Origin of the sequence: Listeria grayi DSM 20601 (assembly GCF_000148995.1) — a bacterium.
In the GTDB taxonomy this organism is placed as follows: Bacteria; Bacillota; Bacilli; order Lactobacillales; family Listeriaceae; genus Listeria; species Listeria grayi.
The window spans coordinates 288215-518900 of the sequence record NZ_GL538352.1 but is presented as its reverse complement, the minus strand read 5'-3'; the positions used below and the strand labels follow the sequence as shown (position 1 = coordinate 518900).

At 41.3% G+C, this 230686-nt stretch carries 236 protein-coding genes, 4 tRNA genes, 3 pseudogenes and 2 riboswitches (2 of these 245 cut by a window edge); of the genes and pseudogenes, 46 read left to right on the top strand and 197 right to left on the bottom strand.

What is annotated here, in order from left to right:
• The 9 genes from HMPREF0556_RS02740 to HMPREF0556_RS02700 all read right to left on the bottom strand — a co-directional run.
• Positions 1-637: the 5' portion of a CatB-related O-acetyltransferase gene (locus HMPREF0556_RS02740; protein WP_003755263.1), read on the bottom strand. Its footprint begins 2 nt before the window's first position; 637 of the gene's 639 nt are visible here — the first part of the coding sequence; its start codon is at positions 635-637; the stop codon is cut by the window's left edge — 1 of its three bases falls inside, at position 1.
• Complete coding sequence (wecB, locus tag HMPREF0556_RS02735; protein ID WP_003755261.1) at positions 634-1758, bottom strand: non-hydrolyzing UDP-N-acetylglucosamine 2-epimerase; 1125 nt, start codon at positions 1756-1758, stop codon at positions 634-636. The genes HMPREF0556_RS02740 and wecB overlap by 4 nt, the downstream gene beginning before the upstream one ends.
• A gap of 1 nt (position 1759) precedes the next feature.
• The gene (locus HMPREF0556_RS02730; protein ID WP_003755258.1) at positions 1760-2869 is read right to left on the bottom strand and encodes a polysaccharide biosynthesis C-terminal domain-containing protein; all 1110 of its coding nucleotides are present in this window, start codon (positions 2867-2869) and stop codon (positions 1760-1762) included.
• Between the two features lie 14 nt (positions 2870-2883).
• Entirely contained in the window at positions 2884-3912 is a 1029-nt protein-coding gene (locus HMPREF0556_RS02725; RefSeq protein WP_040486409.1) for a nucleoside-diphosphate sugar epimerase/dehydratase, read from the bottom strand.
• 14 nt (positions 3913-3926) lie between these two features.
• Entirely contained in the window at positions 3927-5726 is a 1800-nt protein-coding gene (locus HMPREF0556_RS02720; RefSeq protein ID WP_040486408.1) for a polysaccharide biosynthesis protein, read from the bottom strand.
• A 30-nt stretch (positions 5727-5756) separates the two neighbouring features.
• Complete coding sequence (locus HMPREF0556_RS02715) at positions 5757-6524, bottom strand: tyrosine-protein phosphatase (RefSeq protein ID WP_003755253.1); 768 nt, start codon at positions 6522-6524, stop codon at positions 5757-5759.
• A complete protein-coding gene (locus tag HMPREF0556_RS02710) occupies positions 6521-7222 on the bottom strand; it encodes a polysaccharide biosynthesis tyrosine autokinase (RefSeq protein WP_003755252.1) in 702 nt (233 codons plus the stop codon). Before HMPREF0556_RS02710 ends, HMPREF0556_RS02715 begins: the two co-directional genes overlap by 4 nt.
• A gap of 15 nt (positions 7223-7237) precedes the next feature.
• Positions 7238-7906 carry a Wzz/FepE/Etk N-terminal domain-containing protein gene (locus HMPREF0556_RS02705; RefSeq protein WP_003755249.1) on the bottom strand — a complete coding sequence of 223 codons (669 nt, stop codon included), beginning with the start codon at positions 7904-7906 and terminating at the stop codon, positions 7238-7240.
• 403 nt (positions 7907-8309) lie between these two features.
• Positions 8310-8924 (bottom strand): flavin reductase family protein, encoded by a 615-nt coding sequence (locus tag HMPREF0556_RS02700; protein WP_003755247.1) that lies wholly within the window; start codon positions 8922-8924, stop codon positions 8310-8312.
• Between the two features lie 322 nt (positions 8925-9246).
• Here HMPREF0556_RS02700 and HMPREF0556_RS02695 point away from each other — a divergent pair, with 322 nt between their 5' ends.
• Complete coding sequence (locus HMPREF0556_RS02695) at positions 9247-9612, top strand: TM2 domain-containing protein (RefSeq protein ID WP_040486407.1); 366 nt, start codon at positions 9247-9249, stop codon at positions 9610-9612.
• Between the two features lie 324 nt (positions 9613-9936).
• On the opposite strand, the gene HMPREF0556_RS02690 is transcribed toward HMPREF0556_RS02695, so the two are convergent.
• Positions 9937-10302, bottom strand: a complete 366-nt coding sequence (locus tag HMPREF0556_RS02690; RefSeq protein WP_003755244.1) for a winged helix-turn-helix transcriptional regulator — start codon at positions 10300-10302, stop codon at positions 9937-9939.
• Between the two features lie 111 nt (positions 10303-10413).
• On the opposite strand from HMPREF0556_RS02690, the gene HMPREF0556_RS02685 reads away from it, so the two are divergent.
• The gene (locus HMPREF0556_RS02685) at positions 10414-11040 is read left to right on the top strand and encodes a nitroreductase family protein (protein WP_036106433.1); all 627 of its coding nucleotides are present in this window, start codon (positions 10414-10416) and stop codon (positions 11038-11040) included.
• Positions 11041-11127: 87 nt separating this feature from the next.
• On the opposite strand, the gene HMPREF0556_RS02680 is transcribed toward HMPREF0556_RS02685, so the two are convergent.
• From HMPREF0556_RS02680 to racE, 6 genes are all read right to left on the bottom strand, one after another.
• Complete coding sequence (locus HMPREF0556_RS02680) at positions 11128-11667, bottom strand: hypothetical protein (RefSeq protein ID WP_003755242.1); 540 nt, start codon at positions 11665-11667, stop codon at positions 11128-11130.
• Between the two features lie 561 nt (positions 11668-12228).
• Positions 12229-12302, bottom strand: a tRNA-Arg gene (locus tag HMPREF0556_RS02675).
• A 105-nt stretch (positions 12303-12407) separates the two neighbouring features.
• Positions 12408-12929 (bottom strand): metallophosphoesterase, encoded by a 522-nt coding sequence (locus tag HMPREF0556_RS02670; protein WP_003755240.1) that lies wholly within the window; start codon positions 12927-12929, stop codon positions 12408-12410.
• A gap of 15 nt (positions 12930-12944) precedes the next feature.
• On the bottom strand, positions 12945-13550 hold the full coding sequence (locus HMPREF0556_RS02665; protein ID WP_003755238.1) for an XTP/dITP diphosphatase: 606 nt from the start codon (positions 13548-13550) through the stop codon (positions 12945-12947).
• A gap of 3 nt (positions 13551-13553) precedes the next feature.
• Positions 13554-14300: a ribonuclease PH gene (gene rph, locus HMPREF0556_RS02660; RefSeq protein WP_003755237.1), complete on the bottom strand. Its 747-nt coding sequence runs from the start codon at positions 14298-14300 to the stop codon at positions 13554-13556.
• Positions 14297-15109 (bottom strand): glutamate racemase, encoded by an 813-nt coding sequence (gene racE, locus HMPREF0556_RS02655; RefSeq protein ID WP_003755234.1) that lies wholly within the window; start codon positions 15107-15109, stop codon positions 14297-14299. Before racE ends, rph begins: the two co-directional genes overlap by 4 nt.
• A gap of 213 nt (positions 15110-15322) precedes the next feature.
• Here racE and HMPREF0556_RS02650 point away from each other — a divergent pair, with 213 nt between their 5' ends.
• Positions 15323-15784 (top strand): YslB family protein, encoded by a 462-nt coding sequence (locus HMPREF0556_RS02650; RefSeq protein WP_003755231.1) that lies wholly within the window; start codon positions 15323-15325, stop codon positions 15782-15784.
• Between the two features lie 45 nt (positions 15785-15829).
• Here HMPREF0556_RS02650 and HMPREF0556_RS02645 read toward each other — a convergent pair whose 3' ends face one another.
• From HMPREF0556_RS02645 to zapA, 7 genes are all read right to left on the bottom strand, one after another.
• Complete coding sequence (locus tag HMPREF0556_RS02645) at positions 15830-17044, bottom strand: aspartate kinase (RefSeq protein ID WP_003755229.1); 1215 nt, start codon at positions 17042-17044, stop codon at positions 15830-15832.
• A gap of 112 nt (positions 17045-17156) precedes the next feature.
• Positions 17157-18953 carry an excinuclease ABC subunit UvrC gene (gene uvrC, locus HMPREF0556_RS02640; RefSeq protein ID WP_036106426.1) on the bottom strand — a complete coding sequence of 599 codons (1797 nt, stop codon included), beginning with the start codon at positions 18951-18953 and terminating at the stop codon, positions 17157-17159.
• Positions 18954-19135: 182 nt separating this feature from the next.
• Positions 19136-19447: a thioredoxin gene (gene trxA / locus HMPREF0556_RS02635; protein ID WP_003755226.1), complete on the bottom strand. Its 312-nt coding sequence runs from the start codon at positions 19445-19447 to the stop codon at positions 19136-19138.
• A 76-nt stretch (positions 19448-19523) separates the two neighbouring features.
• Positions 19524-21881: an endonuclease MutS2 gene (locus HMPREF0556_RS02630; protein ID WP_003755224.1), complete on the bottom strand. Its 2358-nt coding sequence runs from the start codon at positions 21879-21881 to the stop codon at positions 19524-19526.
• Between the two features lie 14 nt (positions 21882-21895).
• Positions 21896-23608 carry a DNA polymerase/3'-5' exonuclease PolX gene (gene polX / locus HMPREF0556_RS02625; RefSeq protein ID WP_003755222.1) on the bottom strand — a complete coding sequence of 571 codons (1713 nt, stop codon included), beginning with the start codon at positions 23606-23608 and terminating at the stop codon, positions 21896-21898.
• A gap of 85 nt (positions 23609-23693) precedes the next feature.
• Complete coding sequence (locus tag HMPREF0556_RS02620) at positions 23694-24236, bottom strand: CvpA family protein (protein ID WP_003755218.1); 543 nt, start codon at positions 24234-24236, stop codon at positions 23694-23696.
• A 3-nt stretch (positions 24237-24239) separates the two neighbouring features.
• Complete coding sequence (zapA, locus tag HMPREF0556_RS02615) at positions 24240-24503, bottom strand: cell division protein ZapA (protein ID WP_003755217.1); 264 nt, start codon at positions 24501-24503, stop codon at positions 24240-24242.
• 156 nt (positions 24504-24659) lie between these two features.
• Between zapA and rnhC the strand changes: the two genes are divergently transcribed.
• Complete coding sequence (gene rnhC, locus HMPREF0556_RS02610) at positions 24660-25574, top strand: ribonuclease HIII (RefSeq protein WP_040486406.1); 915 nt, start codon at positions 24660-24662, stop codon at positions 25572-25574.
• Between the two features lie 365 nt (positions 25575-25939).
• Here the strand turns inward: rnhC and HMPREF0556_RS02605 are convergent, their stop codons facing one another.
• From HMPREF0556_RS02605 to HMPREF0556_RS02560, 10 genes are all read right to left on the bottom strand, one after another.
• Positions 25940-26335 (bottom strand): hypothetical protein, encoded by a 396-nt coding sequence (locus HMPREF0556_RS02605; protein ID WP_003755212.1) that lies wholly within the window; start codon positions 26333-26335, stop codon positions 25940-25942.
• Positions 26336-26346: 11 nt separating this feature from the next.
• Positions 26347-27759, bottom strand: coding sequence for a T7SS effector LXG polymorphic toxin (locus HMPREF0556_RS02600; RefSeq protein ID WP_003755211.1), 1413 nt, complete (start codon positions 27757-27759; stop codon positions 26347-26349).
• On the bottom strand, positions 27746-28030 hold the full coding sequence (locus tag HMPREF0556_RS02595) for a hypothetical protein (protein ID WP_003755209.1): 285 nt from the start codon (positions 28028-28030) through the stop codon (positions 27746-27748). The genes HMPREF0556_RS02600 and HMPREF0556_RS02595 overlap by 14 nt, the downstream gene beginning before the upstream one ends.
• 97 nt (positions 28031-28127) lie before the next feature.
• The gene (locus HMPREF0556_RS02590; RefSeq protein ID WP_003755207.1) at positions 28128-28412 is read right to left on the bottom strand and encodes a DUF3130 family protein; all 285 of its coding nucleotides are present in this window, start codon (positions 28410-28412) and stop codon (positions 28128-28130) included.
• Positions 28413-28729: 317 nt separating this feature from the next.
• Positions 28730-29407 carry a uracil-DNA glycosylase gene (locus HMPREF0556_RS02585; protein ID WP_040486405.1) on the bottom strand — a complete coding sequence of 226 codons (678 nt, stop codon included), beginning with the start codon at positions 29405-29407 and terminating at the stop codon, positions 28730-28732.
• A gap of 130 nt (positions 29408-29537) precedes the next feature.
• Complete coding sequence (locus HMPREF0556_RS02580) at positions 29538-32753, bottom strand: MMPL family transporter (RefSeq protein ID WP_003755203.1); 3216 nt, start codon at positions 32751-32753, stop codon at positions 29538-29540.
• On the bottom strand, positions 32750-33229 hold the full coding sequence (locus HMPREF0556_RS02575; protein WP_050776979.1) for a MarR family winged helix-turn-helix transcriptional regulator: 480 nt from the start codon (positions 33227-33229) through the stop codon (positions 32750-32752). Before HMPREF0556_RS02575 ends, HMPREF0556_RS02580 begins: the two co-directional genes overlap by 4 nt.
• Before the next feature lie 121 nt (positions 33230-33350).
• The gene (pheT, locus tag HMPREF0556_RS02570) at positions 33351-35756 is read right to left on the bottom strand and encodes a phenylalanine--tRNA ligase subunit beta (protein ID WP_003755200.1); all 2406 of its coding nucleotides are present in this window, start codon (positions 35754-35756) and stop codon (positions 33351-33353) included.
• Positions 35750-36808: a phenylalanine--tRNA ligase subunit alpha gene (pheS, locus tag HMPREF0556_RS02565; RefSeq protein ID WP_003755199.1), complete on the bottom strand. Its 1059-nt coding sequence runs from the start codon at positions 36806-36808 to the stop codon at positions 35750-35752. Before pheS ends, pheT begins: the two co-directional genes overlap by 7 nt.
• A gap of 345 nt (positions 36809-37153) precedes the next feature.
• The gene (locus tag HMPREF0556_RS02560; RefSeq protein WP_036106392.1) at positions 37154-37486 is read right to left on the bottom strand and encodes a winged helix-turn-helix transcriptional regulator; all 333 of its coding nucleotides are present in this window, start codon (positions 37484-37486) and stop codon (positions 37154-37156) included.
• 129 nt (positions 37487-37615) lie between these two features.
• On the opposite strand from HMPREF0556_RS02560, the gene HMPREF0556_RS02555 reads away from it, so the two are divergent.
• Positions 37616-37969, top strand: a complete 354-nt coding sequence (locus HMPREF0556_RS02555) for a DUF6054 family protein (protein ID WP_003755196.1) — start codon at positions 37616-37618, stop codon at positions 37967-37969.
• A 42-nt stretch (positions 37970-38011) separates the two neighbouring features.
• Here HMPREF0556_RS02555 and HMPREF0556_RS02550 read toward each other — a convergent pair whose 3' ends face one another.
• The 6 genes from HMPREF0556_RS02550 to HMPREF0556_RS02525 all read right to left on the bottom strand — a co-directional run bounded on the left by HMPREF0556_RS02550 (position 38012) and on the right by HMPREF0556_RS02525 (position 43789).
• Entirely contained in the window at positions 38012-38770 is a 759-nt protein-coding gene (locus HMPREF0556_RS02550) for a TrmH family RNA methyltransferase (protein ID WP_003755194.1), read from the bottom strand.
• A gap of 15 nt (positions 38771-38785) precedes the next feature.
• On the bottom strand, positions 38786-39868 hold the full coding sequence (locus HMPREF0556_RS02545) for a M42 family metallopeptidase (RefSeq protein WP_003755192.1): 1083 nt from the start codon (positions 39866-39868) through the stop codon (positions 38786-38788).
• A gap of 79 nt (positions 39869-39947) precedes the next feature.
• Positions 39948-40778, bottom strand: a complete 831-nt coding sequence (locus HMPREF0556_RS02540) for a glycoside hydrolase family 73 protein (protein ID WP_003755190.1) — start codon at positions 40776-40778, stop codon at positions 39948-39950.
• Between the two features lie 230 nt (positions 40779-41008).
• Positions 41009-41830 (bottom strand): glucosaminidase domain-containing protein, encoded by an 822-nt coding sequence (locus tag HMPREF0556_RS02535; protein WP_003755187.1) that lies wholly within the window; start codon positions 41828-41830, stop codon positions 41009-41011.
• A gap of 76 nt (positions 41831-41906) precedes the next feature.
• Entirely contained in the window at positions 41907-42617 is a 711-nt protein-coding gene (locus HMPREF0556_RS02530) for a DUF975 family protein (protein WP_050776978.1), read from the bottom strand.
• An 80-nt stretch (positions 42618-42697) separates the two neighbouring features.
• Positions 42698-43789, bottom strand: coding sequence for a nitric oxide synthase oxygenase (locus tag HMPREF0556_RS02525; RefSeq protein ID WP_003755183.1), 1092 nt, complete (start codon positions 43787-43789; stop codon positions 42698-42700).
• Between the two features lie 168 nt (positions 43790-43957).
• On the opposite strand from HMPREF0556_RS02525, the gene HMPREF0556_RS02520 reads away from it, so the two are divergent.
• On the top strand, positions 43958-45301 hold the full coding sequence (locus tag HMPREF0556_RS02520) for an Nramp family divalent metal transporter (RefSeq protein ID WP_003755180.1): 1344 nt from the start codon (positions 43958-43960) through the stop codon (positions 45299-45301).
• 40 nt (positions 45302-45341) lie between these two features.
• Here the strand turns inward: HMPREF0556_RS02520 and HMPREF0556_RS02515 are convergent, their stop codons facing one another.
• Positions 45342-47180 (bottom strand): ABC transporter ATP-binding protein, encoded by a 1839-nt coding sequence (locus tag HMPREF0556_RS02515; protein ID WP_003755179.1) that lies wholly within the window; start codon positions 47178-47180, stop codon positions 45342-45344.
• The gene (locus tag HMPREF0556_RS02510) at positions 47177-48898 is read right to left on the bottom strand and encodes an ABC transporter ATP-binding protein (RefSeq protein ID WP_040486404.1); all 1722 of its coding nucleotides are present in this window, start codon (positions 48896-48898) and stop codon (positions 47177-47179) included. Before HMPREF0556_RS02510 ends, HMPREF0556_RS02515 begins: the two co-directional genes overlap by 4 nt.
• A gap of 104 nt (positions 48899-49002) precedes the next feature.
• Between HMPREF0556_RS02510 and HMPREF0556_RS02505 the strand changes: the two genes are divergently transcribed.
• Positions 49003-49764: a class I SAM-dependent methyltransferase gene (locus HMPREF0556_RS02505; protein WP_003755173.1), complete on the top strand. Its 762-nt coding sequence runs from the start codon at positions 49003-49005 to the stop codon at positions 49762-49764.
• Between the two features lie 31 nt (positions 49765-49795).
• Here HMPREF0556_RS02505 and HMPREF0556_RS02500 read toward each other — a convergent pair whose 3' ends face one another.
• The 5 genes and pseudogenes from HMPREF0556_RS02500 to HMPREF0556_RS02480 form a co-directional block, all read right to left on the bottom strand.
• Positions 49796-50404, bottom strand: a complete 609-nt coding sequence (locus HMPREF0556_RS02500; RefSeq protein ID WP_003755172.1) for an SMI1/KNR4 family protein — start codon at positions 50402-50404, stop codon at positions 49796-49798.
• Complete coding sequence (locus HMPREF0556_RS02495; RefSeq protein WP_050776977.1) at positions 50340-51164, bottom strand: DUF817 domain-containing protein; 825 nt, start codon at positions 51162-51164, stop codon at positions 50340-50342. The genes HMPREF0556_RS02500 and HMPREF0556_RS02495 overlap by 65 nt, the downstream gene beginning before the upstream one ends.
• A gap of 87 nt (positions 51165-51251) precedes the next feature.
• Positions 51252-51817, bottom strand: a pseudogene (locus HMPREF0556_RS02490) (LOG family protein).
• A 6-nt stretch (positions 51818-51823) separates the two neighbouring features.
• Positions 51824-52186, bottom strand: a complete 363-nt coding sequence (locus tag HMPREF0556_RS02485) for an iron chaperone (protein ID WP_003755166.1) — start codon at positions 52184-52186, stop codon at positions 51824-51826.
• 137 nt (positions 52187-52323) lie between these two features.
• Positions 52324-53271: a LacI family DNA-binding transcriptional regulator gene (locus tag HMPREF0556_RS02480; protein WP_040486403.1), complete on the bottom strand. Its 948-nt coding sequence runs from the start codon at positions 53269-53271 to the stop codon at positions 52324-52326.
• Between the two features lie 79 nt (positions 53272-53350).
• Between HMPREF0556_RS02480 and HMPREF0556_RS02475 the strand changes: the two genes are divergently transcribed.
• Positions 53351-54160, top strand: a complete 810-nt coding sequence (locus HMPREF0556_RS02475; RefSeq protein ID WP_003755161.1) for a Cof-type HAD-IIB family hydrolase — start codon at positions 53351-53353, stop codon at positions 54158-54160.
• Between the two features lie 61 nt (positions 54161-54221).
• Here HMPREF0556_RS02475 and msrA read toward each other — a convergent pair whose 3' ends face one another.
• Together msrA and HMPREF0556_RS13545 are read right to left on the bottom strand one after the other, a co-directional pair.
• Positions 54222-54836 (bottom strand): peptide-methionine (S)-S-oxide reductase MsrA, encoded by a 615-nt coding sequence (gene msrA, locus HMPREF0556_RS13550; protein ID WP_370446884.1) that lies wholly within the window; start codon positions 54834-54836, stop codon positions 54222-54224.
• Positions 54834-55061: pseudogene (locus HMPREF0556_RS13545) on the bottom strand (bacteriocin immunity family protein); the annotation flags it as partial. The pseudogene HMPREF0556_RS13545 and the gene msrA, both read right to left, overlap by 3 nt.
• A 193-nt stretch (positions 55062-55254) precedes the next feature.
• Between HMPREF0556_RS13545 and HMPREF0556_RS02465 the strand changes: the two are divergent.
• Together HMPREF0556_RS02465 and HMPREF0556_RS02460 are read left to right on the top strand one after the other, a co-directional pair.
• Complete coding sequence (locus HMPREF0556_RS02465; protein WP_003755156.1) at positions 55255-55890, top strand: DNA alkylation repair protein; 636 nt, start codon at positions 55255-55257, stop codon at positions 55888-55890.
• A gap of 575 nt (positions 55891-56465) precedes the next feature.
• Positions 56466-56942 (top strand): hypothetical protein, encoded by a 477-nt coding sequence (locus HMPREF0556_RS02460; protein ID WP_003755153.1) that lies wholly within the window; start codon positions 56466-56468, stop codon positions 56940-56942.
• Between the two features lie 234 nt (positions 56943-57176).
• On the opposite strand, the gene HMPREF0556_RS12985 is transcribed toward HMPREF0556_RS02460, so the two are convergent.
• From HMPREF0556_RS12985 to HMPREF0556_RS02400, 13 genes are all read right to left on the bottom strand, one after another.
• On the bottom strand, positions 57177-57497 hold the full coding sequence (locus HMPREF0556_RS12985; RefSeq protein WP_003755151.1) for a tyrosine-type recombinase/integrase: 321 nt from the start codon (positions 57495-57497) through the stop codon (positions 57177-57179).
• Positions 57498-57580: 83 nt separating this feature from the next.
• Positions 57581-57793: a hypothetical protein gene (locus HMPREF0556_RS12980; RefSeq protein WP_003755149.1), complete on the bottom strand. Its 213-nt coding sequence runs from the start codon at positions 57791-57793 to the stop codon at positions 57581-57583.
• 150 nt (positions 57794-57943) lie between these two features.
• Positions 57944-59500 carry a glutamine-hydrolyzing GMP synthase gene (gene guaA / locus HMPREF0556_RS02450; protein WP_139028069.1) on the bottom strand — a complete coding sequence of 519 codons (1557 nt, stop codon included), beginning with the start codon at positions 59498-59500 and terminating at the stop codon, positions 57944-57946.
• A gap of 143 nt (positions 59501-59643) precedes the next feature.
• The gene (locus HMPREF0556_RS02445) at positions 59644-59952 is read right to left on the bottom strand and encodes a putative quinol monooxygenase (protein ID WP_003755144.1); all 309 of its coding nucleotides are present in this window, start codon (positions 59950-59952) and stop codon (positions 59644-59646) included.
• A gap of 9 nt (positions 59953-59961) precedes the next feature.
• Positions 59962-60786, bottom strand: a complete 825-nt coding sequence (nadE, locus tag HMPREF0556_RS02440) for an ammonia-dependent NAD(+) synthetase (RefSeq protein ID WP_003755143.1) — start codon at positions 60784-60786, stop codon at positions 59962-59964.
• A 19-nt stretch (positions 60787-60805) separates the two neighbouring features.
• Positions 60806-62296, bottom strand: coding sequence for a nicotinate phosphoribosyltransferase (locus HMPREF0556_RS02435; protein ID WP_003755142.1), 1491 nt, complete (start codon positions 62294-62296; stop codon positions 60806-60808).
• Positions 62297-62398: 102 nt separating this feature from the next.
• A complete protein-coding gene (locus HMPREF0556_RS02430; protein WP_003755140.1) occupies positions 62399-63409 on the bottom strand; it encodes a glycosyltransferase family 2 protein in 1011 nt (336 codons plus the stop codon).
• Between the two features lie 11 nt (positions 63410-63420).
• Positions 63421-64404, bottom strand: a complete 984-nt coding sequence (locus tag HMPREF0556_RS02425; RefSeq protein WP_003755138.1) for a glycosyltransferase family 2 protein — start codon at positions 64402-64404, stop codon at positions 63421-63423.
• An 18-nt stretch (positions 64405-64422) separates the two neighbouring features.
• Positions 64423-64806 (bottom strand): glycerol-3-phosphate cytidylyltransferase, encoded by a 384-nt coding sequence (gene tagD / locus HMPREF0556_RS02420; RefSeq protein ID WP_003755136.1) that lies wholly within the window; start codon positions 64804-64806, stop codon positions 64423-64425.
• 1 nt (position 64807) lies between these two features.
• A complete protein-coding gene (locus tag HMPREF0556_RS02415) occupies positions 64808-65953 on the bottom strand; it encodes a CDP-glycerol glycerophosphotransferase family protein (protein ID WP_003755133.1) in 1146 nt (381 codons plus the stop codon).
• An 86-nt stretch (positions 65954-66039) separates the two neighbouring features.
• Positions 66040-67065 (bottom strand): ribitol-5-phosphate dehydrogenase, encoded by a 1026-nt coding sequence (locus HMPREF0556_RS02410; RefSeq protein ID WP_003755130.1) that lies wholly within the window; start codon positions 67063-67065, stop codon positions 66040-66042.
• Positions 67065-67772 (bottom strand): IspD/TarI family cytidylyltransferase, encoded by a 708-nt coding sequence (locus HMPREF0556_RS02405; protein ID WP_003755127.1) that lies wholly within the window; start codon positions 67770-67772, stop codon positions 67065-67067. The genes HMPREF0556_RS02410 and HMPREF0556_RS02405 overlap by 1 nt, the downstream gene beginning before the upstream one ends.
• A gap of 73 nt (positions 67773-67845) precedes the next feature.
• On the bottom strand, positions 67846-69759 hold the full coding sequence (locus HMPREF0556_RS02400; RefSeq protein WP_050776976.1) for a CDP-glycerol glycerophosphotransferase family protein: 1914 nt from the start codon (positions 69757-69759) through the stop codon (positions 67846-67848).
• Between the two features lie 155 nt (positions 69760-69914).
• On the opposite strand from HMPREF0556_RS02400, the gene galU reads away from it, so the two are divergent.
• Complete coding sequence (galU, locus tag HMPREF0556_RS02395) at positions 69915-70805, top strand: UTP--glucose-1-phosphate uridylyltransferase GalU (protein WP_040486401.1); 891 nt, start codon at positions 69915-69917, stop codon at positions 70803-70805.
• A 35-nt stretch (positions 70806-70840) separates the two neighbouring features.
• On the opposite strand, the gene HMPREF0556_RS02390 is transcribed toward galU, so the two are convergent.
• The 8 genes from HMPREF0556_RS02390 to HMPREF0556_RS02355 form a co-directional block, all read right to left on the bottom strand.
• Positions 70841-72541, bottom strand: a complete 1701-nt coding sequence (locus HMPREF0556_RS02390) for a CDP-glycerol glycerophosphotransferase family protein (protein ID WP_003755121.1) — start codon at positions 72539-72541, stop codon at positions 70841-70843.
• A 216-nt stretch (positions 72542-72757) separates the two neighbouring features.
• On the bottom strand, positions 72758-73570 hold the full coding sequence (locus HMPREF0556_RS02385; RefSeq protein ID WP_003755119.1) for an ABC transporter permease: 813 nt from the start codon (positions 73568-73570) through the stop codon (positions 72758-72760).
• A 209-nt stretch (positions 73571-73779) separates the two neighbouring features.
• Positions 73780-75960, bottom strand: coding sequence for a GW domain-containing glycosaminoglycan-binding protein (locus HMPREF0556_RS02380; protein WP_003755117.1), 2181 nt, complete (start codon positions 75958-75960; stop codon positions 73780-73782).
• Between the two features lie 172 nt (positions 75961-76132).
• On the bottom strand, positions 76133-76795 hold the full coding sequence (locus HMPREF0556_RS02375; protein ID WP_003755115.1) for a WxL domain-containing protein: 663 nt from the start codon (positions 76793-76795) through the stop codon (positions 76133-76135).
• Positions 76796-76818: 23 nt separating this feature from the next.
• Positions 76819-78366 carry a hypothetical protein gene (locus HMPREF0556_RS02370; RefSeq protein ID WP_003755113.1) on the bottom strand — a complete coding sequence of 516 codons (1548 nt, stop codon included), beginning with the start codon at positions 78364-78366 and terminating at the stop codon, positions 76819-76821.
• Between the two features lie 59 nt (positions 78367-78425).
• Entirely contained in the window at positions 78426-78932 is a 507-nt protein-coding gene (locus HMPREF0556_RS02365; protein ID WP_040486400.1) for an L-type lectin family protein, read from the bottom strand.
• Positions 78913-79104: a hypothetical protein gene (locus HMPREF0556_RS02360; protein ID WP_003755108.1), complete on the bottom strand. Its 192-nt coding sequence runs from the start codon at positions 79102-79104 to the stop codon at positions 78913-78915. The genes HMPREF0556_RS02365 and HMPREF0556_RS02360 overlap by 20 nt, the downstream gene beginning before the upstream one ends.
• Complete coding sequence (locus tag HMPREF0556_RS02355) at positions 79101-80117, bottom strand: WxLIP family cell surface protein (RefSeq protein WP_003755106.1); 1017 nt, start codon at positions 80115-80117, stop codon at positions 79101-79103. Before HMPREF0556_RS02355 ends, HMPREF0556_RS02360 begins: the two co-directional genes overlap by 4 nt.
• Before the next feature lie 170 nt (positions 80118-80287).
• Between HMPREF0556_RS02355 and HMPREF0556_RS02350 the strand changes: the two genes are divergently transcribed.
• From HMPREF0556_RS02350 to HMPREF0556_RS02340, 3 genes are read left to right on the top strand one after another with little or no spacing between them, the layout of a single operon-like run.
• Positions 80288-80638, top strand: a complete 351-nt coding sequence (locus HMPREF0556_RS02350; RefSeq protein WP_003755104.1) for a response regulator — start codon at positions 80288-80290, stop codon at positions 80636-80638.
• A 30-nt stretch (positions 80639-80668) separates the two neighbouring features.
• A complete protein-coding gene (locus HMPREF0556_RS02345; protein WP_040486399.1) occupies positions 80669-81052 on the top strand; it encodes a LytTR family transcriptional regulator DNA-binding domain-containing protein in 384 nt (127 codons plus the stop codon).
• Positions 81049-82326 (top strand): sensor histidine kinase, encoded by a 1278-nt coding sequence (locus tag HMPREF0556_RS02340; RefSeq protein ID WP_003755099.1) that lies wholly within the window; start codon positions 81049-81051, stop codon positions 82324-82326. The genes HMPREF0556_RS02345 and HMPREF0556_RS02340 overlap by 4 nt, the downstream gene beginning before the upstream one ends.
• A gap of 25 nt (positions 82327-82351) precedes the next feature.
• Here HMPREF0556_RS02340 and HMPREF0556_RS02335 read toward each other — a convergent pair whose 3' ends face one another.
• The 4 genes from HMPREF0556_RS02335 to HMPREF0556_RS02320 form a co-directional block, all read right to left on the bottom strand.
• On the bottom strand, positions 82352-83248 hold the full coding sequence (locus tag HMPREF0556_RS02335; RefSeq protein WP_003755097.1) for an ABC transporter substrate-binding protein: 897 nt from the start codon (positions 83246-83248) through the stop codon (positions 82352-82354).
• A gap of 61 nt (positions 83249-83309) precedes the next feature.
• Positions 83310-86750 carry a pyruvate carboxylase gene (locus HMPREF0556_RS02330; protein WP_077904774.1) on the bottom strand — a complete coding sequence of 1147 codons (3441 nt, stop codon included), beginning with the start codon at positions 86748-86750 and terminating at the stop codon, positions 83310-83312.
• Between the two features lie 318 nt (positions 86751-87068).
• Entirely contained in the window at positions 87069-88238 is a 1170-nt protein-coding gene (locus tag HMPREF0556_RS02325) for an FtsW/RodA/SpoVE family cell cycle protein (RefSeq protein WP_003755093.1), read from the bottom strand.
• A gap of 149 nt (positions 88239-88387) precedes the next feature.
• Entirely contained in the window at positions 88388-88672 is a 285-nt protein-coding gene (locus HMPREF0556_RS02320; RefSeq protein ID WP_003755091.1) for an Fpa/YlaN family protein, read from the bottom strand.
• Positions 88673-88869: 197 nt separating this feature from the next.
• On the opposite strand from HMPREF0556_RS02320, the gene HMPREF0556_RS02315 reads away from it, so the two are divergent.
• The gene (locus HMPREF0556_RS02315) at positions 88870-89085 is read left to right on the top strand and encodes a YlaI family protein (RefSeq protein WP_003755088.1); all 216 of its coding nucleotides are present in this window, start codon (positions 88870-88872) and stop codon (positions 89083-89085) included.
• An 82-nt stretch (positions 89086-89167) separates the two neighbouring features.
• Here the strand turns inward: HMPREF0556_RS02315 and HMPREF0556_RS02310 are convergent, their stop codons facing one another.
• The 3 genes from HMPREF0556_RS02310 to HMPREF0556_RS02300 all read right to left on the bottom strand — a co-directional run bounded on the left by HMPREF0556_RS02310 (position 89168) and on the right by HMPREF0556_RS02300 (position 92984).
• Positions 89168-90058 (bottom strand): DUF5068 domain-containing protein, encoded by an 891-nt coding sequence (locus HMPREF0556_RS02310; RefSeq protein WP_003755087.1) that lies wholly within the window; start codon positions 90056-90058, stop codon positions 89168-89170.
• Positions 90059-90211: 153 nt separating this feature from the next.
• The gene (gene typA, locus HMPREF0556_RS02305) at positions 90212-92050 is read right to left on the bottom strand and encodes a translational GTPase TypA (RefSeq protein WP_003755085.1); all 1839 of its coding nucleotides are present in this window, start codon (positions 92048-92050) and stop codon (positions 90212-90214) included.
• A gap of 160 nt (positions 92051-92210) precedes the next feature.
• Entirely contained in the window at positions 92211-92984 is a 774-nt protein-coding gene (locus HMPREF0556_RS02300) for an inositol monophosphatase family protein (RefSeq protein ID WP_003755083.1), read from the bottom strand.
• Between the two features lie 150 nt (positions 92985-93134).
• Here HMPREF0556_RS02300 and HMPREF0556_RS02295 point away from each other — a divergent pair, with 150 nt between their 5' ends.
• Positions 93135-93749, top strand: coding sequence for a YktB family protein (locus tag HMPREF0556_RS02295; RefSeq protein ID WP_003755082.1), 615 nt, complete (start codon positions 93135-93137; stop codon positions 93747-93749).
• Between the two features lie 202 nt (positions 93750-93951).
• On the top strand, positions 93952-94896 hold the full coding sequence (locus tag HMPREF0556_RS02290; RefSeq protein ID WP_003755080.1) for a magnesium transporter CorA family protein: 945 nt from the start codon (positions 93952-93954) through the stop codon (positions 94894-94896).
• Between the two features lie 47 nt (positions 94897-94943).
• On the opposite strand, the gene HMPREF0556_RS02285 is transcribed toward HMPREF0556_RS02290, so the two are convergent.
• The 8 genes from HMPREF0556_RS02285 to pdhA form a co-directional block, all read right to left on the bottom strand.
• On the bottom strand, positions 94944-95483 hold the full coding sequence (locus HMPREF0556_RS02285; protein WP_003755078.1) for a DsbA family protein: 540 nt from the start codon (positions 95481-95483) through the stop codon (positions 94944-94946).
• Between the two features lie 18 nt (positions 95484-95501).
• Positions 95502-95774, bottom strand: coding sequence for a UPF0223 family protein (locus tag HMPREF0556_RS02280; protein ID WP_003755077.1), 273 nt, complete (start codon positions 95772-95774; stop codon positions 95502-95504).
• Positions 95764-96705: a Rossmann-fold NAD(P)-binding domain-containing protein gene (locus tag HMPREF0556_RS02275; protein ID WP_003755075.1), complete on the bottom strand. Its 942-nt coding sequence runs from the start codon at positions 96703-96705 to the stop codon at positions 95764-95766. The genes HMPREF0556_RS02280 and HMPREF0556_RS02275 overlap by 11 nt, the downstream gene beginning before the upstream one ends.
• 152 nt (positions 96706-96857) lie before the next feature.
• Entirely contained in the window at positions 96858-97169 is a 312-nt protein-coding gene (locus HMPREF0556_RS02270; RefSeq protein ID WP_003755073.1) for a hypothetical protein, read from the bottom strand.
• A gap of 122 nt (positions 97170-97291) precedes the next feature.
• On the bottom strand, positions 97292-98695 hold the full coding sequence (gene lpdA, locus HMPREF0556_RS02265) for a dihydrolipoyl dehydrogenase (RefSeq protein WP_003755071.1): 1404 nt from the start codon (positions 98693-98695) through the stop codon (positions 97292-97294).
• A gap of 4 nt (positions 98696-98699) precedes the next feature.
• Positions 98700-100340, bottom strand: coding sequence for a dihydrolipoyllysine-residue acetyltransferase (locus tag HMPREF0556_RS02260; RefSeq protein ID WP_003755069.1), 1641 nt, complete (start codon positions 100338-100340; stop codon positions 98700-98702).
• A gap of 116 nt (positions 100341-100456) precedes the next feature.
• On the bottom strand, positions 100457-101434 hold the full coding sequence (locus tag HMPREF0556_RS02255; RefSeq protein WP_003755067.1) for an alpha-ketoacid dehydrogenase subunit beta: 978 nt from the start codon (positions 101432-101434) through the stop codon (positions 100457-100459).
• A gap of 2 nt (positions 101435-101436) precedes the next feature.
• Entirely contained in the window at positions 101437-102552 is a 1116-nt protein-coding gene (gene pdhA, locus HMPREF0556_RS02250; RefSeq protein ID WP_003755066.1) for a pyruvate dehydrogenase (acetyl-transferring) E1 component subunit alpha, read from the bottom strand.
• Between the two features lie 706 nt (positions 102553-103258).
• On the opposite strand from pdhA, the gene def reads away from it, so the two are divergent.
• A complete protein-coding gene (gene def, locus HMPREF0556_RS02245) occupies positions 103259-103807 on the top strand; it encodes a peptide deformylase (protein WP_003755063.1) in 549 nt (182 codons plus the stop codon).
• A gap of 45 nt (positions 103808-103852) precedes the next feature.
• On the opposite strand, the gene HMPREF0556_RS02240 is transcribed toward def, so the two are convergent.
• From HMPREF0556_RS02240 to HMPREF0556_RS02230, 3 genes are all read right to left on the bottom strand, one after another.
• A complete protein-coding gene (locus HMPREF0556_RS02240) occupies positions 103853-104623 on the bottom strand; it encodes a Cof-type HAD-IIB family hydrolase (protein WP_003755061.1) in 771 nt (256 codons plus the stop codon).
• 157 nt (positions 104624-104780) lie between these two features.
• Positions 104781-105455, bottom strand: coding sequence for a hypothetical protein (locus HMPREF0556_RS02235; protein WP_003755060.1), 675 nt, complete (start codon positions 105453-105455; stop codon positions 104781-104783).
• Positions 105452-105649, bottom strand: a complete 198-nt coding sequence (locus tag HMPREF0556_RS02230; protein ID WP_003755058.1) for a hypothetical protein — start codon at positions 105647-105649, stop codon at positions 105452-105454. The genes HMPREF0556_RS02235 and HMPREF0556_RS02230 overlap by 4 nt, the downstream gene beginning before the upstream one ends.
• Before the next feature lie 743 nt (positions 105650-106392).
• On the opposite strand from HMPREF0556_RS02230, the gene HMPREF0556_RS02225 reads away from it, so the two are divergent.
• Together HMPREF0556_RS02225 and rnjA are read left to right on the top strand one after the other, a co-directional pair.
• Positions 106393-106602 (top strand): DNA-dependent RNA polymerase subunit epsilon, encoded by a 210-nt coding sequence (locus tag HMPREF0556_RS02225; protein WP_003755056.1) that lies wholly within the window; start codon positions 106393-106395, stop codon positions 106600-106602.
• Between the two features lie 6 nt (positions 106603-106608).
• Positions 106609-108276, top strand: a complete 1668-nt coding sequence (rnjA, locus tag HMPREF0556_RS02220; RefSeq protein WP_003755053.1) for a ribonuclease J1 — start codon at positions 106609-106611, stop codon at positions 108274-108276.
• Positions 108277-108353: 77 nt separating this feature from the next.
• On the opposite strand, the gene HMPREF0556_RS02215 is transcribed toward rnjA, so the two are convergent.
• From HMPREF0556_RS02215 to HMPREF0556_RS02165, 11 genes are all read right to left on the bottom strand, one after another.
• The gene (locus HMPREF0556_RS02215; RefSeq protein ID WP_003755051.1) at positions 108354-109496 is read right to left on the bottom strand and encodes a hypothetical protein; all 1143 of its coding nucleotides are present in this window, start codon (positions 109494-109496) and stop codon (positions 108354-108356) included.
• A 134-nt stretch (positions 109497-109630) separates the two neighbouring features.
• Complete coding sequence (locus tag HMPREF0556_RS02210; RefSeq protein ID WP_003755050.1) at positions 109631-110290, bottom strand: potassium channel family protein; 660 nt, start codon at positions 110288-110290, stop codon at positions 109631-109633.
• 13 nt (positions 110291-110303) lie between these two features.
• Positions 110304-110942: a response regulator gene (locus HMPREF0556_RS02205; protein ID WP_003755048.1), complete on the bottom strand. Its 639-nt coding sequence runs from the start codon at positions 110940-110942 to the stop codon at positions 110304-110306.
• Positions 110920-111996, bottom strand: coding sequence for a sensor histidine kinase (locus HMPREF0556_RS02200; protein ID WP_003755046.1), 1077 nt, complete (start codon positions 111994-111996; stop codon positions 110920-110922). The genes HMPREF0556_RS02205 and HMPREF0556_RS02200 overlap by 23 nt, the downstream gene beginning before the upstream one ends.
• Positions 111993-112706: a cell wall-active antibiotics response protein LiaF gene (gene liaF / locus HMPREF0556_RS02195; RefSeq protein ID WP_003755044.1), complete on the bottom strand. Its 714-nt coding sequence runs from the start codon at positions 112704-112706 to the stop codon at positions 111993-111995. The genes HMPREF0556_RS02200 and liaF overlap by 4 nt, the downstream gene beginning before the upstream one ends.
• A gap of 101 nt (positions 112707-112807) precedes the next feature.
• Positions 112808-113686 (bottom strand): CvfB family protein, encoded by an 879-nt coding sequence (locus HMPREF0556_RS02190; RefSeq protein WP_003755042.1) that lies wholly within the window; start codon positions 113684-113686, stop codon positions 112808-112810.
• A 126-nt stretch (positions 113687-113812) separates the two neighbouring features.
• Positions 113813-114505, bottom strand: coding sequence for a copper homeostasis protein CutC (locus HMPREF0556_RS02185; RefSeq protein ID WP_040486396.1), 693 nt, complete (start codon positions 114503-114505; stop codon positions 113813-113815).
• Positions 114506-114602: 97 nt separating this feature from the next.
• On the bottom strand, positions 114603-115097 hold the full coding sequence (locus tag HMPREF0556_RS02180) for a PTS sugar transporter subunit IIA (protein WP_003755040.1): 495 nt from the start codon (positions 115095-115097) through the stop codon (positions 114603-114605).
• Between the two features lie 193 nt (positions 115098-115290).
• On the bottom strand, positions 115291-116199 hold the full coding sequence (locus HMPREF0556_RS02175; protein ID WP_003755038.1) for a glycine betaine ABC transporter substrate-binding protein: 909 nt from the start codon (positions 116197-116199) through the stop codon (positions 115291-115293).
• A gap of 13 nt (positions 116200-116212) precedes the next feature.
• Positions 116213-117058, bottom strand: coding sequence for an ABC transporter permease (locus tag HMPREF0556_RS02170; protein WP_003755036.1), 846 nt, complete (start codon positions 117056-117058; stop codon positions 116213-116215).
• Complete coding sequence (locus HMPREF0556_RS02165) at positions 117051-118244, bottom strand: quaternary amine ABC transporter ATP-binding protein (RefSeq protein ID WP_036106287.1); 1194 nt, start codon at positions 118242-118244, stop codon at positions 117051-117053. The genes HMPREF0556_RS02170 and HMPREF0556_RS02165 overlap by 8 nt, the downstream gene beginning before the upstream one ends.
• Positions 118245-118524: 280 nt before the next feature.
• On the opposite strand from HMPREF0556_RS02165, the gene HMPREF0556_RS02160 reads away from it, so the two are divergent.
• On the top strand, positions 118525-119409 hold the full coding sequence (locus HMPREF0556_RS02160; RefSeq protein WP_003755031.1) for a mechanosensitive ion channel family protein: 885 nt from the start codon (positions 118525-118527) through the stop codon (positions 119407-119409).
• A 46-nt stretch (positions 119410-119455) separates the two neighbouring features.
• Here the strand turns inward: HMPREF0556_RS02160 and HMPREF0556_RS02155 are convergent, their stop codons facing one another.
• From HMPREF0556_RS02155 to HMPREF0556_RS02105, 11 genes are all read right to left on the bottom strand, one after another.
• Complete coding sequence (locus HMPREF0556_RS02155; protein ID WP_003755029.1) at positions 119456-119833, bottom strand: VOC family protein; 378 nt, start codon at positions 119831-119833, stop codon at positions 119456-119458.
• 19 nt (positions 119834-119852) lie between these two features.
• On the bottom strand, positions 119853-120764 hold the full coding sequence (rbsK, locus tag HMPREF0556_RS02150; protein ID WP_003755027.1) for a ribokinase: 912 nt from the start codon (positions 120762-120764) through the stop codon (positions 119853-119855).
• Between the two features lie 28 nt (positions 120765-120792).
• Positions 120793-122181 carry a C4-dicarboxylate transporter DcuC gene (gene dcuC / locus HMPREF0556_RS02145; protein ID WP_003755025.1) on the bottom strand — a complete coding sequence of 463 codons (1389 nt, stop codon included), beginning with the start codon at positions 122179-122181 and terminating at the stop codon, positions 120793-120795.
• A gap of 12 nt (positions 122182-122193) precedes the next feature.
• Positions 122194-123123 carry a ribonucleoside hydrolase RihC gene (rihC, locus tag HMPREF0556_RS02140; protein ID WP_040486395.1) on the bottom strand — a complete coding sequence of 310 codons (930 nt, stop codon included), beginning with the start codon at positions 123121-123123 and terminating at the stop codon, positions 122194-122196.
• Positions 123124-123262: 139 nt separating this feature from the next.
• Entirely contained in the window at positions 123263-124288 is a 1026-nt protein-coding gene (locus HMPREF0556_RS02135; RefSeq protein ID WP_040486394.1) for a LacI family DNA-binding transcriptional regulator, read from the bottom strand.
• Positions 124289-124349: 61 nt separating this feature from the next.
• Positions 124350-125468, bottom strand: coding sequence for an N-acetyldiaminopimelate deacetylase (locus tag HMPREF0556_RS02130; RefSeq protein WP_040486393.1), 1119 nt, complete (start codon positions 125466-125468; stop codon positions 124350-124352).
• Between the two features lie 73 nt (positions 125469-125541).
• Positions 125542-126252: a 2,3,4,5-tetrahydropyridine-2,6-dicarboxylate N-acetyltransferase gene (gene dapD, locus HMPREF0556_RS02125; protein ID WP_003755016.1), complete on the bottom strand. Its 711-nt coding sequence runs from the start codon at positions 126250-126252 to the stop codon at positions 125542-125544.
• 51 nt (positions 126253-126303) lie between these two features.
• The gene (locus HMPREF0556_RS02120) at positions 126304-127176 is read right to left on the bottom strand and encodes a LysR family transcriptional regulator (protein WP_003755014.1); all 873 of its coding nucleotides are present in this window, start codon (positions 127174-127176) and stop codon (positions 126304-126306) included.
• Positions 127173-127625: a cyclic-di-AMP-binding protein CbpB gene (cbpB, locus tag HMPREF0556_RS02115; RefSeq protein ID WP_036106281.1), complete on the bottom strand. Its 453-nt coding sequence runs from the start codon at positions 127623-127625 to the stop codon at positions 127173-127175. Before cbpB ends, HMPREF0556_RS02120 begins: the two co-directional genes overlap by 4 nt.
• A 150-nt stretch (positions 127626-127775) precedes the next feature.
• On the bottom strand, positions 127776-128009 hold the full coding sequence (locus HMPREF0556_RS02110; RefSeq protein ID WP_003755010.1) for a YkuJ family protein: 234 nt from the start codon (positions 128007-128009) through the stop codon (positions 127776-127778).
• Between the two features lie 255 nt (positions 128010-128264).
• A complete protein-coding gene (locus HMPREF0556_RS02105; RefSeq protein WP_003755008.1) occupies positions 128265-128480 on the bottom strand; it encodes a hypothetical protein in 216 nt (71 codons plus the stop codon).
• A gap of 176 nt (positions 128481-128656) precedes the next feature.
• Here HMPREF0556_RS02105 and HMPREF0556_RS02100 point away from each other — a divergent pair, with 176 nt between their 5' ends.
• Both HMPREF0556_RS02100 and HMPREF0556_RS02095 read left to right on the top strand, forming a co-directional pair.
• A complete protein-coding gene (locus tag HMPREF0556_RS02100; protein WP_036106279.1) occupies positions 128657-129070 on the top strand; it encodes a YkyB family protein in 414 nt (137 codons plus the stop codon).
• A 45-nt stretch (positions 129071-129115) separates the two neighbouring features.
• A complete protein-coding gene (locus tag HMPREF0556_RS02095) occupies positions 129116-130273 on the top strand; it encodes an aminotransferase class I/II-fold pyridoxal phosphate-dependent enzyme (RefSeq protein ID WP_040486392.1) in 1158 nt (385 codons plus the stop codon).
• Between the two features lie 42 nt (positions 130274-130315).
• On the opposite strand, the gene speG is transcribed toward HMPREF0556_RS02095, so the two are convergent.
• From speG to HMPREF0556_RS02060, 7 genes are all read right to left on the bottom strand, one after another.
• Complete coding sequence (speG, locus tag HMPREF0556_RS02090; RefSeq protein WP_003755002.1) at positions 130316-130837, bottom strand: spermidine N1-acetyltransferase; 522 nt, start codon at positions 130835-130837, stop codon at positions 130316-130318.
• 18 nt (positions 130838-130855) lie between these two features.
• Positions 130856-131716 (bottom strand): NAD(P)-dependent oxidoreductase, encoded by an 861-nt coding sequence (locus tag HMPREF0556_RS02085; RefSeq protein WP_003755000.1) that lies wholly within the window; start codon positions 131714-131716, stop codon positions 130856-130858.
• Between the two features lie 15 nt (positions 131717-131731).
• Entirely contained in the window at positions 131732-132751 is a 1020-nt protein-coding gene (locus tag HMPREF0556_RS02080; RefSeq protein WP_003754998.1) for a YdcF family protein, read from the bottom strand.
• A 74-nt stretch (positions 132752-132825) separates the two neighbouring features.
• On the bottom strand, positions 132826-135126 hold the full coding sequence (locus HMPREF0556_RS02075) for a heavy metal translocating P-type ATPase (RefSeq protein WP_003754997.1): 2301 nt from the start codon (positions 135124-135126) through the stop codon (positions 132826-132828).
• A gap of 14 nt (positions 135127-135140) precedes the next feature.
• Positions 135141-135455, bottom strand: a complete 315-nt coding sequence (locus HMPREF0556_RS02070; RefSeq protein ID WP_003754995.1) for an ArsR/SmtB family transcription factor — start codon at positions 135453-135455, stop codon at positions 135141-135143.
• A 112-nt stretch (positions 135456-135567) separates the two neighbouring features.
• Positions 135568-137286, bottom strand: a complete 1719-nt coding sequence (gene ptsP / locus HMPREF0556_RS02065) for a phosphoenolpyruvate--protein phosphotransferase (protein ID WP_003754994.1) — start codon at positions 137284-137286, stop codon at positions 135568-135570.
• Positions 137286-137552 carry a phosphocarrier protein HPr gene (locus HMPREF0556_RS02060; protein WP_036106265.1) on the bottom strand — a complete coding sequence of 89 codons (267 nt, stop codon included), beginning with the start codon at positions 137550-137552 and terminating at the stop codon, positions 137286-137288. Before HMPREF0556_RS02060 ends, ptsP begins: the two co-directional genes overlap by 1 nt.
• A 343-nt stretch (positions 137553-137895) precedes the next feature.
• Between HMPREF0556_RS02060 and HMPREF0556_RS02055 the strand changes: the two genes are divergently transcribed.
• Positions 137896-138099 carry a YkvS family protein gene (locus HMPREF0556_RS02055; protein ID WP_232020819.1) on the top strand — a complete coding sequence of 68 codons (204 nt, stop codon included), beginning with the start codon at positions 137896-137898 and terminating at the stop codon, positions 138097-138099.
• Positions 138100-138165: 66 nt separating this feature from the next.
• Here HMPREF0556_RS02055 and HMPREF0556_RS02050 read toward each other — a convergent pair whose 3' ends face one another.
• Entirely contained in the window at positions 138166-138945 is a 780-nt protein-coding gene (locus tag HMPREF0556_RS02050; protein ID WP_036106260.1) for a membrane protein, read from the bottom strand.
• Positions 138946-139283: 338 nt separating this feature from the next.
• Positions 139284-140228, bottom strand: a pseudogene (gene tagH, locus HMPREF0556_RS02045) (teichoic acids export ABC transporter ATP-binding subunit TagH); the annotation flags it as partial.
• A 219-nt stretch (positions 140229-140447) separates the two neighbouring features.
• On the opposite strand from tagH, the gene HMPREF0556_RS02040 reads away from it, so the two are divergent.
• The 3 genes from HMPREF0556_RS02040 to HMPREF0556_RS02030 all read left to right on the top strand — a co-directional run bounded on the left by HMPREF0556_RS02040 (position 140448) and on the right by HMPREF0556_RS02030 (position 143974).
• Positions 140448-141059, top strand: coding sequence for a CPBP family glutamic-type intramembrane protease (locus HMPREF0556_RS02040; RefSeq protein WP_003754989.1), 612 nt, complete (start codon positions 140448-140450; stop codon positions 141057-141059).
• 275 nt (positions 141060-141334) lie between these two features.
• Entirely contained in the window at positions 141335-141646 is a 312-nt protein-coding gene (locus HMPREF0556_RS02035) for a hypothetical protein (RefSeq protein ID WP_003754988.1), read from the top strand.
• A 162-nt stretch (positions 141647-141808) separates the two neighbouring features.
• The gene (locus HMPREF0556_RS02030) at positions 141809-143974 is read left to right on the top strand and encodes an ATP-dependent Clp protease ATP-binding subunit (protein WP_003754987.1); all 2166 of its coding nucleotides are present in this window, start codon (positions 141809-141811) and stop codon (positions 143972-143974) included.
• 48 nt (positions 143975-144022) lie between these two features.
• Here the strand turns inward: HMPREF0556_RS02030 and ribH are convergent, their stop codons facing one another.
• The 4 genes from ribH to ribD are packed head-to-tail and all read right to left on the bottom strand — an operon-like array spanning position 144023 to position 147418.
• On the bottom strand, positions 144023-144487 hold the full coding sequence (ribH, locus tag HMPREF0556_RS02025; protein WP_003754986.1) for a 6,7-dimethyl-8-ribityllumazine synthase: 465 nt from the start codon (positions 144485-144487) through the stop codon (positions 144023-144025).
• A complete protein-coding gene (locus HMPREF0556_RS02020) occupies positions 144484-145698 on the bottom strand; it encodes a bifunctional 3,4-dihydroxy-2-butanone-4-phosphate synthase/GTP cyclohydrolase II (protein ID WP_040486391.1) in 1215 nt (404 codons plus the stop codon). The genes ribH and HMPREF0556_RS02020 overlap by 4 nt, the downstream gene beginning before the upstream one ends.
• A 14-nt stretch (positions 145699-145712) precedes the next feature.
• Positions 145713-146345 carry a riboflavin synthase gene (locus HMPREF0556_RS02015; RefSeq protein ID WP_003754984.1) on the bottom strand — a complete coding sequence of 211 codons (633 nt, stop codon included), beginning with the start codon at positions 146343-146345 and terminating at the stop codon, positions 145713-145715.
• Complete coding sequence (gene ribD / locus HMPREF0556_RS02010; protein WP_169308987.1) at positions 146300-147418, bottom strand: bifunctional diaminohydroxyphosphoribosylaminopyrimidine deaminase/5-amino-6-(5-phosphoribosylamino)uracil reductase RibD; 1119 nt, start codon at positions 147416-147418, stop codon at positions 146300-146302. Before ribD ends, HMPREF0556_RS02015 begins: the two co-directional genes overlap by 46 nt.
• 155 nt (positions 147419-147573) lie before the next feature.
• Positions 147574-147717: riboswitch (FMN riboswitch) on the bottom strand.
• 184 nt (positions 147718-147901) lie between these two features.
• Here ribD and HMPREF0556_RS02005 point away from each other — a divergent pair.
• A complete protein-coding gene (locus HMPREF0556_RS02005) occupies positions 147902-148948 on the top strand; it encodes an acyltransferase family protein (protein WP_003754980.1) in 1047 nt (348 codons plus the stop codon).
• 93 nt (positions 148949-149041) lie between these two features.
• Here HMPREF0556_RS02005 and HMPREF0556_RS02000 read toward each other — a convergent pair whose 3' ends face one another.
• From HMPREF0556_RS02000 to HMPREF0556_RS01925, 14 genes are all read right to left on the bottom strand, one after another.
• Positions 149042-150379, bottom strand: coding sequence for a TrkH family potassium uptake protein (locus HMPREF0556_RS02000; protein ID WP_115346423.1), 1338 nt, complete (start codon positions 150377-150379; stop codon positions 149042-149044).
• 43 nt (positions 150380-150422) lie between these two features.
• Positions 150423-151193 carry a TerC family protein gene (locus HMPREF0556_RS01995; RefSeq protein WP_040486580.1) on the bottom strand — a complete coding sequence of 257 codons (771 nt, stop codon included), beginning with the start codon at positions 151191-151193 and terminating at the stop codon, positions 150423-150425.
• A gap of 142 nt (positions 151194-151335) precedes the next feature.
• Positions 151336-152091 carry a TerC family protein gene (locus tag HMPREF0556_RS01990; RefSeq protein WP_003754977.1) on the bottom strand — a complete coding sequence of 252 codons (756 nt, stop codon included), beginning with the start codon at positions 152089-152091 and terminating at the stop codon, positions 151336-151338.
• 21 nt (positions 152092-152112) lie between these two features.
• Positions 152113-152282: riboswitch (yybP-ykoY riboswitch) on the bottom strand.
• A gap of 67 nt (positions 152283-152349) precedes the next feature.
• The gene (locus HMPREF0556_RS01985; RefSeq protein ID WP_003754975.1) at positions 152350-153918 is read right to left on the bottom strand and encodes a peptide chain release factor 3; all 1569 of its coding nucleotides are present in this window, start codon (positions 153916-153918) and stop codon (positions 152350-152352) included.
• A gap of 124 nt (positions 153919-154042) precedes the next feature.
• Entirely contained in the window at positions 154043-154612 is a 570-nt protein-coding gene (locus HMPREF0556_RS01980; RefSeq protein ID WP_036106238.1) for a Crp/Fnr family transcriptional regulator, read from the bottom strand.
• 736 nt (positions 154613-155348) lie between these two features.
• Positions 155349-155741: a DUF1149 family protein gene (locus HMPREF0556_RS01965; RefSeq protein ID WP_003754968.1), complete on the bottom strand. Its 393-nt coding sequence runs from the start codon at positions 155739-155741 to the stop codon at positions 155349-155351.
• Between the two features lie 77 nt (positions 155742-155818).
• Positions 155819-161257 (bottom strand): immunoglobulin-like domain-containing protein, encoded by a 5439-nt coding sequence (locus HMPREF0556_RS01960; protein ID WP_040486389.1) that lies wholly within the window; start codon positions 161255-161257, stop codon positions 155819-155821.
• Positions 161258-161420: 163 nt separating this feature from the next.
• Entirely contained in the window at positions 161421-161660 is a 240-nt protein-coding gene (locus HMPREF0556_RS13375; protein ID WP_003754966.1) for a hypothetical protein, read from the bottom strand.
• A gap of 19 nt (positions 161661-161679) precedes the next feature.
• A complete protein-coding gene (locus tag HMPREF0556_RS01950) occupies positions 161680-163632 on the bottom strand; it encodes an immunoglobulin-like domain-containing protein (RefSeq protein WP_003754965.1) in 1953 nt (650 codons plus the stop codon).
• Positions 163629-163991 carry a hypothetical protein gene (locus HMPREF0556_RS01945; protein ID WP_003754964.1) on the bottom strand — a complete coding sequence of 121 codons (363 nt, stop codon included), beginning with the start codon at positions 163989-163991 and terminating at the stop codon, positions 163629-163631. The genes HMPREF0556_RS01950 and HMPREF0556_RS01945 overlap by 4 nt, the downstream gene beginning before the upstream one ends.
• Complete coding sequence (locus tag HMPREF0556_RS01940; RefSeq protein WP_003754963.1) at positions 163984-164874, bottom strand: hypothetical protein; 891 nt, start codon at positions 164872-164874, stop codon at positions 163984-163986. Before HMPREF0556_RS01940 ends, HMPREF0556_RS01945 begins: the two co-directional genes overlap by 8 nt.
• Positions 164875-165007: 133 nt before the next feature.
• Positions 165008-165697, bottom strand: a complete 690-nt coding sequence (locus HMPREF0556_RS01935; RefSeq protein WP_003754962.1) for a Crp/Fnr family transcriptional regulator — start codon at positions 165695-165697, stop codon at positions 165008-165010.
• Between the two features lie 283 nt (positions 165698-165980).
• Positions 165981-166448 carry a glutathione peroxidase gene (locus tag HMPREF0556_RS01930; protein WP_036106214.1) on the bottom strand — a complete coding sequence of 156 codons (468 nt, stop codon included), beginning with the start codon at positions 166446-166448 and terminating at the stop codon, positions 165981-165983.
• Positions 166449-166460: 12 nt separating this feature from the next.
• Positions 166461-167519 carry a M42 family metallopeptidase gene (locus HMPREF0556_RS01925; protein WP_003754960.1) on the bottom strand — a complete coding sequence of 353 codons (1059 nt, stop codon included), beginning with the start codon at positions 167517-167519 and terminating at the stop codon, positions 166461-166463.
• A gap of 119 nt (positions 167520-167638) precedes the next feature.
• On the opposite strand from HMPREF0556_RS01925, the gene HMPREF0556_RS01920 reads away from it, so the two are divergent.
• On the top strand, positions 167639-169108 hold the full coding sequence (locus tag HMPREF0556_RS01920; protein WP_040486388.1) for an MDR family MFS transporter: 1470 nt from the start codon (positions 167639-167641) through the stop codon (positions 169106-169108).
• Positions 169109-169134: 26 nt separating this feature from the next.
• Here HMPREF0556_RS01920 and HMPREF0556_RS01915 read toward each other — a convergent pair whose 3' ends face one another.
• Positions 169135-170157, bottom strand: coding sequence for a branched-chain amino acid aminotransferase (locus tag HMPREF0556_RS01915; protein ID WP_003754956.1), 1023 nt, complete (start codon positions 170155-170157; stop codon positions 169135-169137).
• Between the two features lie 212 nt (positions 170158-170369).
• Here HMPREF0556_RS01915 and HMPREF0556_RS01910 point away from each other — a divergent pair, with 212 nt between their 5' ends.
• Together HMPREF0556_RS01910 and HMPREF0556_RS01905 are read left to right on the top strand one after the other, a co-directional pair.
• A complete protein-coding gene (locus tag HMPREF0556_RS01910; protein ID WP_040486387.1) occupies positions 170370-171119 on the top strand; it encodes an alpha/beta hydrolase in 750 nt (249 codons plus the stop codon).
• Between the two features lie 19 nt (positions 171120-171138).
• Positions 171139-171576, top strand: coding sequence for a GNAT family N-acetyltransferase (locus tag HMPREF0556_RS01905; RefSeq protein ID WP_003754953.1), 438 nt, complete (start codon positions 171139-171141; stop codon positions 171574-171576).
• Positions 171577-171774: 198 nt separating this feature from the next.
• Here the strand turns inward: HMPREF0556_RS01905 and rpiA are convergent, their stop codons facing one another.
• From rpiA to yjbM, 5 genes are all read right to left on the bottom strand, one after another.
• Positions 171775-172455: a ribose-5-phosphate isomerase RpiA gene (rpiA, locus tag HMPREF0556_RS01900; protein ID WP_040486386.1), complete on the bottom strand. Its 681-nt coding sequence runs from the start codon at positions 172453-172455 to the stop codon at positions 171775-171777.
• Between the two features lie 74 nt (positions 172456-172529).
• Positions 172530-173318: an enoyl-ACP reductase FabI gene (gene fabI / locus HMPREF0556_RS01895; protein ID WP_003754951.1), complete on the bottom strand. Its 789-nt coding sequence runs from the start codon at positions 173316-173318 to the stop codon at positions 172530-172532.
• A 66-nt stretch (positions 173319-173384) separates the two neighbouring features.
• On the bottom strand, positions 173385-174281 hold the full coding sequence (locus HMPREF0556_RS01890) for an RluA family pseudouridine synthase (RefSeq protein WP_003754950.1): 897 nt from the start codon (positions 174279-174281) through the stop codon (positions 173385-173387).
• A 15-nt stretch (positions 174282-174296) separates the two neighbouring features.
• Positions 174297-175091, bottom strand: coding sequence for an NAD kinase (locus HMPREF0556_RS01885; RefSeq protein ID WP_003754949.1), 795 nt, complete (start codon positions 175089-175091; stop codon positions 174297-174299).
• Between the two features lie 27 nt (positions 175092-175118).
• The gene (gene yjbM, locus HMPREF0556_RS01880) at positions 175119-175781 is read right to left on the bottom strand and encodes a GTP diphosphokinase (RefSeq protein WP_003754948.1); all 663 of its coding nucleotides are present in this window, start codon (positions 175779-175781) and stop codon (positions 175119-175121) included.
• Between the two features lie 164 nt (positions 175782-175945).
• Between yjbM and HMPREF0556_RS01875 the strand changes: the two genes are divergently transcribed.
• The 3 genes from HMPREF0556_RS01875 (at position 175946) to yjbH (ending at position 177999) form a co-directional block, all read left to right on the top strand.
• Positions 175946-176437: a tetratricopeptide repeat protein gene (locus HMPREF0556_RS01875; RefSeq protein ID WP_003754947.1), complete on the top strand. Its 492-nt coding sequence runs from the start codon at positions 175946-175948 to the stop codon at positions 176435-176437.
• The gene (locus HMPREF0556_RS01870) at positions 176430-177011 is read left to right on the top strand and encodes a CYTH domain-containing protein (RefSeq protein ID WP_003754945.1); all 582 of its coding nucleotides are present in this window, start codon (positions 176430-176432) and stop codon (positions 177009-177011) included. The genes HMPREF0556_RS01875 and HMPREF0556_RS01870 overlap by 8 nt, the downstream gene beginning before the upstream one ends.
• A gap of 178 nt (positions 177012-177189) precedes the next feature.
• Positions 177190-177999, top strand: coding sequence for a protease adaptor protein YjbH (gene yjbH, locus HMPREF0556_RS01865; RefSeq protein WP_003754943.1), 810 nt, complete (start codon positions 177190-177192; stop codon positions 177997-177999).
• Positions 178000-178355: 356 nt separating this feature from the next.
• Here yjbH and htpX read toward each other — a convergent pair whose 3' ends face one another.
• The 5 genes from htpX to HMPREF0556_RS01840 form a co-directional block, all read right to left on the bottom strand.
• Positions 178356-179273 (bottom strand): zinc metalloprotease HtpX, encoded by a 918-nt coding sequence (htpX, locus tag HMPREF0556_RS01860; RefSeq protein WP_003754939.1) that lies wholly within the window; start codon positions 179271-179273, stop codon positions 178356-178358.
• A gap of 20 nt (positions 179274-179293) precedes the next feature.
• Positions 179294-179851, bottom strand: a complete 558-nt coding sequence (locus HMPREF0556_RS01855) for a LemA family protein (RefSeq protein ID WP_003754937.1) — start codon at positions 179849-179851, stop codon at positions 179294-179296.
• A gap of 78 nt (positions 179852-179929) precedes the next feature.
• Complete coding sequence (locus HMPREF0556_RS01850; protein WP_040486385.1) at positions 179930-181156, bottom strand: peptidase U32 family protein; 1227 nt, start codon at positions 181154-181156, stop codon at positions 179930-179932.
• A gap of 14 nt (positions 181157-181170) precedes the next feature.
• Positions 181171-182079 (bottom strand): peptidase U32 family protein, encoded by a 909-nt coding sequence (locus HMPREF0556_RS01845; protein WP_003754934.1) that lies wholly within the window; start codon positions 182077-182079, stop codon positions 181171-181173.
• A gap of 115 nt (positions 182080-182194) precedes the next feature.
• Positions 182195-183244 (bottom strand): glycosyltransferase family 4 protein, encoded by a 1050-nt coding sequence (locus HMPREF0556_RS01840; protein WP_003754931.1) that lies wholly within the window; start codon positions 183242-183244, stop codon positions 182195-182197.
• 221 nt (positions 183245-183465) lie between these two features.
• On the opposite strand from HMPREF0556_RS01840, the gene HMPREF0556_RS01835 reads away from it, so the two are divergent.
• Positions 183466-184413: an LCP family glycopolymer transferase gene (locus HMPREF0556_RS01835; RefSeq protein ID WP_003754929.1), complete on the top strand. Its 948-nt coding sequence runs from the start codon at positions 183466-183468 to the stop codon at positions 184411-184413.
• 35 nt (positions 184414-184448) lie between these two features.
• Here the strand turns inward: HMPREF0556_RS01835 and HMPREF0556_RS01830 are convergent, their stop codons facing one another.
• From HMPREF0556_RS01830 to HMPREF0556_RS01785, 10 genes are all read right to left on the bottom strand, one after another.
• Positions 184449-184778 carry an arsenic metallochaperone ArsD family protein gene (locus HMPREF0556_RS01830; RefSeq protein ID WP_003754927.1) on the bottom strand — a complete coding sequence of 110 codons (330 nt, stop codon included), beginning with the start codon at positions 184776-184778 and terminating at the stop codon, positions 184449-184451.
• Positions 184779-185198: a VOC family protein gene (locus HMPREF0556_RS01825; RefSeq protein WP_040486384.1), complete on the bottom strand. Its 420-nt coding sequence runs from the start codon at positions 185196-185198 to the stop codon at positions 184779-184781.
• 50 nt (positions 185199-185248) lie between these two features.
• Positions 185249-186193 carry a DMT family transporter gene (locus tag HMPREF0556_RS01820; protein WP_003754924.1) on the bottom strand — a complete coding sequence of 315 codons (945 nt, stop codon included), beginning with the start codon at positions 186191-186193 and terminating at the stop codon, positions 185249-185251.
• A 100-nt stretch (positions 186194-186293) separates the two neighbouring features.
• Positions 186294-187013 (bottom strand): GntR family transcriptional regulator, encoded by a 720-nt coding sequence (locus HMPREF0556_RS01815; protein WP_003754923.1) that lies wholly within the window; start codon positions 187011-187013, stop codon positions 186294-186296.
• A gap of 15 nt (positions 187014-187028) precedes the next feature.
• Positions 187029-187733 carry a glucosamine-6-phosphate deaminase gene (locus HMPREF0556_RS01810; protein ID WP_003754922.1) on the bottom strand — a complete coding sequence of 235 codons (705 nt, stop codon included), beginning with the start codon at positions 187731-187733 and terminating at the stop codon, positions 187029-187031.
• A gap of 1 nt (position 187734) precedes the next feature.
• Entirely contained in the window at positions 187735-188880 is a 1146-nt protein-coding gene (gene nagA / locus HMPREF0556_RS01805; RefSeq protein ID WP_003754921.1) for an N-acetylglucosamine-6-phosphate deacetylase, read from the bottom strand.
• A gap of 114 nt (positions 188881-188994) precedes the next feature.
• Positions 188995-189810, bottom strand: coding sequence for a PspA/IM30 family protein (locus HMPREF0556_RS01800; protein ID WP_040486383.1), 816 nt, complete (start codon positions 189808-189810; stop codon positions 188995-188997).
• Between the two features lie 16 nt (positions 189811-189826).
• Positions 189827-190141, bottom strand: a complete 315-nt coding sequence (locus HMPREF0556_RS01795) for a lmo0954 family membrane protein (protein ID WP_040486382.1) — start codon at positions 190139-190141, stop codon at positions 189827-189829.
• A 179-nt stretch (positions 190142-190320) separates the two neighbouring features.
• Positions 190321-190551: a hypothetical protein gene (locus HMPREF0556_RS01790; protein ID WP_003754918.1), complete on the bottom strand. Its 231-nt coding sequence runs from the start codon at positions 190549-190551 to the stop codon at positions 190321-190323.
• A gap of 95 nt (positions 190552-190646) precedes the next feature.
• Positions 190647-191102, bottom strand: coding sequence for a DUF4064 domain-containing protein (locus HMPREF0556_RS01785; protein ID WP_003754917.1), 456 nt, complete (start codon positions 191100-191102; stop codon positions 190647-190649).
• Between the two features lie 138 nt (positions 191103-191240).
• Here HMPREF0556_RS01785 and HMPREF0556_RS01780 point away from each other — a divergent pair, with 138 nt between their 5' ends.
• Both HMPREF0556_RS01780 and HMPREF0556_RS01775 read left to right on the top strand, forming a co-directional pair.
• Positions 191241-192056, top strand: a complete 816-nt coding sequence (locus HMPREF0556_RS01780) for an alpha/beta fold hydrolase (RefSeq protein WP_003754915.1) — start codon at positions 191241-191243, stop codon at positions 192054-192056.
• Positions 192057-192070: 14 nt separating this feature from the next.
• The gene (locus HMPREF0556_RS01775) at positions 192071-192961 is read left to right on the top strand and encodes an alpha/beta hydrolase (RefSeq protein WP_003754913.1); all 891 of its coding nucleotides are present in this window, start codon (positions 192071-192073) and stop codon (positions 192959-192961) included.
• Positions 192962-193006: 45 nt separating this feature from the next.
• On the opposite strand, the gene HMPREF0556_RS01770 is transcribed toward HMPREF0556_RS01775, so the two are convergent.
• A complete protein-coding gene (locus HMPREF0556_RS01770) occupies positions 193007-194059 on the bottom strand; it encodes an AI-2E family transporter (RefSeq protein ID WP_003754912.1) in 1053 nt (350 codons plus the stop codon).
• 126 nt (positions 194060-194185) lie between these two features.
• On the opposite strand from HMPREF0556_RS01770, the gene HMPREF0556_RS01765 reads away from it, so the two are divergent.
• Both HMPREF0556_RS01765 and HMPREF0556_RS01760 read left to right on the top strand, forming a co-directional pair.
• The gene (locus HMPREF0556_RS01765; protein ID WP_040486381.1) at positions 194186-194848 is read left to right on the top strand and encodes a FadR/GntR family transcriptional regulator; all 663 of its coding nucleotides are present in this window, start codon (positions 194186-194188) and stop codon (positions 194846-194848) included.
• A gap of 17 nt (positions 194849-194865) precedes the next feature.
• Positions 194866-196086 (top strand): CynX/NimT family MFS transporter, encoded by a 1221-nt coding sequence (locus tag HMPREF0556_RS01760; RefSeq protein ID WP_003754908.1) that lies wholly within the window; start codon positions 194866-194868, stop codon positions 196084-196086.
• Between the two features lie 254 nt (positions 196087-196340).
• On the opposite strand, the gene HMPREF0556_RS01755 is transcribed toward HMPREF0556_RS01760, so the two are convergent.
• Together HMPREF0556_RS01755 and HMPREF0556_RS01750 are read right to left on the bottom strand one after the other, a co-directional pair.
• A complete protein-coding gene (locus HMPREF0556_RS01755; RefSeq protein WP_003754907.1) occupies positions 196341-196631 on the bottom strand; it encodes a HesB/YadR/YfhF family protein in 291 nt (96 codons plus the stop codon).
• 207 nt (positions 196632-196838) lie between these two features.
• Positions 196839-197309, bottom strand: coding sequence for a Dps family protein (locus tag HMPREF0556_RS01750; protein WP_003754905.1), 471 nt, complete (start codon positions 197307-197309; stop codon positions 196839-196841).
• Positions 197310-197599: 290 nt separating this feature from the next.
• Here HMPREF0556_RS01750 and HMPREF0556_RS01745 point away from each other — a divergent pair, with 290 nt between their 5' ends.
• On the top strand, positions 197600-198346 hold the full coding sequence (locus HMPREF0556_RS01745) for an SMI1/KNR4 family protein (protein WP_003754904.1): 747 nt from the start codon (positions 197600-197602) through the stop codon (positions 198344-198346).
• A 367-nt stretch (positions 198347-198713) separates the two neighbouring features.
• Here the strand turns inward: HMPREF0556_RS01745 and HMPREF0556_RS01740 are convergent, their stop codons facing one another.
• Positions 198714-199370, bottom strand: a complete 657-nt coding sequence (locus HMPREF0556_RS01740; protein ID WP_050776974.1) for a serine hydrolase domain-containing protein — start codon at positions 199368-199370, stop codon at positions 198714-198716.
• 242 nt (positions 199371-199612) lie between these two features.
• Here HMPREF0556_RS01740 and HMPREF0556_RS01735 point away from each other — a divergent pair, with 242 nt between their 5' ends.
• A complete protein-coding gene (locus tag HMPREF0556_RS01735; protein WP_003754896.1) occupies positions 199613-200077 on the top strand; it encodes a low molecular weight protein-tyrosine-phosphatase in 465 nt (154 codons plus the stop codon).
• Positions 200078-200156: 79 nt separating this feature from the next.
• Positions 200157-200318 (top strand): lmo0937 family membrane protein, encoded by a 162-nt coding sequence (locus HMPREF0556_RS13285; RefSeq protein ID WP_115345763.1) that lies wholly within the window; start codon positions 200157-200159, stop codon positions 200316-200318.
• A 91-nt stretch (positions 200319-200409) separates the two neighbouring features.
• Here HMPREF0556_RS13285 and trmL read toward each other — a convergent pair whose 3' ends face one another.
• The 3 genes from trmL to HMPREF0556_RS01720 all read right to left on the bottom strand — a co-directional run bounded on the left by trmL (position 200410) and on the right by HMPREF0556_RS01720 (position 202239).
• Complete coding sequence (gene trmL, locus HMPREF0556_RS01730) at positions 200410-200919, bottom strand: tRNA (uridine(34)/cytosine(34)/5-carboxymethylaminomethyluridine(34)-2'-O)-methyltransferase TrmL (RefSeq protein WP_036106150.1); 510 nt, start codon at positions 200917-200919, stop codon at positions 200410-200412.
• A gap of 5 nt (positions 200920-200924) precedes the next feature.
• Positions 200925-202079, bottom strand: coding sequence for a tRNA epoxyqueuosine(34) reductase QueG (gene queG / locus HMPREF0556_RS01725; RefSeq protein ID WP_003754891.1), 1155 nt, complete (start codon positions 202077-202079; stop codon positions 200925-200927).
• Positions 202080-202168: 89 nt separating this feature from the next.
• Positions 202169-202239 (bottom strand) — tRNA-Gly (locus HMPREF0556_RS01720).
• Positions 202240-202456: 217 nt separating this feature from the next.
• Between HMPREF0556_RS01720 and HMPREF0556_RS01715 the strand changes: the two genes are divergently transcribed.
• On the top strand, positions 202457-203062 hold the full coding sequence (locus HMPREF0556_RS01715; RefSeq protein ID WP_003754889.1) for a TVP38/TMEM64 family protein: 606 nt from the start codon (positions 202457-202459) through the stop codon (positions 203060-203062).
• Here HMPREF0556_RS01715 and HMPREF0556_RS01710 read toward each other — a convergent pair.
• The 5 genes from HMPREF0556_RS01710 to HMPREF0556_RS01690 form a co-directional block, all read right to left on the bottom strand.
• Positions 203054-203512 (bottom strand): GNAT family N-acetyltransferase, encoded by a 459-nt coding sequence (locus tag HMPREF0556_RS01710; RefSeq protein ID WP_003754887.1) that lies wholly within the window; start codon positions 203510-203512, stop codon positions 203054-203056. The genes HMPREF0556_RS01715 and HMPREF0556_RS01710 overlap by 9 nt on opposite strands.
• A 69-nt stretch (positions 203513-203581) precedes the next feature.
• The gene (locus HMPREF0556_RS01705) at positions 203582-204577 is read right to left on the bottom strand and encodes a lipoate--protein ligase (protein WP_003754886.1); all 996 of its coding nucleotides are present in this window, start codon (positions 204575-204577) and stop codon (positions 203582-203584) included.
• Between the two features lie 19 nt (positions 204578-204596).
• Entirely contained in the window at positions 204597-205325 is a 729-nt protein-coding gene (locus HMPREF0556_RS01700) for an MBL fold metallo-hydrolase (RefSeq protein ID WP_040486380.1), read from the bottom strand.
• A gap of 93 nt (positions 205326-205418) precedes the next feature.
• Complete coding sequence (locus HMPREF0556_RS01695) at positions 205419-206084, bottom strand: class A sortase (RefSeq protein WP_003754882.1); 666 nt, start codon at positions 206082-206084, stop codon at positions 205419-205421.
• Positions 206085-206143: 59 nt separating this feature from the next.
• Positions 206144-206773, bottom strand: a complete 630-nt coding sequence (locus HMPREF0556_RS01690; protein ID WP_003754881.1) for a DNA-3-methyladenine glycosylase — start codon at positions 206771-206773, stop codon at positions 206144-206146.
• Between the two features lie 218 nt (positions 206774-206991).
• Between HMPREF0556_RS01690 and ltaS the strand changes: the two genes are divergently transcribed.
• A complete protein-coding gene (ltaS, locus tag HMPREF0556_RS01685; RefSeq protein ID WP_003754880.1) occupies positions 206992-209001 on the top strand; it encodes a lipoteichoic acid synthase in 2010 nt (669 codons plus the stop codon).
• A gap of 52 nt (positions 209002-209053) precedes the next feature.
• On the opposite strand, the gene coaA is transcribed toward ltaS, so the two are convergent.
• The 13 genes from coaA to HMPREF0556_RS13115 all read right to left on the bottom strand — a co-directional run bounded on the left by coaA (position 209054) and on the right by HMPREF0556_RS13115 (position 219545).
• Positions 209054-209974, bottom strand: coding sequence for a type I pantothenate kinase (coaA, locus tag HMPREF0556_RS01680; protein WP_003754879.1), 921 nt, complete (start codon positions 209972-209974; stop codon positions 209054-209056).
• A gap of 184 nt (positions 209975-210158) precedes the next feature.
• A complete protein-coding gene (locus tag HMPREF0556_RS01675) occupies positions 210159-210995 on the bottom strand; it encodes a TIGR03943 family putative permease subunit (RefSeq protein ID WP_003754878.1) in 837 nt (278 codons plus the stop codon).
• Positions 210996-211010: 15 nt separating this feature from the next.
• On the bottom strand, positions 211011-211943 hold the full coding sequence (locus tag HMPREF0556_RS01670; protein ID WP_003754877.1) for a permease: 933 nt from the start codon (positions 211941-211943) through the stop codon (positions 211011-211013).
• A gap of 186 nt (positions 211944-212129) precedes the next feature.
• Complete coding sequence (locus HMPREF0556_RS01665) at positions 212130-213590, bottom strand: NAD-dependent succinate-semialdehyde dehydrogenase (protein ID WP_003754876.1); 1461 nt, start codon at positions 213588-213590, stop codon at positions 212130-212132.
• A gap of 102 nt (positions 213591-213692) precedes the next feature.
• Complete coding sequence (locus tag HMPREF0556_RS01660) at positions 213693-214193, bottom strand: effector binding domain-containing protein (RefSeq protein ID WP_036106118.1); 501 nt, start codon at positions 214191-214193, stop codon at positions 213693-213695.
• 36 nt (positions 214194-214229) lie between these two features.
• On the bottom strand, positions 214230-214910 hold the full coding sequence (locus tag HMPREF0556_RS01655) for a histidine phosphatase family protein (protein ID WP_003754874.1): 681 nt from the start codon (positions 214908-214910) through the stop codon (positions 214230-214232).
• Positions 214911-214941: 31 nt separating this feature from the next.
• Complete coding sequence (gorA, locus tag HMPREF0556_RS01650) at positions 214942-216297, bottom strand: glutathione-disulfide reductase (protein WP_003754872.1); 1356 nt, start codon at positions 216295-216297, stop codon at positions 214942-214944.
• A gap of 15 nt (positions 216298-216312) precedes the next feature.
• On the bottom strand, positions 216313-216816 hold the full coding sequence (locus HMPREF0556_RS01645; protein ID WP_003754870.1) for a dual specificity protein phosphatase family protein: 504 nt from the start codon (positions 216814-216816) through the stop codon (positions 216313-216315).
• Between the two features lie 98 nt (positions 216817-216914).
• On the bottom strand, positions 216915-217205 hold the full coding sequence (locus HMPREF0556_RS12975) for a DUF3116 family protein (RefSeq protein WP_003754868.1): 291 nt from the start codon (positions 217203-217205) through the stop codon (positions 216915-216917).
• Positions 217206-217336: 131 nt separating this feature from the next.
• On the bottom strand, positions 217337-217735 hold the full coding sequence (locus HMPREF0556_RS01635) for a hypothetical protein (RefSeq protein ID WP_003754866.1): 399 nt from the start codon (positions 217733-217735) through the stop codon (positions 217337-217339).
• Between the two features lie 33 nt (positions 217736-217768).
• Positions 217769-218710 (bottom strand): flotillin-like protein FloA, encoded by a 942-nt coding sequence (gene floA / locus HMPREF0556_RS01630; protein ID WP_003754864.1) that lies wholly within the window; start codon positions 218708-218710, stop codon positions 217769-217771.
• Between the two features lie 13 nt (positions 218711-218723).
• Positions 218724-219008 carry an NfeD family protein gene (locus tag HMPREF0556_RS01625; RefSeq protein WP_003754863.1) on the bottom strand — a complete coding sequence of 95 codons (285 nt, stop codon included), beginning with the start codon at positions 219006-219008 and terminating at the stop codon, positions 218724-218726.
• Between the two features lie 282 nt (positions 219009-219290).
• The gene (locus HMPREF0556_RS13115; RefSeq protein ID WP_003754861.1) at positions 219291-219545 is read right to left on the bottom strand and encodes a DUF2977 domain-containing protein; all 255 of its coding nucleotides are present in this window, start codon (positions 219543-219545) and stop codon (positions 219291-219293) included.
• A 293-nt stretch (positions 219546-219838) separates the two neighbouring features.
• Between HMPREF0556_RS13115 and HMPREF0556_RS01620 the strand changes: the two genes are divergently transcribed.
• Positions 219839-220450 carry a hypothetical protein gene (locus HMPREF0556_RS01620; RefSeq protein ID WP_003754857.1) on the top strand — a complete coding sequence of 204 codons (612 nt, stop codon included), beginning with the start codon at positions 219839-219841 and terminating at the stop codon, positions 220448-220450.
• Positions 220451-220598: 148 nt separating this feature from the next.
• On the opposite strand, the gene HMPREF0556_RS01615 is transcribed toward HMPREF0556_RS01620, so the two are convergent.
• From HMPREF0556_RS01615 to HMPREF0556_RS01600, 4 genes are all read right to left on the bottom strand, one after another.
• Positions 220599-220686: transfer RNA gene (locus tag HMPREF0556_RS01615), tRNA-Ser, on the bottom strand.
• A gap of 25 nt (positions 220687-220711) precedes the next feature.
• A tRNA-Asn gene (locus HMPREF0556_RS01610) sits at positions 220712-220784 on the bottom strand.
• Positions 220785-220854: 70 nt separating this feature from the next.
• Positions 220855-221316, bottom strand: a complete 462-nt coding sequence (locus HMPREF0556_RS01605; RefSeq protein WP_003754856.1) for a SprT family protein — start codon at positions 221314-221316, stop codon at positions 220855-220857.
• Complete coding sequence (locus HMPREF0556_RS01600) at positions 221316-223496, bottom strand: Tex family protein (RefSeq protein WP_003754854.1); 2181 nt, start codon at positions 223494-223496, stop codon at positions 221316-221318. Before HMPREF0556_RS01600 ends, HMPREF0556_RS01605 begins: the two co-directional genes overlap by 1 nt.
• 177 nt (positions 223497-223673) lie before the next feature.
• Here HMPREF0556_RS01600 and HMPREF0556_RS13370 point away from each other — a divergent pair, with 177 nt between their 5' ends.
• A complete protein-coding gene (locus HMPREF0556_RS13370; protein ID WP_003754852.1) occupies positions 223674-223832 on the top strand; it encodes a hypothetical protein in 159 nt (52 codons plus the stop codon).
• 66 nt (positions 223833-223898) lie between these two features.
• Here the strand turns inward: HMPREF0556_RS13370 and HMPREF0556_RS01595 are convergent, their stop codons facing one another.
• The 11 genes from HMPREF0556_RS01595 to alr form a co-directional block, all read right to left on the bottom strand.
• A complete protein-coding gene (locus HMPREF0556_RS01595; protein WP_003754851.1) occupies positions 223899-224513 on the bottom strand; it encodes a PP2C family serine/threonine-protein phosphatase in 615 nt (204 codons plus the stop codon).
• The gene (gene sigB / locus HMPREF0556_RS01590; protein WP_003754848.1) at positions 224513-225292 is read right to left on the bottom strand and encodes an RNA polymerase sigma factor SigB; all 780 of its coding nucleotides are present in this window, start codon (positions 225290-225292) and stop codon (positions 224513-224515) included. Before sigB ends, HMPREF0556_RS01595 begins: the two co-directional genes overlap by 1 nt.
• The gene (rsbW, locus tag HMPREF0556_RS01585) at positions 225270-225743 is read right to left on the bottom strand and encodes an anti-sigma B factor RsbW (protein WP_003754846.1); all 474 of its coding nucleotides are present in this window, start codon (positions 225741-225743) and stop codon (positions 225270-225272) included. Before rsbW ends, sigB begins: the two co-directional genes overlap by 23 nt.
• The gene (locus tag HMPREF0556_RS01580) at positions 225727-226071 is read right to left on the bottom strand and encodes an STAS domain-containing protein (protein ID WP_003754845.1); all 345 of its coding nucleotides are present in this window, start codon (positions 226069-226071) and stop codon (positions 225727-225729) included. Before HMPREF0556_RS01580 ends, rsbW begins: the two co-directional genes overlap by 17 nt.
• A 66-nt stretch (positions 226072-226137) precedes the next feature.
• On the bottom strand, positions 226138-227142 hold the full coding sequence (locus tag HMPREF0556_RS01575; protein WP_003754844.1) for a PP2C family protein-serine/threonine phosphatase: 1005 nt from the start codon (positions 227140-227142) through the stop codon (positions 226138-226140).
• An 11-nt stretch (positions 227143-227153) separates the two neighbouring features.
• Positions 227154-227564 (bottom strand): anti-sigma regulatory factor, encoded by a 411-nt coding sequence (locus HMPREF0556_RS01570; protein WP_003754843.1) that lies wholly within the window; start codon positions 227562-227564, stop codon positions 227154-227156.
• Positions 227565-227568: 4 nt separating this feature from the next.
• Positions 227569-227925, bottom strand: a complete 357-nt coding sequence (locus tag HMPREF0556_RS01565) for an STAS domain-containing protein (protein WP_036106099.1) — start codon at positions 227923-227925, stop codon at positions 227569-227571.
• Positions 227926-227930: 5 nt separating this feature from the next.
• A complete protein-coding gene (locus HMPREF0556_RS01560; RefSeq protein WP_036106096.1) occupies positions 227931-228767 on the bottom strand; it encodes an RsbT co-antagonist protein RsbRA in 837 nt (278 codons plus the stop codon).
• 197 nt (positions 228768-228964) lie between these two features.
• A complete protein-coding gene (locus HMPREF0556_RS01555; RefSeq protein WP_003754840.1) occupies positions 228965-229309 on the bottom strand; it encodes a type II toxin-antitoxin system PemK/MazF family toxin in 345 nt (114 codons plus the stop codon).
• A 5-nt stretch (positions 229310-229314) separates the two neighbouring features.
• A complete protein-coding gene (locus HMPREF0556_RS01550) occupies positions 229315-229593 on the bottom strand; it encodes a ribbon-helix-helix protein, CopG family (protein WP_003754839.1) in 279 nt (92 codons plus the stop codon).
• Positions 229594-229765: 172 nt separating this feature from the next.
• Positions 229766-230686, bottom strand: partial view of an alanine racemase gene (gene alr / locus HMPREF0556_RS01545; RefSeq protein ID WP_003754838.1) — the 3' portion only. 186 nt of this gene lie beyond the right edge of the window; 921 of the gene's 1107 nt are visible here — the last part of the coding sequence; the start codon falls outside the window, past its right edge; its stop codon occupies positions 229766-229768.

Sequence of the window (230686 nt, the reverse complement as noted above, 5' to 3'; positions counted from 1 at the left end):
ATCCCTTTGGAAAGTTTTTCGGATCATCCCACTTTATTTCTGATTGAATCAATGTTGCTGCTTCTTTCTCCCACCACTTACTTGCTGAAAGTCGCTGGATCGTTGCTTCATCGAACCGCATTCGGATGATTTTTGCGGGGACGCCGCCAACGATCGCATAGTCAGCGACGTCTTTTGTAACGACACTTCCAGAGGCGATCACCGCACCGTTGCCGATTTGGACGCCATCCATGATAATGACATTTGCTCCGATCCAAACATCATTTTCGATTATTGTTTTTCGCGGGGCAACATCATAAGTGATCTTGTTTACTTGCAGACCAAATGGATTCTGCGAGGAATAAAAAACTGGCGATGTGCTCACAAACTCAGTCGGATGATGGCCTAGACCTATTTTGACATCCGAAGCGATAGAGCAATAATTGCCGATTTGGACTTGGTTGAAATCAGAGTTGAATCCCACATAAGAATACTTTCCCATTTGGACATTTCGCATTTTGCAAAAACGATCGACATAATTGTTCCCAGCGAATTCACAATTATGGATATAAGCAAAACGGCTGATACGAATATTCTTCTTCTTTTTGTCCGGTACGCGATTGTTTTTTAAGAGTTGGAATAAGCTTTTTGGTTTCATTTTTTCCACGTATCCCGATTGATGATCTCTGTATAGCTTTGGATGATCTTCACGACTTTTCGAGAAACATTCGTATCTTTATAATCGACTGCATCAAGCATCGGTTCACCATTTTCATGCATTGCTCTGGCTAACTCCACAGACTGCACCAGATTATCAAACTCTATCCCTCCAATAATAACTGTTCCCTTATCCAAGACTTCCGGCCGCTCTGTCGATGTGCGGATAAGGACTCCTGGGAACTTGAGTATCGAGGATTCTTCGGATAATGTTCCGCTGTCCGATAATACTGCGAAAGCATTTTTTTGCAGCGCATTGTAGTCAAAAAAACCGAACGGCTGTAATTTTCGGACTAATGGATGAAAAACGAAGCTGCGTTCTTCGATTCGTTTAAAACTTCTTGGATGTGTCGAATAGATGATAGGAAGCTGATAGCGTTCGGCTATTGCATTGATCGCTTCCATCAATGAATAAAAGTTTTTTTCATGATCTATGTTTTCTTCACGATGGGCAGATACCAGGATATAGCCATTCGGTTTTAAATCAAGATCTGCCAGTGCCTTGCTTTGCTCGATTTTAGCGGCATACGTTTCCAGTACTTCGCGCATTGGGGAACCTGTCACGAAGATATGTGCTTTCGGGAACCCCTCATCTAGTAGATAGCGACGGCTGTGTTCCGTGTAGGGCATGTTGATGTCGCTGATATGATCCACGATCTTGCGATTGATCTCTTCTGGCACATTTTGATCGAAACAGCGATTGCCTGCTTCCATGTGAAAGACGGGTATCTTTAACCTTTTCGCAGCAATGGCGGCAAGACAGCTATTGGTGTCGCCTAAGATCAGTAAAGCATCCGGCTGTTCGAGCGCCAATACTTCATAAGCTTTGGCAATGATATTCCCCATCGTTTCTCCTAGGTCTTTGCCAACCGCTTCAAGGTAATGATCTGGTTCGCGTAATTCCAATTCTTCAAAAAACACTTGATTCAAGGTATAGTCATAATTTTGACCGGTATGGACTAAAATCTGCTCGAAATACTGGTCACATGCTTTGATCGTTGCAGATAAACGAATGATCTCCGGCCTAGTGCCTACAATCGTCATTAATTTAAGTTTGCTCATCTCACACCTCCAAATAAAACGTATCAGGATTTTCCGGATCGAATATTTCATTCACCCACATGATCGTTACCATATCTGTGTCGCCAATATTTTCGATATGGTGTATGTAGCCAACCGGAATGTCGACCACTTCCAGTTTTGCTCCGCTGACATGATACTCGGTGACTTCTTCCGTATCAGGGCGGCGAAAACGGATCACACCTTTTCCTGAAACAACGAGAAACTTTTCATTCTTCGTATTATGCCAATGATTGCCTTTGGTGATTCCCGGTTTGGAAACGTTGACCGATACCTGACCACGATCAGGCGTTTTGAGAAATTCGGTAAACGAGCCGCGCTCATCCGTATTCATTTGCAACGGATAGCGGAATCCATCTTGAGGCAGGTAACTCAAATAGGTGCTGTACAATGCTTTTTCAAATGGTTCGTCCAATTTGGGAAGGGCTTTAGTTTCTCGAAAGTTGTGGAAAGTTTCGAGCAGTTCGGTGATCTCTCCCAACGTAGCATGATACTCATTTGGAACTTTTGGCATCCCTGTTTCGATCGTCGGCTGACCTTTAATCGCTCTGATGATCTCGAAGACGACATCATCGATATAGTTTAAAATCAGCAGTGCATTTTTATCATTGATCTGAATAGCTTCCCCGCGGGCTATGTGATGGCAAAAAGTAGCAATCACTGAATTATAATCGGGACGGCACCATTTGCCGAATAGATTCGGAAAACGATAAATATAAATAAGGTTGCCGTTTGCTGCGGAAAAAGCTTTCAGAACGTCTTCTGCTTGTTTCTTGCTCTTTCCATAAGCATTTTCTGCCTCTGCTTGGATCGAGGAAGACAAAAGGATGGTCGGATTTTTAGTGTTTTCTCTGACCACATTCAGCATCTCTGTTAGCAGATCTACATTCGTCCGTTTAAAATCGCTTTCTTCTTTTGGGCGGTTTGCAGCTGCTAAATACACGATAAAGTCTGCATGCTTCAAATATGCATCTCGCTCCGCAATCGGTGTGCTTCTCGTGATTTCATAAATAGCATAAGAAAATTGCCGGAGATTTTGGACCAGGTTTTTACCAACAAAACCATTTGCCCCTGTTATAGCGATTGATTTCATGCTCATCCCCCCTTTTATTGATTGCTATTGTGATACATGTGAAGTTCTGCTTTGACATAATCCAACGCTATTAATTTTGATTTGATCTCCTCTAAAGACAACCTGTGTGTATTTTCGGAATTATACTCGTAAGCTTCGGTGATTGCTTCGCTGCCGTCCTCAAAGTAATTGCTGTAATTCAAATCTCTAGAATCGGCAGGAATCCGAAAATAGTTTCCCATATCTTCTGCTTGCGCATATTCTTCCCGTGTCAACAATGTTTCCGCTTTTTTCTCTCCGTGACGGGTTCCGATGATCTGAACCTCATTATCAACTTTAAATAGTTCCAGCAAGGCTTTTGCCAGATCGCCTATCGTAGAGGCCGGCGCCTTTTGAACCATGATATCGCCTGTTTCCGCATGTTTGAATGCATGGATCACCAGTTCGACCGCTTCTTCCAAACTCATTAGAAAACGCGTCATTTGTGGGTCGGTGATCGTAAGCGGTTCTTTATTTTTGATTTTTTCAATAAATAGCGGAATGACTGAGCCGCGTGAAGCCATGACATTTCCGTAGCGGGTGCCACAGATCAAGGTTTGATTCGTATCGACATTTCGTGATTTGGCGACAAACACTTTTTCCATCATTGCTTTGGAGATCCCCATGGCATTGATTGGATAGGCAGCTTTATCCGTAGATAGACAGATCACTTTTTTGACATTCGCCTTGATCGCTGTCTCCACAACGTTTTCTGTTCCTAAAACATTTGTTTTCACAGCTTCCATGGGGAAAAACTCACAAGAAGGAACTTGTTTCAAAGCAGCCGCATGAAAAACAAAATCCACACCGCGCATTGCTACTTCAATGCTAGCAGGGTCCCGCACATCCCCAATATAAAATTTCAGTTTTGGATTATGATATTTTTTACGCAAATCATCTTGCTTCTTTTCATCTCTTGAAAAAATCCGGATCTCTTTGATATTGGTATCTAAAAACCGTTTGGTTACTGCATTGCCGAATGAACCTGTCCCACCTGTTATTAAAATCGTTTTACCATTAAACATCTCATCACCCGTTATCAAATTGGATTTGTGTAGCCGATAATTTTTTCTTTTGAAAAATCATGAAGCAACTCGTTGATCATTCCATCAATTTGTGTTTTTGGTAATTGATTTACTTTCCCGCGGTAAATTTTTTTATATACTTGTTCTGGGTGGATCTCATTATCGCTGAGCAGCTCTTCATACAGCTTTTCACCTTGTCTGATCCCAGTAAACTTGATTCCGATATCATCGACCGAATAACCCGAAAGCTGGATCAAATTCTTTGCTAGATCCACAATCTTGACTGGTTCCCCCATATCAAGAAGAAATACTTCTCCTCCCTTTGCCAATGCTCCGGCTTGCAAAACTAGCCGCGATGCTTCTGGTATCGTCATAAAATAGCGCGTCATTTCCGGATGCGTTACCGTTACCGGGCCGCCCGCTTCGATCTGCTTCTTGAATAAAGGAATAACGGAACCTCTTGAGCCGAGGACATTTCCGAACCGAACGACAACAAAATCCGTTTTACTAGTCTCACTATTCATGCTTTGGATCACCATTTCAGCGAGTCGTTTGGAAGCCCCCATCACATTGAGTGGATTAACGGCTTTGTCTGTGGAGACCATCACGAATTTGCTGACTTCTGCTTCTTTCGCGGCCTCCGCGGTATTTCGAGTACCGAGAATATTATTTTTCACAGCCTCTTCCGGGTTGCATTCCATTAGTGGCAGATGTTTGTGAGCAGCGGCGTGATAAACAACATAAGGCTTATAAGTCTGCATCACGCTCTGCATTCGCGCTTTATCCTGCACATCGCCAATGATTGGTAGGATCTCAATCGTTTTATAAAGATTTTTCAACTCTTGATGGATCAAATAAATACTGTTTTCACCATGTCCGACAAGCACCAGTCTTGCTGGTTCGAATTTACAAACTTGTCTGCAAATTTCGGAACCGATCGATCCGCCCGCACCGGTGACTAAAATCGTTTTACGTGATAATTCTCTGGAGATCATCGCCATATCGAGCTCTACTTGATCTCTTCCTAGAAGGTCTTCTACATCTACCTTCTTCAATTGATTGACTTCCAGTTCGCCCGACATGACATTCTCGATATTCGGCATTTTGAAAACTTCTGCCCCTAAGCCTTCACATAATTCGTTTATCTCACGCAACCGTTTAGTACTGAGAGTCGGGATTGCGATGATGATTTTCTGAATCCTAAACTTTTTTACAAGGCTGGGTATATCTTTTATATAGCCCTGTACTTTGACCCCGCCGGCAATAGACAGATTTTGTTTATTTCGATCATCATCCACGACCAAAACTGGTTCCATCGCCATATAAGGCGTAGAAAGCATCTGTCTGATCAGCAAGGAGCCGCCACTTCCTGCACCAACGATCATCGTCGGTTTCTTTTTTATCTTGTCGTCTGTAAACGTTCGTCGATACATTCGCCAGGAAACACGGGAACCTCCGATCAGCAGGAGATGCATCATCCAAGTAATAAAATAGAGACGCAAAAAAGCCTGTTCCCGCGTAATCAGCGAAATAAGAACAACCGTTGTCAATACAGAACCGGTCACTGACTTAACGATCAGCATCAGCTCACTCACACTGGCATATTCCCAAGCCCGATGATAAAGATTGAATAGCTCAGCAAAAGCATGATGAGAAATAAGCAAGATCACCGAAGACAAAATCAGCAGCGACATTGAGTAATCTTTAAAAAAAGGTTCTAAAATGTAGTACCCTAAAAACACTGAAAAAGTAACAATAATCGAATCAATGACTAACAACGTTATAAGCCGCCATTTAACAGATAGATTTGGCACATCCGATTCCCCCGTATGACTTTTTAGTTTCTAAAATAAGCCGAAAAACTTTTTCTTCTCTTTTTTTTGAAGTGGTATTTCTTTATTGATTTCCTTATTTTCAATGAGCCTTTTGCCATTCTCTATCATTTCTTCCATCATCTGCTGTCTTCCCTGCAGCTTTTTCTCTTTAAAAAGCGATTGCATCAAAAATGGCCGCCGTTCTGCATGATGGGCATCTGAAGCTATAAAATGCGCCAAATTAAGATCCATGATCAGAATCGAGAGTTGCTGGATATTTTTCCCCGAGATCCCAGCTAACGAAGCAGATGTGAGCTGACTTAAAGCCCCCACGCTAATCAATTCAAATAGCAAGTCAACATCTTTTGCAATTGCCCGGTTCCGTTCTGGGTGAACAATGATAGGGATAAATCCCCGTGTTTGGATTTCATACAGCAATTGTTTCGTGAACGCTGGCACCTCATTTGTAGGCAATTCGATCAGCAGATATTTCGAATGGTTGATCCCCTTTATATCACCACTCTCAATATCGGTTAAGATCGTATCGGTAATTCGGACCTCCTGACCCGGATATAACGCCACGCCGAGTTTCTGGATCGAATCGTCTCTCTTCAATTCCGTAAGCATCGCCTCTATCTGTGGAAAAACATTGGAGTAACGTGGATGCAAGTGATGCGGTGTGACAACGATCCCCGTGATACCTTCCGATTTTGCCTGTTTGACAAGTGCGATCATCTCCGCTTTCGATCTTGGCCCGTCATCTATGCCGACAAGTAAATGATTGTGGATATCGATCATTTTTTATCATCGCCATAGTAATAATAATAACTAGACGCCTTTTCCGGTGTCGCTTTATTGAGAACCACCCCAAGAATCTTTGCTCCGGCTTTTTCTAACAATTCTTTTCCTTTTTTCACATCATCACGATGGCTTTTTTTCGCATCGACCACATACACCACATGCTTTGCCAGTTCAGCAAAAAGCTGCGCATCTGTCACCGTATTGACAGGAGGTGTGTCGACCACAATAAAATCATATTCTTTCTGCAATTCCTCAAAAATAAGCGAAAAATTAACAGAACCAATCAACTCCGATGGATATGGGGGGATTGGTCCTGATGTCAGCAAGTGCAAGTTGTCTATCCCTGTATCAAGAATCGATTTTTCAAAATCACTTTTTTTGATAATAAGTTTGGATAAGCCTTCTATATTACTTTTATTAAATTGATAATGCTGCGTCGGTTTCCGCATGTCCCCGTCGATCAGCAATGTTTTGAAGCCTGCTTGTGCGTAAGTGATCGCTAAATTAGCCGAAATAGTCGACTTTCCTGACGACGGCTTTTCCGATGTCACAACTACCGTCTTCACTTCACTATCCGCCGTTGAAAACATGATATTTGTTCGTATACCTCTGAACTTTTCGCTGACGATCGACTTTGGTTTATTGTGAGCGATGAGCGACAGTCCTCTTCTCATTCCGGTTTCTTTCTTTTTCATCTCAAATCGCGCCCCCTATTTTCTGAAATCTTGAATGATTCCCAATACTGGTAGATCAAGAATTTCAGCCACATCTTCTTCTGTTTTGAGACTTTTATCCAGTACCTGTTTCAAAAAGATAAACAAAAGTGCCACAATCAGGCCTAAAAAAATACCGATCCCAGCATTTACAAGCGGTTTAGGCGAAACTTGCACGGCCTTGACATCCGCTTTTGATAGAATAGATACGTTGTCGACATTCATTATTTTTTTAATATCTTTACTAAATACCTTCGCTACCTCATTTGCCACTTTTTTAGACGTAGCCCTGCTATTGCTCCTAACACTGATATTTAAAATCTGCGACTGTGATTGATTATTGACAGTCAACATACTTAATATTTCCGAACTAGAAAATTCACGATCAAGATTCTTGGAAACGCTTTCTAAAATGCGTGGGCTTTTAATGATTTCCGCATAGGTATTTACTAATTGCAAATTGGATTGCACTTCTTGGGCCATGAATTGGCTATTGGATTCCTTTTTGTTCACCAATATCTGTGTAGAAGAAGCATATTTTGGCGTCATGAAAAAATACGTGAGCGCCATGGCGATAATTAAAAATACTACAGGTATAATCACGATCCATTTAAGATTTTGCTTCAAAACTTTTAACACTTTGCTCAAATCTACTACATCTCCCATGTCCAACCTCCCGTTTTTTGGAAAACTCCTTTCCGACCAGAATTTTCCTTTTTAAATTAGGTAATACTTCTTGCTATCATCATGCGGCTGCACTTGATGAGAAAATAATACTTACAATTTTTTCGGGCGTAAAGTGAGGCTATGTATATGTATGGAATGAAATCACCCGTCTTTGAAATGATAAGGTAAGCAAATTTCTTGGAGTAAATGTGTTTTATAAAGTTTACTAGATCCGTGAATAACCACCTCTTTTATTTTTGGTTAGGCAATCCTTTGTTCTCTACCTCTTTTTGTGAATATGTAAACACCAGAAACACAAAATTCGTTAAAAAAGATATGTAAAATTTTTCATAGACGTACTTACTTCAAAAAACTCCCCTAGCAAATCGCTAAGGGAGCTTTATCAAAAGTTTCGTTTGAAATCTTTTATTTTATCAATAATGCTATAATCAGGTCCTCCAAGTCGTGCAACTGGATCCAATTTTTCACTGTCCACATAACCAGTTGTCACATCATAGATATCTGCAGCAAGGTGCGCCTTAACGATCCGCAGCAAGAATAATTCCGTTTCAATGGCATCTGAGTCTTTTACCGTCAATGGAATATGCGCTTCCAGCTTCGTTTCGATCCGGACTTTCGCTTCTTGGATCCCGGGCGGCTGAACCAAATCACTGGCAACGATATGCAGCCCTGCCAACTCGATCTCACTTTCATTTGACGGTAGCGGCGAAGAAGTCTGATCCATTTGGGCAAGCAATGCTTTATCAGGAATATGAACAACCGCTTCTTTTCTATCTATAAGATTGCGCGCAGTATCCTTGCGCTGGGTTGGGTCATATTGAATCGATACCGCTAGGATCGTCGGTGTAAATATATTGAAATAGCTGAATGGAGCAGCGTTGATGACATTATCTTTATTTTGAGTGGTGATCCAAGCGATCGGGCGTGGGATGATCGAACCCTTTATTAGCTTGCTCCAAGCTTTAGAAGTCATATCTTCTGGGGAAAATGCATGCATTCGATTGCCTTCTTTCTTTTGGTTTTTGTTTTATGATAGCAGATTGAGGGGGTGGAGTGAAGGAGTTAGCCTAGTAAGAATTGTTACTATTCTCATGGCAGAAGCCTTATAATCAAAAATTTTTATAGTATTTTATAACTTTAACTAGAAATGGTCATCATTCTTTTATTTTCCGTTATTTTTTGTGTCATTTTTTAAAAAAATATATTATAATCTAATTTAGTGCTTCTTTATTAATGCTAAAATCGCATTTTTATTTTGTTATAAAATATTTTAGCGTTAATCGTTAAACACTGATATTATGCAAAAGGGAGAGAAAGAAATGATTAACTACGATTTAACAAATGAAGAACAAATGCTAGTCAACTCAGAGATTCAAAAAAGGAAAAAAAGCGTAGGTCTGGCTTACGTACTTTTGATATTTTTAGGCAGTTTAGGGATTCATAGATTCTATTTAGGAAAAGTCGGTACAGCTGTAACTCAGCTAATCCTGACTATAATTGGTTGGGTGACCATTGCTTTATATGTCGGAGTTATTTTCCTTTTAGTCGTTGGGATTTGGTTACTTGTCGATTTATTTTTAATCCCCTCTATTGAAAAAAAGAACAATCAAAAATTGGAAATTGAAATTATTCAACAAATAAAAATGAAGCGTAATTTTCAAGCTGAGCCTGTTTCTGAATCGTAAGACTACAAAGCTTTTTACGCCAAGAAAAAAAGCAGAACGAGTTAGTTTCTTTGGAACTGGCTCGTTTATATTATAAAGAATGGTTATTAATGTTTTCGTATTTTAATAAACAAGCATACCATTCGCAGTAAATAAAGAAAATCAGTCCCATTAATGAAATTTTACTAACTAAAGGATGTTTCGAGATAAATTTAAGGTATACCATGTGAAATTAGTAGTTCTACTGTCATACCAACATCTTTCATTCAACTTCATTTGATCATCTTCTCGATTGTCATCTGCTGAAAATTCTATAACGTCCAGTAATTCCGAAAACCTAATAGCTTATGATTCTGATGTATATTCCTCACACACGCTATTATTATATGCGGTTACTCCTTGTTTTTGGAGATGCTGATCGCCAGTGTCACACATTTCTTTTAGCAAAGGTAAAAAAGATCGTCCATAATCTGTTAGTGCATATTCAACTTTGATCGGAACTTCTTCGGCATAAACCGTACGTTGAATCAAGCCATCTTGCTGCAGCTGTTTTAGCTGTTCGTTCAATACTTTGTGAGAAACACCTTCACAAATTCGAAGTAAATCTTTCGTGCGCTTTTTCCCCGCTCCCAATTGATAAAGAATAATACTTTTCCATTTCCCACTTATCATATTTTGAACCACATCAAACCCCGTATTTATTTTACCCATTATATCCTCCCTTACTTTCAGGTAACCTAGTGACAAGAAAGTGCAGTATTTTCAATTTTTCATGTTCAAGTTACTATGATTATAGCAGAAAAAGGAAATGGAGGTCTCAAAATGAGTTTACAATCTATTATTTTAAACAGGAAATCTGTAAGACATTATGATCCAAACTATATCATTGAGAAAAAGGAAATACTTGATTCTATCGAACTGGCGGCTAAATCTCCAAATGGGAATAATATTCAGAGTACGCGTTACTTAATAATTGAAAATAAAGCCCTCCGCTCAAAAATCAAAGTGGCTGCGAATAATCAGGAACAGGTGGAAACATCCAGTTACCTAATCTTGGTTTTAGGCGACTATCGTGCCTTTGAAACGGAAAATATTCGTATTATTCAAGAGGAAGCTTTTAAAAAGAACTATATCACACAAGAAATCAAAAATTATTTAACCAACGCAGCTGTTGCTTATTATCAAGATATGTCTCATGAAGATCAGATCAAAGAATTGGTTCGCGACGGTAGTCTAGCCGCTATGACGTTAGTTCTGCTTTTAAACGAGCGCGGATATCAGACCATTACCATGTCAGGTTATGATAAGACGGCGCTTTTTGAATTGTTGAATATTCCTGAGTATTATGAGGATATCATGCTGTTAAGTGTTGGAAAGGGTGTGAAAGAAGGGCACACGACAGTAAGACATCCTGTGGAAGAAATTGTCTTTGTTGATGAAGTGAAATGATAAGTTACAAAAAGCACACTTGGATTTATTAAGCATTGTGGTGATTCTAAATAAAAAAAAGCAGTAGGCTCTACTGCTTTTTTTTGCTTATTCTGCTGTTTTAGTTAGCTCTAGTGTTGGTTTATATACTTTTTTATCCGTAACCCCTGCCTTTTTCACATCCCATTTCAGCGTAATCTTGTTATATTTTTTAGGTGCTTCTTTTTTTGGGAGTTGGTAGACAAGTAATACATTCTTTTTATTTTTCTTAGGAAATTTCTCGCCCATATTCCGGCTGTTTTCTTTTGATAATTTATACACTTTGCCATCCACGATAAGTTTTGCTTTACCTAATCCGATGGTAAAATCTTTTTCCGTTTTGTTCACTAAGTCTAATTTCAGACCTACTACATCAATGTCTTTGCCCTTAACCTTACCATTTTTGACCACCGTGACATGTTTGATTTCAGAAGATAGACCTTTCCATGTATCTTTCCAATCCATGACATACATTTGCGTTTTTTCCGCTTTATCTGGAGATTTTTTATCCACTTGCTTAGGTGCTTCGCTACTATTCGAATTAGTACATGCTCCAAGCATACTGATAATTATCACACTACTTAATAGAGCAATTAAAAACTTTTTCATACTCTCAACTCCGTTATTAATATTAATAAAATAAAGATACGTTTTCCTCCGTCATTTTATCATGAAAGCACACGAACGTTTTATGTCGTTTTTTCGAACTTTTTGTGTCAAAAAAATGTCTGGGAGTGATAAGAGAAGGAGAGATACATGAATTAAGTTCATTTAAACTCGAATGAATAAGTAGCTGTTATAATAACATTCTACATTTAGGAATGGCGAATCCCGGACATTTTCTCGAGTAATAATCAATAAAAACGCTACAGTATAACAGAAGGGGGCCACAACGCTTACTGTGGAACTGTAGAATTGGCACATCGCCTCTCTTTGGAATACGAAAGGTTCATAAACAAAATAAATGCAAAAGTAATATAAGCTCGTCTCGGCCATGAAAAATATAATACAACTACGGACATTTACTCTCATGCTCTAAAAAAGTGGATAAACAAGTCGCAGAAAAGTTTTCAGACCCTTTTCTACCCTTAAGTCTCAAAAGAAGAAAACAATTAATCGTTTGGACTTAATAAAACAATAAAAACCCGCTTATACCAGCGGGTTTTTCAATGTCCTGAGCAGGATTCGAACCTGCGACCGACGGCTTAGAAGGCCGTTGCTCTATCCAGCTGAGCTATCAGGACAGATTGGCTTGCAATTATCGCAGCCAAATACCATTTTATGTTTATTTCGCTTGTTTGTCAATCTTTTTTTAGCTTTTTGTCGACACAATTTGTATATTTATACAATTACTTCTTAAAAGCGGGGAAAAGCTGTGTAAGGTCGCTTAGTTCTTGATCGTCTTCACTCATGAAGCGAACTAAGGTGCCTTCATCATTTGCGTCGATCAGGGCGTATGTTTTTTCTCTAATGCGGCCTCTTGGTAAGGAAATACTGCCGGGATTCAGAATGATGGTATCGTCCAAAATGTCTACACCTAATTCGTGGGAATGACCGAAGAATACAAAATCTGCATTTACTTCCCGTGCTCGATAGCGCAGGTTCATCAATGTCATTTTAATATTATACAGATGGCCGTGAGTGGTAAAAATACGGTATCCATCCACATCGCCTACCCATTCATTGGGGTATCCTGAGCCAAAGTCGCAGTTGCCGCGTACGGTAATGAAGCCTTGCATAGCAGGGTCATCTGCTTCTAATTCGGAGTCGCCGCAGTGGATCATGGCGTCGACGTTACCTTGGTATTTTTCTTTTAAATGGATCAAACAATCTCGTTCGCTATGGCTGTCGCTCACTACTAACAATTTCACTATTTTTCGCTCCCTTTAGTCGATTTTCTGGATCAGTATGTCGATATCTTTAGCTAATTTGGCTAAGGCATTTGCTCGATGGCTGATTTTATTTTTTTCGGAGGCAGCGATTTCTGCCATGGTCTTCTGATAGTTTGGCAGATAGAATAACGGGTCATAGCCAAAACCGCTTGCGCCTCGCTCTTCTTCTGTTATGTATCCTGACACTTCTCCACTGTAGAAAATCGTTTGTTGCTGTGGTACTGCAATGGCTAATGTGCAATGAAACCTTGCTGTTCGCTGCTCATAAGGTACGCCGGTTAAATTTTTCAGCAGTTTTTTGTTATTTTTTTTATCGTCATGTCCATCGCCGGCATATCGGGCGGAGTAGACACCTGGTGCTCCGTCTAAGTAATCAACGATCAGGCCGGAGTCATCGGCAAGTACTGGGATATTCAGTAAATTTGCGACGGTTTCTGCTTTTAAAGCTGCATTTTCTGCAAAGGTGGTCCCTGTTTCTTCGATTTCACCGATTTCCGGAAAATCCAGCAACGTTTTGATAGTCACGGGATAATCGGCAAAAAGTGCTTGGAATTCTTGGGCTTTTCCCTTGTTAGCTGTGGCGATCACGAGTGTTTTCATGTCTTATTCCCCCTTTATTTTCGCTGTCAGTGCTGCTCCTAATATTTCCTGCTGCATGATATTTAATGCTTGGATCCCTTTTTTCCCAAGCGTGATCAGCTCTTGTAAGTCTGTTTCAGAAAAAGTAGCTTCTTCTCCGGTTCCTTGTAACTCTACAAATTGACCTGCGCCGGTCATCACAATATTCATGTCGACTTCGGCAGCGCTGTCTTCGATGTAATTCAAGTCCAAGACTGCTCCTTCATTTTCAAGGATACCAACGCTAGTTGCGGCAAGGAAATCTTTGATCGGAAACTTGGCTAATGGTACTGTTTGGTACAGTTTTTCGATTGCCAAAGCAAGTGCTACGAATGCTCCAGTGATCGATGCAGTGCGGGTGCCACCATCTGCTTGGATGACATCGCAATCGATCCAGATCGTCCGTTCACCGAGGGCATCTAAGTCCACGACTGCGCGGAGTGCCCTGCCGATCAAGCGTTGGATCTCCATCGTCCTACCGCCCACTTTGCCTTTTGATGATTCGCGGATATTTCGAGTCGTTGTCGCTCGTGGCAGCATGGCGTATTCTGCGGATATCCAACCTTTGCCTTCGCCGCGCATGAATGGCGGTACTTTTTCTTCAATGCTGGCGGAACAGATCACTTTTGTATCCCCCGTTGATATCAATACAGAACCTTCGGGATGGATCAAATAATCTTTGATAAGTTCTATTTTACGCAGTTCCCCTTTATTACGGCCGTCATGTCTCATTGTTTCCCTCCTTCTCCTAATTTGATGTGCTCGATATGCATGTCTTGCATGCCGAGCCAATCTTCTGCTAAGTTTTTAAAAATCGATGTGGAACCGGTTGTGAAAAAACGATGTTTGATCGTATCGCCGCCACTGTCCAATAATCCATGATAATCGAGCAGTGCACTCACTTCGCTGGCAGTTTCTTCACCGGAATTGATGACTGCTACATCAGCACCCAAAAAATTCTCGATGATCGGTTTTAAAAGCGGATAATGGGTACATCCTAATATAACGGTATCGATCGTTGTATTTTTTAGTGGCAATAGAGATTCTGCTACCACTTTTTTCGCGATCGCACTTTTATATTCGCCGGATTCTACGACAGAAACGAATTTCGGACATGCCAGCGAATCGACTTCGACTTGATGATTCAGGCGTTTCAATGCTTTCGGATAGGCTTCGCTTTTTACCGTTCCGATCGTTCCCAGTACGGCGATCTTATTATTTCTTGATTCTTTTAAAGCTGCCCTGGATCCCGGTTGAATAACGCCAATAACAGGAATATCCAGTTCTGCTCTGATTTGTACTAGAGCTGCTGCTGTTGCCGTATTGCAGGCAATGACTAACATTTTGATACCTCGGTCAATCAAAAAGTGGGACATTTCTCTTGTGAATTTCAATACTTCTTCTGGTTTTCTGGGGCCATATGGACATCTCGCCGTGTCCCCTAAATAATAAATTTGTTCATGAGGTAATTGTTTTAAAACTTCCTTCACTACTGTCAAACCGCCTACACCAGAATCTATAAAACCAATTGCTTGTTTCACAGTATCGCCTCTATTTCTTGTTTTAGTAGCTTTGCTGACTATCTAGTTTGTTTATTCTTGCTAATTTTTTCTATACCTATCTATTTTCTTATTTTTTAGTGATTTTCGCAAGCCTTTTATCATAAAATTAAGGTTTTCTAAATTTTTGCGATTTGTATTTTTAATTCTGGTCATTTTTGGTTATAATAAAACAAAGAAAGCGAGGTATACGAAATGACAGAAGAAACGCCGAAGGAAACGACCGAACAACATGAACAGTCTTTACTCGTTCCTAGCTTTGGACTAGAACTGCTGCGCGATGAGCTGATCCCAGAACTTTTAGGTGATGAGGCAGGACATATTCTATACTGGGCAGGAAAAAGCATGGCCCGCAAATATCCATTAGAAGACTTTGATGCGATCGCAGCTTTTTTTCAAAAAGCATCATGGGGCGACTTATCGATCATCAAAGAGAAAAAAGAAGAGCTGCAGTTATTGCTGACGGGCGAATTCGTGAATCATCGCTATGAAGTCGAAAATGAACCTACTTTCAAGCTGGAAGCAGGGTTTATTGCGGAACAGCTACAATTACAGCGCAACCTCTATACAGAGAGTTACGATGAGCTGGATATCCGCAAGCGTCAGGCAAAGATCGTAGTCAAATGGGACCGCAAAGAAATCGTGGCTTCTGAATAAGCGAAAACAGCACCAAACATTATACATGTGTTTGGTGCTGTTTTTTTATTTATCTAATTCAAAGGTTTGATGCAGGATTTTAGCTGCATTTACCATTTGTTTTTCAGGCACAACTGTTGAGACTTTGATTTCTGAGGTGCTGATCATTTTGATCGGGATCTCTTTTTCTGTCAGAGCCTCGAACATGCGCGCTGCTACACCTGGATTGGAGACCATTCCGGAGCCCACGATCGATACTTTTGCCAGTTGCTGCTCGGATTCTAGTTTCCCAAATTGAAGCAGTTCTTTATTGTCATTCAAAACAGCTAATGTATCAAGCAATGCGTCGGTTTGGATCGTAAAGGACAAATTGCCGCTGCCAAGACCGGTAATACCTTGGATAATAATGTCGACATCGATGTTTTGTGCTGCGAGTGTCGTGAATACTTTAGAGACCCGCATCTCTTCTTTGGTCGGCCAATGGATCGTCACGCGTGTGATCTTATCTTCAAAGGCAACTCCTGTTACCGCTTTTGTATTTTCCAATTTGTTGACCTCCTCAATCATCGTTCCTGCTTTTTGTTCGTGGCTTGCCCGCACTTCTAGCGGGATACCGAAATTTTTCGCATATTCTACAGCACGCGGATGCAAGACTCCGGCGCCTAAATGTGCTAGTTCCAGCATTTCGTCATAAGTAAGGGCTGGTAGTTGTTTCGCATCAGGAACATAACGAGGATCAGCGGTGTAAACGCCAGTCACGTCGGTTCCGATCGCACATTTTTCTGCTTTTAAAGCCGCAGCGAGTGCCACTGCTGTCGTATCGGATCCACCTCTGCCTAATGTCGTGATCGCTCCATCTGCAGTTACGCCTTGAAAGCCGGCGACGATAACGATCTCGCCACGATCTAAAGCTGCTTGGATATTGGTCGTATCGATATCTGCAATGCGGGCATTGCTATGTACGGTCTCTGTTTCGATTCCTGCTTGCCAGCCTGTAAACGAGATAGCAGGCTGCTGACGCGCTTTTAATGTCATTGCCAGTAAAGATATGGTCACTTGTTCTCCAGTGGTCAAAAGCATATCCATTTCACGTTTATCGGGGTATTCTGCGATTTCATTTGCCATGGCGACTAATCGATCGGTCGATTTTCCCATTGCGGAAACGACAACGACGACTTGATTGCCTTTTTCTTTTTCAAAAATAGCCTGTTCTGCTGTTTTGGCTATTTTTTCTACGGTGCTGACGGAAGTACCGCCAAATTTTAATACTACGATTCCCAAGACTTTTTCCCCTCCGATTCCTCTAGTTATAGCTATTTTAGCGTATCCGTCTCTGCTTGAAAAGAAAAATCTTTCCTTTCAAAAAAGAAGTCCGCCGTTTCGGACTCCTTTTTCATTCACTTTTCTTATTCAGCGAATCGACTTTGGCTTTGACTGCTTCAGCCACTGCTTGTGGCACGCCCGCTGCTTTTAGTTCTTCCACGCTGGCTGCTTTGATTTTTTTCATTGAGCCAAAGTGCTGTAACAGGGTTTTCTTTCTACCGGGACCAACGCCGGGAATGCCATCTAGTACGGATTGGAAGCCACTTTTGCTTCGTAGCTGGCGATGGAATGTGATCGCAAAACGATGGACTTCATCTTGGATCCGTTGCAGCAGATAGAATGACTCGCTGTTACGTTCGAGCGGGATGATCTCGAGCGGTTCGCCAAACAGCAACTGACTCGTCCGGTGGCGGTCATCCTTGGCTAATCCAGCTACAGGAATATCGAGTCCGAGTTCATTGACTAGAATATCGCGAGCACTTTCGATTTGCCCTTTCCCACCATCGATCAGAATCAGATCAGGCAGTGGGAGTCCTTCTTTAAGCACGCGCCAATATCTCCGGCGTACGACTTCGCGCATGGTACCGTAATCATCGGGTCCAGCAACGGTCTTGATTTTGTATTTACGATAGTCGTTTTTGCTCGGTTTCCCGTCAATAAAGGTGACCATTGCCGAAACGGGATCAGTTCCTTGGATATTGGAATTATCAAAGGCTTCGATCCGGCTTGGAGTAGGGATTCCCATTGCTTCGCCTAATCGTTCTACGGCGCCGACCGTTCGCTCTTCATTTCGTTCCAACAGCGAGAATTTTTCATTCAAGGCGATTTTGGCATTTTTATATGCTAGTTTTACTAATTCTTTTTTATTGCCGCGTTTCGGTACCAAAACTTTTGTTTCGGGAACGACGGCTTGGATGGCCTCATCGTCTACGTCATCTGGAAGATAAATTTCTTTCGGCGGGATGTGGTTTGCCTTTTGATAAAATTGACCGATAAAGGTAAGAAAATCTTCATCTGCATCATTATAGAACGGAAATTGTGAGGCTTCGCGTTCGATCAATTTCCCTTGACGAATAAAGAATACTTGGACACACATCCAGCCTTTATCGATCGCATAACCGAAAACATCTCGGTCGACAAAATCGGTCACAGTCATTTTTTGTTTCTCCATCGTTGTTTCGATCGCATTTATTTGATCGCGATATTCGCCTGCTTTTTCAAATTCCATGTTCTCTGCGGCTTGTGCCATTTTGGTGTTCAATTCTTGTTTTACCTTTTTGTATCCACCGTTTAAGAAGGAAACGATCTCGTCTTCCATCTGACGATATTTCGCTTCATCGACCTCAAAAACGCAAGGCGCCAGACATTGGCCTAGGTGATAGTAAAGGCAGACTTTATTTGGCAGCGTATTGCATTTCCGCAGTGGATAAAGACGGTCAAGGATTTTTTTCACTTCGTTTGCCGCATAGACATTCGGATACGGGCCAAAGTATTTTCCTTTATCTTTTTTTACTTGCCTGGTAATGATCAGCCGCGGATGGCGTTCGTTTGTGATCTTGATAAACGGATACGTTTTGTCATCTTTCAACCGAATATTGAAGCGCGGATCGTGTTTCTTGATCAGATTGATCTCAAGTAACAAGGCTTCGACGTTGGAAGAGGTGACGATATATTCAAAATCGGCAATTTCTTGTACCAATCGTTGTGTTTTACCATCATGAGTCCCGGTGAAATATGAACGGACTCGGTTTTTCAGAACTTTTGCTTTCCCCACATAAATGATCGTTCCTTGATCATCCTTCATGAGATAACAGCCAGGTTGATCAGGAAGCAATGCGAGTTTGTCTTGGATTTTCTTGGAATACACCTGCTCCACTCCTTTTATATAAGAAGGATCTTCGCTCAAAAAAACAGCTTACCAGCTCGATTGATGAACCAAAGTCACTTACTTTCCTTTAAATTGTATCAATAAAATACAAAAGTGGAAAGCAAGAGGCAATTTTGGTTCTTCCCTCGGCCGGCAAGCTGCCTATGCATAAAATCGCTTTTTTATAGATATTGGTTGATTACTTCGTCCAATTCTTCTTTTGGACGGTAGCCAATAACAGTATCAACGACTTCATTGTCTTTTTTGATCAATAAAGTAGGGATACTCATTACTTTAAATGCTTCGGATGTTTTTGGATTTTCATCCACATCGATTTTCACGATTTTAAGTGCATCGCCGCGTTCTTCTGCTATTTCTTCTAAAACTGGAGCTACCATGCGACAAGGTCCGCACCATGTTGCCCAGAAATCAACTAATACTAAACCATCTTTTGTTTCATCTGCAAAATTTGCATCTGTAATTGCTTGTACCATTTTGCTCAACTCCTCTTTCAATCTGTAACGTCAGTATAACACCCTTTATTAGGGGCTGCTATTTTTTTGCTCATTGTCATTTGAGTTCAGCGATCGTCACTCCGTTGCCGCCTTCTGCTGCCGCTCCGAAACGAATCGATTTGACGAGTCGGTGGTGTTTCAGAAATTCGGTCACGCCATTACGAAGCGCCCCGGTTCCTTTACCGTGAATGATCGACACTTGATGATAACCTGCGAGTAAAGCTTCGTCAATGTATTTATCGACTTGCTGAAGTGCATCTTCATAACGAACGCCACGCAGATCGAGTTCTGTTTTGACAGCAGCTTCATTGCCGCGTACGTTGGTGATCATTCGTTTTGTGGTTTCTTTTTCAGGCTTGATGTATTCAAGGTCTTTCTCTTTGATCTTCATTTTGATGATCCCGATCTGTACGTTCCATTCCTTTTTGCCCGTCTGATCGAGCAGCACGCCTTTTTGACCGAGGGAAAGCACACGGACATTGTCACCTGGAGCGAATACATGGACTTGAACGACATGTTCCGGTACAGGCTGTTTCGAGATCGTTTTTGGTTTTGCCTGACTTAGACGCGTTCGAGCATCGATCAATTCGTGCTCTTTGATCGTTTGTGCCCCACTAAGCTGCATTTGCCGTAGATCATGCATCACGGCTTCTGCTTCTGTTTCAGCTTTTTCAATGATCGCAGCTGCTTCTTTATTTGCTTTTTCTACTAAATTCTCTTTCTGATTGTGGTACTGGATGATTTCTTTTTGCAAATCTTTCTGCAGTTTCTCTGCATCGCGAGCGATTTGATAAGCTGCTTCATATTCTTTTTCTGCTTGGTTACGTTTTTCTTCTAAGCTGGAGATCATGTCGTTCAAATCAGCACTTTCGGTATCGATCAGGTTGCGAGCGTTTTGAATGACTTCCTCTCGTAATCCCAGCCGGCTGGAAATATCAAAGGCGTTACTTCTACCTGGTACCCCAATCAATAATCGATAAGTCGGACTTAGTGTTTCAACATTAAATTCGACGGAAGCGTTTGTTGCGAAAGGGCGATTATAGCCATATGCTTTTAGTTCCGGATAATGGGTCGTAGCAACGACACTTGCGCCTGAATCATGGACGGCATCTAAAATCGCGATCGCCAGCGCAGCGCCTTCTTGTGGATCGGTACCAGCACCCAATTCATCGAACAGGACAAGAGAACGGTCATTGGTTTTTTCTAAGATACTGACGATATTTGTCATATGTGAAGAGAAGGTACTGAGATTCTGTTCGATTGATTGTTCGTCACCAATGTCGGCAAAGACGGCATCAAAAACACTAACCACTGATTCTTCTTCTGCCGGGATCTGCAGTCCGGCCTGTGCCATTAATGTCAGCAGACCTAATGTTTTAAGTGTGATCGTTTTACCACCTGTATTCGGACCGGTGATCACGATCGCGGAAAAATCTTCGCCTAGATAGATATCATTGGCCACTACGGTTTCTGCCGGTAAAAGCGGGTGCCTGGCTTTGATAAGTTTGATTTTCTTTTCCGTATTTAACTGTGGTGTGACTGCGCGGATCGATTTACCATATTTTGCTTTGGCAAATATAAAATCAAAACGGCCAAGCAAGTAGGTGTTGTGATGGATCGCAGGCGTCCATTCGGCCACTACAGCTGAAACTTCTGCTAGGATTCGATCGATTTCTTGTTTTTCACGTACTTTTAGACTACGGCGTTCATTATTCAGTTCAACGACACGGGCCGGTTCCATAAACAGCGTCTGACCGGAAGCCGATTGATCGTGGACAATACCGCCGAAATGATTTTTATATTCTTGTTTGACGGGGATAACGAAACGGTCATTCCGAATGGTAATGATCGCATCGCTCAGCATTTTGCTTGTATTGGAATTACGAAGTAGCTCTTCCAATTTTTCGCGGACGCGTGACTCAGCACGTCGCATGCCGCTTCTGATCCCGCGAAGTGTTTCGCTTGCTGAGTCGAGAATTGCTCCGCTTTCATCTACGGTCAAGGAAATCGTTTCTTCTAATTCAGGAAACAGCTCGAGTTCCTCGGCGCTTGTGTCAAATAGCGGGATATCGATTCCTTGTTCTGTCATGTCCTCGATAAAATGCTTCATCAGCCGGCTGACTCTGAGATTACTGCCGATTTGATAAAGTTCTACGCCGTTCAGATCGCCGCCGATCTCTAGACGCTTCAAAGAAGAACCGATATCATTGACGCCTTCGATCGGAGCTGTTCCTTTTAGGCGAAAGATTTTCGCACCTTCTTCTGTTTCTAGTAAAGCTTGACGGACTTTGTCATACTCGCTGCTTGGCGCCAATTCACGAATTACTTGCGCACCTAAGCTTGAAGTAGCATATTCCACCAGCTGTTCTTTTATTTTATGAAATTCTAATATTTTTTCTACTTTTTTTTCCATATTGATTCCTCTTTTTATTTATTCTGGATAAACTGGCGAAAGGCTTGCTTGGTCATGCTGTTTAGGATATCCCCTTGCTCCAGCCACCCTTTTTTAGCCGCGCGAACGCCGATCTTCATAAAGTCCAAATGTTTTTTGTCATGGGCATCTGTATTGATCGCGATCTTCACACCAGCTGCTTTAGCTGCTTCTAAATGTGCCGCAGCCAAGTCGAGCCGCTGTGGATTAGCATTCAATTCCAGTGCTGTCCCTGTTTCTGACGCTAGTTGGATCAGTTTTTCCATATTCACTTGGTAGCCGGGACGCTTGCCAATGATACGTCCTGTCGGATGAGCGATCAACCGAACATACGGATTTTTGCAGGCCGTTTCCAGCCGTTTCATGATTTGTGCTTCTGTTTGTGAGAAACTGGAATGAATCGACGCGATGACGAAATCTAATTCTTTCAAGACATCATCTTCAAAGTCGAGTGTGCCATCTGGTAAGATATCCATTTCCACTCCTGCATAAATATCGATCTCGGGATATTCCTTTTTCAGCGTGGTTATTTTTTGTACCTGATCCAGTAAACGTTCTTTTTCCAGACCGTTGGCGACTTTCAGAAAACCACCGTGATCGGTGATGACCATATACTCATATTTCTTTGCTATGCAAGCCTCGATCATTTCTGGCAAGGAATATGCGCCGTCAGACCAAGTCGTGTGCATGTGCAGGTCACCACGAATATCTTTTTCTTCAATAAAAGTCGACTGCCTTTTGATCCGCTCAATTTCTTGGCCGTCTTTACGCACTTCCGGTGGTAAATATGGCAGACTAAAGTGATCGTAAAAAGCAGATTCGTTTTTAAAATGCAGATTTTTCCCCGCTTTATTTTCGACGCCGTACTCGCTGATTTTTTCGTCTTGTTCTTTGGCTAGCTGACGCATTTTGATATTATGATCTTTCGAGCCAGTGAAATGATGCAGCGTAGTAGGGAAGTCTTCTGGGCTTACCAACCTGAAATCAACAGCGATCTCGATCTCGTCTTTCAGCTCCACAGACACTTTTGTATTGCCGTCATTCGTCACTTCTTGGATCAGCGGAAATTCGAGCAATGCTGTTTTTACTTTTTCCACATCTGTCGTTCCGATCACGAAATCAAGATCTTTGACGGTTTCTCTCAAACGGCGCAAACTGCCGGCTTCAGAATAGGTCTCAATGGCTGGGATCGTATCCAAATAAGCCTCGATTTGATCAGCGATTTTCAGTGCATCGTAAATCGGATAGCGTTCAGGCCTAGTTCCAATCTCGCGGACTGCTTCCACCATCTTATCCACAGATTTTTGGCCAAATCCTTTCAAGGCTGCGATTTTGCCGTTTTCTGCTTCTTTTAATAAAGAATCCTTATCCGTGATTCCCAATTCTTTATAGAGCCGAGAAAGTTTTTTCCCGCCTAAGCCCTGAACATCTAATAGTGGGATCAATCCTTTTGGAACCTCTTTTTGCAGTTGTTCTAATTCCGGGCTTTCGCCTGTTTCTACAAATGTGGTGATGATCTCGCCTGTTCGTTCACCGATGCCAGGTAGTTTGGTGAATTCATCGATTTCAGATAAGCTGCGGTCGTCCATTTCCAAAGACTGCGCCGCTTTGCGAAAAGCACTGATCTTGAACGGATTCTCTCCTTTTAATTCCATGTAGACGGCGATTTTTTCGAGTAACTGGATCACTTCTTTTTTCGTTGTTGCCACTTTAAAAACCTCACTTTATAAAAACACCAGATGTACCTTTGCACACCTCAAAGGGTACAAGATACATCTGGGTTCATTTTATCGTTTAATTGGTCAATACTTTTGTTACCCAATCTACAAACTGCTCAGATAGGATCGGTGTGTTCTGCATCATCCACTGCGCAACGCTTGAATCATTGATTGCTTCCATCAGCCAATGAATTGGGAACAATGCTGCGAAATAAAGCAGCACAAAGATATAAATATAAGATGTTACTGCTCCAAGAACAGCTCCCAACAATCCGTTGATCTGACGCAAGACAGGTAAATTCGTGATGCCTCGGGAAAGCGAAGCGATCATATGCACGATGATCGTTGCGGCAATAAAAATGATGATAAATGCCAATACGTTATAATAGACAGCCTCATTTTGAAGCGCATCGAGAAACGCTGTGGCATTGCTTGTCGTATCAAAGTTTGGATGTGGAATGAAGTTCAGATATGGCGCCAGTTTGTCATAATACATCGAGGCAACGACGATTGCCAAGATGTAACCAATTAATGTGATCAATTGTCTAATGAACCCAACATAGAATCCCTTGAAGAAATTACTGATGATGAGAATTAAAATTATTGCATTTAAAATCATGTACTATCTTCCTTTTAGCTGAGCCATTTCACGCTCTAGCTCACGATATTTTTCTTCTAATTTTAGTAGATCATGTGTTGCATTCACTGCGGTCAAAACTGCTAAGCGGCCGCTGTCGAGGGCTTGGTTATGTGCACTTATCTCGCGCATTTTTTCATCTACTGTTCTTGCTACTAGATGTAAGTGATCGGTCGTTTCTTCTCCAACGATGGTGTATTCTCTTCCGTAAATCTTCGTTACGATTTTTGACTTGTCATTCTCCGCCATTGTCTTCCCCCGCTCTCCTTCAATTGCCCTACTCTCGTAACATATCTTATCATGTTTACCCTCGAAAAGAAAGGACTTACAATTTATCCAGCAATTTTTACATCTTAAGACTTAGAAAATATGATAGAATAAAAAGAAAAAGAGAGGGAGATTGTTATCGCTACACAAGTTATCACTGTCAGCAAAGAAAAACTCGGGGAACTGCACACTTATTATCAAAGCTTTTTACTGCCAAAACTGCCGAATGGTGCTGTTTTCGCCGCAAAGAAAAACGGGATCACTATTACCGCTTATAAATCGGGAAAAGTCATGTTCCAAGGTAATCTAGCGGAAAAAGAAGCAGCAAAATGGGGAACTGCAAATACGACAGCCTCAAAAGCCAAACCAACGATCGCTGGTCTGCCGGTTAATTTTGCACAAAAGAACGTGGTTGGCTCCGATGAAGTTGGTACCGGCGATTATTTCGGTCCAATCACCGTTTGTGCTGCATATGTAAGTAGCGAGATGATGCCGCAGCTTACTGCTTTAGGCGTACGTGATTCTAAAGACATGCGCGACCCTGAGATCTTAACAGTCGCAGAAAAAATCATTCCATTTGTTCCACATAGTGTCTTGATCTGTCCAAACGGAAAATATAATGCACTACAGCAAAGCGGGATGAACCAAGGGAAAATGAAAGCGATCTTGCATAACCGCGCGATCGAAAATGTACTCAAAAAACTAGCTCCCCTCCATCCCGATGCGATATTGATCGATCAATTCGCTGAAAAAGGCGTCTATTATCGTTATCTAGCAAACGAGCCTTCGATCATGCGTGAAAATGTCTATTTCGCGACCAAAGCAGAAGGCCATCATCTTGCCGTTGCAGCTGCTTCGATCATCGCCCGCTATCGTTTTGTCAAAGCCTTTGAAGAGATCCAGCAACAAGTAGGCCTCCCCCTTACAAAAGGTGCCGGAGCAAAAGTCGATGCCGAAGCCGCAGAGATCATTCGCCGTTTCGGTTCCGAAAAACTTTCTCAGATCGCAAAACTTCATTTTGCAAATACGGAGAAAGCGAAACGCTTGGTTTGAAGCAATCAACTTAAATACTATGTAGTGCTGATCTCAAGCCATATAAAAGATACAAAAAGGCAGGATATATCCGTCTAAGAATGGATTTCCTGCCTTTTTTGTATCTGGTTTATTGACTTTGAGCAAGCTTGTTTTTGTTAGCTATTGGCAACTTGGTTAAGTAGTTCTTGTTGACTAATTCAAAGTTCAGCTTTATCAATTTCAGCTTAGAAGTGGAGTGCTTTATTTATTTATTTTGCTGTAAAAAAGCTTCTAAAATTCTTTTTACTGGTAAACTTGCATTTTTTGATAAGTCTTGATTAATTAGTGATTCTGACTAATGCAAGGCTCTATTTCCTAGTTGGCACCAAGTTACAGAGTGCCTTTTATTTATTTACTTTTTCTATAATGTCTATATTGAATCTATCAATATTTAATTCAACAAATTGATTTTCCAAATACCAAAAACCAGAAATATCTTCATCTGCTAAATCAATATCTATCCCAGAATCTATTTTTTTATTAGATGGGTTAAAAACACCTCTGATACAGTATGCAAAACTATCTGCTTGTTGAGTCATCTCTCTAGCCTGTACAGTACTTTTCTCAATATCTAAATCATCAAAAACGACTATCTCTAAATCAACAATATACTCTTGTCCGACCTCTACTGAACACCTGTATTCTTCAACAAAACATAAAAGCTCAATATCTTTTATTTTAATTTTTAATTCTTCTTCAATATCAGGATTTTCTGAAATTATTTTTGCTTCATATTTCATTTGCAATTCCCCTATTCTAACGGATTTATTACATTTATATGCTTGCTGCCATTCAATAATTTATAAATATCCTCTCCTCGTTTCACATGGTAAGTTGTAATATCTCCTGATAAGTTAGTTCCAACAAATTCAAATTTTGCTTTTCCTTTACTAGTATTCCCCATAAACTTCACATAGCCAGTTCTCAACTCTGTTGTTCCATCCTTCAATGGATAGTTATATTGCACTTTTTCACCATTTTTAATTACGTCATTTGCACCTTTAAGATATTCATCTACATTAGAATATGCTCCTTTAAATTCTCCTCCATGTTTTGTAAAATGGTTTTCTAATTTTTCTACATCGCTAAATTTAAGTCCACTAACTTTCTTAACAACCGGCCGATACAGAATCGCTGCCATGCTCAATCCCAATCCTAACACAGCTTGCCCGAATTCGCTCTTATTAAAACGTTCTACCCAGTCCTCCGCATAGGCCGATGCGGAAACAGTGCCTTTTATCAGCCCGGAATACTCCTTGCCACTCAAGTAATCAATTCCTTGTTTCCATGAATCATTGATTTTTTTCGTTAATACTTCATACGGGATCACGTAATAATCGCTTGGATCTAAGTATTTGCCGGCATGTTCCAGATAGTTTTGTAGTTCTGCTTCCCTGACGACTACGCCATCTTTTTCTATAAACCAGGTAACCGTCGCTTTGTCTTTTGCGCCAGGAACGACGACCGCATAAACGGTGTAGCCCTTGAGTTTCTTCTCCATTTTCGGGTCGATCCCACGCGCTTTGGCTAACGATTTTTTCAAATCCTTCAACGATCTTCCATATCCAGTCGGTAAATGGATCGCGCCAGTTTTTTCGTTAAACGTCGATTCCCGAAGCAGCTGGCGAACTGCTTTTCCGGCTCGATGGACCAGTTCTTCGATCGTAGAAAAGAAATTGCCGTGGGACTGTTCAAAGTGGATGTACTTTTCTAAGATCTTTTCTTGTTTGACAGCTGCGGCCATTTGCATGCGGAACAGCTGCATCTGCCCTTCATGCAGACCGGCCGTTGATCCGGATAGCGATTGTTGCAAGTGTTCTTTTTTCCGCTCGATCGTTCGTATTTTGGCCATAGCTTCCTGCAACATTTCGGCATCGATCTTGGCATTTGGCGATGGATCCACTTGGCTGTGAAAATCTTGGATGTAGCGTGCCAGTAAGTGGTCACTTTCGTTCATGACCCCGATCACGGTATCGCAGATCGTTCGGTAGCTTTCTGCAAAATAGTGTTTCGATGTCGTGACGGCTTGCCCTTTTAGGGAATTATCCTGGGCATAGTTCATGGCTGCTTGTTCCATCTTTTGGATAGCGCTTCGTGCCTCTCGGTTCATTTGCTGGAGATCCCGATGAAAAGCGGTTACTTCGGCAATGTCAATGCGACTCATAGGATGTCCACTCCCTCTGTAAGTCTTGTTGTTGGTTTTCTAAGTGAAAAAGCGACTTCGTTTGCTCAGAACATGCTTGTTCTAAATTCATCTGGCGCTGCGCAAAACCTTTTTTCCATGCCCGTGATTCTTCTAGCTGCACGTCTTCGATATAATGATGAAAACCATTTGCCTTGCTTCCCTGCCAGCTCTGGCGAAGTATTTCTAGGACTTCTTGTTCTGCTCGTTCCAGCTGCCGGAGATCTTGTTCCAGCCATTCTTCCGCTCGCATGGTTTCTTTGAGCTGTTCGATTTCGGCTTCTGCTTTCTGGATCTCCTTGCGTTTTTGGAAGACACGTTCCTCTAATTTTTGGCTTGTCGTATCCAGATCAGCGCACCTCCAGCTGACCGATTTTTTGCCCGGTCATTTGATCGTGCTTCGCATAAGCAATCCCGATTTTTTTGAGTCGCTGGGCGTCTTTTTGTCCTAACTGCTGGAGGTCATCAACGACGCTGATAAAGTCGAAGATGGCGGTGCGTAAATGATTCGTTGAGTTGGCTCTCGAATAGGCTAGATTATTTCCTTTCAGCCGATACCGCACGGCGTGACTTGCTTCACCGAGCCTCGCGGCATGTTGCTGGAATTTTTGTTCGGATACTTGGATCTCTCGCATCTCGTTGGCTCCTCTCTATGTATGCTTGCTGCAATCATTTTAAGTTTAGCATAAGAAAGTACGAACGAGGTTTGAACAAAATACGAACAGTTTATGGAGAAATCAAGCAAAATTCGTTACATATATCAACTTAATACAGGATTTAGGAGTATCTATATATAGATACTCCTAAATCCTGTATAGATTAAAAACTGAAGTGACTACTTTAAGTTATCCACAAAGCCTCTCTTATCACGCTGTTTTTTAAAGTTTCGATTTCTTTGTGGCTCTCATCTGCCTACATCTCCTTGGTGTTCCTGCAGTTCCTTTCAGTTTGCTTAATGAATATTCGGGATCTGCCAATCGATCGCTTGTTCGCCATGCTGCACGAGGAACGCATTTGCTCTTGAAAAATGCCTGCAGCCTAAAAATCCGCGATGTGCTGATAGTGGGCTTGGATGAACCGATGTGAGGATATACTGCTGCTCGTTTGTCAAAAAAGCTTGTTTTTCCTTCGCATTATTCCCCCACAGCAGATAAACAACTGGCCCTTCCTTTTCATTTAAAAGTTCGATGATCCGGTTGGTGAATGTTTCCCAGCCTTTGTGCCGATGTGAATTCGCTTGTCCTGCTCGCACGGTCAAAACGGTGTTCAGCATGAGTACACCTTGTTCTGCCCAAGGAACGAGATAGCCATTATCGGGAATGACGCAGGTCAGATCGTCACGAAGCTCTTTATAGATATTCTGTAGTGATGGTGGTGTTGGGATTCCTTTTTGCACAGAAAAAGACAGACCATGTGCTTGATTTGGGCCATGATAAGGATCTTGCCCCAAAATAACCACTTTCACATCTTTATAGGCGGTGTATTTCAGTGCATTGAAAATATCGTACATATCAGGATAGATCGTTTTAGTTCCGTATTCATATTTCAAAAATTGACGCAGTTCTTGATAATATTCTTTTTCAAACTCTTCTGCTAAAACGTCATCCCAGTCATTGCCTATATTTACCAATGGTGTCACTCCTTTTACGTAATGTTTCTTCTATTATATCGAAAATAGCAGTTAGAAAAAAGAGAAAACCTAATCGAATCATTTCTAGTCAAGCTAAAACCCGAGGAATAATTTCCTCGGGTTTGCTAGGTTATTTTGGATGATGACTATTTTCTTGATGATCGCCCTTCCTCGTAATAAACGGCCACCAGTTTGCTCTGCCGAAAAGTCGAACCATAACAGGTACGAATAGCGGTAGCAAGAGGATCGCGTATAGCACAAGTCCGATTAAGACGACGGTCGCGATTTGCAAGAGGGAAAGTACTCCTGCTGGCATCATTGCTGCGAAAGTACCACCTAAGATAATGACCGCGGAGAAGATGACGCCGCCCATATTTTTCATGGATAATAGCATCCGTTCTTTGATCGGCATGCCGTTGTATTCATTGAAGCGCATCATTAGGAAGATCGAGTAATCGATTCCTAGCGCGACTAGTACAACAAATCCGAAGAATGGCGTTGCCCAAGTCAGTCCGCTGTAATGAAGCAGACGAACAAAGATGATCTCGGTAAAGCCGATTGCTGCGAAGTAAGTTAATACCAAGGATGCGATCAAGTAGATCGGCATTACGAGTGAGCGGAGTACAATGACAAGGACAACAAATACCGCTGCAAGAACGATCAACAGAACTAGATTATAGTCATGTGTCGACATTGTTTTCGTATCATGATTGTTACTTGCCATACCGCCGATGCCAATGTGAGCATTTTCTAGTTTCGTTCCTTGCAGACTCGCATCTAGGCGATCTTTGATGGTGCTGGTCATTTCCATTGCTCCATTGGAATATGGATTTTTCGTCAGCACGACATTGATTGTTGCCAATTTGCCATCTTTCGAGATGTATTGATCAAGTGCCTGATTAAAATCATGATTGTCGAAAATCTCGTTTGGAACGTAGATTCCGGAATTCGCGTATGGTTCTTTCGACCAGTCATCGATCAAGCCATTTGCGGAATCGAGCCCGTTTTGGATTTTACCGAGACCGTTAGCTCCAGATTTCAATCCTCCAGATAATTGGCCGATCTGATCATTCATATTGCCAAAGCCCGTTTTCAGGTCTCCTTGTCCGGATGCAATTTGATCTAGTGCCTGTTGGATCTGCGGAATCTTGCTGATAACTTGGTCTTGACCGTTGCCGGCTTTATCAAGTCCAGATTCTAGCTGATCCAAGCCGTTTGAAACTTGATCAAGTCCGCTGCCGAATTGTCCGAGTCCGGCATTTACTTTTGCAGATTGCGCATTTAGTTCTTTCATCGCCCCTGACAAAGATTTCAAACCGCTATTCAACTGTTTCATTTGCCCTTGGATCTGCGCCATTTGTTTCCCGATCGCTGTTTTCAATTGTGTTTGGAAAGCTTGACCTGCTCCGTTTAGACCTTGTACATCTTTTGATAATTGAACAAAATTAGGGTCGTTTGCGAGTTCTGGATGAGCAGCAGCTACTTTTTGCAGGGAAGCCCCGATTTTCTTAAATTGATTTTCAAGCGCTGAGGTATCGATCTGCATATCTCCGCTTGGATTAGCAGATTGATCTAGCTGTTTGTTGATATTATCCAAATTCTTTGCGACTTCTTGATAGCCAGCAAGGATTTTTTGATTGCCGCTTTGCAGTTTGCCAAGTTCAGCCTTTGCCGTTTGGATACCGCTTTTTAGCTGACCGGCTCCGTCACTGCCACCTTTGATCCCTGTCGAGATTTGTTTCAGGGCATCCTGCAACTTACCGAGGCCGTCTTTGGTGGACAGCGTACCGTCTTGCAGTTTATCGATACCGGATACTGCTTGATCCATTTGCGGACCGGATTTTTCTAATTTTGAACCGGCTTCTTTCAAACCGTCTTTGACGTCGCCGATACCGTCATTTGCTTTTTTCACACCACTGTTTACTTTATCAGCTTGTTGATTGACATAGATATCTTTTAGACGTGTGCCGGCAGGACGGCTGGCACTCATGACCATATCCACGCCTTTTATACTTGCAAGGTCATCGGATATTTTTTCGATTTGAGCGATGTATTCAGGTGTTTTTAAGTTGTCATCATTTTCGATCAAGACTTGCGTTGGCGATACTTGTCCTGCACCAAAGCTGTCGGAAACGACTTCAAATCCTTTTTTAGCTGGAGAGCTGTCACTTAATTCATCGAGTGAATTGAATGATTCTGCTCCTTTATGCAAGAAGATCGGTGGCAATGTAATGACTGCTACGATCAATAGTGCGATAAATGGTCTTGCCAGTGCAAATGATCCTGCTGCGCCCCATGCCTTGCTTTCTTTATGCTGAATATTTTTGTTTAGTGGCCAGAATAATGCCCGACCGATCGTCCGCATGAAGAATGGCACGATCGTATAAAGTGCGAGTAAGAGCACCACGATCCCTACACCAACAGCAACTGCTGAACGGTAAAGATCGAATTTCACGAACCATAGCGACATGAAAGCCACAAGTACAGCGATCCCGCTGTATAAAACGGTTTTTCCGGCTGTGCGATACGTTTCAGTCACAGCATCTTCTACACTTTGCCCGCTGCTGATACTTTCTTTAAACCTACTCATCAGCAAGATACAGTAGTCTGTCCCAATACCAAAAAGGATGCAGACCATAAATATCTGGGTAAATGTCGAGATCGGGAAATCCAGATATTTTACTAAGAAAGAAACGACGCTTTGGGAAACGACAAATGTAAGCCCAACTGTAAGTAATGGAATAAATGGAGCAATGACAGAACGGAAAACAAGGAAAAGAACTACTAAAATAAAGATGACTGTGATTCCTTCTGTTTTATGAAGACCGTTTTCTGAGTTTTGGACTACATCTTCTTGGATCAGCGCATTCCCAGTCAGATAGGTTTTTAACCCTTTGACAGAAACTGCATCCTCTAATTTATCTCTGATCTCTTTGACAGGTGTATTCCCAGCATCCACTGTCAGCGTTGCCAATAATGTTTTCTTGTCATCCGACAAAAATTCATCTTTTAATTCTGGGTGTTTGAAGCTATTTACAACCGACTCGACATGATAGTCTGCTTTATTGTCTTCGATTTTCGATTGTGTCGCTTCGATTTTGTCTTTATCTGCTTTTGTTAATGCTTTATCGGCATGATAAACGACAATATAATCCTCCCCTTTAGAATCGGGGTTATGTTTTTTCTGCAAATCACTTGCAAGGGTGGAAGAATAACCATCTGGAAGTTTGACTTCCCCTTTGTCTCTTACTAAATCAGCCATGTTTGGAGCTGTGAACATCAATATGACAGCACCAGCGATCCAGAGTGCCAAAATGACCCACCGGAATTTCATAATCCACTTCATTTATCTTCCTCCTTGAATCTACTTCCTTGATCAACCTGAATGATACTTTCTTTCAGTTTTTTATATAAAGCAATAAATGCTTCACTATCTTCTTCGCCCAGAGCTTCTACCCACTTAGAAACAAATTCTTCCATCCGTTGCTCGTATTCGATGTAAATTTCGTGGCCTGAATCTGTGATCTTTAAAAGGATCTCACGCTTGTCTTCCGGATTTTTCTGTCTTTGTATGTAGTTTTTTTCTTCTAAGCGTTTGATCTTTGTTGCGATCGCACTTTTTGTTACCGCAAACTTTTTGGCGATGTCGCCTGCATTGATCGTATCGTTAGAAGCGATCTCCCGCAATGTGAAAAACTGTTCGAGTGACAGATCGGAACCTCCCATGGAAGTATCTGCAATCAGTTGATGAATACTATTTAAAGCAAAAATATAAGTATCCATGTAACTCTCGATCAGTCGACTGATTTTTTCCTTTCCCAAAAAGGACACCCCCTTAACTATTTTACATTTTAACGGTATCCTTCTGAAAAAGCAACCCTGGAAGCTTAGGTTTTCAAAAAAAAGAATCCTTTCTACGATAGAAAGGATTCTTTCAAATTCATTAACGGATCGTTGCCTGCAATTCTTCTTGCAAGGCATTCGTAACTTTTTCCACAGCTTTGGTTACTTCTTCTTCTACCAAAGTACGTTCTTTATCACTGAAGGTCAGCGAGTAAGCCATTGATTTTTTGCCTGCCCCTACGCTTTCGCCTGCGAAAATATCGAAAATTTCCACGTTAGCAAGTTGTTTGCCACCATTTTCATAAATCAGGGTTTCGATTTGCTGATTGGTCACTTCTTCCTCTACAAGAATCGCGATATCACGACTCATTTCTGGATAGCGGGAAATCGTTTGGTAAACAACTGCGTTTTTCGGAGCTGCCAGCAAGTCGGCAAGTCGAAGCTCAAAAACATACGTATCTTTTAAGTCATAGGTGCTGCTAGTATGTGGATGTACTTGGCCGATAAAGCCAATCTCCTTATCGCCTAATAAGATCCGAGCCGTTCTTCCCGGATGCATTTCAGCTTTTTGGATCGATTCGAATTGGATCGTTTCTTTAACATTTAGTTTTGCCAGTAAGCCCTCCACGATTCCTTTCAGTACAAAGAAATCAACAGATTTTACTTGTTTTTGCCAATCATTTACCTGCCATTCTCCTGTTATCAATCCTGCTACGTGTTCGATTTCGTCCGGAAGATTGTCACCCTCGTTTTTGTAGAAAACAGCTCCTGTTTCGTACAAAGCAACGTTTTTATTTTTGCGGGCTACATTATAGCTAGCAGCTTGCAGTAAGCCAGGGATGATACTAGTACGAAGCTCACTGTGTTCTTCGCTCATCGGCATGGCGATTTTGACTGCGGCCGCTTCTTTCAATGCAAAGCGGTTCACGTCTTTCTCGCTGATAAGTGAATAGGTAAGGGCTTGGTTCAGTCCGGCACTTTCTAAATAGCGTCGAACTAAACGGCGATTCTGTTGTTCGATGCTTAGTGATCCTGCTGTGGCCGTGCTTGGTAGCGTAGTAGGGATATTATCATAGCCATAGATGCGAGCTACTTCTTCTAAAATATCTGCTTCTAGTTCAATGTCCCATCTTCTTGACGGCACGTATACGGCTACTTCTTCTTCGCCTATACTTGCTTCAAATTGCAGACGCTCGAAAATCGTCGTCAATTCTGTTTTGGAAATTTGGATACCTAGTAGCGCATTGATCCGCGAGATCGATGTGGTAACGATATTTTCGTATGCCTTGCGATTATCTACTTCCGCATAGCCACTGATCATTTCCCCATCGCCAAGTTCAGCGATCAATGAAGCGCCATGTGCTAATGCTTCTTCCACTTTCCAAGCATCGGATCCTTTATCAAAACGGATACTTGCTTCCGTGCGCAAGCCAAGTTCCCGAGAAGCTTTTCCAATGAAACTGCTGGCAAAGATCGCGCCTTCTAATGCGATCGTAGTGGTGCCATCAGTAACTTCGGAGGAAGCGCCGCCCATGATTCCGGCGATCGCAAGTGCTTCGGAACCGTTTGTTATCACTGTATGCGATTCTGCAAGATTCCGTTCTTCGCCATCTAATGTTTGGATTTTTTCTCCTTTTGTAGCCAAGCGGACTACGATCTCTTTGCTGCCTAGACGGTCGTAGTCGAAAGCATGCAATGGCTGTCCATATAATAGATTGATGTAATTGGTAACATCTACTACATTATTAAGTGGTCTGATGCCTGCTTTCATCAATTTAGTTTGGAGCCACATTGGTGATTCTTTGATTTGGATATTCCGAACGATTTTCATTCCATAATAATCTGTTGTCTCGCGATCTTGAATCGAAACGGAAATATAATCTGCCACATCGCCTGTTTCTCTGATATCGGGTTGCTCTGCCAGTTGTGGTTTTTCGTTTACGATCGCAGCTACCTCGTTCGCAACGCCGTTCATGCTGAGCGCATCGGCGCGGTTGGGCGTGATCGCCATGTCTAGGATCGCATCATCCAGTCCCAATAATAGCACTGCGTTTTCTCCAACTGTTGCCATTTCTGGAAGCACGAAGATACCATCGGCATAGGCTTTCGGCACAACTTTGCTTTCAAAACCAAGTTCTGTCAGCGAGCAGATCATTCCTTCCGAAACTTCACCGCGCAATTTTGCCCGTTTGATCTTAACACCGCCCGGAAGACGTGCACCGACTCTGGCAACAACTACTTTTTGTCCAGCAGCTACATTTGGAGCACCGCAAATAATTTGGACTGTTTCTTCGCCAACATCGACTTGGCATTTATTCAATTTTTCCGCATCAGGGTGTTTCTCACAGCTGATAACTTCACCGACCACGATATTTTTGATCGCACTACCAAGTTCTTCCACGCCTTCGATCTCGATTCCCGTGCGTGTGATCGCTTCACCGAGTTCAGCGGCTGAAAGTTCTAAGTTTGGGAAATATTCTTTTACCCAGTTATAAGATACTAACATGTTGATTCCCCCGTTTCTTTCACTGCAAATTGTTTGATAAAACGAAGATCATTCGTATAAAGATGACGAATATCATCGACTGCATATTTCAGCATTGCTACACGTTCTGGTCCAAGTCCGAATGCGAAGCCGCTGTATTTGGTCGAGTCGATACCGGACATTTCCAGCACGCGAGGATGCACCATTCCAGCACCTAAGATCTCGATCCAGCCTGTGCCCTTACAAACACGACAGCCCGCGCCGCCGCATTTGAAACAAGAAATATCCATTTCCACGGATGGTTCTGTGAATGGGAAGAAAGATGGGCGTAAACGGATCTCGCGTTCAGAGCCAAACATTCGTTTTGCAAGTACCGTAAGCGTTCCTTTCAAATCTGCGAAGGTAATGTTCTCGCCTACTACCAATCCTTCGATTTGCGTGAATTGATGGGAATGGGTCGCGTCGTCATTGTCGCGGCGGTAAACTTTTCCCGGACAAATGATCTTGATCGGGCCATTGGCGAAGTCATGTTTTTCCATTGTTCTAGCTTGAACTGGCGATGTTTGAGTACGCAATAATGTATTTTCTGTAATGTAGAAACTATCTTGCATATCGCGTGCGGGATGTTCTTTCGGGAGGTTCAGCGCTTCAAAATTGTAATAATCAAGTTCCACTTCTGGACCTTCTTCGATCGAATATCCCATCCCAATAAACATATCTTCCATTTCTTCGATTACTTGTGTCAACAAATGCGGTGTGCCTTCTGCCACTTGTGTGCCTGGAAGGGTCACATCGATTGTTTCATTCGCTAGCTGGGCATTTAACTTTGCCTCTTCCAATTCTTTTTGTTTTACTTCTATTGCTTCTGTGATTTTATTGCGGACGATATTGGCCGCTGCCCCGATTTTCGGACGTTCTTCTGCGGAAAGTTTCCCCATTTGTTTCATGATGTCTGTGATGGGGCCTTTTTTACCCAAATACTCGACCCGAACTTCATTCAAACGTTTCAAGTCAGCAGCATGTTCGATCGCTTGGATCGCTTCTGTTTGAATCGCTTCTAATTGTTCTAGCATTCTCAACAACTCCTTTTTTCAAAATAAAAAAACCTCGTCCACAAAGGGACGAGGTTTAGCTCGCGGTACCACCCAATTAAAGGCAAAAAAATCGCCTTCTCTCATCGTTCATAACGGCATTGTATCAATACCGGCCTGCTTTTCATGCCGAATCGCATTCCCCAGCGGGCAACTCCGGAGTTGAAATTTTCTCATGCGCGGATAACCTTAGAAGCTTCCAGTCTATGGCTTCTATTCCCTCTTTGGTCCCTGACGCAGATACTTGTCTCCATCTACGTTTTTATTCGTATTCAAGTTTGATTATAGTATATTTCCCCTAAACTTTCAAGCGCTTCTCATCTCTAATTATGCTGTAACTTGATTTGGGTCGATCCATTTATCCGCCCAGCATTGTACTTCTTGCATTACTTTTTGCAAGTCTTTACCTTTTGCTGTCAGTTCATATTCGATCCGCACAGGCGTCTCCGGATATACTTGGCGTGTTACAAGTCCAAGTTCTTCTAGTTCTTTCAAACGTTCTGCTAAAACGCGATCACTCATTGGTTCGATCTCGGAAGCTACTTGCTTGAACCGCATCGGTCCAGACATCAATACACTGATAATCAAACCAGTCCATCTTTTGCCTAAGATCTGAAAGGCAGATTCAAACTTTGGACATAATTTATGTGCTTCAGCCATTTTTATCACCTCACTAATAGTATACCACAAAACCATAAAAAAGTAACTTAGTTATTTTTTGTAAGTGAAAACAAAGGCTTGAATTATCCTTTTCTCCGTCATAAAATAAAAGCAAGGAGGTTGAGGAAAATGCCCACAAGAAGATATGTCGTCAAGAGTTCTGTTGAAGAAACCTACCAAATGATCCGTCTCTCTCAAAGTATGGATTCCGTTGTCTTTAAGGAGTTACGCGACTTTGGAGATGACAAAAAAATGGCCACGATCGCCTGCGAACAATATTACATTCGAACGAGTAACCGGATCGCCTTATTCATCACGATCCACAATTTCAGCGGGGTAACGGAGGTTACTGCCATTTCGACAGGCAGTTCCCAAAGTATGCTCTTCAAGTTCGATTGGGGCGCGGCTCAAAATTATCTAAAAACGATTACAGATGCACTGAAGCCTGTACTGATCAGTAATAAGGAAAAGTCACCTGATTAATAGAAAAAACGAGCTCGCTTATTGACTAGGCGAGCTCGTTTTTTATTTACGGATACCGTACATCAATATTCCAGCTGCAACAGCTACATTCAGTGATTCGCTTTTCCCATAAATCGGAATGTAGACACGCTCGGATAGCCGTTCCACGATTGGAGCTGATATTCCAGCCCCTTCATTGCCGACTACCAGTGCCAGTGTCTCTTTTGGACCGATATCTTCTAATTTCGTTGCATGCTCATCCAGCAAGGCACCGATCACAGGGACACCCTCTTCTTCCAGACCACCGATCCATTCTAACAGATTCGCTTGGATAACAGGAATATGAAAGTGGCTACCTTGCGCACTTCTAATAACTTTCGGATTATAAAGATCTGCCGAACCGCGGCCTAAGACAACGGCGTCATACCCAGCTGCATCAGCAGTACGGATCAACGTTCCGACATTGCCCGGATCTTGAACCGCATCTACCAACAAAAAGCGTTTGCCGAATAACATCAGGATCGATGGTTCCAGCATTTCCACTACAGCGAAAACGCCTTGGTCGGTTTTAGTATCGCTGATCGCATGACTGACTTCACGCGTTACTTCATATACATCAAAAGCTGTTTCTGTCAGCGAAAATGGTAATATCGTGTCTTTGGTATAAATGACTTCTTTTACCAGCCCATCTTGCGCTAATGCTTCTTCCACCAGATGAAAGCCTTCGACCAGATATTGCCCCGATTTTTGCCGACCTTTTCGAGTTTGTAGCTTTTTCCATGTCTTCACGTGCACGTTTTGTAATGAAGTAATTACTTCCATTTTTTGTGTTCTCCTTTATTTACCGAAGCGAATGGCACTCACTGTTTCTTTATCTAAGCGTTTCACTACTTCCGTAATCAGTTTTACTGCATTTTCAAAATCATCGCGGTGAAGCATCGAGCTGTGCGAATGGATATAACGAGTTGCAATCGTGATCGATAATGATGGCACACCATCACCAGTCAAATGGATCGGACCTGAATCTGTTCCGCCCATTGGGATCGCTTCAAATTGATAGGGGATCCCCAATTCATCTGCAACATCGGTAACAAAATTTCTAAGTCCAGCATGCGCTACCATAGTGGCATCATACAAAATGATCTGCGGGCCTTTCCCCATTTTGCTTGTAGCTTCTGTTGGGGTAACGCCTGGAGTATCACCAGCGATCCCAACGTCTACACCAAAACCGATGTCTGGCTGGATGAAATGAGCCGATGTTCGCGCCCCGCGTGTCCCGACTTCTTCTTGCACAGTTCCCACTCCGTAGACTGTGTTAGGATGTTTTTCTTTTTGCAGGTTTTTCAACACTTCGATCGCGATCGCTAGACCAATACGGTTGTCCCATGCTTTCGCCAACAAGAATTTTTCATTTTTCATAACGGTGAAATCAAAGCTAGGCACGATCATGTCGCCCGGTCTGATCCCGAAACCTTCTACTTCTTCTTTATCCACGGCGCCGACATCAATAAACATGTCTTTGATCGGGAATGCCTTTTGCCGTTCTGCGGCAGAAATAACGTGTGGTGGCTTCGAACCGATCACCCCAACGATTTCTTCACCGGAGCGGGTAACGATCGTTACTTTTTGAGCCAGCATCACTTGTGACACCCAGCCGCCTACTGTTTGAAAACGAATAAAGCCTTTATCATCGATTCGTGTGACCATAAAACCGACTTCATCCAAATGACCCGCGATCATGACTTTCGGCCCTTCTGCATCGCCGACTTTTGCAGCGATCGCACTGCCTAGTCCATCTAGTTCAAATGTATCGCTTACTGGTTCTATGTAGCTGCGAAAAACTTCTCGAACTTCGCGCTCGTTGCCCGGGATACCTTTCGCATCTGTCAATGCTTTCAACATTTTTAATTGTTCATCCATTTACTTATTCCTCCCTAAAAACCTATTGTTTCGTTTATTATACCAGTTTTTAGAGCGAAGACGAACTTTCATGCTTTTATCAGCGTAAAATCATCCCATTTGTAATGGAAGCCTCGACTAATAAATTCGCGCTCGATTGGAATGGATGCGTGACTTTGTATGTCACTTGCGTGCGTCCGACAGAGTTCCGTTCAAAACGCAGTGGACTACTGATCGTCAATCCTAATTTTGCAGCTTGTGCAAATTGAGTATCTGACTGCACCGTGGTCAACATAGATTTTCTCGGAAAGATCCCAGCAAAGTCGACAAGATTTTTGCGGCTTTGTTTTTCTGCGACAAGATCATTATCGTATTGTTGCAACTTAAATTTCTCAATTAGCGAAATTAATTTTTCTGTGTAATCCGGATCAGATGAATAAGCGGATTTGCCGATGATAGCTGCGGCTTTTTTGTAATTTGTTTCGTTTACCAAGCCTTTATAGAGATTGCGGTTCCAGCTTGGACCTTTTCCAAGAAGTTCGCCATGACTGCTTAGTGATTCATACCAGCTCGGATAAACACAAAAAGAAGCATTAGTCGCGATCCAATTCCCTTTTCGAAATTCTTTGGTAGGCAGATAAATGGCATTCCCCTTGAAAGCACCTTTGATTCCAAAGAGATTTTTTCCTTGTTTTGCAAGTTTGCTTGTGCCCCAGTTAGATTCTAAGATTGCTTGTGAGATGATGATGCTTGATAAAATATGATGTTCATGCTGAACTTTTTTGGCGTAAGGCGCAATCTCATTTATGAAACTTTCCTGCTTATTGTTTTCTGCAGTTGTTCGTGCCTCTGAAACAACTGGACAGGCTACCATCGTAATGGATAAGCTGATCCCTAGAATAACAATATGCTTTTTTACAAGTTTTAGCATAATGATTGTTTGCACATTCCTTTCATGATTTGAAATAATTACTACTCTCGTTTGACAACCACTTCATTCTATCAAAATATTTCTGTCATATACTTTTCTTTATTGTTACAAATATTACGAAGAAGAACGAATCTTTCTGCTTAAACCCTTTGCTAACGGTTTCTTTTTGAAAATAAAAAAAGCAAAAAGCCTACATTAGGACTTTTTGCTCATGAATAAGTCAGTGTATTTTATTTCTTTTCTAGGTATTTGGATTGAATCCAGCCGATATTTTTGTCTTTTTGATGTAATTGTACCCAGACGCCGCTATCAGTTTTCACTTCGCGTGTGATCTGTAATTTGTCACGCTGGTAGTATTTGGTGGATTCTAACGGCTGTGCTCCTTTCAATCCATATGGCCTTGACCAGATCGTCTCATCAACTCCAGCTTTCACTTTCGCTTGCCGGTCCGCTTTTGCGTTATAGTAGATTTTATCCGAGATCCGGTCATACTTTTCAAGATGATACTTTTCCACTAGCTCGATCAGTTTCTCCGTATAGCCTGGATCAGTGGCATAGCCAGCTTCCCGCAGCGCGTGTGCGGCTTGTTTATAATTTTTCGCAGTAATGACAGAACGATATTTATCGCGGTGCCAGGAAGTCCCATTTAAGAACAATGCGGCATGATCATCCAGCGACTCTTCCCAATCCCGATATTTTCGGAAATTGGCGGTGATCTCTTTCCACTTTCCTTTCTCAAACTCCTTGGTCTTCATGCTGACATGCGGTTTGCTAGTCGTGCTCTTCACACCGAACAAATTGTTGGCGCTACTTGCTAGCTCACTCTCGCCCCAGTTAGATTCCAAGATGGCCTGCGCAAGTGTCACACTTGTTAAAATATTATGCTTAGCTTGGATCTCCTGCGCATGAACGGATAATTCGTTGATAAAATTTTGTTCTTTCGTATGATAGGCAGGATCAGGTTTTGGCGCTGTGATAATGAGATATTGCTGCCTAACAAAGGAAGCAATAACGCCAACCAATATCAAAAACAAGAGAATTCCAATTGTCATCCAGTTGCGCTTCTGTCTTTGCTTTTTAGAAATTCTTTTCCGTACCAGTTTGATTCACTTCCTTTGTTAATACTGCTTAACGCTGTTTAGCGCGGGTATAAAAAATTGCATTTGCTGTTTCAAAATAGGGTCTGATCAAAATTCCGGTCGCTACTGCAACAATGGTTGCGAGGATAGGTAACACAGTTGGTGCGATAGCTAACCCAAAAAACGAAAGTATGATAGCGGGGATATACCATAACAGAAAACTGATATACATGACAAATAATTTCCATTTATAGCCGTCCATCATTTCACGACTTTGGGTAATAGCTTGATTCGCAGTCAGTTCCGGATTGTCACGGGCAATACGATTTGCTTGGCTGTAACTAAATCCTTTGATGATTCCCGGAATAACAAAAAGCAATGACCATAGCAACGTATAAAGTATTGTTAGTAAGACAAGCCCTAACGAGCGAAAATATGTTTGGCGTGTGAAATTTTGAAACAATCGCGAAATTTTCGGCTTGTCCCCTTCTATTACTTCTAAAAAATAACCATCTTTTCCATAATTTAATGGTGCCGATATAAAGATCCAGAATAAGAATAGTAGACTACCCAATATCTGATTACTTACGAATAAATCTGTGATTTTATCGCTTATAAGACCGGAAAGAGAAATATCGTTGAACTGAATATAGATCTGATCTCCTGACAAAATAATATAGACAATCATCGTGACGAGCAATGTGAGATAATTTCCCTTTAAAAATGGTCTTGCATCCCTTTTTACTTGATTAATCTTCATCTCCAAACTCCTTTTTATCATTTTCCTTCTATTATACAAGAATCTTTTCTAAAAATCCTAAAAATACTTTAAAGAAATGATTAATGTGGGAACGGACATTTTAATTCGTTTTTTCCGTTTTTCCGATAAAAGAAGTTTGGCTTTTTGATCGTATTATCAAAACGACGGTGGAAGATCGCTGTCGTTGCTGGCGATACGGGCGGGATCAGCCAGGCCCAATTGCCCGTTAGTTCCCTTCCGGCAGCTAATTCTTTCTCTTCAAAAGTACCAAATTGTTTAGCAGCGGTATGATGATCAACGATTTGTACTTTTGCTTGGTGAAAGGAATGCAGCACGGCAACATTCAGTTCCACTAAGGCACGATCCTTCCATAATGTATCGGTTCTTTTTCTATCCAATGCCATAATATCTGCCATCTGAGGTAATAGATTATAGCGATCTTCATCAGCAAAATTACGCGCGCCGATCTCCGTTTCCATGTACCAGCCGTTAAAGGGCGCTGCTTGATAAATGATCCCACCGATCTCCAAGACCATATCGGATATGATCGGTACTGCATACCATTTTAATCCCAGCTCATCAAATGCCGGATAATCCGGATGCGTCATCGGCACTTCTTTTACAAGTTTTTGCGGGATATCGATCAGCTTAGGCGGTGTCTTGCTGTCGACTTGTACAAGTAGTGGCAAGATATCAAAATCTGTTTTCGGAGCTTGCCAGCCTAATTTCAGGCATAATTCGGTGAAAGAATTGGAATGCGGATCACCGATTTGCTCTTCTTCAGCACGATAACCAGCATAGCGGATCAATTGGTGATTCCAGATTTTGACTGTATCTGGTTTGAATATTGTAATATATGGTTTGATTCTTCCATTATTAGTCGCTTTTTCCAAATGAGAAAACAAATACGCTTTCACTCTGTCTAGCGTATCTGCTTCGCGCGCATCCACTACTTGGAGGGTATTCCAAAACAACCGACCAATGCAGTGATTATTATTGCGCCACGCCATTTTTGCACCACTCTCCAACTCTTCAGTGGTATGTGTGTATGTTCCTGTTGCTTCTATTTCTTGCATGACAGTCTGTAGCCTGTTTTTCAATGCTTCAGCTGAATATTGTTTTTCTTGATACATCCTGGTTAAAAATGTTTGGGCTTCTTGATATATAGTCATTGCCTATCCTCCTATTATTCCTTTAGTATACTATGAATATACTGGATTCTACACTAGATTGTTTGGACTGTTAAAATGTTTTACTTGCATTTTGAAAAAATTTATGTAAAATAGGTATTAGTTGCACGAGGGAAACTTTTTTAGTTCCCTGAAAAAGGAGTTTTGACCATGAAAGAAAATCGCTTATTTACTAAAACAGAAAATGGGCTTAGCTTAGCTGAAATCAATAATACTGTATCCATCCCGCATAATGCCGGCTTTTGGAAAAAATTATTTGCCTACTCTGGACCTGGAGCCTTGATAGCAGTCGGCTATATGGATCCCGGAAACTGGGTGACATCGATTGCTGGTGGCGCACAGTTTGGTTACTTGCTTTTAACAGTAATTTTAGTTTCCAGTCTGATTGCGATGTTGCTTCAAGCGATGTCCGCAAAACTAGGTATTGTAACGGGGATGGATCTTGCTCAAGTCACACGGATCAGAGCAGGAAAAAAATGGGGGATCGCCCTCTGGCTGATTACCGAACTTGCTATTATGGCCACTGATATCGCCGAAGTGATTGGTAGTGCTGTAGCATTGAACTTACTCTTTAATTTGCCGCTTTTGTTAGGTGTATTTATTACTGTTTTAGACGTATTCTTGCTCTTATTATTAACCAAATTCGGTTTCCGGAAAATCGAAGCGATCGTTGCGACGCTGATCGCCACTATTTTAGTTATCTTTTTATATGAAGTGATTATTTCCAGTCCGGCAGTATCAGAAATCTTCGGTGGCTTTATTCCAAAGCCTGAGATCGTCACGAATAAAGGAGCGCTCTTGATTGCTCTTGGTATCGTTGGTGCCACGATCATGCCGCATAACCTTTATCTGCATTCTTCGATTGTCCAAGCAAGAAAATATGATCGGACGGATCGAAAATCGTTAAAAGAAGCAATCAAATTTGCCACGATCGATTCCAACATTCAATTGACGATCGCTTTTATCATCAACTGTCTACTATTGATCCTTGGTGCTTCCTTATTCTTCGGTTATGATGGACCGCTTGATACACTCGGTCAGCTATATCGGGCTTTGAACGATAATTCGATTGTCGGCGCGATTGCGAGTCCTGCGTTAAGTGTTCTATTCGCCGTCGCCTTGCTTGCTTCCGGGCAAAACTCAACGATCACCGGGACATTGACCGGACAAATCATTATGGAAGGCTATATCCATATGCGGATGCCAATGTGGGCACGTCGAATGATCACACGTGTCGTTGCGATCATCCCCGTCATCATCTGTATCATCATCTTTGGAGATACAGAAGCAGTCGTCGAAAAACTATTGATTTATACACAAGTTTTCCTAAGTATCGCTCTACCGTTCTCGATCATTCCACTCACCATGTTTACTAGCGATAAGAAATTAATGGGGGAATTTAGCAACAGCAAAGTGACAAACTGGATTGCTTGGGGTATCTCGGTTATTTTGACACTACTTAATATTTGGCTGATTTTCACAACATTTTCATAACAAAAAAGCGTGATTTGTTTATCGCAAATCACGCTTTTTTTTATACTTCAATACTATTACTTTGCTGATAATTTTGATACAGTTCATAGTAATATCCTCGTTTTTCCATCAATACCTCGTGGTTGCCGTGCTCTTTGATCGAACCGTTTTCCAAGACATAGATCTGATCTGCTTGACGCACTGTGTTCAAACGGTGAGCAACGAGAAACGTAGTTCGCTCGGAAGCTAAGCGCTGCATAGCTTCTTGGATTTTCATCTCCGTCACCGTATCGATATTGCTAGTCGCTTCATCCATGATCAAAATCCGCGGATTAGCCAAAAATGCCCGGGCGATCGAAAGAAGCTGTCGTTGACCTTGACTGATCCCCGCCCCATCCTGTTCTAGATAGGTTTCATAGCTATCCGGCAGTTCCTCGATAAAGCTATCTGCGTTCGCCATTTCTGCAGCCGCTTCTAGCTCTTCTTGCGTCGCATCAGGCTTGCCGAGACGAATATTTTCTGCAATTGTACCGCGGATCAGGAATGTTTCTTGAAAAACAAATGCCAACTGCCGGCGATAACTTTCTTTCGTTATTTTCTGTAAGTCGATACCATCGATTTTAACAATCCCATGATCTGGTTTGTAAAAATGCGAAAGCAAACTGATGATCGTTGTTTTCCCTGAGCCGGTTGGGCCGACTAAAGCGAGCGTATCCCCGCTATTAGCATGCAAAGAAACCTCATGCAGAATCTCATTATCATCATATCCAAATGAAACAGCTTCAAAATCGACTTGTCCTTCGATTGATGTTACCTGGATCGCATCAGCAGCATCTTTTTCCGGTTCTTCATCTAAAATCTCAAAGACCCGTTCTGCTCCAGCCACTGCCGACAATAACGCATTGAATTGATTAGCCAAATCATTTAACGGTCGGATAAACTGACGCACATACTCAAGGAATACCACGATCATTCCGATTGTTACTCCAGTGTGTGGTTGAAGCGCTAGCGCACCACCAGCAAAGGCAACGATCGCATAACCAAATGCTGTCAGAGCATTCATCAATTTTGGAATAATCCCGGAAAAGATTTGCGACCAAAAGCCGGCATTTCGGTAGCGCATGCTTTGTTCGTCAAATTCCTTCAACGTCTGTTCCTCGCGGTGAAATGTTTTGACCGTCAATTGGCCGGAGACTGTTTCTTCCATAAAGCCATTCAATTTCCCTAATTCCCGCTGTTGCTCTTTGAAATAAACACTTGTACGCTTCGTGATCCAGCGCATCCCAAAGTACATGATCGGGATAACGACTAAACTGATCAACGTTAGGATCGGACTCAAATACAGCATAAAACATAAGATACCGACAAATGTGAGCAAACTGGATAAGATCTCAATAATCGAATCATTGAGTGAACGGCCGACATTATCGATATCATTGGTCATCCGACTCATTAGATCACCATTTTGCCGTTTTTCAAAGAATGCCATTGGCAGATTTTGAAATTTAACAAATAATTCTTCCCGTAAGTTAAAAACAGTCTGCTGACCGACATCGATCATAAAATAGTTTTCAAACCAAGTACTGGCTGATAGCAGAAAGTAAACGGATAGTGTGATAAACAGCATCATCAGCAATTGTTCGGCGTGGAATGGAACAAGATAATGGTCAATGATCTCCCCGATCAGGAATGGTCCTAAGATCGTAGCAGCTACATTGATGATGACCATGAAGATCACCAGTAGCAACTTCAATCGAAAATTTGTCAAATAATGCCATACTCTGAAAATCGTACTGCTGAAACCAGCCTTTAAATTATCTGTTTTCAAGCGCTTGCCGCTCTTCGCTAAGGGGACATTTAGTTTTTCATATTGAAAAGGTGTTTTTAGTGTTTCTTTCATGCGTTCTCAGCCCCCTTCTGCGCTTCCGACTGGATCAAATCACGATACATCGGCACGGCTGCCATCAATTCTTCATGCGTTCCAAATCCCAGAACTGCGCCTTTATCTAAAAAGAGGATTTTATCGGCCGCGCGCGCCGAACCGATTTTTTGTGTGATCAAAATCGTGGTCTGCGGATAAGTTCGGAGTACTCGAAGTAATTTTGCTTCTGTCGTGGCATCGAGTGCACTAGTCGCATCATCGAGCAATAGCAGATCCGGCTTTGTCAGCAGTGCCCGTGCAATCGCGATCCGCTGTCTTTGTCCACCAGACAAATTGGTACCGCGCTGTCCGACTCGCGTTTCATATTCATCAGGAAGCTGGACGATCCGATCATGAATCTGGGCATCTTTCGCCACCTGTTCGATTTCTGTAAATGGTGCCCCTGTGCTTCCCCAAGAAATATTATCAGCGATCGTCCCACTGAATAACAGCGTTTCCTGTGCCACATAAGCAATATGCTGCCGGTAACTTTGCAGTGATAAATCTTGGATCGGCTGTCCGCCAAGTTTGATCATCCCTTTACTCGGTTCATAGAGCCTTGGGATCAAGTTGAACAAACTTGTCTTCCCGGAACCAGTCGCTCCAAAAACAGCAACAGTAGCACCTTCTTCTACTTTGAATGAAATATTTTTAAGTGCCAGTCGATTCATTTCCGGATAATGGAACGAAACGTTGTCAAATGCCAAATCTCCTTTAAAAGCAGACAGTTCCGCACCGCTATCGGTTTCCTCTTCTTCGATATGATCTAACATATCCCAGATCCGTTTCGCCGAAGCCTGTCCGCGCGAATAAGCCATCACCATAAAGGACATCATGGAGAGCGAACTGCTGATCCGCATCGCATAGTTAATGATCGCGACTGTATTACCAAGCTCCATATTACCGAGGTCGATCTGCTTGCTTCCGATCCAGGCCACAATAATAACGGCGATATTCATCAAAAATAAGGTTACTGGTTGAATGACCTGCATCAAACGCATCGCATAGACCGTTACGTTCGTCAATCTACCCGTTTCTTCCACAAAGCGGCCCGTTTCTTGTTTTTTCCGTACAAAAGCTTTCATAAATCTTACACCAATCAAATTTTCACGCATGATATGGTTTACTTCGTCTTGATGTGCCTGCGCCGATTCAAATGTGACGATCCCGCGCTTCACTAAAAACAGCAACAGAATAATTGCTAGTGGGATCGCACATAAAAGCACCAGTGCTAATCGAAAGTTTACCACAAGCGAAACAATCACACTGCCAATAACCAACAAAGGCGAGCGTAGTAAAAAACGCATCCCCATAAAGAAGAATTGTTGGATTTGTGTGACGTCATCTGTTAATCTTATTAACAACGACGGCGATGAAAAGTGTTGTAAACTTGCATAATCCGCATACTGGATCTTTTTGTACATCGCTCTCCGCAAATCAAGTCCGAAATTTTGCCCGGCGTGTGCAGAGTAAAAGGAATTGATCACTCCTGCTGCCAATGACAGCACAGCCATTCCAACTAAAATACCGCCCCAAACATAGATCGTGCGCATATCCTTGCCGATAATGCCGTGGTCAATGATCCTGGATAAAATAAGCGGTTGTGTTAATTCTACGGATAGTTCTAATAAACTCATCAAGACAGCCATGATGACTGCTATCTTATATGGTTTGATAAATTGAAACATTCTGCCCATGACTTTGCCTCTTTCTATGTATTTAATTACATATATGTATAGTACTAATTTTAACACCAAAATAAAAGCAAATCGCTTGTGAAATCTAATAGAAAGCTGTGATAATGATGTCCAATGACTACAGTAAATTTACAAACAAAGCGCATAATTATGCGTTATACTGTCCTTCTTATGCGAAATCCTATCTTGATTTCCTTCAAAAAGAATATGCTCCCATGGCACAAATTGCTGACATCGGTGCTGGAACTGGCATTTTGACAGCCCAACTGCTGAATAATGATTTTCAAGTTACCGCCGTAGAACCAAATGAAGAAATGGCCGGCGTTCTCCAAACAGATCTGCGACGTTTCGCAAACTTTATATTCCAAAGCGGCACGGCAGAAAATACTCATATCCCAGCTGCTACGATCGACTTGATCACTACTGCCCAAGCCTTTCACTGGTTCGACGCACTTGCTTTTCAAGCAGAGTGCCGCCGTATTTTGAAACCTGCTGGTACCGTTCATTTGATTTGGAATAGGCGTGATCAGAAAGATCCGATCATTCAGGAATTGGAGCAACTCAATAAAGCGCATTGCCCTGGGTATCAAGGTTTAAGTAATGGAATTGGTGATGATAGTGCGAAGATTCATACTTTCTTCGGTCACGAAAATTATAAAGTCCTACAGTTTGATAATCCCCTCTTTTATTCATTGGAAACCTTTATCGGACGTAATCTCTCCGCTTCTTATGCCCCAACAGAAAATGATTCCAGTTACCCCGCGTTTGTAGATGCCTTGATCAAGCTCTTTCGGCGCCACGAAACAAGCGGGAAATTATGCTTAGCAAATCAAACCGTTGTTTATCTAGGAACACTAGATAAATAAAAAAAGCTTTCTCACGCTGAGAAAGCTTTTTTTACTCCCAATCCTCTTCAAAAATTTCCGTAAAAGCATACGACCCGCCTCGAATCATCTCCAAATAACTACCAAAATCAGGCGCGATCACTTTAAAGCTGTCTGGATCATGTAGATAGCGAATTACTTGCCCTTGTTTTCCTGCTTCGGTCGGTGAAAAATCCAGATATAAACTTGAAGTCCCGCCGTTATTGATACAGTCGGAAAAACATAGCCATTCGCCCATTGGGACATCCAAGCGGATCTTCTCGTCTACTTGAATGATCTCATCATCCCCGATCCATTCCGCATAGCGCTGAGCAATCGTTTCTTGATGATAAGATAGGCTTTTATCTGCGACGATCTGTTCGGCTGATTTTAAATAGTAGGGATAGGCGTCTAGATCCGACCCTAATATTGGGATCGCGATCGTTTCTGTTCCGTATTTTTGATGATAAGTGCCATTTATTTCGCTTAGCATTCGCACTAATAGTTCTGGAACAGCAGGATACGCCTCGCGAAGCCATGCTAACTCTTCAGGCGGTGCGCCGTTTGCTACCTGTAATTCAGTCCATACTGCGCTTGGCAAAAATTTTTTTAATCCCTGTAAATAAACTTGTGCCTCGTTCATACTGATTTCCTCCTCTAGCTTTTGCATTTCGTGCATAATAGACCAGTGAGATACTCAAAATAATCAATAACGACCAACTGGAGATCTTGCCTAAATGAACGAGATGCCAGCCTGCTTCTTGGTTCGGATAGATCCAAGCACCAAAAAAACTGGCAATATTTTCCGCGATCCACATGCATATCCCGATCAAGAGAAATGCTACACTTGCATTCATGTAAAACCGCTTTTCAAGTAATCCAAAATGGACATTTGTTCTCCGAAATAAAAATAGGATCCAAAAAATCAGTAAATAGCGAATATCCCACATGTAGTGATGCGTAAAAAAGTTCCCATAAATCGCTAGACAAAGTAATCCTGTTACCCATTTATTCGGCCAATTCTCAAATTCCAGCTGAAGTACCTTCCATGCCCGATAAATATAACTCCCGACACTCGAATACATAAAACCGCTATATAACGGCACATCCCAAGCCTTCCAAATCCCCGCTTCCGGATAGCTCCAAGCACCGATATGGATCTTGAATATCTCAAGCCCAAGCCCGACAATGTGAAATAAGAAAATAATCCGTACCTCTTCCCAAGATTCATACCCCGTCTTGATTAAAATAATTTGGATCAAGATCGCGATATAAAGCAGGAGATCATACCGATAGACGCCCGGCACATGAACAACTTTCGTCACCGCCAAAGAAGCAAACAGCAGTACAGGGAACAAGCAACAGCTGATTTGTTTATAGGTAAAAGCTACCAAATATTTCATGTTGTATCCACCTCGCATATCACCAAATATAGCATAAATAACACGCATTGCTGCCAAAATTAAACTTCTTGGAAAAATCTTAATGCTTTATTTGGTATAGGTTCGAATGACGGGCGGGAGATAATTCCGCTTGAATGCTTCAATTTCTTCGGTAGAATTTGTAAATAATATTTTCTCGAAATCTACTTGTGTTAAAAATCCTTCTGTGACCATTTGCTGATAGAAATGCTTGACGCCATCATAGTATCCTTTTTCATTAAAGAAAACACAGGGATTCTGATGTTGTCCTAACCGGCCCAAGAGATCACTTCCGTTATTTCTTCCAGCGTGCCGGGGCCACCTGGTAAAGCAACATAACACGCAGCCATATCCATCATCATTTTTTTACGTTCATCCATGGTATCCACGATATGAAGCTCTGTCAGCCCATCATATGCTAATTCACGTTCTTTCAAGAAGGCAGGCATGACGCCGATCGCCTTCCCGCCGCTTTCCAAAGTTGCTTGAGCCACCTCGCCCATCAGTCCTGTACGGCCACCACCATAAACAAGTGTATGTCCTTTTTCGCCTAACCACTTCCCGATCTTGACCGCGCATTCTTTATACACCGGATCATTTCCGGCACTTGCCCCGCAATAAATAGCAACGTGCATGGTGTTTTACCTTCTTTCTTCTATACTTTCTGCTTTCTTTCGTAAAATCTGTTTGACCGCTTCCTTTGGTACATGTTGATCAAATCGAATTTGCAGCGTTCCTTTTCCAAGCTTATAGCCTGCTTCTTCCAGCTTCATTCGTGCTTCATCGGAAAGTACATCCGCACCAAAACCAAAGCTGACATGCTTTTTATGGACGGAAAAACCAACGAATTCCCTATGATAATTGTAAAAGGGTACATTATATTTGATCTGTTCTTCGCTGTTTGGGATAGTCGTTTGGATAGTATCGCGCAGTTCTTGCATAATCAATCGGGCTGGTTCAGTAGCCGCGTCAAGATAAGCATCTACACTTTTTGCTTTTTCCAACTTTCATCGCTCCAATCCTTTTGCTATGTGTTGATTGAATTATACTTGAATTTTTCAAACGGGAGAAGTAATATCTATTTGATTTCGGCTAAAATAGATCGCCTTATTTGACTGACGTCGATTCAAGTTGGTAGCATTCACCTCCAAATAATAACCGGATTTTTAGAGATCGTAATCCTTTTTTCTTCTGACAAAATAAAATCGACCACGTCTTTTCCTATTTCTGCCGGTAAAAAATCAATTGTCGAGAAAGCCAGCAACTCACTATAAGCCGCATTTCCTTCTCCAATGATCTGATAATCTGTTTTATGGACAAATCCAAGTTTATTCAAACCTGAAATAATTCCCGCAGCAGTATCGTCTCCATTAGCATAGATCACTTCAGGGACCGTCTTATTTTCAAAGGTCGCAGTCGCCCACTTAGCGCCATCCTTATAGCCTTCGATCTCCGTATAATAATCGCGTCCTAAAACTGCAGCACCATAATATTTTTCAAAGCTATCGATTTTATCTTTTGCGCTAGTACTGAGCCGTGGGCCACGCTTCACTGTGAAAACCACGTTCGTATTGCCCGCTTGCCTAAGTCTTGAAAATAAATCTTCATAGACCCTTTTCCTATCTGGATAAATCATCGAGAGGCCACCGGCTGCTATTTTTTCGGCGGATACGATCCGGCCCTTCTTCTTCAAATCTTCCCAATCCAAATTATTGCCGGAACGCGAAGTCAAAATCAACCCATCGATCATTTTTTGTTCCAGTAATGCATAATATGCTTGTTCTGTATCTTCCTCGTAATAAGTCGGGAGCAGCAGTACCTGATAGCCCCGCTCCTTTGTGTGATAAAGAATACTGTTGATCAGATCATCATAACATGCATTATTGTAAGGCAATGTCACCCCTAAGGTGAAATTTTTCCCACTGCTCAGCTTGACCGCATTTCCATTCGCATGATACCCCGTCTGCTCAATAGCAGCCTGCACCTTGGCACGGATCTCAGCGGAAACATGCTTTTTATTATTGATCACCCTTGAAACAGTTGATTTCGACACACCACTCATCGCCGCAATATCGTGAATATTAACCAAATTACACCATCTCCAAACTATTTTATTGACATGAAACGCGTTCCAGACGTTACAATCGATTGGAAAGGTGGTCAAACCCATGAAAATCAAAATGATAGCAGTCGATATGGACGGAACGTTTTTAAATGACCAAAAAACGTATAATGTCAAAAGATTTTACAACTTATTTTCTAAGCTTCAAGAAAAAGAGATTCGTTTCGTAGTAGCGAGCGGGAACCAATATTTCCAACTTCGCTCGTTCTTTCCTGATATTTATCAATATATCACATTTGTCTCCGAAAATGGTGCAAATATCGTGATGGGAGACGAATCCTTTTATCATGCCAAAATAGAATCAGAAACGATTCTCGCAACATTGATCCTGTTAGAATCGCTAGATCCAGTCAATTTAGTTCTATGTGGTCAAAACAGTGCTTACGTTTCCAAAAATATGCCAGCAGAAAATTTCAAGAAAGTATCCTTTTATTATCCCCAAATCAAAAAAATCGACAATTTATTCGAGATCCAACAAGAAAACGATGATATTTTCAAATTTGCGTTGACCTTTGAAGCACATGAAGCAAAGCAGCATTTAGAAACGCTTAAACATGCATTAGGAAACACGTTGGTCCCTGTTTCCAGTGGACATGGCGATATCGATTTGATTATCCCAGGCGTGCATAAGCACCGCGGCTTGACGCTGGTTGGGAAAGAATGGGGTATTCAGGATTCGGAGATAGCAACATTTGGAGACAGCGGAAATGATTTGGAGATGATCAAGAATACGGCGTATAGTTTTGCCATGGAGAATGCACAGGAGCAAGTGAAACAAGCTGCTAAAATGGTAATCGGTTCGAATAATACTGAGGCGATTTTGGATGAGATCGAACGGATCTTAAAGGAAGCATAACTAGTATATAAAAAAACAAAAGTCCCCTTACCCTGGACTTTTGTTTTTTGTGAGATCGCACTTACTGCGTCTTTCCTCTCCACTTGCGCACCCTGCCCTGCAACCGCTGAAAAGCTAAAAACTGCTGCCGAGCACGTTTGATCTTCTTATACCTTTTCGGATTTTTCTTATAAAATTCCTGATGAAAATTTTCAGCCGGCCAAAAAGTAGAAGCTGGTTCGATAGCTGTTACGATCGGACGCTTATACTTGCCAGACGCTGCCAAAGCTTGCTTGGAGTCCTCTGCGATTTGTCGCTGCACTTCGTTTTCCACAAAAATGACAGGTCGATAATTGCTTCCACGGTCAGCCATCTGCCCCATGGAATCTGTCGGATCCGTCAGCAACCAATAAAGCTCGACAAGTTCTTGATAAGACAGGACTCGCGTGTCAAAAATCACTTCCACAGCTTCCACATGTCCCGTATAACCACCACTTACCTGTTCATACGTCGGGTTCTCCACATGCCCTCCTGTATAGCCCGATAACACAGAAAGAATACCTTCTTTTGTTTCAAACGGTTCGACCATACACCAGAAACAGCCACCCGCAAAAATCGCACGTTCTTGATAAGGAAGCGTTCCCTGATTATGTTTGGTTACATCAAACGATTCACTCGCAGCCGAATCATCCGTCATTTTTAAGTAAAAATCCGTCACATCAGGAGTGAGATTATTTCTGAGCGCCAGTGGCCGCAAATCAGCTTCCAATTTCGCCAGCTGCGCGTCAAAGCTAGCACCACTTTCGATACCTGATTTGGCTTTCATAAGCAAAGAGCGCTCCCAATCACGCGTTCCCAGATTTAGGATAAGATTATAAAGCTGGTTGAGAATTTCAGTTTGGTTCGTTTTCAATTGGATCATCCTTGTGGTTTCAGGCATAATTTCAGTAATTGGTGTCTGTAAGTGTATTATAGCAGAGTCAGGCGGTTTTGCTGGGATGAAGTGCTTGAACAGATTTAGTAGAACTGAACAAACCTTGCATAATGTGATAAACTGAACTAGAAAGAGCCTTTTATTTAAGAAATTCAAAAAGCGTTTTTATAGGAGTGAGCAAATGAATATCGAAGAAGAACTACAAATCATTGCCGCAGTCCCCAATGGCTTTAAACCAATGGAGAACTTTGCTAACAGATTGGCAGAAACGTATCCAGAAGAACAACTAGAAAAAACAGCATCCGACTTCTATCAATCCGAAACGTATCAGATTAGAATGGTTGCTGTTTTTTTATTTGGCAAACTGGCTGTAAAAAATAAAACGATATTTGCTTTTATGAAAAACATTGTGTCTAAAGATACTAACTGGCGAGTTCAAGAAATATTAGCAATGGCTTTTGATACATATTGTAAAGCCATCGGTTATGAAAAAGCACTACCTACGATCAAAGAATGGCTTCATTCTTCCTGCCCTAATACAAGAAGAGCCGTTTCTGAGGGGCTACGGATATGGACTAATAGGCCTTATTTTAAGAATCATCCGGAAATAGCGGTTCAATTGCTAGCATCCCTTCGATGCGATGAGAGCGACTATGTGCGGAAATCTTGCGGGAATGCACTGCGGGATATTAGTAAGAAGTATCCGGAAGTGATTGTGGCGGAATTGGAAGATTGGGGGGATAGTAAGGAGGAGCGGCAGGTGCAGAAGTTGATTTTGAAGAATGGGAAGTTAGGGGATTGGGTTGGGGGGAAATAGCGTATGTAGGAGTGATTGTTTTTAGTAGAAGTTTGTTTTGTGAGTAAAAAAACTGTAGCCGAGATTTTCATATGCTATTCATGACGATTCAAAACTAGGCAAAAATATAATTCCTAGTTCTATTGCAGAATTTTAATCGATAATGACTGTTGTAGCTTTAGATTTTCTCCAACAAAGATTAATAACTTTTTTACTAATCCCTACTTTGCGAATTTTTTTATTACTGTTATTTCCCTTTGATGTTTTAATTTTGAAAGCCTAATAATAGTAGCAAGCTACTACCAAATAAGCCTATAGGATTCACTAAAAGCAGGATGAAAGCTAGGCATTGCGCGAAGTTGATCCCAGTTTGTCGAAAATCAAACTAGTGGCGGAGTATTTTAACTTGACTGCTAGCCAGTGTACCGGTAGACAAACGTAATTATTTAATTCAATATGTCGAATTTCTTTGTCAAGTATTTTCTGATGATTTTTTTATTTTTCTGAAAATTGTCACAAAATGTTCACAGACTTTTCTGCAAGTTTATGCTAACATTGAAAATGTAATAACACATCTATAGAAAAGAGGAACCCACATGAAGAGAATTTTAGCATCAGCATTAACACTTTTGTTAGCTTTAGGTAGCATTTTAACCCCTTCTGTAGCATCAGCTACGAGCATGCCAGAACCAGAAAACAATGAAGCCAAAGTGGCAGAAAATTTTGATGATTTTAAATTTGATAATTTTCTAGTTAAGGATGATTTAAAAATAGAGAAACCTACTATATCAGTTCGATCCAATCAAACTGATGGTGGTGGAGGCGGTAATCTAAAACCTTACTGGGATAACAGTAAGGGCGCCTATATGATACCCGTATATGGACAACCAAGAAAAGGTTCTGAATTATATAAGATTGGTCAAGGAAATTTCAAACGTGCTGCATTAAAAAGATATGGCTCTATAAATAAGAAAAAAACATATTCTTTCAATTTCATCAATAAAGTTTCGCAACAACATATAATGTCTATGAGAGGCACTATTATAAATGTAAAATGTGTAAACCGCAAATAAGGAGGAATCTAGTATGACATTATTTATAGGTATTTTAGTAGCCTTAGCTCCCATTATTGCATCAATAGCATTCTTCAAAATGTCGTCCGTAAAAAAATAAAAAAGAACCCGTTTAGACGACTTAAGGAATACACGTCATGCCCGTTCCGCAACTGTGCTTGCGCAAAGATGGCATGTATGAAGGCTGACACGCACCTTCGAGCGGACGCCAGCAATGGTCCTTGCGGCTTCTGTCTACTTTCTCAGCTGTTTGGCTAAGCAAAAAATAGTCTGCAATGTGAGTGAGGTGTTTTTTAGCCTTGCTCTAATGTATATTACGCGCTCTTTACTGCCTTTGCCATGAATTAAAATGTTATTATCGTTCACATCGGCATTCTTAATCGATATTAATTCTGTCACTCGAACGCCACAATCAAGTAGTAGAAGTAAAATCATTTTGTCACGTATATTACTATATGTGCTCCCTGTAATCGCATTTATCCTCGCACTTACTTCTTTGTCCGTAAAAGTTCCGATAACTGTCTTTTCAACTTTTAAATTTTTAATATGGCGCATAAGGTCGGCTAACTCTTTTATTATTTCCTCTTCTACGGCATACTTAAAGAATACTTTAAAGATTGCAATATTTTTACTAATCCTTATGTTTGCCTCACGACCTTGATCTTGTAAATATGCAATATATTTTTTATATGAATACTTCTCACGTCTGCTACTTTTGTAAGGTTGAATTCGATCTTTAAATACGTCAATAGCCTTCTCATATAAAAATTATGGCTAAACTTCGTATTCTCTGCTCGAGCTAAAATACGCATGTTCAACAAGTGTTCCTTTAATAATTCTTCTAATCCCATAAAAATAACCTCCAATTTGTAATAAATTGAAGGCGAAAATAATAATAGATGCTCTTCAAGCAACAGTAGTAGTATGTAGCAGATAGCATTCTATACCAATCTGCTACAAGCCATACAATACCAGCTCCTAAAGCACTATATCGCTAAAAGCTACTCCCACTCCACCGTCGCAGGCGGCTTACTCGTAATATCATAAACAACCCGGTTCACATGCGAAACCTCGTTCACGATCCGCACGGAGATCTTCTCAAGCACATCCCACGGGATCCGTGCCCAGTCTGCTGTCATGCCATCAATGCTTGTTACCGCGCGGAGTACAACGGTATGATCATAGGTCCGGCCGTCGCCCATGACGCCGACGCTGCGGATGTTTGGAAGGGCGGTGAAATATTGCCAGATCTCGCGTTCGAGTCCTGCTTCTTTGATTTCTTCGCGGAGGATCAAGTCAGAATCGCGAACGATTTCTAGTTTTTCTTCGGTGATCTCGCCTAATACGCGGATGCCTAGGCCTGGTCCTGGGAATGGTTGGCGCCAAACGATCGCATCTGGCATGCCTAGTTCTGTTCCTAGGGCGCGTACTTCGTCTTTGAATAGTGTGTTCAGTGGTTCGATCAGTTCGAACTGCATGTCTTCAGGAAGGCCGCCGACGTTGTGATGGCTCTTGATGGTTTGGGCGGTTGCTGTGCCGCTTTCGATAATATCGGTGTATAGCGTTCCTTGTGCAAGGAATTCAACGCCGTCTAATTTGCTGGCTTCATCATCGAATACATAGATAAACTCGTTACCGATGATCTTACGTTTTTGTTCTGGATCGGATACGCCTGCTAGTTTATTCAAGAAACGATCTTTGGCGTCGACTTTGATGATGTTCATGTTGAATTCGCCTTGTAGGGTTTCCATAACTTGGTCTGCTTCGCCTTTGCGTAGCAAGCCGTGATCCACGAAAATACAGGTCAGCTGGTCGCCGATCGCTTGGTGGATAAGGACTCCGACTACGGAAGAATCTACGCCGCCGGAAAGTGCCAGCAAGACTTTTTTGTCGCCGACTTTTTCACGGATCTTTTCGACTTCGACTTCGATAAAGTTTTCCATTGTCCAGTCGCCTTTGCAGCCACAGATCGTGATGGCAAAGTTTTTGAGCAATTCATTCCCGAATTCGGAATGGCGCACTTCTGGGTGGAACTGCACGCCGTAGAGATGGCGTTCTTCGTTAGCGATCCCTGCGATCGGGCAAGATTTGCTTGTTAAAATAACGTCGAAATCTGCCGGTGCTTCGACAACTAGATCGCCGTGGCTCATCCAAACGACTTGATCAGTCGGCAATGTCGCAAATAAATGATTGGGTTGTTCTACGTGGACACTTGCTTTCCCATATTCACGATCTTTCGCTTTTTCTACTTTTCCTTGGAAATGCTGTGTCATCAGCTGCATGCCATAACAGATCCCTAGAATCGGGATACCCATTTCAAAGAGGCCTTCATCACAACGGAAAGCTCCTTCGTCATAAACACTGTTCGGGCCTCCTGAGAAAATGATCCCGGTCGGATTGAGTGCCTTCATTTCTTCTACGGTGATCGTATGTGGATGTAATTCGCTGTACACGCCAAATTCTCTGATCCTGCGTGTGATCAATTGATTGTACTGGCTACCAAAGTCTAGTACGATAATTTTTTCTTGATCTGTAAAATCATTCATAATTCCTATTATACCCACCTTATCTATAAAATGAAGCCGCAAGTAATACGGCTTGTTAAAATGCTTATAAAAAAAGGACAAATCGCCGTCTGTCCTTTTTCAATTATTCTCATTTTAACTTTTATAAGCGAAACTTGCAACCTCAATTACGATATTTAGATTCCTTTTCCACCAATAAAATCAAATTCTTTTTGTCTTTCTATGGAAAGGATAAGTGGTCTGGCTTCATTAATGGCTTCTACTGTTGCAGGATTTTCCAAAGAAGCTTCATGATGCCCCTTATCTGTCCACACTTCTAGTACACTGACTACTTCGCGGTCATTAGCGTTTAGGATGACTTGATACTGCAGACAGGTTTGATAGTCTTCTAGTGCCTCCGCCGCTCTCAGCAGTATTTCTGCTAGTTTTTCTTGATCTTCAGGTTTGGTGTGAAAATTTGTTAGTAATCCAAACACAGCGTCCATTTTTATCCCTCATTTCCAGAAATCGTCGAATATCGTGATCGGTAAATGACGTTTATGTTGGGTTTTTAAGTACCAGTTTTCAATCACGGCTACTGTTTCTTTTGGCAATTGTTTGCCTTCTAAATAGTCATCGATATCATCGTATGTCACGCCGAGCGCTACTTCATCCGGTAAAGCTGGGCGGTCGTCTTCTAAATCTGCTGTTGGCTGCTTCAAGTATAAATGTTCCGGGCACCCTAGTGCTTTCAATAGTTGTTTGCCTTGACGTTTGGTCAAGCGGAAAATCGGATTGATGTCAGTCCCGCCATCGCCATATTTTGTGAAGAAGCCAGTGATTGCTTCGGCAGCATGGTCTGTTCCGACTACAGCTCCATTATTCATGGCAGCGATCGAATATTGGACTTTCATTCGTTCCCTTGCTTTTTCATTACCTTTTGCAAAATCAGATAAAACGATGCCGGCGTCTTGCAAGGCTTTTTCACTTGCATCCACAGCGGCTTTGATATTAACGGTGATCACTTGGTCCGGACCGATAAATTCGATCGCATCTTGGCAGTCTTCTTCATCGATCTGTGTTCCGTTCGGCAGACGAACAGCAATAAATTGATAGCTCAAATCGCCTGTCTCCTCGCGAAGTTCAGCGATCGCTGTTTGTGCTATCTTTCCTGTAAGTGTAGAATCTTGTCCGCCGGAGATTCCCAAAACAAGGCTTTTCATGAACGGATATGTTTTCAAATAGCTTTTCAAAAAATCTACGCTTTTGCGGATCTCTACTTCCGGTTCTATTTCCGGAATGGCGTGCATTTCCGCAATAATTTTTTCTTGTAAACTCATTCTCGATTCCTCCCTAAACTTAAAACGGCATTTCTAAATCTACAGGTGAATGCGCTTGGACGCTTTTACGAACCGCTTCGATATTCTGCATTTTATTTTTCCAGCATTTGACACTTAGATCCACTGGATATTGTTCTGGCCGGATCGTACGTTTGTACTCATCCCATAGTAATGCCAGATTTTCTTCTTTATACGCCTTGATTGCTTCTAAGGAAGGCTTCTTGTAAACTAATTCCCCATTTTCAAAAATGGAAACTAATAATTCTTTTGCTTGATAGTTCGTCACTGTTTTCGTGATATAGGTATGGACCGGGTGGAACATCGTCAGCGGCTTCGAAGTATCTAATGCTTCGTCATCCAACGCAATGTAGTCCCCCTCTGCTTTCAATCCCGTTTCATTCGTAATGATCCGGTATACTTTCTTTTTGCCCGGTGTCGATACTTTTTCCGTATTGCTGGACAGTTTGATCGAATCCTGCCATACGCCATTTTCATCTGCGATCGCCGCCATTTTATAAACAGCACCTAATGCCGGCTGATCATAAGCGGTAATCAATTTCGTGCCGACGCCCCAAGCATCGATCTTCGCTTTTTGCGCTTTTAATGAAAGGATCGTGTGTTCATCCAGATCACTGGAAGCAAAAATCTTGGCATCTGGAAATCCTGCTTCATCCAGCATTTGTCGTGCTTTTTTAGAAAGAAAGGCCATGTCCCCACTGTCCAAGCGGATACCGATGAAATTGATCGCATCGCCCATTTCCTTGGCTACTTTGATCGCATTCGGCACGCCTGATTTGAGTGTATCATAGGTATCTACCAAGAAAATCGAATTCTTATGCGTCCGAGCATAGCTTTTAAAAGCCGTGTATTCATCACGGTAAGCCTGCACCATTGCATGAGCCATCGTTCCGGAGATTGGAATACCGAAAATCTTTCCGGCACGAACATTACTGGTCGAATCACAGCCGCCGATATATGCAGCGCGTGTTCCCCAGATTGCCGCATCCATTTCCTGCGCACGTCTAGTACCGAATTCTGCAAGTGATTCGTCTTCTACCACACTGCGGATCCGTGCTGCTTTCGTAGCGATCAACGTTTGGAAATTCACAATGTTTAAAATAGCTGTCTCAATTAATTGCGCTTCACCTAGACTTGCTTCGACTTGAATGATCGGTTCCGTTTTGAAAACAAATTCGCCTTCACGTGCTGCCCGGATCGTTCCCCGGAAACGGAAATTCTTCAAGTATTCTAAAAAGGCCCCGTCAAAGCCCAATTCTTCTTGGACATATGCAATATCTTCTGGTGTGAACCGCAGATTTTCAATGTAATCGATAACTCTCTCCAAACCTGCAAATACCACAAAACCAGAATCAAAGGGCATATTTCTAAAAAACACTTCAAAAACCGTTTTATGTTCATGGATGCCATCTTCAAAATATGCTTTCATCATATTTAATTGATATAGATCTGTATGTAATGCTAAACTGTCATCTTTGTGCAAATGTTTCATGTTTTTGCTCCATTCTTCTGGAATCTTCCAGCTTTATAATACAATATGATAGCATAAAAACGCCTCACGGGAAACGAAAAAGCCCGCGAGACGTTTATCTGCTTAGTTTTTGATTTTCTTGAATATTTTTTTGGCGGCATAACGCCAGCTCGTCCAAACAAATAAAGGATAATTATCTGCCAATAAATAGCGGTAAAATTGCTGTTTGATTTTGGAAAGACCTTGCATCGCATCTGTGTGGATATGCGCTTCGACATATGCTTTGATCAGCGGCTGGATCTCCTTGTAATACGTTTTGGAAAGAAAGGCCCATTCCATCATCGAAAACAGGTCGATCTTCAAAAATTTAAGTTCTTTTTTATATTGTAATGTTTCTCCGACATTTTTCTCCGCAAAATAACTGTCTACTAAGTGTAGCGCGTGCAAGCGATCTTTTGTCATTTTGAGCGAATTTTTCTGCTGCGTGATCGACTTATTGCCGCTCGTTCTTGAACGCCACAAATAGCCGACTTCGGCAATCAAGTTTACTTGTTCCGTCGCTAAGTAAGCTTTCATCACAACAGGGATATCCTCAAATAAGTAGCCTTCGGGGAATTCGAGTTGTTCTTTTTCCCAGAACGACTTACGGTAGATCTTATTCCAAGAAGTCGTATCATACAATAATCTGGTCGATTCAAAAATCGATGTATTATAGATCGTTTCTTTCATAAAGCGTTTATGTAACACCGATGTATACGTTTGATCTTCTGCTAGGCGATCTACACCGATCGTGACGATATCAGCTGGTGCTTCGTATAAAGAACCAACCATTTTTTCATACATCCGAGCGTCTAGGACGTCATCACTGTCGACAAAAGTGATGTATTCACCGCTAGCGAGTGCCACACCTTTATTTCGAGTGGCTGATAAACCGATATTCTCATGTGAGTAGACTTGGATCTGTGGATGCTCCGCTGCTACTTGAGTGATTTTTTCTAATGTATCATCGGTTGAACCGTCGTTTATGACAATGATCTCCAGTGCTTGATAGGTTTGCTGAATAACAGAGTATAGACACGCTTCAATATATTCAGATACGTTATATGCGGGAATGATGACAGATAATCGAAGCATTTTTATCCTCCTTAAAAACCGGTTCTTTTACTAGCAATCGCAAATGGCTTCTTCCAAATCAGATCCCCTAAGCGGATCCAACCGTGTAAATAGCAGAAAATCGCTGTTCTTTTCAAAGCAGCGGTTACTTTTCCACCAGCTTGATAGTGATAGCTCCGCCAATCCGGGATTTTTTGCTTGCATAACTGGTTGATTTGTTTTAATAATTGCCGTCGTACTGTTTTATCTGGTACATAGATTACTTTACGCAGAACTAAGCGATAAATCAAATGTTCGATATATAAATAGGTCAATGCCGTTCTATTTTGTTCCAGCAGTCCCCATTTTTCGAGTTCCGCCTCGACATTAGCGAGCATTTTTGCCACATCTAAAAACTTCTGCGGATCTTGGATATTGGACTGGGAATCTTCACGATCGACTTGATAATAATAAAGAGCATCGCTGATCACCACCGGCAGTTTTGCTTTCAGACAGACAACCGGCACGATCCCAAGATCTTCATACCAGAAGCCATCTGGGAAGCGGCAGTTCTCCCAAAGCGTAGCCAAGTAAAACTTATTCCACGGAACACTGCCGGCATCCAGAATCAGCTCGCCGCGGCTTCTGGGGATATACTGCTGATCGCCAGCTTGATTGACGTTGTAAGACGTGAAGATCACGAGGTCTGCTTCCGTCTGTTCGACTTCTTCCAAGCAGCGTGTAATCAATTCCGGATGGAGATAATCATCACTATCCACCATGATCACATATTTGCCGTTCATTTTATCAAGTCCAAAATTGCGTGCCGAAGCTTGACCGCCATTTTCTTTATAGAAATACTGGATGCGGGGATCTTGATAAGCCATGGCGATCTGCTTTGAGTCATCGGTCGAACCGTCATCGATCAATAGGATCTCAGTATGGCTGTAAGTTTGCGCCAAGACGGAATCAAGGCAGCGCTTTAAATATTTTTCCATATTGTAAATGGGAATAATGATGCTCACTAAAGGTTTCAAACGTCCTGCTCCTTTAAGTCAAAATTTTGTGTTTTTGATTTGCGATGTTGAAATCCCTTTGGTTCTTGGTAAATAGACTACTTCGCAATAAGCCCGCAAAGCATCGAATTCCCCTTCCCAATCGTCTCCCATAACTAAGACGGAGATATCGTACTTCTCGATATCCGTTGCTTTTTGCTCCCAATCCGTTTCCGGTATTACTTCATCGACATAACGGATCGCTTCTAAAATCAATTTGCGGTTTTCATAGTTATGATACGCTTCTTTATGTTTTTTTGCATTAAATTCGTCTGTGGAAAGACCAACGACCAAATAATCCCCCAAAGCTTTTGCCCTTTTCAACAAGTTGATGTGTCCCCAATGTAGTAAGTCAAAAGTTCCATATGTGATTACTTTTTTCATTTTAGTCTTCCTTTCTTAAATATGCCTCCGTAAAAGCAAGCAGGCGCTGCGTTGCATTGCCGTCTGCATATTTATTCCATTTTTTCGCAAACTGCTCCACTTTTTCCAAGTCTGGAGTCCGTTGCATCGCACGAACCAAATCGGCCGTCGTTTGGACGATTTCTCCTGGAACGATCGTTTCATAACCAGAAATCAACCCCCGCTCACTCTGATAGCTCGCCAGATCATATGCAAAAAAGTACATCGGCTTTTTGTAAAGGGCATATTCAAATGGAATCGAAGAATAATCGGTTATAAGCATATCCGTTGCAGCAAGAATCGATTCGATCGAAGTTTGTTTTGGAACGGGGATCAAAAACGGATCTTCAGCAATAGTAAGTTCTGTCTGAATCGAAGGATGGAGTTTCAGAATAAGACGGTGCGTTTCCCCAAATGTAGCTTCCAACTGTTTGATATCCAATGCCAGCTCTGCTTTTTCCAAACTGTCATCGCGAAAAGTCGGTGCATATAGAATCACTTTTTCGTCTGCTAGGTTCCACTTTTCCCGCCAATAGCGACGTTCTTCCGCTTGAAGTGTAGCATCAAAGAATTTATCCGTCCGCGGCATCCCGATTTTAAGCATTTGTTCTTCTTTCATTAAGAAACTGCGCTTAAAAATGGCTGCCATTTCATCTGAACTGACAACGACGCGCTCAAAACGTGCATACACTTTTTGGAAACGTGCTTTATCCTTATCCGGACGTGTTTGCGCCAGCTTATCTTCCCAGCCAAATTGCTTCAAGGCGCCATTTGCATGCCAAAGTTGGATACAAACTGCTTCCGTCTTAAAATCAACTGCAGCAAGTTCAGGGAGATAATTGTCGATAAGCACGACCGCGCTTGTATTTAAATAATATAATAGATGCCATTTATTTTTCAAATTATTTTGTTTGCTGACTACGGCTCCAGCAAAATCACTTGCCTCCAGCCGTGGATCATACATACAGATGACTTCTTTATTCTGCTTGCTCGCTTCTTTTAAAACAGCCTTAGCATTCTCTGGAAATGTTGCTACTAGGAAAATACGCTTTTTGAGCGGCAAAAGGTGAAAACATACGGATACTATTTTTAAGCAAAGGAGATATAATTGGATCGCAATGTTTTTCACTTTTTTATTTCCTCTCTTTTTTGAATTAAGCCAAAATAAATCTCAGATAAGTAAACAAACCCTGCTTAACTGAGATTTATAAAAAGTTACACGCGCCATTCCATTACTGTTTTACCAAATGGATTGCGTAGGTCATCTTCAAATGCTTCGGTGATATCTTGCAAGTTGCGAACGACTTTTCGTAGCCCGATCAAATTGGAAAGGTACTCGACTGCACCTTCATTTTCACTTAAAAACTTCACTGTGTTTTCAAAATCCACTCTACCACTTCGGCTGCTTCCGAAGACGGTAAGTCCTTTTTCGAGTACCATGCGCGAATTGAACTCGATCGGCATTTCTGAAACGCCAAGCAGTGCGACGGTTCCTTCTGGCACGATCAGGTCAATGATCTGTTCGACGGCGTGCTCGCTACCTCTTCCGCCGGCACATTCAAAGGCGTTGTCAATGACTAGGTCAGCTGGGATCTCGTCGATCAAGAAAGCTTCATCCACGAACGAGAAGAAATCCAGTTTATATTGCGTTTTTCCGAAGATGTATACTTTGCTTTCCGGATAAATCGTTTTCAGTAGCAGACACGTAATAAAGCCTAAATTCCCATCTCCCCAAACACCAAAAGATTCGCGGTTGCGATTCCCTTTATTTTGGAAGCGGCTGATCGCGTGGTAAGCGACGGAGATCAATTCAGAATATGCGGCAACTTCAAGATCCATTCCTTCTGGAAGAGGAACTACTCGGTCGCGACGCATGTATACATTTTCCTGCATCAATCCATCATAGCCACTAGAGCGGAATTTGCTGGTCCGCAAGTAATTTTCGGCGATCACATCATTTTCTTCAAAAGGCGTATTCGGAATCATGACTACTTTTGTTCCGACCGGAAATTCTCCTTCTGCATCATAAACGACTTCGCCCACACCTTCATGGATAAGCGCCATTGGCAGTTTTCTGGAAAGTACTTCTTTTCCCCGAGATCCTGTGTAATAGCGTTGGTCGGCTGCGCAGATCGACAGATAAGTAGGACGCACAACTACTGTTTCCGGCGTTAATTTTTCTTCGATATTGGTTTCTTCAAATTGCCTCTCGGATACAAGGCGAAAAACTTGGTTTATCATTAGTTGATCCTCTCCTGTATGATGCTATTGGCGACTTTGAGATCATAAGGTGTTGTGATCTTGATGTTAGAGATTCCGCCGTTTACTAAAAATACTTTTTCCCCTGCAAGCGAACAAATTTTAGCTGCGTCTGTCAAAATTTGTTTGTCTTCTGCAGATAGATTATTGTAGTGTTTTACCAATGTTTGGATATTGAAGCTTTGCGGTGTTTGCCCTTGATACATATGGTCGCGGACAGGAATATCAGTTACATATTCATGGTTGCTGGATTCTACGATCGTATCGATCGCCGGGATGACTGTATCGACAGCACCATGTTCCAGTACAGCATCGATATTTTCTTCAATGATCCGGTGCGTGATAAACGGACGAACCGCGTCATGCGTTACGATGACATCTTCTGGATTCAAGCCGACTTCTTTTTCGATATAATGAATCCCATTCATGATCGTTTCGTTGCGATCAGAACCGCCAGCTACAACTGCAACGCGATCATCGCTGATATACTTTTTAATAATGTCTTTCGTATGGTTGATCCATTCTTTCGGTGTTACGATGATTATTTTATCAAAACGATTATTTAAAATAAATTTTTCAAGCGTGTGGATCAATATTGGTTTCCCTTTTAAAGGCAAGAACTGCTTTGGCATGTTGACGTTTCCCATGCGTGTTCCTTTACCGCCAGCTAAAATCTCTGCATAAATCATGTTTAATCTCCTTTATCACTTTTCTAGATAAATATATTGCCATTATAGCATACTCGTTCTAAGAAATCTTCTTTCACTCTGGCATTAATTCGGCAATGATCCGTTCTGCCGCCTGCCCATCTTGGTATGTAAAATTCCGTTGTACGAATGCATCATTTACCGTCTCACCTGTTTCAGTTTGAATCGCATGGATCAATGCTGCTTCTGTTTTGACGATCGGTCCTGGGACATAACTTTCATAAGCTTCATAAAAATCGCGTTCCTCCAAATAATTTTCCAGGTCGTAAGCATAGAAGAGAATTGGTTTACCAAGCAAGGCGAATTCAAAGATCACCGAAGAATAATCGGTCACGAGCATGTCAGCTAGCAACATCAGATCGGTAATATTTTGATCACTCACATCAAAGGCAAAATCAGCAGTATCCGTAAAATCGAGCGATCCCTTATCAACTAACGGGTGCAATTTTACAAAGAATACGTATTCCTCGCCCAGCTGCTCCTGCAAAGCATTTAAATCAAGCGGAACATCGAACGCTTTCCGCTGCTCCGAATTACCGCGGAAAGTCGGAGCATATAAAATCACTTTTTTGCGTTTGAGCGCCGGGTACATTTCTTGGTAGTAGGTTTGATTGAATTGTTTGTATGCCTCATCATAGAACTTCCATAATCGCGGCAGTCCTAGTGGCAATATTTTTTCCTGATCGATTTGAAAAGCTTCTGCATACTGCGTTTTGATTTCTGCCGAAGAAGCGATCACATGCGTATAATTTTGATGCGCACGCGTTTCGAATTCAGGAGATAGAGAATCTGCATAGCCAATCGCACTGTGCCCAAATTTCTTGAAGGCTCCGGCAGCATGCCATAATTGCACGACCACAGCTTCTTCCCGAATCCGAATATTGTAGAAGGGATAATAATAATCATCTACAAATAAATACTTGCTCCGTCCAAGCGCATAAAAAAATCGCAGATAATAACGGAAATTATAATTGTCGGAACGAAAATACATCGCGATTTCTTTTTCAGGCTTCTGCTGTTTGATGACCTGATAAAGTGGCAAGAAGGTGTCATCTGGATGCACGATTTTTTGTGATAAGAACACGACCTGCTTCGTTCGGATCGCTAAGCGCTTGGCAATGGGATAAATAAGTTTGCGACCAATGTATTGCCCAAGCCGTTTCTGAAATGGTGAAACGGCTTTGTGCTTTAAATAACTGGCTTTATATCGTCCCTTTTTGGCAATTTGAAACAACCCGCTGTAAGACGGCAACCATTCTTTTTCCGGTGTTAGTTTCGCCACATAGCATTTAACTAGCGGGATCACATCACTTGTCAGCTTGTTTTTAGGAGTTTCTTGAACTAAAGCAGTGATCCACTTATTTAAATCAGTTAGCTGATCAACCACTTTATCATCAAGCAACGGCAGTACTTTTAACAATTCTGATGCTAGATCCCCTTGCTTCGCTCTGAAATAGCTCTCCACATATTTCTGCAGCAGGTATTGCTTTTGATAGGGATTGGTTTCCATCGGCGCTACTGCTTGTACCACCTCTGCAGCGTCTTTCCCTTGCAAAGTTCCTGCCACGACTTGAACAGTTCTTGCGCGTGTGAGCAAGGCATATAGGAAAGCAGACTCATCCAGAATGTATGGCGTTAAGATTTCTTTAGCGAGATCGCGGTGAAAGGCGATTCCCAAAAGAGAGGCCCCCAATAAAAGAGGCGCTTGATAAATACTGACGATCGTATTCTCCGAACCATGCTGACAGACGATCAATTTGGCAGTTCCTTCCGCTTTTGTTAGGACTTCTGGTGGAAGAAAACTGATCCATTCATTTTTCGCCGCTGCCAGAATGGCTTGCATCCGCTCGAAAAATGTCGGCAGCGGCCTGCTCACGATCCATTCATCCTTCGCCGCGATCGCTTCTGTATCAAAAAGCGGTGTTGCTTCTTCTAATTGTATGTAACTTATCGCAGGAATATCCTTCACTTCTATTGCTCCTTTATCCAAAACTATTATGTCTAGTATAATTCATTATCTCGATAAATTCATCTTTTTCCCTTCTGCTACTTTTTATCCAGCTTGTGCAACTAGCGAAACTTTTATATAATGAAGAAGAATATGCAACTCTAAGGAGGAAAATCATGAAAGTTAGAAAAGCGGTCATTCCAGCGGCGGGGCTAGGAACTAGATTCTTACCTGCCACAAAAGCGATGCCAAAAGAAATTCTACCCATTGTCGACACGCCGACAATTCAATTTATCGTAGAAGAAGCAGTAGATGCAGGAATCGAAGACATCTTGATCGTGACCGGAAAAGGGAAAAGAGCGATTGAAGACCACTTTGATTCTGTTCCTGAGTTAGAAAATAATCTTCGCGCCAAACAAAAAACCGAATTATTGGAGCAAATCGAAAAAACAACCAACATAAAATTGCACTTTATTCGTCAGTCGAAGCCTAAAGGTCTTGGTGATGCCATTCTTCAAGCAAAAGGGTTCGTCGGCAACGAACCATTCGTAGTTATGCTTGGTGACGATATCGTACAATCGAAAGTACCTTGTGCCAAACAATTGATCGACCAATACGAAAAAACGCATAGCTCTGTCATCGGTGTTCAGCAAGTTCCACAAGATGAAACGGACCGCTACGGTATCATCGATCCATTAGAAAAAATCTCGGATCGCTTATACAACGTGAAAGGGTTTGTTGAAAAGCCAGAAGCAGGCAAAGCACCTTCTAACCTTGCCATTCTTGGGCGCTACCTTCTGACACCAGAAATTTTTGACTATTTGGAAACACAAGGTCCTGGTTCCGGCGGTGAGATCCAATTGACCGATGCAATCAACAATTTGAACAAATTCCAGCGCGTCTTTGCCTATGATTTTGAAGGAACTCGCTATGATGTCGGCGATAAATTCGGCTTCATTGAGACAACACTGCGTTTCGCATTAAATCATCCAGAGATCAAAGACGAAGTAAAAGAATTGATTTTAAAACTAGGCACTGAATTAAAAGGCAGTACGCCGAAAAAATAAGTAAGAAAAAGAGAGATCGCAATGATCTCTCTTTTTTATTCTTTATTGAAAATCGTCTTCACAACGCGCTCTGCGGAACGGTTATCTTGATATTTGAAATGCGTGTCCAAAAACGGCTTCACTTTTTCTTCTTCAAAATCCTCTTCTTCTAGTGCCGTGATCAAATCATCAAAAGTTCGTACGATCTTTCCTGGCACAAACCCTTCATATTCTTCATAAAAATCTCGACTGGTGACATAATCTTCTAAATCAAATGCATAAAACAGCATTTTACGTTGTAATGTCGAAAATTCAAAAATAACAGAGGAGTAATCCGTGATCAAAATATCAGTAATGAAAAGAATATCATTGATCTCTCGGTAGCTTGTCGCATCAAAAAAGACGTCTTTATGCTGTTTGGGAATGACTAATTTATTTTTGACAAATGGATGCATTTTGAAAATCACGACCGCATTGTTCGCCCGGCAATATTCAGCTAGACGGCCAAAATTGATTTTGAAAAAAGGATAATTGGCGTTGTTCGCCCCATTACCGCGGAAAGTAGGTGCAAACATAATAACTTTCTTTCCTTGCGTTTCCGGGAATAACTGCTCCATTTCTGTAACGATATTTTTCTTGTATTCCGGATCAAAGAAAATATCTGTTCTGGAAACACCAAGCGGCAGTACTTTTTCTTCCTTGATACCGAAAGCTTCCGCGTAAAACGGAACATCGATGTCCGCTGAAACGATCGCATTACTGTAATTCCGGTGCGCCTCGCCATCAAAAAATGGTCCGCCTTTCTTCCCTACCCGGCTGAAACCAACTGTTTTAAAAGCACCACAAGCATGCCACAATTGCACGAGTCTTGCTTCTTTAGAAAATTTCACTTCATAGATCATCGGATGGAAATCGTCAATGAAAATAATATCTGATATCCCTAGATAAAAAGGAAACTTAAACTTGTCCATTGGTTTGCGGCGCAAGCGAATATTCGGTTTAAATGTCATATGCACCTTGTATTCTTTTGTAATCCCTAATTCTTCCATTTTATTATACACATATTCAAAGTTCCCACTTAATGTCGAACGTGAATCGGAAGAAAACAACACCCGTTTCCCATTTTTAGGAACCCACTTTTGAGCTGTATAAAAAATCGCTTTAAAAATCGCATTTCGTACAATATAGCTGTTCTTATAATAAGACGCGATCCAGAGATCCCGCCATCTACGCATGCGGCTTTTTTTCGGAGCTGGACGTTGAAAGAAGACATTGAAAACCAATTCATTGATATCCAAGGAAATCATCGGTTTTACGGTATAGCTGTACTTTTTATTAGTTCCGCCCCGCAAAAATTCTTGGCTGTTATCTTCCAGCAAAATATTTTTCCGATCGGTTTCCGTTTGTGCCTTCTCATAACGAACCTGTTCTGTCTCTGTCAACGCTTCAAACGGCTTGAACAATTGGCTGTCAGGGACCGCAACGATCTGGTCATTATCAGCTTTACGATAAAAATAAAGCAAGTAATCTCCGCTCGGCAAATAATTGCCGTCATCTAAAATAGCAACATTGAAACGAAGAAGAACTTCTTCCCCATTGATCGTCACTTCGGTAGGCTTATAGATCGTCGAATTTGTTGGCGTCCCAAAGCGGATTTCATAGCCTTTTAAATCCGAAAACCCTTCTATTCTCGCTTTAACATACATTTGAACCCGTTCCCATGAAATAGATTCAACAATAAATCGTTTTTTTATCATAAAATATATTGCCTCACTTTTAAAAATATGTAAATACAAACATAAAATAATCTTATAATAAAAAAAACATAAGGTCAAATGTGAGTAAATGTGAACTATTCAAGAAAAACGCATTTAGAACTATGAACTTTTTAAAATCGCAAAAAAAAGCCTATCCGCAGATAGGCTTTTCCGAGACTCTGATTTTCTTTCAGGCAAGCTGAAAGTAGCTGTTTTTTATAAGAAATCTACAAATCTTTCACGGAAACGCATATGCAGAATCGCGCCAAAGAATAATAAGGTGAAGGAAACGACCCAGAAGTAGATGTTATACCCCATGTGATCGGTCACCCAGCCTTCGGAAAGGAAGGTCTCTCGGAACCCGTCCAGTAAATAAACGATCGGGTTCAATTTCAGAATGTTGACAACGACTGCTGGAAATTTGCTGGTATCTAACTGCCAGATCGCACCGGACACATAGAACAGCACGCGGAGCAGCGATTGCAAGATCAGCGGATAATCGCGGACAAGCACACTGATCGTCGAGTTCAGGATCGAAAAGCTGAACAAGAAGAAAACCATTGCGATAAAGTAATAGATGTATTGGATCCAGTGCAGACTAGGATAAATCCCTTTCCAAGCAAGGATCATCATTAAGAATCCCATCATTACTCCATAGCTCGTCAAATTTGATACGAGCGTGATATTTGGTAAAATACTCATTGGAAATTTCATTTTCGAGACAAGATTGATTTTATTGAAAATACTATTGGCAGCTTGCTGAATGGTTCCTGAAATAAAGAACCATGGAATGATCCCGATCAAAAGCCAAACGAAGAAAGGAACGTTGGAATCGATACTTCTTCCGGCTCTTAGACCTACACCAAACACTGCATAATAAATACCCACTTGGATAAGTGGATTTAATATTTGCCATAATAACCCTAAATAATGGTTTTGGTACGTCGCTTTATCTTCATAACGAGCAATTCGGAACATCATGAAGGAATATTGAAATTGTTCTTTTATAACTTGCCATACTTGTTTCACAAAAACACTTCTTTCATCTATTCATATTCAAATCCAAGTCATTTCAGCCAGACTTTTTTCATTATGTAAATAGCGGCTTCACCCCCGAAAGTTAGTATACCTTTTTTCAGAAAAGAAGTCTATAACTTATATAGAGGAATTTGCAGTTTCCCCACTTATAACAAAAGCGCATGGAGGCAATGAGATTGTCTTACATGCGCTTTTTATTTTTATTTGATTGCTTTTTTGTTGATCCAGCCTAGTAGTTTATTGCCATATTTGATTTGCACCCATGTTGATCTGCTTGTTTTTGCTTCGCGGATCACGGTGACTTTTTTGTTGGCATACTTTTTCGCATTGTTCATTTTTTTCGTATTCAATGCTGTTCCGTAGATTTTATTATAGAAATAATACTTACTCGTATTCACTACTTTCCCTGTACGGTTGACTTTTTTATTGTAGATCAATTTGTCATAGGTTTGAAAACCTGCTTTATTTGCCCAGCCGATGACTTTATTGCCTACTTTGAACTGATACCAAACAGTAGTTTTCCCTTTAGCTTCGCGAATGATCTTGATATTTTTATTGTTATATGCACTCAGCTTGCCTAAATCTTTTGCCTTGCCAGTTGTTTTATAGACATCGGAGTAGATCCGGTCTTGACTTCTAGCTTTGACACCGCCATCTTTAGAAACCGTTTTATTGTATGCGACCGGTTCGTAATAAGCAAGATGTGCTTTGCTTACCCAGCCAAGTGTTTTGCTGCCGCTTTTGATCTGCGACCATGTACCTGATTTGGTTATTGCTTCGCTGACCACTTGTACTTCTTTCCCATTATAGCTCGACAGATTGGCTGCTTTTTTTGCTTGACTAGTCGTATTGTAAACTTGTGTGTAGACACTGTCATTTTTCTGCGCTTTGACTTTGGCATTCACTTTAAGCGTTTTTTTGCTTGTGATCTTGTCCAGATAAGTCAAGCTGCCTTTCGAGATCCATCCAAGCGTTTTGCTTCCTTCTTGGATCTGCGCCCAGTTGCCGCGTTTCGTCGTTGCTTCTCGAATGATTTTCAGATCACGATTACTATATTTCTTCGCTTCTGCAACAGATGCTGTATTCGCTGTCGTACCATAAATCTGGTTATAAATACTTACATTCACACCCGGTTTGATCATTCCCAAGCTAGAAACCGCTTTGTTGGAAGTGACAGCGTCAAAATATGTCAACGCTTTTTTGTCGACCCAGCCGAGCACTTTGCCGCTCTTCTTCACTTCAGCCCAGGTTCCACGCTTTGTAACGGCTTCTTTAGAAACTTGCAATTCATTTTTGACATACGTATCAGATTTAGCGACTTGTTTGACGCCGCTTGCTGTACCGTAGATCTTATTGTAGATCGGATATCCTTTTTTAGACTGTGCGTTGACTTGGACGTTTTTTTGTGAAGTGATCGGATCATATATCGTCCCGGCATTTTTATTCACCCAGCCTAAAATACGACTGCCATATTTGACTTGAAGCCAAGTAGCGCGATCTGTTTTAGCTTCCCGAACGACTTGGACTTCTTTATTTGCATAATTTCCGGCATTTTCCAGTTTTTTGACTTTTGGATTCGTATGGTAGATATCGGAATAGAAATAATAAGTCTTACTATTTAATATCGTTCGCTTATAATTTACTGCTTTATTATATAAAATTGTGTCGTATTTGTCGTACTTTGTCAGTCCATATTTTTCAATAATGCTGTCGAGCTTCTTATTATAGTCCGGATCGGTCGCATAACGACCTGTCAACCATTTCGTAGAATCTTTATAGGATTTCGTGTTTTCGTACCAAGTTCCCTTATAGTAGTTGTGATCCCAGGATACACCATTTCTCAGCTTGCTGGCATTATCTTCCATTGATTCGTAAAAGCTTGGATATTTCCGAAACTCGGCTTTGATCGTGATCCATTTTCCATTGGAGAATTCTCTGGTTTCCACGATTACAGACTGACCTTTGTATTTCCCTTTCACACCAAAAAAGTTGTTCGCTTTTTTGGAAAGGCCACTCTCTCCCCATGCACTTTCTAACGCGGATTGAGCCATCATAACAGAAGCATATACATTATATTTTTGAGAAAGTTTTTGTGCATATCCGGAGATAGACGCGAAAAACTTTTCTTGTTTCGATTGTACGGGTGCTGCAAAGGTTGCTACTCTTGCTTGTGCTGCCCTATTGGATTGAATTGATTGATCTTGTTCCATCATGTCCATTGCCGCTTGACGATTTTCCTCTAATGAAAAAACTGTACCTTCTTTCACATGTTGGATAGCATCTTCACTGCTGTCGGCTGCAAATACAGATTGAAAAGGCGCAATCGTAAGTCCTAAGCTTAGACAAGTAACGATAACGGTATTGACAAGATTTTTTTTCATTAACCAAACTCCTTTTTTATAGCATCTACTTGTGATTCTATCATTGTGAAACCAACATAGCAACATTATTTAAAAAAACGGGGCTAAGGAATCATGAAAATAAGTCAAAAAATTGACAAAACAAAAAAATAAACCATCCGTTCATAGGGATGGTTTATTCGGCAGACCGAAATCATTCCGGAGCATCACTCAATGTCCAAGTCAATACGCTTGTATAATCTCCAGCTTTATTTCCCGATGGGACCGTTAACTGAACGGTATTATCGTTACCTGTTTTAAATTTCCCTTTCCATGTGCCCATCCCAGCATCTTTTGCTGCTTTCATGATTATTTTCCCATCTGTTTCACTTGTTCCATATGCCTGTGACTGAACAGTGGGTGCAGCTGAAGGATTGTTCCCATCAGTTGCTTGTGCGTTTATACTCCCGATCGTCAGAGTTGTCCCCGCTAACTGTGTTCCCTTTTCTTCGTTTTTAAATGGAGTTGCTGCTAGTTTTAGAGTCCAACCCTCACCTGTCCCGCGTTTGTCACTCACTTGTACAAAGGGGTTACTGTTGGTATCCATAGCCGTAACTGTCGTGGAACCAATCGTTACATCGCCAAATAAGAAATTCGGAACATAGTCTATACTTAGTGGGCCGTTGCTGCCCGTTTCTTTTCCGTCCTCAGGTGTGATCGTTTCATTCGGATCTACAGGGGTTGGCGCTGTATCGTCACCGACCAAATGGATAGTTCCTGCTGAATTAGTGCTCGTTGTTTCAGCTAATGGTTGTGCCCCGAAGCCTACTAATAAACTTGTTGCTAGTGTCGTACCAATAATGATTTTTTTTAACATTGAAATTCTCCTTCGCTTTATGATTATGGTGCATCTATTATTCCCCACTGAATCGTAGAATGATAATGGCCTTTATACATCCAGGAAGCTGGTTTGATATAAAATCCTGCTTCTCCAGATTGGTCAACCTCAACTTCCTCTCTTCCAGTTGTTTCGGCTGTCAAAATGTCAGCGCCATGCTTATCAATTATGACCTCACCTCCTTTAGGTTTCTTGTAAGTGAGAAAGCTGTCGACCGCTTCTTTCCCATTTTCATTCGTGAAATTCTTCCCATCTTCATTCGCCAGCCGGGCATGTAGCCGCCAGTTGCCGTTAATACCTCTTGTATCGGTGATACAGATCTTGCCGATCGTATCTATTTTGAAAGATTCCTTTTCTTCACTTTCCTCGATCGTGACAAAAAAATCAGTTGGCGTTTGAGTGAATTGAATCGTTCCAGCAAGGTTTACTTCCACTGCTCTCGTTTCCGAACGGTTGCCTGCTTCATCTTCCCCATAGATCGTGATGCGATGTTTCCCTGTTGAGAGATCTGCCGTTGGGACCTGAAAAGCAAATGAACCCGATTGAGCGCCTATTTTAAGTGATTCTTCTTCATCCAACTGATAAAAGAAAGTTACCGTATCACTATCTGGATCTTGCCAATCCACTGAAAAATCCATCGTTTCACCGATAAGATAGTCCTGTTTTCCTCCCGTGGCAGTGAAATCGGTAATCTTAGGAACCCCTTGCTTCAGGACTTTTGCACTTATTTCTGCAGTTGTATTCTTCGCCGTCATCAACTTAGCAGTAAAATCATTTTCTCCATATTTCAGTGCGTTGACGTCGATCGTTTTGTTCCATTCTCCTGCTAATATAGTTTCTCCTGCCTTTTCCTCCCCGATTTGCTGATTATTGAGATAGTACATCAGTGTGGATTCTGCAAGATTTTCATTGGTCCATTTCCCAGAAAGGGTGAATTCTTTTTCTGTATCTAAAACGACCTGCTTATAATCCGCTAGCTCGATGGTTGGAGCCACTAGTTTTTCGAGGTGAAGTGAAAATTCATCCAGATCAAAAATACCGTTTGCTCCGTTATACCTTCCAGTCCAGCTGAGCGTATCCTCGGTAAAATCGGATTTGACTTTACCAGTATAGGCAACGATAAAATTTTCGAAACCCGGATCTTTCCCTAAATCTGGAAGTTTATCAGCTGGAATAATCAATTTTCCATCTTGGATAAATGCTGGATCCAGTTTTATTACTTCATTCTTTTGATCATTGCTATGTGTTACTAACATAAGCGAGTCTTGATCGATCACAAAGTCAGACGGCAGCGAAATCGTCATGTCAATATCTTCCCAATTCTGCTTCCCATTCTTGTAGGTTGCAATATGGCGGACACCTAATGAATCCCCGCCATAAACACTATCGCCGAGCTTTAATTCTTGATGAGTATCTAAATTGGTGATTTTGGTATCCAAATCGATATTTATTAGACCGGGCACTGTTTCAAAAACTACTTGTTGCAGCGTGGCGTATGTTCCGGTCGCGCCTGTAAAGCCCCAATATACTTTTGTGTTTTTACTTAACACATTCGTAAACAGATCTTCGTAGGGAATTTCGACCGTAGTTGTTTGATCGATCGTATATGTCAGTTTTTTTCAGCAGCTTGCCAATTTATTTCTAATTTCACCCATTTACCAACAGTAAGCAACTGATCAATGGTTTGATGATGCTCAACGGCTCGCTGTGTGTTTAACCAAGCGGACCAGTTTTCATAAGCATTCGCGTCTCCTGGCCATAGATAAGCAATATGTTGGTTATAAAAATCATTTGAGATCCCTCGGTCAAACCAACCATCAAAGTCTGCTTTATTGCCAAATAAATCAAATTCGATTGCTAAACTGTTTGGAATCCCAACCGTTTTATCATCCCGCTGCTTACCCAAATAGCCCAGTGATTCAGCGCCGTTAGTAAACCAGACTGGTTCAGCCGTAACAGCTTGCAGAAGGAAGGCCATACCGTCACCACTTTTGTCACGTCCATCCTCAAAGTTAAGGTAGGTAGATAAATAAAAATCCTCTGAAAAATCCAAAACGTTCTTATCTGTACTCCAAATCGAGCCGATCTGGTTACCTTTACTTGGCGTGATCGTCACTACCCCCATCTGAACTGACGGAAGAACTGGATGCACCTTTCGTTTCAAAAATGCCAGTTAGATTTTCGATATGCTTCGGTGTCGGCTCGACCGCCGCCTCGACAGAGCGATCCATAACGAACGGACTGCCTAGTATCCATACAAGAATCCCTAGCAACATGAACTTTTTCATTTTTTTCTCCTCCGCCAATAAAGCCAGCCGATGAAGAAAGAGACCGCAAGTAAAACAATAATTATTGTTCCAAATATATATAACATCCAATTGCCGCCATTTTCGAGTGGTAGCTGACTGCCGATCGCGCGCTTATCCTTCCCTGTTATGGTAAAGGTGGTTGCCAACTGCCATGTTTTCTTTCCCTGCTGAATTTGGATTTCATACTTGTACTTGCCAGCCGGAAGTTCACTTTCTCTCAGATTGACCGGAAACATAAACGTTGAATTTGGTGCCATAGAAAAGGAACGTTCCTCCAAGCGATGGACGACTTTATTCTTTTTTTGATAAATGATGCGCCCAGATAAACGATAATCCGATACGATAGAAGCTGTCGTATTGATCAAATGCCCGCCTATAGCAAAGCGGTCATTCCACTTCAGCAATTCTGCTTTGGCAAACTTAAAATCCGGTGGTGTCGTCTTATCTTGTCTGATTTTAAGCCCGATGTTATAGGCATATTTATTTTTGATTTGAATGCCGTCCTGAACGCTTTCTGATTCGTTCGGCTTCACTTCTTCAATCGTAAATCCGCCCAGTAAAACACCTTGAAATCTATTTTTCGGAATCTTCATCGTAAACGATACTTGCTTTGTTTGCTGTTTATCCAATGTGACAAGTTGCGGTTTGCTTAATAATTTTTCCACAGAATACGGAAGCGCCGTAGTCAATTGGTTTTGTTTGTTTCCGCTATAATCGATATGCCCTTGACTGGAAGTGCGGGCAGTTTTAGGAGTAATTTTTATTTTGAGCGGTTTTGTACTATTGTTTATAACTTTTAAAGTTAGATTTTGTTGTTGTCCTGGTTTTACTTTAATATCAAAATAAGTACTAGACGAGTTGAGTTGATTTTCAGGTAATACTGCTTGTACGGAGTAAGGCATGCCTTCTTTTTCTACTGCCTTGACATCGAATGATGAGAAAAGCAAAACAGGAAAGACTACTATACTAAGAAATAACCATTTAAATTTCACTTTCGTCCTCCTCTTACTTAATATACTTTACAGCATAATCATAACAAACCTATTTTTTTCGCCAATACATTTCATGCTATATTTCATGCATTTAATGTTTTAAAAAGTAGATTTTTTAATAACTGCCTTCTATTAGTGTGATAAAATACTTTTATAAGAGGTAGTGAATAATGGCTAATGTATATGTAATAGAAGATAATTTCGTACATCGTGATTTTCTTGTTTCTGAGATCCGAGCATTTGCAGCATTATATGGCGTCCATTTTTTGGCAACAGCAGTGAACGATATTCCCGCTTTCTATAACCAACTGGATGAAAACAAGATCTTGGATAATGATATTTTCTTTTTGGATATCGATTTGAATACCTTTATTAATGGGATCGATATTGCCCAAAAAATTCGTGAACAAAATAAGCGGAGCCTGCTGATTTTTATTACTGCCGATGCCTCTAAGGCAATCGAAGCGATCAACTATCATGTGAAACCCTTTGCCTATATGCTGAAAGAAAATAATCATTAAGAAAAAGTTTCAGCAGAACTAGAAAATACATTGAAACGCTTGAGCAGTCGACTCTCTGAACGAGAGCTGAAGCATGATCACGTTTCTTTTTCTTCCGGCAGCGCTATCACGACATTTATGGCAGCTGAAATAAACTATATCCAGGCAATGACTGGTCACCGCAATCATGTGATCGTCAAAACAATCAATGCCGAGCATATTATCAGTATGAATCTTACTCAAGTAAAGAAGGCTGTTCCCTCGAAATATTTTTTTACCGGCTTAAAGTCCTATGTGATCAACCTTCAAAACATCAGCGGTCTATTCCCTCAGCGGAAAGCCATTCTTTTTAAGAATCAAGACACTTTATCTGCTGATCCACGGACAATCAAAAAAATCCAAGTCTATCAATCCGAGATGGGGATGATTCAGTGAGCCTGCTCTTATTTTATTATTCTTTTAGCGTGCATTTGATTTTCTCGCTATTTTTCTTATTGCAAGGAGTTGCTTTTTCTAAGCGTCATGCTTTTATCACGGCTGCTTTACTGATCGCCGCTAATTTCAGCTGCTTATTTTTGGATCGTTTTCAAACCATTGCGCTTGTGATCGCATTCTATATTGTCGCTTTTATTCAGAAGAAGAGTGTTTTACTCTCTGTTTTTTCGTTTACGCTTAGTTGGGTTACCATTGGATCCATTTGGGTCTTATTTTTTGACATCCCTTATTATGTATTCGGAATTGATTTTGCTTCTTGGTCACTTCTGATGACAATTGTCTATCTACTGATTGAACTCACTTGTTTGACTTTCCTTTTCCATTTTATCCGCAAGCAGTATAAAAAATATGATTATATGACGATTCCATGGTTTACGAATAAGATTTATACGCTGTTAAGTGCTTTTTATTTATTTATATTTATCCTGCTTTATTTTTTCACTCATGTCATTCATGAAAACTTTATTACTTTATATGTATACAGCGTATTAGTAATGTTACTCTATATGTGCTTGGGACTGACTATATTTTTACTATTTCTCTATATTGAATGGCAAAAGCAGCAGATTGCTATCCATACGAAACAATTGCAGGAAGAACAGCTTATTTTTGAAATTAATCATGAATTCTCGCATGACTTTAAAGGAATGATGCTAGTTGCTTCGAGTTATTTGCGAAAAAAAGATTACCAAGCCGCTCTCGAATATTTGGATGAAATTACCAATTATTATAATGAAGAAATCGGCCAAAATGAATATGATGAGATCAACAATCTTTCGATTCCTGCTTTACAAGGGTTATTATTAGCCAAAGTAAATCAGTCCAAGCAGGAGCAGATCCCCTTCCAAATCCATATTCCGACAAAAGTAACCATGCTTCCTATCCCAACGATCGATATGATCCGCTTGCTTCAGATTTTTTTGGATAATGCTTTTGAAGCAGCTTCATTCGCAGAAAAACCTACCGTTTTATTTCGATGCTTCATGGAAGAAGAACAGATCCATATTAGTATTAAAAACAATCGTGATGCAGGAGAAAGCTCTTCACTTGTTAAGTGGATGGAACGGAAATATACAAGTAAAGCCGGTCATAAAGGGTTGGGGCTGACGATCGCAAATAAAATCGTGGCTCGTTACGAGAATCTGGATACAGCATTCCGACTGGAAGAAACAACTTTTACGGCAGATATCTATTTACAACTACTAAAAAAATAAAAAACTTGCCAGATGGCAAGTTTTTTTATTTGGCATATATAGCTTGATAGATTTCTTCTACACCATCAATCAAACGTGGCCCTGGACGACTCAATTCATCCGCATCCAAGGAGTAGATCCTGCCGTCTTTGACAGCGCGGATATTTTTCCAAGCCTTGCGTTTGGCAATTTCTTGCTTGGCATTTGGATAAGTCGTAATGATCACATCAGGATCTGCTTTTATGACCTGTTCTTCATTATATTTAGGGTATCCTTTTTTGGTAACGATATTTTTACCACCAGCCAAATCCAACATTTCGTTCATGAAGGTGTTATCCCCTGCTGTGTATAGATCATTGCTGATTTCGATCCAGACGGTTGGCTGCTTTTTCTGCTTTGCCGCCTTTGTTTGTAAGCTCGCTTTTTGTTTTTCCATCCTTTGTACAACTGCTTTTGCTTTGTCTGTCGTACCTGTCAATTGTCCGATTTGCTCAATTGTTTTCTCTGCGCTTTGCAGAGTTTGTGCATCTTTTACAACAAATAACGGGATCTTCGCCTCTTCCAATTGTTTATACGCATCTTTTTGAAAGTTCAAGCTAGACTCGTGACCGAGTACAAGATCTGGCTTCATGGCAATGATTTTTTCTGTATCGACTTCAGTGGAAACGACTTTGATTATTTTTTGCGCAGCTTTAGGATAGTCATCATACGCAGTAACGCCTTTCACTTCTTTTCCAAGACCAAGTGCAAAGAGGATCTCCGTGTTGCTTGGTATCAAAGAAACGATTTTTTTAGGTTTCTGCTTTAGCTGGATTTTGTTCCCTTCTGCATCTACCACCTTATGGAAGCTAGGGGTTTGAGCCTTTTCGGTCGTGCTAGACATGCCGCAGGAAGCAAGTATTCCGGCAAGTAATAAGATAGGTAAGCTTTTCAACAATTTCATTTTCTAACTCCTTAAAAATCGCAGGCAGTCTGCATAGGACTGCCTGCGATAGCCTTTTTCTTTAAACGCGATTTACTTCCATTAGTAGGTCACCGGAATCAATGGTGTCGCCATCCGTTACGTAGATCGTTCCTACTTCGCCATCAAATGGCGCTTGGATAGTTGTTTCCATTTTCATTGCTTCAGTGATCAACAATGGATCGCCTTTCTTCACACGCTCGCCTTTTTGACGAACGACTTGGATCACAGAACCGGTCATGGTAGCACCGATATGTTCCGGATTGTTGGTATCGATCTTGCGTCTGGAAATGACTGTCGATTGAACGTTGAAATCTTGGATATTGATCTCACGCGGCTGACCGTTTAGTTCAAAATAAACCACGCGTGTTCCGTCAGCAATTGGTTCACCGATCGAATTCAGTTTGATCATCAAGATCTTCCCTTTTTCAAGTTCGACTTGAATCGTCTCACCTAAACGCATTCCTTTAAAGAATGTCGGTGTATCGAGAACTGTTACATCTCCATACGTATCGATCATTTTGCGGTATTCTAGGAAGACTTTCGGATAAAGAATGTACGAAAGCACTTCTTTTTCACTTGGTTCATAACCGATTTTTTCTTGTAATTCTGTCTTCACTTCTGCAAAGTTGACAGGTTCCATCAATGCACCTGGGCGTTCTGTCAGTGGTTTTTTACCTTTCAAAATCAGTTTTTGCAGTTTTTCAGGGAAGCCACCATAAGGTTGACCGATCTCGCCCATGAAGAACTCGATAACAGAATCCGGGAAGTCGATCGTATCGCCCTTTTCGTAGACATCTTCTTCTGTCAATTCATTTTGAACCATGAAGAGAGCCATATCGCCGACTACTTTCGAGGAAGGCGTTACTTTTACGATGTCACCAAACATTCGATTCACTTCTGAATACATGCTCTTTACATCGTCCCAGCGTTCGCCTAGTCCGACAGCAATTGCTTGTTGATGCAAGTTCGTATATTGACCGCCCGGCATTTCATGGATGTATACTTCTGTTTGCGGTGAATTAAGCGAGTTATCGAAGTCCTTGTAATACTTGCGGACATCTTCCCAATAATGGTTGATCGTTTGGGAATTTTGCGCGTTTAAATTCGTTTGACGGTTCCCATTTACTAGACCGTAGTAAAGTCCTGTCATACTTGGTTGTGAAGTCGCTCCGCTCATCGCGCTGGAAGCAACATCGACGATATCCACACCGGCACTGACTGCCGCCGCATACGTATAAATACCGTTACCGCTCGTGTCATGCGTATGCAGATGGATCGGGATGTCGATCGTTTCTTTCAGTTCACTGACTAGACGATACGCAGCTTGTGGTTTTAGTAGCCCTGCCATATCTTTGATTCCTAAAATGTGCGTACCTTGTGCCACTAACTCTTTCGCCATATCTTTATAATAATCAATGGTAAATTTCGTTCTGGTCTCATCATCGATATCTCCTGTATAACAAATAGCTGCTTCTACAACTTTACCTGCTTCTCTTACGGATTGGATAGATACTTCCATTCCTTTCAGCCAGTTCAAGCTATCGAAAATACGGAAAACATCGACACCGGATTTAGCAGATTGCTTGATAAATTCTTGAATGACATTGTCTGGATAGTTTTTATAGCCGACTGCATTTGCACCGCGAAGTAACATTTGGAACATGACATTCGGGATTTTTTTACGCAATGTTTCTAAACGCACCCATGGATCTTCATTCAAGAAACGATAGGCAACGTCGAAAGTCGCACCGCCCCACATTTCAAACGAGAACATATTCGGTAGCATATGCGCCATTGCATCCGCGATCCGGAAAATATCTTTAGAACGAACACGCGTTGCAAGCAACGATTGATGGGCATCTCGCAGCGTCGTATCTGTAAGCAATACTTCCTCATGCGATTTGATCCAGTCTACGATCCCTTCCGGACCTTTCGCATCCAAGATTTGTTTCGTACCTGGCTCGATCTTGGAATCATAGGCGATCTTCGGCACGCGCGGTGTCGTATAGACCGCTTTATCTTCCTGCTTGATACCTGGGAAACCGTTGACGGTGACAGTTCCGATGTAGCGGAGTGTTTTCGTCCCACGGTCGCGGATATGCGGGAAGTCGAATAATTCCGGCGTACTATCGATAAAGGATGTATTGTATTTGCTGGAAATAAAGTCAGGATGTCTTACTACATTCAATAAGAACGGAATATTGGTTTTCACGCCGCGGATCCGGAATTCTACCAAGTTACGGCGCATTTTCCGAACGGCTTGTTCAAATGTCATTCCCCACGTACATAATTTTACAAGTAAAGAATCATAAAACGGGGTTACGACTGTTCCTTGGAAACCATTTCCAGCATCCAGACGTACTCCAAAGCCGCCAGTTGAGCGATAAGTATCTACTCGTCCTGTATCCGGCATGAAATTGTTAAGTGGATCTTCAGTAGTTATCCGGCATTGGATAGCGGAACCATTGATACGAAGATCTTTTTGCTCAGGAATCGCCATCACATCACCATGTAACTCTAAGTCATCCGCAATAAAGATCTGCGATTGCACGATGTCCACACCTGTGATCATTTCTGTGATCGTATGTTCTACTTGAACACGTGGATTTACTTCGATAAAGTAAAATTCTTCGCCTTCAACTAGAAATTCGACTGTTCCCGCATTTACGTATTGGACGTTTTCCATCAGTTTAACGGCAGCATTACAGATACGTTCTCGAAGGTCTTCGGTGATTGCTTGACAAGGAGCTACTTCTACTACTTTTTGATGACGGCGCTGAATCGAACAGTCCCGCTCAAACAAGTGGACGATGTTTCCATGTTTATCAGCTAAAATTTGAACTTCGATATGTTTCGGGTTGATCACGCATTTTTCTACATATACTTCATCATTCCCGAACGCTGCTTTTGCTTCTGAGGCAGCACGTTCATAAGAATCTTTCACTTCTGCTTTGGAATTTACGACACGCATGCCGCGTCCGCCGCCGCCAAGAGATGCTTTGATCATTAGCGGATAACCGTTTTTCTCACCAAAAGCTTCTACTTCTTCTACACCGGAGACAGGACCATTACTACCAGGAATAACTGGTATTCCAGCTAATAATGCTTGCTCTTTGGCTTTTATTTTATCCCCAAACATATCTAAATGTTTCGATTTAGGCCCAATGAAAATAATTCCTTCTTGTTCACAACGTTTGGCAAACTCGATATTCTCGGAAAGAAAGCCATATCCAGGATGGATAGCATCGGCATTCGATTCTTTAGCGATCTCAATGATATTATCGATATCCAAATATGCATCGATCGGTTTTTTGCCTTTACCTACTAAGTAAGCTTCATCCGCTTTATAGCGGTGGAATGCAGCCGAATCCTCTTTCGAATAGATTGCAACCGTTTTGATCTTTAACTCTGTACAGGCGCGCATGATGCGGATCGCAATTTCGCTTCGGTTAGCGACTAAAACTTTCTTGATATTATTCATTATTCTCCTCCTAACCAACATTTTGTTCATCGTGATTTGAGTGCACAGTTTTTCCTCTCTATTAAAAGAACTGGTTATTATAAAAACAACCAACTCCCCAAAGGACATATTGTTAAACTCAAAATTTTCAAAAACTTCTTTTTAACTATTTATGACGTAAGTTCTATGAAAGGATATATAACAGTTATTATAGTATTAAAGTATAGGAAATGTAAATTGTTTTCCTCGAAATTATTTAAAAAGTTAAGAAACTGAAGCAAAAGGCTTGAGGAAAACACGTACCAATTACCGGTTCTGTGCTTCTATCAAGCCTTTTCACTATTTTTCAAGAACGGGATATTTCTTTTTATAACGTTCCATCATATTGATATTCACAATCAAACCAAGCAACATCGAGAGCACCATCAGCGAGGAACCACCATAACTGATAAATGGCAACGTTACCCCTGTTATCGGGATCAAGCCGGATGCACCGCCAAGATTAATGAACGACTGGATCGCGAATAATCCCGCTGTCCCATAACATACTAAAGCACCAAACGGGCTAGAAGTGCGTAATCCTGTGAGCGCGATCTTGAAGATCAAGAAGAACAGACCGCCGATCACGAACATTACCCCTAAGATACCTAATTCTTCCGCGATCACGGCGATAATAAAATCGGTATGTGCTTCGGGAAGGTAGCCCAGCTTCTGAACACTTTGTCCCAAACCTTGACCAAAGCCGCCGCCAGAACCAATCGCATAGAGAGAATTGACTAACTGATGTCCCGTTTTCCCAATATCATGGAATGGGTTTTGGAAGCCAGTCAAGCGACCGATCCGTGTAGGAGAAATAATTTTTTCACGAATCTGCTCCGGCATGATCAGCACAAGTAGCGTAAACCCTGCGATCAACCCCGCAGCGATCCCAATCAGCTTCGAGATCGTCTTGAGCCGCATTCCGGATGCGATGATGATGCAGCAGCCTGTGAAGAAAATAATGAACGTTGTCCCTAGGTCAGGCTGAATAATGATCAGGAAACAGATAAACGCCAAGAAAATAATGGGCGGTAAAACGCCTCTGTTAAAATCATCGATATAGTTTTGCTTCCGAGCATAGATCGCCGACATATAAATTATCACGACTACTTTTGCAAACTCTGCTGGCTGCAAGGAAGCTGTTCCGATGCGAAACCAACTGTTGGCATTATTTGACGTATGTCCCAGTACGAAAATCATGCAAAGCAGTGCGATCATCCCTACCACCATCGGTACAAGAAACTTGTTGCGCTGGAACAGTTTATAGGGAACGATTGCAAAGACAATAAAGATAATAAAACTGAGTATCAAATTTTTTAATTGTCGCGTGTAAAAATAATCTGCGACTAGATCATTCCGAAAAGCTAAAGACCAACTCGCACTATAGACCATAATCAAACCAAATAAACATAACAGGATATATGTAATAATGATACTATAATCATAGGATTTCATAATTCTTTTGAACATACACATCTTCCAATCTTAGAAAAATTGCTTCTCTTTCATTATATAGGATGTCAGACAAGAAAAGAACCTCAAGCACTCAATTTTTAAAAATAATAAAACTTTTGTTTGCATAAAAAAAACCGCTGAAGCGATCAGCAGTTTTTATCCATTTATTTTCGGTTCATTGCCAGTTCATGCAATGCGGAAAGCTCTTTTTCTAAAGTAGCTAATAATTTTTTACCTTCTTCTGGGTCCACTAATCCAAGTCTTACCGCGAAATTGATTTCCTTCGACAGCCCATACATTTGGGTATCCAGAACTTCTTCATAAGCAGGACATTGTGGTAATGTTAAATTATCCATCTGCACTTTGATCAGCTGCAGGATTCTTTTTGCATCTTGTTTCAAAATATCAATGGCCTCTGCTCGATGATTGACTGCTTTTTTTGTTGCCATACTGCTACCCCCATTCACATAACCTTCTAAATATCATCAACTCTATGTCAAGAGTAAAAATCTTTTTCATCTTTCAGTATAGCATAAAAATGATATTACGCAATAGTTCACGTAAGGAAAAGCTTAAATTGACTGAATTTTTATTCTTTATCTTTCCCTTATAAAGATGGTATAATACTCTCATGAGGTGAAAAATTATGAAAGTAACTTGTATCTTATGCGATCAAACGCATGAAATCGACTCGCGTACGTTTAAAGCAAAACGGCTTCGCAATAAACCTATCAAGATGTATTTGTGTGAAGAATGCGACCACCGCATCGCTGTAAATACAGTCCATCGTATAAATTCCGGGAATTTTGATTTCCATAAACCTTATAAAAAACCGTTTATCGATTTTCACCCGCAGAAGTGATGTGTCTGTCAAAGCAAAGCCACATACTCGAGTAATTGGATCTATACAAATAGAAATGCCCCGTCGTGTACGGGGCATTTTTTTAATGGATATTATAAGGTACAACGATGTCATCATCTTTATCTTTCAATGTGTTGTCGAAATCATCAGGGTTCAGTACTCCGATTTTCGTATTATTTTTGATCGAATCATAAGTAGCTTCATCCATTGTGAATGTCACAAGTCCGCGAGCAGTCTTATGCGGTGCGAATACAAATGGATCTTTTTTGCTTCCTACCAATTTGTAAGCATCCGGTACAAAATTATCTAAGCTGCCTCCAACCGATTTGGAAGCATTCATCAAGCTGATCTCGTTCGCTTTGTAGATAACATCTTTATTACTGCGGTTTTGGATCGATACATCGAGTGTTACGACATAACCGTTTTTACCATTCAAGTAGCTTTGCGGATCACTAGCCGGTGCTTTTTTCGTTGGTGCTGTCAGTTTTTCTGCTTTCACTTGGTTGATCGTGATCGTTAAATTACGGAATATCTTGACGAAGCTAGCGTCGCTGTTGACATAGATATTAGTAACATTTCCACCGAGGATCGGTGCTACGTTCGAAACTTTAAATCCTTCTGGAGACAATGAAAATGCTCCTTTTGTTGTTTTTGAAGAATCTTTTGGTGTGGCTGGCTTTTTAGCTGGCGTTTCTTTTGTAGGGTCTTCTTTCTTGGTAGTAGGGGTTTTCGTCCCTGTTGTCGTAGATTGATCCGATTTGTTATCTTTATCAGAAGTTTCTTTTTTTGTTGTGGTTTGTTTGTCGGAATCTGCTTTTTTCTCGGTGTTTTTCTTTTCTTTTACTGCCTGACTCGTTGTCGTTTTGGCAGTTTCTTTTTTATCCCCATTATTTTCACTTTTGTCCGTATTTCCACATGCCGCTAACATGGCAATAATAATCAACGTACTTGCAAGTGTTATCGCTTTTTTCATTGTATTCCCACCTTTCTCTTAATCTTAATATAGCAGATTTAACCTAAGATTACAATATTATGTCAGTTATGTGTTTAATTCTTTACATTTTCTTTAGTGTTTTTAAAAAAAGAGTCCTGTAAACTAGCTACAGGACTCTTTGATTTCCAATGATTAATCGTTTGTTTTAGAGCGTTTTGCTGCTTTTTCACGTTCATTTTTGTTAAGGATCTTCTTACGCAGACGAATGCTTTCTGGTGTAACTTCACAATACTCATCGTCATTCAAGAATTCCAAAGATTCTTCTAATGTCAAGATACGTGGTTTTTTGATAACGTTTGTTTGATCTTTATTCGCAGAACGAACGTTAGTCATTTGTTTAGCTCGAACAACGTTGACAGCGATATCCCCTTCGCGGTTGTTTTCGCCGACGATCATACCTTCATAAATATCAGTACCCGGTTCTACAAAGATCGTTCCGCGGTCTTCCACTTGCATGATACCGTAAGTCGTTGTTTTACCAGTTTCCATGGAAACAAGTACACCACGACTACGTCCGCCGACACGGCCTTTTTGGATAGGTTGGTAGCTGTCAAATGTATGGTTGATGATTCCGTATCCACGTGTTAAGGAAAGGAATTCTGTTGTATAACCAATCAAGCCACGAGAAGGAACATGGAAAATCAAGCGGATCTGTCCAGAACCATCGTTGATCATGTCTTGCATTTCCCCCTTACGTGAGTTAAGGGATTCCATTACGCCACCCATATATTCTTCTGGGATATCGACTTGCACGCGTTCAACCGGTTCACATTTCACACCATCGATTTCGCGAATGATTACTTCTGGTTTCGAAACTTGCAGTTCGTAACCTTCACGACGCATGTTTTCGATCAAGATCGATAAATGCAACTCGCCACGTCCGGAAACTGTCCAAGCATCAGGAGAATCTGTTGGGTCGATACGTAAACTTACGTCTGTTTGCAATTCTGCAAGTAAGCGTTCTTCGATTTTACGGGAAGTAACATGTTTCCCTTCGCGACCTGCGAAAGGACTGTTATTCGTTACGAAAGTCATTTGCAGTGTTGGTTCGTCGATGCGAAGTACCGGTAAAGCGTCTTGGTGATCAGCCGGTGTTACGGTTTCACCGACGAAAATGTCTTCCATACCGGAAACAGCTACTAGATCCCCTGCTTTTGCTTCTTGGATCTCCACACGTTTCAATCCTAAGAAACCGAACATTTTTGTAACACGGAAATTTTTGACGGTCCCGTCTAATTTGATCAGAGATACCGATTGACCAACTGCCATCGTCCCACGGAAGATACGACCGATACCGATACGACCAACATAGTCGTTATAATCAAGTAAGGATACTTGGAATTGAAGTGGTTCATCGCTATTGTCCACTGGTGCTGGAACGTGATTGATGATTAGATCGAAAATCGGTTCCATTGTTTTTTGTTGATCCTTAGGGTCAGCGCTCAAAGAGCTTGTTCCATTTACAGCAGCAGCATAAACAACTGGGAATTCCAATTGCTCGTCATCTGCACCTAATTCGATAAATAATTCTAAAATCTCATCTACGACTTCCTCTGGACGAGCAGAAGGACGGTCGATCTTATTGACAACTACTAACGGACGCAAGTGTTGTTCCAATGCTTTTTTCAGTACAAAACGTGTTTGCGGCATTGTTCCTTCATAAGCATCTACTACTAATACAACACCGTCAACCATTTTCATGATACGTTCTACTTCGCCACCGAAATCGGCGTGTCCAGGTGTATCTAAGATATTGATGTGTGTACCTTTGTAGTTGATAGCAGTATTTTTTGCTAAAATCGTGATTCCGCGTTCTTTTTCAATGGCGTTGCTGTCCATTGCGCGTTCTTCTACTTGTTCATGATCACTGAATGTACCGGATTGACTTAGTAACTCATCTACTAAGGTAGTTTTACCATGGTCAACGTGGGCAATAATTGCAACATTACGAATATCTTCTCTTAAATTCACTTTCTAAATTCCTCCTAAAGAACTTTCATATTCCTGTCATTTTGATATATCCAAATAAAGAGGAAAATGTCATGATTTTCCTCTGCTTAACATAGTGTTTTAATCAACTTACCTATTATATCATATTGCTTTTGTTTTGGCACTGTTTTTTGAAAATAAATCAAGAAAGATAGTTTTGGACTAGCTCTTCATGTATTTTCGGACTGGCTACTACGATCGTTCCGCCTGTCAGCATATCGATTTCCGTTCCATCCATCCGGGTAACGATCGCTCCGATCTCACCGGCGATGATCTTCCCTGCAGCAATGTCCCATGGCTGCAGCGTCCGGGACACATAAGCGCCTGCTCTTCCTGTCGCAACGGACATGAATTCCAGTGTGGCCGCTCCTTGGAGACGCAGCCCCCGCGAACGGCTGATCGCTTTGCGAAGTTCTGGATAATGATAAAGCGTGCTTTGATTGATGATCAGCAAAAGATCATCCAATGTTTTGTTTTTGTCCAGTGGCGGGATCTTTTTCCCATTCAAGTAAGCACCTTTTCCGCGCTCGCCTGTATATAATTCTTCACGCTCTACATCATAAATGTAAGCCAGTTCGCCCACTCCATCCACATAGATCGCGATTGAGATTGCAAAGTCGCGTTGCTGCAAAACAAAATTCAGGGTGCCATCGATCGGGTCGATGATCCAAACTACACCTGCTAGGTCTTCTAGTTTCTCGGCGATACCTTCCTCTCCGAAAACACGATGGTCTGGGAAATGCTCCTTGATTTTTTCCACAAAAAAAGTTTCTGTTTCTTTATCCATATTTGTGACCAGATCGTTGCGTCCTGATTTTTGATCGATCTCCAACTCATTTTGAAAGGAATCTTTTATTTTTTGGGCAGCTTCTTTTATCCACTCTACTACGAGTCCTTCGATTAGCGCTTTATTCATTAGTTTCGCTCCTTAATCATTGCTTCGTAATGTTTATTTTATCACAGATCGTTGCTTTTATCTTCTGGTTTGGCTTAAAAGGGATTTCTTTTATAAACAGCGAATGTTTCGTATAATAGAAAATAGTAAATAAGAAAGGAAAGTGGCTAAATGACTTTTAAAGGTTTTACAAATGATGATTTCAAAGCAATGCAGCTCCCTGGACTCGATAATCGCATGGAGGCTATCCGCCAAAATATCCAACCAAAATTTCAAACGCTTGGAGATGAGCTGACTTCTTTTTTAGAGAAAGAATTAGCTGTGCCCATGTATTTGCATATCGCAAAACATGCACGCCGCTCCGTTAATCCGCCTGACAGCACATGGCTGGCGATCGGCCATGATAAACGCGGATATAAGAAACATCCGCATTTCCAAGTAGGTTTATACGATGAATACTTATTTGTCTGGCTTGCATTTATTTATGAAAACGAGGAACGGACATTTATCGCTGATAACTATTTAAAATCAGAAGCTGATTTCTTAGCATTACCAGCTGATTTTTCGATTTCTCCAGATCACACGGAAAGAAAAACTTTCCCATTAGAACAGGCTGCCTTAGAAAAAACACTGCGCCGTTTTCGTGACGTGAAAAAAGGAGAATTCCTGATCGGAAAAATTTATCAGCCGACTGATAAAAAGATCCATTCCGGCTCTGCTTGCACGGAAGAAATCAAGTCCGTCCTTACAAAACTGCTACCTTTTTATAAAGATGCTTTCCAATAAAAATCAAGGCTATACAAATCTGTGAAAAATCGTTATAATTAATTGGTTGTGAGTATTTTCTATATCAAAGGAGATGAAAGAACGTGGAAAAAGCCCAGCATATCATTAATGAACCTGAACCACATCGAAGTAATAAGGCAGGCGATATTTTCACGTTACAAATGGTGGAAAGCCTGCCTGCCTAAAAAAGGAGGTATTGGTCATGCACCAAATTTTCAAATCTAATGAACAAGGACAACTTGAAGAAGTAGAAGTAGCTTCTAGAGGCGCTTGGATCAACATCGTTGCTCCCACCTCGGAAGAAATCAACCAATTAGCGGAACAATATGATATCCCGCTTGAATTCTTGGAGGATTCACTCGATAAAGATGAAAGTGCCCGGATCGAACGGGATGATGATACAGATTCTGTATTGATTATTTCCGATTTTCCAATTGTCGATGAGGACGACATTCATTACGCATCGTTTGAAACACTGCCGCTTGGTATTATTCTGACAAAAGATTATTTTTTTACCATTTGTACGGTAGAGTCTTCCATTATCCAATCTTTTATCCGAAAACGCATCAAAGGGTTTTATTCCCATATGAAGACACGATTCGCTTTGCAGATCCAATATATGATCTCGACTCAGTTCTTGCGCCATCTAAAACGTTTGAACCGGCAAACTGATGAAATCGAAAAAGAATTGCACGTTTCGATGAAGAATAAACAACTATACGATTTGATGGGGATCGAAAAAAGTTTGGTTTACTTTGTGACCGCACTGAAATCCAATAAGCTTATTTTGGACAAAATGATGCGACAAAATATCGTGAAAATGTACGAAGAGGATCAAGATCTCTTAGAAGATGTTATCATTGAAAATCGACAAGGTATCGAAATGGCAGAAGTCCATTCTAATATCCTGAGTGGAATGATGGATGCTTATGCTTCGATCATTTCCAATAATATGAACGTTGTCATGAAGTTCCTAACTTCCTTTACGATCATTTTAACGATCCCGACAATGGTTTTCAGTTTTTACGGCATGAATGTGGCTTTGCCATTAGATAATTTCCCATTCTCTTGGATGCTGACACTCGGCATTTCTTTTGGGATCGCTGGTATCGTTACCTTTATTTTCTGGAGAAGAAAGTTCTTTTGACATAAAAAAGCAGCCCGCTCTTTTAGAGAGTATCGGGCTGCTTTTTCTTATGCCTTCGATTTTTCTACTTCTTTATCCAACAGATTCGCCAGTTCTTTCGGTTCAATATGTTCATCGAAAATGTATTCCCCGACGATGACAGTTGGTACGAAAACGATGTTGGCGCGGTTTGCTTCTTCCACGATTTTTTCTGCTGCAGATTGGTTGTTTTTCTCCGTATAGCCTAGTGTTTGCTCCATGTAACCACCGACTTCATCAAGTGGTAGACTTCCCCAATCATCTTGCGTGTTATAGATTTCTTCGATTTGTTGTAGCGCGATTTTCGGATTTTCATAATCCAAATAACGATGTGTTACGTTACCGCGCTGTAAGCTTTCTTTTTCTTTATCAAAAGGTTTCACGATCAATTCGATTTTACCTTCTTCGATAAATTCAGCGATCACCTCGCGTGATTTATCTTGCCACTGGCGGCAGAACGGGCATCTTAAATTGACGAATGAGATCACCTTGACGGGAGCATCTTCTCTGCCAATGTGAATCCCTGTTTTTGCATCTACTTCATTTGCTTTGATTTGACTTATATCCATGTTTATTTCCTCCTTTAATTAAGGACGCATTTTGATGTAGCTGGTGGAAGCATCTTTCACTTCTTTCATCACGCGGTAGATGGAATAACCGCTAGCGTCTTCAAATTGGTTCCCGATTTGTTTTTCTTCACCTTTAGAGGGGACCACGTTTTTAAAACGGACATACCTTTCTTTGATCTCAGCGACACTCGCGCCTGCTTCATACGCCTGCTCGATCACTGCTAAGAAAGCTACTACTTCTGTGATTTCTTCTCTCGTCCACTCCGGGTCGATCGGATAGCTATATTCCATGAGTTCCTTCCCCCTCCTTGCCACTCCATATTGGATTTGCCAAATGGGCAGCGACAATCTGATCTAAATTTTTCTGTTCTTGTTCGGATAACTTGATCTCTAATACGTTTTTGACCCCTTCTTTTGCAATAACAGCAGGAAGGCTCAGAAACAATGGCTCGGGAACTGCATATTTAGTGTTTACCTCAATTCCGACAGTTAAAACTTTCGATTGATCGAAAGCGATCGCTTCCAAAATCTCGGTGATTCCAAATACGAGTGCCGATTCCATTCCAAACGACAGCTGATCAAGCGCAGTGACATCCGCCAGATTTTGTTCCAGTTGTTGCAAGTCGCCTGGTGAAAACAGCTCATTTTGTTCGGCGATATAGGTCAGCAGTGGTTTTACACCGATATAACTTCTGCTCCATAGCGGCAAAGTATGTGCTTCACTATCTCCGATCACATAGCTGTGTACATTTTCGGAAGACACTTGAAATTTGGTTGCTAATTGAAACTGCACGAATCTAGTCAAGAGCAAAGTCCCGATGGCGATGATATTCTGAGCCGGCAGCCCAGAAAGCCGTTTGATCTCGCTAGCCGCTTCATTACTATACTTCGTTGCCACAATTACTTTTCCATAAAAACCGCTTTGCATCATCTTTTTCACTTTCGACTGAAGCAGTTCCAGATTTCCTGAAAGATCAAGGTCATTCATTTCTTCTTGAAAGAAGATCGCGATCTCTGCTTCTTTGCAGGTCGCATAGGTGGTTCCCTGAATTATCGCTCTAGAATGGTAGTACTGACTAAACGCATAATCGCTAACTGCTGGACGATAGGCCTCATCGACGACACTGATCGCCGTTCGCTGATCCCAACGCAGCAACGCTTGTAATAATAAAGGTATAGCAGGGTCTTTGCCAATAATGGCTATTTTCAACGCGTCTCTCATAGCAAGCCTCCTTCTCTAGTCTTTATTGTAGCATGGCGATTTTTATTTATACAATGAATTGCTCTAAAAAGCAGTTCCTAGCGGGAAAGATAGTATTCCAGATTTGTTGGTTTTTCGCTATTAAGAGCAAAAAAAAAACCATAAAGGTTTTTTTAGTCTTCGAGTTGGCGTCTTTTCTTTAATAATGATGTGAAAACAATAAACAAGATTGGCATGATATAGCTTACAACGACTAAAAGCAGCATTTCAAAAAATGATTTTTCAATAACGCCCTTTGTCATTTTCAAAAAGCCAGTGATCGGTGTTGCCAAGATCTCGATAACGGATCGCCAACCGCCTGTGTCATGTAAATGATGCAGAAAACCAATAAAGAAAGCGATGATCGTCAACACAAAACAAACTGCAGCTACTAGATAAACAACCCAAAATGTGATTTTTTTACCGATTGATACATTTTTTCCCATATTCTCACCTAGTTGATTTCTGATTTTAGACCTACTTTGTCATTATACGCCTTTTTTTCTTAAACAGATAGTTTTTTTATAGAAGAAAACGCTATTCTAAATAGAATAGCGTTTTCGTTGTATTAAATGTGGATTGGACGTCCTAATGCAAGTTCAGCTGCTTCCATTGTCAATTCGCCAAGAGACGGATGCGCATGGATAGTCAACGCAATATCTTCTGCAGTTACGCCAGTTTCAATTGCTAGACCGATTTCTGAGATAATATCAGAAGCGTTCATTCCAGCAACTTGAGCACCGATAACCAAACCATCGGATTTACGAGTAACTAAACGCACAAATCCTTCTGGAGCATCTAGCGAAAGCGCACGTCCATTACCACCGAATGGGAATTTAGCTGCTTTTGCATCGATACCTTTTTCTTTTGCTTCTTTTTCTGTCAAACCAACTGTAGCAAGTTCAGGATCACTGAATACTACTGCTGGAAGTGCGTTATAATCGATTTCGGATTTTTCGCCGGAAATTGCTTCTGCAGCAATTTTAGCTTCGTAGCTAGCTTTGTGAGCCAAAGGAACGCCAGGTACGATATCGCCGATCGCAAAGATGTTAGATACGTTTGTACGGCCTTGTTTGTCAACTTCGATCAAGCCACGTTCGTTTAATTTAACGCCTGCTTGTTCTAAGCCTAGTTCGTCTGTATTTGGACGACGACCTACTGTTACTAACACGTAATCTGCTTCGATTTCTTTTGTTTCGCCGTTAGATTCGTACGTAACTTTCACACCGTTTTCTGTTTCTTCAGCAGATTTTGCGAGTGCTTTTGTTACGATTTCTACGTTTTTGTCTTTCAAATTGCGTTTTACAAGCGAAACCATGTCTTTTTCATAAGTTGGTAAGATTTCTGGACCACCTTCAAGAATAGTAAGGTCTGTTCCAAGGTTGGCAAATGCTCCGCCAAGTTCTGTACCGATATAGCCGCCACCGATGACAACTAATTTTTTCGGAACTTCTGTAAGGGCAAGTGCACCAGTAGAACTTAGTACACGTTTACCGAATTTGAAACCTGGGATTTCGATTGGACGAGATCCAGTTGCTACGATAACGTTGTTGAATGTATACGTTTGGGCAGAATCCGGGTGAATAACACGTAAAGAGTGTTCGTCAACGAAAAATGCTTCGCCTTCTACCATTTCAACTTTATTCTTTTTAAGAAGCGCTTTAACGCCTCCAGTAAGTTTGTTTACAACGCTGCCTTTCCATTCTTGTGCTTTAGTGAAATCAAGGCTGACATTGTCTGCATTGATCCCCATGTTTGCGGAATGGTTAGCTTCTTTGAAACGGTGACCGATCGTAATAAGCGCTTTAGAAGGAATACATCCAACATTCAAGCAGACACCGCCATAATTTGCTTTTTCAATAATTGTTACTTTTTGACCAAGTTGTGCAGCGCGTATTGCAGCTACATAGCCACCAGGGCCGGCACCAATAACGATTGTATCGCGTTCTTCTGGAAAATCTCCTACTACCATAATTTTACGCCTCCATTAGTAATAATTCTGGGTCATTCAATAACCGTTTGATATTGTTCATTGCTTTTTGAGCTGTTGCGCCGTCAATCACACGGTGATCGAAGCTTAATGATAATGCTAGTACTGGAGCCGCTACAATTTCGCCATCTTTTACGATTGGTTTTTGTGCAATGCGTCCAACGCCTAGAATAGCAACTTCTGGGTAGTTGATAACTGGAGTGAACCATTGTCCACCAGCAGAACCAATGTTGGAAATCGTTGCAGAACCGTGACGCATTTCGTCTGCAGTCAGTTTTCCGTCACGTGCTTTACCAGCTAATTCATTGATTTCATCAGAAATCGCGAAGACAGATTTTTGATCAGCATTTTTGATTACAGGAACATATAGACCGTGGTCTGTATCTGCTGCAATACCTACGTTAAAGTAGTGTTTGTACACTAATTCTTCTGTTTTGTCATCCATTGTTGTGTTAAGAACAGGGAATTCACGCAATGTTGCTACTAAAGCTTTTACCATGTATGGCAAGAAAGTCAGCTTGATACCTTTTTCTGCTGCCACTTCTTTGAAACGTTTGCGGTGCGCCATAAGAGCAGTTACTTCGATTTCGTCCATCAATGTAACATGTGGGGCAGTGTGTTTTGAGTTGACCATTGCTTTTGCGATCGCACGACGTGTTGGCGAAAGTTTTTCGCGTGTTTCAGGGTATGCATCACCAGATGGTGCTGCTTGTTTTGATTTAGCTGCAGTTGGTTCTTCCACTTTTTCATCAGTTGTCGATTTAGCAGTAGATGTATTTTCAGATGTAGCAGTAGCTCCGCCATTTGCAAATGCGTCAATGTCTGCTTTTAGGATACGGTTGTTTTTGCCGCTGCCGCCAACTTGGGTAATATCTACACCTTGTTCACGTGCATATTTACGAACAGATGGCATTGCGATCACGATACCGTTTGGATCTTTTTTAGCGACTTTGTTTTCTGTAGCTGTAGCGCCGACATTCGCAGCATCATTTTTCTCAAGTTCTGCAGTATCAGCAGGAGATTCCGGCGTAGAAGCATGGGAAGTTTCGTTTTCAAACTCGCCTTCAAAGGTTACAAGTCCTTGACCGACTGTTGCAACTGTTCCTTCTTCTACTAAGATCTCTTTGACTGTTCCGTCTACTGGAGAAGTGATTTCTTCTACGGATTTATCATTTTGCACTTCAAAGATGGCTTGATCTTCTTCTACTTTGTCGCCTGGTTTAACGAACCATTTTACGATTTCGCCTTCATGGATTCCTTCACCGATATCCGGTAATTTGAATTCATAAATGCCAGAACCGCCAGCTGGTGCCGCTGCAGGAGCTTCTGCTTTTTCTTCTTGTGCTGGAGCTGGAGCTGGAGCAGCTTCTTCGTCATTTTCGTGACCTTCCACGCCATCAAAAGTGATCAATGATTGACCAACTGTTGCAACTGTTCCTTCTTCCACTAAGATCTCTTTGACTGTTCCGTCTACTGGAGAAGTGATTTCTTCTACGGATTTGTCGTTTTGTACTTCAAAGATTGCTTGATCTTCTTCTACTTTATCGCCTGGTTTAACGAACCATTTTACGATTTCGCCCTCATGGATACCTTCACCAATATCCGGTAATTTAAATGAATATGCCATTATATATTAGCCTCCTATTATTTGTTCAAATTGCTTTGCCCGAAAGTCTTCTGTTTATAGGGACTTGCAGTAAGGAACGAATCCCTACTGCAAGTATATAATCCGATTTGCTTACATTAGAAAGCAATGACTTCTTTTACGCGTTCAATAATATCATTGTGGTTTGGAAGCCAAACTGTTTCTGCTTGCGAGAATGGGAAGATACTGTCTGGAGCTGTAACTCGCATAACAGGAGCTTCTAGGGAAAGAATTGCACGGTCGTTGATTTCAGCAACCACGTTTGCAGCAACTCCGCCTTGTTTTTGCGCTTCTTGAACAACAACAGCACGGTTGGTTTTCTTAACAGAAGCAACGATTGTGTCTGTATCGATTGGACTTACTGTACGCAAGTCGATTACTTCTACAGATACGCCTTCTTTTTCTAAAGCTTCTGCTGCTTTTAGAGATTCTTGAACCATTGCACCGTAAGTAACGATCGTTACGTCTGTACCTTCTCGGCGAACAGCAGCTTTACCGATTTCTACTGTATATTCTTCATCCGGAACTTCTTCACGGAATGAACGGTATAATTTCATGTGTTCTAAGAAAACAACTGGGTCATTGTCGCGGATCGCGGAGATCAATAATCCTTTTGCATCATAAGGTGTCGATGGGATAACTACTTTAAGACCTGGGGATTGCGCAATCAAACCTTCCAAGTTATCAGCATGAAGTTCAGGAGTATGAACACCACCGCCGAATGGCGCGCGGATTACGACTGGAGCATTACGAGTGCCACCAGTACGGTAACGCATACGAGCTAATTGACCTGCTACAGAATCCATTACTTCAAATACAAAACCAAAAAATTGGATTTCAGCAACCGGACGGAACCCTTCTAAAGAAAGACCGATCGCAAGACCACCGATACCGGATTCAGCAAGTGGTGTATCAAATACACGATCTTCGCCGAATTGTTCTTGCAAGCCTTCTGTTGCACGGAAAACTCCGCCATTTTTACCAACGTCTTCACCGAATACTAAGACGTTTTCATCATTTTTAAGTTCAACTGCAAGCGCATCTGTAATCGCTTGAATCATTGTTTTTTGCGCCATGATTATTTCGACTCCTTCGCTTCATAAATTGCCAGTTGCTCTTTGATTGGAGCAGTTGGTACTTCATACATATTTTTAAGAAGATCCGTAACTTTTTGTTTTGGTGTTGCGTCTGCTTCTTTGATCGCTGTTTTGATTTCTTCTTTTGCTTTTTCGATTACTTCATTTTCTTTTTCTTCGTTCCAAAGACCTTTACCTTCAAGGAAAGTACGGAAACGAACGATTGGATCTTTCAGTTCCCACTCGCTGTCAAGATCTTTTGTACGGTAACGAGTTGGATCATCACCAGAAAGTGTGTGTGGACCATAACGATAAGTCATCGTTTCGATCAATGTTGGGCCGTCACCTGCTACTGCGCGTTCACGGGCGAATTTAGTAACCGCGTAAACTGCTAACGGATCCATTCCATCTACTTGTACGCCTGGGATACCAGCTGCTACTGCTTTTTGAGCCAATGTTACGGCAGCAGTTTGTTTTTCACGAGGAGTTGAGATCGCAAACATGTTGTTTTGAACAACAAAGATCGCTGGAGCATGATAAGCACCTGCAAAGTTCATTCCTTCATAGAAGTCCCCTTGAGAAGAACCACCGTCACCAGTATACGTGATTACGACAGCATCTTTTTTACGTTTTTTAAGACCTAGTGCAACGCCTGCAGCTTGTACGATTTGTGCGCCGATGATGATTTGTGGAGAAAGCACGTTCAAATCATCTGGGAATTGGTTCCCTACAAAGTGTCCGCGTGAGAATAAGAATGCTTTTGTCAATGGTAGTCCGTGCCAGATCAATTGTGGCACATCACGGTATCCTGGAAGGATGTAGTCCTGTTTTTCAAGCGCATAGTGGCTTGCTAGTTGACTTGCTTCTTGACCTGCAGTTGGCGCATAGAAACCTAAACGTCCTTGACGGTTCAATGAGATCGAACGTTGATCAAGTACGCGTGTCCAAACCATGCGTGTCATTAATTCTACTAATTGATCGTCCGTTAAGTCAGGCATTAAGTCTGGACTCACGACTTCCCCTTTTTCATTTAAGATTTGAACCATTTCAAATTGCTTGCCAACGGTATCAAACTGTTTCTTTACATCAATAACTGCCTTCTTCGCTTTAGAAGCCATTTTGTATCTCTTCCTTTCCTTATTAACAAGTTATACAGAGCACTGCTTCAAGCAATCACAGAAAAAAGTAGCAATCCGTATGCCTCAAGTTATCTCTGACTTTCCTGATTGTGTATACTAGCAAAGACGCATTCCAATGCGTTTAACTATTGAAATAGAATGTTGCTGTAAGGTCGTTTTATGCGAAAACACTCAACCCTTTTTGTGAAATGAGCTTTTTTCACATAATCACGCAGCACAAAAGTACGTTTTTAAGCAAAACGCATTACATTCTGTTTTAATCAAATCGCGTCTTATTATTAATACACACCAATCTTCTCTTATAATTTACACCACAATTAATGGGAAGTCAACAAGAGGGCTCACAAAAAACTATCGCTTACATTCGCTTTGCAAACCCAATCATTCGCATTTTTGCACTGTATTAAAAACCGCTGTTCAAAATCGTATCTGTTATACAATAAGCTTCATACGACAATAAAACACATTCCTTTGAAGGAATGAAGTCTTTTTACTAAAGTTTGTGAATTCACAAACTTTAGTAAAAATAGAATCACCTATATAACGAATGATAACAGAATACCTCCCGAAAAAGGTTCGCCTTTTTAATTACCCGATTATTTCCCTTTCTAACTTAATTTATTTATTTTTTTCAAAAGGTCTGCTAAAATAATTGTAGTTTAACAAAAGACAGGAGAGAATAATTATGCTTACGATGGACGATATCGTTCGCGAGGGGCATCCAGCACTTCGCAAAGTTGCAGACGAAGTAACGTTCCCCCTTTCTCAAGAAGAGAAAGAATTAGGACGCGAAATGCTCACTTTTTTAAAAAATAGCCAAGATGAAGAAATTGCTGAAAAATACGGTTTACGCGGTGGCGTGGGTCTTGCTGCTCCGCAATTAGCAGTTTTAAAACGTATCATTGCCATCCATATCGAGGATGAAGACCGCACCTACAGCTACACGCTTTATAACCCTAAAATCCGCAGTCATTCCGTGCAGGAAGCTTGCCTTGCTGGCGGCGAAGGCTGTTTATCTGTCGACCGGGAAGTTCCCGGCTTCGTCGTTCGGAAAGAGCGCGTCACGATCGAAGCTTTCGATGAAGACGGCAATCCGATCAAGCTTCGCCTTAAAAGCTACCCGGCGATCGTTGTTCAGCACGAGATCGATCATTTGAACGGTGTGATGTTTTACGATCATATCAATGACAAAAATCCGAATGCATTGCCACCAGATGTGGATGTTATCGGCTAAAAAGCAGCTTGAAATCGAACGCCATTCGGTTTCAAGCTGCTTTTTTTAGATCAATTTAAAATGTTTCAAAGCGTTCCATATACCATCTTCATCCACATGAGATGTAATGTAATCCGCTACTTCCTTCACTTCTGGTCGTGCATTCCCCATCGCAACGCCGCACCCTACTTCCTGCAGCATATCGATATCGTTCAGCCCATCACCGAAAGCATAGGTATCTTCCATCGAAAACCCTAATTTTCGGATTGCTTCTCTTATGCCCACAGCTTTTGATCCGTTAGCTGGACAAACATCGACCGATGACTCATGCCAGCGTAAGAAACGGTATTGTGGGAATTTTTCCGTATAATAATGGTCATATTCCTCTGTACAAAACAATAAGCATTGATAAATTTCGCTGCCTTTGTAAAAGCTGGCATCTACTTTTGGATAGCTAAGTTTTAGTGAGCTCATTCCTTGATGGACACTGTTGTGGTCAGGTAAGTTCACACGCATTTCATCCACCGCCGAAAAAACAATCGGATGATCATGTTCTGTCGCATCTGCGATCAATCTCTCCAGCGATTCTTGCGGAAGTGGTTTCGTATACACTGCTTCCCCTTCAAATACAACGTACTGTCCGTTAAAACAAACATACGAGCGAATATCCAGTTCTTTGCACAACGCCTCTAGCATAAATGGTGCCCGCCCAGTTGAAATCGCTACATAAATGCCATTTTCTTGTAATAAGCGAACAGCGGCTTTCGTGGATTCCGGAAGCTGCTTTTCTTCATTCAGCAATGTTCCGTCCACATCAAAAAATACGATTTTAGTCATGTGTCTCTCCTTTGCTTTGATTCTTTTTCTATGGTTAAGTATAGCAGAATAAGCAGCGAAAAACGATAGGCGGCGCGGACTTTTGTGAGGAAAATAAAAACTAGGTTGCCGATTTCTTCCTCTTACGAAGAAATCGGCAACCTAGTTTTTTGCGCTATTATTTATTTTTCTCTATCAATTCGTTCATTTCTTTATTTAATGCTTCGTTTTCTTTTTTGCTGTCAGCGCCATAATCGCGTTTTACTTTGTAGTTTTCCACATCTACTGGCTTTTTGATTTTGTAAGTGTTTCCTTGTTTGATGAAGGTGGAACGTGCACCATATGAGGGGAAATAATGTTCTTCCTTGATATAATCGGTTCCCTTCCCAATAACATAGGCAACATCCGTATTTTTTTCAGTTGGCATGGTACCTTCTGAAAGATGCAGTTCGTTGGTTTGTTTATCATAACCTGCACTTTCAAGAATAGTGATTTTCTTGTTTTCAAGCCCCTTACCTGATTGGGTCAAAACTTTAGTCACTAATAAGGTTATTTTAGTTTGAGGGACCTTAAAGTTTCTTTCTTGGATAAGAATCGATTCAGTAGCAGTCACTTTCCCAATAACGGCTATCCCTGATGTATCCGAATACTCATTAAACAGCTGTTTTTTTATAGTAGAAGCGTCTCCGATATAACATGCTGAACTGCCTATCATTTCAGGTTTTTTCTGTAATATCTCTGCCGTTAGACTTGCTTTTTTGGGAGCCTGTTCTATTTTTGCTTCAGTCTTTCCACAGCCTGCTAATAGCAAAAAACTCGTTCCAATGCCAATCAATAGATATCTTTTTTTCATCGCTGATCGCTCCTTTTCATATAAGTATCAGGATGAATCCAAAAATAACGTCTATTTTCACCATAATTGTCGACCCCGCCTTTTAATTTATGATTATCCGGGTAAGTATTATATCCGTTTGCGGCTTGAGTAGTAACTGGCAAGCCACCAATTAGCAACATACAAATCAAAAGGCTACTGCTCCATTTTTTCATTTTATCCAACTCCTACTATGATGATCGATTAGAAATGTGACAGGAATAAAATAACTATTTGTGAACACTTATTTATTTTCAAACAATGCTTATCTCTTTAAACAACCGCTGTTATTAAAAGCATTGTAGCACATTGTATCCCACTGAGCAAAAGCGATATATCTTTCCTTTTTTCGTGATAAATCAAATTTTTTTAAAAGCTAAATTTTTTTAATAAACTTTTAAACGTTAGATGGGGCACTTATTTTATCTACATTAATAAAATATCGTTTATTTTTGCTTTTCATCCTAAAAAGTAATATCAAATTTTTTTTAGGCATTTCAAAATCCGCCTAAAAAAGCATGTAAAAAAAAGAATTCTTCCACTCTTTTCAAGAAATTAAATGGTTTGTAGTAGCTTTTCTGCGAATTTGTGGTATATTAGATAGCAAGGATATAGTTCGGAATTTGTTTTACCCATTAACCACATGAAAAAGAGATGTTAATTTTACGAAATGGCTTTTTATTTTTGAAAAAATACTCTGTCATTTTGTCTTAATTACTATCTATAATCTGTTAAATGACGGAACTGTAAGCGCATGGAAACGAAAGCTAGTTGCTTACTTCACTTTAACTTTGTCTTTTTTCTATCATCAGACGTCCGATTTCTATATTTTAATGACTAAGCGAACGAAACAGATTTTTACATTGGGGATAAAGATTTGTTTTCCAATCAATTTTTTTATTTTAAAGGAGCGAATATAATGATTTTTAAAGTATTTTATCAAGTAACAAACAGTGAAACGCCAGTCCGCGAAAACACGCAATCTATCTATATTGAGGCTGAAAGCGAAGTAGAAGTACGCCAAATCTTAGCAGCCCAAGATTTTCATATCGAATTCATCGAGAAATTGAGCGATGCACATTTAGAATATGAAAAATCCCAACCTGATTTTAAATTGTGGGAGAAATAAGTTTTTATGAAATTTGTGAAGAATAATGAAACAGCTGTTTTCGCTTTGGGCGGTCTGGGCGAAATCGGGAAAAATACGTATGGCGTACAATTTCAAGATGAGATCATTCTTATCGATGCTGGGATCAAGTTCCCGGAAGATGAGCTACTTGGGATTGATTATGTAATTCCTGATTATAGCTATATCGTAAAAAACAAAGAAAAGATCAAAGGTCTTTTCATTACCCATGGTCACGAAGACCATATCGGCGGAGTCCCCTATTTACTCCGCGAACTGAATATTCCGATCTATGCCGGTAAATTAGCCAGTGCGCTTATCCGTAACAAATTGGAAGAACATGGTCTTTTGCGTCAAGCAAAGATCTATGAATTTGAAGAAGATGATGTATTTAAATTCCGGAAAACAAGCGTGTCTTTCTTCCGAACTACGCACAGTATTCCAGATGCTTATGGAGTCGTTGTGAAGACACCTTCTGGTAATATCGTGCATACAGGTGACTTCAAGTTTGATTTCACACCGGTGGGCGAACCTGCTAATTTGACAAAAATGGCGGAAATCGGAAAAGAAGGCGTACTTTGCCTCCTTTCAGACAGTACCAACGCAGAAGTGCCTACTTTCTCATTAAGCGAACGTGTCGTGGGTGAAAGTATCAAAAATATCTTCCGTGATGTGGAAGGCCGAATTATTTTTGCTACCTTTGCTTCCAATATGTATCGCTTGCAACAAGTCGTCGAAGCTTCGATCGAAGCAGGACGCAAAATTGCTGTTTTTGGTAGAAGTATGGATTCCGCGATCGAGATCGGCAGACAACTTGGCTACATCCAAGCGCCTAAAGATACCTTTATCGACACCCATCAGTTGAACCGTTTACCGGCCGGCAATGTAACGATTCTATGTACCGGAAGTCAAGGAGAACCAATGGCGGCGCTATCGCGTATCGCTAATGGAACACACCGTCAGATCCAGATCCAGCCTAATGACACGGTAGTTTTCTCCTCTTCTCCAATTCCAGGAAACACGATCAGTGTCAACCGCACGATCAACTTGCTTTATCAAGCAGGCGCAGATGTGATCCACGGAAAAGTCAATAACATTCATGCTTCCGGTCACGGTGGTAAACAAGAACAATTATTGATGCTTCGCTTGATGAAGCCGAAATACTTCATGCCGATTCATGGTGAATTCCGGATGCAAAAGATCCACTCCGAAACAGCCTTCGAGACTGGAGTTCCACTTGAAAACAGTTTCGTACTTGGTAATGGCGATGTATTAGCATTGACTGCTGATTCTGCTCGTTTTGCTGGTAAGATCCATGCAGCAAGCGTCTATATTGACGGTAGCGGTATTGGCGACATCGGCAACATCGTACTTCGCGACCGCCATGTGCTTTCCGAAGAAGGTCTTGTGATCGTGGTTGTATCGATCGATATGAAAAACTCGAAGATCATGTCCGGTCCAGATATTATCTCACGCGGCTTTATCTACATGCGTGAATCCGGTAATCTGATCGGCGAAGCGCAAAGTATCTTGAAACGTCACTTAAAAGACGTGATGGAACAACAAACTTCCAAATGGTCAGAGATCAAAAACGAGATCACCGATACACTACAACCTTTCTTATACGAAAAAACAAAACGACGTCCAATGATCTTACCGATCATTATGGAAGTTTAAGCTATAAATAAAAACCAGAGAAGCAATCCATAGCGGATTCGTTTCTCTGGTTTTTTATTAGGTCAGCTCTTTTCGAATTATTTATCCAACTCCGTACGAAGTTCTTTATACTGTTCATCCGATAAATAAGCTTTATACGTTTGCAATAGTTGTTGTTTCTTAGCAGCATCAATTGTTTGCCCAGTTGCTTTTACTTGTTTGATTTGGTTCAACACTTGTTTGAATTGTTCATCTGTAATTTTGACTTGCGGTTGCGTTTGTGTTTGTGGTTTCGGCTGGCTCAGCAGTTTTTGGAATTCTTCGTTAGAAAGAATATCTGCTTTTTTAGGCATTACCGGCGCCTTTTTATATTTGCTTGGTGTTACTGTCATTTCCAGTGCCAATGATTTTAAGCTTTGTTGATCTTTTGGCACGATAGTGTAGATCATATCTGTTTTATCGGTCTTTTTGTTTACCGACAGTTTAAGTGTTAGTTTTTGGAAAGTATCCAATGCTTTTTGGAAATTCTTCTCTGAAAATAGCTTCTTATATTCAGCGTATTCTTTCTTAGATTCTGCTGTTTTTTGAGCTAATTTGACAACTTCCAACATTTCTTTCTTATCAAAGGTATGTGTGATCACATCGCCGTCGACAGTAAATGATTTTTTATCCAACTTTTTCAAATAATCGCGTACTTCTTTTTGATAATCTTTGGCAAAAGCTTCTGCTGTTTTTGGATCGATTTGGTTATTCTTTGTTTCTGTTTGCGAAAGTTTGTTTACTTCTTGAAGAGATAAATATTTGCCTTTGATTTTTTCCAATTGCGCTTCGTTAACAGGAACATTCTGTCCAAAACTAGACGCGATCTTGACAACCGGTTGAACGAAATCAGTGGAGATATAGGTATCTTTCCCATTTCCTACTAATGTAAATGGAATTTCTAGTCCAGCTGCTTGAAGTTTTATATTCACCTCTGCCGCTTTATTGTTTTTGATGTAATCTCCGGAAATACGTGCATTCTTGATTTGTGAAGTTACCATTGCAACGGAAGAATTTTGAGAAGTATCTCCCAACTGCAGATCCTTGATCTTCATTTCAAAAGTTCCCGCTCCCTGTTTCATATTCGAAACTTTTGCAAGCGATTGGATCATATCTTCTCGCGGATCTTTTCCACAAGCACTCAGTAGTAATAAAACCAGCCCTAACATTAGCCAAAACGATTTCTTTTTAATAATTCCCATTTATACGCTTCCCCTCATACTTCTATTTTTCGTGATGTCTTTTATTATAGCATAGAAAAGCACGCTTGCCCTTCCTTCAAAAAAATGTTGGATTTTCGCCACAATTTCGCCTTTTTTATATACGAATATCAAAATTATTGGATTTGTTCTTGCAACCGTTCGATATCATCATCGGAGCCGATAACGATCAAAACATCACCTTCATGCAGAATGTCGGTTGGTTCCGGCGTGATGATCATTTGTTTATCGCGTTTGATCCCAACGATATTCACTCGAAACGAATTGCGAAAATCCAAATCAACAATGCTTTTATTTAAAAAGCGGCGGTTAGAGACAGAGATCTCTACCAAGCTGTACTCATCGGATAATTCCAAATAATCGAGCATATTCTTAGAAACGATGTAATGCGCGATTCGGCGCCCCATGTCACGCTCGGGATGGACAACACGGTCCGCGCCAATTTTTTCCAGTAATTTGGCATGTTTGTCATTCGTTGCCTTAGCAGTAACATATTTTACTCCTAATTCTTTTAAAATCAATGTAGTTAAAATACTAGACTGAATATCTTCGCCGATTGCTACGATAACATGTTCAAAGTTGCGGATACCAAGCTGACGAAGGGCATTTTCATCTGTAGAATTAGCAATGACTGCATGGGTCGCGATCGACATATACTCATTGACGCGTTCTTCATCTGAGTCGATCGCCAAAACTTCCATTCCCTGTTCGACCAAGGAACGACAGATACTTCCGCCAAAGCGGCCTAAGCCAATGACAGCGAATCCTTCTTTCATAGTTATTGCCTCCTTACTTTTTCTTTACTAGATCATGCTGAAACGCATAGATCGCAGCTTGTGTACGGTCTTGGACATCTAGTTTGGATAAGATATTGCTCACGTGTGTTTTGACTGTCTTGAGTGTGATGTATAGTTCATCCGCTATTTCTTGATTGGCTTTTCCTTCTGCGATCAGCAATAGGATCTCATTCTCGCGATTCGTCAATTCATCGTGAAGATTTTTCTCTGGTTTTGCAGTGAGACGCTGCATCATTTTACCGGTGACTTCCGGTTCCAAAACAGTGTCTCCTGCATATGTAGCCCGAATGGCGTCTGCGATCTCAGAAGCAGTAGATGTCTTGAGCATATAGCTGCTTGCCCCCGCTTCTAGTGCCGGGTATACTTTCTCATCGTCTAAAAAGCTGGTGACGATGATGATCTTTGCTGTTTTCCATGCTTTCATGATTTGTTTAGTGGCTTCAATACCGTCCATTTCATCCATTACCAGGTCCATCAAAATAATGTCCGGCCTTAGTTCTAGAGCAAGTTCCGTACCTTCTCTGCCGTTGCTTGCTTCTCCAACTACTTCCATGTCATCTTGAACAGACAGATAGGCTGAAACACCGATCCGCACCATTTCGTGATCATCAATCAATAATACTTTGATCATTATCTTCACTCGTCCTTTCTACTACAAGTGGAATTTTTACCTCCACGCTCGTCCCTTGGTTTGGAAAACTGATAATCTTGATTGTTCCGCCAAATTCCTCTACGCGTTCCCGCATATTTTGAAGTCCATAAGAACCTTGTGCTACTTCGCCCACGTTGAATCCCACGCCGTCATCTACGACTTTCAAGATAGCGACTTGATCCACGATTGCTAGCCGTACTTCGAGTAAAGCTGCTTTCGAGTGCCTCAATGTGTTCGATAATAGTTCTTGAACGATCCGAAAAAGATGATCCTCGATTCCTTTTTTCAAAGCGATATCAGCGATTTCCCATCTTACTTCGATCGGAATTTTCGCTGTCAGTTCTTGAAGCAGCTGTTCCATTCCTACTTTTAGCGACTTGCCTTCTAGCTGAGTCGGACGCAAGTGAAGTAATAATGCTCGCATTTCAGATTGCGAATCATTGACGATGCTTTCTACTAATTTAAGCTGTTTCTGCATCGCCGGAGTAGCATTTTTTTCTCCTTGTTCATTTAATGCAGATAATAGCATCATGGCCGCAAAAAGCTGTTGGCTCACGGAATCGTGAAGTTCTCGTGCGATTCGATGTCGTTCCTCTACTAAAATCGCTTCTTTTGACTGACCTGCTGTTTCTGCATATCCGCTTGCTATCTCTTGCGTTCTGGCATTTTGCAGTTGCATTTTTTTCCGCAACCGATTGATTTGCTGATAGACCTGTTGAATCTCAGCGAAAGATTCTTCCTTTTCGATCGCTAGGTTTTTCTCCAAATCGCCTTGTTCTAATAGGCGCAGCGAAATATCGATCCCTTCCAGTTTCTGTTTGATATAATACCCGATCAGCGCACCGATAACGACGCCAACTGAAATAACAGTGATCGGCACGAAAATCACGAATGGTACATAAAAGACTTTCTGCCCGATCAGCAACTGATAGATCGTGATGTTGCTCATAAAATAGTAGGCGATGGTTCCGATCAGAGAAGCTGCAAATAACAGCGCTGTCGAATAGATCATCATGAGTTTGGTAAATGTCATAATCGAATCACCTCAAGATCCCCAAAAAGGACAGAAGTTGTGATTTTGACTTTGCGAACCGCATCATTGTAGTTGTCCGAGTAATATTTTACTGTATTGTTCTGCATCGTCATATATTGCTTTTCATATTGTAAATGACCAAAAACAGCTGAATGCTCAATGCAAACGCCAAGATCAAACGGAATAAGCAGCCTGATCTTGCCGGAAATACTGCGGATCATAATGATACTTTCTCCGGTAGGGAGAACTGTGTTGCCAAGGTCGATGATCGTGTCACCGATCCCCGTATGAATATTGATATCGTCCCACTCATAAACCACATCCAGCATCCGCTGATTGCCGAACCATTGATTTTTAACAAAATGCTCTTTACCAGTCTGACGTTCTCCCGGCTCTTTTGTCTGCAACATAAGCAGCTGCGGCGCACGTTTGCGGTTGATATAATAGATAATGGCAAAAATCCCGACGATGACAAGACTGATTTTAAATGTCGTGGTCACTAATACCGATATCAATAGGAAAAAGATCGCAATGATAATATACGATTTTTCCTGCTTCGAGGTGATATTGATTTTTCTCGACATGAATAAAAAGAAGATCCCGACAGCGAAAAAAAGTAGTAATTGCCACCTAAATAGCATTTCCAAACCAATTCCGATCATTACGGCTAAGACAAAAATAAAAACAAATGAGCTTTCGATTTTTTTCAAACTGTCACACCTCCTTTTCTCTGCTGATCCATTTCTTCCTCATTATAAAGAGAAGCGGACTAGCTTTACAAACAGCTAAGGAAGGAAGCCATTCTACTACTTTAGTCTGAGTCTTTATCTTTTTCGACCAATTTTGTGAAAATGCCGTCCTCTTGCGTTACTTTTTTAGCTTTCATCAGCGAACCGATCGCTCGCTTGAATTGCGCTTTGCTGATCCCAAACTTGTTTCTGATCGACTCAGGCGATGATTTGTCACCGAAAGCCATTTCGCCACCAACGCTATTCAAATATGTCAAGATCATCTCTGCATCGTCACTGAGGACCTCATGCGCTCTCCCACGAAGTGATAAGTTCAAAGAGCCATCTGGCTTCACAGCAATGACGCGCGCGGTCACATGCTCGCCCAGACGCGGTTCAGAGTTGCGCTCGCTTTCATGAATAAAACCGATGTGATAGTTGGTCGTCAAAATAAAGGAGCCAATCTTCAATAATCGGTATACCGTTCCTTCTACATTTTCATTGAACAGGGAAGCTTCTGCTTTTCTGCTAATGCCTTTGAACTGATGTTCGTCCGCAAGCACACCCCAAATGCGATCTTTTTCGTCAACTCGCAATGCGATCATCAAACGGTCTCCTTTTTTAGGCCATAAATGTTCTAACTCGGGAAGATCGTCCAGAGAGACAACAATATCTTTTTCAATGCCGATATCTACGAAGACACCTAATTGCCTTTTCACTTCTGTGACCGTGCCATAGCTGTAACGTCCAACTTGGACTTTCGGGATATTGGTCGTGGCTGTGATCTCGTGCTGATATCCTACATAGATAAAGACAGTAACTTGCTCGCCGACCTCATAATCTTGTCTTGCGGTGTTCCCTTTAGGCAATAATACCTCTATTTCTTCTTTTGTAAGGACAAATCCTGATTCCGTTATTTCCTTTACTTCCATCGACTGGCTCGTGCCAATATACTTATTCACGTGATATCCACCTTTGTTTTTTGATATCTTTCATTATAACGTATCGTATGCTTGTAAGCTATAGCTGGTGTGGAAAAGGTCCCATTTTCAGGTAAAAATAAAAACCACAAGAATGTGGTTTTTAGCTTATTGAATAAAGCTTTGAAGCTCCGCTACTTTATCCGCCGCGATCCCCTTGCTGAAATCGCCATCGATTCGCGCTCCGCCGCCAACATGATAAGTGTGATGTTGCAGCTGTGCTTGCAAGTCGGCGATCGTAGTTAGATCCACGCCGCTGCCGACCAAGATCGCAAAGCTGGAAGGGTAATGTTTGCTATCTTGGATCCAACTTTTCAGCCTTTCCACAGCTTGAAATGCCTTATCTGCGCCGCCGGAGGTCAATATTTGAGTGATGCTAGCGCCGTATTGGTTCCGTAGCAACTGATAGCTTGCTTCGATATCAGCTGTTGCATCAATCGCGCGGTGGAATGTCAGATCCAGCTCACCTTTCCATTCGATCACTTTATCCAGCAGATCCGTATCGATCTCGCCCGCTTCTGTCAATGCGCCGAATACGATCCCGGTCGCGCCGATCTTTTTGACCATTTCGATGTCTTTTTGGATGACTGCTTGATCTGCTTTGTCATAGACGAAAGAATGACTATGGGGACGAATCATGATCATACTTGGGATCTTCACGGTTGCGACGATTTCACTAATAACTCCATAACTCGGTGTAAGTCCACCTTCTGCGATCGCAGAAACAACTTCTAGGCGATTCGCGCCGCATACTTCTGCGTCTTTGGCAGCACCTGGGCCTTCAACGATTACTTCTAACATAGCTTGTTCTCTCCTTAAAACAGCAATTTCTACTCTTTGTAACCCTACCATTTTTTGAAATGACTGCGTGTTATCGATTAAAAATTGTTGTTTTTATTTATGATTTGCTGGAAGTTGTGAATACTTCTGTTTTCCCAGCGATTGTTTCGGTAACTTCTTTCCATTCAAATTCAAATTTGCCATCCGCGCTGTTTGTTACGACCATTGGAACGATCGTGCTTGCTGCGTGTTCTTCGATATACGCTAGATCTACCTGGATGATACCGTCTCCCTTCTCGACTTTATCCCCCATCGCTGCTAAAGCTTTGAATCCTTCCCCTTTCAATGCTACCGTTTCCAAACCGATGTGCACTAAGATCTCTTGTCCAAGTTCAGAACGGATCCCGAAAGCATGCAATGTATCTGCTAGTTGGATGATTTCCCCGCTGATCGGTGCTACGATCGTTCCATTGGTTGGTTTGATCGCGATCCCTTCTCCCATCATTTTTTGGTTGAAGACAGGATCGGGTACATCACTAAGTGGGATAAATTCTCCAGTTGCGTGGGCGTAAACGGTTTCTGATTTTTCTTTTTTAAATAGTTTTTTAAACATGCTTTTTCCTCCTTGTTTTGGACTTCTTATCACTAGTACCCCAAAATGAAGTAATTAAAAAGAAAAAGGCATGGAGACGCGGAAAAAGCAATACTCTTTTTCGTGCGTGCCCATGCCTTTTCTTTGCAGTAATTATGAAATCCGATATGAAACATAGTACCCGTATTGTACGATTACTTTCGGTAAAAAGCAATTATTTTCCAGATGGATCTTTTAGATCTTCAATGGAATTGATGTTTTTCATATATGTCGGAACTGCTAGGCCTACTTTAGCACCTTTTAAATTAACACCGAGATCCTCTACTTTATCTTTATAATCGCGATAATAGATTCCTGATGTTTTCGGCAGCCAGGCTGCTACCATACCGTCTGCAGCATCCGTAGCAACGGAAGCCCACATCGGTTGGATCTCCATAGCTTGAATGGTCGGCTTATAGCCTAATTTCCGAAGTACTTCCGCGACTACATTGGTAGAAGCGATTTCGGAATCCCAAGCCACATAGGTCAGTTTGATTGGATCGCCGCTTACTTTCTTGATACCTTTTGTCCATTCTGCTACTTTTTCTGGATGTTTTTTGATCCAATCTTTCGCTGCTTTTTCAGGATCTTCGCCATTGTTGACGGCAAGCATGACTTCTGACATTTCTTTGGAAGTCCAGTTGAAATTATCTAGCAATTCGTATGCAGAAGGTTTTTCTTTTTTAAGTCCTTTGCGAACAAAGGTATGGATGTTTTCTGCTTTGCCGTAAATGTTTTTCGGATCTTTTAAAAATTTCAAATCAAATTTGGTGAACATCCAATGTGGTGTCCATCCTGTGACAACGATCGGACGTTTATCTTTGATTGCTTTTTCAAGTGTACTTGTCATTGCAGCTGTAGAACTTGTCTGTAATTGCCAATTATCTTTATCAAGTTTATACCCCTTGATCGCATTTTGCGTGGAAAGCATGATCCCAGCTCCTGCATCGATCCCGGTGATGGTATAGTTGATTTGTTTACCGAGTGGTTCTTTGGCATCATAAGGGGCAAGTTCCGTACCACAACCAGCGACTACTAAAATGAGTGCAGCGAGTAATACTGTGGTAATCGTTTTTTTGAACAACTTATCCGCCTCCTTAATTACCTGCTTTTTTATTGAATGCTTGGGTCAATCGATCGAGAATGATCGCTACGATCACGATCGCAATACCGGCAACAAAACCACCACCAGCATCGTTACGTCCAACGGCAAAGTAAACACGCGTTCCAAGTCCCATTGCTCCGATCATCGAAGCGATAACGACCATGGAAAGTGCCAGCATGATGCTTTGGTTGATACCAGCCATCATGGTTGATTTTGCCATTGGAAGCTGTACTTTAAATAGTTTTTGCCACGGTGTCGAACCGAATGAATCGGCAGCTTCAACCAATTCCTTCGATACTTGTCTGATTCCTAAGTTTGTCATGCGCACAGTTGGAGGCATTGCGAAGATAACAGAGGCAACGACCCCTGGCACCATGCCGATCCCGAAGAATGCTACGGCCGGGATCAGATAAACGAACGCTGGCATTGTCTGCATAAAGTCGAGAACAGGTTTGAAAATACTCTCGACGATCTCGCTTTTCGCCATCCAGATACCGAGTGGAACGCCGACAACAAGTGCGATCAAGCTACTTGTCAAAACAAGTGTCAATGTTTGTGTCATATCGCGCCAGAATCCTAAATTCAGGATAAGTAGTAGACCGATCAGTTCAAAAATCATCAGTCCCCATTTTTTACCTTTGCGATTGATCCAGAAAGTAGCTGCTAATACGATTAAAATGAATAGCAGTGCCGGGATCAAATCAAAGACCCATTGGAAGGCATTTACAACACCGCCGATAATATTTGTGATGACATTGAAGAAACCTTCAAATTTTGTTAGTCCATCAACGATGCTGTCGATCCAGCTAGCTAATGGTATGGTAGGAATATTAGGCATTGATGTTCACCTCTTTCCCGGATAATGCCGATAGTACGGAACCACGAACGATGATTCCTTTTAATTTGCCGTCTTCTGTCACGGCGATTGGAATTGCTGTTGTCGATACTTGATCCATGATATCTGCTAGCGGGGTATCCGGAGCCGTTGTCGGGATATCCGTGTTGATGACAGACTCAAGTGACGCAATGTTTTCTTTTACTAAACGGGAGACGTCATTTGCATGGACGATGCCTACTAACTCACGATTACGGCGGATTACATAAACACTGGATGTGCCAGCTTCACGCATCCGTTTCAGCGCCACACGTGGACCGTCTTTTTCTAAATTAACGATCTCTGGACGGATCATCACGTTATTGGCTGTGTAAACTTTGGAGCGATCGACATCTTCAATGAATTTTTCCACATATTCGTTAGCCGGACTTGCCAAGATTTCTTCTGGTGTACCGGTTTGAATAACGGAACCGTCGCGCATGATCATGATATGATCGCCGATTCGGAGTGCTTCATCTAAATCATGCGTGATGAAAATAATCGTCTTTTTCATCGTGTCTTGCAGTTCTAATAATTGGTCTTGCATATCTTTTCGATTCAAAGGATCGAGTGCCGAAAAGGCTTCGTCCATCAGCAAGATATCCGGATTATTAGCAAGTGCACGCGCTAGGCCTACCCGTTGCTGCATTCCGCCAGATAATTGGGAAGGATATTGTTCGCCGTAACCAGCTAAGCCCACTAGATTCAGTGATTCTTCTGCTTGCTTGAAACGATCTTGCTTGCTGACTCCTTGGACTTCCAAACCATACTCTACATTACGGATGATCGTCCGGTTTGGAAAGAGTCCAAAACTTTGGAAAACCATGCTCATGCTCTTTCTTCTAACTTCCAGCAATTGCTTTTTATCTAAACTCGATAGTTCTTTTCCGTCTAACCAGATTTTCCCGCTTGTTGGCTCTATCAGACGGTTCAAAAGGCGGACTAATGTAGACTTCCCACTACCGGAAAGTCCCATGATCACAAATATTTCTCCTTCTTCTACTTCAAAAGAAGCTTTATTCACACCAATGGTAGCCCCTGTTTCTTTTAAAATCTCTGTTTTTGTTTTTCCTTGAGCGAGTAGAGAAGATGCTTTGCTAGCTCGTTTGCCGAAAATTTTTGTAAGCTCTTCTACTTTGATCTTACTCAAACTAAAAACCCCTTTCTTTGTCTTGTTATTTTTATACCGTGTTCCTTTCTTTTTCACCAATAAGAAAGAACAGCCTCTACCATTGTACACAAAATCAAGAGGCTTTTCATATTTTTTACACATTTCTTCACAAATAATGCCGCTACGCAACCGTTTTCATCCCCGTCAGCTTAGGAACCAAAAAAAATTTAATTTTTTTTGATTTAATCTTCAAAAAAGCATTGATCGACTTTTTTTGTTAGAATAGTAACAGGAACTTTTGCAGAGAGGTTGGAATAACATGGAAAATGATTTAGCAAAAGATGTGACCCAAAATATGGGCTTTTTCAAAAAGTGGTTGCATTCGATCGACTGGTCGGAATTAGGAACCAATGCGCTGACGACCAGCATTAAAATACTATTCTTGATCGTGTTGTATCTTATTTTAAAATATGTTGGTTTTAAGCTGATACGTGGCTTATTCAAAAAATACCGTCAGCAACAGGCTGTGTCTATTGGCAGAGCCGATACACTGGAAGGCTTGATCTCCAACTTGTATGGCTACATTCTCTTTTTCGCCTTTGCCGTATTGATCTTGCAAAACTTTATCGATGTTACCGCACTGGTAGCCGGAGCAGGGGTAGCAGGTCTAGCGATCGCCTTCGGGGCGCAGGGATTTGTCAGTGATGTCGTAACCGGTTTTTTCATATTATTGGAGCGCCAGATCGATGTCGGCGATTCCGTAACGATCGGTGAAGTGAATGGACTTGTCGAAACATTGGGGTTGCGGACAACGCAAGTACGTGATTTTGATGGAACACTGCATTATATCCCGAATCGTCAGATCATGATTGTCAGCAACCATTCCCGCGGCAATATGCGAGTTATGGTCGATATCCAGATCAATCCGACGGAAAATCCTGATAAAGCAACAGCAATCATCCAAGCTGCTTGTTCACAAATGGAAGCCGAAAATAAAAACATCGTGGAACCACTGACAGTGCTTGGCGTTCAAACGGTTACACCGACCTATCAAGTTATTCGCGTGGTAGGCAAAGCCGTAAACGGTGAACAAGCCGGTGTGGAACGAGATATTTTGAAAATTGCTCGGGAAGAATTGACAAATGCTGGCATCAAATTCCCACTTCCTTTCGTCGCACCATTTAATACAGATCCAAACGCATAAAAAAAGCCCTAAAGTTAGATTTACCATTCTAACTTTAGGGGCTTTTTTATAGATTACAGAATAAACTCAAAATATTTTCATCCTCATCTTTAAGAATAGCGTAGTACTGTCCCCAAGGCGCTTGCCATGGTTCCCGGACGATGTAATCACCGGCCGCTTTCATTTTTTCGATCAAGGCATCGATTTCCGCAGGACTTTCCATCAAAAATGCCAGTTCTACTTTATCTCCGCTTTTTTCTGGTTTAAACCCATAAACATCTTCAATTAGTTCGATCTTGTTTAGAGAAATTCGAACACCTTCATGATCTAACTCTACGTATGGTTCCTTTTCATCTCCAACACTTACATTGAACCCCAGCTGCTGATAAAATCGGATTGCTTTTCCCATGTCACGAACGATTACTCCAACCATGTCTAATTTCATGTTGTTTCCTCCTTTCGCTTTATTTATTCTTCACTTCCAAAACTTCTTGAGCTGTAGGCATCCCCGTTTGAGCACCGACTTTTTGAACGGCGATCGAAGCACCGATGTTTGCGATTTGAATCGCTTCTCTTAGAGCTGCTTTCTCACTCAGCATTTGTGCAAGGATACCGTTAAATGTATCTCCTGCGCCAGTCGTGTCTTCTGCTTTTACTTGTCTGGATGGGATTTTGACGAGTTTGCCTTGTTCGATATAGGCAACACCTTCTTTGCCTAACGTCAAAACTAATTGGCTGTCATATTGCTCTGTCCATTTTATCATTTTTTGTTCTAACTCGCTATCTTCTATCTCTGAGCAACCTAAAAGCTGAGCGAATTCCGTTTCATTTGGCGTGATCAGATCTGCATATGCCAGTAGTTCCTCTGCTTCTTCTGAAAAAGGTGCAGGATTCAAGATCGTGTACACATCGGCTTCTTTTGCTAACTGCAATGCTTTTTTCACAGCAGCGATCGGTGTTTCCAGCTGCACCAGCAAGCAATCCGCTTCTTGAATCAGCTCTTTGTACTTCTTGATATCTTCTACCGTTATTTTCCCATTTGCACCATCTGCTACTACAATAGCATTATCAGCAGGAAGTTTGAAAACGGCTGCCATACCAGAGGGAACATCCTGTTTTTCGATGATTCCCGAGGTGTCGATCGCTTCTTTCTCCAACTGCGCTACGAGTTTTGTGCCAAATGCATCGTTCCCGACGGCTCCGACCATTTTAACTTCTGCTCCCATTCGGGCGGCAGCAACGGCTTGGTTCGCACCTTTGCCTCCATATAAATAATTTGTTTCTTTCGCTAGCACTGTTTCTCCCGTGCTAGGCATTTCTTTGATTTTCATTACAATATCCATATTCAGGCTTCCGACAACCACAACTTTTCCCATCGATTTGCTCCTTACTACTACTTAAGATTTAATGTAAAAATAAAAATGAAAGTATCAGCATGATCACTGTCCCGCCAATCATCGGCACGGATGTCCGTTTCACGATATTGATCGGATTTTCTTTCGTTGTACCAGCGATGATGACGATAACTGCAGCTACTGGCGAAACCGCACGCAATAAGTTGCCGGCCATTCCCATTGGGATACTAAGCATGACCGCACTGATTCCAGCTGCTGCCGCGAGTGGTACCATTAGTGGAATCATCGCATAGAATAATGCTGTACCGCTGCCGCTGATCAAGACGATGATCGCTGTGAATAAGACCATGATGATTGGTAAAATATATCCAGCTCCAGATAACGACGTCATCGTTTTCTCAAGCTGCTGCATGATCCCGATCGATGTCAATCCTGCGACAAAAATCGAAGCTGCAACAAGCAATGCCACGATTCCCATCGCATTTCCCATTCCTTTGAAAAAGTTTTCCGTATTTTGCAGTACTTCTTTTCCTCTGCGTTTGGAGATCAGTTCGACAAGGATCGCTACTAAAAAGCTGATCAATGTGACGACTTCTACACCGATTGTCAATTTACTATGAAAAACAGTATTGCTGATGAAGACGATGATCAAAAGCACGATCGGTAATAATGGAAGTAAGCCATATACAAATTTATATAATCCAGATCCTTCTATCGGCTTGATTTCCTCTAATTCAATTTCTGTGTGATCTGCTTCGTGCTTTTTCAGCTGATCGCGTTTATCACAATATTTTTGCCAAAACATGTGGATAAATGCAATGATGATGAGCGTCGGGATCGAGATGATCGCATGATACTGAATCACGTATTCTGTGACTGACATGTTCAACTGCTGTGCGACGGCAACATTATCTGCACCCAATGGTGACGGCATGATCGTCGCTGTCGTTGCAATGATCCCTGCGGCTGTCAGTGTACTCATATTGGCTTTCTTTAAAACTGGATATAAAGTCGCAAGTAAAATGATCGCCAAATTAGAAGCACTTGGGATAACGAGGGATAGTAAGTTTCCGAGTAAAAAGACGATTGGGATCAATACATAGGTTGATTTTACTCTTTTTAACGGTTTTGTTAAAGCATATACAGTAACATCATTTGCTCCAATTGCAGACATATATGCACTATACCCACCTAATAGCAGAATAACCAATCCCGCTTGAGAGAACGTCGCTTTGAACTGCTCAACGATCGCCATGATCGGGTCAATAATCGCATACCCAGTTTCACCTGGAATCGATTTTCCCATCAAAACGGCCACATACATCAGTAGCAAGCCGACTGCTAACAAGGTGATTTTGATATCGTATTTCTTTAATAACATGTAAAGGACTGCTGCAACGGCTAAAACGCCTATTCCATACACCAAAACTTGTTCCATATCTTTTCCTCCCTAAATACAATTCTTGATTCGTTTTAACATCCATGCTTTGAAACGTGCTTCATCCACGTCGATGCAAACGTTTGCATTTGCGGGTTTACCAAGGTATCCTTTTAGATCTACGATCGTAGCACCGGCTGTATATTCTCCAGTCGTTTCGATGCCAACAAACGTTTCTGCAATTGTAAACATCTCAGGTTCCAGCAGATAAGCAACTGCACAAGCATCATACATTTTTAATCCTGTCGTGAAACTGCCGCCACGATATTTTTTAAAAAGCTGATACATCATATCGCCGGTTTTTCCAAGCGTCTTGATGATCTCGCTGTCTTCTGGCAGAACGAGTGCCTTCCAGCCAACATCAAGCGGAGCTACAGCAATAGGTAAACCTGCTTCAAAAACGATTTTGGCTGCTTCCGGATCAACAGCAATATTGAATTCTGATAGCACGCCTTTATTTCCTCTTCCGGTAGAGCCGCCCATGATCACGATCTCGGCGATTTTTTCTTTGACAGCAGGATAGGTAGAAAATAGCAGGGCGAAGTTTGTAAGTGGACCGATCCCTACTAAAGTCATTTTTTCTTCCGAAGCCATGATCGTATGATACATTTCTTCCACGGCATGCCTTCCGGTCAATAAATGTTCCGCCGCCGCTGGGAAATCATAACCATCCATCCCGGTACTACCATGAATATCACTTGCATCTACCACTTCCCGCATCAAAGGCTGATAAGCACCAGCTGCAACTGGGATCTCTTTTTCAAAGAAAGCCATTAATTTCAATAAATTAGTGGTTACTTTTGCCAAGGAAACATTTCCTGAAACCGTAGTCAGCAAGCGGACATCCAGTTCTTCTGCGTACAAAGCGATCGCGATCGCCACTGCATCATCGATTCCCGGATCTGTATCGATAATAATTGGTCGTGCGGTTAAATTCGTCATTTCTTCACTCCTATTCTTTTGGTAAAGCGCTTTATCACTGCACATGACTTGATAAAGCGCTTTATCTTTCTAGAAACAATCTACCATTTTTTGAAAACGCTGTCAACCCTGTTTTAGAAAGCGCTTCAAAAAATGGCATTTACTTACTTGTGGTGATTTGTTTAACACTTTGATTTTTGATGAGTACTGGCTTGATTTTGATTTGTTTTGCTTTGCTTGCCCGTTTGTCGGTCAGCCGTTTGACCAAAAGATCAGCCGCAGTTTCGCCCAATAGATCAATATTTTGATCAATCGAAGTCAGCGAGATCGATACGATTTTGCTGAACGCTAAATTATCATAACCAATCAGAGAAAGATCCTCTGGAATCTGCAAGTGTGCTTCCTGTGCTTGTTTAATGACGCCGTATGCGATCAGATCGCTTGCCGCAAAAACTGCTGTAACAGCTTTATTTTCCACAAGTGGTGCAGCAGCTGTGTATCCTTCTTCAAACTTAAATGCTGCATCGATCTCCCAATCGGCTGCGATCGGCAAATCAGCTTCCTGCATAGCGCGCCGATAACCTGCCAGACGTTCTCTACCATTCGCTGTTTTCATCGAGGTGATGCACGCGATTTTTCTATGTCCGTTTTCGATCAAATGTTTTGTTGCTAAAAAGCCACCCAATTCATCATCGGCGGAAACTTGATTGTAAGCGGGATTGGCAATGGTTCGGTCAAGCAGAAGGACCGGGATCCCTGTCGCCGTGAGTAATTTATCAAATGCCTCACTATTTTCGGAGGATTCATTGGAAGCAATCACGATCAGCGCATCCGCTCCACGATTCAAAAGCAACTGGATCAGATCACGTTCGCTTTCTGCTTTATCATCAGTATTGACAACGATCGTCAAGTAATCATATTTGCGCAGCTCGTCGTCGATCTTTTTCGCGAGGGCTGCAAAGTAAGGATTGGTGATGTCTGGAAGAATGAGTCCAATTGTATTTGTTTTTTTCATTGCCAGACCGCGGGCAGCAAAATTCGGAACATAGCCATGTGCCTTTGCGATTTTTTTGATTTCCTGCCGCTTTGCTTCCGATATTCTGGAAGGAGCGTCATTCAAAACTAAAGAAGCAGTTGTTTCCGATACATGTGCCATTTGGGCAATATCTTTCAACCTGATTTTCATAAATACTCCCTTCATTCGTTATGTAAGAAGGCGCAAAGGCTGGTGACCATTTGCGCCGGGATCATCTACTTGCTAAAAACGCAGTAAATACATCGATTGCGAAAGGAATCGCTGCTTCATCCGGATCAAGTTTCGCATGGTGGAGACCATATTCGGAATCAACACCAAGCCAGCACATCGCTCCTTTGATCTCCGCTAAAAAGTAGCCGAAATCTTCCCCTGTCATTGCAGCTTTGGCGGGCACATAACTGCCTGGAAATTTTGTTTCCAAAAAACGGATGAATTCCGCAGTTTCTTTTTCCCAATTCGCAACTTGATAGTAGCTCGAACCGGGAAGAAACTCAATGCTGCAATCATATGCTTCAGCAAAGCCACGCGCCATTTGTTTCAGCCGTTTCCAAATCAGCTTCATCGTTTCCGGATCGGCGGTGCGGATCGTCCCTTCGAGTAGTGCTTCTCCTGCAATTGCATTTTGAGCACTCCCGCCCTGGATCTTTCCGATCGTTATCAAGGCGTTATCCATAGGATCGATATTACGGCTGACAATCGTCTGTAGCTGCGTGACGAAACTACTAGCTGCAACGACCATGTCATTGGCTAAATGTGGATAAGCGGCATGTCCGCCTTTTCCTTTGAATTGGATAAATAATTCGGAAGTATTGGCAAACAAGAGTCCCGGTTTGATCGCGATCTCGCCTACTTGATACTCCGGAGCGATATGGAGGGCATAAATCTCGTCAGGTCTAAATGCTTGGAAAACTTCACTTTCCAGCATTGGTTTCGCTCCGCCTGGACCTTCCTCTGCCGGCTGAAAAATGAAAACCAGATTTTGGATAGGCTGATGCGTAGCGAAATATGTGAGCACGCCCATTGCAATGCTCATATGTAGATCATGTCCGCAAGCATGCATATTACCAGGCATTTTGGAGGCAAACGGCAAACTGGTCTCCTCCTGGATCGGCAAAGCATCCATATCCGTACGATAGCCAATTGTCTTTTCTGGGCTGCTGCCATTCACTTTTACCAATATGCCGGTCCGCCATGTCGCCACTTCCAGAAACGACTGATCTAATTGCTCGATTTGAGCTAGTAATCGTGCTTGCGTTTGCTGTTCCTTGAAACCAAGTTCCGGGATCTGATGCAGTTCTCTTCGCAAGGAAATAAATGCTTCGTTTGTCACCTGTCTCGCTCCTTTTAAAAAAATGAGATACGAAAATGGCAAGGTTCCCCATTTTCATAACTCATCTTTGTGTTTATAATTGACGTAATTCCTGCATGATCTCTGTTTTAGAGGATGTCTTCGCATCGATGTCTTTTAATTTGCGTGCCGGGATCCCAGCTACAACCGTATAAGGTTCGACATCTTTCGTTACGACTGCGCCTGCAGCAACGACTGCACCTTTACCAACCTTTACACCTTCCAAAACGACTACATTTGCCCCAACGACAACATCGTCTTCGATCACAACCGGCTGCGCGGATGGCGGTTCAACTACACCTGCTAAAACACTACCGGCACCAATGTGACAGTTTTTACCAACTGTTGCTCTTCCACCTAGTACAACGTTCATATCGATCATTGTTCCTTCACCGATCACAGAGCCGATGTTGATGCTCGCACCCATCATGATAACAGCATTGTCGCCGATCGTCACTTGGTCGCGGATGATTGCTCCCGGCTCGATCCGTGCATTGATATTTTTCATATCTAGCAAGGGGATCGCCGAGTTGCGGCGGTCATTTTCGATCACATAATCCGCTATGTACGTTTTGTTATTTTCCAGCCATTCGGAAATAACGCTCCATTCTCCGAAAACAGTCCCGCTATTTCCTGAAAGAAATGTTTTTATCTCAGCCGGAAAAGTTACTTTTTCCAGATCGCCTTTCAGATAAACCTTCACTGGTGTTGCTTTTTTACTATTTTGAATAAATGAAATAATTTGATGTGCATCCATTTGTTCCATAAATGATATTCCCCTTTCTATTTTGGCTCCCTTTAGTTTGCCACAGCTTCTTTATTCATTCAAGAATTTTTTTGTGATTTCCAAAAATGCAGCAACTTGTGGGAGTTCTAGTGACTGTTCGTACGTAAGCAAATGGGATTCGCGGCTCAGTACAGTCCCGTCTTTTTCTTTCAATTCGATTTTGTTGATACTTTGTTCCATCCCTTGGATCGTTGCTTCAGGCAAGATCGCAAAGCCGATCCCATTTAATGCCATCTGCCGGGAAGTTTCCATTTGATCCATCAGCATTGCTTGACGAGGTGTTTTTCCAAAATTCCGCTGCCAATAGTCTTGGATGACTTGATGATAGTTGGAGTCACTTCTAAATTGGATAAACGGCCGTTCCGTGCGTACGACTTCTTCTAATGAAGTGATTTCCGTGTCGACCAGCACCAATTTATCGGTGAATAATAGTTTTTTGACGCTTTTCCAATTTGTGTTTCCTCGGACGATTCCAATGTGGACATTTCCAGCCGCTAATTGTCCAGAAACATCACTGCTCCAGCCAGTAATAACAGAAATTTTCACATTCGGATAGGTGGCTGTAAATAATTTCAACACTTTTGGTAGCCATGTTTGTGCTGCAACACTTGCACAAGCAATCCGCAACGTTCCGCGAACAACGCCATTCAGGCTTTCCAGCTGTTCTTGGATCTCGCGTTCACGTTCGATCACGCTACCTGCGTGGGCAATGATCGCTTCTCCTTCTGGCGTAAGCAGCAGTCCTTTTTGCGTACGAATGAAAATCTTCGTATTCCAGCGGCTTTCAATGGTTTGAAGGCGCTGAGACAAAGCAGGCTGGCTTAGAAACAACTTTTCTGCACTTTTCCGCATATTGAGTTCATCTGCTAAACAAACCAAAAGTTCGTACTCTGTTACGATCATTTACTTCCCTCCACTGGACTATGGATAAAACGATTCACTTGTTTTAAAATGATTCGTCTGGTAATAATTCCCTTAAATTCGCGCACTTGATCGACCACACATAAAAATGGCTGATCCACAAGTAGACGAAAGATTTTTTCTTTGTTGCTAGTATCTTCAATAATGGGGAAATCAGTCTGCATCACTTCTTCGACTTTCAGTTCTCCCAACTTTTCATATTCGATCCGTTCAAGTCCTAATATCGCATCGGTGATCATTGCCGCACTGATCAATCCGTGAAGTTTGTACTCAAAATCCAGGACAGGAATGACAGAATAACCGCATTTCGTAAGGACAAGTAGCGCATGTTCGAGATTATTGCCGATTTGGACGTGTGCTACTTTCTCTGCTGTTATCATAGATTCTTCAAGTGAATTTCCAAGTAAATCATTAAATTGTTCAGAGATCATGGGAATCTCCCTCTTCCTTTTCATATATAATAAAATGTATATGGAGCAATCTATCTGCTAACCTTTATTTTACCATAAAACAAACTTTTATTATCGGATTAACCTATAAAATAGCAAAAAAAATAACCGAGGGTCACTCGGTTATCACGTTTACTCGTTTTCTTGCAGTGTTTCGAAAATTTCAATTGCCGTCATATCAATATCATCAAATGGATATTTACTGTTCGTCGCATAAATTTCCACTTCAAAAGAATTAGAAGCACGGAAAAAACTTACTTCGCAGACTGGATTACCGTTTTTCTCAAAACGACGGGATTGTGTTTCTGAAGTTTCATCTTCCTGCATGGCATGTAAACGTTGGATAATTCCCATTAACTGAGACACATTACATTCTCCTCTCAAATCAAATGGCGTTTTAAGATAAAAGTCAAGACCCCAAGCCTTATACTAGCTTATTTAAAGATCGCCTGTTCTACTTCATTATACTATCAAATTTTAGCGCATAAGGCACGTATAACGCAAGCTATCTGAAAGAATTCAGAATACGCAATTTTTTCCAAAGAAAAAACTTGAAAGTATGAGGACTGCTGTATAGCCATCTTCGGCTATCAGTAAGACCGACTTCAAGTTTTAGAACGTTCAATTTTTTTTATCGACAATTCCTTGTTTCATCATTTTGACTGCACGGATAACCATTTTCGTGCGGTGGAAACCTTGTACACATATCGTTTGTTCTCCTTTGATTATGTATACTTCCCCCCATGAAGCTGTTGGTTTAAAGCCGTACGTATATATTTTAAGCAGACCGTCTTTGGTCGGGAAAAATATCGCTTCACATTTTTCTAGACTTTGCATCTATCAGCACCTCTTCCTATCTGCAAATGAAAATGATTATCATTATTAAAGTAATTGTATCTTATCTTACTAGAAAGCGCAAGAAAAATTTTGGATAATTGTCAGATTGTTTGCTTTTTTCTATTAATAAGTTATAATAACGAATGGAATGACAAATTTTGGAAGAGGTGATGAGGATGGAGTTTGAGACAGAAACGATCGCAAGAGCCGTTTTTATTATAAATCGGCATAGTAAAACAGCACTAGATACGCGATTTTTATATCAGCTAAAAAAAGCAGCACTGCTCAAATTGTTGGCAGAAAAACGCGCGCAAAAAGTCGGGCTACAGTTTTCTAAAAACCCGAAACATTGCTATCAACACTCCACTGTGCTTATCGCCTGCCAAGACTTCCTTTTTCACTTGCCAGCCGACAAACAAGATCTGCTTTCGTTGAAACACCTTGGCGCTCAGCAGAGCATCCATAAAAAGCATGATTTCCATATGTCATTATCGCGCGCCAAATTTATCATTCAAAATTATACAGATACCCAGACTCAAACACCTCGGAAAAAGCCTACTTATCAAAGTACCTGCCCGTATTTCAATTAATTATGGTATGATAGGTGGGAACAAAAATAAATGGGGTGTCATGAGATGTCAAAAGCAATTCGTGCCTCTTTGGACAAGATCCAAATGAGCGGCATTCGCAAATTTAATAACCGGGTCTCTTCAATCGATGGTATCATCAAACTAACTTTAGGAGAACCAGACTTTCCGCCGCCTGAGCATATCAAACAAGCGGCTATTCATGCGATCGAAACTAATTTTACCAATTACACACCGAATCAGGGAGATCCTGAATTATTGGAAGCGGCGGAGCACTATTTTACCGAAAAATATCATTTGCCTTTCCATAAAGAGGAGATCATTGTGACAGTTGGGGCGACAGAAGCGATCGCGATCGCGCTGCAGACGATTTTAGAAGCAGGTGATGAAGTGATCTTGCCTGATCCAATCTATCCCGGCTACGAGCCACATATCGTTTTAGCCGATGCGCTACCAGTCAAAGTCGATACTACTGAAAGCCATTATAAATTGACAGCCGAAGCATTGCGAGCGGCGATCACACCAAAAACAAAGGCAGTTATCCTGCCCTATCCTTCCAATCCGACCGGAGTTACGATGTCAAAAGCGGAGTTAGCGGAAATTGCTGCTGTTTTAGAAGGAACAGGAATTTATCTGCTTGCCGATGAGATCTACAGCGAACTTACTTACTTCCCAGACGGTCACTATTCGATCGCTAATCTATTGCCGGAGCAAACCATCGTTGTAAATGGACTTTCGAAGTCACATGCCATGATCGGCTTTCGAATCGGATTCCTCATGGCGAATAAGCGTTTGATCACCGAAATGTTGAAGGTTCATCAATATACAGTCACCTGTGCCAGTTCGATTTCACAAAAAGCCGCACTGGAAGCTCTGACAAACGGAAAAGAAGATGCCGTGTTGATGCGGACAGAATATGCATCGCGGGCTCAGTTCATCGAAGACCGTTTGAAAAAAATGGGATTCGAGATCATTCCTCCTGACGGCGCATTTTACTTTTTTGTAAAACTTCCTGATACTGTGCCGCTTGATTCATTTGACTGGGCCGTGAAATTAGCAGAGGAAGCGAAAGTAGCAGTCGTTCCGGGAGAGGCGTTCTCGGTAAATGGTTCTCGTTACTTCCGGCTTTCTTATGCAGCATCTTTCCACTTGCTGGTTGAAGCAATGGAACGCATGGTTGCGTTTATGGAAAAACAAGATTATTGATTAAAAAGAACCGCTCCGAAGCATAACCCGGAGCGGTTCTTTTTAATTGGTATACCACTTATGAAATTCGCGTTTAAAGATGCTCATTCGTGTCGCATCTTGATAAGCGCCATTGACATAAAACTCTTCCCGCAAGACGCCTTCTTTAGTAAAGCCCATCTTTTCATAGATATGGATGGCCTTTTCATTGAAATTGCTGACGATCAGATACACTTTATGTAGATTCAAAATTTGAAAAGCGTATTGTAATGCTTTGTAGATCGCCTGTTTTGAAAAACCATTGCCTTGATAATTCGGCGAGATGATGATCTGCAGCTCAGCTTTTCGATGAATATAATCTAACTCGACTAATTCGATCAAGCCGACATATTGCTCCTCATTTGTTATGATGAAGCGGCGTTCCGTGTCATCATGGATATGCTTATTGTATAAACTCTCGAGTTCCGCAAAGGATTCATACGGTTCTTCAAACCAATAAGACATGATCGAATAATTATTGTTGAGTGAATGAATAAAGGAGAGATCTTTGTGTTCTAATGGTTTTAGTTTGATTGTTGTTTCCATAATTTGTGCTCCTTTTTCTTAACGGTAATAATGGATCAGTGCCTGCGTTCCCTTTTCACTTAACCCATTATCAGCAAGTTTTTGATACATTTGTTCGGCAAGTTCTAGTCCAGGCAGTTTCAACTCCATTCGTTTCGCTTCATCAAGTGCGATCCGCATATCTTTGATAAAGTGTTTGATGAAAAAGCCTGGTTCGAGATCGTCTTTGATAACCCGCGGTGTCAAATTGCTAAGCGACCAACTTCCAGCTGCTCCCGATTGGATCGATGCAAGCACCGTATTTGGATCAAGTCCCGCATTTTCAGCATAAAATAGCGCTTCTGTCACACCGATCATATTGGAAGCAATCGCGATCTGATTGACCATTTTAGTATGCTGCCCAGCCCCTGGACCACCTTGCAGTTGAATCGTTTTCCCCATCACTTCAAATAATGGCCGCGCCTTTTCAAATGCTTCTTGTGTGCCTCCAACCATGATTGAAAGCGCTCCATTTGCTGCGCCGATATCACCGCCGGAAACGGGTGCATCCAGCGCCAAAACGCCTTTTTCTCCAGCTTCTTCGGCGATTCTAGCTGCAAGTGTCGGCGAAGAAGTCGTCATATCAATAGCAAGTTTCCCTGCTGCCAAATTTTCAAGCAGTCCACCTTCTTCCAAATAGATCGTTTCAACATCAGACGGATAGCCGATCATAGTGATCACAACATCCACATTTTGAGCAATTGCTTGCGGTGTTTCTTTCCAGATCGCGCCATGACCAAGCAGTCCGGCTGCTTTTGCTTTTGTACGCGTATAAACATGAAGTTCATGCCCTGCTTTCAATAAACGGTACGCCATACTAGACCCCATTACGCCTGTTCCGATAAATCCGATTTTCGTCATTTCAACTTCACTCCTTCATAAGTGACCCGCGATCACATAAATACTAAATGCTGCCAATAGCAGGATCAGTACCGTGATGTGGGCTTTTCGATATAAAAATAATACAGCGATAAATTCTCTAAGCAGCGCAGTCGGTAAATAATAAAGTGCCGTTTTCCCGCCGATTCCTTGCGCATCTAATCCTGCTTTTCTCGCATAGATGCTGGCACGGAAAAGGTGAAAGTTATTGGTAACAAATACGCTTTTGAAGTTTTTTTGGATCGAGGTCATCAGCTTTTTCGAGAACTGCATGTTTTCTTCGGTGTTCGTAGAGTCTGCTTCCATGAAAATTTGTTCTTTCGGAATCCCTTTATCGATCAAATAAGCTTGCATCGCTCTAGCTTCTGCTATTTCTTCATTCGGCCCCTTACCGCCGGAAACGATAAACGTAGCAGTCCGTCCGCGTTTTTTCTGCTGCTTCCGATGAAATTGGATCGCTTTATCCAGCCTGTTCGCCAATAGTTGCGGTACTTTTTTCCCTTTCAAACCACAGCCTAGCACGATAATAAAATCTTTATTCAAGCGCGGTCCATTGTATTGATAGATAATGGTCGACAGCAAGAAGGAAACGAGTAAGAAAGTGACATAGGCAATGATTATCAAAAGCCCGAGAACGATATTTTCTAACCACGTATCTGGATGCGCGAGCAGTACCGTCAAAACACCGATCACAATAATCAATACCGCAAAGCCTGCTAGCATCGGCAACATGTTGGCAAGGCGCCGTCCTTCTTTTTTCACCATGTTCGTGCCATTTAAAATCAACATAATGGCGATTCCGATTACAAAGAAGGGCAATAAACTAAGCAGCAACAATAAGATCGCGCTGGTAACAATCGTGACGATTTGGTTATCAAACGCATATAGCTGCAACAAAATTGCGATGACCAATAAGAAGATTCCTGCTGTAAGCACCATACCGTTGATTATTCTTCTCTTTTCCCAGATATGCAGCAGCAAAAAGCCGATCAGCAGACTTAAAGCTAGTATATACATCAACGCGACATCCCCACTATCCTTTTCTTTTATTATACCTTGCTATTGAGCAGAAATTCAACATTCAGCCATGTTCAGTCTTTTGTTCGTACCAAACGGAGTGCATTCAGTACGACAAGTACCGCAGCTCCTGAATCACTTAAAACCGCCATCCAAAGTGTCATCCAGCCTGGGAAAACCAGTGCGAACGCTAATGCTTTTATGATGATCGCAAAAATGATATTTTGCTTGATGATCTGCATCGTGCGCTTACTTAGCCGAAATACAAAAGGTAACTTTTCCAGACTTTCTGCCATTAGAACAACATCTGCCGCTTCCATCGCTGTATCTGTTCCTGCGCCTTTGACAGCTATTCCCAAATCTGCTGCTGCCAAAGCTGGAGCATCATTGATCCCATCGCCGACCATGGCTACATGGTGTTTCTTCTGCATCGCTGCAATACTGGTCATTTTATCTGCGGGCAGTAGTTCTGCATATACGTGGTCGATTGCTGCTTGTTTTGCGATCACTTCAGCCGTCTGCTGATTATCGCCTGTCAGTAACATTTTCTCTTTGATCCCTAGCAGATTTAATTTATTCATTACGGTAGGAAGATCTTCACGAAGCTCATCTGCGACACCGATGATCCCAATGAGCTCGGTCAGCGTACCAATTGCGATCACTGTCTGTCCTGCTTGTTTCTGAGCTTCGATATGCTGGCGCTGCACTTCTGTCAAAGTTTCCTCATAATGAGCTGGCTTTCCGGCGAAATAACGCTCGTTCGCTATTATGGCGGTCACACCGTTGCCGACTTGGTTGCGATGATCTTCACTGTCCAACGGCTGTAGACTTCTTTTTTCACTTTCGGCTAAAATTGCAGCTGCTAGTGGATGCGAAGAATATTGTTCGAGCGTGTAAGCCAGTTGGAGCAGTGTTTCTTCTGAGCCAGAAAATACTTCTACCGCTGTTACTCTTGGTTTTCCTTTAGTCAGTGTCCCTGTTTTATCGAATGCCACCGCCGAAATTTTACTTGCTGCTTCAAGCGCTGTTCCACCTTTTACCAACACGCCGTTCGATGCAGCCCGTCCGATCGCAGAAACGATCGCTACTGGCGTGGAAATCACTAAGGCGCATGGACAAGCGATAACGAGCAGTTCCAACCCTTTATAGATCCATTCATTCCAGCTGCCGATGCCTACCAGTGGCGGCACGATCATCACAGCGAAAGCAAGTAGGAATACAATTGGTGTATAGATAGCTGCAAACTTGTCGATGAAAGCTTCTGTAGGCGCCTTTTTCGCTTGCGCTTCTTCTACTAAGTGAATGATCTGGGCGATTGTACTTTGATCTGCTGTTTTTGTCACGCGAATTTTCAAAAGCCCTTCTTCATTGATCGTACCAGCGAAAACTTGATCTCCTGCCTGTTTACTTACCGGTATCGATTCGCCTGTGATCGGCGCTTGATTTATGAAAGAGTTGCCCGACTGGATAATGCCATCTAAGGGTATTTTGTCGCCTGCCCTTACTAAAACGATCGTCCCAATAGCGACTGCTTTGATTGGTCGACTCACTGTTTCCCCATTTTCTACAATGATCGCTTCTTTGGGTGTCAGTTTCATTAAATTACGAAGTGAGGTCCGGGTGGTTTCAATGGAACGGTTTTGCAAGTAAGAGCCGATCGCAAATAACCATACTACCGTCGCGCCTTCTGACCATTCTCCAATGAGAACTGCTCCAATCGCAGCGGCGGACATCAATACATTCATATCCAGTGACCTTGCTCGGATCGCATAAATGGCGCTTTTAGCAGGATGAAAACCGCTGATCGCTAAGCAGAGTAGAAAAAAGACTGCTGCTGTGGTTGGTGCATGAAAGAGATATGTAGCCAAGAAGCCACCAAAAATCGCTACAGTAGCAGCCAAAAGCGGTGCATGCTTCCGCCATTTCGAGTTCTCTGTGTGTGTTTCAGCTTCTTTTGCTAAGGTTGCCGTATAGCCCAGCTTTGCCACTTTATCAGCAATGATCTCTGCTGTGGTCGTATGTCTGACAACCATTTCCCCAGAAGCAAATTGGACGTCGGCACTTTCGACATCCGCTAACTGCTTGATGCCTTTTTCAATCGTTTTGGCGCAATTTCCACAGTCCATACCGTCAATTCGGAAAGTCTCAGCTTGAATGTCAGCATCTATTATTCCATAACCAAGCCGCTCCACTTGTTTTGGTACTGCAGTGAATGCTGCTTTGTCTTCAGCTTCGACTTCCAGTTTTCCGGAAGTGAATTGTACCGAAGCAGCTTTGATATCGGGAAGTTTTGCCAGCCCTTTTTCAATTGTCTTCGCACATGATGAACAGTCCATGCCAGTAACTTGATAAAACTTTTTGTAATTTGCTGTCATTGTCGCTTCACTCCTTAATCAATGTCATATTCGCATGTTTCTAAGTCTGTGTGGATGTCTGCAACGATCCCGTCTAGCAGCGCCAACATCGTTTTGATTTTATCATTGGTGATTTTATAATAAACAAACTTGCCAATGTTCTCTTTTTCTACCAGGCCACAGCCTCTCAAACAAGCAAGGTGCTGGGAGATATTTGATTGAGTGCCTTTTACTTGTGTGACGATCTCACCCACACTTAATGGTTCAACTTTCAATAATTCTAAAATTTGAATGCGTATCGGATTAGAGAACGCATGGATCAATTTTAAACGCAATTCATTTTCGTTCACAAGAAGCCCTCCTTATATCAATTTCTACTAATATGTTTATATTAGCATATAAGAATTTATAACACAATAAAAAAGTGCGAACTCCAATGAGTCCGCACTTTTAACAGATTATTTATTCTGCTATATATTTTTCAACTAATGCAACAACTTCTTCAGCTGTTGATTGATTCAATGCTTCTGCTGCTAATTTTTCCATATCGCTCTTGTTTAAACGTTTAAGCAAGGAACGAGATTTCAAAATGCTGGAAGCACTCATCGAAAATTCATCTAAACCTAGTCCTAGTAACAATGGGACTGCAGTTTGATCACCTGCCATCTCCCCACACATACCAGTCCATTTTCCTTCTTTGTGAGAAGCATCGATCACGTTTTTAACTAAACGTAAGATCGATGGGTTATACGGTTGGTATAGGTAAGAAACACGTTCGTTCATGCGGTCAGCTGCCATTGTGTATTGGATCAAGTCATTTGTTCCAATGGAGAAGAAATCAACTTCTTTAGCAAACTGATCAGCAAGAACTGCCGCAGCAGGAATCTCGATCATGATACCTAATTCGATAGAGTCGGAAACTTCTACTCCATCAGCTATTAATTTTTTCTTTTCGTCTTCTAAAATTGCCTTTGCATCGCGGAATTCGCCAACAGTAGCAATCATCGGGAACATGATCTTAAGGTTTCCAAAGATGCTAGCACGGAGTAACGCGCGCAATTGTGTGCGGAATAGATCCTCGTTTGCAAAGCAAAGACGGATCGCACGGAATCCCAAGAATGGGTTCATTTCTTCCGGCAAGTCTAAATAAGGGAGTGTTTTATCTCCACCGATATCAAGTGTACGAACAACAACAGATTTTCCTTCCATGCCGGAAAGAACTGCTTTGTAAGCTTCAAATTGTTCTTCTTCAGTCGGGAAGTTGTCACGACCCATATATAAGAATTCTGTACGGTATAGACCGACAGCTTCTCCGCCGTTAGCAATAACGCCAGTCAAGTCCGTTGGAGTACCGATATTTGCTGCAAGCTCAACATGAACACCGTCTTTAGAGACCGTTTTTTCATTTTTAAGCTTTTCCCATTCTGCTTGCTGTGCAGCAAAATCTGTTTGTACTTTACGGTAATGTGCTAATTGTTCTTCTGTTGGATGGATGATCACGTTACCTTCAAGGCCATCGATGATCACCATATCATTTTTTGCTACATGATGCGTTACTTCTTTTGTTCCCACGATCGCAGGAATTTCAAGCGAACGAGCCATAATAGCGGAATGTGATGTACGTCCGCCAATGTCTGTTACAAAGCCCTTCACGAAATTGCGGTTCAATTGTGCTGTATCAGAAGGAGTTAAGTCCTCTGCCACAACAACAACTTCTTCGTCAATCAGAGAAGGATTTGGAATAGAAACACCTAATAAGTGGGAAAGTACCCGCTTACGTACGTCACGAATATCAGCTGCGCGTTCACGCATATATTCGTTGTCCATCCCTTCAAACATTGCGATAAATGTATCCGTCGTATCATGTAGTGCAGATTCAGCGTTTACATTGCTCGATTTGATCGCTTCTTCAATTGGTCCTACCAATTCAGGATCGTTAAGTACTAAAAGATGTGCATCAAAAATCTGTGCTTTATCTTCACCTAAATCTTCAGCTGCTTTATTACGAATCTTTTCTAACTCTTGTTTCGAAATTGCAACTGCATCTTGAAAACGTTTTACTTCACTTTCAACATCAGCCACCTCTGATTTTTCAAAAGAAAGATCAGGTTCCACGAGTAGATAAGCTTTCGCAATTGCAATCCCATCAGATGCTGCGATACCTTTCAACTCTTTAGCCATTATTCAGCCAAGCCTTCTTTCTTCAGCACTTCCGTTAGTCCTTCGATTGCTTCTTTTTCGTCGCTACCATCTGTATAGATAGTAATGTCAGCACCTTTGCCAATACCTAAAGACATAACGCCCATGATAGATTTAAGGTTTACTTTTTTACCAGTATACTCAATTTGTACATCCGAGCTATATTTGCTAGCTGCTTGCACTAAAAGTGTTGCGGGGCGAGCGTGAATACCTGTTTCATCGATTACTACAAAACTTGCTTGTTCCATATTAACATTCTCCTTCATAAAGAAATTTATTTAGTAACCTTTTAGACCAAAAATAATCAGTATAAAAGACTATCTCTCAATTAAAAAGCATACCATGTTTTTAGTGTCCTCACAACTTTTTTTACATGTTTTTTTGAGAAAACATGTAAGCAAATCAACTTTGTGCAACCGTTTTAGGTAATGGAGGCGCTCATATGCCTATGATTGCGCTTTTATTCACAATTTAAATTCCCGAAATCGAAAGGGTTATAGTTGCTTTTTAAATCGAAATAGTGCAAACTGAACTTTAATAAGCACTTTTTCAAAAAGGAAGCAGCAGGAAGTGAAATTCGGAGGAGTGGTAATGATGACAAAAGCACAGGTTGGAGATATAATCGAGTTTAAAAATGGATTAACTGGAATCGTAGAAAAATTGAACGAAAATTCAGTTATAGTAGATTTGACTTACATGGAAAACTTTAACGATCTTGATGTCGATGAAAAAACTGTTGTCAATCATAAGAATTATAAAATCATTCACTCAGCTTCTTCCTCAGATGAATCGTAAAACAAAAAGTATATGGTGTAAAAAGCAATAAAACAGGAACCGAGGATAATCTCGATTCCTGTTTTTTCATGTCTGCTTTTCTTCTTTATCTAAACTGATATAAAAACATAACGTAAATAACGCATTTGCGCCAATAATGATCGCAATCGATGACCACAGATCAATGTAAAGCGAGAGGAACACGAAAAAGGCAATAATGATCCAATAAACGATCACGAGCTCTAACTTCAGATCTGGATATTTCAATTTCCCCCACTTATCCGTCAAACTCAGGATAAAGAAAATCAATAAATGCAGAATAAAGCCGAGCAACCACCAATTGATAAAGTCCGATAATTGCAAGACGGTAATACCATTCCCTAGCGCCAACAGATTCTTCGACTGCATCGAGATCGGCTGGATCAAAACTTCAAATATCATGACCATGGTTGCAGCGATGATCGAGTAGATACCGCCACGCAGCCAGTCGATGCTGATTTTCAGCGTGATCTCTCTGGCAATAATGTGCGTCCCAGCGATCATCCCGATCCAAATAAAGCCGAATGTTATTGGTACGCCATAGATATCCAGGCCAAAATGCGCCGCGTAATTCTGTTCTGTGAAACTAAGCTGCATCCACTCGATCGAGACACTCACAATAAACACCAGACTGATCATTGCTAGACCAAGCCCCGTTCCATATTGCATAATGAAAAAAACGAGCGCAAATATCCCCGTCAATACTAAGAATAAAGAATGCAAGGTTGTCAAATGCGGGGGTGTCACATGAAAAGTGATCAAGCAGATATTGATCAAAAACCAGAAAATATATATCCATAGTAGAAATTTATAAATTTTTTCAAGCATTGAATCCTCTCCTGCTTCGCTATATTTCCCTTTCGCCCTTTTAAAAATGAGCAAATCAGCTAGTGCCAAATTTGCTCATTTTGCTACTTCGGTATTTTGATACTTTGACCAACATGAATATTTCCGTCTTGCAAATTATTCGCGGTCATGATTTTTTCTACACCTGCTGCAACTTCGCCTTCTTTATAGTACTTTTGAGCGATAGCAGTAAGTGTGTCACCTGCTTGGACTTCATAAGTCTCAGTCTGTGATTTTGCTTTTTCTTCTTTTTTCGATTTGGGAGCCGCTTTTTTCTTTTTCTCTGCTTGCTTTGGCTTTACTTTATCATGAACAGCTGGTTTTGAATCAGAAAATCCTAAAACGGAAACAAAAGATTTATCTGCTGCAACGCAATAACCAAAGAACATCGTAAGTGCTAGCAATAATGCGCCAAAGAAATAGGAGCTGACATTTTTCTTTTGTGCCGGTGCTCGCTTCATTCCCCTGCTCATACCCTCACCGTTTTTTTGTTCTTCACGGAATTTCTTGATATACGCTTTTTTCTCTTTTTTTGATTTTTTATTAAATTCTTTTACAAAGGCATCATAGTGATCTGCTACTTCTTCTGACGGACCGTCTTCCCGTACCGTACCATAGTGCATCCACACAATTCGATCACACAGCTTTTTCACTTGGCTAAGTGAGTGGCTGACAAAAATGATCGTTTTCCCTTGCGCCTTGAATTCCATCATCTTATCAATACATTTTTGATAGAAAGTTTGGTCCCCAACAGATAATGCTTCATCAATGATCAAAATATCCGGATCCGTATGCACCGAGATCGCGAATCCTAATCTAGATTTCATCCCGCTGGAATAATTTTTGATCGGTTGCGTGATAAAGTCGCCGATATCTGCAAATTCAATGATACTAGGGAGTAGTTTGTCGATCTCTTTGTTACGCATCCCACTCATCAAAAGCTTCAACCGAATGTTGTCAAGTCCTGATAAATTACCTTTTAACCCTGCGGCGATCGCAATCAGCGAAGTCTCGCCATTCACTTCCACCTTCCCTGTCGTAGGGATAATAACACCTGAAATAATGTTGGATAGTGTTGATTTACCTGAACCATTTGTTCCAACTAAACCAACTGTCTCTCCATCGCCGATTCTCAAATTGACATCCCGCAGTGCCCAGAATTTCGAGCGATCCTTTGGGAAAAACATCGCTTTTATCTTGTCGCTTTTGGTCTTCACTAGTTCATACTGCTTGGATACGTGAGAAATTACCACTTTTTCCGTCATTTTTCTGTTTCCACCTTTAATTTAGATAGGTAAATTATTATTTTGCATTCTACAGTCTATCATAAATCCCATCTGAATGCTATATAAATGAGAGAACTCTCATGATATTCGCAGCTCAGTCATGTTACAATAAAATAGTTATAAAGTTTGCTAAAAAACTTTTTTTCGATTAAAGTATTAAATGATTATAAGTTCTATGATTAAAGAGGTGTAAGATTTTTGAAAAGCAACAAGATAGACTATAAACTCATCGCTGGGTTTATACTTTGTGCGCTCCTAATTGCGCTTACTTACCATTATCGTGGTGCATTTTGGTATTTATATGGAGCTTGTACGTTATTTTTAATGAGCTTCGTTATTTTTAATGAGGATCTAGAAAAGAAATCATCTTTTACAAAAAACCTATTTCTAGGTATTGTATCCGGTATTGCTCTCTATGTCGTCTTTTATATTGGCGCCATCCTCTTCAAGGTCCTTCCAGGTGGATTGGATCTATCCGTTAAAAGCGCATTTGCCAAATATTCGACCGACTCCTTATTAATATGGCTATTACTCATTTTCATCATTGTTCCGGGAGAAGAAATATTTTGGCGTGGTTTTGTTTTAGAGCGGTTAAATCATTATTTCCACCCGATCATCGCCGCGATTATCAGCGCTGCGATCCTGGCATTATTTATGTGTGTCAGCAAAAGTATCGCTGTTGTCGTCAGTATTTTCGTTGCTTCCTTAATATGGAATCTACTATATCAATTTAGGAAAAGCGTTATCCTTACCTACTTATCGCACTTAACCTTCATCTTCCTGTTATTAGTAGCTTTACCGCTATACTAACAGCCGAACTGTCAGTGATACAATTTTTGTATTACATAAAAAGAAAGACATTTTTCTATAACAGAAAAATGTCTTTTTTGTGTCTTTTCGCAAATCGTTCTATAAAAATCAAAAAGAGTATTCATATCTCTCCCCTCATGTTATACTTGAAGCAGCCAACAAAAAGGAATTCCGGCTTTTTTATTTGTCAAAAATACCAATTCCAGCTCTATAACGGTTATGGAGAATGTAACAAGGCGTAGTCAAATACTATACGAGAGCTAGGAGATATTAACTTGAATTTCACTGAATTTATGGAGTATATGGACAACCACTTACAATCGCGAGAAACGTTTGTAGTCAATGCGACAGAATACCAAAATGTAAAAAACCGACGAAGAGCCCCTGCAAAACGTTGGAAAGAAGAAAAAATCCAGCGCGCCGTGAACAACATGTGGACAGACCTTCTCAAAACGATTTATAGCCGCATTAAGCCGCTCGTAAAAGCTAGTTCCTCTGAGCCAAAAAAGGAATGGATCAATTATATAGAAGCAAATGAGATACTCGATAGTTTAGATGAATCGATTTATGAGATTGAGTTTGAGTAACTTAAAAAGGACATTTTCTATTTCCGTGGAAATGTTCTTTTTTTTTGAGCAAAACACTTGAAAGTCAAAATAGGTCAGTGTATACTATAGCCATAAGGTCAAAGTTAGTCAAAGTCAACAAGCGCTTTGATCAATTCCACTATTTATAGAGGAGGAAACTTTATGCTATGCGAAAATTGTAAACAAAATCAAGCAACGATACAGTTATATATGAACATCAATGGTCAAAAACAAGAAATACCGTTATGCCAAGACTGCTATCAAACAGTTAAAAATCAAACTAATCCATTTTCAGGCAACTCTCCTTTTGACGATATTTTCCGTCAATTGGGCGGTCTCAATAATGCTAATCAAAGGAACGACTTCCAATCTGGAGGCAGACCACAATCCACGGTTCAAACCCAAACAGCTGGTAATGGTGGCGGCCTTTTAGGTCAATATGGAACAAATCTTACAGCGATGGCACGTGAAAACAAACTAGATCCGGTGATTGGCCGCGATAAGGAAATCAAACGTGTGATCGAGATTCTTAACCGCCGTACAAAAAACAATCCTGTTTTGATCGGTGAACCAGGTGTAGGTAAAACGGCTGTTGTCGAAGGCCTAGCAATTGCGATTGCAGATAAAAAAGTCCCGACGAAATTGTTAGACAAAGAAATCATCTTGCTCGATGTGGCTTCCTTAGTATCTGGTACTGGGATCCGCGGACAGTTTGAAGAAAAAATGAAACAATTGATCCAAGAACTGCAAGATCAGACCAATACGATCCTCTTCATTGACGAAGTCCACACGATCGTAGGCGCTGGCTCCGCAGAAGGTTCGATGGATGCTGGTAACATTCTAAAACCAGCATTAGCACGGGGTGACATACAAATGGTCGGTGCGACAACCTTGAAAGAATACCGTCAAATCGAGAAAGATGCTGCTTTAGAACGACGCTTCCAGCCTGTAACGGTCAACGAACCAAGTGCCGCTGACACGATTACGATCTTGAACGGATTAAAAGAACGTTATGAGGATTATCATGAAGTCGCTTATTCGAAAGAAAGCCTCGATGCCGCTGTCAACTTGAGCGTACGCTATATCCAAGACCGTCAACTGCCAGATAAAGCAATTGACCTAATGGACGAGGTTGGTGCCCGCTATAATCTGTCTGTCGAACGTTTAGACGAAAAAACAGTCAGCGAACGCGTCGAACGCTTGGAAAAAGAAAAGGCACAAGCATTGCAAAACGAAGACTATGAAAAAGCAGCTAATATCCGTGATGAGATCACACGTCTCTCCGAAAACAAAACAGCCGCTGGTATTTCTGAACGTCCGGTCATCCAAGTCGCTGATATCCAAGCTATTATTGAAGAAAAAACTGGTATTCCAGTTGGACAACTACAAGCCGAAGAACAATCTAAAATGAAACATTTAGAAGCACATTTGAATGAAAAAGTTATTGGCCAAAAACAAGCTGTTGGCAAAGTAGCAAAAGCGATCCGCCGCAGCCGGGTCGGCTTGAAACAAAAAAACCGGCCGATAGGTTCCTTCCTATTCGTTGGACCTACTGGTGTAGGTAAAACCGAGTTAGGACGTACGCTTGCAAAAGAATTGTTTGGTACAGAAGAAGCGATGATCAGACTAGATATGAGTGAATATATGGAAAAACACAGCGTTGCTAAGCTGATTGGTTCGCCTCCAGGCTATGTTGGTCACGATGAAGCTGGTCAATTGACCGAGAAGATCCGCCGTCATCCTTATAGCATTCTGCTACTGGATGAAATCGAGAAAGCACATCCAGATGTCCAACACATGTTCTTGCAAATCTTGGAAGACGGTCGCCTAACCGATTCTCAAGGTAGGACCGTAAGTTTCAAAGATACCGTTATTATTATGACAAGCAACGCAGGAACAGTCGATAAAGAGGCTTCTGTCGGCTTTACGATGTTGAAAGAAAAACAATCCGAAAAAGACAGTGATTCACTGGATAAGCTCGGCTACTTCTTTAAACCAGAATTCTTGAACCGTCTCGACAGTGTCGTTGAATTCAACCAGCTTGAAAAAGATAATCTCCTTGAAATCGTCAACTTGATGCTGGCAGACTTAAATACCATGTTAGCAGACGAAGAAGTAACGATCGATGTGACAGACGCAGCAAAAGAAAAACTGATCGATCTTGGTTACGACAGTAAGTTCGGTGCTCGACCACTTCGTAGAACGATCCAAGAACAATTGGAAGACAACATTGCTGATATTTTGATCGATGAACCCGAAGCAAAAGCTTTACAAGCAGATGTCGATGAAACTGGTAAAATCGTTGTAAAACAACAAGTAATGGCTTAATAAAACAAAAAACGCGGAAAAGAGATATTCTTTTCCGCGTTTTTTTAGTTAGCCGATCACTTTTATCAAATTCGTCATTTCCAGCACACCCATCGCTGATTCTGAGCCTTTGTTTCCAGCTTTCGTTCCAGCCCGTTCTATCGCCTGTTCAATAGTTTCCGTTGTAAGGACACCGAAGATAACTGGAATCCCGCTTGCCAGCCCCACATTCGCCACACCTTTAGAAACTTCGCTGCATACATAGTCATAATGCGTCGTTGCCCCGCGAATGACCGCGCCTAAAGTGATAACTCCGTCGATTTCTTTTTTCTTACTGATCACTTGAGCAGCTAGCGGGATCTCGAATGCACCTGGTACCCAGATCACTTGAATATCTTCTTCCGAAACGCCATGCCGTTTCAACGTGTCCAATGCACCTGCTAATAATTTAGAAGTGATAAACTCATTAAAGCGCGCTACTACAATTGCTATTTTTAACCCTTTACCATCGTACATACCTTCATAAACTGTCATTTTACTTCTCCTCCATTTTCTATGTGCAATAAATGATGAAATTTTTCTGCTTTTGTCGTTAAGTACTTACTATTTTCCGGATAAATCCCTACTTCAAGTGGAACTCTTTCGACAACTTCGATCCCCATGTCTTCTAAAGCCTGTACCTTTTCTGGATTATTCGTCATCAGTCGTACTTGGCGAATTCCTTTTTCTTTTAAAATCGCCGCCGCATTGTGATATTCCCGGCTATCTGGAGCAAAGCCAAGATGTACATTGGCATCGTAAGTATCGTAGCCATTTTCTTGTAGGGCATACGCTTTTAGTTTATTCAAAAGCCCGATACCCCGACCCTCTTGGCGCAAATACAGGACAGCCCCGCGACCAGCTTTCTCTATCGTCGCTAGCGCTTTTTCAAGTTGTTCCCCGCAGTCGCAACGGTGCGATCCAAGGACGTCACCAGTCAAACATTCTGAATGCAAGCGGACTAGCAGTGGCTCGTCGGTATCCAGTTTTCCTTTTGATACTAATAACTGCAATTGACCGTCATCTAATGACGTAAATGCTTCTAAGGAGAAATTGCCATAAGCTGTAGGTAAGCTGACCGTTACTTCGGATTCTACTGGCGTGTCTTCCAATTGGCGGTAGCGAACAATATCATCTATCGTTATCATTATCAATCCCCACTCTTCTGCCAATTTTTCTAACGTTGCTCGTCTTGCCATCGTGCCATCCGGATTTAAGATCTCGCAGATGTACCCCGCCGGTACTGCGCCTGCTAAGCGAGCCAGATCTACCGCTGCTTCTGTATGTCCACGCCGCTTTAAAACCCCGCCAGTTTCTGCAATCAGCGGAAAAATATGCCCTGGCAGATAAAAGTCTGCTGCTGTGGTCTGTTTATTTCCCAACGCTTGGATCGTTGCTGCGCGGTCAAATGCAGAAATTCCTGTTGAGGTGGAGCGATGGTCCACGCTGATGGTAAAATTGGTCCCGAACTTATCTGTATTATGTCCTGTCATTGGCTGCAAATCCCATTCTTCCGCCAATTCTTTGGCTAAAGGCACACAAATCAGCCCACGTGCATAAGTTGTCATAAAATTAACGGCTTCCGGAGTTACAAACTGACTGATGCCGACTAGATCTCCTTCGCTTTCCCGGTCTTCATCATCCATGACGATGACTAGTTTTCCAGCTTGCAATGCTTGTAGCGCTTGCTCTACTTTATGATCCATCCTTCTTTCCTCCTTCAAAATCCATGTTCTTGTAAATACTTAGCAGTCAATAGCGAATTCCCAGACTGCTCCTTTAAAAGATACTTGGCAACCAGATCTGTTTCGATATTGACAAGCTCACCAACTTTTTTGTTTGCTAAAATAGTCGTTGCTTGCGAATGCGGAATCAAACCAACGGAAAAAGTTGTTCCAGCTACATCAATGATCGTCAAACTTGTCCCATCGATAGCAACGGAACCCTTGCGAACGATCTCATTTGCTAAAGAAGCAGGAAATACAAATTGATAGCGAATCGCATTCTCCTCTTGCCAGATTCGTTCGATTTTCGCAGTTGCATCGACATGCCCTGCTACCAGGTGCCCTTCCAATCTGCCGTTTAAAGGTAGTGCTCGTTCAAGATTGACTGGCGATCCGATCTGCAAGCGGCTTAAATTAGTAGCGCGAAATGTTTCTGGCATCACGTCTGCTTGGAAACTATTGGCCGTTATGGAAATTGCAGTCAGGCATACACCATTCACGGCCATACTGTCACCGATTTTATAGTTTTCCAAAAATGGTTCTGGCGCCGCCACACCAATCACGATAGTTTGATGGGTCTGTTTTACCTGAGTGATCTTACCGATCGCTCCGATGATTCCGGTAAACATTTGTCTGCCTCCCTTCTGTGATACACTAACTTCACATCTTCTTTCAATTGTTCTACATGGCTAAGCTCAAATGCCGTCAAAGCGTCTGTTTGTCTCTTGCTTGCTACAGCTGGACGAGCATTTCCTCCCAGTAAGTAAGGAGCAACATAACTTACGATCCGATCGACTTTGCCAGCTGCTAAAAAGGCATCATGTATTGCTGCGCCACCCTCTATACAAAGAGATTGAATTCCTTCTTCCGCTAAAATGCGGATCACCTTTTCAGTCGTCCAGTCCGGGTCAACAAAGACACGGACATGTTCTGCGAAATTAATATCTGGCTCGTTGCCTGTAAAAAGCCATGTTTCTGCGAGACCATCTCGCCAAAGCTGGAACTTTTGATCCACTGTCCGTCCGCGTCTGTCGAGCACGATGCGGACGGGCGGATAAGGCACAACGTTACTTCGAATCGTAAGTGCAGGATCATCGATCAGAACTGTTTCACTGCCGACCAGAATCGCTTGAGATCCCATTCGCAGTTGCTGTACATCTTCGCTCGTCTTTTCATCCGTCAAATATGTGCGGCTAGCCGCCGAGCTGTTAGTTTTGCCATCGATGGTGACGGCTTGTTTCAAAGTAACAAGCGGACGGCGATGACGATGAAAGAAATGAAAAGCTGGATTCAGCTGCTCTGCTTCTTTCTCTAAAACACCTATAGTCACTTTGATTCCATGTGCTTCCAAATAGGCAACACCTTTCCCGCGAACTAGCGGATTGGAATCTAACTGTGCCACGTAAACATGCTCGATCCCCATTTCCACGATTTTTTCGCAGCAGGGTGGCTGTTTGCCATGATGGGCGCATGGTTCCAAGGTGACATAGATACTTGAATGCTTCGTTTCTTCGGGGTTGGAAACATTTTGAAAGGCGTTCACTTCTGCATGGACGTCTCCATAGCTGGCGTGATAACCTTTTCCGATCAAACGGTCTGCTTTGACGATAACAGCACCGACCAACGGATTTTTATACGTTTTTCCACGCCCTTTCCTCGCTTCTTTTATAGCGATTGCCATCCATTTTTCATGTTTATCCAAAACTCTTTTCACCCCTTTATACATAAAAAAGCCCCACCAAAATGGCAGGGCTCCAAATTTCAACACAAAGAAACTTACACAGCAGCAAATAAAAGGTAAACTTCCCCCTTGTTTATTGCACTGGTAAAAAAAACGATCTCCTTACAAAATCGCACGTACTTCTTCTCCCATCCAGACTTTCACTGTCGGTTCCAGATTTTCACTAGATCAACCGCAAATTAATGCGGGTCACGGACTTCAGCTACCAAAAGGAAGCTGTCACCGTCGGTCGGGAATTACACCCTGCCCCGAAGAAATGATATTCAATTACCTACGATTATGGCGACAAATTTGAAAAAAGTCAACTCCTTTTTTCAGAAAACATTACAAAGTTTTGCTTCTTCTTTACTAAACTGTCATTGTAATGTCGGTTATTTGTTACACGAAGCAGGGTATTTACTACTATACTAGAACCTAAATAGAAAGGATAGCGTGGTGATTTTCATGCCAACTACTACCCCAGTCAAAGGTCGCGACAGCTACTTTGATAATGCAAAATTTATTTTGATTTTTTTAGTTGTTTTTGGACATCTGATGCAAAGTTATATTACAGAATATGCCAGCATTCGTGTGCTTTATATTTATGTGTACACTTTTCATATGCCAGCCTTCATCTTGATTTCCGGTTTTTTTGCCAAAAACTTCCGGAAACCTGGCTATATCACAAAAACAATGAAAAAGCTTATTTTACCGTATGTCTTCTTCCAATGTATTTATAGTATTTTCTATTATTTTTTACTTGGCAAGAGCAGCTTTTCGATCCAATTATTCGCACCGGAATGGTCGCTTTGGTTCCTACTCAGCTTATTCTTTTGGAATATCATGCTGATCGGCTTTGCCAAACTATCTGCGCGTTACGCGATGCCAATTGCGATCGTTATCGGCTTAGTGGCAGGTTACTTTAATCAAATTGACGGCTATCTGAGTCTATCAAGAACATTTGTCTTCTTCCCATTCTTTTTAGCTGGCTTTTATTTGACCAAACAGCACTTCCAGTATTTACAAACAAAACTGGCTAAATGGATCGGTGCTGGTGTAATTATAGCGATTGTAAGTTTTATCATCGCTCACCCTGCTTTGAATGAAAATTGGTTCTTAGGTTCTAAACCTTACGCCAATTTTCTCGATAATCGCACTTTAGGTGTTTTCATTCGTCTCTTCGTCTATGCGATTTCCTTTGCTTCGATCAGCGCCTTTTTCAGCTTCGTGCCGAAAAGACAGCTCTTCTTTACAAAATGGGGGAAAAACACCTTATATGTATACCTATTACACGGTTTCTTCATTAAATTATTTAGAGAAGGCTCCGTTCAAACCGTCGATTACAAATTGCAGACGATTTTCTTGCTAATGGCTATTTCACTTGGATTGACCATCATTTTATCGAGTAAAGTAGTAACGACGATCGTTCAACCAGTCATCGAACTCCGTTTTTCAAAAATCAGAAATATGTTCACTAAGTGGGCAGGTCGATTTCAAAAACAAAGTTATTAAGTTACTCCGTCGTCATAAGCATGACTAACCCCCGCTCTTTTATAATAAAGAGCGGGGGTATTTGTTTTATCTATAGGGCTCCTATTGCCCTTATCAGCCTGTAATGATCTTTTCTTTCGGCAAACGAATCGCATTTTTCGGCAGGTTCTTATTGCGGAACGAAAGCAAGGAATACAAGATTCCGATCCGGCCAATAAACATCAGTATAATAATGATGATCTTACCAGCCACACTTAGATCTGGCGTTAGTCCTAATGACAGTCCACAGGTTCCGAACGCGGACAGCACTTCAAAAATAATGGCCATCAGCGGCGCATGTGGCTCGGTTTGTGCCATCAACATAATGGCGAGCATACATAAGAATCCCGCACAAAAAGTAACTGCTAGCGACTTCCTCACGTCTTCTTGATAAAGTTCTCTACCAAACACATATACATGCGTCCGGCCGCGGATAACCGAATACACAAACATCATCGTGATCGCAAATGTCGTGGTTCGTATCCCGCCGCCCACAGAACTTGGCGACGCCCCGATAAACATCAAGAAGGATACCAAGATCAATGTCGGCACACTTAACAAATTGCTGTCGATCGTTTCTAGGCCGGCACTTCGCGAAGTAGCCGACAAAAACATCGAATTGAAAAATCCTTCTGCCACACTGGAATGCGCATAGAAATGCTTGAATTCCAAAAGCCAGATAAACAGCCCGCCGCCAATCAACAGAATAAAATATGTCAGCGTCGTCACTTTTACAAATAAGGAAAAGCGAAACGGGATCAAAGCATTTTTGATCGATAAGAATTTTTTTGTTTCCAATAATACCGGAAATCCGATCGCTCCAGCCATGATCAGCAAAATCGAAATGATCTGGACGAAATAGTCATTTGCGAACGGCATCAAGGAATGCCCAGTAATGTCGACACCCGCATTGGTCACCAGCGAAACCGAATTATATAAGCCTTGGAACATCGCCTCAGGAATTGACTGATAATGCGGGATAAAGTAAATTCCCAATATCAATGTCCCCAGCAATTCGATGCCAAAAATCAATACTAAAATGTCGCGCAGCATCCGCACCATTCCGCTCATTGAAAACTGATTGGTATCGGTCATGATCAGTTGGCGCTGTTTCAAACCGATCCGTCGTCTAAGGATCAAGTAGAAAAACGTACTCAGCATCATGACACCAAGTCCGCCAATCTGGAAAATGCCCATCAGGATCCAGATCCCAAACGTGCTATACGTATGATGCACATCGACAGAACTAAGTCCAGTTACACTGACCGAACTAGCGGCCGTAAACAGCGTATCGATAAAAGATACATGTACACCTTTTTGCTTGGTCATCGGTAAGCTCAGCAAAATCGTTGAAACAGAAACAGCTACCACATAGTAAGCGATGATAACCTGGATGGGAGTCATATGCGACAGAAAAGCCCGTAGGCGTTTTCTTAGTCGCAATTCCCGCCTATATTCATTCTTTTTTAGAGGATCGTTCTTTTCTTCTCGCAATTATATAACCACCTAAAGCTATCATTATCATGACAACCCAAAATATCGCCTTCCATAACGTACTCTCAGGAAACGATTCTGGAATAGCATGTACTGCAGGATGAGCAAGCGTGCTCACAGCTAGTTTTATCCCGACCCAGCCTACGATCAAAAATGCGGCTGTTTCGAGAGTCGGATAACGGTCTAATAATTTGATCACTTGCGTTGCCGCAAAACGAATCACAATCAACCCAGCGATCCCGCCTAAAAACATCACAATGAATTGGCCGCCGTTCATTCCTCCAATATGAAAATCACCTAGCTGAGGAAGGCCAACTACCAATGCCGCCGCAGCAAGCATCGAATCGATCGCAAAAGCAATATCTGTAAATTCCACTTTCGCTACTGTTCCCCAAAAGGATTTCGCAGGTTTCGGAGTTTCCTCTTCTTTTTTTATTCCCGCATTTTCCCGGCGCAGATCAAGCATATGCTTGATGGCCAGATATAATAAATACAATGCCCCGATCGCTTGGATTTCCCAAACTTTCACTAAAAACGAGATCAGTAAAAGGGCAATCAAACGAAAAACGAGCGCGCCCAGCAGCCCATAAAATAATGCTTTCTTCTGCTTTTCATGCGGAAGCGCCTTTACGATCACAGCCATAACGACTGCATTATCCGCAGAGAGAATGCCTTCTAATGCCACGAGCACAAAAAACACAAAGATGTATTCGCCCCAAAGTGAGATATCCATAGTCATTCACCTTTCATTCTGTCATTACTTTACCATATAAATGCTGGAAAAAGAATAACTTTTTATCAAAACTGGCAAGTCGGCGCTTCTCTATTTAGAAGTACCCACTTGCCTGAAAAATAAGCATTTATATGCATTTTTTCTACTGTTCGGTCCGTGTCATTCTCGAAGTCAACCAGCCCCATACGACTAGCCCGATCATCACGCCCCAAAAAATCAGTTTCCACATGGTGGATTCTGGGAAATGATGGTCGATCACTCCTAGGCTTGGATGTGCTAGCGTGTAAATAACTAATTTCACGCCAACCCAACCGACGATCAGAAAAGCTGCCGTTTCCAACTTCGGATAGGTTTTCAATAGCTTTACAAACTGTGTTGCGGCAAAACGGATGATAACAAGCCCGATCAATCCGCCTAAAAACATGATCGCGAACTGCCCAGTGTCGATTCCGCCAATATGTCCAAAACCTGTTTTCGGCAATGTGATCGCCAGTGCGACCGCCGCAAGCATCGAGTCGATCGCAAAAGCGATGTCAGCAATTTCTACTTTTAGCACGGTCATCCAAAATCCAGATTTTTTCGCTTTATCTTGTTCCGATCCTGCTTCATGCCCTTTGCGATTTTTCCACAAATGATTTCCGGCAATGTATAACAAGTAAGCTGCTCCTAGTGCTTGTACCTGCCAAACATTTGCTAAAAAGGAAATCAAGAACAATGCAGTGAAACGGAAAACGAAAGCACCAAGCAAGCCGTAAAACAATGCTTTTTTCTGTTCTTTTGGAGGCAAATGTTTTACCATTACCGCCATCACAACTGCATTATCTGCTGCCAGTATGCCTTCCAAACCGATCAAGACAAGTAGCACCCACCCATATTCTAAAATCATCGACATATCCATTTAAATATCCTCCTTTGTCTTTTCCTTGCGCTAGGTCTGACAATAAAAAAACGAGACCCACCCTATAAATAAGGGCAAAGGTCTCGCTGACATTTTAAATGTTGATAAAACCGATGGCACGGATGCCACGTAATGACGACTTTATCTCAAATCCAGTCCTGGATTTGATGCTACTCCCCTTTGACACATGTCAAAGTACTATTCAATTAATAACTAAATAATAGCATGCTGCTCAGTTAAAAGTCAACTGCTTCTTACTTAGAGCAGCGAAGTCAGTTCGATATCCGGATTTTTATCCTTGAACCAATTTACTGCAAACTCATTTTCAAATAAGAATAGCGGCTGATCGAATCTGTCTTTCACTAGCATGCTCCGTGCAGTCGAAAGTTTTTCATCGACATCTTCTTCGCGGATCCAGCGGGCGATCTTTTTACCGATTGGTTCCATAATGATCTCCGAATTATACTCATTGCGCATCCGATGTTCAAAAACTTCAAATTGAAGTTGTCCAACGGCACCAATGATATATTCTTCCAAACGCCATGTCTTGAAGAGCTGGATCGCACCTTCTTGAACAAGCTGTTCCACGCCTTTATGGAAATGCTTTTGCTTCATGACATTTTTAGCAGAGACTTTCATAAATAATTCCGGTGTAAACTGTGGTAATTTTTCAAACTGTAGTTGTTTTGGTCCATTTGTGATCGTATCACCAATCTGATAATTCCCAGTATCATATAATCCGATGATATCTCCAGCTACGGCCCGATTCAGCGTTTCCCGATCGTCTGCCATAAACTGGGTGGAATTCGCAAGTTTGATTGCTTTTCCTGTCCGAGTGAGTGTTACACTCATCCCTCGATCAAATTCACCGGAACAAATCCGTACAAATGCGATTCTGTCTCGGTGAGCGGGGTTCATATTCGCTTGGATTTTAAAGACAAATCCGGAAAAATAATTTTCGTTTGCTTCTACATTGCCAACGTTTGCTTCATGCGCAGATGGTGCAGGTGCAAAATTAACAAAAGTCCGCAAGAATGTTTCCACACCAAAGTTAGCAAGTGCGCTACCAAAGAATACAGGCGTTAGTTCGCCTTGCTGGATCTTTTGTTCATCATATTCATTTCCGGCTTCATCTAGCAACATGATTTCTTCCAATGCTTGTTGATAGTAACCAGAATCTTGCAGCGGATTTGCTGCTTTCAAATCGCCCTCTTCGCCTAACTCTAAAAAGCGGTCTTCTTCCGGCACACGATATTGTTCTACCACGCGGTGATAACGGTCGTATAAGCCCATCAATTCTTTCCCCATACCAATCGGCCAGTTCATCGGGTATGACTCGATGCCAAGCACTTCTTCTAACTCTGCAAGCAGTTCTAGTGGCATTTTCCCTTGACGATCCATCTTATTGATAAACGTAAAAATTGGGATTCCACGCATCCGGCAGACTTTGAACAATTTCATCGTCTGTGCTTCGATCCCTTTCGCAGCATCGATGACCATAACTGCACTGTCGACCGCCATAAGCGTTCGATATGTATCCTCACTGAAATCCGAGTGCCCCGGTGTATCTAAAATATTGATTCGCGATCCCTCATAATCAAACTGCATCACTGAACTTGTTACAGAGATCCCGCGTTGTTTTTCGATTTCCATCCAATCACTTGTGGCAAATTTACCAGATTTTTTCCCTTTTACCGTACCCGCTGAACGAATAACGCCGCCGAATAATAACAACTGCTCTGTCATTGTTGTTTTACCAGCATCGGGGTGAGAAATAATCGCAAATGTCTTTCGAGATTGGACTTCCTTGTGCAAATCCTGACTCATTCCTTTTCTTCCTCCTAGATAAACTCATATTGCATAAGTATATCATAGAATACGCGTTAAAAGACATGGTTCTGGTAAAAAAAAAGCGGACGTGAAATCATCCACTCCGCATTTTTTCTGGCTCTCACATCTGATGTCGCGCTACCCAGCTAGTCCAATTATTTAAGATCCAGTTTTTCTTACTATAAGTAATAACGGCCTCATCTTTCCACTTCTTATATAGAGCATTATAGTATTCTCTGGTTACATTTGTAAAAGAAGCCAGTTCTTTTTGTGTAAAAATCGATGGTATCGTACAGCTGTTATTTTTCACCTCACCGATCTGGCATCCTAATGTAAAAAATAATGCTGTGATCCGCTCTTCCGTCCGGTAAGAATAGTTGACCAAACGGCTGGATAACTGATTGAAAAATTGATGGATCAGCTGATTCCTTTTTTCTTCTATCATATAGGCTTCCGAAGCAATTAAATGTGTATCCCGTTTTGCAACAAAAGTAAGGTTGGGGATAATGTCTTCATCCATAAAGAAAGTATCCCCTGCCTGATAAGCGGCAATGAATTGTTCTTTATAAAGGCAAACAATGATGCCTGATAAGATATAAAAACTCCCTTTATGAAAGAAAGCCTGGTTCTTGTTGATTTGATAATACTCTTGTTTAGCTAAAGGTTTATTCGTCATGAGAGTTTTTTTCATTTTCATCATCCTCCAAATTTTAAACAATAAAATGAAGCCAATACAAAAGAATATCTTTTGTATAAAAAGCAATAAAGCCGCTAATTAACATGCTAATTGCAAATAAGCAAACAAAAACATAAATTATCTTACTTCTTATCTTTAAAAAAATAATGTCCCAAATTTGATAGTTGAAAAACAGCCATATCAAACTGAATAACATTGGTAGAACGACATTATAAACATATCCCGTTAGTTTTTCATATAATTCTTTCTCGTTATTAATAGACGTTAACACTTGGTAAGCGATTATATATAGGCTAACAATCCCAATGACAGTGAAAAAGATAGCGCTAATTTTGATGAGCCTGCCAATGATAAATGTATGTTTCCCCATTTTATATTTCCTTACCTTTCTCTTTTTGGTTCGTATACTTGCGGTAAAAAAATCCTCTCGCCACATAATATACAATGAAAAATGTCGCTGTTATCCAAAATAAATATATAAAAATATTCAATCGAAACTTTAAGCCGTTAAACAGCACATTAAAAACGTTTCCAACTTCCAATAAACAACAAAGCAGACCAACGATATAGGAACTATATAGAGCAGTCCGCTTTGCATTTTCCACCCATACAGGCCCTTTTCGGAATAACCTGAAAATAATAAGCCCAATCATCCCCCCATTTATAATCAAGTAACTAATCGTTAGAAACATGATGAGCATTCCCATTACTTGATTCTCCCCCTTTACACCTATTGCCTTGTCTTATCTTCTACGACGTGAAGCTGCGGGTTTCTTTGTGGCACTGAGAATTGCCAGTTTTGTTCTTCCTGCCATACTTCTTTGGTGACAGAGGCAACCAGTTGTTGCATTCTTTCTAATAAAGGAACAAAAATTGTTTTTTCTCTTTCCGCCATAAATGCTTTAAAGGAGTTGCTTTCATTTTTTTCGATATGAATGATCTGTTTGATTTTTCCAGAAATGCGGTAATGTTTGTCTGCGATCGCAAATGGAACGTTTAATTGGATATGCAGTTTTTGATCTCCCAGCAATAATTCTTGTGCAGTCGCATCGATAGTATTCTTTGCTTCAAATTCACCTTGCTCTAACGAAAGCATTTCTACATGGATAGCTTCGTATTCCACTTATCTTCCACTCCTTTCCTAACAAGAAAGAGCGGTCAGCGAACAACTAATGTGTCCGCTGATACGCTTCTATCGTTTTAGATCCAGTTATTACGATTATATCTGCGTAGTAACCACGCACCGATGATCAGCAATGATCCGAGTCCTGTATAGTAAATCGTTGAGACATCACCTGTCTTCAATAATCGTTTCACTGCTTTTTTAGCTTTTGTTTCAGTGACTTTTACCGGATTTGGATCTTTTGGATCTTTTGGATCACTTGGATCAGGTTTGATTTCCGGATCTTTTGGTTTGGTACCGCCAGACGAGGAATCTCGTTTCTTATCTTTTTTAACGGTAACTGCGATCTGTTTCGTTATTTCTTTGCCGTTGCTTCCTACCACTGCATAAGTAACTGGATAGCTACCGACTTTTTTATTATCGACTTTGTTTTGTTTCACTTCGATCTTCGCACTGATGTCAGTATGCTTTTCATCGCCGTCATAGGCTTTGACTGTTTTAAGCGGTTGGAAAGTTTCTCCGACTTTGATCGTGCTGTTTTCTGCTTTGATCACGGCGTCTTTCGCCAATATCGAAATCTTCCTTGTCTTCTTGACTTGGATTCCATTCGAACCTGCGACCGTATACACAACTTGATATTCTCCAACTTTTTTCGTGTCGACATTGTTGCTTTCGATCGTAACAGCAGAAGTAATATCAGTAGCTTGAGAAGCTGCTTTTTGGACGAGGCTGACATTACCGTCATAGGCGCGGACACCCTTCATTGGATCAAAGGAATCGCCAAGTGTTAGTGTGCTATCATCAACAACAATGATCGCATTTTTAGAAACAACTGTGATTTTGACTTCTTTCACTACTTCTTTTTTATTTTTACCAGTAACACCGTAAACCACCTTGTATTCGCCAACTTGGTTCGTGTCTACTGTGTTTTCTTTGATTTGGAGCATAGCGGTAAGGTCGCGGTCATCGGAGTCTTTAGCAGTTACAGCTTTCCGCGGATCAAATTTGTCTCCGACTTGGATCGTTTTATCAAATGCGTAGATACTTGCATCTTGATATTCTCCTTCGATAACTGCATCTGCTTCTGAATCATGGGCCGTATTTACACCTGTTACTTTAGCGATATTTGTGATCTCTACTGCTGCTTCGGCTGTCACTTTGGCTTTGAAAGTAATAACTTTCTCTTCATTCGCCAAAATATCACCGATGGTCAGTTTCAATTTGTTTCCTGCTAATTCGTAGCTTGCATTTTCTTGATTTACTTTTATGCTCGCTTCATTGAGCTGGATCCCTTTCGGTAGATCATCCTTGATAACAACTTCATGCACATTTCCTTTAGTAGTAGGGTTTTTCACTTTGATTGTATACATGATCTCATCACCAGGCGCCGCTGTTGTATTACCGTTTGTGTTAGCAACTTCTTTGGAAATAGTCAGGTCGCCTGGATTTTCTTGAACGACCACATTAATCGTTTTAGTGACTTCATTCCCGTTTTCGCCAGTGACGCTGTACGTAACGGTGTAATTGCCAGGATGGGAAGTATCTACCGTATTAGCAGTAATATTGATGTTGGAAGTCAAGTCTGTATCATAGCCATTCCCATCAACTGCTGTAACGTCTTTAAGTGGATCAAAGGAATCGCCAACAGCTATTTTTTTGTCTGTTGCCTGAATGACTGCATCTTTAGCGACAATGGTCACTCGAATCGTTTTAGAAACAAGATTCCCGTTCTCGCCTGTAACTTCATAACGAACATCATATTCACCGGCATGCTGCGTGTCCACGGTATTCATCGTGATTTTCAAATCAGCGGTTAAATCCGTTTCACGTCCATCGCCATCGATTGCTCGGACTTCTTTTCGTGCATCGAAATCTTCTCCGATTATACTTATTCGATTGTCGGCTTGGATAACGGCATCATTTGCGATTACTTTTACTTTGACCGTTTTACTGATCTCGTTGCCGTTTATACCAACTACAGCAAAAGTGACCTGATAATTTCCGGATACACTGGTATCTACATTACTATTGATTACTCGCACGTTTCGAGAAATATCTGTGTTGACTCCATCGCCGTCGATTGCCGTTACAATGCCAAGCGGATCAAAAGAATCATTCACGTATAATTCTTGATCATCCGCTATGATCGTTGCATCCCTACCAATGACCTTGATCTCGATTTCTTTTGTTATTTTTCCATTTCTTGCTTCTGCTTCATAGACAACTTTATAAACACCGATTCGAAGCGGATCGACGTTGTTGCTGATCACTTTTAGACTGGCCGTTATATCGGATCCATCTTCATCGATTGCTGTAACATTTTGAAGCGGGTCAAAAGTATTGCCGATCTCGATTTTTTTATTGATGGCGATAATAGAAGCTTTATTTGCTTCTCTGCTTCCAATGCTCGTGCTGGCGTTTTTATCCGCGACTGCTTCGCCAGTAACATTGGCAATATTCGTAAGTTCTCCTGAGTAATCAGCCTTCACTTTTACTGAGATAATCACTTCGATCTCATCTTTATCCGTTACCGTTCCGGCAGTAAGAGTGACTTTATTGCCTTTCCATACCGGAGTCGCTTTTGTACCTTTCACAGTAACCGCATCGGTTTGGACCTCGGCTCCTGCTGGAACGGTGTCCGTTAATGCCACTTGTTGCACGGCACTATTAGCAATTGGATTTTTCACTTTGATCTTGTAAATGATCTCATCGCCAGCTATGACCGTCTGCTGATTTAAATCTTCCCCAGCAGCATTTTCGACCTTTTTAGTGATCGTCAAATCCCCTTGGTTGGCTATGACAGTGATCTTAACTGTTTTAACCACTTTGTTTTTGCTAGAGCCGATAACGCCGTATGTTACTTCATACTGTCCTGCTTTGGAAACATCGACAGTATTTTTTTCGATTGTGATTTTTGCAGTAAGATCTGTATTGTTTCCATCTCCATCGATGGCAGATACGCCTTGTTTTGGATCAAAAGCGTCGCCCTGATGGATCGTTTTGTCGGTTGCGATGATCTCAGCATCTTTTGGCAAGACAGTCACCTGGATCGTTTTTTCGACGGTATTCCCATTTGAACCTGTCACGGCATAAATGACAGTATATTTTCCTGTTTTATTGGTATTGACGTTATTACTTTTGACTTTTATCTTTGAGGTCAGATCCGTTTGATAGCCATCTGTATCTTTCGCTTGTACTTCTTTTAGCGGATCGAATGACTGTCCTAATTGAATGGAACGGTCATTAGCTGTGATCACGGCATTTTTAGCAACTACCGTAACTTTGATGGAAATGCTGACTTCATTATTGTTTTTGCCTTTTACTTTGTAGGTAACGGTATATTTTCCTGCTTTGGAAGTATCTACCGTTCCTTCATGTGTCACTTTATTCGTGATGTCCGTTTTTTCTTTGTCGCCGTCAACGGCTTTTATTCCTGCCATGTAGTCGAATGACTCGTTCAATTCGATCGTCCGGTCGCTCGCGGTAATGGTCGCATTGGTAACAGGAACTTCTTTCTCTTTTACTGTTACTTTGATCGCCTTTTTGACTTCCACGCCATTTTTACCTGTGACTTTGTAGGTAACCGTGTAAATGCCTGCTTTGCTAGTATTGACATTTTGGTCGTATGTTAATTTGGCGGTAATATCTGTATGAGCCAGATCACCATCTTTAGCGGTAACCCCTTTCTTGTAATCGAATGGATCCCCTACTGTGATTTCTTTATCGCTAGCATTGATCGTCGCATTTTCGAGATTCCGTACGTCTGTCGATGCTTCATATTGTTTATTATCGACCGTTTTACCTGTAACGCCAGCAACGTTTGTGATTGTTCCTGAGGTGTTCATATTTATTTTAGCGGCAAAAGTGATCTGATGACTTTTATTTCCTAAAAGATCTTCCACATGAATTGCTTTTAAGTCTGCATTTGCGACTTTTTTATTATCCACTTCCAAACTGTCAGCCTGATAAGTCAAACCTGCTGGAAGCTGATCACTAACAGTTACAGCTTCTACTACGCTGTTGGCAACTGTATTTGTAACCGTGATCTTATAATAAAGTGTATCTCCTGGATTGACCGCTGTTGCTTTGAAATCTTCTCCCGTAGCTGTGATCAACTTTTTACTGATCGATAGTTCGCCAGTTTTATAGATGACTGTTACTTGAATCGTTTTGCTGACTTCATTTCCATTTGCTCCAGTTACTTTATAAGTGATCGGATACACACCCGGACTAGACATATTGACTGTTCCCTGGTAAATAACTTTAGAAGTAATATCCGTTTTCGCTGCATCCCCGTCGATAGCGCTGATGTTTTTCTTATAATCAAAGGTACTACCAACATAGACAGTTTGGTTTTTAGCAAAAATCGTGGCATCAACAAGATTAGTTGGTTTTGCAATGACAGTTACTGTAATATTTTGAGTCACTTTGTTACCGTTCGCTCCAGTAACTTCATAAGTGATGGTATATTTACCTGGTTTAGAAGTATCGACTGTTCCCCGATATGTTAATTTAGAAGTAATATCTGTCTGCTTCGCGTCGCCGTCTTTAGCCGTAACATCTTTAAGATAATCAAACGTATCCCCTTCTGTGATCGTCTTGTCAGATGCTTGGATCGTCGCATTTGTAATCGTTTCTTGTTTCTTTGTTACTGTTACTGTGATTGATTTCGTCACTTCATTCCCATTTGCTCCGGTAACCCGGTAAATGACCTGATATTTGCCGGGACTGTTCGTATTGACCCGTCCTTGGTGTTTAACATTAGCGCTGATATCCGTATGTTTCGCATCGCCATCGAACGCTTTGACACCTTCATAATAATCGAATGTGTCCCCTTCTGTGACCGTCTTGTCAGAAGCTTCGATCGTCGCATCTCCAATAACTTCATTCGAGCCTTCTACTACCTTGATCGTAGAAACAGCTGTCACTTCTTGGCCATTTTGTCCGGTCACACTATAAACAACCGGGTAACTCCCAATAGTATTCGTATCCAGTTTGCTGGAATCCCAAGAAACACGAGCGGCAAGATTAGTGCCATCGCCGTCTGTCGCAACGATTCCTTCCATCGCGATCTTATTGGAAAAGGCGTCTCCTTTTTTGATCTCCTTTGTAGCTGGTACTGTCAAAGTAGCTTTGGAAACGCTTGAGACCACTACTTTTACCGTTCGCTCAGCTGTCGCTTCAAGTCCTGTCTTTGGACTTTTAACAGAATAGTAAACTTTGTATGTACCCCATTTATTCGATTTCACATTATCCTCTACCTCAATGTAGCCAGAGATATCGACATTATTTTGACCCGGATCTCGGGCTATAACCCCTTGATATGGACTCCAAAGCGACCCTTTTTCAATTGTCGTATCTTCCACACCAGTAAAATAAGGTGGTTCCGCCGCATCTGCACTCTTTTGTGTATTGACTTGCGTATAGAGATGATTGATCGGTTTCGCTAAGGCAATAAATACGCTTAAAAGCAGTAATATGGTAACGGCCCAAATGGTGTATTTTTTTGCTTTCATTATTTTTCCTCCCTTTGTCATTCACATGACTACAGCCTGTTTTAATACGGAAGAAGATGGAGGTATCGTGATACTCTCCATCTTCTTTTGTAATCTTCTATATTATCAATCATTTTAGTTCACACAAATCACTCAAGTGTTGCGAGCAATTTGTGGCAAACGATTATTTTTTATTTGCTGGTTTTTTCTTTTCTGTTTTTTTACCTTCTTTTTTAGGTACTACTTTCACTGTTGCTGCGTTGGATTTCTTTTCGATCGATTTTACTTTGTGTTCTGTTTTTGGTTTTGTATCTTTTTTTGTTTCTTTCTTATCATTGGAACATGCTGCTAGGGATAAACTGCTTACTAACAAAATCCCGATCATACCTACTTTGATTTGTTTCCATGCATTTGTTTTTGTCATTATTTTTTCCTACTTTCTTCTATTGGACTTTAACAGCCATTGTGCGGCTGCCTTGTTTATGATTAGAATTTCTTACTAAATACGTAACTGTGTATTCGCCTGCTGTATTACTGTCGACCTGCTGATAAAACACGGTCAGATTCGTGGTAATGTCGCCATCGACTTTATCCGTTGCCAAGACGCCGTTCAGCCAGTCGAAATGATCGACTTCGGTTCCAAGCGACATATGGATCGGCGAGGCAACGATCGTTGGTGCTTCTGCTTTTACAAAAACAGGTACTTCGATCTTGGCTGTTTTATTATTAGAATTACTTACCTCAAAGTAGATTTGATACGTTCCTTCCACTTGCGGATCTATTTGTGAAAAGTCGACGCGTACTTTCTCTGCGATATTGCCATCGACTTTGTCCTCCGCGATTAGATTTTGCTTCCAATCCATTCGCGAGTCGATGATCCGGTTTGCAGTGATCGTGATCGGATCGGAATGGAGATGCGGAACTTCGGCTTTTACAAAAACTTGGATTCGTAGCTCGCCTATTTTATGATTGCTATTAGCTACTTTATAGTGAACTTCGTATTGGCCTTCTTTGGAAATATCTACATTTCCCAGATCCACTTCTACTTCTTCAAGTAGATCTTGATCGACAGGATCATATACATGGATATTGGCTTTCCAGTCAATGTCGTGGACGGAACTTCCTGCCGTCACTTCAAAAGGTTCGCCGGAAATAATTGGCTCTACTGCATTTACTTCAACTTCAGTCCATGCTTTTTGTTCTTTACCATTGCTGTTCCGCACGGTATAAACAATTGGATAGGTGCCATCTTGTTCAAAATTCACTTTGCTGTAGTCCACTTGACAATTTTGAACAATATTCCCATCGACGACATCGTAGGCTGTTATACTCTTATACCAATCAATATCTCGCGGCTCTGAACCTGCTTCGATCTGCAAACTCGCTACTTTCAATGTAGGACGCTCTGCTTTGACAGCTACTAATCGGTATAATGTTGTCGTTACCCCAGCTGAATTCGTTACCAGATAAGTGACAGGATATAGGCCTTCTTTGCTGAGCGATACCATTTGTGGTTCGCATTTGATTTTTGCTGTGATGTTTTGATCAAATGGATCAAATGCGATGACGCCTTTAAGCCAATCGATTTGCGCTCGCGGTGTGCCCGCTTTGATTTCCATATCATTGGCGTATAGTAAAGGACGTTCTCTTCCGACAATGATCAGCAGCCAATGCTCCGGCTGACTTTCATAGTGAGAATTCCCTAATTCATTTGGATGCGTTCGATACGGCACCCAATAGCGTCCCGGCTCTCCAAGTTGAAAATGGTGTTTTTGCAGATACGCTTTATCGAGCCAGATCAATTCTCCGGACGATAACTGGATACCTTCTGTCAGAAGTTTTTCGAGAAAAGCAGGTTCACTGTTGCTGGGGATACGCAATTCTTTATGTTCCGAGGAAGACGTTTCTCGAGCATCTTGTCTGAATGCTTCAATCGGATCGTCCGCATAATCAGCTTCTTGTTCTTTTACAAGCGTATTTGCTTTTTGTTCCTCATGTTGATAGATCTCTTCGACTAATTCGCCCAGTTCTTTTTCTGGCTCATCAGGGAGATCTTCTAAAATAGGCGGTTTTGAGATTTCTTGTGTCTCTTCCGTTTTATCTTGAACCGTTACTAAAATACTTTTATAAGTCGTTTGTTTCCGACTGTTAGTTACTTCATAAACTAATAGGTATTGACCGCTTTCGTTCAAATGAACAAAACTGTCATTCACCTTCACTTGTGCTGTGATGTCTCCATCTACTGCATCGGAAGCAGTCACATAGTCCAACCAGTCGACACTACTTGTGCCTTTTTCGATCGTGATCGGTTCTCCTTGAATGACCGTGCCCGTTTTTTCTGCTGTTTCAGTTTCAGTATTACGGTCATTCAAAAAGCGTATTTTCTTTTCCTTCATTTATGGATCTCCCCTTTCACGCGCATCTTGATGATCTGCTCATATTTTTTGTCTACGCGCCAGCAGAGGATCGCCATAACGATCACAACTAGCAAGACGATCCATACCCAACTTTCCTGTCTAAAGAAAAGGGAGACATCAATGCTGAGTAGGAATAAAAAGTAGTGGATATACACACGCCGGATCTGAGCAATCATTTCAGCATGGTGTGTTTGAAAAAAAGTCATGTGCTTCTTTAACGGGCCAATCAAGAAAAAATCTATTCTCGTTAGCGTCGTTCTGAAAAAGAGCCGAATGTATAAAGCACAATAAGTAATAACAGCTAAGCTCACAATTGCAATCAATAGATTATTAAGCAAATGCCTTTCTTCCTTTCTCCTCTTCCAATATTGCCTCCCAATAACTCAATGTATATGGCGCAATTGGCTCTTTATCTTGTAAGTATTCTTCCATTCCATTTTGATAAGCCGTTAGATAACAGGATGTGCTATTTTCAAATTTGCCAATATAAATGGACTTCATATATTCCCATTGTGATTCATAAAATGCAGCAAACTGCGCTAAGCCTTCCTTTTCCTCGGCTGTCAGATAATTAGTCTGATCGATGTCTTTTTTCAGTGTTAAGAAGAAGGCTTCCGTTTCACTTTGTTCTTCTAACTGTTCTGCCCATTTTTCCGCCTGATAAATAGCTGGAAGATGAATCAGATAGCCGTCATTCTCTTCAATACAGTCTTCCATAAACAGGAGTCGTTCGGCTTGGAAGGCCTGCAAGCGTTCGCTGAGTTTCTGACGCTGAATCCGAAGAAGCGGAGAGATGACGAGTTTTAGTTTCGGTTCCTGTTGCTTGGTCTGTTCCACTTTGTTTTCTGCAAGCAACTGCTTATACCATTCCATCTGCTTGTTGAATTGCGGTAGCAGATCGATCATTTTGATGTGCAATAGATATGGGAATGATAGCCACACCGATGCTTCCTGTTGTTTCTGAAGTTCTCCCCAATGTAGGTAAGAAGCTTGTTTGTCTTGGATGTCCGCCACTTTCTGCAATTCTGCTTTCATCATTTCGTATTGCTTATTTTGCTTCTCTACTTCATACGTAAGCAGTTCTAGTTTCACAAAATGATGTAAGATCATGCGGTCTAATACCCATTTAACTAGGAAAAACCCAGCCATAATTAGAACTATTTCGGGAAGAAGCAGATAAAACAGTTGCATAAACTGCCAAATGGTTGCAAATAGATCCATTTTTTCCCCTCCCTTCTCTTCCTCAAAAGTAAGATATTTTCCAGTGCATTCTTATTTTATCGATATATTTACAAACTTATTTGCACATTCATCAAATGATTAGTCCGTAATTATGACTTTTTAATGACATTAGCTACTCATTCATGATTTCTTCCAGCTTGACGATATCGATCAGTAAGCTGTTAGAGGGTGTCAACTCGATTGCCCCATTTCCTTCTAGCAAACGGTAAACTTTAGAGAAATAACTTCGATCTACACCGCAGTATTCCGCGATATTCGTTTTATTGATACACGCTGGGATCAGATAATTGCGCGTATCGATCGGTTCGCCGACCTGTCGGCACAATTCTACTAAGCCATTGATGATCTTTCTTTCACGTGAGTAGATCGTCATCATCTGGCGGTTGCTGATATAAAAAATCCTTTCCGCCAAACTGTTTGTAAGTTTCTCCATAAATGTTGGTCGATTAGATAAATAATTTAACAAAAACTCACCATTTACAAAGGTAATATGAGAATCTTCCAGCGCCTTGATGTCATACTGCATATTGGAAAAATTGTCACTCATAATGTAGTCAAATCCAATAACAGAATCACGGCGGTGAAATTCAAAAATGTGTTTTTTATTATATTTATCCCCAAGAAGTGTAATGAGGATTCCATTATTTACAAAAACGACATTCTGTGAATTTGTATTATTGACTAATACGGTGTTTTTCTTGATGCGCTTTTCTACGACCCAAGCGTTGTTAAAACTGTTTTCTTTTAGTTCATCTAAAATTTGTGGTATAGTAATTCCTTTCTTCTCTTCAAAAAATGGCATCTTCTTTTCCTCCCTGTCATTCTCATTTTAGTACCTGAAAAACACGGCCTTTTGCATTTTTGATTAAAGAATGTGTCTAAATTTGACCAAAATATGTCAAATTATTTGGAAAAACACGGCCATTTTTATCAAAGATTAAGTGCCCTTCGTGAAGTATAGCACAGCTAAAAATGTAATTTCGCTTGTTTTCAGCTTAATTTGTGAAGATTTTGTGACAAAAAAAGTTCCGTCCCAAGATGAGCTTTACACTCATTTTGGGACGGAACTTTTCGTACCATTCTTATTAAGCTAATGCTTTGACGATTTCTTCTTCTGCTTTTTCTGGTGGTTGCTTCGATGGGAAACGCTCTACAATCTCGCCCTCGCGATTGATCAAAAATTTCGCAAAGTTCCATTCGATTTTTTTACCGCCTGTTTGCTCTGTCAAATATTGATAAAGTGGGTGCGCATCTTTGCCTTTGACTTTGATTTTAGAGAACATATGGAATGTCACACCGTAATTGCGCTGACAAAACTCCATGATCTCTTCATCTGAACCTGGATCTTGGCGCATAAACTGATTGCAAGGAAATCCTAAAATCTCTAATCCTTGTTCTTTATATTTTTCATATAATGTTTCTAAGCCTTCTAGCTGCGGAGTCAATCCACATTTGCTAGCTGTGTTGACAATAATCAAGACTTTACCTTTATAATCTTCTAATTTTACTTCTTTACCTGCCATATCTTTTGCAGAAAAATCATATACTGTCATCATTTTTTACTCCTATTGATTAGCTAATTTATCAGAAAGTAGGTACGCATATACCAGCTTTTCTGTATGGTACAGAGAATCTTTGTGTGTGCGTTCATAGGCATGGCTTGCATCGATACCTGGCCCGATCAGTCCATGGATGATGTCATTGCCGGCATGGATCGCTGCACTTGCATCGGAAGAATAAAAGGGATAGATATCTACTTTGTAGGCAATCTCATTTTGTTCTGCCAGCTCGATCAAATTTTTGCGTAGCCCATAATGATACGGACCACTTCCGTCTTTTGCACAAATCGATACCGTGTATTCGTCAGAAGTTTGACCGTCTCCGAGCGCCCCCATATCGACCGCTAAATATTCGACAGTTTCTTCCGGGATGTTGGAATTACCGCCGTAGCCGATTTCTTCATTATTGGAAATCAAGAAATGCGTTGTGAATGGCAGTACTATTTTATTCGTATGGATGGTTGTGATCAACTGCAATAAAATGGCAACGCTGGCTTTATCGTCAAGATGTCGTGATTTTATAAATTCATCGTTTACAATAGTAGTCCGGGGATCGAAAGACACGAAATCGCCCACTGAAATGCCTAATGCCTCTGTTTCCGTTTTGCTGAACACTTTGGCATCCAATCGCACTTCGATATTGGTATCGTTCCGTTCTGCACTTCCCGCGTCCTTATAGACGTGGACAGAGGTTTGGTGCATCAAGATCGTGCCAGAATAGCGTTCTCCAGACAAAGTTTCGATTGTACAATATTCGCCTTCGATCGCATTGAATCGAAAACCGCCGATAAGCGCTAATTGTAGTCTACCGTCCGGCTTGATTGCTTTTACCATTGCTCCCAGTGTATCTACGTGAGCAGTCAGCATACGGTGTTGATCTTTGTTTTTCCCTTCAAGTGTTACGAGTAACCCGCCTTTATTATTCAGGCGAAATGGAATGTGGTCGCGCTCTAAATCTTCCGCGATATGCTGGATGATCGCCCTCGTATTTCCAGTAGGGCTTGGTATATTGGTCAAAGTTTGGATTTTATGCATAATCTCTAGTGGATTTGGTTGATAACTCAAAGACAGTAGCCTCCTTTTCTTCTTGCTGCCTTTATTATATGCCTTCTCTCCCTAAGTTGCATGTTTTTTGTTTGCAAAGATTATGGTATAATTCGTTAGATGAAGAAGGAGTGAAAGACGTGGAACAGACGAAGAGAAAGGCTGTCACGCTTTCCGTATTTGTGGCTACATTTATGGCAGCAATTGAAGGAACGATCGTAAGTACGGCAATGCCGACGATCGTTAGTCATTTAGATGGGATCGCATTGATGAATTGGGTATTTTCTGTATTTTTACTCACCTCATCGATCGCGATCCCTATATACGGAAAACTATCAGATATTTATGGAAGGAAAAAAATTTTTATCACCGCTACGGTCATTTTCCTGATTGGCTCTACGCTGTGTGGACTAGCACAAAGTATGGAAATGCTGATCATTTTCCGGGTGATTCAAGGAATCGGTGCCGGAGGGATCCTTCCTTCCACTATGACGATCATTGCTGATATCTATCCCGCAGAGAAAAGAGCGCGCGTTCTTGGTTTCATGGGATCGGCATGGGGGATCGCCGGTGTCTTTGGTCCATTATTGGGTGGCTTCCTAGTGGATCAGCTGTCGTGGCATTGGATCTTTTTTATCAATATTCCGTTCGGGATCTTGACGATTATCTTAGTAGGATTCTATTTTAAAGAACACCTTACCCCTAAGCGATTGCCCATCGATTATAAAGGGGCCGTTGTCTTTACATTAGCATTATTAGCACTATTATTCGGATTACAACAAGTTGGAGAAACGCTGAATTGGGCAGATCCGCTTGTTTTAGTATTGTTCGCTTGCGCACTTATTTTCTTCTTTATTTTTTATAAAAATGAGAAAAAGGCTGCTGATCCCGTACTTCCGTTTATTTTGTTCAAAAATCCAATTGTACTTATTTCTAATTTGATTGGCTTTTTTTTGAGTGTCTTTTTGATTGGGATCAATGTGTATATCCCGATGTGGGCTCAGGGGATGCTAGGACATGGTGCAACGGTCGCTGGATTTATGCTTGCGCCATTATCTGTGACTTGGATCATCGGTTCGTTTTTATCCGATCGGCTCTTTAAAAAATGGGGAATGCGCGCAACGATCGGAATTGGGACATTTATTTCGGTTTTAGGGGCTCTACTCCTCTTCCTCTTCCCGGCAAGTACTAGTGATATCTATTTTTATTTGAATAGTGCGCTGATGGGATTAGGTTTTGGGATGGCCTTTACGATCACTACGGTTGCGGTTCAGGAAGCTGTTCCAAAATCACAGACCGGTATATCGACAGCCACCAACAATCTTTTCCGAAATGTTGGGCAAACGATCGGTGTCGCGATTTTAGGTACAGTTTTTAACAGTGTTATCAACAATCAATTCGGGCAACATGGCGCCCAAGCAGTCAGCAGTGAGAACCTCAATAAGCTCATCAGTCCGACTACTGCTTCGAGTCTTGCCAAAACGTTGCTACAACCGTTGCGCGAGATTTTATACAGTGGCCTCAACATGGTATTTCTGACATTGCTGTTTTGTTGTTTGATTGCCTTTTTATTATTTTTCCTATTACCAAAAGCAACAAAAAAACGGTAGCTGCGAATTTTGCAGCTACCGTTTTTTTAATCTACCTTCACGATCCAATTTTCAGGTGCTTCTTTTTCACCAAATTGAATGCCCGATAATTCATCAAATAACGCCTTCACAGTTGGTCCGACTTCTGTCTCACTATGGAAAACGTGGAAATTCTCTTTATACTGGATACCGCCGATCGGAGTGATTACTGCAGCCGTACCACATGCTCCTGCTTCTTTGAAATCCTCCAATTTATCGATATAGACATCGCCTTCTTCCACTTCCAGACCTAAACGGTGTTCTGCAAGGTAAAGAAGGGAATATTTGGTAATACTTGGTAAGATCGATGGAGAATCTGGGGTAATGAAGCGGTCGTCTTTGGTGATCCCAAAGAAGTTTGCCGCACCAACTTCTTCGATTTTTGTATGTGTTGCTGGATCTAAATAGATCGAATCGGCAAAAGCACGTTCTTTTGCTGCTTCGCCAGGTAGTAGGCTTGCCGCATAGTTTCCACCGACTTTAGCCGCACCGGTACCATTTGGAGCTGCACGGTCAAAATCAGAAACGATAAAGTTTGCCGGCACTAATCCGCCTTTGAAATAAGGGCCGACTGGCGAACAAAAAATAGAAAATATATACTCTGGGGCAGCGTGTACACCTAAGTTATCTCCTACTCCGATCACGAACGGACGTAAATACAACGTAGCACCTGTTCCATATGGAGGCAAATATGCTTCATTGGCTTTCACCACTTGTTTGCAAGCTTCGATAAATTTATCCGTTGGGACTTGCGGCATCAATAACCGCTCACAGCTGCGCTTCATTCGAGCTGCATTTTGGTCTGGACGAAATAGATTGATTGATCCGTCTTTACTGCGATAAGCTTTAAGCCCTTCAAAACATTGCTGCCCGTAATGGAGTGCCGTAGAACCTTCGCTGATATGTAGCGTATTGTCTTCTGTCAACGCTCCATCATCCCATTTTCCGTCTTTCCAATAAGAGATATAGCGTTTATCTGTTTTGATATAGCTAAACCCTAGATTTGCCCAATCAATATTTACATTGCTCATTTCTATTTCCTCGCTTTCTCCTAACAAACCTTCTGATTCAAGTAAGTTTTCTGTTTATCCACTAGTATAGCATATTTTTATTAATCTATCAGCATGACTTTTATAAAAACAGAAAATTTAGATAAATTTCAAAAACTTAGGTTTTATCGCTTCCTTTTTTGTTTTTTCGTGTTAAAATAAAAGGACTACTCAAAAGAAAGGAGCGGATGAAAATGGCTCAGGGAAAATGGATAGATGACAAGCTTTACAGTGAGTATTTGAAGGAGGAACTGGATTTGATTATTTACCTCCCGCCGGACTTCTCTCATCTCTATAAGTATCCTCTTTTTATCGTCCAAGACGGCAAGGATTATTTCCAATTTGGTAAATTAGCCCACTTTTCTGATGAATTAGTGGAAAAGGATGAAATGGAAAAAGCTATTTTCATCGGCGTTCCTTACAAAACGGTGACGGATAGACGTGAGAAATACCACCCCGAAGGCAGCCAAAATGACGCATACGTTAAATTTTTGGCTCGAGAACTACTTCCTTATGTAGAAGACCGCTTCCCTTCTTATCAAATGGCAGCAAGCCGTTTCTTGATGGGGGATTCGCTTGGAGCTGCTGTATCCTTGCAGACTGCTTTGCGCTATCCCCATACCTTTGGGAATGTCATCCTACACTCCCCATTCATGGATGACAGCTTGCTCACTGCGGCAAAAAAAGCTGATCCGGCAAAGCTGAAGATCTATCATGTTATCGGTAGCAAAGAGACCGATGTTCATACAACAGATGATCAGCAAGCTGATTTTCTCACCCCAAATCTGGCTTTCACAAAAGTTTTGACAGCAAAAGGATTTGAACATCGGTCACAGGTTTTTGAAGGGGATCATAAATGGAAATATTGGCAGCCGCTTGTAAAAGACGCACTGCGTTATATGTTGGCTGCAAATGAGTTGGACTTAGAAAGCATGCATGTGTAAAAGAAAGGACGTTTAATAATTGGTAGTAAAAAAAGTGATGACACCAGAAGAAAAACAAGATGCTTTTGCCATTCGACAAGCTGTTTTTATCGGCGAACAACAAATTGATCCTGAATTGGAATGGGACGAGCATGATAAAGCAGCCGATGCGCTGATGTTCGTAGATTATGATTCAGACGGTACACCGCTTGCAACTGGGCGTTTCCGAATCCTTCCCGATTATGGGAAAGTAGAGCGTATCTGCACGCAACAAGCAGCCCGCGGAAAAGGGGCTGGTCGCCGCATCATGGAGGCGATCGAAGCCGAAGCCGTCTCACAAGCTGTGACGGAACTTCGGCTCGGTGCTCAGATCACAGCGATTCCATTTTACGAAAAATTAGGCTATACCGTTTGTTCCGATGAATTTTTGGATGCCGATATCCCACATAAAGAAATGAAAAAAGAGCTGAATCCATGATTCAGCTCTTGCTCTTAGATTGAAGGAAAACATCCTTTCAATCATTTTTTACTGTTTTCAGCTTGTCCGAAAAATGATTAGATTCTAGGCAAAGTCGAGTACCGAAGCGGAGCGTACTCGTGTACGTGAGCATCGGAACGCAAACTTTAACGACGAAGATGATCGTTTTTCGGGCAAGCTGAGAGCTGAATCCATGATTCAGCTCTTCTCACTTTCAAACAGTTCAATTTCGCCGCTTTCACTTGCTGCGATCACGATATCCACGATCCCAAGGAAAAAACCTTGCTCGACAATGCCAGGAACCTTTTGCAGCCAATCTTGCCATTCTGCTGGGTCTGTAAATGCTTGGTCATAGACATCTAAAATATAGTTGCCGTTATCCGTGACATAAATGTCTCCGTCTTCTGTCTTGCGCAGTCTTGCGTCAGCACTGCGTTTTTGTAATTTATTTGCGACTTGCTTATAGCCAAAAGGAATGACTTCGATTGGAAGTGGGAATTTACCTAATACATCCACACGTTTGTTACTGCTTACGACCCAAATATTCGTATCTGAGATATCTGCAACCATTTTTTCGCGCAGCAATGCTCCCCCACCGCCTTTGATGCCACGGAATGAAGCATCTACTTCATCAGAACCGTCGATCGTTAAGTCGATTTTTTCTACTTCATTTAAACTTGTTAATGGAATGCCCAATCCTTCTGCTTGAATGCGTGTTCGTTCTGATGTTGGTACACCAACGATCTGCAACCCGTTTTTGACCATTTCACCGATTTTCTCGATCGTATAATAGACCGTACTACCTGTTCCGAGACCGATCGTCATTCCGTCCTCGACCCATTCTGCTGCTTTTTCGCCTGCCAATTGTTTTGCGTTCATACCTAACGCCTCCATTTTAAATGAAATGATTTTCAAAAAAACTTGGCAGCATACAAGCTACCAAGTTTTTAATTTTAAAATCCAACAATATGATAACCGCTGTCGACATGCAATACTTCGCCTGTGATCCCACGGGATAATCTACTTAGTAAGAAATAAGCGGTGTCGCCAACTTCTTCTTGCTGCGTTGCCCGTTTTAACGGTGCTCTTTCTTCCACGATCGCAAGGGAATCTGTAAATCCGCTCACGCCACGTGCCGATACGGTACGAATCGGACCAGCAGAAATTGCATTGACACGAACGCCTTGTGCGCCTAAGTCCATTGCTAAATAGCGAACGCTCGCATCTAAGGACGCTTTAGCAACACCCATAATATTATAATTTTCAACTACTCGTTCGCCGCCTAGGTAAGTTAATGTAATAAGGCTTGCATCTTCTGTTAGCATTTCCAAATGCTTCGCTGCACGTGCCACTGCAGTGAAAGAATAAGCGCTGATATTGTGGGCTTGTAAGAAACTTTCACGGTCGACTTCCAAGTAATCCCCAGCTAAATAATCTTTATTTGCAAAGGCGATACAGTGAGCGATCCCACTGATCTTGCCAGCTTTTTCATAGATCGTTCTAAAAGCTTCTTCAATTGCTTCGTCACTGGTAACGTCACATGGAAGTGCTAATGGTTCTTGATTGACTTCGCTTAGATTTTCTACTAATTGTAAAATGCTTTTTTTGGAACGATCATCTGCATATGTAAACACTAATCTTGCTCCTGCATCGTTCAAAGATTGTGCAATTCCCCAAGCGATACTGCGCTTATTAGCTACGCCCATAACAACGTATGTCTTTCCCTCTAATGATAAATTCATGTTTTATCCTCCTCTAATTGGTGCTCTCGCTTCTTATATTTTACATGAAGCAGCACATTTTTAAAACTATTTTTTCCAGATACGTAATAATTCTTCCATATCCTCAGGTAATTCACATTCAAATGACAAGTATTCTTCTGTAAAAGGGTGAATAAAATGCAGATGATAGGAATGCAAGGCATGACGTCTGATCAGGCTAGTCTCACCGTGGTACATGTCGTCCCCGAGCAGTGAATGTCCAATGTGTGAAAAGTGAACGCGGATCTGATGCGTCCTCCCTGTTTCCAATTGGATATCTACATGTTCAAAATCCGGATAACTTGCAATCACTTGATAATTTGTTTTGGCATATTTCCCGGTTTCTGTGACTTTCCTTGCCATGATACTGATATCGGAATCTCTTCCGATCGGTGCTTCGATGTATCCTGCTTTATTCGCTAAATCCCCCATTGTTAATGCTTGATATTTCCGTTTTAAATCGCCCTTCTGTAAAAAGCTGCTCAGCCGGGCATGGGCAAAACGAGTTTTCGCAATCAGCATCAATCCTGATGTTTCCCGATCCAGCCGCGTCACGATATGAACTGCATTAGTTAAGTTTTGCTCTTGATAATGGCCCTTGATGAAATTAGCCACTGAACCAGTCGGATGATATTGTGAAGGGATCGAGGGCATTCCCGCTGGTTTATTTAAAACAATCACAAAATCATCTTCATAACGGATATCGAGATCGGTATGCTCGGCGATCAATTGTTCATTCTGCTTTTCTTCCGGCAGCATAACGCTCACTTTATCGCCAGACCGCACGCGGTACAACACATTTTCAGTAGCGTTATTGACTGCTATCCTGCCGCCTTCATGGTATTTGATCGCCGTCAATAATAATTTAGAAATATGTTTTCGTTTCAAGAAAGTCCGCAACAGCAGTCCCTCTTCTTCAGCCGTGGCTGTCCACTCTAATAACAAAGTTTCCTGTTCCTCCTAATTTTCGATAAAGGAATCATGAACCCGCCGCCAAAATGGAAAATAACGGAAACGTGCAAAATTCGCTTTCTCTTCTGATACTTGGTAAATGATCTCTTTGACATCACGATGCAGGATACTCACGTGATCGATCGAGATCTGGAAATTTTTATCTTGAACTGGTACTAACTGCACCGTGTGATGTTTTGGAAAGACAAGCGGGCTCCCGATCGTACGATAAACACGGTTATTGATCGAAGCCATCTCTGTGAGCTGCATGGCTTCAATCGAAGGATGCATCAATGCGCCGCCCAATGATTTATTATATGCTGTCGTTCCACTTGGCGTAGACATGCAAAGCCCATCCCCACGGAAGCGTTCAAACTGTGAATCGTTGATATTGACATCCACAACAAACGGACCACCGGAGCTCTTGATAGTAGATTCATTCAGTGCAAGGTACTCTTCGCGCTCATGTCCCATTCCAAATACGACGGTGATTTTCAACAATGGATAGGAAACGATCTTGTATTCCTTGTTCGCGATCGCCTCTACTAAACGTTCGGCTTCATTCGGTCGCCAGTCCGCATAAAATCCTAAATGACCCGTGTGGATCCCAATAAATGCGACTCTGTCTAAACGATGCTGATACTTATGAAATGCTGAGAGAAATGTTCCATCTCCACCGATCGAAATTACTGCAGAAGGCTCTTTCTCATCATATTCCATATCATACTGAGAAAAAGATTCCTTCATCTGCATTTTTAATAGGTTGGATTTTTCATCCCCCTTAGAAACGATTGTATATTTCAAAACATTTCTCTCCTATTCTCAGTGAGATTATTTTCCAGTTAATCGCTCTTGACCAGCTGGTTTACTGCGTTTCTCATCTTTATTTTGTGAAAAATAAACTTGCGCTTCTTGGATCTCTTCACGAATCTGCGACATTTCTTCATCCAATTGAAAAGCCGCTTCTGCTGCTCGTTCCAGCCGCAGATTGATTGCTTCTGGAAGTTCCCCTTGGTATTTATAATTTAAGGAATGCTCCGTCGTTGCCCAAAAGTTCATGGCAAGCGTCCTGATCTGTATTTCTGCTAAGATTTTTCTTTTACCGTTGATCGTTTCGACCGGATATTCGATCACGACATGGTACGAACGATAACCGCTCGGCTTTTTGTTTTTGATATAATCACGTTCCTCGACGATTCGAAAATCTTTTCTGCCGCGGAGTAATTGTACCACGAGCTCAATGTCATCTACAAATTGACACATCATCCGCAGACCGGCGATATCCTGCATTTCTTCCGCCAAACGATCGAGCGGGATATTTTTGAGTGCAGCTTTATCTAAAATACTGACTACTGGTTTTACTCGTCCAGTCACGAATTCGATGGGCGAATGGTTATTTTCCAGCTGAAATTGCTTTCGGATCCCTTTCAACTTCATTTTCAATTCATCTACTGCCTGCGTATACGGCATCAAGAATTCTTCCCAATGATTCATTTTTCTCACCTCAACTATTTTTGCAACAAGGCGTTTTCCATACTATCTTATTCTACCATAAATGGCCTCTATTAGAAAAAGCCTTCACTCGCAAAAAGTGTTTTTTTGGTTTCTGGTTGTACAGAATATGATAAACTAGGGATAAACAACGGGAGGCGAGAAAAATGATCCGGGAAAAGTTGCAAAACAAAGCCTATTTAGAGGCACTTGAAATAATAGAGAAAGAACTGCAAAAGACACCGGAAGACGCAGAACTGAATTACTACGCAGCTTGGGCCAACGACAGTTTAGGTAGAGAAACCGCTGCGATTCCTTTTTACGAACTGGCCCTTTCAGGAAAATTGACCACCACTGATCGCTTAGAAGCTTTTATTGGACTAGGAAGTACCTATCGCGTCACGGGCAATTACGAGCGCGCCCATCATTTACTGGAACAAGCTATTCAAGAATTCCCGAACGAACCAGTTTTACAGGTTTTTCAAGCAATGGTAAAGTATAACCAAACAGATTATAAGGCCGCTGTCAGTCAACTTTTGACGCTGATCATCCAGCACGCTTCTGATAAAAACATTCGTGCCTTTGAACGAGCATTGACATTTTATACGCAGAACTTAGATTATCGATATGAAGTTACGGAGGAGGATACCCATGAGTAAAGAATTAGAAATCGAATTTAGAAATATGATCACGGCAGAGGAGTATCAGGAACTGATTGAAAGTTTTGGACTTAAAGAGGCTGATTTTTTCGAACAGACGAATTATTATTTTGACACACCTGCATTTGCCCTCAAAGAACTGCACGCTGCGCTTCGCATCCGCGCTCGCAATAATAATTATGAACTGACACTCAAAACACCAGAAAAAGTTGGTCTGCTAGAAACTACTCAGATTCTCGCACCAGATCAAGCTGAAGGAATTATTGCCGGTTCCAACATCCCTGTCGGTCAAATCCGTGATGCTTTAGCAAAATTAAGCATTGACCATACAGAATTAGAAAATTTTGGTTCCCTGCAAACCATTCGTGCTGAAAAAGATTATAAAAATGGCCTGCTAGTATTTGATAAAAATTTCTACGGCAACATTGCAGACTTTGATTTGGAGTATGAAGTCGCCGATTTTGAAAAGGGAAAAAAGATCTTTTCCAATCTTTTAGAAGACTATGGTATTGAAGAAAATGAAGCGCCAAATAAAGTAAAGCGCTTTTATGACCATATTTACGGAAATAAATAGGAAGATCTTGCTTTTCGAGGATTATTATTTGTTAATTTACAATGACGCTGATAAAATAGAAGTAGATAAAGGTTGTATCGGTAGTTTGTAAAAGATTTATTCTTCGCACACCGGTACAAACTATTTTTTACGTGCACGAAATACAAAAGAACCAGAATCTGAAAATCAGGTGATTGTAATGATAAATCAAAACTTATATCTCCAATCTATCGCAAATAGCAAACCTATCGAAATCTATTTGTTTTTCGATCCCGTTTGTAACGATTGCTGGAACGTCGATGCCAACATCAGACGATTACAGTTGGAGTACGGTAAATACTTTAAATTAAGATATATTCTTCATAATAACCTCCAGACTTTCCTATGCAAGCAGAAACGTGAAGGAAACAATGCGGATATGAAAAACCAGCAAGAACAAAGTCAGCTTTCTTATGTAGCTTGTCTCGCTGTAAAAGCAGCAGAACTGCAAGGGAAGAAACTCGGTATCTCCTTTTTGCGTAAACTACAGCAAGCCTATTTCTTGGAAGGTCGCGATATCGCCGATGATGCTTGCATTGTTGAACAAGCACTTGCGACAGGACTTGATCTCAAAGAATTCCAAAAAGATTGGAGTTCGAACATTGCGAAGCGTGCCTACATCGGTGACCAGAAAGTTGCCAGGGAAATGGAGATCACGGAGAATCCAACCGTTGTTTTCTTCAATAAAAATATTGAAGATGCCGGTGTGAAGCTGACAGGCTGTCATAGTTATGATATCTATGTCCACATTCTCTCGGAACTGCTAGCGCAATTTCCGGAAAGTGATGAAAAGCCTTCGATGGAAGAATATATGAAAGAAATCAAGCTAACGACGATCGAAGAAATGGCTGCTTTCTATCATTTACCGTATAAACAAATCGAGCGCCAGATGAAAAAATGGATCTTACAGCAAAAGGTTGTATCGATCGATTCGCAAGATGGAACTATTTTATGGCAGTATATTGGCTGAATGGATAGCGAGGAGAAAATATTTCTCTTCGCTTTTTTGATACACTGGTGAGAGGAGCAAAACGACTTGAAGATACTTTACAACACAGTCGCATTATTCTGTATCTTGATTTCCATTATGTTATGAATTCCCAACCTCTTTTTTGATCAAGGGAATCCAACAGTGATGTTTACTTTTCTGATAGGCGGCGTTGGCTTTTTTATTTCTCTCAAAACTAAGAAAAATTATCTATTGATTGGAAATTTGTTAGCCTGCTTCAGTTTTTATTTTGTTTATGTTTGTGGGTTATATCGTAGAAGCTATTAAATAACTCTAACTAAAAAAACCGAAGCATCTAAGTGCTTCGGTTTTCCTATTTACATCGACTCTAGTCGCTCGATCCGCATGGAGATCGGTGGATGGGAATCAAATAAGCCAGCTTTTTCTTTGTTTTTCTTTTTTAGCGGTGATGAAAAGTAAATCGATTCACTTGCTGCGCTAACATTTTCCATTTTTTGCGTATTGCCACTGATTTTCTGAAGTGCATCGATAAGTCCTTGCGGGTTACGAGTCAATTCAACTGCGCTAGCATCTGCTAGGTATTCGCGGTTTCGAGATAAAGCGAATTGGATCGCTGTTGCAATAAGAGGTGCTAAGATCACGAAAACGAGTGCCACCACATAGATGACGATCTGAACTGCGCCTCCGCCATTATTGTCTTTACGATTATTCCGATTATTGCCTGTAAGGCCGCCCCAAAAGAGCATTCGCATCGCGAGGTCGCTTAAAATGGCGATGACGGAAACAAGTGCGATCGCGATCGTGGATAAGCGGATATCGTAGTTGCGGATATGCGAGATCTCATGGGCAATAACGCCTTCTAGTTCATAACGTTCCAGCCGCTGAAGTAATCCACGCGTCACTGCTACCGCGCCTTTTTTAGGCGATATCCCAGTGGCAAAGGCATTGGGACTAGCTTCATCTACGATATAAACTTGCGGCATCGGGATATTAGCAACCATAGCCATATTTTCCACGATATCCCATAAAACTGGTTCTTCTTCCCGACTGTTAATTCTCCTAGCATGATTCATGGCCATGACGACAGAAGAACTACTTCCGATCATGAATAAAATATAAACAATGCCGATAACCGCTGCAATCAGAATCCCATTTAGATAATTATTCCAAACTAAGACACCAATCGCTGCACCAACTAAAAGGACAATAAGGAAGAAGCAAAAAACGATAAGTACCGTTTTTCGTTTATTCGAAGCGATTTGTTTGAATAACATTCGCACCTTCTCCTTTTATCTTAAAATTGAACTTTTGGTGTTTCGCGTTCTTCCGTCGGGATTGAAAGCATTTCTCTAACACTGAAGTTGTGCATCTTGGCAACGATGTTGGATGGTACGGATTGAACCGAGTTGTTATAATCCATGACAGTTGTATTGTATAGTTGTCTGGAATACGCCACTTTATTTTCTGTGGAAGAAAGTTCGTGTTGCAATTCGATGAACGATTGGTTCGCTTTCAGATCCGGATAAGCTTCTCCTAATGCAAAGATCGAACGAAGTGCACCAGACAGCTTATTGTCAGCATCCAATTGTTCTTGTCTGCTGTCGCCGCTTTGAGCATTTCCCATTTCATTCCGTGCTTCGATAACTTTTGTCAGTGTTTCTTTTTCGTGTGATGCATAACCTTTTACAGTTTCTACTAGATTCGGAATCAAGTCATATCGTCTTTTTAATTGCACATCGATTTGTGCCCATGTTTCGTCGACCCGATTGCGTTTTTTTACTAATCCGTTATATAGTCCGAAATAAATCAAAGCCAAGACCACAATAATGGCAATAATAATTAAAATTAGCATTGTAAATTCCTCCTTTAGTCTTTAGATGTATTATACATGAAAAAGATAGCCACTAACAATCATCCGCTAGTCCTATTCTCATTTCTTTTTCCGCATGAAATAAAAAGGTTTTACAGGCGCATCTACTTTCATTTTAATCGTCATCATAGCGTTTTTAGCCCGATCGATCGGTGCATCATTTTCGTCCCAAAGCGCTGCCACAGTTTGTTTAAAGCCAATATCATCTGGTCCGTAAAATTCGATTTCTTCGCCGACGCCAAAATTATTTCGCTGCTGTAGTGTCGCTATCTGTGTAGATTCGTCATAATCTAAGACTTGCGCTGCAAATGCATAACTTGGGATCTTTCTTGTTTTCCCGAATAATTGATCGTCTTCGGTCGGTTCATGGTAGTAAAACCCGCTGGATAGTTCACGTTGTGCTACTTTCCACAGTTCATCTTCCCAAGCTTGATCAAAAACAAAGTGTTCAGGGTCTGCTAGGTACGTATCTACGACTTTGCGATAAACACTTGCCACGGTCGAAACATAATGGATCGATTTCATTCGTCCTTCAATTTTCAGGCTATCGACGCCCGCTTCGATCATATCAGGGATATGGCGGATCATCGATAGATCTACAGCACTCATAGAAAATGGCTCTTCGTCTTCATCAACGATATTTTTGCTGACTCCTCTATCGATCTCAAACAATTCATATTTCCAGCGGCAACTTTGCGCGCATCCGCCTCGATTTGCATCACGGTTCGCCATGTGATTAGACAATGTACAGCGTCCCGAATAAGAAATACACATTGCCCCATGGATAAATGCCTCGATTTCGACATCGGAATTTGCTGAGATCTCTTGGATCTCCGCCATACCAACTTCTCGCGCCAAGACGACACGTTCTAATCCTTGACGTTTCCAAAATTCCAGCGTCTTATAGTTCGTAGCCGAAGCTTGGGTAGAAAGATGGACTGGCAAGCCTGGCGCTGACTCGAAGCAAATTTGGATCAGTGCCGGATCCGAAACGATCACCGCATCGATTCCTAAATCACGAAGCGTAAGGAAAAATTCTCCTGCTCCTTCTGTATCGCCCACGTGTGCGACCATGTTTGCCGCTACATATACTTTTGCTTGATGTTCATGCGCGAATGCGATTCCTTCTGCCATCTCTTCGAAACTAAAATTACCTGCTCGCGAACGCAGCCCAAATGCTTGTCCACCTATATAAACTGCATCAGCCCCATAGCGGATCGCAATTTTCAATTTTTCTAAATTACCTGCCGGTGCAAGTATTTCTGGTCGTTTTAATTCTTTTTTCACGCTCTTCATTCCCCTTACTTCACTTCGTTAGGATCTTTTGTATAAAATCCCGGAGCTAATTGTCTAGACGGTTTTTGCAAAGCCGCTAGTTTATTTTCAAAATAAGTAGCTACATAACTGCCAGCCTCGATAGCTGCCTTTGCTTCCACGAACAGCTTCGCGATTTGGACAAAGTTACTTGTCTCACACAGAATGCCGTCAAGTTTCCAACATTTGATGCCGTTCTGGTAAAGTTCCTCTAAGAATGGCATCAATGAAATATCTTCGGTTGAAAAAATATGAGTACCAGTCTCATCTTCATAAATCGGCAATTGGCTGTTTTCATCATTTGGTTCACGTAAAAAAAGACCCCGCGCCAAAGACGTATCTTCTTCTATCTTTACGATATGTTCATAATTCGTCACTAATTTTCGTTTGGAATGATGGATACATGTTGGTCCATAAACAAGCACTTCTACTGGGATCGTCAGATGACTTTGGATATCCGCGATTTCTCCACTCGTTAGTTCACGTGCCAATACAGCACCCACAGCTCCATGCGTTTCCCAAAACTTGATTTGTTCGCTACTGGTCACAAATGTTTGGGCATCATAAATAAACGGGATATGTGCTGCATATTCTTCTACAAGCAGCATTGTTCCCGGGTCTCCACATGTGAAAGCATCAACACCAATTTCATCCAGTGCTTCCAAAAATGGTGGCAACTGCTTGATTTCTTTATTGTGCATCAAGCCGTTTAATGCTACCGTTATTTTTTTCCCTGCTTGATGTGCCATGCTCGTCATTTCACTTATCTCTTCGAGCGAAAATGATCTCGGCAATCTAAGCCCAAATGGACTTTGTCCCACATACAAGCGATCGACCCCTGCTTCGAGCAACTGCTCAGCCTGCGCCAGCGAATCTACAGTCGCAATAATTTCCATGTTTTAGAACCTCTTTTCCAATTCTTTTACTTGATAAATGTATCACATAACCGCGCGCTACTGCAATGCTTTTATCAAAAAAACAGCCCCCTTGCTCATTTACAAGGGAACCGCCTTAGTCGATTTTATTTTTATTCCACTGCAGAAGTCTTAGTAGTGGTTTATATGTATCTCCGATCAAACCGAGGATCTCGATCAACACTTCGATTAAGATCAGTAAGATCCCGATCAGCAACATAGATCCCCATAAAGAAGACATTGTAAAGATAAAAGCAAATAACGAAAATAATGCCGAAATCGCATATATCAGAATAACGGTTTGTCGGTGTGTAAATCCGACATTGAGCAGACTATGATGCAGATGTGATTTATCAGCCATCGCGATTGGCTGTTTGTTGATCAATCGCCGAATAATGGCAATGAGCGTATCAGAGATCGGAACACCTAAAATCAAGATCGGAACAACGAGTGAAATAAATGTAACATTTTTAAAGCCCATGATCGACAAAACTGCCAATACATAGCCTAAAAACAAAGCACCGGTGTCACCCATGAAAATTTTAGCTGGATGGAAATTATACGGTAAGAATCCTAAAATGGCTGCGATCATGATGATCGCTAGTCCCATAACAAAGCTATCTCCCATAATAAACGCCATTCCACAGACCGTGAAAAACGCGATCCCGGAAACGCCTGCTGCTAAACCGTCTAGACCATCGATCAAATTGATCGCATTGGTGATCGAAACGACCCAAAGAATCGTTAGCGGAATGCTAAAAATACCGAAATGAATTTCCCCGCCAAAGGGCAAATTAATGAATTCAATACTTAGACCGCCCCCGACAACAATAATAACAGCTGCAAAAAGCTGCCCGATCAATTTATAACGTGCTTTCAATTCCAAGAGATCATCTAAAAATCCCGTCAGCATGATCAATGTCGCACCAATAAACAATGGCCAAATCAAGCTCTTGTCAATTGGGAATACAAATAATCCAACAGCAAAGCCAGCATAAATAGCTAGTCCGCCTAGACTTGCGATTGGTTTTTGATTGATTCGACGTTCATTCGGTTTATCTGTTATATCACACTTTATGACGACCCATCTGACAAAGGGGGTCAATACGATAGTCACTAAAAAACAAACAAGTGCTGCTGTCCACATAAAACCAAACCCACCTTTCTTATGAGTCCTATTGACCCCATTATACGTTTTTATCTGTCAATTGACAATCCGCATTTATGGAATTTGAGACAAAAACTGGCAATTATTTAGTCACAAACATGAATATGCCAAATTTACGGATAACCAAGCGGGTAAAACAAAGAAAAAGAGTGACCTTTTTAACTTTTTATACTATTATATAACTATATGATTAAGAGAGGATGAAAAATGTGCGTTCAGATAAACATCGCCAAAAAAAGTCTAGAAAAGGTTTAAAGATCTTTTTCCTTATCTTGCTGCTCCTCATTATTATAATCGCAGCAGTTCTCGGTATTGCATATTGGAAAACAAACAAAACTTTTGATAAAATATACAATCCGATCGAAGGCAAAAAGAAAACAAGTGTCACCCTTAATGGCTCTACCCCGTTTTCCGTATTAATCATGGGGGTCGATGAACGTCCTGGAGACCGTGGTCGTTCTGATACATTGATCGCAACCACGATAAATGGGAAAACAAATAAAACGCAGATGTTGAGTATCCCGCGCGATACCAAAACTGAGATCATCGGTCATAACTCAAACGAAAAGATCAATGCAGCCTATGCTTATGGTGGCGTAAAAATGGCATCCGATACTACAACAGAATTTTTGAAAGGTATTCCTTTTAATTACTACGTTAAAATGAACATGGAAGGCTTCCATGACCTTGTTGATGCTGTTGGTGGTGTCACTGTTTACAATGATACAGAAGGAATCAGCTTAGGTAAAAAGGTTTTCCATAAAGGCAACGTAACATTAGATGGTGATAATGCACTTGCTTATGTTCGTATCCGTAAAACTGATGCGCAAGGTGACTTTGGCCGTCAAAAACGTCAACAACAAGTTATTACAGCGATCGTGAAGAAAGTTTTATCCGCAAATGTGGTATTGAGCTTCAATAAGATCATGAATGCCGTTGGCGACAATGTTCAAACCGACTTCACACTAGAAGATGTGACACGAATCGCGAAAAATTATCGTGGCGCTGTCAATAATGTTGAAAATCTGCAGGTTCAAGGAACAGGCGGTAAGATCAATAACTCCGGACCTTGGTACTACAGTGTTAGTGACAATGAGCGTACAAGACTGCACGATGAACTCGCAAAGAACTTAGAAATGAATCAATAACAAAAAAGGCGGACCATAACGGTTCGCCTTTTTATTTATTCTTCTTCACGCTGAATGGAGATCCCAATATTTAAAAGGGCTGCCAGTTCTTTCATTTCTATAAATTTACCGCTTCGGTAAATGGCTCCATCCAAAAAGACTAAAGGAAAAGCTGCTTCTCCTTCATCCACCAGCTTTTGCGCCACCAATCTATTCTTCCTAAACGCTTCGGGGGAATCTGTTTTTATGTATAACTGCATTTCTGGCGTTTTCTCCATTATTCTTTTGAACGCCTCTGTCTCGATGGCTTTTTTTGTTTCACGAAAAATCTCAAGCTCCTCACTCTCCGGGTCATCCTGCAAGCAATAACAAATTATCTCGCGCATCTAGCTCTCTCCTTCCAGCAACTCCGTATTCCGCACAGCTACTTCCAATTTCATCCGATCCGGGTCTTCAAAAAACACTGCATAGTGTTGCTCTCCCCCGGCAAATGGATATTTTTCGTCATACAGCAAGGGAACCGAGTGCTTGAGCAGATATTCCCGCAGTTCATCCACCTCTCTATAACTATCCACCGAAAAAGCCAAATGATTCAGACCAATATTTTTGCGATGGTAGCCATTCTTTTGATACGGCTCTTCCACCTGGACAAAAACGAGATATGTATCGCCAAGCTTGAAACTAAATCCTTGCTCCCATTCTTGATAAAGCTGATAGCTAAGCTTTCCCAGTAAGCTTTGATAAAATGCCCGACTCACTGCCAAGTCCTTTACATAAAATTCAATATGATGAATCGTACCTCGCATCCCTAGCCCCTCTTTCATTTTGATTTGTCTCTACTATAACATACTAGCACTTATCGTTTCCGATAAAGATGATCCCCATAGATCGTGAAAGCAGAACCGATCAAAATCACACCAACACCCAATATCAGCATCACTTTCAATGGTTCCCCTAAAAACAAGAAACTAAGTAATGGCGCCAAAGCCGGTTTGACAAAGAATTGTGTTGCTGCGAGTGTTGTACTTGTCTCCTTCATAATAAAGAAATAAAGGACAAAGCCGAGTGCAGTATTAAAAATCCCCGAAATAAGCACTAGCGGAAGATCATTCCAGTGGAGCGGAACAAAAAGTGGAATCTCCGCAAATACTTGAAATCCCTCATGGCTTGTCAAAAAATGCTGTACAAGTGGGATTTTGCTACAAACCATTAGCAAATAAAGTTCCAAACTGCCAAATAAAAACGTAAAGCCCGTTACTTCCAATGTATCCATTCCTGTCCGCAAACTGATTTTCCTAGAAAAAATACTATAAATAGAAAACAACATCGCAGATCCCAACGCCAAACTGATCCCCACCGGTTTCGTCAAATTAGTCGGGTCTACGACAAGCAACATCCCAGCCAAACTGATCAAGATCGAAATGATACTGAAAATAGACAGTTTTTCTTTAAACACAAAAAATGTCAACACTAATGTAAATATTGGATTGCAGCTAAATAAAACAGCTACGACTCCTGCTTTCGTATCGTCTACCGCCAATTGGAACAAGACCATGCCGATAACAACGAACAAGAAACCATTTAGCGTCAACAAAGAGAAAGCAGTTCGATCAAGGTGTTGAAGCAAACGTTTTGTCAGCATTGCCGCAAAAAACAAAATGATCACAGCCGCGATCAAAAATCGCAGAAACGTGAAATAAAAAGGATCGAATCTGTTGCCGGCTAATTTCAAAACGATCTCTTGAGTAGATACAGCCAGACTTGCTAATAATATGTACATGCAGATTTTTAATCGAGCCATTCGCTTTCCTCCTTGATTTTAATATTATCGCTTACTGATAAGTACCAAACTATCTGGCTTGCTAAACAAAAAACAGCAGACTCATCGTGAGTCTGCTGTTTTAATTGATTTTCGCTACGAATTGGAACCGACTGCCGACATATTGAGAGCGCGTAAATTCGAACGGCCGGCCATCGGAAAGCTTTGTGATTTGCCGAAGTTTCATCACCGGCGTTCCGATTTTCACTTCCAGATATGGCGCGATTTTTTCGGAGATCAGCGCAGCTTCCATTACTTGTTCTGCCTCGCCGATCGATTGGCCGAGTTTTGTCACGATCGCTTCATAAAGCGAGTTCATGATATCTTCACGCGTAAGCTGCTCTGCTACGATTTCTGGGATAGCTACTGTTTCATACAGAATTGGAACTTTATCACCGTAACGGACACGTTCCACCTTCATGACGTTGCTGTTCGGGGGCAGCTGTAGCGCTTCTGTTTCTTGTAAACTAGCAGGTTTGATACCAAATGCCACTACTCGAGTCGAAGGTGTTTTTCCTTCTTGGATCATGAGGTTGGTAAAACTAGTGACCGCCTCTAAACGTTCCGTCAGTTTACGTTCCGAAATAAAGGTCCCCGCACCGACTCTGCGTTGTAAGACGCCATCGTCTACTAATCCTTGAATAGCTTGTCTTACTGTCATTCGGCTGACATTAAACATTTCCGCAAGCTGACGTTCGGCCGGTATTGCAGTGCCGACTTGCCAATAACCTTCTTCGATCTTCTGTTTAATATCATTTTGAATTTGAATATAAATTGGTATTCCTGACTGTTTGTCGATCATTTTCTCGCCCTCTTTTTAAAGAAGAGCACCCGCTTCTTCATCTACTATGATCGTTACATCTGGATGATTTTGCAAAACAGAACCTGGGCAATTTTCATCTACTGGTCCGTTTACAGCATTTTTGATTGCTTCTGCTTTACTTGTTCCAAAAGCAAACAAAATTATTTTTTTCGCATTCATAATAGATTTGATTCCCATGGAATAAGCATGAGTAGGTACGTCTTCTTCTTTCTCAAAGTGTACTTTGTTTGCTTCTCGAGTTGAAACGGTCAACTCCACTTTATGTGTCAATGAATCAAATGAAGTTCCTGGTTCATTGAATCCGATGTGACCATTTGTACCAATACCAAGGATCTGGATATCGATAGGATGTTCTGCGAGTACACGTTCATAGCGAACACATTCTGCTTCTGGATCTTCTGCTGTTCCATCTGGCAAGAAGCTTTCTTTAAACGCTTTTTTCGAGAATAACAGGTCATTCATATAGTAATGATAACTGTTTACGTCATCTGCTGCAAGACCAACATATTCGTCTAAATTTGTTGTCGTGATATTCGATGTATCGACATCGCTTTTTACTAATTCTTGATAAAAAAGTTCTGGCGTGCTTCCTGTTGCTAGACCAAGTGTATTTACTTTCCCAGCGCGGATAGCTTCCTCGATGATTTCTAGGCCTTTTTGGGAACCTGCTAATTTATTTTGTGTTTTGATGATTTGCATATTAAACGTCCTCTCTATTAAATAATTGTCCAAAGGAGTATGTGGAAACGATGTTTAGATCTTCGTCTAAAAGATTGAAATCTGCATCCTTACCAGCTGCGATACCGCCTTTAGTCGTTAAATGGAATTCCGTTGCTTGGTTGACCGAAGACATCAATACAGCATGCTCGATCGGACAATTTGTGAATTTGATCATATTGCGGAAAGCATCGTCATATGTCAACACGCTTCCTGCTAAGGTACCGTCTTCTAACCGAGCTTGCTTATCTTTCACGATAACCGTTTGGCCGCCTAGTTCGGATTTTCCTTCTGGCATTCCTTTCGCCCGCATTGAATCCGTAATGATACTGATGTGTTCCGGGCCTTTCATTTGGTAAGCGAGTTTGCACATGTCAGGATGCACATGGATGCCGTCAACAATCAATTCTGCGTTGATCCCGTCTTCTAGCAATACATGTCCGGGAACTCCTGGTTCACGGTGAGTCATACGGTGGCAAGCATTATAAAGATGTGTGGCATGGGAAGCCTTACTTGTCTTCAAATGCTCTCTAACATCATTCGAGTGCCCGACACTTGGTACAACACCCAGCTCTAAGCACAAGTTTTCAAATGCTGCCGACGTTTCATGTTCCGGAGCATAAGTTACTAATTTGATTTGGCCTTTTGAGATGTCAAACCATTTTTTAAATAGTTCTAAATCCGGTGCTTGGATAAATTCTTCCGGCTGTGCACCTTTGAATACTGGTGAAACGAAAGGTCCTTCTAAATGGATCCCACCAATCACCGGTTCTTCTTCTGCTACTTCACCAATGACCCGAAGCGCATTTTCAATATTTTCATGGGATTGTGTCATCGTGGTTGGGAAATAGGTAGTGATTCCTTCACGCAGCATATTGCGGACTTGCTTCTTCAAATGATCCGCATCTGCGTCCATTGCATCAAAACCGTAACCGCCATGCGAATGGACATCGATGAAGCCGGGAATTAATTTTTTCCCCTCTGCATCTACGACTTCTTCTTTGTCTAAGGCGATAAAGTCCTGCATGCTGCCTACTTCGCGGACAGTTTTATCGAAACGAACATACGCATTTTCTAGAACTTGTTTGCCAGTGTATATCGTTGCATTGATGATTGTTTTTGTAATCATACCAAATTCCTCCTCGACTGGTCTATACCAATTATTATAGCACGATTATGCCAAAATGCAAGAAATCTGCGAAAAAAAAGCTGAAACACATTTCTGCGTTTCAGCCTCAGCTAGTTATTTTTCTTGTGTATCTTCATCTTGCTCTTCTGTATCAGAAGGCTTCTCTTTCGCACGTTTTTCAAGATCGCTCAATTTTTCTTCCATTGATGGATCTTTGGATTTGCGGAAATTGATTTTTTCTTGTTCGATCATGTCATCGATCATATCATGGAATTGACTCGCTTTATCTTTGATGACTACTTTGCTTTTTTGGGACTTACGATTAAGTTCGTCCATCAAATCATCGAAGGACTGGGAAAGTTCTTTTGTGATCGTTTCACGTTTGCGGGCAGTTTCTTCCAGGTCGCGCTGTTTTTGTGCTTCGTGATAGTCCGTCACGGTTCCCCAGCTCATATCATGGATCACTTTATCCATTTTTTTAGAAGTGGCTTCTGCATTTTTTTCGGCGATTTCAGCCAAATGTTTCGTTTTCAAGTTTTTCCATTTCAAACGCATTTCTTGCATTCGTGTTTCCAGTTCTTCTAGTTGTGAACTTGCACTTTGATAATGCTCTTTTGTTTCTGCTAGCTGCACTTCGTATTGATCGATCTCATTTTGTACAAATTCAGCAAGTTTGGTTTCTTCTGCTTCTTCTGCCAATTTTTTCTGATAGCGTCTCTTCTCCAAGTATGTTTCCATTTCTTGGTATTCTTTATAGAAAAGCGACTTCAACTCGCGTTGTTTTTCTACCATTTTTTCGATCTCTTTTATTTCACTTTTAGTCTGATCCATATAGTAAGCAACCGAGCTGCGTTTCTTTTCTGTGCGTTCGTCTAATTTATTGTTTAACGATTGGTTCAATTCTTTTAATTTGTCAAATAAGTTTGCCATTTTATTTTCCTCCAATTTATTTGTCATATGGGTAATCGAATGTGCTGTCGTCTTTTTTGCGAGGGCGTTTTCGTTTTGTAAAGAAATAAATAATCGCGGCAATGACCGCTACGGCTAAAATGCCTTTTAAATGTGCCAAGATCAGAAGTACTCCGATAACAGCTAAAATACCATATAGAATCTTTTCTCCCCAGCCGCGTGCTTTTCTTAAATAACGGAAAGAAAAATAAGCGAGTAAAGCGCCAAGTGTCGCGATAATAACGGGCCACAAGAACATAAAAATCAGGGAGATAAGAAAAATCGCTAATATCCCAATAATGATTAATGGCATCTTGATCCTCCTCTTTTCCACAATACTAAGTGTTTTCTTTATTGTATCTCTATCTTACCTTTTGACCAAGTAATAGGAAAGTAGCTAAGGGTGTAAATTTATATACAACTTGCGACTTAATTTTAACTTTTACTTGTAAAAAAAGCGATCCTAAGAGGCAGGGTCGCTTTGATGGTAACCTATTCCAATTCTTGACGTTCATTTTCATAGCGAACGGTCGTGAGCGCACCTTCTGACACCATGTCAGCTTCTTCCATCGTCGCTTCCTCTGTCAACAATCCTTCTACCGCACGATTCCTAATGGAACTAACATCAAATGCGGCACGGTTTGCGAAGTCTTTTTTCTTGAGAAGGTACAAGGGCAGTACTAGTCCGATCACAGAACCCGCTATCCAAAATCCTTTTTTCATAGCGATTCCTCCTTATCTATCTTTCGTTTCCCTCTTTCCTCATTTACAAACAAAAAAGCCCCCGCTACACGAGCAGCAAGGGATTTTAAAAACAGCTATAATGTAGCGAATGGTCTTGGTTTGCGGATAAAACTCATTAGCGCGGCGATAAATAATAAAATTGCCGGAATAAATCCTACGAACAGAGTAGCTAATAAAACAACGATCGCTGCTACCAAAAATAAGATCCCTGCAAGTACAGGCTTTTTATTGCCAATGATAAAATAAATACCCAAGACGGAAATGATAACTGTGACTATCAAAATGATCAATGACCAAGTTCCAAACGTATGCAGGCCGGTAATAACCGTATGTACATCTGGCGCGTCGCTTGGCGAAACATTAGCATCACGTAACGCTGATTCATACCGCGCTGCGAAATCCGAACTTTCCGCATTACTTTGTGTGATATTTCCTACCCAGCTGCTTACCAAAGAGAATAATCCTTGTAAAATCGCCCCAAGAATCAGACCAATAGTTGCTAGTGTTACTTCACCAGTTCGTTTTATCATGTGAAATCCCCCTCTCCCGCTTATTATTACATAATTAAATTAACTTTTCTACTATTTTAAGTTGCTTGCTCCGTGCGTTTTTCCAGAAAAAAAGTTATAGTATAGAAGTAACATTTTCACAAAGAAAGGAAGATCGGCATGCTAAAGCGGTTCAGCTTTACTATTTTAATACCGCTACTCTTAGTGGGTGCTTCTGTTTTTATCCTCATAAAAATGCAGCCTGCCCCGCTCAAAGTAACTAATCGTCATATTCCCACTGTGTTTATCCATGGCTATGCCGGTAATGATCGTTCTTTTCATGGCATGATCAGACGTTTTTCCGAGAAATACCACTGGGGCACCGAGTCACTTCATATTCGAGTCGATACATCTGGCAAGCTCCATACGCAAGGAAGCTATCCTACTGATGCTAAAAATCCCTTAATAAATATCGTTTTCGATGATAATCGTGCTTCCATCGCACAGCAATCGGCGTGGACAAAAAAAGCCATGCGCTATTTAAAAAAACATTACGCGATCAAAAAATTTTATGCAGTCGGTCATTCAATGGGTGGCGGGACATGGATCTCTTATCTCGCAACGGAAGGCGACAATCCCGTTTATCCAATGGCAGATAAAATCGTCTTTTTAGGCGTTCCGTTTTATCCAGAAGAATACCTCAACGGCTCTGAAGAAGTTGTAATCGACCACGCTTCTTACCTACACGGCCGATTTGCCAAGCGTATCAGTCAAGTCCTCCCGAAAAAAACGCAGATCTTGATTATCGGCGGCGACATTCTGGACGGCAGCAAAAGTGACGGTGAGGTCAGCGCAGCCAGTGTTCGTTACGGAAAGAAGATCTTTACCAAACAACAATTAACGCTACACATCCTAAAAAGCAAAGATGCAAATCATTCTGCGCTGCATGAATTACCTATCGTTGATAACTACATAGGTAACTTTTTATGGCGGTAAGAAAGGAGTAACACATGAAGAAAAATATCCCTAGTCTTCTGATCGCAGTGATTTTCCTAGTGATCATCGGTTTTATTTTCCACACGACCACGACAAGATCACCCGAGAAGAAGGAAACAACAAAAACGACCCCACAGCCACAGGCGAAAATCGCCGGCAAAGAGACCGCAAAAAAAGAGATCACGACACCCACTCTCTTTATCCATGGCTATTCTGGCGGAAAAAGCAGCTTTGGTCCGATGATCGACAGATTTTCCTCCAAAAATTTAGGCAGCCGCTCGCTCGTTATCACAGTCAAACCCGATGGTAATTTAGCAATCCAAGGCACGTTTGACAAATATGCCAAAAATCCGTTGATCCAGCTCCTTTTTGCAGACAATAAAAGTTCGATGGTCAATCAAAGTGAATGGATCAAAGATGCCATGATCGATCTAAAAAACGTTTATCATATCGAAGAAGTCAATCTCGTTGGTCATTCAATGGGTGGCGTGAGTTTAACTGATTATATCGAAAAAAATGCCACCAATAAAAGTGTTCCCTCTGTTAAAAAAGTTGCACTGCTCGGTGCTCCTTTAAACGGCTTATCGATCGGCGATGATGGCAAGACTCCTTACGACTTAACACCAACAGGTCCTGCCATGCAATCAGAACGCTATGCCGAATTGCTGAAAAACAGCTCCGTTATTTCAAATAAACTAGAAGTCCTGAACGTCGCCGGTGATACGAAAGATGGTCGCAAAAGTGACGGTTCGGTTTCTATAGCAAGCGCACTCTCCGGGAAATTCATTTACAAACGGGCAGCCAGTTATAAAGAAAAAATCATCACCGGGAAGGAAGGCAAACATTCTAACTTACACGACAGTGAAAAAGTAGATAAATGGATCGCTGATTTCCTTTGGGATTAAAAAAAGACCGATAAAGTAATAATTACTTTATCGGTCTTTTTATGGTTATTTATGCTGTGTTTTTTTCCGATTTCCAAAGAAAGTATGTTTCTGCTTCTGCTCCTCGTTGCGAACGTCGAGGATATCAAGTAAGAACACGAATACTGGAATACCAATGATCAGTCCCCACACACCGAAATAACTTTCGGAAAATATCAGGACGATAAAGGTATAGAAGATTGGCAAGCTTGTTTTAGAAGCCATCAATCTTGGGTTGAGGAAATACGTTTCAATACAGTGAACAACCACGATCGTGATCAACAGATAAATAACGTCTTCTACCCCACCGATCGTATACGCAATGACCGTAAGCGGAATGCAAGAAATAATCACGCCGGCAACTGGGATCAATCCGAATAGGAAAACCATAATGACCAGACTTAGCATTTGCGGAAAATCCATTAAGAATAATGCCAGCGAAGTGATCAATGTATTGATAACGGCGATTACCAACTGCGCTTCAAGGACAACGCCAAAAGTCGAAACGAATTTTTTACCAAAATAAGCAAGATTATCATATAAAAAGCTTAATTTGCTCGTTTGGAATTGGGCAGTAAATTTGGCGACCCGCTCTTTTTCCAAGGAGAAAAACAAACTCAAGATAAGCGCTAAAAAGAACGACATGCCGAGTGCGCCGAAGCTTTTCAACGAATCCATGATCAGGTCCGCCCCTTGCCGGAGATAGGATTGGATATGGGAATTTTTAGTTGTATCTAACAACCAGTCGGTAAAGCCATTTTGCGGCGGATGATGATACAATTTCACCCCTAGATCTACTAATTCCGAGATTTGTTTGATCAGAACAGGCAATACATGTGTAATTCCCGCATATATCCCCAGTGTCACCAATATGTACAAAATAACAACAATCAATTTGCGCGGAATTTTGACCCAACGTAAAATCAGGCGTTCCAATCTCGTGGCAATAAATGCAAAGATAAATGTCAATAAGATAAGATTCAATTCACTGCGCAACAAATAAAGAATACCGATCAACAGAATAAATGTCAGTACCCGCTGAAAACTTTTGTTGTGAAATAACTTCTGAATATTTTCCATTTCTCATACCCCTCTGATTTCTTTCTTTATCTTACCATATTTTCTTCCATTCTTATGCAATGAGGTTTACAAAAATAAAAATCTATTTTACAATAGTCCAATCATCCTACCTTTAAGGAGGGGAAAATATTGGATAAAGTCGAACGGAAAACACTCGTGGAACAAGTATATAGTCAAATGGAGAAAAAAATCCATGATAATGAATGGCAGATCGGTAGCAAGATCCCTAACGAAACAGAACTGATGAAACAATTTGGGATCAGCCGTAACACATTACGAGAAGCCGTGCGCGCACTGGTTCATGTTGGACTTTTGACTACAAAACAGGGCGAAGGAACTTTTGTCACACACAGCGATGAATTGAATGCGATCCTGCAGCGCCGTTTGTCAAAATCAACGCTCGCGGATATTTTGGATGTTCGTCATGCCTTAGATAAGGAAGCTGCAGTGTTGGCCTGTGCTCGCTACACCGACGAGGATATGCTCGAAATGGAGAAGTGGATGCATGCCTGCCGCGCTGCTGTTGCCGATGGTGAACTTGACAGCTTTGTCGATGCCGATATCAGCCTGCATATTTCTGTTGTCAAAGCTGCACATAACTCGCTATTGCTTACGTTGTATACCAATATCGTCGAACAGATGAAAATCAGTATCGAGAAAACGGTCTCTCTTGCCGATAACTACACGATCGGTCATCAGCAACTCATTCAAGCAATCAAAGTACGTGATCAGGAAGCCGCTATGCAAGAAATCGATCACTATATCCACACATTCAAAAAGCGAATTTAGATAGAAGGAGTATTTTTATGCAATCAAATCAAGAAACGATCCCGTTACACGAAAAGGAACAACGAGAAAAGACCAGAAAAACATTATTAGTCCTCGGAATTTTGCTGATCGCTATCAACCTGCGGACACCGATTACGACTCTTGGTCCATTAGTAGGCACGATCAGGAATGATCTCCATTTTTCCGGTACATTAGCCGGCTTTTTAACAACACTCCCATTGTTAGCTTTTGCAGCTATTTCCCCATTTGTATCGAAATGGAGCCGCAAATATGGTGTGGAACTCGTCCTATTCCTCGCTTTGATCTCCATTACGCTTGGGAACTTGATAAGACCGTTAGGTAATATCTCTATCCTATTATTTGGGACCTTGTTGATCGGAATTGGAATCGCTGCTGGAAATGTTTTGATCCCAAGTGTTATCAAGAAAGAGTTTCCATTTAAGCTTGGTTTGATGACAGGTGTTTATTCGATCTTTATGAATCTGATCGCTGCCACTGCTTCCGGATTAGCGACACCGATCGCTCGAAACAAACATTTTGGCTGGCAAGGAACACTTTGGCTGTTTGGTACGATCTCCATTATCGCCTTGATCGTATGGAGCCTGCAATTACGCCATAATTGTATGGAGAAAAAGAATACGAAAAATCTCCACGCCGCACATAAAAGTATTTGGAAATCGCCTCTTGCTTGGCAGGTCACTGTCTTTATGGGCGCACAATCGGCTATTTTTTATGTATCTGTTGCTTGGTTACCGAACATCCTGGCTGAACAAGGTATCGATCTAGTAACAGGCGGGATCGTCTTATCTATCCTACAATTCTCTGTTATGCCAATCACCTTTATTATGCCGATCATTGCTGGGAAAATGAAAAACCAAATTTTCTTGGTCATCCTCACAACGGTACTTTGGCTGATCGGTCTTGGTGGCATTATGATGGAAACAGGAAATTTGGTGATCGTTATCATCGCCGCGATTTTATATGGGGTCGCAGGCGGATCAGCATTCAGCCTCTCCATGATGTTCTTCAGTTTGCGGACACGAACGGCCCAACAATCAGCAGATCTATCAGGAATGGCACAATCGATCGGCTATCTAATCGCCGCGATCTGCCCGACATTATTCGGAGCGCTACATGATTGGAGCGGCAGCTATGCAGTTACGATGTGGTTATTAGTCGCTGTTGTAATACTACTCTTCTTCTTTGGTCTTGGCGCCGCAAGGGATAAAAAATTATAAAAAAAGCCAGCGCGGGAAAAAGGGGAAACCGCACTGACTCAAGGGAATTGGGATTTTCACTCTAAAAGGGAAAGAAATGAAAATTTATTGCTTGTTGTTAGCTTACTACTACTATAATCTTTTAAAAAGAGAATGTTCTGAAAAATAAATGAAAATTTGATTAAAGTTAAAAAAAGTTTCTCTCATTTGTAATCAAATAAAAAAAGCCTTGCCAGCTTTGCTAAAAAGCGAATCTGCAAGGCTTTTTCTTTAGTTTATGAAAACGAGAAAGAGATTTCCTCTGTAGTTGGTTCATAATCGATTTTCCAATCGTGATCTTTAAAATACCAATAGTCATGATCTTCAATAAAGTAAAGTACGTTATCTTGCTTTTCTTCCACGACAGCTTCACTTGGTTTTTCTGCAACAAGACCAATGGAAAATCCAGGATGTAGGGAACTGTTAGAGCCGCCATACTTCGCAAAAAGCCGAATACCGTTTCCATTCTCCACATTGAACTCGTCATGGAACCATTTGTTTGCTTCTTCCGTGATTTCTATTTTCATTATCGCCACTCCTTTTCCATTGTATTATAGGATACTTTTTACTAAAATGCCTCTACTTTGCATGTAAGTTAATTCTATTATACACGTTTTTCAAAAAAGTTAAACCTTTTTGTCTTAATACAGTGAATATTGTGTTATTTTGTAATATAACAGATATCGATAGAAATAGAAAAAGAGGAGCTGATGCCCCTCTTTTGGAATGCCTTCTTATTCTAACGGTGCTTTTCCAAGAAATGCTTTGTACATCCAAATATGTTTATCGATCTCTGTTTTATAGCCGATCAACATATCATTGGTTACATCGTCGCCTTCTTCTTCTGTTAACTTGATACCTTGTTGATATTCATCACGTAGCAATTCCAACGAACTAACTAAGTCGCCGATCAATTCATCCATCGATTTTTCTTTCGTATAAGGAGCCTCTTCAATGCTAGCATTTTCCAAAAATTCTTTTAAAGAAGAAAATGGTTTGCCGCCGATAGCAAGTAAACGTTCTGCTACTTCATCCATTTGTTCGTCAAATTCGCTATATAAATCATCCATTTTCTCGTGCATCGTAAAGAAGTTATGACCCTTCATATACCAATGGATTTGATGGATTTTCACCGTAAATACATTTAAATTAGCTACTTGGTGGTTTAAGAATTCCTTTGTGTCTACTGAATTAATTGTTTTCATAAATATCTCCTCCTAGATTAGAATTATTATTAATTTATATTAATTATAAATTAAATTTTAAGGATTGTCCACTACTTTTTATATTTCCCACATATGTGATGCAATAAACATGTTTGCCATAATCGAGGTACCGCTTATTTCGATAATAGCATGTTATTACTTTTCAATCTACTAGGGAAATCCCATTTTATTTTAATGCTTGTTAGTAATATCGTTCCCAAAATTTTTTCACGGCAAACATTGTACTTTTTTATTTTTTTGGGATAATAAGGAGAAAGGAAGGTGTCGAGATGGAATTATGGATCAGCAATCAAAATCAAGGTTGTACAGAAGAGGCCATCGCGGAATTTGAGAAAAGTCAGCAGCTCAAGCTCCCTGCTTTATACAAAACTCTCATTCAAGAACAAAATGGCGGATTAATCAAGAAAAATCATTTCCCCACATCGGAGCCGACTTCTTACGGCATCGATCATGGAGAAATTTATGAAATAACTGGATTAGAGCGGTTGCTCCTTAAAATCGATGAAGAAGCAGAAGTAGAGATTCCGGGAAGGCAAGTGTATTTTCACCAAGATGGAAAAAGATATATCGGTTTTTCTTATCATTCTGACGAGAGCGAACCGGAAATTGTTTATACGGATTTTGAAACGCTTCAAGTCTTAAAGGTGGGAGATTCTTTTGCAGCTTTCGTAAACAAGCTTTATTTCTCGCCGTTCGATCACGCTCTGCTTCTTACTTATCCAAGGGCGAAACTGGAACAAATGTTGGCAATGGGGAATTGGCAGACACGGAAAACGATTCTCTTTGTTTTGGAAGATGAGGCAGATAAGGAATGGTATCTGCAACAAATCGAGCAATTAGTCGACAGAGAGGAGAACATCTATGATAAACTCGCTGTGGAGCTGCTTGAAAATCAAATTTTGTATTTCAAGCGCAAATTGCCGCGCCAACAAGTGGACAACCTTTTAGAGCGCTTGCTGACTAGCGAACAGGAGAATGAAAAATTGAACGAAAGCTATAAAGAATGGCATTCATGAATGCTGAAAGAAAACTGCTGCCTGATTACTTCCTGGCAGCAGTTATTGTGTTTTCAAATAATCTCGCGCTATTTGCCAAACATTATCTTCACAATTGCTTAGTAGCGTGAGGCTATTAGGGACAGTTAATCCATAAAGCGAAATACAGGAGACTCCCGGATCACTTCCCTCTATATAAGCGAAGACATGATCTGTATGAGACTGCGCCAGCCAAAGACCGATCCCGAATTTCTGTTTATTTTGTTCGATGTGGGGTTTGATCATTTCTGCGACATATTTTTCAGATAACAGTTGATGGGAAAATAATCCCGCCCAGAATGTATGGATATCCCCAGCAGTCGTATAGCATCCACCTGCCCCGGTCCCCTTACTGTCGATCGCATATATTGGTCCGATAGCGGTTATTTTCTTCTTTGATATATCCGAAAGCAGTGTTGCCGGGAAGCTGATCCATTTCAAAGTAGCCCGTGTCATGCATGCCTAATGGTTGAAAAATATTTTCGGCTAGGTACTGATCAAATGGCATTGCTGCTAGCTGTTCGATGATATCAGCTAAGACTACATAGCCCGCATTATTATAAATAAAACTGCCTCTTCTGGTGGTTTCTTTTTCTTTATGAATAAAGAGCGGAAAGATATCTTTGTTTTTTCTGATAGAATAATTGGGTAGTTCCTTCCATAATGCTTCATAGTCTTCATTCACTTCTTCATCAAAATAATCTTGCAAGCCGGAAGTATGGGTAAGAAGTTCCTGAATGGTGATCGTCAAGTCTACGTTCCCCAATGATGTTGGATAAAATGTATCGATCGTGGTATCAAAATGAATACTTTCTTTTTCAATCAACTGCATGATGGCAACAGCGATAAATATTTTACCAAGGGATGCCGTGCCAAATCTAGTCTGCTCCTCATTGACTAATTTATTTGCTTTATCCCGATACCCGTATGTTTTTAAAATCGTTTGTGTCCCCTTATTTTCTAATAAAACACCTGAAAAATCAGGATCGATTTTTATCCCCGCCATATACTCTCCCCCCATTCTGCTATTATTTCAGCATGATTTGTCTTTCTTAAAATTGTAATGGTTTTTCTACTGAAAAGAAAGCACTTTTGTTGCCCGCTGTTTACTTATCGACAAATCACTGATTGGCAGAAAAAAGTTTGTTTATGATAAACTAATAGTAAACCTATAAAAAATCCGTTGACGTTCTGGTAGGAAAATATGATTCGCTTCGAGTACATGTCGACTATAAAGGAGTTTTTGCAATGATTCATGTTTTATTTGTATGTTTAGGCAACATCTGCCGATCTCCAATGGCAGAAGGTTTATTTAAAAAAGCTGTCGCTGATTCGGGGTTGGAGAATAAGATCCAAGTGGATTCTGCTGCTACTGGGACCTGGAATCTCGGAAATGCGCCTCATGAAGGTACACAACGGGTATTGGCAAAGCACGGAATCGATTTTAGCGAGATGCGAGCGCGGAAAATCACGCAAGCAGACTTTACGGAGAATGACTATGTTATCGGCATGGATGCAGAAAATATGGCAGATTTAGAATCATTTGATCAGGGAGAAGCAACTGTGAAAAGTTTAATGAGCTTTGTTCCTGATAAGCAAGAGGCAAGCGTTCCTGATCCCTATTATACGGGGAATTTTGATGAAACTGAAAGGCTAGTTTCGGAGGGTTGTCATTACTTATTAGAAACCATAAAAAAAGATTATCAACTCTAAAAATGTTTAGCCTCTCTTAAACGGGGAATTATACTCTATGTACAATCAAATGTTGCAAAAGAAAGAGGGGTTTTTACTTATGCTAGGATTAATTTGGGGAATTATTGTTGTTTTATTCGTATTCTGGTTATTGGGTGTTGTTTTCCATGTTGCTGGTGGATTAGTGCATATCTTATTGATAATCGTCGTGCTTTTAATCATCTGGAATCTTATCCAGTCAGCGCGTAATAAGCGAAAATAAAACTTGGATACAAATAAAAAAGAAGTCTTCGCTGGAAGGCTTCTTTTTTTACGATTTCAACCGCCTTATGCAAGGCTGTTTTTTAAAATTCTCAATCTGTAAATACTTGGCGTTCATAATTTGGAGCTTGCTCGAGCGCACCAAAATTTTGTTGGCGTAATACCTCATAGATTACCAAAGCAGCGGTATTAGAGAGGTTAAGTGATCGGATTTTATCTGTCATTGGAATGCGCAGGCACGTTTCTTCATGTTGCTGTAATAGTTCATCCGGTAAACCAGTCGTTTCTTTTCCGAAAATAAAATAGTAATCTTTGTTTGTATCTTGGTAAGATACATCACTATATACATGGCGACCAAATTTAGTGATAAAATAGAGTTCGCCGTCCTTACTTGCTTCCAAGAATGCTTCTAAAGAATCGTGATAAACTAATTTCACATTATCCCAATAGTCTAGTCCTGCTCGTTTGAGCATTTTATCATCGGTACTGAAGCCGAGTGGTCGGATCAAATGGAGGAACGTATCTGTTCCTGCGCATGTGCGTGAGATATTTCCTGTATTTGCTGGAATTTCCGGTTGATATAATACGATATGATTTGCCAATAGTTTCACCTTGTTTCTATAATTTGGATTGCTCGTTTGATTTCTGCTTGGACTTCTTCATTTTCTTCTACTTGATTTGCCCGATAAATTGCGATTTTTGCTTCTTTACCACCGATCTTCGCAAGTGACCATGCAGCAGTCCCACGAATCACTGGACGCGGATCTTTTTCAAGGCATTGAATGATGTCAGGAACGGCAGTTTGATCCTTGTAACGTGCTAAAATAAGTAATGCATTGCGCTGAAGCGGTTTTTTCCCACGCCAAGACCCTGCCATTTTTCCGAACTTCTCTTTGAATTCTTTGTTTGATAGTGACAGTAGCGGCTTTAGTTCAGGACGGACTAATTCCGGATCTGGTTCCATTTCTTCATGGAGGTGGAAATCATGACCACGATTAAATGGGCAGACGACTTGGCAAGTATCGCAACCGTACAACCGATTATGGATTATTTCGCGATATTCTTCCGGTAGCATGTCTTTTGTCTGTGTCAAATAACTGAGGCAGATCTTTGGATTCATCTTTCCTTCGCCAAGCAGTGATCCTGTTGGGCAGGCTTTGACGCATTGATTGCAGCTGCCACAAAGATCTTCCATTGGCTGATCGGCCGGGAAAGCCAGATTTGTGATCATTTCGCCTAAATAAACAAAGGAGCCATATTCCGGAGTGATCAATAGCGTATTTTTGCCTCTCCAACCGATACCGGCGCGTTCTGCTACAGCGACGTCAGAGAGTTCGCCAGTATCGACCATTGATTTGAATTTGGCTTCGGGAACTTTTTCTTGGATAAAGGCTTCTAGTAAAGCTAATTTTTCGCGGAGGATCGTGTGATAGTCCGTGCCCCAAGAAGCTCTCGCAAAGACACCGCGTCTTGCTTCCCGTTTGCTTACGGGCGATTCTTTAAGTTTAGATGGATAAGCCAGCGCGATCGCAATGATCGATTGGGGCGCTTCAAAAATCAACTCGGGGTAGACACGTTCATCGATATTGGGATGTTCAAAGCCAGTAAGAACGTCTTCTTCTTTTGCTTTTTCCAACCTTTTTTTCAAGAATAAGAAAGGTTCTGCGGTTGTAAAACCGATTTTTTGAATGCCAATCGTCTTGGAGTAGGCAATGATCTCTTGTTTGAGCTGCTCGTAATCGATAGGAGTTTGTGTGGTCATTATTCTCCGCCCTTTCTTCCAAATAAAATAACGCAATGCTTCGCTTTTTAAAAGTTCGAAACACTGCGTTGATAACAGAATTATTATAAAGCGGGTGATGGGAATCGAACCCACGACAACAGCTTGGAAGGCTGTAGTTTTACCACTAAACTACACCCGCACGGTAAAAGCTTTAGTGTTTTAACAACTTTTATATAATAACATTTCTATGCCATTTTGGCAATAGCTTTCCTAAAAATAATTAGATGGACTTTTTCAGTAGTTGTTTTTACAATAAAAGAAAGCGCTATTATGACAAAACTCATTGGAAATTTTTAACGTATTTTCATGTTCTTCTGTCAAACTAAAGATAAGCTTTGTGAAAGGGGGAACCTCATATGGACTGGTGGCATCATCTTATGGCTTTTTTCAGTGCCGATAATCTCACAGTGCTACTCGATAAATACCGTTCTTTTGGTCTGTTGTTTGCGTTCGGATTGCCATTTATTGAAGCATTCCTACCCTTTCTGCCGTTTATTGCTTTTGTGATCGTTAATGTGAATGCTTACGGTCTCTTCGGCGGATTTTTGATTTCTTTCTTAGCAGCGACACTTGGCAGTTTTGGTGTTTTTGTCCTTGCAAGAAAATACGGGCAGACTCGTTTTCTAAGCTTTATTACCAATCATCCTGCTATTAAGCGGGTAATGGAATGGATCGAACGCCACGGATTCTCACCGATTTTCATTTTGCTGGTAATGCCTTTTACTCCCTCATCTGCGGTAAATGTGGTTGCCGGCTTATCAAAAATCCGTGTACTCCCCTTTTTGCTTGCCCTTGTAAGCGGCAAACTGATCAAGGTGTTTGCTATCAGCTATGTTGGGTTTGACTTTGTAAACATTATCCACCAACCTGTGAAGGCAGCTATTTTGATTATCAGCGTCTTCGTTCTTTGGCTGATTGGTAAACGACTAGAAAAATGGATGTCCCGTAAAGACTTAGCCTAGTGCCTTTTTAAAGATAAATTGTTCGCCGAGCTTTCCGATCTTGCGTTGGGTCGTATCGTGAAAGCCGACTTTCTGATACAGCTTTTGACCGTTTTCGTTAGCGTGATTGACTGCTAAAATAAGCACTTCTGCTTTGGGGAAATGCTGGCCTACAAATGCCGGTAATGCTTCCAAAGCTTCTTTCGCGTAGTATTTGCGGCGGTGCGCTTCGGAGATCGATAAGGCTCGGATCACGAGATGCGCTTCCCCGCAAAATTCAGTCATTGCATTTTCATCAAGGGCAAAAAATCCTACTAATTCTTGATCGACGATGATTTTGATCAATGCGCGCTCCGGCTTGTCTTTGCCGATCAGTTCCTTGGGATGAGCAGTAAATTCTGTGTTTTCTAATAGGTAGTTTTCTACTTGTTGCTTTTCTTCTGTCTTTCCTTGAAAAATCTGTAGTTCCATATATTTAGTCCTCCTTACAATAGTAACCTGGCACCGTCTTGTCCAGTGATGCCAGGTTACTATTTCCGATTAATAAATCAAATCAATGAATTCTTCAGCTGTGATTTTTCCGAGATAATGTGGTACGTCTATGTCGGATAATGCTTCTTCCAATGTTTCCCGTTTGTAAGCGACACCTGTCAATCTTGTTTCAATATCCTCTACATCGCCGATCCCAAAAAAGTCGCCGAAAATCTTGATGTTTTCGATTGTGCCTTTTTCCACATCTAAGCGTACGTCTAAGCTTCCAGAAGGGAATCGTTTGGAGCGTTCCAAGTTGAATTTAGGTGATTTGCCATAATTCCAATCCCAGTTCGCATAGCGAGCTTTAGAAATCTCATGGATACGTTGCCAGTCTTTTTCCGTTAATTTATATTCTTTCACATCTTCTACATGATCGACGTCAAAGATATACAAGAGCAATAGATCGCGGAATTCTTCTGTGGTCAACTTTTTGTCTAAGAACTGTGAAATATTGGCTACGCGGCTGCGGACAGATTTGATTCCTTTTGATTCAAATTTATCTTTACGCGGTTTTAGCGAAGCCGCTACGTGATCTAAATTCAGATCCAACATCAATGTTCCGTGAGAAAACATCTTTCCTCTGGTTGAAAATTGAGCGTTTCCAGAAACTTTATAGCCGTCGATCAATAGATCATTGCGCCCTTCCAGTTTGGCATTGACACCGAGCCGTTTTAAAGCTTCTACGATCGGCTGCGTAAATTTAGCAAAATTATGGAAGGAATCGCCGTCATCTTTTGTGATGAAGCTGAAATTCAGATTCCCTTCATCATGATACACTGCGCCGCCACCGGATAATCGGCGAACAACGATGACATCATTATTATCGACATATGTGGTGTCGATCTCTTCAACGGTATTTTGATTCCTGCCAATGATGATGGATGGTTTATTGATGTAAAACAGCAATACTGGTTCATCTAATTCCAGCTCTGTTAAAATAAATTCCTCAATCGCTAAATTGATACGTGGGTCTTTTTCATTGTTGTTGTCGACAAAATACATCTCTTTCTCCCCTTTTTTATTAAATTTCGATCGTCAAGCCTTTGGTCGCAATGGTGATCTTACCAGAGTATTTACTCTCTGCTTCTGCTTTTAGTTTACTTAAATCACCGACTTGCGGCAAGTGGCTTAAAAGTAGATGTCTAGTTCCAGCTTTTTGTGCCAATTCTCCCACTTCTGTGCTCGCCATGTGAACCTTTGATTTTCCAGCCATATCTTGGAAAAAATTTGTGTCAGTGATCAGCAGATCCGCTTTATCAGCAAATGGGATAAAACTCTCTTGGTAAGCGCTATCTGCTGTATAGACGAGTACCTTTCCTCCTGCTTCGATTCGGAAAGCGTAGCATGGAACTGGATGGATCGTTTTTAGAAAGGTTATTTTAAATGGTCCGATCTCAATCGGTTCATTACCGGAATATGCGCGGAATTCTGTCACACCCTCCATCGCCAGCAGTTTGTACTTTTCATCTTCTTGATGACCATAAATCGGTAAAACTTCCGGTTTCGGTGTTTGTTTGGATAGTAATCGAATGTGCTGCAAGATACCCACATCGGCAATGTGGTCAGGATGATAATGAGAAATGATCGCAGCGTCGATCGTTTCCGGCTGCGTATAGTTCTGCATAATGGAGACCGCGCTGGCGCCGACATCCATCAGCAATTGGAAACCATCTTCTTCTATTAAATAGCTGGATGTTCCTTCATTTGCAATTGGATAGCCGCCCCATTGCCCGAATACAGTCAATTTCATGTGAATTACTTCCTTTCTTTTATTATGCTTACCCCTATCATACAATAAAAAAAAGATCAAAACCACTTTTGCAAATGGTCTTGATCCGGTTCATTATTGCTGGAAATATTTACTTGCGGAGCTGTCAGCTATAGCTTCTTTTTTTGTTAATTTCCCAGTTGCAACAAAGCGTTTATCCGTTTCTGTCGGTTTGTCACAGGTAATCAATGTGATCGTTGCCTCTTTCGTTTCATCAAGCACTTCCACATTGGTATCCGGAATGATCTCTGTTGAATCGATCGTATAGGTGTAAATGTATTTTTGGTCGCTTAGATAAACTTTTGTACCTGCTTTTACTTGCATAAGTGGGCCGAACAAGATCGATTCCCGGCGCATATGGTGGCCGGCAAGCGCATAATTGCCTGCTCCCATTTTTTGTTCCTGCTTCATAGTGGTGGCTCCTGCTAATAGATTCGCAGTATTGGTTCCTTTTAAGATCAGTAAATCAATATCGACGGAAGGAATCGCGATCGCACCAACTACGGCTTTTTTATCAAATTTCATGGCTCCTTCTGCGACATTTCGCATGGAGGGCAGCTGAACACTGTCATAATCGAATTCTGCTTTTTTCTGGTTATTCTTTTCAATATCTTTTGCCGTGAACGCTGTGATTTTATTATGCTGACTCGTATATTTAACAATTTCATTTTTTAAAAAGGGAGATAAAATCAATAATACTCCGATGATCAACAAGATAATTGCAATTATTTTTTTTACCATTATTTCCTCCTTCTAGCTTTTTTCATTATAGCGGAATCGTTTTTAGAAAACAACTATTTCTAAGGAAGTTCCAACCAACCATTGTTAGCTGTGGCAAGTTGCTTCTTACCAGATAAATAGGGATTGCCGGCAACTGTGAATCGCAGTGGATAATGCGTTGCCATCCCCTTATTAGGAACACCGATCCTGCTGCTCATTGCGATTACAGCAGGCGTTTTGCCAGAGCGTAAGAAAATCGAATGATCAAAAAGACTTTTCCCATAGTCGTCCATCTTTATTCCCATAGCTTGTGTTAATTTGCCTGGTCCATTAGTAAGCTCAATGCCGTGCTTACCGTTTCGATTTGCTTCCATTTGAAGTTCATTGGTATATGGTTCGATGGCGCGGATCAAAACTGCCTCAGGGATTCCTTCTGCCATCGTGATGAAGTTCAGGAGTACTTGGCGATGCATCTGATAGGTATAGATCCGTCCCGGTTCGTGAAACATGATCTCGGTTCGCTTTGTCCGCAAACTCCGAAAGCTGTGTGCCGCTTGATCGGTTGGTCCCAGATATGCTTCTGTTTCTACGATATAGCCCGCGAACTCACCTTGTGGGGTGATATGGACTAGTTCCGTTCCCAGTAGATCCCGTGCTACTTCTATTGTTGTTCGGTTTTGAAAAAATGCTGCAGTTATTTTTGACTCCATTTCTGTTTTCACCTCTCTACCCGAGTGTATCAAAAAAGCGTTTAAATGACGACTATCGGAGCCAATGCTTTTATTCTTTTCTTTTTTTGCGGAGGTATGGTAAAATATAAGATAATGGGAATTGGGCGGAATTTTAGGTGACTAAAGAACTGCTTTTTTTATTTAGCTTAGGGAAAAAATATAATATAGCTTTAATTAGCGCTTAGGAGAGGTGTAACATGAAGGATAGGAAAGGAAAAATCCAAGGTTTTTTGAGTAAAAACTATGGTTTTTTTATTCTAGCCGTCATACTTTTTTGGCTGAAAACGTATATGGCATATCAGCTTGATTTCAAGCTAGGTATTGAAAACTTGATGCAAAATATTTTACTACTTATAAATCCAATCAGTGCGACCGTCTTTTTCTTTGGTCTAGCACTATTTGCGAAAGGACGCCGTTCTTTCATTTGGATGATCGTTATTGATTTTCTATTGACATTTGTTTTGTTCGCCAATGTGGTTTATTATCGTTTCTTCAGCGATTTCATCACATTGCCTAACTTAAATACGAAACAAATGCAAAACTTTGGGGATCTAGGTGGCAGTATTTCTGCATTACTACGTCCACATGATTTTCTTTTCTTTATCGATATCCTGATTTTGATCGGGTTACTTGCCTTCCGTTTTGTAAAACCAGATAAAACGGCTCGCATCCGTGCAAGAAAAGTAGTCGGAGTACTGACACTCGGTATCGCGATGTTCTTAGCAAACTTAGGACTTGCAGAAATCGACCGTCCGCAACTTTTGACAAGAACATTTGACAGAAACTACATCGTGAAGTATTTGGGTATGACGAACTACCAGATCTATGATGCAGTCAAGAGTACACAGTCTTCTACAGAACGTGCACTGGCAGACAGTAGCGATGTAACAAAAGTACTCAATTATACAAAATCAAAACATGCAGCACCGGACTCGATCTACTTTGGAAAAGCAAAAGGGATGAACATCATGTACATCCACTTGGAGAGTTTCCAACAGTTCCTGATCAATTATAAACTGCATGGTGAAGAAGTAACGCCGTACTTGAACTCGTTCTTTAAGGATAAGAATACACTCAGCTTTACGAATTTCTTCCATCAAACTGGTCAAGGGAAAACTTCCGATGCCGAAATGATGCTGGAAAATTCCTTATATGGACTACCACAAGGTTCTGCTTTTACATCGAAGAGCCAAAACACTTATGAGTCTGCGCCAGCGATCTTTGGTCAACATGGTTATACTTCTGCTGTGTTCCATGGTAACTATAAGAGTTTCTGGAACCGTGACGAGATCTATAAACACTTTGGCTATGATCACTTCTTCGATGCTAACTATTATGATATGAATGATGAAGATGTTTCCAATTATGGACTGAAAGATAAACCATTCTTTAAGGAATCCGAGAAATACATCTCGAACTTGAAACAACCCTTCTACACGAAATTTATTACGCTAACGAACCACTTCCCTTATCCGATCGATGATAAGGAAGCAACGATCGCACCGGCTGATACTGGTGATAAATCGGTTGATACGTATTTCCAAACGGCTCGTTATCTTGATGAATCCGTGAAAGATTTCATGACGTACTTGAAGAAAAAAGGACTTTATGACAATACCGTTATCGTGATGTATGGTGACCACTATGGTATTTCTGACAATCACTCCGAAGCAATGAGCAAGATCTTAGGGAAAGACTACGATGCTTATCAAAATGCACAAGCGCAACGTGTTCCTCTAATGATCCATGTTCCTGGTGTCAAAGGCGGTATCCAAAAACAATATGGTGGCGAGATCGACTTGCTACCTACGTTGGAACACTTAGTAGGCATCGATAATAAAGATTACTTGCAATTCGGTACGGACTTGCTTTCGAAAGACCATAAACAGCTCGTTCCATTCCGTAACGGTGACTTTATTTCGAAAGATTACTCCATGATCGGCGGTAAATTCTATAACCAAAACGACGGTCAACCAATTGAGGATCCTACGAAAGAAATGACGGAAACAAAAGATTTAGTATCTAAAGAACTAGAACTTTCCGATTCCGTTCTGGCCGGCGACTTGCTTCGCTTCTATGCACCAAAAGGATTTGATAAAGTGAATCCGGATGACTATAACTACAACAAGAAAATCCAAGGTGACCCAAGCAAAGATAAAGATTTCGATAAAAAGAAACCTACCGAGAAAACCGATACGAAAAAATAATAAATAAAAAACGGCGTGAAGTTCATGAACTTCACGCCGTTTTTTTTAATTCTTATTTTCGCAGGTAAATATCCGAAACTAAATGATCGGCTCCTTTTGCCAACACAACATTGGCACGGTACTTGGTTTTTTCGATATTCTCTTTCAAATTGACGCCATTGATCGTATCCCAGACCTCCAAAGCGAACTCCTCCGCCTCTTTCGTGCTGATCTTCGTGTAGGGATGGAAATAGGAACTTTCGTCCTGAAAAGCCGTTTCACGCAGCATGAAAAAGCGTTCGAGGTACCAACGTTTGATATCTTCTTCCTTCGCATCCATATATACGGAAAAATCGAAGAAATCACTAGGAAAAATATTCGCCTGAATATCCGCCTGCAGCACGTTGATGCCCTCAATGATGACGATATTTGGGCGTTCGATCGTTCGCGTTTCTTCTAGAACATCATAAGTAAAATGCGAGTACATCGGCACATCGATTGTAGGCTTATTTTGCTTTAATTCTTTTAAAAAAGCAGCAAATCTTTCTTTATCGTAACTTTCTGGAAACCCTTTGCGATCCATGATCCCCTTTTCTTCAAGAATCTTATTGGGATAAAGAAAGCCATCTGTCGTGATCAATTCCACTTTGCGCGTCTTGGAGAACCAGCGATCGAGCATTAATTTCAATACCCGGGCGGTCGTGCTTTTTCCAACAGCGACGCTTCCAGCTAAGGCAATAATGAATGGAGCGCGTGTTTCCTTTTTTTGCAGGAAACGAAGCTTTTCTTCATGAATAAAGATTGCTTCATGATATTCCATAGCAACCAATTTTATCAGCGGCAAATAAATCTCTGAAATGTCTTCTAAGGAGATCCGATCGTTCAATCCCCGGATTTCTTCCAATTCTTCCGCCGTGAGCAGCTGGTCTTCACTGATTTCTAAATGCTGCCACATTTCTCTTTTAAAATGAAAATAGTTCTTATCGTCATTCATAGGTTCAGTCCGTCCTTTGTCGTCTGTTCTGCTTGATTTATTCCTTTTATAGCATACATGACTCGTTTTGAAACTGCAAGTCTTGATACCTTAGAAATAAAAACTTCGAAAGTAGCGCTGGATCACCAAGTGAAAAGGACTTTCCCCTACTGGCAAAGTCCTTTTCCGTGTTAGAAAATATCATTTAAAATTGTCTATAGACATAGACATCTTTCGGTTTGTCGATTTTTTCGAAATGGGTTACTTGAAGTGCTGGAATGTTCATTTTAAATGGTGCGTAGTTCTCTTCTGTTAGTTTTCCGGATACTTTTACCCAAGTATCATTTTTGTACTTTGCGTCGTCTGGCATATGGACGAGCATGCCGTAAACACCTGAATCCGCCACACAGTGGATGATACCGAAGCGGAATAGGAACAGATTGTTATCGTTAGTCACTTTGTCATTATAAACGAAACCGGTAAATTCAATGTTTTTCCCTTCAAATTCGCCGGGATAATTATAAATCAGTTCCATAGTCATTAAATAATTTTTATCGGTAATTTTGATTGTATCTTGGTTGATGATGGAAGCTTTTTCTTTTTCCATCATTTTTTCATAATCGGTTTTTCCGAAATAGCCGCTGGTGTCTGGCCGTAGAAATTGATTCTGAGCGAATGGATCGTCACCGGCTGCATTGTTTTTAGGAAAATGGAAGCCTTTGGCAGAAACGATCGTTGAATCGAGGGTCGCTACTGGCACTAAGAATCCAGCTGCCAGTGCATAAAGCAACATGCCGTAAACAATGATTTTTTTCCACCAGCGATTTTCGCCTTCGTGTGTATGACCATGATGCTCATGTTTTTCAATATCTTCATCGCGGAATACCATGATCAGCTGGATGATCCCTAGTAGAAAAGCTGCGATCATTGCTGCGATAGATAAATAGGAGTACCGCATATTGATATATTTACTGATTTCGCCATTGATATGCAGCTGCATCAGGTAAAAACCGAATCCGAGTAAAATAAAGACGCGAAACATGGGATATCCCCCTTTCTAAACGATAAATATTAATAATAGTGCATATAAGAAGACAACGGCTGTCGCCCCTGCGACGATATAAAGAATGAATTTTGCTTTAAATGTACTTCCCATCATCAATAGGTTTTTGATGTCTAGCATTGGGCCAAAAACAAGGAAGGCAACGATCGATTGGGTCGAAAAGACGCTGCGGAATGATGCACCGATGAAAGCATCCGCTTCGGAACAAAGCGATAGTAGGAAGGCAAGTACCATCATCAATAAGATAGAGAGTACTGGGCCATGTCCGATCGCGCTAAGTGTGGATGTTTTTATGTAGGTTTGCATTGCCGCTGCAAGGAGAGCTCCAAACACCAGATACTTTCCGACAGAAAAAAATTCATCAACAGCATGTTGCAGCGTATGCCAAACTTTTTGGCTAAATGATAGCTTATGATGGTGATGATGTTCGTGTGGATGTGTCTCCTCATGAACTGCTTCTTCTACGCGTAAAAACCGGTCTTTTAGTCCAGTTCCCTTGTAAAAATAAGCAATCGCATTACCAACAATGATCGCAACGACTAGACTCCCAACGATCCGCAAGATCGGCATTTCCCAAGTGCTGCCGAAAGCAACGTATGTAGAGAAGACGACGACCGGATTGATGATCGGTGCAGTGAGCATAAACGCGATCCCTGCATGAAGCGGAACGCCTTTTAGCATCAGATTTCGTACGATCGGGACGATACCACATTCACAAGAAGGAAAGAACACACCGATGACGGAACCGACAATAACGGCAAGGAATTTATTTTTAGGAATAATGCGGGCAATAAACTGTTCTGAAATAAACATTTGAATAAATCCGGCAATGAAGACACCGATCAATACAAAAGGCAGTGCTTCAATCAAAATAGAAATAAAAATCGTATTCATTTGTAAAAATGAATGAGGTAAATGCGTAAACAAACGTATAATCCTTCTTTCTGCGAGATTCTAACTACAATCCATTTTTGATAACTATTTGATTTTAGTCCTATTTTTTTTTGAAAGCAAGCAGAATGGCACGGCTTTCACGCTTTTAGGAGGAAAGTACCTAAAAAAATGCTGACTACCGGAAATCGGCAGTCAGCATTTTTTTATATTATAAACCGCTTAGTCACGGTATTTTAGATTGACGAATTTAACTTGCAAGTACTCTTCCATGCCAAAATGCCCATTTTCACGACCAAAGCCGGAATGTTTCACTCCTCCGAATGGCGTTTCCGGATTAGAGATCGCTACTTCATTGGCACCGACCATCCCATATTCAAGTCCGGAGCTTACTTGTTCCACGCGCGAAAGATCTTTCGTGTAGAAATAAGAAGCTAGACCAAATTCCGAATCATTAGCCAGTTTAATTGCTTCTTCCGTTGTCTCGAAAGTAATAAGCGGTACGACCGGACCAAATGTTTCTTCATAGAAAATGTTCATATCCCGTGTTACATTACCTAGAATAGTAGGCAGATAGAAGTTACCATTTTCCAGTACGTCACCTGTCGCTTTTTTACCACCGACAAGCACTTCGGCACCTTTGGCTTTCGCATCTTTTAATTGATCCTCGATTTTATCGATTGCATCTTCGCGGATAAGTGGCCCTACGTCTACTTCATCCCAGCCATTTCCGACTTTTAGGTTTTTCACTTTCTCTACCAATTTTTCTTGGAAAGTAGAAAGAATAGAAGCTTCCACGAAGATCCGATTTGGGGCGATACAAACCTGACCGTTATTACGGAATTTAGAAGCGATCAATCCTGCTACTGCATCGTCGATATTTGCATCGGCAAAAACGATGAATGGGGCATGTCCACCTAATTCAAGCGACAATTTTTTTAAAGTCTGACCAGATTGTTCAAACAGTGTTTGCCCTACCGCAGTGGAACCAGTGAAGGTGAGTTTGCGGACATCGTCGCTATCTGTCAGTGTCTTCCCGATCTCTTTGGAACTTCCCATCACTAGATTGGCTACGCCGTTAGGTAGACCTGCTTCTTCAAAAAGTTCAAAGATAGCAAGGGCGGATAACGGTGTATCACCGGAAGGTTTCAAGACAACTGTATTACCGGTTGCTAAAGCAGGGGCGATTTTTCTTGTTACCATCCCAGCTGGGAAATTCCATGGTGTGATCGCTCCTACGACCCCGATAGGCTCTTTTTTCACGATATAGGCATGATTATTGGGAGCAGGAATTGTTTCGCCATACAGACGTCGTGCTTCCTCTGCTGCCCAGTGAAAGTTTGCTGCTCCGGTTAGAAACTCACCTTTTGATTCTTTTAGTGGTTTCCCTTGTTCTAAAGTCATGATCGGGGCTAATTCTTCTGCGCGCTCTTCTAGTAAATCACCGATTTTATTTAAAATCGCGACCCGTTTCGCTAATTCTAACTCTTTCCATCCGCCAAATGCTTTCTTGGCAGCTTCGATCGCGCGTGTTGTTTCCGCTTCCCCGGCTTGAGCTACTTCGGTAAGTGTTTCTCCATTTGCTGGATTGATCACGGCTTTGGTTCCTTTTTTATCTCCGTCGATCCATTTTCCATCTATAAATAATTGGGTTTTCACGTTTGGTAAGTTTGGTTTACTCAATTTCGTTCACTCCTTCTAAAAATGTGTCTACCTAGTGTTTTCCACGAATATAGATTTTTAATCTTATTATGCAAAAAAAGAAGAAATGGTTGCCCATTCCTTCTACTCGATCTCTTCATTATATAAACTTTTTTGAACAGGGATCAGAATGTCCCGCTTACTAGTTTCGGTATAGATCTTACCATCTTTTTGCAAAATCTCGATTTTCAAAGGAAATGGATCGGAAAGTGGTGACTGAGCGGTTATATAAGGACGGTACTTGGTTGTTTCCATGTGCTTCTGCAAATGATCGTAACTCTCTTCCACAGGGGTGTCCGCTTGATGCTCTGCCACGAAATACGTAAAAGACGGCACATCGAGCACTTCCATTTCTTCCGGTTTTTCAGGAAGATCATGCTTGATCCGTACCGCGTAATAATCACGCAGCCCTTCTTCCAGATCATGAATGACAACATGGTATAGTTCATCGGTGACAATATAAGGACCGTTTTCCTCCGCAAATTGAGAAATATCTGCTAATATCGTGGAATCATTTTCTTGTTTTCGTTTTGCTAATAAGGAAAATCCTTCTTGTTCTTCTAATCGAATGCTGCTAATTGCCATTGTCATCCACTCCTTCAAGGTTATTCTTCTTTCTAATTATACTTCGTCGTATTGAAAGTGACTAGTATCATTGAGTCTATCTAGCTTGAAAAGGCCGTTTTCATAAGTAAGTACGGTAACGCTAGCATTATCAAGTACGACAGATGGGTCCATCGAAGGCTCCAACTCATGGACGATATTTTTGATCGTGTTGCCGTGAGCGACGATCAAAATATTGCCGCCTTCTTCGCGATGGCGATTGATCACATGCAGAAAGCCTTTTTCAACGCGAGACCAGAATTCCATAAAGTCTTCCGCATCTCCTGTTGGATCGGCAGCTTTTGTCGCGTTCATAGTTTGTCTAACATCTGCACGCTGTTCAAGGTCTTCTTTCGAGGCGTAACCATTTGCTTTGGCGATTTTATCCCAAGCCACTGTACCGACTTCACCTTCTAGCGAGCCGAAGAAAGTTTCACGGAATTCGCTAAGTGGTTCTAAAACTAGCCCGAAGCCATGTTTGTTTTCTTTTAAAATATATTCGGCTGTGGCGATCGTACGATGTAGATCGCTGCTGTAGGCCGCAACGAATTCTGTATCTGCAAGCCCTCTTCCACTTGCCTTGACGACCTCGATCCCTTCTGGCGTAAGTGGTGTATCTGCCCAGCCTTGGATCCGCAAGTTTTTATTCAAATAAGTCTGTCCGTGTCTTACAAAGTATAAAGAAAGTTTTTTTGTCATGTTTAGCTACCTCCCATTTTCCCTTTAGTACTTAGCGCATTGTAACGAATTCTTCTGCTCCAGTAGGATGAATTGCTACGGTGCGGTCAAAGTCTTGTTTGGTCGCACCCATATTGATCGCAACTGCAAAACCTTGGATCATTTCATCAACTCCATAACCGATGCCGTGCAGTCCAACAATACGTTTGTTTTCGCCTTGGCAGATTAGTTTCATCTTGCATGGTTCACGGTTCTCTGTGATCGCGGTGTACATGGAAGTGAAACTGGATTGATATACTTGGATATCTTCTTCCCCGTACTTTTGAATCGCTTCTGCTTCTGTCAATCCTACTGTGCCAATGGCTGGATGGCTGAAGACGACGGTTGGGATATTTTCATATTCCAAATGTTCGTCAAGTTTGCCGTTAAATAGGCGCTCGGATAATCTCCTTCCAGCAGCGATCGCCACCGGAGTCAGTTCGAATTTCCCAGTCACATCCCCAACAGCATAGATATGTTCAGTAGTCGTATTTTGGTATTTATCTACTTGGATATACCCTTTATCCGTCAATCTCACTCCCGCTTTATCCAAAGCTAATTTGTCAAAATGCGGTTTGCGACCGATCGCCCAAATAAGCGCATCGACAGTTTGTGATTCACCGTTTTCGAGGTAAAGCGTCAAGCTGCCGTCCTCGTTTTTGACGACTTCTTTTGGAACTGCCTGTTTGTGTAAGTGCAGTGCCGATTTATCCATTATCTCTGTCAGTGTCTCCGATAATAGAGCATCAAATTTGCGAAGCGGCTGCTCTTTTCGAACGAACAAATGGGTCTCTACTTCAAAGCTTTCTAATAATCCTGCAAGTTCCACGGCAATATAACCGGCACCAACAATGGCTACACGATCCGGTAAAGTCTTCCAATCAAAAAAGTCATCGGAAGTCTGGCCATACTGGCTACCCTTGATTTCCGGATAGATTGGTTGCCCGCCAGTCGCGATCAGAATGTGTTCAGCCGTGATCTGTTTACCATCTACTTCGATCGTATGGGCATCAATAAAGCTAGCATAACCTTTGATCCACTCGACACTATTGCTATCGAGACCGTTTTTATAGGAACCGCGGATTCGCTCTATGTATGCATCTCGATTAGCGACCAATTTCTCAAAAGAAATTTTATGGCTTGCTTCGATTCCGTAATCAGCAGCATATTTATTTAGAGATTCATTGATCTGCGCACCATACCAAGTTACTTTTTTAGGAACACAGCCAACATTTACGCATGTTCCGCCTAAATAATTAGGTTCGATAAGGGCACATTTCGCACCGTGCATCGCTGCCCGGTTAATGGAGGCGATCCCGCCGCTTCCTCCTCCGATAGAGATATAATCATAATCGTATACATGTTCCATATTTTCTCGTCCTTTCTACCATTGAGTAAATGTTTCTCCGCGCATGAGTGCTAAAACCCGCGGATTTGGTAAATAACGTTTGATCTGCTTTAATTTTGCGTATGTCTTTTCATCGTTCACATGCTTGGCGATTCCCATTGCTACTGCGCTACTTCTACTCACGCCAGCATTGCAGTGGACTACGATTTGCTCGGCATCTGCATATTTATCGACAAAGTCGTAGATCACTTTGACATGCATGCTGCTGAACAACACCATATCTGCTTTTTCTTTATCGCTCAACCCCCAGTAATCATCGCCTTCATTAATGTCATTAAAATGAATAGGAAGTACATCGATGTATCGACTTTTATCACGCAATGGTTTGAAGTCTTTATCTACATCCGCGATGCGTATCATGATCGCATTTGACGTGAACGGTTTAAAATTAACAGCAACTACTTCGGGCAAGGCAACAATTGGTAGTTGGTAGGGGTCAAATTCAATTTGCCGCTTATCTTTATTGATAAAACTAGCCACAACTATTCTCCTTTTCCGTTTGCCTTGAACAACATTATACTACTATTTTAACATTCTTTGTCCTCATTACCAAAAGCCAGGTTTGTAAATTTATGATCTCAATTTGGTAAATCTTCACTGCTGCGGATATTTTCGTTAAGGATATCTGCTAGTAGGATCTTCCCTTGAGGGGATATCCGGTATTTTTTGCTGAGGGTAGCCGATGAATCCTGCCGCAAAATATAACCGTTGGACTCCAGCCAATAAACGGCGTAGAGCAAATCATTTTTAGTATAATCATCCAGACTGCTTTGATTGGTATTCTCAAAAGTGAGCGCTCCAACTGTTATATTGGTTTGGTTGATAGCAGTGAAAATTTGTATCAGTAGCGGTATGCTGGGCTTTTTCATCTTGGGTCTCCCCTCTCTCCTAGTTTAAATGTTAAAAATAACAGTAAAAACACCTACTTGGTTGTTTCCTTTTTTTGAGCAAAAAGAAACATACCATTTTTTCAGTGTTTTTACTGTTATGATTGTTGAACTTATTTACGCAGAGATACCGGCTTATCTAAAACTTCTTTTAAGATCATTGCTCGTTTCAGCTTTTTAGAAGAACCAAACTCTTGACGAAGAACATTTTTGCTTTTGCTTGCAGCAGTTCGACCTGGCCTTGTCATCACGTCTGATTCTTGACGTATGTCTTTTAACAACTTTTCTTGTTTACGTGTCATTGTTTGTATAGTTGGTCGTTTCGTTGCTTGTTTTCGTGCAGCAGCCTGGTTGGCTTTACTGCGAGCAGTATTGTTCTTTTTCGCCTGCTGATGTGCATCAGGTTTCTTATCTTTTGTTTTGTTCGCAGCGGATACAACGTAGCTGATGACCGCGATAATGATAATAACAATCTGCCAGCCGTTTCCTGCTAGATCTAATAATTCAGACAATCCAGATCGCCTTCTTTCTGATTAACCAGGATTTTACTCATCATCTGCAATGGATTCGCGCATGCTTGTGTCAGCTTGGACGTTCTCCATTTTGTAGTAATCCATTACGCCTAATTTACCATTGCGAAGTGCTTCAGCAAGTGCTTGTGGAACTTCTGCTTCCGCTGCAACAACTGCCGCACGGTTTTCTTGTTCCAACGCGATTGCTTCTGCTTTACGTTTTGAAGCCGCTGCTTGAGCAACTTCCATATCGGCGTTGGCTTTTTCGATATCCAGTTTCGCCTTGATGTTATCACCGATACGCATTTCTGCGATGTCGATCGAAAGGATCGTATAAGCGGTACCGTCTCCAAGACCTTGCTCTTGGACATTTTTAGAGATGCTGTTCGGATTTTCTAATACATCGGTATGTTCGGCGGTTTCACCGACAGTAGAAACAACGGCTTCCCCGACACGCGCGATGACTGTATCTTCTCCAGCACCACCGACGATACGTTCAATATTGGATTGAACAGTGATTTGTGTGATTACTTTTACTTCTACCCCATTTTGAGCAACACCTGTAAATTCTGGTGTGCGAATGACTTTTGGTGTAACGGAAGTTTGGACAGCTTCCAAAACGTCACGACCAGCTAGATCGATCGCTGCTGCGCGGCTGAAATCCAATTCGATATTGGCACGGTGAGCAGCAATCAACGCGTCCACCGTATTATCTACATCCCCACCAGCTAAATAGTGGCTTTCTAATTGGTTTACTTCTAAGTCTAATCCGGCTTTTACTGCCTTGATAAGTGGTTTTACGACACGAGAAGGGACAACTCGTCTAAGACGCATCCCGATCAATGTTCCAAGTCCCACCCGTACACGAGCAGATAGTGCGCTGATCCATAATCCTACTGGGACCAGACTGAAGAAAATAAGTAAAACGATGATAACGAGTATTACAGTAATAATGAGCGGTGCTGTTAAAATCATATTTGTTCCTCCTTTAATTTAATTTTGTAACTAATACATAGCCGAAATCGATAGCAATTGCTTTGATAGCAGAGCCTCTATCTAAATAGCCGCTTTTGAGACGTGCTTCGTACTCTTCTCCTTCAATTTCCACTCTGCCGATCGGCTTCAGTGTAGTAATTGCTATTCCTTCTTTACCGACTACTTTATCTCGTAACGCTTTCATTCTTTCAATGTCGGTATCTTCCAAAACGCCGCGATGCACGAGCCCCCATGTTTCGCCATAAACGACTTCATCTTCTGAGAAATCTTTTGCCATCCCTATCACCTACCTATTCGGGCTTATACTACAACCTTAACACGAAAATTCAGTTTATTACAAGTATTTTACGTAATGTTATCGATTTTAAATGAATTTAGTGAATTCCTGAGCTTTTTTAATAAAATTGTTGAAAAAAGGGCTTTTTTAGAACGGGGAAGGAGGGGTTGGATACGCTTAACAAAAGGCTATTTAAATAGTCTCCGCATATACCGCGAGGACTTTTTTATTTAATTTAAAAAGAACTTGTGCGGACATTTCCCAATCGTGTTTTGCCATTGTCTACATAGAAGCCGATAACCAATCGGAACTTTCCAGCTTGATTTTGAAGTAGTCTTTGAATCGGTAGTATACATCGACAACACTTTGCTTGGGTTCTTGATACAACTTGTTTACAATGATTTTGTTGCCGTTGTAGATGAAGTGATTTGGCTTGAAATCACTGCGGAAATTAGCAGGAACAGCCCTTTCTGGAAGCTTTGTTTGGTTGTAGTCGGGGAAGTGATTTTTATTAAGTACAATTATATTGAATTTCATTAAAATTGTGCTATACTTAATGCGTAGGCAAATTGATGTCTATTATTTATAATAAAATTAAATAAATCCTTATTGTAATGGATTTATTTTTTTAGATTGAGGTGATTAATTGTGGCAACAAAAAGTTTCCAGACAGATTTTAAGTTTAATACAAAAAGCGCTTCAAAATTACTTTACGCAATTGAGACATCTAAAAAGAAAGATATAGTAATTAAAAAACCACATAAAACCATAAAAGATTCTAATGCTATCGATAGTATAATGAATGCTTTCTTAAATAAGTAGGTGGGAGTATGTCTTTAAATACTATCCCACTACGTCAATTATTAATATCAGGGAGAAGCGAGGAGGATATAAAAACCCTCCTCTATTCTTTTGAATGCAATTCCCTATCACATGGGGCAAGCGATGTAGAATCATTTTTACATAATAAAGCAATACAATATGAAAAGATGGATATGGCAAGAACTTATTTGGTTATGAGCGATTACAATGACCTACCCTATCTAGGTGGATACTTTTCGATCACAAATAAGCCTCTTGTCATACCTAAAAAATTTTTCAATAAATTATCTACATCATTAAAAAAAAGATTGATGGGTATGGGACACAAAACTGATCAGCAAAATTATCAAATTAACGGTTTTTTACTAGGTCAGCTAGGCAAAAATTATAATGAAATATCAAAAAAAGCTAGAGGCGTTACTGGAAATGACTTAATCGCTTTATCGTATGAAAAAGTAAAAGAATCTTATGAATTAAGTGGTGGACGAATATTATATTTAGAATGTGAAAATCATCCTAAAATTATTTCCTTTTATGAAAATCAAGGTTTCAGCCTTATTGAACAATTTGAATCAGTAAATGAATTAAAAATAATGGTAAAAAAACTATCAGATTTATAGGAGACCTTGCAGGTCTCTTTTTATTTTCATGGCAAACTTTTTCAAAACTAATATAAAGTAACTAAATAAAAAATACAGACTATCTTTACAAAACGGCTATTTAAAGCCATTTCTAAAAAGATAACCTGTACTAATCAAACCTATAAAACGGAGAAGGAGGGATTTGAACCCTCGCGCCGATTTCTCGACCTACACCCTTAGCAGGGGCGCCTCTTCAGCCACTTGAGTACTTCCCCAAAACGACATTTTTCCCAAAAAGGACTCCACAGGTAGGACTCGAACCTACGACCGATCGGTTAACAGCCGATTGCTCTACCAACTGAGCTACTGTGGAATAATCGCTATCAGCGCTTTTGCTCTGACTTTTTTTATTATAAAGATTTCAAGAATAAAAAGCAAGTGTTTCAAGAAGGCTTAATAGTGGTTTCTTGTAAATATTTCCATTTCCCTCCGCAATTACCACAGCGATATTTTTTCACATCAAATCGTCTTTGGCGAAAAATCTTCTGCTTACAAGTCAGACATTGATAAAGATGTCCCGCTTTCTCTTCCGGCAAGGCATGACAAAAACGTGGTGCGTCAACTTCTTTCAAAAGTTGCCGAAAATCGGTATCACGGTGTTGATAGCCTTTGCCTTCTAAATGAAGATGATAGTGGCAAAGTTCATGGCGCATAATTGCTGTAAAATAGTCCAGACCATAGGCATTTAAATATTTGGGATTCATTTCGATCGCATGAGAAGCGAGCAGATATCTGCCGCCGGTCGTTCGCAGTCTGGCATTGAAGCGGGCTTGATGCGTAAAGGGCCGCTTGAAAAACTGCAGCGACACGGCTTCCATGTGTCGCTGCAGTTCCGTATTCGTCATCACTTCGCTTTGCCTTCTGGTGCTAAGCGAGTCAATGCGATCCGATTTTTATTCAAGTCGACTTCTTCGACCCAAACAGTAACGATATCGCCTACTGAAACGACATCCATTGGGTTCTTGATAAATTGTTTGCTTAATTTGGAAATGTGGACTAAACCGTCTTGTTTTACGCCAATATCGACGAAAGCCCCAAAATCCACAACGTTTCTGACAGTTCCCTGCAATTCCATTCCTGGTTTTAGATCTTCCATTTTCACGATGTCTTTTTTGAGCAGCGGCATCGCCAATTCCTCACGCAGATCACGCCCGGGAGCGATCAAGCTGGCGATGATGTCTTGAATCGTCTCTTTGCCGACTTGGAGTTTATCAGTAACGGCTGCAGCATCGATCGCTTGTAAAGCGGTTTTTGCTTTTTCCGTGCCGATCTCCTCTAAGCCAAGACCTGCTTCTTGAAGTAATGCTTTTGCAGCATCATAACTTTCTGGGTGGATCGCTGTTTTATCAAGCGGATTTTTGCCCTCTAAAATACGGAGGAAACCGACACTTTGTTCATAGGATTTCGCTCCTAGTCGTGGTACTTTTTTCAATTCGGCACGGGAATGGAAGCCACCGTTTTCTTCGCGGTATTTACGAATATTCCCAGCAACTGTTTTATTAAGTCCAGCAACGTACTGCAATAAAGAAGCAGATGCGGTATTTACATTTACGCCAACTTGGTTTACTGCTGTTTCCACAACGAACGTAAGGGTATCGTTCAGCTCTTTTTGTGAGACGTCGTGCTGATATTGCCCAACACCGACAGATTTAGGATCGATCTTGACTAATTCTGCTAGCGGATCCTGGAGTCTGCGTCCGATCGAAACCGCACTCCGTTCTTCGACTTGATAATCAGGGAACTCTTCTCTGGCAATCTCACTTGCCGAATAAACACTTGCCCCTGCTTCATTGACGATGCAGTAAAATGCTTTGCTGCTACTTTCTTTTAATACTTCCACGATAAATTGTTCCGTTTCACGGGAAGCCGTTCCATTTCCGATCGCAATGACTTCGATTGGGAATTGACGAAGCAATTCTATTACTTTCTCTTTCGCCTCTGGACGACGGGCTTTTGCGGTGTGTGGGTAGATGACGCCGATGGTCAAGACTTTCCCAGTCGGATCCAGCACAGCTAATTTACAACCTGTACGATAAGCTGGATCGACACCTAGGACATATTTGCCTTTAAGCGGTGCTTGTAGCAATAGTTTACGCAAGTTTTCCGCGAAAATATGGATGGCATGTTCCTCTGCTTTTTCTGTCAATTCACCGCGGAGTTCTCGTTCGATTGCAGGAGCGATAAAACGTTTGTAAGCATCTTTGATAGCAGTATCCACGTATTGTGCTGCTTCTGAGTTGTTGTTTTGGATGATCTGCTTGTCTAAATAATCGAACACGCGAATCGTATCGATTTGAATACCGACGCGAAGAACGCCTTCTTTTTCTCCGCGATTAAAAGCAAGTGTCCGGTGAGATGCTAATTTATTGATCATTTCTTGAAACTCATAATACATTTCATAGACTGCTTTTTCATCTTTTTCTTTATCTTTCACAGTCGAGGTGATCAGCCCGTATTTGCGGGTAAAGTCGCGGATCCAGGTCCGGTATTTGGGATTATCACTGACTAGTTCAGCAATGATCTCATGAGCGCCAGCAAGTGCTTCTTCTGCTGTCGCAACTTCTTTTTCCGGGTCAATATACTTGGCAGCTTCAGGAAGTACTGCTTGATCTACTGGGAAAGTCAGCAACCAATCTGCCAGCGATGCCAATCCTTTTTCTTTGGCAATAGTAGCTTTTGTGCGTTTTTTTACTTTATATGGTCGATAAATATCTTCTAAAGTCTGCTGCTTGGTCGCAGTTTGGATCTCCTGTTGTAAACTGTCAGTAAGTTTTCCTTGTTCTTCGATCAAACGAATGATCTCTTCTTTTCGACCTTCTAATTTGGTCGTGTAAGCATACGCTTCTTCGATTTCTCTAATTTCTACTTCGTCCAGACTACCGGTTACTTCCTTCCGGTAACGGGCGATGAAAGGAACGGTATTTCCTTCCTCCATCAAACGAATGACTGCATCGATCTGTTTTGGTTTGAATTGTTGTAATTGCTTATGTAGCAATGCTTGGATAGATTGCGTATTTTGATTCATTTTTAAGCCTCCTGGTTGGTAGTACTTTTCTATTTTAGCATAGATATGTTGAGAAAAATAACAGTTTGCGGACAAAATAGATTAGAAATATCATTCTCAAGACGTAATCATTATCCCGATCGTTTGTGATACAATTAACATAAATAAACCAAATGGATATGAAAGGGGCTTTTCACTATGAAAATAAAAACGATCCAATCCTATTGGAGTGCAGCTGCTTTAGATGAAAAGGTAAATGATTTTTTGCTTTATTTGGAGAATAACAACTATGAAGTTTTAGAGGTGCAATCCGTTGCAACGATTTTCGTCTATCAGGCTACTATTATTTATCATTGATCCTGAGCTTGTGGCAGTAAAAAAGAAACGAATCAGTCATTCGTTTCTTTTGGTAAATTTTAACTATCACATCTTTGGGAATTGTCCCAATAAAAAAGTGACATCGTCGGAAGGCATATCAAGGATTGATTGTTCAATGATATTACCGACTTTATGCACGCATAACGGAGAATCCAAATAATATTTGATTCGTTTTAATACTAGACCATCGGAATGAATCAAAAATTTGGAACCCAGTTGATACCGGAAAGCTTGTTGACGTATCTGCATTTTCCTCCCAGATAAAAAGCCGGTCTTAGATAATGGATACACCATTTTGCCTTGTTCATCGATCATGAAAAAGCGAATATTGCCCAAGCCGATATATTGGACGGTCTGCGTCGCATAGTCTGCTTTGATGATCGCGATCGCCGCACCTCTCAAAGAGGCAACGGCATGATTCGCTTCTTCCAGCATATTGACAAGGTCATCGCTCTTGGAAAGCGGTAGAATCGCATCCACTGCACTTTGCGCCGCTTGATGTGCGTCTTTTCCGCTACCAAGTCCATCAGCTAAAATAAGAAAAAAACCGTCCTTATCTTCTTCTAAATGCCAGACGTCTCCACAAAATTTTTGCTTCGATTTAGACCGCTGAAATTTAAAAATATCTAATAATTGGTTGGGATCTTTTGATGATTCCATCAGTCCACTTCCTCATTCAGCAGTGCTTCCCGGAGTTTTTTGATTGCCTGACGCTGCACGCGTGATACGTGCATTTGAGAAATATCTAACAACTCGCCGGTTTCTTTTTGACTGCGGTTTTCGATAAATGTATATTGCAATATCTTTTGTTCCCGTTCGTCCAGTACTGGCAAGATTTTTTCCAAGATCATGCGCTGATTGACTTGTTCAAAACCTTCGTCCACTCCACCAACGACATCTAGCAAAGTAATGGTGCTACCATCAGAATCTGCTTCGATCGAGTGATCGACAGATAAGGCTTGATAGCTTTTCCCCATTTCCATTGCTTCCAAAATTTCCTCTTCTGTAGCTCCGATGAAATTAGCGATATCGCTGATCTGCGGCGAACTTTGCAATTCACGCGTGAGTTCCTCGACCGCATTTTTGATTTTTGGACCTAATTCTTTGATACGTCTTGGAACGTGAACGCTCCATGTTTTATCCCGCAAGAAACGTTTGATCTCTCCGACGATCGTTGGGACCGCAAAAGCTTCAAAACTTTTCCCAAAGTCTGGATCGTACCTTTTGATTGCTCCAAGCAAACCGATAACGCCGACTTGAACTAGATCCTCATGAAAGGATTTCCCTTGGGAATATTTTCTAGCAATGGATTCCACCAAATTATGATAATGGAGCACTAAATTGGTTTGCGCGTCATCATCGGCAGTTTCTTGATAAAGTTTGATCCACTCATATACTTTTTCTTTATTTTCCTTTTCAGGTCGAGATACTTTTGGCATTCTCCTCCACCTGCTTTTCATTGATATATTTGGTCATCACCACGGATACACCTTCATTTTGATAAAGTTTCACATCGTCCATCAATGCTTCGATAAGGAATAATCCTAATCCGCCAATCCGGATAACATCGGTATCTTCCCCGACACTGTAAGGGCCGATCTCTTGTTTTTTACTTTCAAAATCAAAGCTCTTGCCATTATCGGAAACGATGATCTCTAATTTATCTTCATAAAGATTATATTCTACTAAGATATTGCCTTCTTCCTCACCTTTAAAAGCATGTTTAACGGAATTCGTGATTGCTTCGCTGACCGCGATTTTCAAATCCTCGATAACTTCGTAAGAAAAGCCGGCACGGCTTGCCAAACCAGATAACGTTAAACGACCAAGGCTGATAAATTCAGGTTTTGCTGGTAGTTGCAGCGTTACTGTATCATACATTATTGCCATTTCGTTCACCCTCTACATTTTTGATTTCGATGATATCGGATAATCCAGTAATTTCAAACAACCGGTAAAGTCTGTCCGAAAGGCCGATTAGAATCAATTCACTATCATATTGACGCAAATTTTTAAATAAACCGACAAAAACGCCTAATCCTGTGCTATCCATGTACCCTACTTCTGACAAATCAACACGTAAAACGATATCAGCTTTATTTTGATATTTCTCTAACTCATTTTTTATTTGTGGTGCGGTGTAAGCATCGATCTCTCCGTTTATAAATGCTTCAATATGCTGACTATCGCGTTCTTTGACTTCGATATTGATATTCATTTTGTCACCTCATCTATTTTGTATACTCGTCCTTTTTACCCTGCTTCTTTTCTTTCCAAACATCGATCACTTTGTTCGTTTGATACAAATGATCGTAAAATCATCATGTAATTCAAAATTTTGCAGTTTGATCAATTTATTATAGACGGCTTCTGCGATTTTTTGAGCCGGCAAATCAACAAATTCAGAAAAAATATCTATCAGTGCTTCGCGATCGAGAAATCCATCTACTGTCCGCGCTTCTGTGACGCCGTCTGACATGATGAACAAAATATCACCTGCATGGATATGTTTGCTGAAAGTTCGGTATTTAGCGTCGCTATTCACGCCTAGCGGCAAGCCTTTCGCATAGAGGTCACTGAATTTCTGTGATTCATCGCGATAATATAAACCTAGCTCGTGTCCGGCAGAACTATATTGGAAAAGATGTTTTTCCGGTTCGTATAGGCCATAAAACATCGTAATGAACATATTGTCGTCCATATTTTCTTCGGCAACTTGGTTCAATGTTTCCAAAACGATATTCGGTTGCGGAGTTGTTTCCACGATCCCGGCAAGCGCGTATTTTATCATAGAGATCGTAAATGCGGCCGGGATCCCTTTTCCGATAACATCAGCAAGAGCCACGCCGATTCCTAAAGGCGTAGGCTCTGTAAAACTATAATAATCACCGCTCATTTGTCTGGCTGCTACACTGGTAACTCCGAAATCCACGTTATCCAGCACTGGAACTTCTGACTTCATCATCGTTTTTTGTAACGTTTCTGCTTGGGCGATCTCGTTTTTCAGTACTTTTTGTTCCGTCCGCAAACTTTGATGTTCTAAGTACGCAAGGCCGTAACCGACCATCGTTTCTAATAAAACATCGAAAGAAAGTTTGATATAGGGAGGGATCTCTACATCATATTCTTCTAAAACAGAACGATGCAGGTTGACGATCTCTTCCGGACTAATTTGATTTTCCATTGCTTCTCTTGTTAACTTCTCGCAGCTGTATAAAATCTCTTCGTCTTGATGTTCCAAATATTGAAACAGGATCTCACGGTATTTTACTTCAAATGTATTTTCCATAAATTATCCTCCTACCGAACCCATTTCAGTACAGTAATGGTTGTGCCTGTACTTTCTCCTTCTGCAATAGATTCGATATCAAAGCTGTCCATAAGACGTTTCACACCCGGTAGTCCTGCTCCGAGTCCTCCTGACGTCGTATAGCCGTCTTGCATGACTTTGCGAATATCTATTATTCCTGGGCCTTCATCTTTTGCAACAATGCGTAACCCTTGCTTTCCTACTTCTGATACTTTGTTGATGCTTATTTCTCCTCTACCCGCATACAAGAAAATGTTTCTTGCAAGTTCACTGATGGCGGTGGTTATTCTTGCTTGGTCTACTGTTCCGAAACCAATTTCTTTTGAAATCTTTCTTCCTAATTGTCTAGCCGCAACAATATCCCACTCGTTGATTATTTTTACAGAGGAATGGAGAGTCATAGGCTTATTCCCCCAATTCCTGTTTCAATTTTTCCAAGCCACTTTCGAGGTCCATGGCAGAAAGAACTCCGCCAAAAGTGATCCCTAGTTCCACTAAGGTAATGGCAACAGCTGGTTGTATGCCCGTCACAACAACCTTTGCTCCCATCAATTTAGACATATTTACAACGTCTCCCAAGATTTTGGCAATGAACGAATCGATAAAGTCAATGGACGTAATATCAATTACGACACCACGAGCAGATGTTTCATGGATCTTATTTAATAGGTCTTCTTGAAATCCTACCGCCGACTGGTCATCCAATTCGCTTTGGATAGAGATCAGCAAGCACTCCCCGAGTTTTAAAATTGGTATCCCCACAGTGTTCACCCCTCTTTAGTTACTATTTCTTTATTAGTAAGCGCTAAGGCGCGCTCGATTCCTTTTTTCATGGTATTGGTAGTAATGATCTGATCCAGATCTATACCTAGGTTGACGATCGTTTGTGCGATCTCTGGTCTGATACCAACCAGCATAGCTTGGCAGCCGACGAGTTTCACAGCTTCCGACGCTTGGATAATATGATGAGCAACCATCGTATCAACAACAGGAACCCCCGTTATATCGATCAACACTACTTCCGAACGATTTTTCACTACTCCGACAAGCAGATTTTCCATGATCAATTTGGCTCTTTCTGTATCGATCGTACCGATAAGCGGCATTACGGAAATATTTTCAAAGATCGGCAGGAGCGGTGCAGAAAGTTCTTGTAGAGCTTCTTTTTGGATCGACACCGTTTTTTCCCATGTTTCTGCATATGTATTAACAATGCGATTGTAGATTCCAAGGAACCATTTTTGCAATTGATAAAATGCGGTTTCTTCTGCTACATCTTTTGGTTCTTTAAATTTTTCTTCTTGGTGCATCAATTTATAGACCAATAGCCCGAAATTGCGAAGTCCTGCTGTTACAAATTGGATCGGCCAGCCTAGGTGGACGACTTTTTCCGCAAATTCATCGAGTCTTTCCGAAAAAGAAGCTTGATCATCCGTAATGTTAGAAACGATCAGCGCAACAAATTCTTTGCTGGTGTCCCGATAAACAAAATCGTTCACGACTTCTTGAATCAGCATATCTGGCTCCTGATCCATTTCTTCCATCCACTTTTCAAGTAGACCATCTTCGTTCAAGCGAATGAATTCGCCAAAATTTTTATACATGTATTTAGTCAACCTTTCTTTTTTGATTGTTATTCTCAGGGGGTATAAAAAAAACATAAGACCGAAAAAAGGATTTTTTCTATAATCTCTCATGTTTCTTTTTTCACTTAACTCTCAAGCGGAGAGAATCAAGTTGATATGTAGTGATTTGCGAATTTCAGCCTATTCCATTTCTTGATAGAGGGCGTATGTGTGGTTCAAAGATCGATCAATCCTAAACTGATGACCAAAGCATGATCTACTTTTCCCATCAATTCATCATCCAGATGTGTGATCTTGTCTGTAAGGCGCTGTTTGTCGATTGTTCTCACTTGTTCCAGTAAAATGACGGAATCCCGATCGAAGCCGTCTTTCCGCATTGCTTCTACGTGTGTGGGAAGCTTTGCTTTCTGGATCTTCGCTGTTATGGCCGCTACGATAACTGTTGGACTATGTCGATTCCCTATATCATTTTGAATAATAAGAACAGGCCTTGTCCCCCCCTGCTCGCTTCCGACCACAGGGGAAAGATCCGCGTAGTATACATCGCCACGCTTCACCATAAGGCTTAACCTCCTAATACACGAATATTTTTGTCCTCGGCTTCGGATTCTACGTGGGTACATTCGCAGGCAATCGCGAAGTTGATATTCGCCATTTCTGCATAACCGCGTTCCATTTCCACGCGTAGATCCCGGACTTTCTGCTGACTAATATATTGTTTCACTGCCCGATCAATAATTTCGTTCTTTTCGATACGTTGTTTTCTCGCAAGCACATCCAATTCACTCATTGTTTCTTGCGTAAGTTCGATAGACATCGTTGTCCATTCCAGTTTTTCTAACACGCCTCGCACCCCCAAAAGCTATCTCCGTATGACATTTTGATTCAAGCTACTTGTATCTTTGTATCATGCTTTGACATTATCATGTTAATTTCTGTTACAACGCAAGCAATAAAAACAGTTCACGGTTACATTATAATAGAAAAAGCCTCTAAAAGCACGCATTTTCTGTCGTTTAGTTATAAATACGAGGAATTCGCTCGGATAATAGACAAGTCACTTCATAGTCAATGGTTTCGATCTTGCGAGCTGCCTCTTCTGCCGTGATTTGTTTCTCACCGCTTTTTCCGATCAATGTAACTTTCGTACCTACAGGATAATAACGCGGAAGTCTGATAATAAGCTGATCCATGCAAACACGACCAACGATTTCCGCATATTCACCTTCCACTAATAAAGAGAAACCTGTGTACTTTCTGATCCAACCGTCTGCATAGCCGATTGGAAGCGTCGCTACCCATTCTTCTTGCGCCGCTTGATAGGTTGCACCGTAACTTACGCAATCACCTGCTTGCAGCTGTTTTACTTGGACGATCTTCGTATACAGAGATAATGCCGGCTGCAATTCAAATGGCAGAATGTCAGCGATCTCATCTGATGGTGTCAACCCATACATGGCAATACCAAAGCGAACTGCATTGAAACCAGTTTGATCGTGAAGGAGCGCCGCGCTAGAATTAGCCACATGAACAAAGCGCGGACGTGGTTTGATTTCGCTGAACAGTCCTTCAAATTTAGCAAGTTGTTCTTCATAGTAGGTTGTGTCTTTTTGATCAGCGGTTGCAAAATGGGTATAGATCCCTTCCCACTCTAAAAGTGGTTGTTCTGCTAGTTTGGTGCTCACTCGTTTGAGCGCTTCGCCATTACGAAAACCTAATCGGCCCATTCCTGTATCGAGTTTAACATGAAGTGAAAGTTTGGCAGTCAGCACTGGCAATTCAGTTAGCCAGTTTTCATCAAATAAGGTAAGCGAAATTTGTTTTTCTGCAGCCAGATTCGCATACTCGGCAGGAACCGCTCCCAATACCAGAATAAGTTCACTGGTAAAACCTGCTTCGCGTAATGCCAGTGCTTCATCTAAGATTGCTACGCAAAA

Bases quoted from the DNA above. Each gene is read 5' to 3' on its own strand.
- HMPREF0556_RS02590 (WP_003755207.1), bottom strand. From the start codon at position 28,412: ATGCGAGAGATCCAAGTATCCGAACAAAAATTCCAGCAACATGCCGCG.
- ptsP (WP_003754994.1), bottom strand. From the start codon at position 137,286: ATGGCTAAAGAGTTGAAAGGTATCGCAGCATCTGATGGGATTGCAATT.
- def (WP_003755063.1), top strand. From the start codon at position 103,259: ATGCTTACGATGGACGATATCGTTCGCGAGGGGCATCCAGCACTTCGC.
- HMPREF0556_RS02560 (WP_036106392.1), bottom strand. From the start codon at position 37,486: ATGGCTGAAGCACATAAATTATGTCCAAAGTTTGAATCTGCCTTTCAG.
- HMPREF0556_RS01840 (WP_003754931.1), bottom strand. From the start codon at position 183,244: ATGTGGACAGCAGCACTTGTTTGTTTTTTAGTGACTATCGTATTGACC.
- HMPREF0556_RS01580 (WP_003754845.1), bottom strand. From the start codon at position 226,071: ATGAATATCAATATCGAAGTCAAAGAACGCGATAGTCAGCATATTGAA.
- HMPREF0556_RS01675 (WP_003754878.1), bottom strand. From the start codon at position 210,995: ATGTTTCGCGTCTTTATTTTACTCGGATTCGGTTTTTACCTGATGCAG.
- HMPREF0556_RS02510 (WP_040486404.1), bottom strand. From the start codon at position 48,898: ATGGGCAGAATGTTTCAATTTATCAAACCATATAAGATAGCAGTCATC.
- HMPREF0556_RS02710 (WP_003755252.1), bottom strand. From the start codon at position 7,222: ATGAAAAAGAAAGAAACCGGAATGAGAAGAGGACTGTCGCTCATCGCT.
- yjbM (WP_003754948.1), bottom strand. From the start codon at position 175,781: ATGAATCATTGGGAAGAATTCTTGATGCCGTATACGCAGGCAGTAGAT.
- HMPREF0556_RS01605 (WP_003754856.1), bottom strand. From the start codon at position 221,316: ATGACGAATACGGAACTGCAGCGACACATGGAAGCCGTGTCGCTGCAG.
- HMPREF0556_RS01995 (WP_040486580.1), bottom strand. From the start codon at position 151,193: ATGGATATCTCACTTTGGGGCGAATACATCTTTGTGTTTTTTGTGCTC.
- HMPREF0556_RS02620 (WP_003755218.1), bottom strand. From the start codon at position 24,236: ATGATTTTAAATGCAATAATTTTAATTCTCATCATCAGTAATTTCTTC.
- HMPREF0556_RS02405 (WP_003755127.1), bottom strand. From the start codon at position 67,772: ATGATTTATGCAGAGATTTTAGCTGGCGGTAAAGGAACACGCATGGGA.
- HMPREF0556_RS02225 (WP_003755056.1), top strand. From the start codon at position 106,393: ATGATTTTTAAAGTATTTTATCAAGTAACAAACAGTGAAACGCCAGTC.
- sigB (WP_003754848.1), bottom strand. From the start codon at position 225,292: ATGCCAAAAGTATCTCGACCTGAAAAGGAAAATAAAGAAAAAGTATAT.
- HMPREF0556_RS01700 (WP_040486380.1), bottom strand. From the start codon at position 205,325: ATGAAATTGACTGTATTCGGGCAATGGGGCGGCTATCCAATTGCAAAT.
- HMPREF0556_RS01825 (WP_040486384.1), bottom strand. From the start codon at position 185,198: ATGCGAGGTACGATTCATCATATTGAATTTTATGTAAAGGACTTGGCA.
- HMPREF0556_RS01735 (WP_003754896.1), top strand. From the start codon at position 199,613: ATGATTCATGTTTTATTTGTATGTTTAGGCAACATCTGCCGATCTCCA.
- HMPREF0556_RS02460 (WP_003755153.1), top strand. From the start codon at position 56,466: ATGAAGAGAATTTTAGCATCAGCATTAACACTTTTGTTAGCTTTAGGT.
- pdhA (WP_003755066.1), bottom strand. From the start codon at position 102,552: ATGGCTTCTAAAGCGAAGAAGGCAGTTATTGATGTAAAGAAACAGTTT.
- HMPREF0556_RS02430 (WP_003755140.1), bottom strand. From the start codon at position 63,409: ATGCTTCGATTATCTGTCATCATTCCCGCATATAACGTATCTGAATAT.
- HMPREF0556_RS02380 (WP_003755117.1), bottom strand. From the start codon at position 75,960: ATGAAAAAAAATCTTGTCAATACCGTTATCGTTACTTGTCTAAGCTTA.
- HMPREF0556_RS01625 (WP_003754863.1), bottom strand. From the start codon at position 219,008: ATGGCAAAAGATTTCTCAGAAGATGAAGTCGTTTATGGCGAAACATGG.
- HMPREF0556_RS02105 (WP_003755008.1), bottom strand. From the start codon at position 128,480: ATGCAAAGTCTAGAAAAATGTGAAGCGATATTTTTCCCGACCAAAGAC.
- HMPREF0556_RS01620 (WP_003754857.1), top strand. From the start codon at position 219,839: ATGTCTTTAAATACTATCCCACTACGTCAATTATTAATATCAGGGAGA.
- HMPREF0556_RS01555 (WP_003754840.1), bottom strand. From the start codon at position 229,309: ATGGTGAAGCGTGGCGATGTATACTACGCGGATCTTTCCCCTGTGGTC.
- HMPREF0556_RS01595 (WP_003754851.1), bottom strand. From the start codon at position 224,513: ATGGAATCATCAAAAGATCCCAACCAATTATTAGATATTTTTAAATTT.
- HMPREF0556_RS01855 (WP_003754937.1), bottom strand. From the start codon at position 179,851: ATGCTAATTTTAATTATTATTGCCATTATTGTGGTCTTGGCTTTGATT.
- HMPREF0556_RS01875 (WP_003754947.1), top strand. From the start codon at position 175,946: ATGATCCGGGAAAAGTTGCAAAACAAAGCCTATTTAGAGGCACTTGAA.
- cbpB (WP_036106281.1), bottom strand. From the start codon at position 127,625: ATGATCTCTGAACAATTTAATGATTTACTTGGAAATTCACTTGAAGAA.
- pheS (WP_003755199.1), bottom strand. From the start codon at position 36,808: ATGCTAGAACAATTAGAAGCGATTCAAACAGAAGCGATCCAAGCGATC.
- HMPREF0556_RS01775 (WP_003754913.1), top strand. From the start codon at position 192,071: ATGAAGAAAAATATCCCTAGTCTTCTGATCGCAGTGATTTTCCTAGTG.
- HMPREF0556_RS02310 (WP_003755087.1), bottom strand. From the start codon at position 90,058: ATGAAAAAAGCGATAACACTTGCAAGTACGTTGATTATTATTGCCATG.
- HMPREF0556_RS01770 (WP_003754912.1), bottom strand. From the start codon at position 194,059: ATGGAAAATATTCAGAAGTTATTTCACAACAAAAGTTTTCAGCGGGTA.
- HMPREF0556_RS02235 (WP_003755060.1), bottom strand. From the start codon at position 105,455: ATGAAAAAAAGATATCTATTGATTGGCATTGGAACGAGTTTTTTGCTA.
- galU (WP_040486401.1), top strand. From the start codon at position 69,915: ATGAAAGTTAGAAAAGCGGTCATTCCAGCGGCGGGGCTAGGAACTAGA.
- HMPREF0556_RS02530 (WP_050776978.1), bottom strand. From the start codon at position 42,617: ATGAAGATTAATCAAGTAAAAAGGGATGCAAGACCATTTTTAAAGGGA.
- HMPREF0556_RS01980 (WP_036106238.1), bottom strand. From the start codon at position 154,612: ATGAAAAAAACTCTCATGACGAATAAACCTTTAGCTAAACAAGAGTAT.
- HMPREF0556_RS01745 (WP_003754904.1), top strand. From the start codon at position 197,600: ATGGAATTATGGATCAGCAATCAAAATCAAGGTTGTACAGAAGAGGCC.
- HMPREF0556_RS02465 (WP_003755156.1), top strand. From the start codon at position 55,255: ATGAATATCGAAGAAGAACTACAAATCATTGCCGCAGTCCCCAATGGC.
- HMPREF0556_RS02005 (WP_003754980.1), top strand. From the start codon at position 147,902: ATGCCAACTACTACCCCAGTCAAAGGTCGCGACAGCTACTTTGATAAT.
- HMPREF0556_RS02135 (WP_040486394.1), bottom strand. From the start codon at position 124,288: ATGAAAATCAGGTTGAAAGATATTGCCCAAATGGCACATGTATCGGAA.
- HMPREF0556_RS02030 (WP_003754987.1), top strand. From the start codon at position 141,809: ATGCTATGCGAAAATTGTAAACAAAATCAAGCAACGATACAGTTATAT.
- HMPREF0556_RS01600 (WP_003754854.1), bottom strand. From the start codon at position 223,496: ATGAATCAAAATACGCAATCTATCCAAGCATTGCTACATAAGCAATTA.
- HMPREF0556_RS13370 (WP_003754852.1), top strand. From the start codon at position 223,674: ATGAAAATAAAAACGATCCAATCCTATTGGAGTGCAGCTGCTTTAGAT.
- HMPREF0556_RS02260 (WP_003755069.1), bottom strand. From the start codon at position 100,340: ATGGCATATTCATTTAAATTACCGGATATTGGTGAAGGTATCCATGAG.
- HMPREF0556_RS02375 (WP_003755115.1), bottom strand. From the start codon at position 76,795: ATGTTAAAAAAAATCATTATTGGTACGACACTAGCAACAAGTTTATTA.
- HMPREF0556_RS02290 (WP_003755080.1), top strand. From the start codon at position 93,952: ATGCACCAAATTTTCAAATCTAATGAACAAGGACAACTTGAAGAAGTA.
- HMPREF0556_RS01790 (WP_003754918.1), bottom strand. From the start codon at position 190,551: ATGAAAAAAGGATTTTGGATAGCGGGTTCTGTGATCGGACTAGTACTG.
- HMPREF0556_RS02180 (WP_003755040.1), bottom strand. From the start codon at position 115,097: ATGTTTAAAAAACTATTTAAAAAAGAAAAATCAGAAACCGTTTACGCC.
- HMPREF0556_RS02715 (WP_003755253.1), bottom strand. From the start codon at position 6,524: ATGATCGATATCCACAATCATTTACTTGTCGGCATAGATGACGGGCCA.
- HMPREF0556_RS01845 (WP_003754934.1), bottom strand. From the start codon at position 182,079: ATGGAAATTATTGCGACTGTAGATTCGCTGGCGCAGGCTGAGCAGTTG.
- HMPREF0556_RS02255 (WP_003755067.1), bottom strand. From the start codon at position 101,434: ATGGCGCAAAAAACAATGATTCAAGCGATTACAGATGCGCTTGCAGTT.
- HMPREF0556_RS13115 (WP_003754861.1), bottom strand. From the start codon at position 219,545: ATGAAATTCAATATAATTGTACTTAATAAAAATCACTTCCCCGACTAC.
- ribH (WP_003754986.1), bottom strand. From the start codon at position 144,487: ATGACAGTTTATGAAGGTATGTACGATGGTAAAGGGTTAAAAATAGCA.
- HMPREF0556_RS02390 (WP_003755121.1), bottom strand. From the start codon at position 72,541: ATGATAAAAAAACGATTTATTGTTGAATCTATTTCATGGGAACGGGTT.
- rsbW (WP_003754846.1), bottom strand. From the start codon at position 225,743: ATGGCAATAATGTATGATACAGTAACGCTGCAACTACCAGCAAAACCT.
- HMPREF0556_RS02095 (WP_040486392.1), top strand. From the start codon at position 129,116: ATGTCAAAAGCAATTCGTGCCTCTTTGGACAAGATCCAAATGAGCGGC.
- HMPREF0556_RS02725 (WP_040486409.1), bottom strand. From the start codon at position 3,912: ATGTTTAATGGTAAAACGATTTTAATAACAGGTGGGACAGGTTCATTC.
- HMPREF0556_RS02500 (WP_003755172.1), bottom strand. From the start codon at position 50,404: ATGAACGAGGCACAAGTTTATTTACAGGGATTAAAAAAATTTTTGCCA.
- HMPREF0556_RS02435 (WP_003755142.1), bottom strand. From the start codon at position 62,296: ATGAAACATTTGCACAAAGATGACAGTTTAGCATTACATACAGATCTA.
- queG (WP_003754891.1), bottom strand. From the start codon at position 202,079: ATGACCACACAAACTCCTATCGATTACGAGCAGCTCAAACAAGAGATC.
- fabI (WP_003754951.1), bottom strand. From the start codon at position 173,318: ATGAATTTATCATTAGAGGGAAAGACATACGTTGTTATGGGCGTAGCT.
- HMPREF0556_RS02445 (WP_003755144.1), bottom strand. From the start codon at position 59,952: ATGGACGCTGTGTTTGGATTACTAACAAATTTTCACACCAAACCTGAA.
- HMPREF0556_RS02410 (WP_003755130.1), bottom strand. From the start codon at position 67,065: ATGATAAACCAAGTTTTTCGCCTTGTATCCGAGAGGCAATTTGAAGAA.
- HMPREF0556_RS13375 (WP_003754966.1), bottom strand. From the start codon at position 161,660: ATGACAAAAACAAATGCATGGAAACAAATCAAAGTAGGTATGATCGGG.
- HMPREF0556_RS02075 (WP_003754997.1), bottom strand. From the start codon at position 135,126: ATGACAGCAAATTACAAAAAGTTTTATCAAGTTACTGGCATGGACTGT.
- HMPREF0556_RS01815 (WP_003754923.1), bottom strand. From the start codon at position 187,013: ATGATCGACAAACAGTCAGGAATACCAATTTATATTCAAATTCAAAAT.
- HMPREF0556_RS02215 (WP_003755051.1), bottom strand. From the start codon at position 109,496: ATGGGAATTATTAAAAAGAAATCGTTTTGGCTAATGTTAGGGCTGGTT.
- rihC (WP_040486395.1), bottom strand. From the start codon at position 123,123: ATGACGAATTTAACCGCACGACCAATTATTATCGATACAGATCCGGGA.
- HMPREF0556_RS01750 (WP_003754905.1), bottom strand. From the start codon at position 197,309: ATGAAAACAATTAATTCAGTAGACACAAAGGAATTCTTAAACCACCAA.
- HMPREF0556_RS01940 (WP_003754963.1), bottom strand. From the start codon at position 164,874: ATGGATCTATTTGCAACCATTTGGCAGTTTATGCAACTGTTTTATCTG.
- rpiA (WP_040486386.1), bottom strand. From the start codon at position 172,455: ATGAACGCAAAACAATTGGCAGGCGAAAAAGCAGCAGAATGGGTCGAG.
- HMPREF0556_RS01985 (WP_003754975.1), bottom strand. From the start codon at position 153,918: ATGAGTCAGGATTTGCACAAGGAAGTCCAATCTCGAAAGACATTTGCG.
- htpX (WP_003754939.1), bottom strand. From the start codon at position 179,273: ATGTTATTCAAACAAATCGCTTCGAATAAACGAAAAACGGTACTTATC.
- HMPREF0556_RS01560 (WP_036106096.1), bottom strand. From the start codon at position 228,767: ATGTATAAAAATTTTGGCGAATTCATTCGCTTGAACGAAGATGGTCTA.
- HMPREF0556_RS01950 (WP_003754965.1), bottom strand. From the start codon at position 163,632: ATGAAGGAAAAGAAAATACGCTTTTTGAATGACCGTAATACTGAAACT.
- HMPREF0556_RS01800 (WP_040486383.1), bottom strand. From the start codon at position 189,810: ATGGCAAACTTATTTGACAAATTAAAAGAATTGAACCAATCGTTAAAC.
- speG (WP_003755002.1), bottom strand. From the start codon at position 130,837: ATGGAAACAACAATCAAACTAAAACCATTAGAACACAAAGATCTCTCC.
- HMPREF0556_RS02550 (WP_003755194.1), bottom strand. From the start codon at position 38,770: ATGGAAGTAATTACTTCATTACAAAACGTGCACGTGAAGACATGGAAA.
- HMPREF0556_RS01740 (WP_050776974.1), bottom strand. From the start codon at position 199,370: ATGGCGGGGATAAAAATCGATCCTGATTTTTCAGGTGTTTTATTAGAA.
- HMPREF0556_RS01870 (WP_003754945.1), top strand. From the start codon at position 176,430: ATGAGTAAAGAATTAGAAATCGAATTTAGAAATATGATCACGGCAGAG.
- HMPREF0556_RS02525 (WP_003755183.1), bottom strand. From the start codon at position 43,789: ATGACTATATATCAAGAAGCCCAAACATTTTTAACCAGGATGTATCAA.
- HMPREF0556_RS01830 (WP_003754927.1), bottom strand. From the start codon at position 184,778: ATGCGCGAGATAATTTGTTATTGCTTGCAGGATGACCCGGAGAGTGAG.
- HMPREF0556_RS01935 (WP_003754962.1), bottom strand. From the start codon at position 165,697: ATGCCATTTTTTGAAGAGAAGAAAGGAATTACTATACCACAAATTTTA.
- HMPREF0556_RS01715 (WP_003754889.1), top strand. From the start codon at position 202,457: ATGGACTGGTGGCATCATCTTATGGCTTTTTTCAGTGCCGATAATCTC.
- pheT (WP_003755200.1), bottom strand. From the start codon at position 35,756: ATGTTAGTATCTTATAACTGGGTAAAAGAATATTTCCCAAACTTAGAA.
- rph (WP_003755237.1), bottom strand. From the start codon at position 14,300: ATGAGACATGACGGCCGTAATAAAGGGGAACTGCGTAAAATAGAACTT.
- HMPREF0556_RS02275 (WP_003755075.1), bottom strand. From the start codon at position 96,705: ATGAGAGACGCGTTGAAAATAGCCATTATTGGCAAAGACCCTGCTATA.
- HMPREF0556_RS13285 (WP_115345763.1), top strand. From the start codon at position 200,157: ATGCTAGGATTAATTTGGGGAATTATTGTTGTTTTATTCGTATTCTGG.
- HMPREF0556_RS01695 (WP_003754882.1), bottom strand. From the start codon at position 206,084: ATGGTAAAAAAAATAATTGCAATTATCTTGTTGATCATCGGAGTATTA.
- HMPREF0556_RS02315 (WP_003755088.1), top strand. From the start codon at position 88,870: ATGAAAGTAACTTGTATCTTATGCGATCAAACGCATGAAATCGACTCG.
- HMPREF0556_RS01755 (WP_003754907.1), bottom strand. From the start codon at position 196,631: ATGAAAATAGAAATCACGGAAGAAGCAAACAAATGGTTCCATGACGAG.
- HMPREF0556_RS01915 (WP_003754956.1), bottom strand. From the start codon at position 170,157: ATGAGCAATGTAAATATTGATTGGGCAAATCTAGGGTTTAGCTATATC.
- HMPREF0556_RS02280 (WP_003755077.1), bottom strand. From the start codon at position 95,774: ATGGAATATAGCTATCCGATCGACCCGGAGTGGACGAGAGAAGAAATC.
- HMPREF0556_RS02055 (WP_232020819.1), top strand. From the start codon at position 137,896: ATGATGACAAAAGCACAGGTTGGAGATATAATCGAGTTTAAAAATGGA.
- HMPREF0556_RS02335 (WP_003755097.1), bottom strand. From the start codon at position 83,248: ATGAAATTGTTGAAAAGCTTACCTATCTTATTACTTGCCGGAATACTT.
- HMPREF0556_RS02185 (WP_040486396.1), bottom strand. From the start codon at position 114,505: ATGTTAGAAGTAATCGTTGAAGGCCCAGGTGCTGCCAAAGACGCAGAA.
- HMPREF0556_RS02350 (WP_003755104.1), top strand. From the start codon at position 80,288: ATGGCTAATGTATATGTAATAGAAGATAATTTCGTACATCGTGATTTT.
- HMPREF0556_RS02495 (WP_050776977.1), bottom strand. From the start codon at position 51,164: ATGAAATATTTGGTAGCTTTTACCTATAAACAAATCAGCTGTTGCTTG.
- HMPREF0556_RS02540 (WP_003755190.1), bottom strand. From the start codon at position 40,778: ATGCTAAAACTTGTAAAAAAGCATATTGTTATTCTAGGGATCAGCTTA.
- coaA (WP_003754879.1), bottom strand. From the start codon at position 209,974: ATGAATGACGATAAGAACTATTTTCATTTTAAAAGAGAAATGTGGCAG.
- rnjA (WP_003755053.1), top strand. From the start codon at position 106,609: ATGAAATTTGTGAAGAATAATGAAACAGCTGTTTTCGCTTTGGGCGGT.
- HMPREF0556_RS01660 (WP_036106118.1), bottom strand. From the start codon at position 214,193: ATGGCAATTAGCAGCATTCGATTAGAAGAACAAGAAGGATTTTCCTTA.
- HMPREF0556_RS02020 (WP_040486391.1), bottom strand. From the start codon at position 145,698: ATGGATCATAAAGTAGAGCAAGCGCTACAAGCATTGCAAGCTGGAAAA.
- wecB (WP_003755261.1), bottom strand. From the start codon at position 1,758: ATGAGCAAACTTAAATTAATGACGATTGTAGGCACTAGGCCGGAGATC.
- HMPREF0556_RS02330 (WP_077904774.1), bottom strand. From the start codon at position 86,750: ATGAATAATATCAAGAAAGTTTTAGTCGCTAACCGAAGCGAAATTGCG.
- HMPREF0556_RS01780 (WP_003754915.1), top strand. From the start codon at position 191,241: ATGCTAAAGCGGTTCAGCTTTACTATTTTAATACCGCTACTCTTAGTG.
- HMPREF0556_RS01575 (WP_003754844.1), bottom strand. From the start codon at position 227,142: ATGGAAAATACATTTGAAGTAAAATACCGTGAGATCCTGTTTCAATAT.
- HMPREF0556_RS01795 (WP_040486382.1), bottom strand. From the start codon at position 190,141: ATGCCATTAATCATTATTGGGATATTAGCGATTTTTCTTATCTCCCTG.
- gorA (WP_003754872.1), bottom strand. From the start codon at position 216,297: ATGGAACATGTATACGATTATGATTATATCTCTATCGGAGGAGGAAGC.
- HMPREF0556_RS01760 (WP_003754908.1), top strand. From the start codon at position 194,866: ATGCAATCAAATCAAGAAACGATCCCGTTACACGAAAAGGAACAACGA.
- lpdA (WP_003755071.1), bottom strand. From the start codon at position 98,695: ATGGTAGTAGGAGATTTTCCAGAAGAACGCGATACAATCGTTATTGGT.
- HMPREF0556_RS01930 (WP_036106214.1), bottom strand. From the start codon at position 166,448: ATGACAGTATATGATTTTTCTGCAAAAGATATGGCAGGTAAAGAAGTA.
- HMPREF0556_RS01835 (WP_003754929.1), top strand. From the start codon at position 183,466: ATGAAAAATGTGCGTTCAGATAAACATCGCCAAAAAAAGTCTAGAAAA.
- HMPREF0556_RS02520 (WP_003755180.1), top strand. From the start codon at position 43,958: ATGAAAGAAAATCGCTTATTTACTAAAACAGAAAATGGGCTTAGCTTA.
- HMPREF0556_RS01705 (WP_003754886.1), bottom strand. From the start codon at position 204,577: ATGTATTTTGTCGACAACAACAATGAAAAAGACCCACGTATCAATTTA.
- dcuC (WP_003755025.1), bottom strand. From the start codon at position 122,181: ATGGAACAAGTTTTGGTGTATGGAATAGGCGTTTTAGCCGTTGCAGCA.
- dapD (WP_003755016.1), bottom strand. From the start codon at position 126,252: ATGGAACAAATGGATGCACATCAAATTATTTCATTTATTCAAAATAGT.
- HMPREF0556_RS12980 (WP_003755149.1), bottom strand. From the start codon at position 57,793: ATGGGATTAGAAGAATTATTAAAGGAACACTTGTTGAACATGCGTATT.
- trxA (WP_003755226.1), bottom strand. From the start codon at position 19,447: ATGGTACAAGCAATTACAGATGCAAATTTTGCAGATGAAACAAAAGAT.
- HMPREF0556_RS02240 (WP_003755061.1), bottom strand. From the start codon at position 104,623: ATGACTAAAATCGTATTTTTTGATGTGGACGGAACATTGCTGAATGAA.
- msrA (WP_370446884.1), bottom strand. From the start codon at position 54,836: ATGACGGATGATTCGGCTGCGAGTGAATCGTTTGATGTAACCAAACAT.
- HMPREF0556_RS01910 (WP_040486387.1), top strand. From the start codon at position 170,370: ATGGCTCAGGGAAAATGGATAGATGACAAGCTTTACAGTGAGTATTTG.
- HMPREF0556_RS02545 (WP_003755192.1), bottom strand. From the start codon at position 39,868: ATGGATGAACAATTAAAAATGTTGAAAGCATTGACAGATGCGAAAGGT.
- HMPREF0556_RS02700 (WP_003755247.1), bottom strand. From the start codon at position 8,924: ATGCATGCATTTTCCCCAGAAGATATGACTTCTAAAGCTTGGAGCAAG.
- HMPREF0556_RS02015 (WP_003754984.1), bottom strand. From the start codon at position 146,345: ATGTTTACCGGAATCATCGGAGCGATCGGTAAGATCACTCAGGTAAAA.
- HMPREF0556_RS02515 (WP_003755179.1), bottom strand. From the start codon at position 47,180: ATGAAAGAAACACTAAAAACACCTTTTCAATATGAAAAACTAAATGTC.
- HMPREF0556_RS02325 (WP_003755093.1), bottom strand. From the start codon at position 88,238: ATGTTCAAAAGAATTATGAAATCCTATGATTATAGTATCATTATTACA.
- HMPREF0556_RS01990 (WP_003754977.1), bottom strand. From the start codon at position 152,091: ATGGATATGTCGATGATTTTAGAATATGGGTGGGTGCTACTTGTCTTG.
- HMPREF0556_RS02600 (WP_003755211.1), bottom strand. From the start codon at position 27,759: ATGAGTCGCATTGACATTGCCGAAGTAACCGCTTTTCATCGGGATCTC.
- HMPREF0556_RS02210 (WP_003755050.1), bottom strand. From the start codon at position 110,290: ATGAAAGAAGGATTCGCTGTCATTGGCTTAGGCCGCTTTGGCGGAAGT.
- HMPREF0556_RS02665 (WP_003755238.1), bottom strand. From the start codon at position 13,550: ATGAAAACACTCGTGATCGCCACAGCTAACAAGGGAAAAGCCCAAGAA.
- HMPREF0556_RS02580 (WP_003755203.1), bottom strand. From the start codon at position 32,753: ATGAAGTGGATTATGAAATTCCGGTGGGTCATTTTGGCACTCTGGATC.
- HMPREF0556_RS02085 (WP_003755000.1), bottom strand. From the start codon at position 131,716: ATGACGAAAATCGGATTTATCGGAACAGGCGTAATGGGGTCTAGTATG.
- HMPREF0556_RS02295 (WP_003755082.1), top strand. From the start codon at position 93,135: ATGACTTTTAAAGGTTTTACAAATGATGATTTCAAAGCAATGCAGCTC.
- HMPREF0556_RS01785 (WP_003754917.1), bottom strand. From the start codon at position 191,102: ATGATAAAACGAACTGGTGAAGTAACACTAGCAACTATTGGTCTGATT.
- HMPREF0556_RS02160 (WP_003755031.1), top strand. From the start codon at position 118,525: ATGGAAAATGATTTAGCAAAAGATGTGACCCAAAATATGGGCTTTTTC.
- HMPREF0556_RS01820 (WP_003754924.1), bottom strand. From the start codon at position 186,193: ATGGCTCGATTAAAAATCTGCATGTACATATTATTAGCAAGTCTGGCT.
- HMPREF0556_RS12985 (WP_003755151.1), bottom strand. From the start codon at position 57,497: ATGCGCCATATTAAAAATTTAAAAGTTGAAAAGACAGTTATCGGAACT.
- HMPREF0556_RS02475 (WP_003755161.1), top strand. From the start codon at position 53,351: ATGAAAATCAAAATGATAGCAGTCGATATGGACGGAACGTTTTTAAAT.
- HMPREF0556_RS02080 (WP_003754998.1), bottom strand. From the start codon at position 132,751: ATGTATATACTAGCTTTAAGTCTGCTGATCGGCTTTTTGCTGCTGCAT.
- HMPREF0556_RS01810 (WP_003754922.1), bottom strand. From the start codon at position 187,733: ATGCAAATCATCAAAACACAAAATAAATTAGCAGGTTCCCAAAAAGGC.
- HMPREF0556_RS02120 (WP_003755014.1), bottom strand. From the start codon at position 127,176: ATGATCGTAACAGAGTACGAACTTTTGGTTTGTTTAGCAGATGAACTC.
- HMPREF0556_RS02285 (WP_003755078.1), bottom strand. From the start codon at position 95,483: ATGGATATAAGTCAAATCAAAGCAAATGAAGTAGATGCAAAAACAGGG.
- HMPREF0556_RS02060 (WP_036106265.1), bottom strand. From the start codon at position 137,552: ATGGAACAAGCAAGTTTTGTAGTAATCGATGAAACAGGTATTCACGCT.
- HMPREF0556_RS02300 (WP_003755083.1), bottom strand. From the start codon at position 92,984: ATGAATAAAGCGCTAATCGAAGGACTCGTAGTAGAGTGGATAAAAGAA.
- HMPREF0556_RS02630 (WP_003755224.1), bottom strand. From the start codon at position 21,881: ATGGAAAAAAAAGTAGAAAAAATATTAGAATTTCATAAAATAAAAGAA.
- HMPREF0556_RS02690 (WP_003755244.1), bottom strand. From the start codon at position 10,302: ATGGGTAAAATAAATACGGGGTTTGATGTGGTTCAAAATATGATAAGT.
- zapA (WP_003755217.1), bottom strand. From the start codon at position 24,503: ATGGCGGAGAATGACAAGTCAAAAATCGTAACGAAGATTTACGGAAGA.
- nadE (WP_003755143.1), bottom strand. From the start codon at position 60,786: ATGAGTTTACAAGAAAAAATTATTGCGGAAATGCACGCCATTCCGGAA.
- HMPREF0556_RS02505 (WP_003755173.1), top strand. From the start codon at position 49,003: ATGATGTCCAATGACTACAGTAAATTTACAAACAAAGCGCATAATTAT.
- HMPREF0556_RS01690 (WP_003754881.1), bottom strand. From the start codon at position 206,773: ATGGAGTCAAAAATAACTGCAGCATTTTTTCAAAACCGAACAACAATA.
- HMPREF0556_RS02360 (WP_003755108.1), bottom strand. From the start codon at position 79,104: ATGAAAAAGTTCATGTTGCTAGGGATTCTTGTATGGATACTAGGCAGT.
- HMPREF0556_RS02555 (WP_003755196.1), top strand. From the start codon at position 37,616: ATGCCCACAAGAAGATATGTCGTCAAGAGTTCTGTTGAAGAAACCTAC.
- HMPREF0556_RS02100 (WP_036106279.1), top strand. From the start codon at position 128,657: ATGGAGTTTGAGACAGAAACGATCGCAAGAGCCGTTTTTATTATAAAT.
- HMPREF0556_RS02595 (WP_003755209.1), bottom strand. From the start codon at position 28,030: ATGCGAGCGGAAGAATGGCTGGAACAAGATCTCCGGCAGCTGGAACGA.
- HMPREF0556_RS02205 (WP_003755048.1), bottom strand. From the start codon at position 110,942: ATGATCAAAGTATTATTGATTGATGATCACGAAATGGTGCGGATCGGT.
- yjbH (WP_003754943.1), top strand. From the start codon at position 177,190: ATGATAAATCAAAACTTATATCTCCAATCTATCGCAAATAGCAAACCT.
- rbsK (WP_003755027.1), bottom strand. From the start codon at position 120,764: ATGGGAAAAGTTGTGGTTGTCGGAAGCCTGAATATGGATATTGTAATG.
- HMPREF0556_RS02155 (WP_003755029.1), bottom strand. From the start codon at position 119,833: ATGAAATTAGACATGGTTGGAGTAATCGTTCGTGACATGGGAAAAGCA.
- HMPREF0556_RS01655 (WP_003754874.1), bottom strand. From the start codon at position 214,910: ATGACAAAAAAACTTTCTTTATACTTTGTAAGACACGGACAGACTTAT.
- HMPREF0556_RS12975 (WP_003754868.1), bottom strand. From the start codon at position 217,205: ATGAAAAAGCCCAGCATACCGCTACTGATACAAATTTTCACTGCTATC.
- tagD (WP_003755136.1), bottom strand. From the start codon at position 64,806: ATGAAAAAAGTAATCACATATGGAACTTTTGACTTACTACATTGGGGA.
- floA (WP_003754864.1), bottom strand. From the start codon at position 218,710: ATGATTTTAACAGCACCGCTCATTATTACTGTAATACTCGTTATCATC.
- HMPREF0556_RS02320 (WP_003755091.1), bottom strand. From the start codon at position 88,672: ATGGCAACAAAAAAAGCAGTCAATCATCGAGCAGAGGCCATTGATATT.
- HMPREF0556_RS02200 (WP_003755046.1), bottom strand. From the start codon at position 111,996: ATGACATTTACCAAACTCATGATGATCTATTCGACAGCGCTGTTATTT.
- HMPREF0556_RS02705 (WP_003755249.1), bottom strand. From the start codon at position 7,906: ATGGGAGATGTAGTAGATTTGAGCAAAGTGTTAAAAGTTTTGAAGCAA.
- HMPREF0556_RS02605 (WP_003755212.1), bottom strand. From the start codon at position 26,335: ATGAAATATGAAGCAAAAATAATTTCAGAAAATCCTGATATTGAAGAA.
- ltaS (WP_003754880.1), top strand. From the start codon at position 206,992: ATGAAGGATAGGAAAGGAAAAATCCAAGGTTTTTTGAGTAAAAACTAT.
- HMPREF0556_RS02535 (WP_003755187.1), bottom strand. From the start codon at position 41,830: ATGACAATTGGAATTCTCTTGTTTTTGATATTGGTTGGCGTTATTGCT.
- HMPREF0556_RS02050 (WP_036106260.1), bottom strand. From the start codon at position 138,945: ATGCTTGAAAAAATTTATAAATTTCTACTATGGATATATATTTTCTGG.
- HMPREF0556_RS02170 (WP_003755036.1), bottom strand. From the start codon at position 117,058: ATGCCTAATATTCCTACCATACCATTAGCTAGCTGGATCGACAGCATC.
- HMPREF0556_RS02270 (WP_003755073.1), bottom strand. From the start codon at position 97,169: ATGGGAAAAAATGTATCAATCGGTAAAAAAATCACATTTTGGGTTGTT.
- HMPREF0556_RS02730 (WP_003755258.1), bottom strand. From the start codon at position 2,869: ATGAAATCAATCGCTATAACAGGGGCAAATGGTTTTGTTGGTAAAAAC.
- HMPREF0556_RS02650 (WP_003755231.1), top strand. From the start codon at position 15,323: ATGACAGAAGAAACGCCGAAGGAAACGACCGAACAACATGAACAGTCT.
- nagA (WP_003754921.1), bottom strand. From the start codon at position 188,880: ATGATTACAAAAACAATCATCAATGCAACGATATACACTGGCAAACAA.
- HMPREF0556_RS01570 (WP_003754843.1), bottom strand. From the start codon at position 227,564: ATGACTCTCCATTCCTCTGTAAAAATAATCAACGAGTGGGATATTGTT.
- HMPREF0556_RS02685 (WP_036106433.1), top strand. From the start codon at position 10,414: ATGAGTTTACAATCTATTATTTTAAACAGGAAATCTGTAAGACATTAT.
- HMPREF0556_RS02680 (WP_003755242.1), bottom strand. From the start codon at position 11,667: ATGAAAAAGTTTTTAATTGCTCTATTAAGTAGTGTGATAATTATCAGT.
- HMPREF0556_RS01960 (WP_040486389.1), bottom strand. From the start codon at position 161,257: ATGAAAGCAAAAAAATACACCATTTGGGCCGTTACCATATTACTGCTT.
- HMPREF0556_RS02695 (WP_040486407.1), top strand. From the start codon at position 9,247: ATGATTAACTACGATTTAACAAATGAAGAACAAATGCTAGTCAACTCA.
- HMPREF0556_RS02230 (WP_003755058.1), bottom strand. From the start codon at position 105,649: ATGAAAAAATGGAGCAGTAGCCTTTTGATTTGTATGTTGCTAATTGGT.
- HMPREF0556_RS01710 (WP_003754887.1), bottom strand. From the start codon at position 203,512: ATGGAACTACAGATTTTTCAAGGAAAGACAGAAGAAAAGCAACAAGTA.